The 227921-nt window shown below is 70.6% G+C and carries 207 protein-coding genes, 3 tRNA genes, 2 pseudogenes and 1 riboswitch (2 of these 213 cut by a window edge); of the genes and pseudogenes, 71 read left to right on the forward strand and 141 right to left on the reverse strand.

Annotated features, from left to right (window positions below):
• Positions 1 to 607, reverse strand: partial view of an ATP-binding cassette domain-containing protein gene (locus ACX80P_RS02440; protein ID WP_459276434.1) — the beginning only. The gene continues 1775 nt to the left of window position 1, outside the view; 607 of the gene's 2382 nt are visible here — the first part of the coding sequence; its start codon is at positions 605 to 607; its stop codon lies off the left edge, out of view.
• A gap of 122 nt (positions 608 to 729) precedes the next feature.
• On the opposite strand from ACX80P_RS02440, the gene ACX80P_RS02445 reads away from it, so the two are divergent.
• On the forward strand, positions 730 to 1386 hold the full coding sequence (locus ACX80P_RS02445) for a peptide deformylase (RefSeq protein WP_459276435.1): 657 nt from the start codon (positions 730 to 732) through the stop codon (positions 1384 to 1386).
• Between the two features lie 17 nt (positions 1387 to 1403).
• On the opposite strand, the gene ACX80P_RS02450 is transcribed toward ACX80P_RS02445, so the two are convergent.
• Entirely contained in the window at positions 1404 to 3449 is a 2046-nt protein-coding gene (locus tag ACX80P_RS02450) for a S9 family peptidase (protein WP_459276436.1), read from the reverse strand.
• A 69-nt stretch (positions 3450 to 3518) separates the two neighbouring features.
• Between ACX80P_RS02450 and ACX80P_RS02455 the strand changes: the two genes are divergently transcribed.
• The 4 genes from ACX80P_RS02455 (at position 3519) to ACX80P_RS02470 (ending at position 6575) form a co-directional block, all read left to right on the forward strand.
• Positions 3519 to 4385, forward strand: a complete 867-nt coding sequence (locus tag ACX80P_RS02455; RefSeq protein ID WP_459276437.1) for a putative RNA methyltransferase — start codon at positions 3519 to 3521, stop codon at positions 4383 to 4385.
• 102 nt (positions 4386 to 4487) lie between these two features.
• Positions 4488 to 4964 carry an NfeD family protein gene (locus ACX80P_RS02460; RefSeq protein ID WP_459276438.1) on the forward strand — a complete coding sequence of 159 codons (477 nt, stop codon included), beginning with the start codon at positions 4488 to 4490 and terminating at the stop codon, positions 4962 to 4964.
• 74 nt (positions 4965 to 5038) lie between these two features.
• Positions 5039 to 5971: an SPFH domain-containing protein gene (locus tag ACX80P_RS02465; protein ID WP_459276439.1), complete on the forward strand. Its 933-nt coding sequence runs from the start codon at positions 5039 to 5041 to the stop codon at positions 5969 to 5971.
• 256 nt (positions 5972 to 6227) lie between these two features.
• Positions 6228 to 6575 (forward strand): RNA polymerase-binding protein RbpA, encoded by a 348-nt coding sequence (locus ACX80P_RS02470; protein ID WP_043445375.1) that lies wholly within the window; start codon positions 6228 to 6230, stop codon positions 6573 to 6575.
• A gap of 69 nt (positions 6576 to 6644) precedes the next feature.
• Here ACX80P_RS02470 and ACX80P_RS02475 read toward each other — a convergent pair whose 3' ends face one another.
• From ACX80P_RS02475 to ACX80P_RS02560, 18 genes are all read right to left on the reverse strand, one after another.
• Complete coding sequence (locus ACX80P_RS02475) at positions 6645 to 7370, reverse strand: polyprenol monophosphomannose synthase (RefSeq protein ID WP_459276440.1); 726 nt, start codon at positions 7368 to 7370, stop codon at positions 6645 to 6647.
• Positions 7371 to 7774: 404 nt separating this feature from the next.
• Positions 7775 to 9415, reverse strand: a complete 1641-nt coding sequence (locus tag ACX80P_RS02480) for an amidohydrolase (RefSeq protein ID WP_459276441.1) — start codon at positions 9413 to 9415, stop codon at positions 7775 to 7777.
• Positions 9416 to 9462: 47 nt separating this feature from the next.
• Positions 9463 to 12282 (reverse strand): DEAD/DEAH box helicase, encoded by a 2820-nt coding sequence (locus tag ACX80P_RS02485; RefSeq protein ID WP_459276442.1) that lies wholly within the window; start codon positions 12280 to 12282, stop codon positions 9463 to 9465.
• A gap of 102 nt (positions 12283 to 12384) precedes the next feature.
• Complete coding sequence (tatC, locus tag ACX80P_RS02490; RefSeq protein ID WP_459276784.1) at positions 12385 to 13170, reverse strand: twin-arginine translocase subunit TatC; 786 nt, start codon at positions 13168 to 13170, stop codon at positions 12385 to 12387.
• A 68-nt stretch (positions 13171 to 13238) separates the two neighbouring features.
• Positions 13239 to 13577 (reverse strand): Sec-independent protein translocase subunit TatA, encoded by a 339-nt coding sequence (tatA, locus tag ACX80P_RS02495; RefSeq protein WP_459276443.1) that lies wholly within the window; start codon positions 13575 to 13577, stop codon positions 13239 to 13241.
• Between the two features lie 38 nt (positions 13578 to 13615).
• Positions 13616 to 13978 carry a hypothetical protein gene (locus ACX80P_RS02500; protein ID WP_459276444.1) on the reverse strand — a complete coding sequence of 121 codons (363 nt, stop codon included), beginning with the start codon at positions 13976 to 13978 and terminating at the stop codon, positions 13616 to 13618.
• A gap of 9 nt (positions 13979 to 13987) precedes the next feature.
• Positions 13988 to 15976: a helix-turn-helix transcriptional regulator gene (locus tag ACX80P_RS02505; RefSeq protein WP_459276445.1), complete on the reverse strand. Its 1989-nt coding sequence runs from the start codon at positions 15974 to 15976 to the stop codon at positions 13988 to 13990.
• Between the two features lie 118 nt (positions 15977 to 16094).
• Complete coding sequence (locus tag ACX80P_RS02510; protein WP_459276446.1) at positions 16095 to 16490, reverse strand: FKBP-type peptidyl-prolyl cis-trans isomerase; 396 nt, start codon at positions 16488 to 16490, stop codon at positions 16095 to 16097.
• A gap of 44 nt (positions 16491 to 16534) precedes the next feature.
• Positions 16535 to 17509 (reverse strand): FKBP-type peptidyl-prolyl cis-trans isomerase, encoded by a 975-nt coding sequence (locus tag ACX80P_RS02515; protein WP_459276447.1) that lies wholly within the window; start codon positions 17507 to 17509, stop codon positions 16535 to 16537.
• Between the two features lie 190 nt (positions 17510 to 17699).
• Complete coding sequence (gene pafA / locus ACX80P_RS02520; RefSeq protein WP_459276448.1) at positions 17700 to 19061, reverse strand: Pup--protein ligase; 1362 nt, start codon at positions 19059 to 19061, stop codon at positions 17700 to 17702.
• The gene (gene prcA / locus ACX80P_RS02525) at positions 19061 to 19804 is read right to left on the reverse strand and encodes a proteasome subunit alpha (protein ID WP_459276449.1); all 744 of its coding nucleotides are present in this window, start codon (positions 19802 to 19804) and stop codon (positions 19061 to 19063) included. The genes pafA and prcA overlap by 1 nt, the downstream gene beginning before the upstream one ends.
• A gap of 3 nt (positions 19805 to 19807) precedes the next feature.
• Positions 19808 to 20635, reverse strand: coding sequence for a proteasome subunit beta (prcB, locus tag ACX80P_RS02530; protein ID WP_459276450.1), 828 nt, complete (start codon positions 20633 to 20635; stop codon positions 19808 to 19810).
• Between the two features lie 3 nt (positions 20636 to 20638).
• Complete coding sequence (locus ACX80P_RS02535) at positions 20639 to 20845, reverse strand: ubiquitin-like protein Pup (RefSeq protein ID WP_459276451.1); 207 nt, start codon at positions 20843 to 20845, stop codon at positions 20639 to 20641.
• Positions 20846 to 20884: 39 nt separating this feature from the next.
• Positions 20885 to 22459 (reverse strand): depupylase/deamidase Dop, encoded by a 1575-nt coding sequence (gene dop / locus ACX80P_RS02540; RefSeq protein WP_459276785.1) that lies wholly within the window; start codon positions 22457 to 22459, stop codon positions 20885 to 20887.
• A gap of 77 nt (positions 22460 to 22536) precedes the next feature.
• The gene (arc, locus tag ACX80P_RS02545) at positions 22537 to 24294 is read right to left on the reverse strand and encodes a proteasome ATPase (protein ID WP_459276452.1); all 1758 of its coding nucleotides are present in this window, start codon (positions 24292 to 24294) and stop codon (positions 22537 to 22539) included.
• 133 nt (positions 24295 to 24427) lie between these two features.
• Positions 24428 to 25498, reverse strand: a complete 1071-nt coding sequence (locus tag ACX80P_RS02550) for a tRNA (adenine-N1)-methyltransferase (RefSeq protein WP_459276453.1) — start codon at positions 25496 to 25498, stop codon at positions 24428 to 24430.
• Positions 25499 to 25565: 67 nt separating this feature from the next.
• Positions 25566 to 26720 carry a site-2 protease family protein gene (locus tag ACX80P_RS02555; RefSeq protein WP_459276454.1) on the reverse strand — a complete coding sequence of 385 codons (1155 nt, stop codon included), beginning with the start codon at positions 26718 to 26720 and terminating at the stop codon, positions 25566 to 25568.
• Complete coding sequence (locus ACX80P_RS02560) at positions 26717 to 27526, reverse strand: HAD family hydrolase (RefSeq protein ID WP_459276455.1); 810 nt, start codon at positions 27524 to 27526, stop codon at positions 26717 to 26719. Before ACX80P_RS02560 ends, ACX80P_RS02555 begins: the two co-directional genes overlap by 4 nt.
• 115 nt (positions 27527 to 27641) lie before the next feature.
• Here ACX80P_RS02560 and ACX80P_RS02565 point away from each other — a divergent pair, with 115 nt between their 5' ends.
• On the forward strand, positions 27642 to 28532 hold the full coding sequence (locus tag ACX80P_RS02565) for a PAC2 family protein (RefSeq protein ID WP_459276456.1): 891 nt from the start codon (positions 27642 to 27644) through the stop codon (positions 28530 to 28532).
• 13 nt (positions 28533 to 28545) lie between these two features.
• Here the strand turns inward: ACX80P_RS02565 and mshC are convergent, their stop codons facing one another.
• Together mshC and ACX80P_RS02575 are read right to left on the reverse strand one after the other, a co-directional pair.
• On the reverse strand, positions 28546 to 29820 hold the full coding sequence (gene mshC / locus ACX80P_RS02570; protein ID WP_459276457.1) for a cysteine--1-D-myo-inosityl 2-amino-2-deoxy-alpha-D-glucopyranoside ligase: 1275 nt from the start codon (positions 29818 to 29820) through the stop codon (positions 28546 to 28548).
• 23 nt (positions 29821 to 29843) lie between these two features.
• A complete protein-coding gene (locus ACX80P_RS02575; RefSeq protein WP_459276458.1) occupies positions 29844 to 30668 on the reverse strand; it encodes an undecaprenyl-diphosphate phosphatase in 825 nt (274 codons plus the stop codon).
• A gap of 49 nt (positions 30669 to 30717) precedes the next feature.
• Here ACX80P_RS02575 and ACX80P_RS02580 point away from each other — a divergent pair, with 49 nt between their 5' ends.
• Positions 30718 to 31644: an aldo/keto reductase gene (locus ACX80P_RS02580; protein WP_459276459.1), complete on the forward strand. Its 927-nt coding sequence runs from the start codon at positions 30718 to 30720 to the stop codon at positions 31642 to 31644.
• A gap of 3 nt (positions 31645 to 31647) precedes the next feature.
• Here the strand turns inward: ACX80P_RS02580 and ACX80P_RS02585 are convergent, their stop codons facing one another.
• A complete protein-coding gene (locus tag ACX80P_RS02585) occupies positions 31648 to 31911 on the reverse strand; it encodes a hypothetical protein (protein WP_459276460.1) in 264 nt (87 codons plus the stop codon).
• 40 nt (positions 31912 to 31951) lie between these two features.
• Between ACX80P_RS02585 and ACX80P_RS02590 the strand changes: the two genes are divergently transcribed.
• Positions 31952 to 32185 (forward strand): DUF5703 family protein, encoded by a 234-nt coding sequence (locus ACX80P_RS02590; RefSeq protein WP_104120479.1) that lies wholly within the window; start codon positions 31952 to 31954, stop codon positions 32183 to 32185.
• A gap of 1 nt (position 32186) precedes the next feature.
• On the opposite strand, the gene ACX80P_RS02595 is transcribed toward ACX80P_RS02590, so the two are convergent.
• The 3 genes from ACX80P_RS02595 to ACX80P_RS02605 all read right to left on the reverse strand — a co-directional run bounded on the left by ACX80P_RS02595 (position 32187) and on the right by ACX80P_RS02605 (position 34980).
• On the reverse strand, positions 32187 to 33371 hold the full coding sequence (locus ACX80P_RS02595) for an acyl-CoA dehydrogenase family protein (RefSeq protein ID WP_459276461.1): 1185 nt from the start codon (positions 33369 to 33371) through the stop codon (positions 32187 to 32189).
• 28 nt (positions 33372 to 33399) lie between these two features.
• Positions 33400 to 34701: a M20/M25/M40 family metallo-hydrolase gene (locus ACX80P_RS02600; RefSeq protein WP_459276462.1), complete on the reverse strand. Its 1302-nt coding sequence runs from the start codon at positions 34699 to 34701 to the stop codon at positions 33400 to 33402.
• Positions 34702 to 34896: 195 nt separating this feature from the next.
• Positions 34897 to 34980 (reverse strand) — tRNA-Leu (locus tag ACX80P_RS02605).
• A 253-nt stretch (positions 34981 to 35233) separates the two neighbouring features.
• Here ACX80P_RS02605 and ACX80P_RS02610 point away from each other — a divergent pair.
• Positions 35234 to 35554 carry a hypothetical protein gene (locus ACX80P_RS02610; protein ID WP_459276463.1) on the forward strand — a complete coding sequence of 107 codons (321 nt, stop codon included), beginning with the start codon at positions 35234 to 35236 and terminating at the stop codon, positions 35552 to 35554.
• A gap of 30 nt (positions 35555 to 35584) precedes the next feature.
• On the opposite strand, the gene ACX80P_RS02615 is transcribed toward ACX80P_RS02610, so the two are convergent.
• The 6 genes from ACX80P_RS02615 to ACX80P_RS02640 form a co-directional block, all read right to left on the reverse strand.
• Complete coding sequence (locus ACX80P_RS02615) at positions 35585 to 36325, reverse strand: M50 family metallopeptidase (RefSeq protein ID WP_459276464.1); 741 nt, start codon at positions 36323 to 36325, stop codon at positions 35585 to 35587.
• 9 nt (positions 36326 to 36334) lie between these two features.
• Positions 36335 to 37591, reverse strand: a complete 1257-nt coding sequence (locus ACX80P_RS02620) for a kynureninase (protein WP_459276465.1) — start codon at positions 37589 to 37591, stop codon at positions 36335 to 36337.
• Between the two features lie 107 nt (positions 37592 to 37698).
• Complete coding sequence (locus ACX80P_RS02625) at positions 37699 to 38661, reverse strand: trypsin-like serine peptidase (protein ID WP_459276466.1); 963 nt, start codon at positions 38659 to 38661, stop codon at positions 37699 to 37701.
• 154 nt (positions 38662 to 38815) lie between these two features.
• Positions 38816 to 39721, reverse strand: a complete 906-nt coding sequence (locus ACX80P_RS02630) for a MaoC/PaaZ C-terminal domain-containing protein (protein ID WP_459276467.1) — start codon at positions 39719 to 39721, stop codon at positions 38816 to 38818.
• Positions 39718 to 41094: a 3-oxoacyl-ACP reductase gene (locus ACX80P_RS02635; RefSeq protein WP_459276468.1), complete on the reverse strand. Its 1377-nt coding sequence runs from the start codon at positions 41092 to 41094 to the stop codon at positions 39718 to 39720. The genes ACX80P_RS02630 and ACX80P_RS02635 overlap by 4 nt, the downstream gene beginning before the upstream one ends.
• A 2-nt stretch (positions 41095 to 41096) precedes the next feature.
• Positions 41097 to 42407, reverse strand: coding sequence for an acetyl-CoA C-acetyltransferase (locus ACX80P_RS02640; protein ID WP_459276469.1), 1311 nt, complete (start codon positions 42405 to 42407; stop codon positions 41097 to 41099).
• Positions 42408 to 42471: 64 nt separating this feature from the next.
• Between ACX80P_RS02640 and ACX80P_RS02645 the strand changes: the two genes are divergently transcribed.
• The 3 genes from ACX80P_RS02645 to ACX80P_RS02655 all read left to right on the forward strand — a co-directional run bounded on the left by ACX80P_RS02645 (position 42472) and on the right by ACX80P_RS02655 (position 46294).
• The gene (locus ACX80P_RS02645) at positions 42472 to 43248 is read left to right on the forward strand and encodes a TetR/AcrR family transcriptional regulator (protein ID WP_459276470.1); all 777 of its coding nucleotides are present in this window, start codon (positions 42472 to 42474) and stop codon (positions 43246 to 43248) included.
• Positions 43245 to 45383, forward strand: coding sequence for an acyl-CoA dehydrogenase family protein (locus ACX80P_RS02650; RefSeq protein WP_459276471.1), 2139 nt, complete (start codon positions 43245 to 43247; stop codon positions 45381 to 45383). The genes ACX80P_RS02645 and ACX80P_RS02650 overlap by 4 nt, the downstream gene beginning before the upstream one ends.
• Before the next feature lie 86 nt (positions 45384 to 45469).
• Entirely contained in the window at positions 45470 to 46294 is an 825-nt protein-coding gene (locus ACX80P_RS02655; RefSeq protein WP_459276472.1) for a polysaccharide deacetylase family protein, read from the forward strand.
• 60 nt (positions 46295 to 46354) lie between these two features.
• Here the strand turns inward: ACX80P_RS02655 and glgA are convergent, their stop codons facing one another.
• Positions 46355 to 47548 carry a glycogen synthase gene (gene glgA, locus ACX80P_RS02660; protein ID WP_459276473.1) on the reverse strand — a complete coding sequence of 398 codons (1194 nt, stop codon included), beginning with the start codon at positions 47546 to 47548 and terminating at the stop codon, positions 46355 to 46357.
• Between the two features lie 127 nt (positions 47549 to 47675).
• Here glgA and glgC point away from each other — a divergent pair, with 127 nt between their 5' ends.
• The gene (gene glgC, locus ACX80P_RS02665) at positions 47676 to 48920 is read left to right on the forward strand and encodes a glucose-1-phosphate adenylyltransferase (RefSeq protein WP_459276474.1); all 1245 of its coding nucleotides are present in this window, start codon (positions 47676 to 47678) and stop codon (positions 48918 to 48920) included.
• Positions 48921 to 49039: 119 nt separating this feature from the next.
• Positions 49040 to 51670, forward strand: a complete 2631-nt coding sequence (pepN, locus tag ACX80P_RS02670) for an aminopeptidase N (protein ID WP_459276475.1) — start codon at positions 49040 to 49042, stop codon at positions 51668 to 51670.
• On the opposite strand, the gene lplAB is transcribed toward pepN, so the two are convergent.
• The 4 genes from lplAB to ACX80P_RS02690 form a co-directional block, all read right to left on the reverse strand.
• Positions 51655 to 52758 (reverse strand): lipoate-protein ligase LplAB, encoded by a 1104-nt coding sequence (gene lplAB, locus ACX80P_RS02675; protein ID WP_459276476.1) that lies wholly within the window; start codon positions 52756 to 52758, stop codon positions 51655 to 51657. The two genes, pepN and lplAB, sit on opposite strands and share 16 nt — an antisense overlap.
• A gap of 93 nt (positions 52759 to 52851) precedes the next feature.
• The gene (locus tag ACX80P_RS02680) at positions 52852 to 53109 is read right to left on the reverse strand and encodes a type B 50S ribosomal protein L31 (protein ID WP_307082686.1); all 258 of its coding nucleotides are present in this window, start codon (positions 53107 to 53109) and stop codon (positions 52852 to 52854) included.
• 100 nt (positions 53110 to 53209) lie between these two features.
• Positions 53210 to 54028, reverse strand: a complete 819-nt coding sequence (locus ACX80P_RS02685) for a TrmH family RNA methyltransferase (RefSeq protein ID WP_459276477.1) — start codon at positions 54026 to 54028, stop codon at positions 53210 to 53212.
• Between the two features lie 19 nt (positions 54029 to 54047).
• Positions 54048 to 54833, reverse strand: a complete 786-nt coding sequence (locus ACX80P_RS02690) for an ABC transporter ATP-binding protein (protein WP_459276478.1) — start codon at positions 54831 to 54833, stop codon at positions 54048 to 54050.
• A gap of 203 nt (positions 54834 to 55036) precedes the next feature.
• On the opposite strand from ACX80P_RS02690, the gene serB reads away from it, so the two are divergent.
• The gene (gene serB, locus ACX80P_RS02695) at positions 55037 to 55921 is read left to right on the forward strand and encodes a phosphoserine phosphatase SerB (RefSeq protein ID WP_459276479.1); all 885 of its coding nucleotides are present in this window, start codon (positions 55037 to 55039) and stop codon (positions 55919 to 55921) included.
• 35 nt (positions 55922 to 55956) lie between these two features.
• Here serB and ACX80P_RS02700 read toward each other — a convergent pair whose 3' ends face one another.
• Positions 55957 to 56706: an SDR family oxidoreductase gene (locus ACX80P_RS02700; protein ID WP_459276480.1), complete on the reverse strand. Its 750-nt coding sequence runs from the start codon at positions 56704 to 56706 to the stop codon at positions 55957 to 55959.
• 46 nt (positions 56707 to 56752) lie between these two features.
• Entirely contained in the window at positions 56753 to 57490 is a 738-nt protein-coding gene (locus ACX80P_RS02705) for a beta-ketoacyl-ACP reductase (RefSeq protein WP_459276481.1), read from the reverse strand.
• Positions 57491 to 57698: 208 nt separating this feature from the next.
• On the opposite strand from ACX80P_RS02705, the gene ACX80P_RS02710 reads away from it, so the two are divergent.
• From ACX80P_RS02710 to ACX80P_RS02720, 3 genes are read left to right on the forward strand one after another with little or no spacing between them, the layout of a single operon-like run.
• On the forward strand, positions 57699 to 58124 hold the full coding sequence (locus ACX80P_RS02710) for a DUF3099 domain-containing protein (protein ID WP_459276482.1): 426 nt from the start codon (positions 57699 to 57701) through the stop codon (positions 58122 to 58124).
• Positions 58117 to 58416 (forward strand): hypothetical protein, encoded by a 300-nt coding sequence (locus ACX80P_RS02715; RefSeq protein WP_459276483.1) that lies wholly within the window; start codon positions 58117 to 58119, stop codon positions 58414 to 58416. The genes ACX80P_RS02710 and ACX80P_RS02715 overlap by 8 nt, the downstream gene beginning before the upstream one ends.
• On the forward strand, positions 58417 to 59244 hold the full coding sequence (locus tag ACX80P_RS02720) for an SURF1 family cytochrome oxidase biogenesis protein (protein ID WP_459276484.1): 828 nt from the start codon (positions 58417 to 58419) through the stop codon (positions 59242 to 59244).
• Between the two features lie 27 nt (positions 59245 to 59271).
• Here ACX80P_RS02720 and ACX80P_RS02725 read toward each other — a convergent pair whose 3' ends face one another.
• Positions 59272 to 60870, reverse strand: a complete 1599-nt coding sequence (locus tag ACX80P_RS02725; protein ID WP_459276485.1) for an ABC-F family ATP-binding cassette domain-containing protein — start codon at positions 60868 to 60870, stop codon at positions 59272 to 59274.
• 167 nt (positions 60871 to 61037) lie between these two features.
• Here ACX80P_RS02725 and ACX80P_RS02730 point away from each other — a divergent pair, with 167 nt between their 5' ends.
• From ACX80P_RS02730 to ACX80P_RS02740, 3 genes are read left to right on the forward strand one after another with little or no spacing between them, the layout of a single operon-like run.
• Complete coding sequence (locus ACX80P_RS02730; protein WP_459276486.1) at positions 61038 to 61673, forward strand: biotin transporter BioY; 636 nt, start codon at positions 61038 to 61040, stop codon at positions 61671 to 61673.
• Positions 61666 to 62358, forward strand: a complete 693-nt coding sequence (locus tag ACX80P_RS02735) for an energy-coupling factor ABC transporter ATP-binding protein (RefSeq protein WP_459276487.1) — start codon at positions 61666 to 61668, stop codon at positions 62356 to 62358. The genes ACX80P_RS02730 and ACX80P_RS02735 overlap by 8 nt, the downstream gene beginning before the upstream one ends.
• On the forward strand, positions 62355 to 63011 hold the full coding sequence (locus ACX80P_RS02740) for an energy-coupling factor transporter transmembrane component T family protein (RefSeq protein WP_459276488.1): 657 nt from the start codon (positions 62355 to 62357) through the stop codon (positions 63009 to 63011). The genes ACX80P_RS02735 and ACX80P_RS02740 overlap by 4 nt, the downstream gene beginning before the upstream one ends.
• On the opposite strand, the gene ACX80P_RS02745 is transcribed toward ACX80P_RS02740, so the two are convergent.
• From ACX80P_RS02745 to ACX80P_RS02785, 9 genes are all read right to left on the reverse strand, one after another.
• Positions 63001 to 65463 carry an HAD-IC family P-type ATPase gene (locus ACX80P_RS02745; protein ID WP_459276489.1) on the reverse strand — a complete coding sequence of 821 codons (2463 nt, stop codon included), beginning with the start codon at positions 65461 to 65463 and terminating at the stop codon, positions 63001 to 63003. The two genes, ACX80P_RS02740 and ACX80P_RS02745, sit on opposite strands and share 11 nt — an antisense overlap.
• Before the next feature lie 39 nt (positions 65464 to 65502).
• Positions 65503 to 67146, reverse strand: a complete 1644-nt coding sequence (locus ACX80P_RS02750; RefSeq protein WP_459276490.1) for an ABC transporter permease — start codon at positions 67144 to 67146, stop codon at positions 65503 to 65505.
• Positions 67146 to 68087: an ABC transporter ATP-binding protein gene (locus ACX80P_RS02755; protein WP_459276491.1), complete on the reverse strand. Its 942-nt coding sequence runs from the start codon at positions 68085 to 68087 to the stop codon at positions 67146 to 67148. Before ACX80P_RS02755 ends, ACX80P_RS02750 begins: the two co-directional genes overlap by 1 nt.
• A gap of 163 nt (positions 68088 to 68250) precedes the next feature.
• Positions 68251 to 68580 carry a metal-sulfur cluster assembly factor gene (locus ACX80P_RS02760; RefSeq protein ID WP_104120512.1) on the reverse strand — a complete coding sequence of 110 codons (330 nt, stop codon included), beginning with the start codon at positions 68578 to 68580 and terminating at the stop codon, positions 68251 to 68253.
• Between the two features lie 64 nt (positions 68581 to 68644).
• A complete protein-coding gene (gene sufC / locus ACX80P_RS02765; RefSeq protein WP_459276492.1) occupies positions 68645 to 69412 on the reverse strand; it encodes a Fe-S cluster assembly ATPase SufC in 768 nt (255 codons plus the stop codon).
• 65 nt (positions 69413 to 69477) lie between these two features.
• Positions 69478 to 69837: a non-heme iron oxygenase ferredoxin subunit gene (locus ACX80P_RS02770; RefSeq protein ID WP_459276493.1), complete on the reverse strand. Its 360-nt coding sequence runs from the start codon at positions 69835 to 69837 to the stop codon at positions 69478 to 69480.
• Complete coding sequence (gene sufD, locus ACX80P_RS02775; RefSeq protein WP_459276494.1) at positions 69837 to 71174, reverse strand: Fe-S cluster assembly protein SufD; 1338 nt, start codon at positions 71172 to 71174, stop codon at positions 69837 to 69839. The genes ACX80P_RS02770 and sufD overlap by 1 nt, the downstream gene beginning before the upstream one ends.
• Before the next feature lie 2 nt (positions 71175 to 71176).
• Positions 71177 to 72649 carry a Fe-S cluster assembly protein SufB gene (sufB, locus tag ACX80P_RS02780; RefSeq protein ID WP_459276495.1) on the reverse strand — a complete coding sequence of 491 codons (1473 nt, stop codon included), beginning with the start codon at positions 72647 to 72649 and terminating at the stop codon, positions 71177 to 71179.
• The gene (locus tag ACX80P_RS02785) at positions 72649 to 73464 is read right to left on the reverse strand and encodes a helix-turn-helix transcriptional regulator (protein WP_459276786.1); all 816 of its coding nucleotides are present in this window, start codon (positions 73462 to 73464) and stop codon (positions 72649 to 72651) included. Before ACX80P_RS02785 ends, sufB begins: the two co-directional genes overlap by 1 nt.
• Before the next feature lie 191 nt (positions 73465 to 73655).
• Between ACX80P_RS02785 and ACX80P_RS02790 the strand changes: the two genes are divergently transcribed.
• Genes ACX80P_RS02790 through ACX80P_RS02800 form a run of 3 tightly spaced genes read left to right on the forward strand, consistent with a single transcriptional unit; the run spans position 73656 to position 76397 of the window.
• Positions 73656 to 74606: an ABC transporter ATP-binding protein gene (locus tag ACX80P_RS02790; protein WP_459276496.1), complete on the forward strand. Its 951-nt coding sequence runs from the start codon at positions 73656 to 73658 to the stop codon at positions 74604 to 74606.
• Entirely contained in the window at positions 74603 to 75421 is an 819-nt protein-coding gene (locus ACX80P_RS02795) for an ABC transporter permease (RefSeq protein ID WP_459276497.1), read from the forward strand. The genes ACX80P_RS02790 and ACX80P_RS02795 overlap by 4 nt, the downstream gene beginning before the upstream one ends.
• 4 nt (positions 75422 to 75425) lie before the next feature.
• The gene (locus ACX80P_RS02800) at positions 75426 to 76397 is read left to right on the forward strand and encodes a COX15/CtaA family protein (RefSeq protein WP_459276498.1); all 972 of its coding nucleotides are present in this window, start codon (positions 75426 to 75428) and stop codon (positions 76395 to 76397) included.
• A gap of 21 nt (positions 76398 to 76418) precedes the next feature.
• Here the strand turns inward: ACX80P_RS02800 and ACX80P_RS02805 are convergent, their stop codons facing one another.
• Together ACX80P_RS02805 and ACX80P_RS02810 are read right to left on the reverse strand one after the other, a co-directional pair.
• The gene (locus ACX80P_RS02805) at positions 76419 to 77318 is read right to left on the reverse strand and encodes a dihydrodipicolinate synthase family protein (RefSeq protein WP_459276499.1); all 900 of its coding nucleotides are present in this window, start codon (positions 77316 to 77318) and stop codon (positions 76419 to 76421) included.
• Positions 77319 to 77372: 54 nt separating this feature from the next.
• A complete protein-coding gene (locus ACX80P_RS02810; protein WP_459276500.1) occupies positions 77373 to 78317 on the reverse strand; it encodes a heme o synthase in 945 nt (314 codons plus the stop codon).
• A 364-nt stretch (positions 78318 to 78681) separates the two neighbouring features.
• Here ACX80P_RS02810 and tkt point away from each other — a divergent pair, with 364 nt between their 5' ends.
• From tkt to pgl, 6 genes are read left to right on the forward strand one after another with little or no spacing between them, the layout of a single operon-like run.
• Positions 78682 to 80859, forward strand: coding sequence for a transketolase (gene tkt, locus ACX80P_RS02815; RefSeq protein WP_459276501.1), 2178 nt, complete (start codon positions 78682 to 78684; stop codon positions 80857 to 80859).
• Between the two features lie 60 nt (positions 80860 to 80919).
• The gene (gene tal, locus ACX80P_RS02820; protein WP_459276502.1) at positions 80920 to 82029 is read left to right on the forward strand and encodes a transaldolase; all 1110 of its coding nucleotides are present in this window, start codon (positions 80920 to 80922) and stop codon (positions 82027 to 82029) included.
• A 5-nt stretch (positions 82030 to 82034) separates the two neighbouring features.
• Positions 82035 to 83684, forward strand: a complete 1650-nt coding sequence (locus ACX80P_RS02825) for a glucose-6-phosphate isomerase (RefSeq protein WP_459276503.1) — start codon at positions 82035 to 82037, stop codon at positions 83682 to 83684.
• 2 nt (positions 83685 to 83686) lie between these two features.
• Positions 83687 to 85231, forward strand: a complete 1545-nt coding sequence (gene zwf / locus ACX80P_RS02830) for a glucose-6-phosphate dehydrogenase (RefSeq protein WP_459276504.1) — start codon at positions 83687 to 83689, stop codon at positions 85229 to 85231.
• Entirely contained in the window at positions 85228 to 86172 is a 945-nt protein-coding gene (locus ACX80P_RS02835) for a glucose-6-phosphate dehydrogenase assembly protein OpcA (protein WP_459276505.1), read from the forward strand. The genes zwf and ACX80P_RS02835 overlap by 4 nt, the downstream gene beginning before the upstream one ends.
• Positions 86162 to 86977: a 6-phosphogluconolactonase gene (gene pgl / locus ACX80P_RS02840; RefSeq protein ID WP_459276506.1), complete on the forward strand. Its 816-nt coding sequence runs from the start codon at positions 86162 to 86164 to the stop codon at positions 86975 to 86977. Before ACX80P_RS02835 ends, pgl begins: the two co-directional genes overlap by 11 nt.
• Before the next feature lie 66 nt (positions 86978 to 87043).
• Here the strand turns inward: pgl and secG are convergent, their stop codons facing one another.
• From secG to ACX80P_RS02910, 14 genes are all read right to left on the reverse strand, one after another.
• Positions 87044 to 87295 (reverse strand): preprotein translocase subunit SecG, encoded by a 252-nt coding sequence (gene secG / locus ACX80P_RS02845; protein WP_459276507.1) that lies wholly within the window; start codon positions 87293 to 87295, stop codon positions 87044 to 87046.
• 53 nt (positions 87296 to 87348) lie between these two features.
• Positions 87349 to 88164 (reverse strand): triose-phosphate isomerase, encoded by an 816-nt coding sequence (tpiA, locus tag ACX80P_RS02850; protein ID WP_459276508.1) that lies wholly within the window; start codon positions 88162 to 88164, stop codon positions 87349 to 87351.
• A gap of 118 nt (positions 88165 to 88282) precedes the next feature.
• Positions 88283 to 89533 (reverse strand): phosphoglycerate kinase, encoded by a 1251-nt coding sequence (locus tag ACX80P_RS02855; RefSeq protein ID WP_459276509.1) that lies wholly within the window; start codon positions 89531 to 89533, stop codon positions 88283 to 88285.
• Positions 89534 to 89543: 10 nt separating this feature from the next.
• Positions 89544 to 90554: a type I glyceraldehyde-3-phosphate dehydrogenase gene (gene gap, locus ACX80P_RS02860; RefSeq protein WP_459276511.1), complete on the reverse strand. Its 1011-nt coding sequence runs from the start codon at positions 90552 to 90554 to the stop codon at positions 89544 to 89546.
• The gene (locus ACX80P_RS02865) at positions 90551 to 90730 is read right to left on the reverse strand and encodes a hypothetical protein (protein ID WP_459276512.1); all 180 of its coding nucleotides are present in this window, start codon (positions 90728 to 90730) and stop codon (positions 90551 to 90553) included. Before ACX80P_RS02865 ends, gap begins: the two co-directional genes overlap by 4 nt.
• Positions 90731 to 90825: 95 nt before the next feature.
• Entirely contained in the window at positions 90826 to 91455 is a 630-nt protein-coding gene (locus ACX80P_RS02870) for a superoxide dismutase (protein ID WP_459276513.1), read from the reverse strand.
• A 114-nt stretch (positions 91456 to 91569) separates the two neighbouring features.
• Positions 91570 to 92550, reverse strand: coding sequence for a DNA-binding protein WhiA (gene whiA / locus ACX80P_RS02875; RefSeq protein ID WP_459276514.1), 981 nt, complete (start codon positions 92548 to 92550; stop codon positions 91570 to 91572).
• A gap of 10 nt (positions 92551 to 92560) precedes the next feature.
• Complete coding sequence (locus ACX80P_RS02880) at positions 92561 to 93586, reverse strand: gluconeogenesis factor YvcK family protein (RefSeq protein WP_459276515.1); 1026 nt, start codon at positions 93584 to 93586, stop codon at positions 92561 to 92563.
• Positions 93586 to 94485, reverse strand: a complete 900-nt coding sequence (gene rapZ / locus ACX80P_RS02885) for an RNase adapter RapZ (protein WP_459276516.1) — start codon at positions 94483 to 94485, stop codon at positions 93586 to 93588. Before rapZ ends, ACX80P_RS02880 begins: the two co-directional genes overlap by 1 nt.
• 114 nt (positions 94486 to 94599) lie before the next feature.
• Positions 94600 to 96636: an excinuclease ABC subunit UvrC gene (gene uvrC / locus ACX80P_RS02890; protein ID WP_459276517.1), complete on the reverse strand. Its 2037-nt coding sequence runs from the start codon at positions 96634 to 96636 to the stop codon at positions 94600 to 94602.
• 92 nt (positions 96637 to 96728) lie between these two features.
• The gene (locus ACX80P_RS02895) at positions 96729 to 97397 is read right to left on the reverse strand and encodes a lysophospholipid acyltransferase family protein (RefSeq protein ID WP_459276518.1); all 669 of its coding nucleotides are present in this window, start codon (positions 97395 to 97397) and stop codon (positions 96729 to 96731) included.
• A complete protein-coding gene (locus ACX80P_RS02900) occupies positions 97384 to 98046 on the reverse strand; it encodes an HAD hydrolase-like protein (protein WP_459276787.1) in 663 nt (220 codons plus the stop codon). The genes ACX80P_RS02895 and ACX80P_RS02900 overlap by 14 nt, the downstream gene beginning before the upstream one ends.
• A gap of 84 nt (positions 98047 to 98130) precedes the next feature.
• Positions 98131 to 101043, reverse strand: a complete 2913-nt coding sequence (gene uvrA, locus ACX80P_RS02905; RefSeq protein WP_459276519.1) for an excinuclease ABC subunit UvrA — start codon at positions 101041 to 101043, stop codon at positions 98131 to 98133.
• Between the two features lie 85 nt (positions 101044 to 101128).
• Positions 101129 to 101506, reverse strand: a complete 378-nt coding sequence (locus ACX80P_RS02910; protein WP_459276520.1) for a GntR family transcriptional regulator — start codon at positions 101504 to 101506, stop codon at positions 101129 to 101131.
• A gap of 113 nt (positions 101507 to 101619) precedes the next feature.
• Here ACX80P_RS02910 and ACX80P_RS02915 point away from each other — a divergent pair, with 113 nt between their 5' ends.
• Positions 101620 to 102270: an MBL fold metallo-hydrolase gene (locus ACX80P_RS02915; protein ID WP_459276521.1), complete on the forward strand. Its 651-nt coding sequence runs from the start codon at positions 101620 to 101622 to the stop codon at positions 102268 to 102270.
• 6 nt (positions 102271 to 102276) lie between these two features.
• Here ACX80P_RS02915 and ACX80P_RS02920 read toward each other — a convergent pair whose 3' ends face one another.
• Positions 102277 to 103050: a trans-aconitate 2-methyltransferase gene (locus ACX80P_RS02920; RefSeq protein ID WP_459276522.1), complete on the reverse strand. Its 774-nt coding sequence runs from the start codon at positions 103048 to 103050 to the stop codon at positions 102277 to 102279.
• Between the two features lie 49 nt (positions 103051 to 103099).
• Here ACX80P_RS02920 and ACX80P_RS02925 point away from each other — a divergent pair, with 49 nt between their 5' ends.
• The 3 genes from ACX80P_RS02925 to ACX80P_RS02935 all read left to right on the forward strand — a co-directional run bounded on the left by ACX80P_RS02925 (position 103100) and on the right by ACX80P_RS02935 (position 107534).
• Positions 103100 to 105640 (forward strand): DEAD/DEAH box helicase, encoded by a 2541-nt coding sequence (locus tag ACX80P_RS02925; protein WP_459276523.1) that lies wholly within the window; start codon positions 103100 to 103102, stop codon positions 105638 to 105640.
• Between the two features lie 26 nt (positions 105641 to 105666).
• A complete protein-coding gene (locus ACX80P_RS02930; RefSeq protein WP_459276525.1) occupies positions 105667 to 106143 on the forward strand; it encodes a GNAT family N-acetyltransferase in 477 nt (158 codons plus the stop codon).
• 95 nt (positions 106144 to 106238) lie between these two features.
• Positions 106239 to 107534: an alpha/beta fold hydrolase gene (locus ACX80P_RS02935; RefSeq protein WP_459276526.1), complete on the forward strand. Its 1296-nt coding sequence runs from the start codon at positions 106239 to 106241 to the stop codon at positions 107532 to 107534.
• Between the two features lie 103 nt (positions 107535 to 107637).
• Here the strand turns inward: ACX80P_RS02935 and ACX80P_RS02940 are convergent, their stop codons facing one another.
• From ACX80P_RS02940 to coaE, 3 genes are all read right to left on the reverse strand, one after another.
• Entirely contained in the window at positions 107638 to 108747 is a 1110-nt protein-coding gene (locus ACX80P_RS02940) for a TerC family protein (RefSeq protein WP_459276527.1), read from the reverse strand.
• Between the two features lie 258 nt (positions 108748 to 109005).
• Positions 109006 to 111081, reverse strand: coding sequence for an excinuclease ABC subunit UvrB (gene uvrB, locus ACX80P_RS02945; RefSeq protein WP_459276528.1), 2076 nt, complete (start codon positions 111079 to 111081; stop codon positions 109006 to 109008).
• Between the two features lie 82 nt (positions 111082 to 111163).
• Positions 111164 to 112111, reverse strand: coding sequence for a dephospho-CoA kinase (gene coaE / locus ACX80P_RS02950; RefSeq protein ID WP_459276529.1), 948 nt, complete (start codon positions 112109 to 112111; stop codon positions 111164 to 111166).
• A 124-nt stretch (positions 112112 to 112235) separates the two neighbouring features.
• Between coaE and ACX80P_RS02955 the strand changes: the two genes are divergently transcribed.
• Complete coding sequence (locus ACX80P_RS02955; protein ID WP_459276530.1) at positions 112236 to 113897, forward strand: RecQ family ATP-dependent DNA helicase; 1662 nt, start codon at positions 112236 to 112238, stop codon at positions 113895 to 113897.
• A gap of 43 nt (positions 113898 to 113940) precedes the next feature.
• Complete coding sequence (locus ACX80P_RS02960) at positions 113941 to 115086, forward strand: class I SAM-dependent methyltransferase (protein WP_459276532.1); 1146 nt, start codon at positions 113941 to 113943, stop codon at positions 115084 to 115086.
• Positions 115087 to 115160: 74 nt separating this feature from the next.
• On the opposite strand, the gene rpsA is transcribed toward ACX80P_RS02960, so the two are convergent.
• The 3 genes from rpsA to polA form a co-directional block, all read right to left on the reverse strand.
• On the reverse strand, positions 115161 to 116633 hold the full coding sequence (gene rpsA, locus ACX80P_RS02965; protein ID WP_459276533.1) for a 30S ribosomal protein S1: 1473 nt from the start codon (positions 116631 to 116633) through the stop codon (positions 115161 to 115163).
• A 284-nt stretch (positions 116634 to 116917) separates the two neighbouring features.
• Complete coding sequence (locus tag ACX80P_RS02970) at positions 116918 to 118240, reverse strand: GNAT family N-acetyltransferase (protein WP_459276534.1); 1323 nt, start codon at positions 118238 to 118240, stop codon at positions 116918 to 116920.
• Positions 118241 to 118316: 76 nt separating this feature from the next.
• Positions 118317 to 121127 carry a DNA polymerase I gene (gene polA, locus ACX80P_RS02975; RefSeq protein WP_459276535.1) on the reverse strand — a complete coding sequence of 937 codons (2811 nt, stop codon included), beginning with the start codon at positions 121125 to 121127 and terminating at the stop codon, positions 118317 to 118319.
• Here polA and ACX80P_RS02980 point away from each other — a divergent pair.
• Positions 121126 to 121614: a hotdog fold thioesterase gene (locus tag ACX80P_RS02980; protein ID WP_459276536.1), complete on the forward strand. Its 489-nt coding sequence runs from the start codon at positions 121126 to 121128 to the stop codon at positions 121612 to 121614. The genes polA and ACX80P_RS02980 overlap by 2 nt on opposite strands.
• 169 nt (positions 121615 to 121783) lie before the next feature.
• Positions 121784 to 121963: a hypothetical protein gene (locus ACX80P_RS02985; protein ID WP_459276537.1), complete on the forward strand. Its 180-nt coding sequence runs from the start codon at positions 121784 to 121786 to the stop codon at positions 121961 to 121963.
• Positions 121964 to 122039: 76 nt separating this feature from the next.
• Here ACX80P_RS02985 and ACX80P_RS02990 read toward each other — a convergent pair whose 3' ends face one another.
• Together ACX80P_RS02990 and ligD are read right to left on the reverse strand one after the other, a co-directional pair.
• On the reverse strand, positions 122040 to 122423 hold the full coding sequence (locus tag ACX80P_RS02990) for a response regulator transcription factor (RefSeq protein ID WP_459276538.1): 384 nt from the start codon (positions 122421 to 122423) through the stop codon (positions 122040 to 122042).
• 120 nt (positions 122424 to 122543) lie between these two features.
• Positions 122544 to 123566, reverse strand: coding sequence for a non-homologous end-joining DNA ligase (gene ligD / locus ACX80P_RS02995; RefSeq protein WP_459276539.1), 1023 nt, complete (start codon positions 123564 to 123566; stop codon positions 122544 to 122546).
• A gap of 89 nt (positions 123567 to 123655) precedes the next feature.
• On the opposite strand from ligD, the pseudogene ACX80P_RS03000 reads away from it, so the two are divergent.
• Together ACX80P_RS03000 and ACX80P_RS03005 are read left to right on the forward strand one after the other, a co-directional pair.
• Positions 123656 to 124125 (forward strand): annotated as a pseudogene (locus ACX80P_RS03000) (DUF6448 family protein).
• Positions 124126 to 124375: 250 nt separating this feature from the next.
• A complete protein-coding gene (locus tag ACX80P_RS03005; protein ID WP_459276540.1) occupies positions 124376 to 125623 on the forward strand; it encodes a hypothetical protein in 1248 nt (415 codons plus the stop codon).
• A gap of 87 nt (positions 125624 to 125710) precedes the next feature.
• On the opposite strand, the gene ACX80P_RS03010 is transcribed toward ACX80P_RS03005, so the two are convergent.
• Together ACX80P_RS03010 and ACX80P_RS03015 are read right to left on the reverse strand one after the other, a co-directional pair.
• The gene (locus tag ACX80P_RS03010; protein WP_459276541.1) at positions 125711 to 126391 is read right to left on the reverse strand and encodes a hypothetical protein; all 681 of its coding nucleotides are present in this window, start codon (positions 126389 to 126391) and stop codon (positions 125711 to 125713) included.
• A gap of 229 nt (positions 126392 to 126620) precedes the next feature.
• A tRNA-Leu gene (locus ACX80P_RS03015) sits at positions 126621 to 126702 on the reverse strand.
• Between the two features lie 144 nt (positions 126703 to 126846).
• On the opposite strand from ACX80P_RS03015, the gene ACX80P_RS03020 reads away from it, so the two are divergent.
• Positions 126847 to 127449 (forward strand): ANTAR domain-containing response regulator, encoded by a 603-nt coding sequence (locus tag ACX80P_RS03020; RefSeq protein WP_459276542.1) that lies wholly within the window; start codon positions 126847 to 126849, stop codon positions 127447 to 127449.
• 78 nt (positions 127450 to 127527) lie between these two features.
• Here the strand turns inward: ACX80P_RS03020 and pyk are convergent, their stop codons facing one another.
• From pyk to hisI, 11 genes are all read right to left on the reverse strand, one after another.
• Entirely contained in the window at positions 127528 to 129018 is a 1491-nt protein-coding gene (gene pyk / locus ACX80P_RS03025; RefSeq protein WP_459276543.1) for a pyruvate kinase, read from the reverse strand.
• Between the two features lie 46 nt (positions 129019 to 129064).
• A complete protein-coding gene (gltD, locus tag ACX80P_RS03030; protein WP_459276544.1) occupies positions 129065 to 130522 on the reverse strand; it encodes a glutamate synthase subunit beta in 1458 nt (485 codons plus the stop codon).
• Positions 130515 to 135158, reverse strand: a complete 4644-nt coding sequence (gene gltB, locus ACX80P_RS03035; RefSeq protein WP_459276545.1) for a glutamate synthase large subunit — start codon at positions 135156 to 135158, stop codon at positions 130515 to 130517. The genes gltD and gltB overlap by 8 nt, the downstream gene beginning before the upstream one ends.
• Positions 135159 to 135490: 332 nt before the next feature.
• The gene (gene lgt / locus ACX80P_RS03040) at positions 135491 to 136624 is read right to left on the reverse strand and encodes a prolipoprotein diacylglyceryl transferase (protein WP_459276546.1); all 1134 of its coding nucleotides are present in this window, start codon (positions 136622 to 136624) and stop codon (positions 135491 to 135493) included.
• On the reverse strand, positions 136621 to 137454 hold the full coding sequence (gene trpA / locus ACX80P_RS03045; protein WP_459276547.1) for a tryptophan synthase subunit alpha: 834 nt from the start codon (positions 137452 to 137454) through the stop codon (positions 136621 to 136623). Before trpA ends, lgt begins: the two co-directional genes overlap by 4 nt.
• Complete coding sequence (gene trpB / locus ACX80P_RS03050) at positions 137451 to 138806, reverse strand: tryptophan synthase subunit beta (RefSeq protein WP_459276788.1); 1356 nt, start codon at positions 138804 to 138806, stop codon at positions 137451 to 137453. Before trpB ends, trpA begins: the two co-directional genes overlap by 4 nt.
• A gap of 153 nt (positions 138807 to 138959) precedes the next feature.
• Positions 138960 to 139787, reverse strand: coding sequence for an indole-3-glycerol phosphate synthase TrpC (gene trpC / locus ACX80P_RS03055; protein ID WP_459276548.1), 828 nt, complete (start codon positions 139785 to 139787; stop codon positions 138960 to 138962).
• On the reverse strand, positions 139788 to 140093 hold the full coding sequence (locus tag ACX80P_RS03060; RefSeq protein ID WP_459276549.1) for an HGxxPAAW family protein: 306 nt from the start codon (positions 140091 to 140093) through the stop codon (positions 139788 to 139790).
• A gap of 125 nt (positions 140094 to 140218) precedes the next feature.
• Positions 140219 to 141016, reverse strand: coding sequence for a Trp biosynthesis-associated membrane protein (locus tag ACX80P_RS03065; RefSeq protein WP_459276550.1), 798 nt, complete (start codon positions 141014 to 141016; stop codon positions 140219 to 140221).
• Positions 141013 to 142566: an anthranilate synthase component I gene (locus ACX80P_RS03070; RefSeq protein ID WP_459276551.1), complete on the reverse strand. Its 1554-nt coding sequence runs from the start codon at positions 142564 to 142566 to the stop codon at positions 141013 to 141015. Before ACX80P_RS03070 ends, ACX80P_RS03065 begins: the two co-directional genes overlap by 4 nt.
• 4 nt (positions 142567 to 142570) lie before the next feature.
• A complete protein-coding gene (gene hisI / locus ACX80P_RS03075) occupies positions 142571 to 143011 on the reverse strand; it encodes a phosphoribosyl-AMP cyclohydrolase (RefSeq protein WP_459276552.1) in 441 nt (146 codons plus the stop codon).
• Positions 143012 to 143093: 82 nt separating this feature from the next.
• Here hisI and ACX80P_RS03080 point away from each other — a divergent pair, with 82 nt between their 5' ends.
• Entirely contained in the window at positions 143094 to 143735 is a 642-nt protein-coding gene (locus ACX80P_RS03080) for a TIGR03085 family metal-binding protein (protein WP_459276553.1), read from the forward strand.
• 79 nt (positions 143736 to 143814) lie between these two features.
• On the opposite strand, the gene hisF is transcribed toward ACX80P_RS03080, so the two are convergent.
• The 9 genes from hisF to aspS form a co-directional block, all read right to left on the reverse strand.
• Positions 143815 to 144585 (reverse strand): imidazole glycerol phosphate synthase subunit HisF, encoded by a 771-nt coding sequence (hisF, locus tag ACX80P_RS03085; RefSeq protein WP_459276554.1) that lies wholly within the window; start codon positions 144583 to 144585, stop codon positions 143815 to 143817.
• 13 nt (positions 144586 to 144598) lie between these two features.
• Positions 144599 to 145444, reverse strand: coding sequence for an ATP phosphoribosyltransferase (gene hisG, locus ACX80P_RS03090; RefSeq protein ID WP_459276555.1), 846 nt, complete (start codon positions 145442 to 145444; stop codon positions 144599 to 144601).
• Between the two features lie 67 nt (positions 145445 to 145511).
• Positions 145512 to 145775 carry a phosphoribosyl-ATP diphosphatase gene (locus ACX80P_RS03095; RefSeq protein ID WP_459276556.1) on the reverse strand — a complete coding sequence of 88 codons (264 nt, stop codon included), beginning with the start codon at positions 145773 to 145775 and terminating at the stop codon, positions 145512 to 145514.
• Between the two features lie 71 nt (positions 145776 to 145846).
• Positions 145847 to 146332, reverse strand: a complete 486-nt coding sequence (gene ribH, locus ACX80P_RS03100; RefSeq protein WP_459276557.1) for a 6,7-dimethyl-8-ribityllumazine synthase — start codon at positions 146330 to 146332, stop codon at positions 145847 to 145849.
• A gap of 66 nt (positions 146333 to 146398) precedes the next feature.
• The gene (gene ribB / locus ACX80P_RS03105) at positions 146399 to 147043 is read right to left on the reverse strand and encodes a 3,4-dihydroxy-2-butanone-4-phosphate synthase (protein WP_459276558.1); all 645 of its coding nucleotides are present in this window, start codon (positions 147041 to 147043) and stop codon (positions 146399 to 146401) included.
• Positions 147040 to 147693 carry a riboflavin synthase gene (locus tag ACX80P_RS03110; protein WP_459276559.1) on the reverse strand — a complete coding sequence of 218 codons (654 nt, stop codon included), beginning with the start codon at positions 147691 to 147693 and terminating at the stop codon, positions 147040 to 147042. The genes ribB and ACX80P_RS03110 overlap by 4 nt, the downstream gene beginning before the upstream one ends.
• 34 nt (positions 147694 to 147727) lie before the next feature.
• Positions 147728 to 148825 (reverse strand): bifunctional diaminohydroxyphosphoribosylaminopyrimidine deaminase/5-amino-6-(5-phosphoribosylamino)uracil reductase RibD, encoded by a 1098-nt coding sequence (gene ribD, locus ACX80P_RS03115; RefSeq protein WP_459276560.1) that lies wholly within the window; start codon positions 148823 to 148825, stop codon positions 147728 to 147730.
• The gene (gene pnuC / locus ACX80P_RS03120) at positions 148822 to 149505 is read right to left on the reverse strand and encodes a nicotinamide riboside transporter PnuC (RefSeq protein ID WP_459276561.1); all 684 of its coding nucleotides are present in this window, start codon (positions 149503 to 149505) and stop codon (positions 148822 to 148824) included. The genes ribD and pnuC overlap by 4 nt, the downstream gene beginning before the upstream one ends.
• A gap of 117 nt (positions 149506 to 149622) precedes the next feature.
• A riboswitch (FMN riboswitch) is annotated at positions 149623 to 149764 on the reverse strand.
• A 175-nt stretch (positions 149765 to 149939) separates the two neighbouring features.
• Positions 149940 to 151712, reverse strand: coding sequence for an aspartate--tRNA ligase (gene aspS, locus ACX80P_RS03125; RefSeq protein WP_459276562.1), 1773 nt, complete (start codon positions 151710 to 151712; stop codon positions 149940 to 149942).
• A 174-nt stretch (positions 151713 to 151886) separates the two neighbouring features.
• On the opposite strand from aspS, the gene ACX80P_RS03130 reads away from it, so the two are divergent.
• On the forward strand, positions 151887 to 153155 hold the full coding sequence (locus tag ACX80P_RS03130; RefSeq protein ID WP_459276563.1) for an APC family permease: 1269 nt from the start codon (positions 151887 to 151889) through the stop codon (positions 153153 to 153155).
• A gap of 126 nt (positions 153156 to 153281) precedes the next feature.
• Here the strand turns inward: ACX80P_RS03130 and hisS are convergent, their stop codons facing one another.
• Positions 153282 to 154610 carry a histidine--tRNA ligase gene (gene hisS / locus ACX80P_RS03135; RefSeq protein ID WP_459276564.1) on the reverse strand — a complete coding sequence of 443 codons (1329 nt, stop codon included), beginning with the start codon at positions 154608 to 154610 and terminating at the stop codon, positions 153282 to 153284.
• Between the two features lie 353 nt (positions 154611 to 154963).
• On the opposite strand from hisS, the gene ACX80P_RS03140 reads away from it, so the two are divergent.
• The gene (locus tag ACX80P_RS03140) at positions 154964 to 156778 is read left to right on the forward strand and encodes a DUF349 domain-containing protein (protein WP_459276565.1); all 1815 of its coding nucleotides are present in this window, start codon (positions 154964 to 154966) and stop codon (positions 156776 to 156778) included.
• A 100-nt stretch (positions 156779 to 156878) separates the two neighbouring features.
• Positions 156879 to 157541, forward strand: coding sequence for a hypothetical protein (locus ACX80P_RS03145; RefSeq protein ID WP_459276566.1), 663 nt, complete (start codon positions 156879 to 156881; stop codon positions 157539 to 157541).
• 180 nt (positions 157542 to 157721) lie between these two features.
• Here the strand turns inward: ACX80P_RS03145 and ACX80P_RS03150 are convergent, their stop codons facing one another.
• From ACX80P_RS03150 to pdxT, 9 genes are all read right to left on the reverse strand, one after another.
• The gene (locus ACX80P_RS03150) at positions 157722 to 160139 is read right to left on the reverse strand and encodes a RelA/SpoT family protein (protein WP_459276567.1); all 2418 of its coding nucleotides are present in this window, start codon (positions 160137 to 160139) and stop codon (positions 157722 to 157724) included.
• 156 nt (positions 160140 to 160295) lie between these two features.
• On the reverse strand, positions 160296 to 161294 hold the full coding sequence (secF, locus tag ACX80P_RS03155; protein ID WP_459276568.1) for a protein translocase subunit SecF: 999 nt from the start codon (positions 161292 to 161294) through the stop codon (positions 160296 to 160298).
• Positions 161291 to 163036: a protein translocase subunit SecD gene (secD, locus tag ACX80P_RS03160; RefSeq protein ID WP_459276569.1), complete on the reverse strand. Its 1746-nt coding sequence runs from the start codon at positions 163034 to 163036 to the stop codon at positions 161291 to 161293. Before secD ends, secF begins: the two co-directional genes overlap by 4 nt.
• An 85-nt stretch (positions 163037 to 163121) precedes the next feature.
• Entirely contained in the window at positions 163122 to 163694 is a 573-nt protein-coding gene (gene yajC / locus ACX80P_RS03165; protein ID WP_459276571.1) for a preprotein translocase subunit YajC, read from the reverse strand.
• 99 nt (positions 163695 to 163793) lie between these two features.
• Complete coding sequence (ruvB, locus tag ACX80P_RS03170; RefSeq protein ID WP_459276572.1) at positions 163794 to 164909, reverse strand: Holliday junction branch migration DNA helicase RuvB; 1116 nt, start codon at positions 164907 to 164909, stop codon at positions 163794 to 163796.
• Positions 164906 to 165535 carry a Holliday junction branch migration protein RuvA gene (gene ruvA, locus ACX80P_RS03175; protein WP_459276573.1) on the reverse strand — a complete coding sequence of 210 codons (630 nt, stop codon included), beginning with the start codon at positions 165533 to 165535 and terminating at the stop codon, positions 164906 to 164908. Before ruvA ends, ruvB begins: the two co-directional genes overlap by 4 nt.
• Positions 165536 to 165663: 128 nt before the next feature.
• The gene (ruvC, locus tag ACX80P_RS03180) at positions 165664 to 166239 is read right to left on the reverse strand and encodes a crossover junction endodeoxyribonuclease RuvC (protein ID WP_459276574.1); all 576 of its coding nucleotides are present in this window, start codon (positions 166237 to 166239) and stop codon (positions 165664 to 165666) included.
• Between the two features lie 36 nt (positions 166240 to 166275).
• Positions 166276 to 167034: a YebC/PmpR family DNA-binding transcriptional regulator gene (locus tag ACX80P_RS03185; RefSeq protein ID WP_459276575.1), complete on the reverse strand. Its 759-nt coding sequence runs from the start codon at positions 167032 to 167034 to the stop codon at positions 166276 to 166278.
• Positions 167035 to 167036: 2 nt separating this feature from the next.
• Positions 167037 to 167765: a pyridoxal 5'-phosphate synthase glutaminase subunit PdxT gene (pdxT, locus tag ACX80P_RS03190; RefSeq protein WP_459276576.1), complete on the reverse strand. Its 729-nt coding sequence runs from the start codon at positions 167763 to 167765 to the stop codon at positions 167037 to 167039.
• Between the two features lie 101 nt (positions 167766 to 167866).
• On the opposite strand from pdxT, the gene ACX80P_RS03195 reads away from it, so the two are divergent.
• The 5 genes from ACX80P_RS03195 (at position 167867) to ACX80P_RS03215 (ending at position 173224) form a co-directional block, all read left to right on the forward strand.
• A complete protein-coding gene (locus ACX80P_RS03195) occupies positions 167867 to 169138 on the forward strand; it encodes a DUF1727 domain-containing protein (RefSeq protein WP_459276577.1) in 1272 nt (423 codons plus the stop codon).
• Positions 169138 to 169908: a type 1 glutamine amidotransferase gene (locus tag ACX80P_RS03200; RefSeq protein ID WP_459276578.1), complete on the forward strand. Its 771-nt coding sequence runs from the start codon at positions 169138 to 169140 to the stop codon at positions 169906 to 169908. The genes ACX80P_RS03195 and ACX80P_RS03200 overlap by 1 nt, the downstream gene beginning before the upstream one ends.
• A gap of 140 nt (positions 169909 to 170048) precedes the next feature.
• Positions 170049 to 170411 carry a VOC family protein gene (locus tag ACX80P_RS03205; RefSeq protein WP_459276579.1) on the forward strand — a complete coding sequence of 121 codons (363 nt, stop codon included), beginning with the start codon at positions 170049 to 170051 and terminating at the stop codon, positions 170409 to 170411.
• A gap of 61 nt (positions 170412 to 170472) precedes the next feature.
• Positions 170473 to 172482 carry a M3 family metallopeptidase gene (locus tag ACX80P_RS03210; RefSeq protein ID WP_459276580.1) on the forward strand — a complete coding sequence of 670 codons (2010 nt, stop codon included), beginning with the start codon at positions 170473 to 170475 and terminating at the stop codon, positions 172480 to 172482.
• Positions 172483 to 172507: 25 nt separating this feature from the next.
• Entirely contained in the window at positions 172508 to 173224 is a 717-nt protein-coding gene (locus tag ACX80P_RS03215; protein WP_459276581.1) for a GNAT family N-acetyltransferase, read from the forward strand.
• A gap of 60 nt (positions 173225 to 173284) precedes the next feature.
• Here the strand turns inward: ACX80P_RS03215 and pdxS are convergent, their stop codons facing one another.
• Entirely contained in the window at positions 173285 to 174199 is a 915-nt protein-coding gene (pdxS, locus tag ACX80P_RS03220; protein WP_459276582.1) for a pyridoxal 5'-phosphate synthase lyase subunit PdxS, read from the reverse strand.
• Between the two features lie 35 nt (positions 174200 to 174234).
• The gene (locus ACX80P_RS03225) at positions 174235 to 174459 is read right to left on the reverse strand and encodes a hypothetical protein (RefSeq protein ID WP_459276583.1); all 225 of its coding nucleotides are present in this window, start codon (positions 174457 to 174459) and stop codon (positions 174235 to 174237) included.
• Between the two features lie 303 nt (positions 174460 to 174762).
• Here ACX80P_RS03225 and ACX80P_RS03230 point away from each other — a divergent pair, with 303 nt between their 5' ends.
• Positions 174763 to 175587 (forward strand): sigma-70 family RNA polymerase sigma factor, encoded by an 825-nt coding sequence (locus ACX80P_RS03230; protein ID WP_459276584.1) that lies wholly within the window; start codon positions 174763 to 174765, stop codon positions 175585 to 175587.
• Between the two features lie 52 nt (positions 175588 to 175639).
• Here the strand turns inward: ACX80P_RS03230 and pgsA are convergent, their stop codons facing one another.
• The 4 genes from pgsA to ACX80P_RS03250 all read right to left on the reverse strand — a co-directional run bounded on the left by pgsA (position 175640) and on the right by ACX80P_RS03250 (position 179355).
• The gene (gene pgsA / locus ACX80P_RS03235) at positions 175640 to 176260 is read right to left on the reverse strand and encodes a phosphatidylinositol phosphate synthase (protein ID WP_459276585.1); all 621 of its coding nucleotides are present in this window, start codon (positions 176258 to 176260) and stop codon (positions 175640 to 175642) included.
• Entirely contained in the window at positions 176260 to 176886 is a 627-nt protein-coding gene (locus ACX80P_RS03240; protein WP_459276586.1) for an HIT family protein, read from the reverse strand. Before ACX80P_RS03240 ends, pgsA begins: the two co-directional genes overlap by 1 nt.
• Complete coding sequence (gene thrS, locus ACX80P_RS03245) at positions 176886 to 178880, reverse strand: threonine--tRNA ligase (protein ID WP_459276789.1); 1995 nt, start codon at positions 178878 to 178880, stop codon at positions 176886 to 176888. Before thrS ends, ACX80P_RS03240 begins: the two co-directional genes overlap by 1 nt.
• Before the next feature lie 172 nt (positions 178881 to 179052).
• Entirely contained in the window at positions 179053 to 179355 is a 303-nt protein-coding gene (locus ACX80P_RS03250; protein WP_459276587.1) for a chorismate mutase, read from the reverse strand.
• Between the two features lie 163 nt (positions 179356 to 179518).
• On the opposite strand from ACX80P_RS03250, the gene ACX80P_RS03255 reads away from it, so the two are divergent.
• From ACX80P_RS03255 to ACX80P_RS03265, 3 genes are all read left to right on the forward strand, one after another.
• Entirely contained in the window at positions 179519 to 179776 is a 258-nt protein-coding gene (locus tag ACX80P_RS03255) for a mycoredoxin (RefSeq protein WP_459276588.1), read from the forward strand.
• A gap of 95 nt (positions 179777 to 179871) precedes the next feature.
• Positions 179872 to 180957 (forward strand): S-(hydroxymethyl)mycothiol dehydrogenase, encoded by a 1086-nt coding sequence (locus ACX80P_RS03260; RefSeq protein WP_459276589.1) that lies wholly within the window; start codon positions 179872 to 179874, stop codon positions 180955 to 180957.
• Positions 180957 to 181586, forward strand: a complete 630-nt coding sequence (locus ACX80P_RS03265; protein ID WP_459276590.1) for an MBL fold metallo-hydrolase — start codon at positions 180957 to 180959, stop codon at positions 181584 to 181586. The genes ACX80P_RS03260 and ACX80P_RS03265 overlap by 1 nt, the downstream gene beginning before the upstream one ends.
• A gap of 18 nt (positions 181587 to 181604) precedes the next feature.
• Here ACX80P_RS03265 and ACX80P_RS03270 read toward each other — a convergent pair whose 3' ends face one another.
• The 4 genes from ACX80P_RS03270 to ACX80P_RS03285 form a co-directional block, all read right to left on the reverse strand.
• Positions 181605 to 182390: a lipoate--protein ligase family protein gene (locus ACX80P_RS03270; protein WP_459276591.1), complete on the reverse strand. Its 786-nt coding sequence runs from the start codon at positions 182388 to 182390 to the stop codon at positions 181605 to 181607.
• Between the two features lie 56 nt (positions 182391 to 182446).
• Positions 182447 to 183478 (reverse strand): aldo/keto reductase, encoded by a 1032-nt coding sequence (locus ACX80P_RS03275; protein ID WP_459276592.1) that lies wholly within the window; start codon positions 183476 to 183478, stop codon positions 182447 to 182449.
• 102 nt (positions 183479 to 183580) lie between these two features.
• Entirely contained in the window at positions 183581 to 183865 is a 285-nt protein-coding gene (locus tag ACX80P_RS03280; RefSeq protein WP_459276593.1) for a DUF427 domain-containing protein, read from the reverse strand.
• Positions 183866 to 183977: 112 nt separating this feature from the next.
• Positions 183978 to 184751, reverse strand: coding sequence for a thioesterase family protein (locus ACX80P_RS03285; protein ID WP_459276595.1), 774 nt, complete (start codon positions 184749 to 184751; stop codon positions 183978 to 183980).
• Positions 184752 to 184861: 110 nt separating this feature from the next.
• Here ACX80P_RS03285 and ACX80P_RS03290 point away from each other — a divergent pair, with 110 nt between their 5' ends.
• The 3 genes from ACX80P_RS03290 (at position 184862) to ACX80P_RS03300 (ending at position 188175) form a co-directional block, all read left to right on the forward strand.
• On the forward strand, positions 184862 to 186388 hold the full coding sequence (locus tag ACX80P_RS03290; protein ID WP_459276596.1) for an MDR family MFS transporter: 1527 nt from the start codon (positions 184862 to 184864) through the stop codon (positions 186386 to 186388).
• A gap of 69 nt (positions 186389 to 186457) precedes the next feature.
• Positions 186458 to 187363: a KPN_02809 family neutral zinc metallopeptidase gene (gene ypfJ, locus ACX80P_RS03295; RefSeq protein ID WP_459276597.1), complete on the forward strand. Its 906-nt coding sequence runs from the start codon at positions 186458 to 186460 to the stop codon at positions 187361 to 187363.
• Between the two features lie 2 nt (positions 187364 to 187365).
• Complete coding sequence (locus ACX80P_RS03300; RefSeq protein WP_459276598.1) at positions 187366 to 188175, forward strand: glycosyltransferase family 2 protein; 810 nt, start codon at positions 187366 to 187368, stop codon at positions 188173 to 188175.
• Between the two features lie 31 nt (positions 188176 to 188206).
• Here ACX80P_RS03300 and ACX80P_RS03305 read toward each other — a convergent pair whose 3' ends face one another.
• Positions 188207 to 188905: a helix-turn-helix transcriptional regulator gene (locus tag ACX80P_RS03305; protein ID WP_459276599.1), complete on the reverse strand. Its 699-nt coding sequence runs from the start codon at positions 188903 to 188905 to the stop codon at positions 188207 to 188209.
• Positions 188906 to 188978: 73 nt separating this feature from the next.
• On the opposite strand from ACX80P_RS03305, the gene ACX80P_RS03310 reads away from it, so the two are divergent.
• Entirely contained in the window at positions 188979 to 189719 is a 741-nt protein-coding gene (locus tag ACX80P_RS03310; protein WP_459276600.1) for an alpha/beta fold hydrolase, read from the forward strand.
• A gap of 148 nt (positions 189720 to 189867) precedes the next feature.
• Here ACX80P_RS03310 and ACX80P_RS03315 read toward each other — a convergent pair whose 3' ends face one another.
• Positions 189868 to 190488 carry a DNA alkylation repair protein gene (locus ACX80P_RS03315; RefSeq protein ID WP_459276601.1) on the reverse strand — a complete coding sequence of 207 codons (621 nt, stop codon included), beginning with the start codon at positions 190486 to 190488 and terminating at the stop codon, positions 189868 to 189870.
• Between the two features lie 156 nt (positions 190489 to 190644).
• Positions 190645 to 191901, reverse strand: a complete 1257-nt coding sequence (gene fmdA, locus ACX80P_RS03320; protein ID WP_459276602.1) for a formamidase — start codon at positions 191899 to 191901, stop codon at positions 190645 to 190647.
• A gap of 79 nt (positions 191902 to 191980) precedes the next feature.
• Between fmdA and ACX80P_RS03325 the strand changes: the two genes are divergently transcribed.
• Positions 191981 to 192130: a hypothetical protein gene (locus tag ACX80P_RS03325; protein ID WP_459276801.1), complete on the forward strand. Its 150-nt coding sequence runs from the start codon at positions 191981 to 191983 to the stop codon at positions 192128 to 192130.
• 11 nt (positions 192131 to 192141) lie between these two features.
• Here the strand turns inward: ACX80P_RS03325 and ACX80P_RS03330 are convergent.
• The 3 genes and pseudogenes from ACX80P_RS03330 to ACX80P_RS03340 all read right to left on the reverse strand — a co-directional run.
• Positions 192142 to 192228 (reverse strand): annotated as a pseudogene (locus ACX80P_RS03330) (zinc ribbon domain-containing protein); the annotation flags it as partial.
• A 31-nt stretch (positions 192229 to 192259) separates the two neighbouring features.
• Positions 192260 to 192898 carry an AmiS/UreI family transporter gene (locus ACX80P_RS03335; RefSeq protein WP_459276603.1) on the reverse strand — a complete coding sequence of 213 codons (639 nt, stop codon included), beginning with the start codon at positions 192896 to 192898 and terminating at the stop codon, positions 192260 to 192262.
• A gap of 172 nt (positions 192899 to 193070) precedes the next feature.
• Positions 193071 to 193898, reverse strand: coding sequence for a CPBP family intramembrane glutamic endopeptidase (locus tag ACX80P_RS03340; RefSeq protein ID WP_459276790.1), 828 nt, complete (start codon positions 193896 to 193898; stop codon positions 193071 to 193073).
• A 248-nt stretch (positions 193899 to 194146) separates the two neighbouring features.
• On the opposite strand from ACX80P_RS03340, the gene ACX80P_RS03345 reads away from it, so the two are divergent.
• A complete protein-coding gene (locus ACX80P_RS03345; RefSeq protein WP_459276604.1) occupies positions 194147 to 194830 on the forward strand; it encodes a GAP family protein in 684 nt (227 codons plus the stop codon).
• A gap of 47 nt (positions 194831 to 194877) precedes the next feature.
• Positions 194878 to 195759, forward strand: a complete 882-nt coding sequence (locus tag ACX80P_RS03350) for a ribonuclease Z (RefSeq protein ID WP_459276605.1) — start codon at positions 194878 to 194880, stop codon at positions 195757 to 195759.
• On the opposite strand, the gene ACX80P_RS03355 is transcribed toward ACX80P_RS03350, so the two are convergent.
• The 4 genes from ACX80P_RS03355 to ACX80P_RS03370 all read right to left on the reverse strand — a co-directional run bounded on the left by ACX80P_RS03355 (position 195689) and on the right by ACX80P_RS03370 (position 200983).
• Positions 195689 to 197527, reverse strand: a complete 1839-nt coding sequence (locus ACX80P_RS03355) for an ABC-F family ATP-binding cassette domain-containing protein (RefSeq protein ID WP_459276606.1) — start codon at positions 197525 to 197527, stop codon at positions 195689 to 195691. The two genes, ACX80P_RS03350 and ACX80P_RS03355, sit on opposite strands and share 71 nt — an antisense overlap.
• A 202-nt stretch (positions 197528 to 197729) precedes the next feature.
• The gene (locus ACX80P_RS03360) at positions 197730 to 198503 is read right to left on the reverse strand and encodes a hypothetical protein (protein ID WP_459276608.1); all 774 of its coding nucleotides are present in this window, start codon (positions 198501 to 198503) and stop codon (positions 197730 to 197732) included.
• A gap of 377 nt (positions 198504 to 198880) precedes the next feature.
• Entirely contained in the window at positions 198881 to 199900 is a 1020-nt protein-coding gene (locus tag ACX80P_RS03365; RefSeq protein ID WP_459276610.1) for a DUF808 domain-containing protein, read from the reverse strand.
• Between the two features lie 249 nt (positions 199901 to 200149).
• Positions 200150 to 200983, reverse strand: coding sequence for an SRPBCC family protein (locus tag ACX80P_RS03370; RefSeq protein WP_459276611.1), 834 nt, complete (start codon positions 200981 to 200983; stop codon positions 200150 to 200152).
• Positions 200984 to 201218: 235 nt separating this feature from the next.
• On the opposite strand from ACX80P_RS03370, the gene ACX80P_RS03375 reads away from it, so the two are divergent.
• From ACX80P_RS03375 to ACX80P_RS03385, 3 genes are all read left to right on the forward strand, one after another.
• Positions 201219 to 202259 carry an AAA family ATPase gene (locus ACX80P_RS03375; protein WP_459276612.1) on the forward strand — a complete coding sequence of 347 codons (1041 nt, stop codon included), beginning with the start codon at positions 201219 to 201221 and terminating at the stop codon, positions 202257 to 202259.
• A gap of 108 nt (positions 202260 to 202367) precedes the next feature.
• A complete protein-coding gene (locus ACX80P_RS03380; protein WP_459276613.1) occupies positions 202368 to 203654 on the forward strand; it encodes an Nramp family divalent metal transporter in 1287 nt (428 codons plus the stop codon).
• 58 nt (positions 203655 to 203712) lie between these two features.
• The gene (locus ACX80P_RS03385; protein ID WP_459276614.1) at positions 203713 to 204441 is read left to right on the forward strand and encodes a metal-dependent transcriptional regulator; all 729 of its coding nucleotides are present in this window, start codon (positions 203713 to 203715) and stop codon (positions 204439 to 204441) included.
• A 55-nt stretch (positions 204442 to 204496) separates the two neighbouring features.
• Here the strand turns inward: ACX80P_RS03385 and ACX80P_RS03390 are convergent, their stop codons facing one another.
• Positions 204497 to 205342, reverse strand: coding sequence for a metallophosphoesterase family protein (locus ACX80P_RS03390; RefSeq protein WP_459276615.1), 846 nt, complete (start codon positions 205340 to 205342; stop codon positions 204497 to 204499).
• A gap of 448 nt (positions 205343 to 205790) precedes the next feature.
• Between ACX80P_RS03390 and ACX80P_RS03395 the strand changes: the two genes are divergently transcribed.
• Positions 205791 to 207281, forward strand: a complete 1491-nt coding sequence (locus ACX80P_RS03395; protein WP_459276616.1) for a hypothetical protein — start codon at positions 205791 to 205793, stop codon at positions 207279 to 207281.
• Between the two features lie 51 nt (positions 207282 to 207332).
• On the opposite strand, the gene nrdF is transcribed toward ACX80P_RS03395, so the two are convergent.
• From nrdF to nrdH, 4 genes are all read right to left on the reverse strand, one after another.
• Positions 207333 to 208307, reverse strand: a complete 975-nt coding sequence (gene nrdF, locus ACX80P_RS03400; RefSeq protein ID WP_459276617.1) for a class 1b ribonucleoside-diphosphate reductase subunit beta — start codon at positions 208305 to 208307, stop codon at positions 207333 to 207335.
• Between the two features lie 84 nt (positions 208308 to 208391).
• Positions 208392 to 210551 (reverse strand): class 1b ribonucleoside-diphosphate reductase subunit alpha, encoded by a 2160-nt coding sequence (nrdE, locus tag ACX80P_RS03405; protein ID WP_459276618.1) that lies wholly within the window; start codon positions 210549 to 210551, stop codon positions 208392 to 208394.
• Entirely contained in the window at positions 210548 to 211018 is a 471-nt protein-coding gene (nrdI, locus tag ACX80P_RS03410; protein ID WP_459276620.1) for a class Ib ribonucleoside-diphosphate reductase assembly flavoprotein NrdI, read from the reverse strand. Before nrdI ends, nrdE begins: the two co-directional genes overlap by 4 nt.
• A 37-nt stretch (positions 211019 to 211055) precedes the next feature.
• Positions 211056 to 211298, reverse strand: coding sequence for a glutaredoxin-like protein NrdH (gene nrdH, locus ACX80P_RS03415; protein WP_459276621.1), 243 nt, complete (start codon positions 211296 to 211298; stop codon positions 211056 to 211058).
• A gap of 430 nt (positions 211299 to 211728) precedes the next feature.
• Between nrdH and ACX80P_RS03420 the strand changes: the two genes are divergently transcribed.
• From ACX80P_RS03420 to ACX80P_RS03430, 3 genes are all read left to right on the forward strand, one after another.
• On the forward strand, positions 211729 to 212667 hold the full coding sequence (locus ACX80P_RS03420) for a LysR family transcriptional regulator (protein WP_459276622.1): 939 nt from the start codon (positions 211729 to 211731) through the stop codon (positions 212665 to 212667).
• A gap of 64 nt (positions 212668 to 212731) precedes the next feature.
• Positions 212732 to 213310, forward strand: a complete 579-nt coding sequence (locus ACX80P_RS03425) for an ArsR/SmtB family transcription factor (protein WP_459276623.1) — start codon at positions 212732 to 212734, stop codon at positions 213308 to 213310.
• On the forward strand, positions 213307 to 214110 hold the full coding sequence (locus ACX80P_RS03430; protein ID WP_459276624.1) for an SRPBCC family protein: 804 nt from the start codon (positions 213307 to 213309) through the stop codon (positions 214108 to 214110). Before ACX80P_RS03425 ends, ACX80P_RS03430 begins: the two co-directional genes overlap by 4 nt.
• An 8-nt stretch (positions 214111 to 214118) precedes the next feature.
• Here ACX80P_RS03430 and metE read toward each other — a convergent pair whose 3' ends face one another.
• From metE to ACX80P_RS03445, 3 genes are all read right to left on the reverse strand, one after another.
• The gene (gene metE / locus ACX80P_RS03435; RefSeq protein ID WP_459276625.1) at positions 214119 to 216449 is read right to left on the reverse strand and encodes a 5-methyltetrahydropteroyltriglutamate--homocysteine S-methyltransferase; all 2331 of its coding nucleotides are present in this window, start codon (positions 216447 to 216449) and stop codon (positions 214119 to 214121) included.
• A 47-nt stretch (positions 216450 to 216496) separates the two neighbouring features.
• Positions 216497 to 217399 (reverse strand): methylenetetrahydrofolate reductase, encoded by a 903-nt coding sequence (locus tag ACX80P_RS03440; RefSeq protein ID WP_459276626.1) that lies wholly within the window; start codon positions 217397 to 217399, stop codon positions 216497 to 216499.
• Between the two features lie 244 nt (positions 217400 to 217643).
• A complete protein-coding gene (locus tag ACX80P_RS03445; protein WP_459276627.1) occupies positions 217644 to 218795 on the reverse strand; it encodes an App1 family protein phosphatidate phosphatase in 1152 nt (383 codons plus the stop codon).
• 130 nt (positions 218796 to 218925) lie between these two features.
• Between ACX80P_RS03445 and ACX80P_RS03450 the strand changes: the two genes are divergently transcribed.
• The 3 genes from ACX80P_RS03450 (at position 218926) to ACX80P_RS03460 (ending at position 220783) form a co-directional block, all read left to right on the forward strand.
• Positions 218926 to 219306, forward strand: a complete 381-nt coding sequence (locus ACX80P_RS03450; RefSeq protein WP_459276628.1) for a hypothetical protein — start codon at positions 218926 to 218928, stop codon at positions 219304 to 219306.
• A 174-nt stretch (positions 219307 to 219480) separates the two neighbouring features.
• Positions 219481 to 219858 (forward strand): hypothetical protein, encoded by a 378-nt coding sequence (locus ACX80P_RS03455; protein ID WP_459276629.1) that lies wholly within the window; start codon positions 219481 to 219483, stop codon positions 219856 to 219858.
• Between the two features lie 34 nt (positions 219859 to 219892).
• A complete protein-coding gene (locus ACX80P_RS03460) occupies positions 219893 to 220783 on the forward strand; it encodes an HNH endonuclease (protein ID WP_459276630.1) in 891 nt (296 codons plus the stop codon).
• Between the two features lie 359 nt (positions 220784 to 221142).
• On the opposite strand, the gene ACX80P_RS03465 is transcribed toward ACX80P_RS03460, so the two are convergent.
• The 7 genes from ACX80P_RS03465 to rsfS form a co-directional block, all read right to left on the reverse strand.
• Complete coding sequence (locus tag ACX80P_RS03465; protein ID WP_459276631.1) at positions 221143 to 222732, reverse strand: FG-GAP repeat domain-containing protein; 1590 nt, start codon at positions 222730 to 222732, stop codon at positions 221143 to 221145.
• Between the two features lie 263 nt (positions 222733 to 222995).
• Positions 222996 to 224666 carry a cellulase family glycosylhydrolase gene (locus tag ACX80P_RS03470; protein ID WP_459276632.1) on the reverse strand — a complete coding sequence of 557 codons (1671 nt, stop codon included), beginning with the start codon at positions 224664 to 224666 and terminating at the stop codon, positions 222996 to 222998.
• Positions 224667 to 224871: 205 nt separating this feature from the next.
• On the reverse strand, positions 224872 to 226041 hold the full coding sequence (locus ACX80P_RS03475; RefSeq protein WP_459276633.1) for a glutathionylspermidine synthase family protein: 1170 nt from the start codon (positions 226039 to 226041) through the stop codon (positions 224872 to 224874).
• Position 226042: 1 nt separating this feature from the next.
• Positions 226043 to 226489 (reverse strand): tRNA-dihydrouridine synthase, encoded by a 447-nt coding sequence (locus ACX80P_RS03480; protein ID WP_459276634.1) that lies wholly within the window; start codon positions 226487 to 226489, stop codon positions 226043 to 226045.
• Between the two features lie 315 nt (positions 226490 to 226804).
• Positions 226805 to 226877 (reverse strand) — tRNA-Ala (locus ACX80P_RS03485).
• A 95-nt stretch (positions 226878 to 226972) separates the two neighbouring features.
• Positions 226973 to 227653, reverse strand: a complete 681-nt coding sequence (locus tag ACX80P_RS03490; RefSeq protein WP_459276635.1) for a histidine phosphatase family protein — start codon at positions 227651 to 227653, stop codon at positions 226973 to 226975.
• Positions 227650 to 227921, reverse strand: partial view of a ribosome silencing factor gene (rsfS, locus tag ACX80P_RS03495; protein WP_459276636.1) — the 3' portion only. 139 nt of this gene lie beyond the right edge of the window; the window shows 272 of its 411 coding nt (coding positions 140–411); its start codon lies off the right edge, out of view; the stop codon is at positions 227650 to 227652. The genes ACX80P_RS03490 and rsfS overlap by 4 nt, the downstream gene beginning before the upstream one ends.

The raw sequence follows: 227921 nt of genomic DNA on the forward strand, positions 1-227921 counted from the left end.
CGTTGAGGGACCGGGAGTCGTCGTAGAGCTGGGTGAGGTCCACGTCCGTCACCGCGCCCATGCCTTCGCAGCGCGGGCACATCCCGCCGGTCACGGTGAAGCTGCGGCGCTCCTTCACCGTGGTGCCGCCGCGTTCGATGGTGACGGCGCCGGCCCCGCTGATGGAGGCGACGTTGAAGGAGAAGGCCTGCGGCGGACCGATCTGCGGCTGCCCGAGCCGGGAGAACACGATCCGCAGCATGGCGTTGACGTCGGTGGCGGTGCCCACCGTGGACCGCGGGTTGGCGCCCATGCGCTCCTGGTCCACGATGATCGCCGTGGTCAGGCCCTCGAGCACGTCGACGTCGGGCCGGGCGAGCGTGGGCATGAAGCCCTGCACGAACGCGCTGTACGTCTCGTTGATCATCCGCTGCGATTCGGCGGCGATGGTCCCGAAGACCAGGGAGCTCTTGCCCGACCCGGAGACGCCGGTGAAGACCGAGAGCCGGCGCTTCGGGATCTCGATCGTGACGTCCTTCAGGTTGTTCTCCCGCGCACCCCGGACGCGGATCAGGTCATGGCTGTCCGCCGCGTGCGCCGTCGCGTGATCGACGTCGGTGGTGCTCATGGGGCCTCCAATGACCGTGGGGCAACCCGCTCCGGGCAGCACCACCGATTCTCGGTCCTCCCGCCGTCCCGGGCAATGGGAGGAGCGTCCATTCGTGTCCGCGTCTGTGCTTTGCTGAAGGGATGACCTCCGATGCTCCGCGCACCACCGCCGCCACGCCCCTGCCGCAGGAGGCGATGGCCGCCCTCGTCGAGTCCGTCCTCGAGACGGACCTCCCGCCGATCGTCGCCGCCGGCCACCCGGTCCTCCGGCGGCCGGCCCAGGACTACGACGGCCAGCTCGACGACGGCACCCTCGCCCGGCTGATCGACACGATGCGCCGGGTCATGCACGCCGCCCCGGGCGTGGGCCTCGCTGCACCGCAGATCGGCATCCCCCTGCGGATCGCCGTCCTCGAGGACCGGGGAGCCGCCGATCCACTGGTGGCCGCGGCGCGGTCCCGCGCTCCGCTGCCCTTCACGGTGCTCGTCAACCCGCGCTACACGGCGGCCGGCGACAGGTTCGACGCGTTCTACGAGGGCTGCCTCTCCGTGCCCGGCTACCAGGCCGTCGTCGAGCGTCCCCACCGTGTCGAGGCGACCTACACGCGGCCGGACGGCACCACGGTCACCACGATGTTCGACGGCTGGCCGGCGCGGATCGTCCAGCACGAGACCGACCACCTCGACGGGATGCTCTACCTCGACCGGGCGATCCTGCGGTCGCTCACGGCCGACGAGGAGCACCATCGGTGGACCCAGCCGACGATCGACGAGGCGCGGCGGGGCCTCGGCTTCTGACCCGCCGCACCGCGCCCCTACCGCGACCCGGCGGCCGCAGGATTCGCCGTGGTCGGCAGGTACGTCGCCCACCAGCGCAGGATGTGCTCGAAGCGCTGCCTGCGGTGCCACGGCGACCCCGACCGGGACAGCTCGTGGGTCTCGCCCGGGAAGACGAGCATCTCCGTCTCCACGCCCTGCTTCTTCAGGGCGGTGTAGTACCGCTGGGCCTGCTCGATCGGGCAGCGCAGGTCCTCCTCGGAGTGGATGACGAACGCGGGCGTCCGCACGTCGGCGATCTTCGCGAACGGGTTCTGCCCCGCGACGTGCGCCGGATCCGTCCCGGTGTACGCCTCGGAGAAGAACCAGCCGATGTCGGACGAACCCACGAACGACGGCGGATCGAGATAGCCCCGCTCGACGATGGCCGCCTGGAAGCGGTGGTCGTTGGCGATGGTCCACGCGGTCAGGTAGCCACCGTACGAGCCGCCCATCACGCCGAGCCGCTCCTTGTCCAGGGCGTCGATGTCGGCGAGCGCGCCATCCACGTAGGCGAGGACGTCGTCGAGGTCGACGGTGCCCATCGCCTCCTTGATCACGCGCGCGTGGGCCTGGCCGTACCCGGAAGCGCCGCGGGGGTTGCACAGCAGGACCGCGTAACCGGCGGCCGCGTACACCTGGGCCTCGTCGAAGTACCCCCAGCCGTACTGGGCGAACGGGCCGCCGTGGATGACGAGGAGCACGGGGTGCGGCCCCTCGCCCTCGGGCAGGACGACCCATCCGTGCACGGGGGTGCCGTCGGGTGCGGTGTAGGTGCGTTCCAGGAGCCCGCCGACGCGGGTGTCGGAGCGGAGGGCCGCCGAGAAGTCGGACAGGACGCGCAGGGAGCCACCCTCGACGACGGCGACGTCGCCGGACGTCGAGGGGTCCGTGTATGAGACGACGACGGTGCTGCCGGTCGACGCCGCGCCGGTGATGACGGTGGGTCCGCTGACGAGGGTCTCGGACGGCCCGCCGGCGGTCACGCGCAGGAGCTCGCCCATCCCGCGGGAGCGGTTGAACACGAGCACGGAGTCCGGGCCGTCAGGGATGATCTCCTGGACGTCGCCGAGATCGACGGTCTCCGTATCGGTCAGGCGCCGCACGTCCTCGGGAGCGGCCAGCGGCAGGACGTACAGGGCGGTGTTGCGGGCCACGAAATCCAGGCCCGACGGCGAGAGGTCCGAGGCGAGGAAGAACAGCGAGGCGCCGTCGGCGCCCGGCCGCGGTGACCCGCAGCCGAGGCGCGTGTCCCCGCCGAGATTCGTCAGCTGCCGGGGATCGCCGCCGTCGAGGTCGACCGAGTGGATGTCGGTGACGAGCGTCGAGTCCGCGTCCGGCTGGAGAGCCGCGGTGAAGAAGATCCGGCGTCCGTCCGCGGAGAAGACCGGGTCCAGGTGATCGGCGTCGGCCGTGGTCAACCGGGCCGGCTTCGGGACGGCCCCCTCGTCCTCGAGGGCCCCGGGTCCGTCGGTGTGCTGCTGCTTGAGGCGGCCGACCGCCGTGACGAAGGGCTCCCCGTCCAGGTCCGGCACCGCCACGGTGAACAGCTGCGAGCGCTTGTCCGCGACGTAGCCGAGGCCGTTCATCCGGTACTTGTACTGCGTGACCAGGCGGGGGTCCTCGAGCCCGGCGCCGACGCCGTCGAGTGTCCCGTAGCGGCCGTGCTCCGGCACCCGCGCGGCGAAGACCACCGTCCGTGAGTCCGGGGAGATGTCGAACCGCGCCACGCCCAGCGGCTGGTCCGTCACCTGGACCGGCTCCCCGCCCGTGGCGCGCACGGCGAACAGCTGGGGTTTGCCGTCCGGTGCCGCCCGGAGGAACAGGAGGAGCTCACCGTCGGGCGAATAGCGGGGGGCGGTGTCGCGGAAGCCGCGCGTCAGGCGTCGGGGGGATCCGCCGTGGAGCGGGATCTCCCACAGCTGGCCGACGTAGGAATCGGCGCGGAAGTCCGGGCGGGTCGCCGCGACGACGAGGCGCGTCCCGTCGGGATGGAGCGTCGGGGCGTCGGTGGTGGTCAGGAGTTCTATCTGGTCTGGTTTCACCCTCCGATCAGACCCGAAATAGTGGCCTGAGTCAACGGGTGGACGGCGGGTGCTGCCTAGGATGGGACGATGCCCGCACTCCCCCAGCATCTCCTGACCTGTCCGGTCTGCGCGCTCGCGCTGCAGGACGCCGGCCGCACCCTGGCCTGCGAGGGTGGGCACCGCTTCGACGCCGCACGCCAGGGCTACGTCAACCTGCTGACGGGCAAGGGGTCCCCGTTCGAGGGGGACACCGCCGGCATGGTGGAGGCCCGGGAGGCGTTCCTCGGCTCCGGCCACTACGCGCCGCTGCGCCGGGCGGTGGTCGCGGCCGCCCTGCGGGACGCGGAGGCGCCGGCCGTGGCCCTCGACGCCGGGGCGGGCACCGGGTATTACCTCGAAGCCCTCGCGGCGGCGGCACCGGGGCTCTTCCCCGTCGCGCTCGACATCTCGAAGATCGCCCTCCGCCGCGCCGCGCGCCGCCTGCCGGGCGGCGTCAGCATCGTCTGGGACGTCTGGCGGACCCTCCCCGTGGCCGACGCCTCGGTGGACGTGCTCCTGAACGTGTTCGCGCCGCGGAACGCCGGTGAGTTCGTGCGGGTGCTCGCGCCCCGCGGCCGCCTCGTCGTCGTCACCCCCCGGCCCGGGCACCTGGCCGGTCTCGAGGAGGTGGGGCCACTGCTCGCCGTCCCCGCCCAGAAGGCCGACGACGTCCTGGCCGCCTTCGACGGCGCCCTCGTGGAGACCGCGCGGGAGGATCTCGACTACACCATGTCCCTCCCGCGGGACCTCGCCCGCTCCGCGCTCGGGATGGGTCCCGCCGCGCATCACGAGGGAGAGCGGACGGCGGAGGCCGCCGATCCGTCGGGCCCCCTGGAGGTCGCCGCGCGCTTCACCATCCAGGTCCTCGCGAGGCCTGACGCCCCGGCGGTCCCCGTCGACGGCACGGATGGGTAACAACTCCGCCTCCGGGACCACCGACCCTAGGTTCTGGGAGGCCCGTTTGCCATGATGGGATCAGCGCCGGTGCTTGTGCGCGCCAAGGGGAGGAATTGCTCGATGGACTGGATGATCGCCAACGGCTGGATCCTGTGGCTGGCCCTGTTCCTGGGACTGGCCGTCGTGGAGACCCTCACCCTCGATCTGCTGTTCATCATGCTCGCCGTCGGAGCACTGGCGGCCCTGGTGGCCGACGTCCTCGGCGCGGGGCCGGTCCTGCAGATCGTCGTCTTCTCCTTCGTGTCCCTCCTCATGATCCTGCTCGTCCGGCCGGTGGCGGTACGCCACCTCAGGAGGGGCCCGGCCGACCAGCTCAACAACATCGACCGCCTCGTCGGCGCCACGGCCATCGCCCTCGAACCGGTGACGGCGCACTCCGGCACCGTGAAGATCGGCGGCGACACCTGGACGGCGCGTTCGGCCGACGGCGCCTCCCTGCCGGCCGGCGCCAGCCTGGCCGTCGCGAGGATCGACGGCGCCACCGCCGTCGTGGGGCCCGTGCTCGAGCGTCCGGCCCCTCCGGCCGACGCCGCCTGACCGCACGCCGCCAGCTGTCCCGCTCTCCGGCCGAACGGCCGGTCGGAGCGTACCCACCACAACAAAGGGGAACCATGAACGGCTCCGCCGGAACGATCGGACTCACCCTCGTCCTGGTCGTCCTCATCATCTTCGTCCTGGTCGTCCTCGTGAAGTCCGTGCGGATCATCCCGCAGGCTCGCGCCGGCGTCGTCGAGCGCCTCGGCAAGTACCAGCGGACGCTGAACCCAGGACTCACCATCCTGATCCCGTTCGTGGACAGGCTCCTGCCGCTGCTCGACCTCCGCGAGCAGGTCGTCTCCTTCCCGCCGCAGCCGGTGATCACCGAGGACAACCTGGTGGTGTCCATCGACACCGTCGTCTACTTCCAGGTCACCGACCCGCGGGCAGCGACCTACGAGATCGCGAACTACATCCAGGCCGTCGAGCAGCTGACGACGACGACGCTGCGGAACGTGGTCGGCGGACTGAACCTGGAGGAGGCGCTGACCTCCCGCGACCAGATCAACGGCCAGCTCCGCGGCGTCCTCGACGAGGCGACGGGCCGCTGGGGCATCCGGGTGGGACGCGTGGAACTCAAGGCCATCGACCCGCCCCTGTCCATCCAGGACTCCATGGAGAAGCAGATGCGCGCCGAGCGTGACCGCCGCGCCGCCATCCTCACGGCCGAGGGCACCAAGCAGTCCCAGATCCTCACCGCCGAGGGCCAGCGCCAGGCCGCGATCCTCGCCGCCGAAGGCGACGCCAAGGCGGCGATCCTCCGCGCGGACGGCGAGGCGCAGGCCATCCACAAGGTGTTCGACGCCATCCACAAGGGCAATCCGACGCAGAAGCTCCTCGCCTACCAGTACCTGCAGACCCTGCCGAAGCTCGCCGATGGTTCAGCGAACAAGCTCTGGATCATTCCGAGCGAGGTCGGCGAGGCGCTGAAGGGCATCGGCAACGTCCTGGGCACCACCACACCCGACTCCCCCGCCGACGGGCCGGAGCTCACTGCCCGTCCGTGAGCGCGGGCCGGAGGGACGGGGCCACCGTCCGGGGGCCCTTCGTGGGCTCCCGGACTCTGCCTGTATAGTTAGCTGTTTATCCGTGCCCGCAGGAACAACCGTGCGGCACGTGGTGTTATGACAGACAGCTTCCGCGCCGTCCTCCCGACGGCGCGGGCCCGGCCCGGATCGGCGGCACGAGCCGGTCGGTACTTCCGGTGGAACAGCAGCGGCAACGGCCCCCGGCGACGAGGGCAAGGGTGACTAGGAGAACAACATGAGCGATCGCAGCCTGCGCGGCATGCGCCTCGGTGCGCAGTCGATGGAAACGGAGTCCGGCGTCGAGCCCGCTCCCCGGCAGCGTGTGGAGTACCGGTGCGAGGACGGCGAGCGGGTGTTCGTGACGTTCTCGTCCGAAGCGGACATCCCGGCGACCTGGGTCTCCAAGACCGGCAAGGAGGCCCTCCTGGTCGACGGCGAGAAGCCCGACACCTCGAACGACAAGCCTGTCCGCACCCACTGGGACATGCTCCTCGAGCGGCGTTCCGTCGAGGAGCTCGAGCAGATCCTGCAGGACCGCCTGACGATCCTCCGCGAGCGTCGCGGGGAGCGCCGGTCGGCCTAGGCCGGAGCCGCCTCCCACGACAGAAGGCACCCGCCACGGCGGGTGCCTTCTTCATGCCGTCGGCCGGTGTCAGCCCCGCCCGGTGAGTGTGGCCCAGCGCGCCCCGAGGCCCCATCGGGTCACGCTGGCGATGGCCTCGAAGACGATGTTCCCGCTCATCTTCGACACCCCCAGTTCCCGCTCCACGAAGGTGATGGGTACCTCGACGATGGTCAGGCCCAGGCGGGCGACCCTGAACGTCATGTCGACCTGGAAGCCGTAGCCCACGGAGTCCACCGCCGAGAGGTCCAGTGCCTCCAGCGTGGAGCGGCGGAACGCACGGAACCCGGCCGTGATGTCGCGGACGGGCAGGCCCAGCATGAGCCTCGAATAGGTGCTGCCGCCACGCGAGAGGAGTTTCCGGTGGAAGGGCCAGTTGACGACGCCGCCGCCGCCGACCCAGCGGCTGCCGATCACGAGGTCCGCGCGGTCCACGGCGTCGAGGAGGCTCTGCAGCTGTTCGGGCTTGTGGGAGCCGTCGGCATCCATCTCGACCAGGACGTCGTAGTCCCGCTCCAGGCCCCAACGGAAACCGGCGATGTAGGCCGCGCCCAGGCCCTCCTTGCCCTTGCGGTGCAGCACATGCACCTGGTCGTCGGCTGCGGCTGCACGGTCGGCGAGGTCCCCGGTGCCGTCCGGGCTGTTGTCGTCCACGATGAGTACGTCCGACGCCGGTACGGCGGAGCGCAGGCGGGCCAGGGTCACCGGCAGCGACTCGATCTCGTTGTAGGTGGGGATGATCGTGACGACTCGCACGCAGGGGGGCCTTTCCATCGGGATACGCATCGCGCAGGGGCTGCTCCGGACGCGGAGCCAATCTGCAAGTATAGGCGACGCGCCCGGGAGAGCAGTCGGGCAGGCCCCCACGCCTTCGTACCGGTGTCGCACGGATGCTGCCACCGTTCTCTACTGGCGTGGGGGCCTGCCCTTGACTGCCGGCTCCGACGGCACGGGCAACGCGCGCCAGGAGAAGAGGCCGATGCGTTGCGCTCTGCGGAGACCAGCCAGGTTCCCTCCCGAAGGAGTTCCTCTAACCCGTTCCCACGAGCTTACGTGCTGTGGAGGACGTGTCAACAACCCCCTGACCTGCGCGAACGCCCGTCGGTGCAGGTCAGGGGGGTGTTCCTTCCGGCGACGGATGTGGGGTGACGGCGTCCGCGTCAGGCGTCGGCGAAGCCCTCCGCGGCGTACAGGCGGTGCCCGTCGTGCACGGTTTCCAGGCACTCCGGCGCGTTCTCCGTATCGAGCGCCGGCAGCAGCGGGGTGCCCGCACGGGGGTCGGTGCTCCAGGACTGCACGCGGTTGTCCGGTGTCTGCACCATCAGCTCGTCGACCTTCCAGACGGCGAAGGATGCGGGGGTCCCCGGAGCGAGCTGTCCCATCATGGGACTGCGGCCCGCGAGCCGCCAGCCGGCGCGCGTGTGGGCGATGAACGCTGCACGCGCCGAGATGTTCTCGGAGGCGTTGCTGTGATTCAGGCACGCCCGCACCGAGGCCCACGGGTCGAGCGGCGTGACCGGGCTGTCGGAACCCAACGCCACGAGCACGCCCGCGGACAGGAGGGAGGCGAAGCGGTTCATCCCCGTGCGCCGCTCCCCCAGCCGCTGGTCGTACAGGCCGTTCCCGGCGCCCCAGAGGGCGTCGAAGGCGGGCTGGCCGCTGACGGCCACGCCGTAGTGCACGAGGGCGGCGATCGCGGCGTCGTCCGCGAGCTCCACGTGCTCCAGCCGGTGGCGGGCCCGCCGGACCTCCTCGACGCCCAGGTCCTGTGCGGTCCGCTCGAGACCGCGCAGGACGACGTCGAGCCCCGCGTCCCCGATGACGTGGAAGCCGGCCTGGACCGTCTCGGCGGTCGCCGCGAGCAGATGGGCGGCGACGTCGTCCTCGCCCAGGTAGAGCGTGCCCCGGCTTCCCGGCGCGTCGCTGTACGGCTCGCGGAGCGCGGCGGTGCGGGAGCCGATGGATCCGTCCACGTTGAGGTCCCCCGCGAGGCCCGCCAGGCGTCCGCCGAAGCCCTGCATGAGCTCCCGCACCCCCTCCCGCGAACCGGCCAGCTGCGCCCAGTAGGGGATGACCTCGGGCAGCGGCTGGTCGCGGCCCGGACCGTCGATCGAGAGCAGCGTCTCGAGGTCCTCCCGGGGCGCGATGTGCGGGGCGGCCATCTCCGTCAGAGCCACGTAGCCGCGCGAGGCGGCGTGGAGCAGCGCCGCCTGCTGGTACGTGCGCCGCTGGTCCGGCGTCAGGCTGCGGGTTGCCTGCCGCGCGGCCTCGTGGGCGTCCCTGACCACGAACCCGTCGTCCCAGCCGTCCGTGTCCGCGAGGCCGAGGCCTGCCGCCAGGGTCCCCGAGACGGCGGCGGAGTGGATGTCGGCGCGCACGAGGTAGACGAGGGCGCCGCGCCCGGCGCGGTCGAGTTCACCGGCGGTCGGCACCCGCTGCTCGGGCCACCGGGACTCGTCCCAGCCGAAACCGAGGATCGTGGAGGCCCCGGAGGAGGCCGCCGCGGCCACCGCGTCGAGCAGTTCCCGCAGCGACCGGCACGCCGTCAGATCGATCGAGCCGAGGGCGACGCCCGTCTCGGTGGCATGGGTGTGCGCGTCGACGAACCCGGGAGCGACCAGCGCGCCGTCGAGGTCCACGGTGCGGACGTCCGGGCCGGTGAGGTTGGCTGCGGCGTGCTCCGTACCGACCCACGCGACCATGCCGCCGTCCACGAGCATGGCGGTGGCGAAGGGGTCGGCGGGGCTGTAGACGGAGCCGTTGCGGTACAGGACGGGCGTGTGGCGCTCAGGAAGTGGCATGGCGGTGCTGGGAGGCTTTCTGTGGAGGGCGTGTCCGGCGGCGGAGACTACTCACTGATGTTCGAGTATGCCACCACGCCCCGACGGACCAGGGCGATCGCCCGCTTGCACGTCTGCTGCAGGGTCCCGGGCAGGTCCGGCACCTTCGCGAGCTGGTCGAGGAGGTCGATGACCTGCTTCGACCAGCGCACGAAGTCGCCCGCTGCGAGTTCCGTCCCGCTCAGGGCGGCCTGCAGGGACCGGCCCTGCGCCCACTTGAACATCGGCCACACGAGGGAGAGCTCCGGTTCGCCCGTGACGGGGAGCCGGTGCTGTTCCTCGACGTCGTTGAGCTGGGACCACCGGCGGATGATCGTCTCGACCGAGCCCTCCAGGGCCACGCTGGGCATGACGGGGCGCAGGCCGCGCTCCTCCCGCTTGGCCTGGTACACCAGCACGGTGATGACCGCGGCGAGCTCGGCGGCGTCGAGGTCGCTGAACGCGCCCTCCTCGATGCACAGGGCGATCAGGAGGTCCTTCTCCCCGTAGATCCGGCGGAGCTTCTGGCCGGAGGCGCTGACGACGACGCCGTCGTCGGTGTAGTCGAGGTAGCCGTAGTGCCCGAGGACCTCCGAGACGCGGTCGAAGGTCTTGGCGATGGTGTTGGTGCGGCCGCGGATCTGGCCGGCGAGCCTGTCCGTCTCGCGGCGCAGCTTCCCCCACCGTTCCGCCCAGCGGGCGTGCTGCTCGCGTTCGCTGCAGCCGTGGCACGGGTGGGCGCGGAGACGGCGCCGCAGGTCCGTGATCGCGCGTTCCTCCGCGGCCGCGGACGCCGAGTACCCGGCGGACACCCGGTCCGCGCCCCGGCGGGGCGGCCGATTCTCCTGCAGCGCGTTCCGGAGGGACGAGGTGAGGTCGCGCCGGTCCTTCGGGCTGCGCGCGCTGAAGTGCTTCGGGATGCGGATGCGGGAGAGGACCTCCACCGGCCCGTCGAGGTCCTGCACGCCCACCCGGCGGATCTGCGTCTCGAGCGTGAGGACCGTGGGCCGGGGCTCCCGGGACGTGTCGCCGTCGAGCACCACCGCGAACCCCTGGCTCCGCCCGCCGGGGACGTCGATCACGTCTCCGGGGCGCAGGGACTCCAGGGAGGACTCGGCCGCGGATCGCAGTGTGCGGGACCGGTCGCGGGAGGCCCGGGACTCCAGCTCCGTCAGTTCCCGGCGCAGGTTCGCGTACTCACGGAAGTCGCCGAGGTGGCACGTCATGGACTGCTCGTAGCCCTTGAGGGATTCCTCGCGGCTGCGCACCTGCTTCGCGAGCCCGACCACGGAGCGGTCCGCCTGGAACTGCGCGAAGGAGGTCTCGAGGATCTCCCGGGACCGTTCCTGCCCGAACTGGGCCATGAGGTTGATGCTCATGTTGTAGGTCGGGCGGAAGCTCGAGTTCAGCGGGTAGGTGCGCCGGGAGGCGAGGCCCGCCACGGCTCCCGGATCCGTGCCGGGCTGCCACAGGACGACGGCATGGCCCTCGACGTCGATCCCGCGGCGTCCGGCCCGACCGGTGAGCTGCGTGTACTCCCCCGCCGTCACGTTGACGTGGGCCTCACCGTTGAACTTGTCCAGCTTCTCCAGCACCACGGTGCGGGCGGGCATGTTCACGCCGAGGGCGAGGGTCTCGGTGGCGAACACGGCCTTGACCAGGCCCGCGGCGAACAGCTTCTCGACGATCTCCTTGAAGGTGGGGAGCATCCCCGCGTGGTGGGCGGTGAAGCCGCGGATGAGACCTTCCCGCCAGGTCCAGAAGCCGAGGATCTCGAGGTCGTCCCGGGGGATGTCCATGGTGGCGGCGTCGACGGTCTCGCTGATCTCGTCGCGTTCGTCCTCCGAGGTGAGCCAGAGCCCGGCGTGCAGGCACTGGGTGACGGCCGCCTCGCAGCCGGCCCGCGAGAAGATGAACGTGATGGCAGGCAGCAGGTCGGAGCGGTCCAGGGCCGAGATCACCTGCGGCCTCGTGGCGCGGCGGACCATCGTGGTGGGCGGACCGCCGCGGCCGTTGCGCTGCTTGCCGCGCCGGCCCCCGGCGCCCCAGCCCGCGCGCTGGTTCAGGCGGATCTCGCTGCTGGCCAGTTCGAGCAGTTCGGGGTTCACGTCGTACTGGTCGCGCGCGCCCGCCTCGGCCCCGGCGGGCGCCGCCTCGTCGAAGGCGATGTCGCCGGCGAACAGGTCCACCAGGTCGTGGCCGACCATGACGTGCTGCCACAGGGGGACGGGCCGGTGCTCGGACACGACGACGTCGGTGTCCCCGCGCACGGTGTCGAGCCATGCCCCGAACTCCTCGGCGTTGGAGACGGTGGCGCTGAGGGACACCAGTTTCACCTCGGTGGGCAGGTGGATGATCACTTCCTCCCACACGGCGCCCCGGAAGCGGTCGGCGAGGTAGTGCACCTCGTCCATCACCACGTACCCGAGGTTGTCGAGGGTGTCCGAATTGGCGTACAGCATGTTGCGCAGCACCTCGGTGGTCATCACGATGACGTCGGCGTCACCGTTGATGCTCGTGTCCCCGGTCAGCAGGCCCACGCGGTCGCTCCCGTGCACGGCGGCGAGCTCCGAGTACTTCTGGTTGCTGAGCGCCTTGATGGGCGTGGTGTAGAACGCCTTGAGGCCGTGCTGGAGCGCCATGAAGACCGCGAACTCACCGACCACCGTCTTGCCGGCCCCGGTCGGTGCCGCGACGAGCACTCCCCTGCCGGCCTCGAGTGCGGTGCAGGCCTCCCGCTGGAACGGATCGAGCTCGAACTCGAGGGTCTGCTCGAAATGGAACAGCTGGGTCCGGGAGTGGTCCGTGCGGGCCCTTGCAGCTGCGTATCTCTCCGCGGGGGTACTCATCATTCCACCCTAGACGTTCGGCAGGAGTCGGGCACGCGGAGCCGCCACGGCGCGGCCCGTCCCGGACCGCCCTTGCGGGGGCGCGTCCCGCCGTGCCGCGGCCTAGAGGGCGTCGAGGGGGGTGGCGGTGCCCGCGGAGGCGTCGACGGCGGCCTCGCGGGCCGCGGTGCGGCGGGCACGGCGCTTGTCGTTGAGCAGGCACAGGCCGATCGCGAGGAAGAACAGCACCAGCAGGGGAACAGCGAGGTAGAACATGCTCATGGCGTCCGCGCCGGGTGCCGCCATCGCGGCGAACAGGCACACGAGGAACACGGTGATGCGCCAGGCCTTGAGGATCTGCCGGCCCGAGACCAGGCCCACCATGTTCAGCCCGACCAGGACCACGGGCAGCAGGAACGCGATCCCGAAGGCCAGCATGAGCCGCAGCACGAAGGTGAAGTACACCGAGACGCTGATGTAGTTGGAGAAGTCCTCGGGCGTGAACTCGGTCAGGACGCGCACAGCGTTGGGCAGGATCATCCACGCCAGCCAGATGCCGGCGAGGAACAGCGGGAACGCGACCGCGATGAACGCCAGCGCGATCCGCCGCTCCTTGGTCTTCAGCCCCGGGGTGATGAACGCCCACAGCTGGTACAGCCAGACGGGACTGGAGAGCACCAGGCCCAGGAACACCGACACCTGGATGAGGAGGTCGAACGGGGAGGCCGCACTGTCGAAGTTCAGCGACGCCGTGCGGCCCTCCTGCTCATTGATCGCGATGATCGGGGCGGCCAGGGCGCGCAGGACCGGCTCGTAGACGAAGAAACCCGCGACGGTCGCCACGATGACCGCGATCGCGGACTTGACCAGCCGGTTGCGGGCCTCGCGCAGGTGCTCCTTCAGGGCCATGCGCCCCTCGGGGTTGGCCTTCCTGCCACGCTTGCGCGCCGATGCGGATGACACGGAAGAGCTCCGGCCTACGGGGTGGTGTGCGAGCTACCGCCCTGCTGCGGGGGGCTCACCCGGCCCTCGGCGCCCGAGACCCGGGCATCACCGGGCTGCTGCGCCTGCGGCTGCACGGGCGTCTGGTAGGTGGGGGTGTACGTCTGCGGCGCAGGGTTCGTCACGACCCGGCCCGCCACGGGATCGCCGACGGTCTCCCCGGTGTTGTTCTCGTCCTTCATCTGCTTCACCTCGGACTTGAAGATGCGCAGGGACTGCCCCACGCTCCGAGCCAGTCCGGGCAGTTTCGGAGCGCCGAACAGCACGATCGCCAGAACGATGATGATGACGATATGCCAGCCTTCGAGCCTCATGCCATTTTCCTCTCGTTGATCCCCCCGATGATTTTAGATCACAGGTGAGGCATGTCCTGCAGGAGCTGCGGCTGTTCACGGGCGGCCCGCGTGGCCACACGCCGCGCACGCCGGTCGTCGACGCGGCGGGTCTTCGCCAGGTCCCTGGCCGCGCGGACCGTGTCCGGGGCCGAGAAGACGGCCGGGACCGGGATGCCCGGCAGGCCCGGACGGGGTGCTGCCACGCCGTCCTCCGCGGTGCCGCCGGGAGGGGCGTTCACCTGCAGGCGGTCCATCGCTTCCCCGAATTCACCGAGTGTTCGCATGCCGCGGCGGAACACGCGGAAGCCGACGACGACGAGGAAGATGACGCTGACGGCCACCAGCGCAACCCACAGCACGATCCACATCCACCAGAGCATGGTTCCAGTCTAGGCCAGTGTCTGGTGGGCTCGGGCTGCCTCGAGCCACCGGAGGGTCTCCTCACGCAGCGCCGCAGGCGCGACGACGGCTGCCGACCCTCCGAGGCCCGCCACGAGGCCGGGGATCCAGGCGCTGGAGGCCACTTTGAGGCGCGCGGCGAGGCGGTCCTCGCCGAGTTCCAGCACGGCGTCCGCGTTGTACTGCGCCGCGATCCAGCGGGCCCGCGGCTCGAGCAGGAGGGTGACGGCGTGGTCGGCGGCCCCGGAGCGGTAGGGCGCGACGGCCTGCCGGTCCCGGGCCAGGAACTCCTCGTCCAGATCCGCGGTCGCGGGCTGGTCCGTCAGGGTGGCCCGCTGGATCCGGTCCAGCCGGAAGTTCCTCAGACCGTCGGAGTCCACGCTCCACGCCTCGAGGTACCACGTGTCCTGGTGCAGGAAGATCCGCACCGGTTCGAGCAGGCGGTGCGTGATCTCGTCCCGGGTCGGCACGAAGTAGTCGACGTCCACGCGCACGTTCGACTGCAGGGCGGCCTGCAGCACCTCGAGCGTCGGATCGACGTCGTCCTCCGTGAGTTTCGTGGCCACGGCCGTTCCGATGCGCGCGGCGTCCCCGGCCGCGGCGGTGAGCTTGGTCTGCGCGCTGACGATCGCCTCGTTGTTCCTCATGCCGGGGAGCTCGCGGAGGGCCTGCAGCCCCACGATCAGGGAGCACGCCTCGTCCATGCTGAGCTTCACGGGCTCGGCGAGGTCGCGGGCGTTGGAGAGGTAGATCCTGTCGTCCTCGATGTTCACGTCCATCAGGGCGTCGGGGTAGTGGCGTGGGCCGCTGACGAACAGCAGGTCGAGGTCCTTCGTGAGCTGGCTCTCCGTCACGTCGAACCTGCGCGCGGTCTCCCCGACCTCCGCGCCCGGATGCGCCAGGAGGTACGGGACGAGGTCGAGCAGGCGCAGCAGGTGGTCCTGGGAGGAGGACTTGCGCCGGGGCGCCGGGCGGGCGCTCCCGGTGACCTCGAGGTGCTCGGGCGCCGCGAGGGCCGCCGCGTGGGCCCCTTCGAGGAGCCGGAGGACCTCCGCGGCCAGTTCCTGCGGACTCTCGACCCTCGCGTTCGTTCCCAGCCCCGCGATGGTCGCGGCCATGGGGCTCGACGCCGCGTACGGCACCCGGAGGGTGTCCCACTCCTCCCCCGTCTGCACGATCTCGGTGTCCTTCCGGACCCGCAGCACCTGGCAGGAGCCGGGACGGGCCGCGACGACGGCGGTGCGGTCGGGTTCGCTGCGCGACAGCGAGGAGAGCGTCCGGTTCATGTCGAAGGTCGGCGGGACGTCGAACGTGCCCTGCAGCATGACGGGCTCGCCGGTCATGCGCGAGAGGCGGAAGAAGCGCTCGGCCTTGCGGGTGGTGTCGAAGCCGACGACGTACCAGTGGCCGAAGCGTGCGCCCATCCCCCACGGGTGCACGGTGCGCACCTCCTCCCGTCCCGTGCTCGCGGCCCGGTACGGGAACCGGAGGGGGGTGCGCGAGGTCAGGGCCTGCCACACCGTGTCCCAGTGGGGCGCATCCGTGGTGATGCGAGGCTGGATGAGCGGCGTGAGCTCGATGCCCCCGTCGATGCTGCGGGAGCTGAGCTTGCGGAGGGCGCGCGACGCCGCGGAGTCGAGCGAGCCCTGGTCCCAGACGCCCGCGGCGAGGTTGAGGACGGCGTACTCCTCCGGCAGGAAGGTCACGCCGCCGAGCCGGTAGTCCTCGGCGCTGATCCGGTACCGCTGCACCGTGTTGTCGTTGTCGAACAGGGTGTCCTCGCTGAAGGATTCCAGCGGGATGCCCTGCTCGCGCAGCGCCGCCTTGTCGCGGTCGAAGAGCTTCTCGCGGGCCGCGACCGACGTCGCCTCCCGGTACAGGTCGATCTCCTCGAACAGCTCCTCCTTCGTGAACCCGCGGCGGCTCGACAGGAGCATGATCACGAGGGTGAGGAGGCGTTCGGTACGTTTTGCGGACACGGTGAAACCCTACCTTCACGGGAGCGGCGGAAGGGACGTACCCCGACCGTGGTCGACGTACGTCCCTTCCGTGTGGTGGTGCCGGGCACGGCCGGCTTCCGCGGCCGTGCGGGTGGTGCTAGCGGACGCCGAGCAGGTCGACGACGAAGATCAGCGCCTCGTTGGGGCCGATCGCCGACCCCGCGCCGCTGGCGCCGTAGGCGAGGTGGGAGGGGATCTCCAGGCGGCGGCGGCCGCCGACCTTCATGCCGAGGAGTCCCTGGTCCCAGCCCTGGATGACCTGCCCGACGCCGACCTTGAAATCGAGCGGGGCGCCTCGGTTCCAGGACGCGTCGAATTCCTCGCCCGTGGAGAAGGCGACGCCGACGTAATGGGTGGAGACGGTGTTGCCGGGCTTCGCCTCGTCGCCCGTGCCGGTGATGAGGTCCTCGATGACGAGTTCGGTGGGGACGTCGTGGGAGGGGAAATCGATCTCGGGCTTCTGCCGGTCGAATTCGCGGTGTCCGAATGACATGGGTGCTCCTTGGGGTCGGTGGGTGGGTGGTGGGCGGACCGGCGCTATTCCGCGGCGGTCTTGCCGGTGATCTCGACGTAGAACACGAGGGTGCCGGAGGGGCGCCCCTCGGGGGCGGGGTCGCCGTAGCCCCATGCTCCGGGGATGACCAGGAGGACCTGCGAGCCGACCTTCTGGCCGGCGAGGCCCTTGGTCCAGCCCTCGATCACTCCGGTGAGCGGGAACTCGGCGGGCTCGCCGCGCTCGTAGCTGGAGTCGAACTGCTCGCCGTCCTCCCAGCGCCATCCGCTGTAGTTCGCGCTGATGGTGTCGGCCTCGGTGACCTCCTCGCCCGTGCCCTCCTTGAGCACCTTCACGACGAGGTCCTCGGAGGGCTCGTTGTCGGGGATGGCGACCGTGGGTGCGCCCTTGTCGTCGAAGGTGAACGTGGGCAGCTTGCCGTCGTCGTCGAGCGTCTTGACGTCCTCGGGCGAGAGGACCTCGGGCTCGGGCGGCGGCTGCTCGGCCGAGATGACCTTCAGCACGATCAGCTGTTCCGGGGTGGCCTCCTGGCCCTCCGCGGGCTCGGGTGCCGGGCGGGTGTACGCCACCTGCGCGCCGACCTTCGAACCGGTCAGCACCTCGTAGAGTTCGGCGTCCTGCTCCTTCAGCGTGTCGTCGACCGGGAGGACCCGGGGGTCGCCCTGGCTGTACGTGTCACCGAGGACCTCGCCGTCCTCCGCGTTGAGGGAGACGAGCTGGTACCGGACCTGCTCACCGGCTTCGATGGCGTCCCCTTCCCCCTCCACGACGGTCCTCGCGGCCACGCCGGTGATGTCGAGGGGTTCGTCGAACTCGACCGTCGGCGCGGCGTCGTCGGATCCGCCCGACACGGCGACCGATTCGAGGATCTCGGCGGCGCCGGCGGACGTCCCCGACGACTTCCCCGACGAGTCGCCCGTCAGGTCGTCCGTCGTCGGCCCGCCGCACGCTGACAGGGCCAGCGTGAGCGCAAGGGAGGTTGTGAGTACTTTTCGCACGGAACTACTTTCGGGTTGGTGTCCAGGCCGGGCCGCCCGTGGAACAAAGGGCCCTGACAAGCCTAACGGCTCGGGCGGCACGGTTGCTCCTGTGAATGTCCTGTCAGCGCCCCGTCGGCACCCGGCCGGCGTCGCGGAGGCGAACTCGCGTGCGCGGCGGACAAGGACGTCGCCGGCCACCGGCGTCGGCTCACAGCTGCTGCAGGAGGGCCTCGACCCGCTCGTCGACGGAGGTGAAGGGGTCCTTGCACAGGATGGTCTGCTGCGCCCTGTCGTTGAGCTTGAGATGCACCCAGTCCACGGTGTAGTCGCGGTTCGCCTCCTTGGCGCGCCGGACGAATTCACCGCGGAGCCGCGCCCGGGTGGTCTGGGGCGGGATGTCCACCGCCTCCTTCACCGCCGTCTCCTCGACGACGCGGGCGGCCTCGCCCCTGGCCTGGAGGAGGAAGAACAGGCCGCGCGTGCGGGAGATGTCGTGGTAGGTGAGGTCGAGCTGGGCTGCCTTCGCCGAATCGAGGTCCTCACCGGATCGCGTCAGGTACCGGTCGATGAGCTTCTTCTTGATCGCCCAGTCGACCTCGCGGTCGACGCGCGAGGTGTCCCCCGTCTCCACGGCGTCGAGCACGCGCTCCCACAGGTCGAGGACGGCGGGCACGTGCTGGTTGTGTGCGCCGGCCTGCTCGACGAACGCCGTCGCCCTCGCCAGGTACTCGCGCTGCATCTCCAGCGCGGTCATGGAGCGCCCGTTGGCGAGTTTGAGGAGCTGGCGGCCGGTGAGGTCGTGGGAGATCTCCCGGATGCTGCGGATCGGATTCTCCAGGCGGTAGTCGCGCATCAGCTCGCCCGCCTCGACCATGCGCAGCAGGAGGTCCACGGAGCCGATCTTGAGCAGCGTGGTGGTCTCGGACATGTTCGAGTCGCCCGCGATCACGTGCAGCCGCCGGTAGTGCTCGGCGTCGGCGTGCGGCTCGTCCCTGGTGTTGATGATGGGCCGGGACCGGGTGGTGGCGGAGGAGATGCCCTCCCACAGGTGGTCCGCGCGCTGGGAGAACGCGTAGATGGACCCCGTCTGCGTCTTCAGGACCTTGCCGGCCCCGACGAGCAGTTGCCGTGTCACGAGGAACGGGATGAGGATGTCCGCGAGCCGCGCGAATTCGAGCCTGCGCGGGATCAGGTAGTTCTCGTGGCTGCCGTAGGAGTTGCCCGCGGAGTCGGTGTTGTTCTTGAAGAGGTAGATGCGCCCGTCGTAGCCCTCCTGCACCAGTTTCCGCTGCGCCTCGGAGACGAGGTCCTCCAGGATCAGCTCGCCCGCGCGGTCGTGGGCGACGAGCTGCGCGAGGTCGTCGCACTCCGCCGTCGCGTATTCGGGGTGGGACCCGACGTCGAGGTACAGCCGGGAGCCGTTCGTCAGGAAGACGTTGGAGGACCTCCCCCAGCTGACGACCTTGCGGAAGAGGTAGCGGGCAACCTCCTCCGGGGACAGCGGGCGCGAGGTGGCCCCCGAGTAGGAGATCCCGAACTCTGTCTCTACCCCGAAGATGCGCCGGTCCATCAGCTGTCCTGTCCCCGTCGGAGCATGGTCTCGAGTTCGGGCACGCCGATCCTGCGGAACGCGCGGTGGCTGCCCCGCAGGGTGTCCGGGTCGCGTTCGAGGAACGCCACCTCGAGGACCGACGAGTCGAGGGCTCGGACCTCGGGCCGGTCGCCGTCGGACGGGACGTGGGGGGCGGCGTTCGCGAGGGCCCGGGCGGCGGCCCGGACGCCTCCCGCCAGGTCCACGTCGGCGGACCAGGTCCCGCGGAGGGCACCGACGACGGCGTCGGCGGCACCGCCCATGACCACGAAGCCCGCCTCGTCGGCGATGGAGCCGTCGAACGTGAGCCGGTACAGGTGGTCGGCCTCCTGGGTACGCCCCACCTCGGCCACCACGAGCTCCACCTCGAAGGGCTTGCTCTCCGCCGTGAACACCGCGCCCAGGCTCTGCGCGTAGACGCTGGCCAGGCCGCGCGCCGTGACGTCCTCGCGCGCGTAGGAGTAGCCGCGTACGTCGGCGTAGCGCACCCCGGCCTGCCGGAGGCTCTCGAACTCGTTGTACTTGCCGACCGCCGCGAAGGCGATGCGGTCGTAGATCTCGCCGAGCTTGTGCAGGGAGGGCGACGGGTTCTGGGCGACGAGGGCGATGCCGTCCCGGCAGCTCATCACCACGACAGATCGCCCGCGGCCGATGCCCTTCCGCGCGAAGTCCGCGCGGTCCTTCATCAGCTGCTCGGGCGAGACGTAGAACTGCTGGGTCATGGCCTAGGCCTCCCGGCCCGCAGAGGAACGGGCATCGATGATGGAATGCGCGGCCGCCTCGAGGTCGCGCTCGGGGACGCGGCGCGTGCCGGCCGCGTCCACGACGTAGACCACGGGCCACAGGGCCCGAACGGTGTCCGGCCCGCCGGTCGCGGAATCGTCGTCGGCGGCATCGTAGAGGGCTTCGACGGCCACGCGGACGGCGGACGCCTCGTCCAGGCGCGGGCTCCACAGCTTCTTCAGCGCCCCGCGGGCGAAGCCGGAGCCCGACCCGACGGAGTGGTGTTCGTGCTCCTCGTAGCGACCGCCCGTGACGTCGAAGGAGAACAGGCGCCCCACGTGCCGGTCCGGATCGAAACCGGCGAACAGCGGCACGACGGCGAGGCCCTGCATCGCCATGGAGAGGTTCTGCCGGACCATGGCGGCGAGGCGGTTGGCCTTGCCGTCCAGGCTCATCATGGTCGCCTCGATCTTCTCGTAGTGCTCGAGCTCCACCTGGAAGAGCCGGGCCAGGTCGATGCCGATGCCGGCGCTCCCGGCGATCCCGAGGACCGAGGACCGGTCCGCGGGGAAGACCTTCTCGATGTGCCGGCTGGCGATCACGTTGCCCATCGTGGCCCGCCGGTCGCCCGCCATGAGCACCCCACCCGGGAACGTGAGGGACACGATCGTCGTCGCGTGCGGGGCGAGATGGGAGGCGTCCGCGGATGGCGTCACCGGCCCGAGGGTCCGGTTCGACGGCAGCAGTGCCGGATGGTGCGCGCCCAGGTAGTCGGCGAAGGACGTCGAGGCGGCCCGGGGGACCGCTGCCGCGGCATCATCCGGGAGCATCCGCTACTGGCCGCCCTTCTGCACGAAGCCGCGCACGAATTCCTCCGCGTTGGATTCGAGGACGCCGTCGATCTCGTCGAGCAGGTCGTCGACGCCCTGGGTCTGGCCGGAATCCTGTGCGGCCGCGGGAGCGGCGGGAGCGGGGTCGTGGACCTCCTCCTCCGCTGCTGAGGACGATGCGCCTGTGTTCCTGCGGTCCTGTGTCGCCATGATGTCCACCCTTTCGTCGTCGGTTCGGAGATCAGGTTCCTATGGTGCCACGCGGCGATCCGGGTCGCTCAACAATCGGGCGAGGAAATCCTCGGCGTCCGCCGCCGCCTCGAACAACGCCCCGGTGAGGTGGGCCGTGCCCCGCAGCGGTTCGCGGGTCTGGACCCGCTGCAGCCTCCGCTGGCCCGGGAGTTCGAAGATCAGCGAGTCCCAGCTGGCTCCCACCACTTCGGCCGGGTACTCGGCGATGCACCGGCCGCGGAAATAGGCGCGGGTGTCCCGGGGCGGTTCGACGGCGGCCCGCGCGACGTCGGCGGGATCGACGAGCAGGTCGACGTCGCCCCGGCGTGCCAGCCGCTGGTAGATGCCCTTCTCGGACCGCAGGTCGGCGTACTGCAGGTCGACGAGCGCGAGGCGGGAATCCGTCCATGCCAGCCCGTCCCGCGCCCGGTACGCGTCGAGGACCTTCAGTTTCGCGATCCAGTCCACCTGGCGGGCGGCCTCCATCGGGTCCCGCCGCAGCGTCGCGAGCAGCGACTGCCAGCGCTCGACGACGTCGCGCGTCTGCCGGTCGGCGTCGGCGGGCAGGGCGGACACCACCGCGTCGCAGTACAGTTCCTGCAGCGCGAGCCCGGTCAGGCTCCGCCCGTCCGTCAGCCGGACCTCCACGGTCAGGGAGGGATCGTGGCTGATCGCGTGCAGCGCCCCGACGGGGTCCTCGAGCTCGGGCGCGGGTGCGAGGCCCCGCTCGATGAGGGAGAGGACGAGGGCGGTGGTGCCCAGCTTCAGGTAGTTGGACACCTCGTTCAGGTTGGCGTCGCCGATGATGACGTGCAACCGGCGGTATTTCTCCGCGACGGCGTGCGGCTCGTCCCGCGTGTTGATGATCGGGCGCCGGACGGTCGTCTCGAGGCCGATCTCGTTCTCGAAGAAGTCCGCGCGCTGGCTGATCTGGAAGCCGGGGTCCTGGTTCAGCGGGCCGAGGCCCACGCGCCCGGCGCCGCAGATCACCTGGCGGGAGACGAAGAAGGGGATCAGCACCTCCGCGATCTTCGAGAAGGGCACGCCGCGGGGAACGAGGTAGTTCTCGTGGGAGCCGTAGGAGACGCTCTTGTTGTCCGTGTTGTTCTTGTAGAGGATCACGGGTGAGAAGCCGGGGCTCGTCCTGATGCGCTCCATCGCGGCGGAGGCCACGTGGTCCCCCGCACGGTCCCAGAGGACGGCGTCGAGGGGGCTCGTCACCTCCGGCGAGGAGTACTCCGGGTGGGCGTGGTCCACGTAGAGCCGCGCCCCGTTGTTGAGCACGAGGTTCATGAGGACGGCCGCCTCGGCCGGCTCGGCCGGCTCGCCGCGCTCGAGCGCGATCTGTTCCGCGGTGAGCTCCGGGGGCTCGTCCGTCAGCTGGCTCGGATGGGCGTTCCCGCGCTCCATCCTGAAGCCCCGGGCGTCCGTCAGCGGCGTCTCGTCCGTGTAGTCCCAGCGGGTGCCCACCAGGTTGCCGAGCCCTTCGCGCAGCGTGGCCGCGTAGGCGTTGACCACCTGCGAGGACAGCAGCGTCGGGTTCGCCGACGGGAGCGCGGGCGCGATGATGCCGTACTCGGTCTCCGTGCCCATGACGCGGTGGACGGAGATGCCGTCACCGACCGCGGGCAGCTCGCCCGGCGGTCCGGCCCACCGCCCGCCCGTGACGATCACAGATACTGGCCCGTGTTCGCCGTCGTCTCGATCGACTTGCCCGGCTCCTGGCCGGCCTTGCCCTGCACGATGGTGCGGATGTACGTGATGCGCTCGCCCTTCTTGCCGGAGATGCGCGCCCAGTCGTCGGGGTTCGTGGTGTTGGGCATGTCCTCGTGCTCGCGGAACTCGTCCACCACGGCGCGCATCAGGTGCTCGATGCGCAGGCCCTTGCTGCCGTCCAGGAGGAGGTCCTTGATGGCGTACTTCTTCGCGCGGTCCACGACGTTCTGGATGACCGCGCCGGAGTTGAAGTCCTTGAAGTAGAGCATCTCGGTGTCCCCGTTGGCGTAGGTCACCTCGAGGTACTCGTTGGACTTGTCCGTCGAGTACATCTGCTCGACGGTCCGCCGGATCATCTCGGCGATGGTGGTCCGGGGGTCGTTGCCGTTCTCCGCGAGGTCGTCCGCGTGCAGCGGCAGGTCCGCGGTGATGTACTTCGCGAAGATCTCGGCGGCCCCTTCGGCGTCGGGCCGCTGGATCTTGATCTTCACGTCCAGCCGGCCGGGTCGCAGGATGGCGGGGTCGATCATGTCCTCACGGTTGGACGCGCCGATGACGATCACGTTCTCGAGCTTCTCGACGCCGTCGATCTCGCTGAGCAGCTGCGGCACGATGGTCGTCTCGACGTCGGAGGACACGCCGGTGCCACGCGTGCGGAAGAGGGAGTCCATCTCGTCGAAGAACACGACGACGGGGCTCCCGTCCGATGCCTTCTCCCGGGCGCGGGCGAAGATGAGCCGGATGTGGCGCTCGGTCTCGCCGACGTACTTGTCGAGCAGTTCGGGGCCCTTGATGTTGAGGAAGTAGCTGCGGATCTGTTCGACGCCGGCGCGTTCGGCCGCGCGGGCGGCCAGCGAGTTGGCGACCGCCTTCGCGATGAGGGTCTTCCCGCAGCCCGGCGGGCCGTACAGGAGGATGCCCTTGGGCGGCTTGAGGCCGTGCTCGCGGTAGAGGTCGGGGTGCAGGAAAGGCAGTTCGACGGCGTCGCGGATCTGCTCGATCTGCGGGCCGAGCCCGCCGATGTCCCCGTACGCGATGTCGGGGACTTCCTCGAGCACGAGGTTCTCCACCTCGCTGCGCGGCACTTTCTCCAGGCCGTAGCCGGACTTCGTGTCGACGGCGAGGGCGTCCCCCACCCGGATCTTCTCGGCCTGCAGGGGCCCGCTGAACTTGATGACGCGTTCGTCGTCCGTGCGCCCCACCACGAGCGCACGGTCGGTGCCCATGAGCTCCTTGATGGTGACGATCTCCCCGGCGCGTTCGAAGCCGAGGGCCGCGACGATGGTGAGGGACTCGTTGAGGAGGACCTCCTGGCCGGGCGCGAGCTGGCGGACGCTGATGAGCGGGCTGACGGTCACGCGCAGCTTCCGCCCGGACTGCAGGATGTCCGCGGTGTCCTGGACCGTCGCCTCGGTGGTGGTGCCCGGCTCCGACGGGCGTTTGGGGTTCACCTGCATCACCGTGGCGAAGCTGAACGGAGCAGCGCCCTCCTTCTCGAGGGCCGCCTTCAGCCGGACGATCTCGGTGCGGGCGGATTCGAGGGCGGCGACGAGCTTCGCGTTGTTCTGCGTGGCGGCCGCCAGCTGGCGGTCGATGTGGCGGAGCTTGTCGCGGAGGACGTTCAGCTGGCGTTGCGCGACCGAGGTGTCGACGAGCGGAGCGGTCGGCTCGCGCGGCGCGCCGACAGGAGCGTGATCATCGGATTCCGGCATTTCGGTTCCCCACCTTCGGTTCGACCTGGTGCTGTCTTTCGACCTTAGCGCAGACGCCTGCCCGCCATGTGCACTGTTGCTGCACCGTGTTAACGCATGACGTCCGTCCGTGTCTCCCCGTCGCCGGAGGGGGCTACTCGACGCTGCCGCCGTCGGCGATCGCGTCGCGGCGGGCCTGGGCCTCCTCGGCGGGGAGGGCGCCCCGCTGGATGGTCGAGGCGGCATCCCGGGCGACGCGGCGGAGCCGCTTGTCGGAGACGTCGCGCTCCCCCACGGCCTGCGGCGTCCACGCGTTGAGGTCCTCCTCGCTGAACCCGGTCTTGGAGGGCCTGCGCTTGGGGGTGAAGCCGGTGGCACCCTCGGCCAGGCGGCGGGTGGTGAGCAGGAAGCCGGTGTGGGCGACCATGCGGTGGTCGGGACGCACGGCGAGGCCCTCGAGGTGCCAGCCGCGGACCATGGATTCCCACGCCTCGGGCTCCGTGAAGCGGCCGTCCGCGCGGATCGCCTCGGCGGTGCGGGAGAGCTGGGTGACCGTGGCCACGTAGCTGATCCACACGCCCCCGGGGGCCAGGACGGTGGCGACGGCGTCGAGGCACTCCCACGGCGCGAGCATGTCCAGGACCACGCGGTCCACCGAGCCCGGCTCCTCCTGGGCGAGGACCTGCTCCTGGAAGTCGCCGAGGGTGATCTGCCAGGCCGGGTGGGGTCCGCCGAAGATCGTCTCCACGTTGCCGCGGGCGATGTCCGCGAACTCCTCGCGGCGCTCGAAGGAGTGCAGGTAGCCGGTGTCGCCCACGGCCCGCAGCAGCGAGATGGAGAGCGCTCCCGAGCCCACGCCGGCCTCGACGACCCGCGCCCCCGGGTAGATGTCGGCCATGGTGACGATCTGCCCCGCATCCTTCGGGTAGACGACGGCCGCGCCGCGGGGCATGGACAGCACGAAGTCCGACAGCAGCGGCCGGAGGGCCTGGTACAGCTGGCCGCTGGTGTTCTCCAGGATGGTGCCCTCGGTGGAGCCGATGAGCGCGTCGTGCTGGAGGAAGCCCTTGTGGGTGTGGAACGCGCCGCCGGGCGTGAGGGTGATGGTGTTCATGCGGCCCTTCTCGTCCGTCAGCTGCACGCGCTCACCGGCGCGGAACGGGCCTCGGCGGGCTGCGGCGCCGTGCGGGGCGGCGGGGACGGCGGGTGTCGGGACGGTGCTCATGGGTGGTCCTTCGGCGTGGGCCGGCGGGGCCGGCATGAATGGGAGGAGGTTCGGGGGTGGGGCCGGGTCAGGGCCCTGCGGTGCCCTTGCCGGTGATGGCCTGCACGACGGTCCGCTGGTGGAGCACGCCGGTGACCGCGCCCGAGCGGTCCACGACGGCGTACTCGTTGCCTTCCAGGCGGGCGAGGAACTGGACGAGCTCCTGTCCCTCGGCCCACTCCGGCACGTACGCGCCGGCGGCGAGGCGCCGCGCAGCGGCATTGGCCGCCGTCGCGGCTGCGGCGTCGTCCGGGACGGCCAGCAGCGCGCCGCCGTCGACCACGGCTTCGGGGATCCCGGAAGGGCCGGTCAGGACGACGGCGGCGCCCGGATTCTCCCCGAGGATGCGTCGCACGGCGAGCACGCTCGTGCCCGCCGGCATGCCGACCGCCCGCTGCTGGAGCCGTCCGGCGCTGATCGCGGGGAGGCGCAGGCGCATCCGCGCGTTCTCGATAGCGGCCGTCGCACCCATCCACAGGAAGGCGCCCATGACCACGGCGATGACGATGAAGGTGAGGTCGGGTCCGCGGCCCTGAGCCAGCGGGACGCCCACCACGAAGGCCAGGAGCACGACGACGAGGACGCGTCCCGCCCAGCCGGCGGCCACCGTGCCCTTCTCCTGGCTGCCCGTGACCTGCCAGACGGCGCTCTCGACGAGCCGTCCGCCGTCCAGGGGCAGTCCCGGCAGCACGTTGAAGACCGCGACGAGCAGGTTCGCCCAGACGAGGATGATCGTCAGGAGATAGGCGACGCTGCCCGGTGCCACCGCCTGGAGGATCGCCCAGCCGAGGCCCGCGAGCACGAAGTTCGCTGCGGGCCCTGCGAGAGCGACGAGGAGGGACCGCCCCGGCGAGGCGTTGAAACTCGCGAACTGGGTGTGCCCGCCCCACAGGTTGAGCACGATCCGCGTGGTGGGCCAGCCGAAGGCGCGGGCCGTGAGGGCATGCGCCAGCTCGTGGACGAGCACGGACGCCGCGAGGAGCAGGGCGTACCCGAGGGCGACGGCGTACGCGCCGGCGCCGATCCCCGGAATCAGCTGGCCGACGCGCGGCCCGAAGACCAGCACGATGAAGGCGGTGATCACGAACCAGGACCACGCGAGGACGACCGGGACGCCGACGATCCGGCCGAGCGGCAGGCCGGCGCCGGCCTCCCGGCGCGGGGCGTCCTGGCGTCCGCTCACGCGACGTCCTCGCGGTCGTCGTCCGCGTCGGTGAAGGCGTCGTCCGTCCTGTGCCGGGCCGGCGCGGGGAGCAGGGCCGCGAGATCCGCGGGCGTGCGCCCGGCGAGCGTGTCCCAGTCGGTGCGGCGCGCATCGGGCGGCAGCGCCACGAAGTGCGGGACGGCGAGGGTGGTGAGTCCTGCGGCGAGGGCGGCGGTCACGCCGGGCAGGGAGTCCTCGATCGCGACGACGTCGTCCTTCCGGAGTCCCGGGTGGTCGGCGGCCAGCAGGTCGAAGCCCAGCTGGTAGGCCTCCGGGTCGGGTTTGCCCGCGCTGACGCGGTCCCCGGTGACGAGGTGCGAGAAGGTCCCTGCGGGCAGCTGGTCGGCGACCGCGCTCGCGAGGAGGGTCTCGGACATGGTGACCATGGCGCACGGGATGCCTTCGGCGTGCAGCGCCGCGAGCAGCTCGCGCGCTCCGGGACGCCACGGGACAGCCCTGGCCACGTCAGCCGCGACGCGCCCGGTCAGGTGGTCGATGATGTCCCGGATGCCGAGGTCCACGCCGGCCTGCTGGAGCTGCCCCGCGGAGAACGTGAGGGCCTGGCCGACGAGCGCGGTGGCCTGCTCGTCCGTCCACGTGCCGCCGTGGGCTTCGACGAGCTCCGTCTCGGCCCTGATCCAGTAGGGCTCGGTGTCGACGATGGTTCCGTCCATGTCCCAGAGCACGCCCCGCAGGCCGCGGTGGTTCCCGGCGGCGGCAGCCCACTCGTCGTCGACCTGCTCGGGGACAAGGGTGTGGACGGGGCCGGGAGGGTGGGATGCCATGCCTCCCAGTCTACGGTGGAGGCCTTCACGTGCCGTGCCGGGCCCCGCCCGCCGGGCCGCGGGCAGCACCCGACGCCGCCTGACATGGCCGCGCACCGGGGTTTAGGGTGAGAGCGTGGACAGCTTCGACGAGAACCAGCCGACCGGCGTGCAGGACCTCTTCCAGGACGCCGATGAGCCCGAGCGCAGGATCACGATCATGCTGGCGGCCTTCGAGGGGTGGAACGATGCCGGCGAGGCGGCCAGTGACGCCCTGAAGTACATGGGACGGTTCTTCGGCAGTGAACGCATCTCGACCATCGATGCGGACGAGTTCTACGACTTCCAGTTCACGCGTCCCATGATCAAGCGGAACTCCTCGGGGCAGCGCCGCATCAAGTGGCCCAACACCCGCATCAGCAAGACCCTCGTCCCGCACTCGAACGTGGACCTGATCCTCGTCAACGGCGTGGAACCGTCCTACAAGTGGCGTGCCTACACCGCCGAACTCGTCGGCCTGGCGAAGGAGCTCGGTGTCGACTGCATCGTCCTGGTCGGCGCCCTCCTGGCCGACGTCCCGCATTCGCGTCCCATCCCCGTGACGGTCACGTCCGACGACGACCTCGTCCGGGAGAGCCTCGACGTCGAACCGTCCACCTACGAGGGCCCGATCGGGATCGTGGGGGTGCTCGCGGAGATGGGGCTCCTCGCGGACATCCCCACCATGTCCCTGTGGGCCGCCGTGCCGCACTACGTGGGCCAGTCGCCGTCGCCGAAGGCGCAGCTCGCGCTCCTGAACAAGCTCGAGGAGATCCTGCAGATCGCGGTGGACACGCACATGCTCACGGAGGAGTCGGAGGCGTGGGAGCGCGGCGTCGACGAGCTCGCGACCGAGGACCCGGAGGTCGCCGCGTACGTGCGCCAGCTCGAGGAGGCCAAGGACACCGTGGACCTGCCGGAGGCCAGCGGGGAGTCGATCGCCCGCGAGTTCGAGCGCTACCTGAAGAAACGCCGGCGGGAGCAGTAGCCCGGCGACGGTCCTAGAGGCGGACGCCGAGCAGGGCGTCGACGACGTCGCCCAGTGCCCGTCCGCCGGCGCCCCCGGGGGCCTGCGAGGGCCGTCCCGCGGCCCAGGCGTCGACGGCGGCCAGCGCGGAGGGCGCATCGAGGTCGTCCGCGAGGTGCGCCCGCACCCGGTCCCGGAGTTCCGCGACGTCGTCGCCCGTCGCCGTCCGTGCTGCCTCGCGCCACGCGGCGAGGCGGCGGATCGCGGCGTCGAGGACGTCGTCCGTCCAGGACCAGTCCGCACGGTAGTGGTGGGCGAGGATGGCGAGGCGGATGGCCGCGGGGTCCACGCCCGCCTGACGCAGCCTCGACACCAGGACGAGGTTTCCGCGCGACTTGCTCATCTTCCCGCCCTCGTACCCGACCATCCCTGCGTGGGCGTAGTGCTGCGCCAGGGGGGTGCCGCCGGCCGCCCAGGCGTGGGCCGCGCTCATCTCGTGGTGCGGGAAGACGAGGTCCGAACCTCCGCCCTGCACGGTGAACGGGGACGGCAGGAAGCGCTGGGCGATCACGGAGCACTCGATGTGCCAGCCCGGCCGTCCGTCGCCGAGCGACCCGGCGGGCCAGCTCGGCTCCCCGGGCCGGGCAACGCGCCAGAGCAGGGGGTCCAGGGCGTTCCGCTTCGACGATCGCTGGGGGTCGCCGCCGCGCTCGGCCGACAGCGCGAGCATCGTCTCGACGTCGAGGTGCGAGACCTGCCCGAGGAACCAGCGTGCGGCGTCGTCCTGGTCGAGGGCGGCCGCGGCGTCGAGGGAGAAGTAGACGTCGCCGTCGGGCTCCCCGCCCTCCCCCGGCACGGTGTACGCGAGGTCGCGGCCCACCAGCTTCTCGACGATCGGGACGATCCAGTCGATCGACTCGACGGCCCCGATGTAGTGGTCCGGGGGGAGGACGTTCAGGGCCTCCATGTCCTCCCGGAACAGGGCGATCTGGTCGGCGGCGAGGTCCCTCCAGTCCACGCCGGTGGCGGTGGCCCGCTCCAGGAGAGGATCATCGACGTCGGTCACGTTCTGCACGTAGCGCACTGTGGCCCCCGCGTCCCGCCAGGTGCGGTTGAGGAGGTCGAAGGCGACGTAGGTGGCCGCGTGGCCGAGGTGCGTGGCGTCATAGGGTGTGATGCCGCAGACGTAGAGGCTGCACTCCGTACGGTCCCCGAGGGCGGCCGGGCCCTGGAGCGCCGTGTCGAACAGGCTGATACTCGACTGGGTGCCGCCGAGTACTGGGACAGGAGTCGAATTCCACGCAATCACACGGTCCAGCTTACGGGCCGCGGTCAGGCGCTGATGACGCCGAAGCCGAGGAGGACGTACAGTGCGAGGCCGAGCAGGATGCGGTACCAGACGAACAGCCCGTAGCCGCGCGTCGTGACGAACCTGAGGAACCAGCCGATGATCGCGAACCCGACGACGAAGGCCACGACGGTGGCCACGCCGGTCTCCAGGAGTCCGTAGGGGCCGGTCTCGTCGTAGCTCTTCACGAGCTGGAACACACCGCTGCCGAACACGGCGGGGATGGCCAGCAGGAACGAGTAGCGCGCCGCGGCCTCCCGCGTGTAGCCCATGAGCAGGCCCGCGGTGATGGTCCCGCCGGAGCGCGACACGCCCGGAATGAGTGCCAGTGCCTGCGCCAGCCCGAACAGGATGCCGTGCCGGTAGGTGAGGCTCGGGAGGTCGCGCGTCTGCCGTCCCACGGCGTCGGCGACCGCCAGGATGAGCCCGAAGACGATCAGCATGGTCGCGACGATCCACATGCTGCGGAACGTCCCCTCGATCTGGTCCTGGAAGAGGAGCCCGAGCAGCACGATCGGCACGCTGCCGAGGATGACGAGCCAGCCCATGCGCGCATCCGGGTCGTTCCGCGGGACCGTCCCCCTCAGGGCGCCGAACCAGGCCTTCACGATCCGCACGATGTCCCGCCAGAAGAACACGACGACGGCCGTCTCGGTCCCCAGCTGGGTGATGGCGGTGAACGCCGCACCCGGGTCCTGCGCGTTCGGCAGGAACTCGCCGACGATCCGCAGGTGGGCGCTCGATGAAATGGGGAGGAATTCGGTAAGGCCCTGGACGAACCCCAGGATGATCGCTTCTATCCACTTCACCCTGACGACCCTACGGCATGCGGTCGGTGAGAGGCTTTACGCTTGCCTCATGCAACGGCGAAACGTGGGGATGAGCGGCCTGACCGTGTCCGCTCTGGGGCTCGGCACCATGAACTGGGGGCAGGAGGTCCAGGAGGAGGCGGCCCGGGAGCAGCTGCGCCTCTTCGTCGAGGCCGGGGGCACGCTCGTCGAGACCGCAGCGCGCTACGGGGAGGGTCAGGCGGAGGCGATCCTGGGCGGTTTCGTCGGCGACGCGGTGGCCCGCTCGGAGCTCGTGCTCGTGGTTCAGGGCGGCACCACCCGCACGGGCAGCAGGCGCCTCGACAGCTCGCGGCGGGGCCTGCTCGATTCGCTCGATGCTTCCCTGTCGCTGCTCGGCACGGACCACGTCGACGTCTGGCTCGCGCCCACCCCCGACCCCGCGGTCCCGCTGCAGGAGACGCTGAGCGCCTTGGAAGCCGCCTACGGGACGGGCCGCGCGCGCTACGTCGGCGTGTCCAACTACGCGGGCTGGGAGTTCGCCCGCGCGGCCGCCACCGCGTCCTTCCCGCTCATCGTCAACGATGTCGAGTACTCGCTGGTGAACCGCGGTGCGGAACGGGACGTGCTCCCTGCCGCCGAGGCGTTCGGGGCCGCGGCGTTCGCCTGGGGGTCGCTGGGCCGCGGCGTGCTGACCGGGAAGTACCGCGGCAGGATCCCCACGGAGTCACGGGGCGCCTCCGACGTGTGGGCGCCCTACGTCGAGCCCTACCTCGCGGGGAAGCCCCAGCGCATCACGGAGGCCCTGTGCACGGCCTCGAGGGGCCTGGATCTCCAGCCCCACGAACTCGCGCTGCGGTGGCTCCTGCACCGGCCGGGCGTGGCCTCGGCGATCGTGGGTGCGCGGACGCCGCAGCAGCTCAAGGAGATCCTCCAGACCAGCGGAGCCCCCGTGGCCGAACCCATAGCGGCGGTCCTCGACGAGGTCTCCGCCTGAGGATCAGTGCTCTACTTCGGCCTCCACGAGGTCCGGTGCGTAGTCGGCGTCGTCGTCCTCGTCCGGCTCCTCGTAGATCTCGAGCGGCGTGACTTCCCCGAAGGCGTCGTAGAGGGCTTCCTCGTAGACCTCGAACGCATCGGCGACACCCACGTAGGCCGCCTCCACCGCAGGATCGTCCTCCCGCCGTCGTGACGCCGAGGCAGCGAGGTGCTCTTCGAGGGCTGTCACGAGGGACTGGAGCGCGACTCGCGGATCTATGCTCATGGCTAGACGGTATCGGTAAAGTGGACGGAATTGGAGGGATATGCGAGAACATTTCTTGAACGCGACGGCCGTCCGGGAACGTGATTACGGACGGCAGTACGAGTACCTGGTCCTCACGGTGAATGCGGGCGAACCGCTGCCCGCAGCCCGCAAGCTCGTCGCCGAGCACGCCGAGTACGGCAAGTGGGAGCTCGAGCGCAGCTGTATCTACATGGGGGGCGGCAGGCGGTACTGGCTGCGGCGCAAGGTCCTCCGCGTGGAACGCACCGCCTGAGTCAGCGCGCCCGCGGTGCGGTTGGGGGTCCCAGCAGTGCGGTGGCGACCGTAGCCCGCGCCGACTCCTCGGTCGAGGGATGGAACTGCCCGGCGAGGGCGTCGCGGTGGAGGCGCACCACCTCCGACGACGCCGAAAAGCCCGATCCCCCGCTCACGTGCAGCGCCGCCGTGGTGGCGGCCACGGCGGCGTCGACCGCGTGGGTCTTGAGCGTCACGAGGCGCGCGAACCACTGCGCCGTTTCGCCTGAGCGCGCGTCCAGGTCCGTCGTCACCTGCCGGAGCTCGGCGTCCACCCCGATCCGCCCCATCGCAGGTCCCGCCAGCAGGTTCCGCAGCACGGGGTTCTCGGAGAGCGCGCTGTCCTCCACATGGCTCCGGCGGCGCGTCAGCGCCTGCACCGCGAGCTCGAGCGCACGGTCCGCGATGCCGAGGTAGACCGACGCGATCAGAGTCTCGAACGCCGCGAAGATCCCGAACACGAGCGGGTCCGCGTTGGGCCCGACCGGCAGCGACCGGAACACCGCCTCCGGGGGCACGCGCACGTCGACCAGGCGGGTCGTGTTGGACCGCGTGGCACGCATGCCCAGCGGGTTCCAGTCCTCGAGGGTCTCCACCCCGGGCGTGCCGCGCGGAACGAAGGCGTGGAGGATGGCGTCGTCCCCGCCGTCCCCGCCGTCGAGCTTGCCGAAGACGCCCAGGCGCGTCCACACGGGCGAGAGGCTCGTGAAGACCTTCGTTCCGGTGTACGCGTAGCCGCCGTCGGTCACGCGTTCCACGCGGGTCAGCGAGTCGAACAGGACGGCGTCGTTCCCGGGCTCGGACACGCCGAAGGCGAAGACCTCGCCGCGCGCGGCGTCGTCGAGCACGAAGCGCAGCGTCGGGTCGCCGCGGTCCGCGAGGAGGCCGGCCACGGCCGTCCAGACCAGGTGCATGTTGATGCCGAGCGCCGTGGCGGGTGCTGCGGCCGCGAGCCTCCGCTGGGCCGCGGCGGCCCGGGCCATCCCGCCGGCGTCGCCGGGCGGGGTATCGACCAGGAGACGCAGGTACCCGACGGACCTCAGTTCGTCGAAATCCTCGACGAAGAAGGAGTTCTCGGCGTCGTAGCCCGCGGCCCGTCCCCGGAACCGCTCCAGCAGGCCCTCCGGCAGGAGCTGCCCGATGCTGCGGGTCGTCGTCGTGGTCATGGCGTCTCCTGCGGCGGTCGGATCCTGCTCAGTAGGTGGTCAGCAGGCGGGCGAGCACCCGCGCACCGAAGCGCAGTGAATCCGTGGGGACGCGCTCGTCGACGCCGTGGAACATCCCGGTGAAGTCGAGTTCGTCGGGCAGCTGCAGGGGCGCGAAACCGTAGCCCGTGATGCCGAGGCGGCTGAGCGACTTGTTGTCCGTGCCGCCCGAGAGCGTGTACGGCAGGACCTTCGCGCCGGGGTCCTCCGCGTGCAGGGCGTCGACCATCGAGTCCACGAGGTTGCCCGCGAACGGCACCTCGAGCGAGGTGTCCTTGTGCTCGTAGGTGACGTCGACGCCGTCGCCGGCGAGGCCGCGGATGATCTCGAGCACCTGGTCCTGCTGGCCGGGGAGCGTCCGCACGTCGATCAGCGCCTCGGCGGTGCCGGGGATGACGTTGTGCTTGTAGCCGCTCTTGAGCACCGTCGGGTTGGCGGTGTTCTGCAGGGTCGCCCCGACGAACCGCGCCACGGTGCCGAGTTCCCTCAAAAGCACGTCAGGGTTGTCGGGGTCGAACTCGACGCCGGTCAGCTCGGTGACGCCGTCGAGGAACTGCCGCGTGGTGGGGGTCAGCTCGATGGGCCAGGCGTGGTCGCCGATGCGCGTGACCGCCCGCGCGAGGGCCGTGACGGCGTTGTCGGTGTTGATCTGCGACCCGTGCCCCGCGCGTCCGTGCGCCACCAGTCGCAGCCAGGAGATGCCCTTCTCCGCTGTCTGCAGGAGGTAGGTCCGCTGACCACCGATCGTCGCGGAGAATCCGCCGACCTCCGAGATGGCCTCCGCGGCTCCCTCGAAGACCTCCGGCTTGTTGTCCACGAGCCAGGACGCCCCGTAGGCACCCCCGGCCTCCTCGTCGGCGAAGAACCCGAAGACGAGGTCCCGCTTGGGCTTGATGCCGTCGCGCTGCATAGACCGCAGGACGGACAGGATCATGGCGTCCATGTCCTTCATGTCCACGGCGCCGCGGCCCCAGATCAGGCCGTCCTTCTCCTCGCCGCCGAACGGGTCGACGCTCCAGTCCTCCTTCTGGGCGGGGACGACGTCGAGGTGGCCGTGCACCACGAGGGCCGGCAGGGAGGAATCCGAGCCCTCCATGCGGGCGACGACGGACGTGCGGCCGGGAGCGGGCTCGAACAGCTGCGTCGGGAGCCCGACCTCCTCGATGAGCCCGGCCGTGTACTCGGCGGCCTTCCGCTCCCCCGGACCCGCGTTGTCCCCGAAGTTCGAGGTATCGATGCGGATCAGTTCCTGACAGATCCTGACGACTTCATCTTCGGGTGTGATGCCCACGTGGTCCTCCTCGGTAGCGGTTGCACTTCCAGCCTACCGAGAGCGGACGCGGATCCGGCCGTGCTGCACGCGGACACGGAAAGGCCAGCCGGGATGGGAGGTGGCGCGGCCCGCCGGGTCCCGTTCCGCTCCACGACCCGCACAGGCGGACACGCAAAAGCCCCGACCGGATTTCTCCGATCGGGGCTTCGACTGTGCGCGGAGGGGGACTTGAACCCCCACCCTCAATAAGAGGACTAGCACCTCAAGCTAGCGCGTCTGCCATTCCGCCACCCGCGCGGGTGGTTTTTCACCGTAGAAACCGGTGAAAGCAACGAGAAAGACTCTAACACGACTTGGTCCGTGTTGTTGAATCGGCAGCCGCCCCGGCGCAGGTGGGGTGCCCGTCGGCGACGCGGCGTCGACGGCGGCCATGCCTACTGCGGGCACCCTGGCAACTTCCCTCCAACTCCGCTTCCCGGCATCTCTTCTGCCTATGCTGGAGGGACTAGCGAACGGTGCCGGCGGTGCCCCAGAGCATGGAAGGAACGACATGGACGGCGACGACCAGACCGGTTCCCCCCGGGAACCGGACAGCACACGGCACACGCGGCGCGACCAGGAGCAGCGCGCCCTCACCCTCGACGCCATGAAGCGCGCGAACATCTCGGTCGGCGCGCTCTGGGAACACTACTTCAGCATGGGCGGGGGCGTGGACGAATACGAGCTCACCGCCTACCTGCACGGCCTGTTCGAGCTCCCGGACCACGAACGGGACTGTATCTCGCAGGCCGTCAACGAACTCTACGACGATCTCTGCCGCCAGCAGGGAGCTCCCTACAGCTCGGCACACGAGCGGCGCCGAAACCGCTGAGGACGGACACGGCCGGTCCGGCCGCTGTGGTCAGGGCACGGCCCCGACGATCAGCGCGAGCGGCCCGAGGGACAGGGCAACCGCCGAGGCGATGACCAGCGCGAACAGGCCGAGCCACACCGGCGAGGGGACGGGGGTCGCCCGGCCGAGCAGGTAGGCGTCCGACGAGGCGAGGTTCCGCCGTCGCACGTGGACCCGCACCACCTTCACCCAGTCGCGGCATGCGCCGACGAGCAGCGCGACACCGAACACCAGGCAGGCGTGACCGGCGGTGGCCGCTCCCCCGAACCGGACGAGGGCGAGCGACACCGCCGCGCTGCCCCCGAGGATGAGCACGCCCTGCCCGTTCCGGACCAGGACGAGCGCCGCCACCAGGACCAGCGCGCCGATCGACAGGGCCGCGGGAGCCCAGCCGTACGCCGCACCCCGGAGCAGTGCGGCGCCGACGACGGCGGGCACCGGGTAGCCCCAGAAGGTGGTGAAGCCCGCCCGCCAGCCGTGGCGGCCGAGGCTCGTCGTCGTTCCCGACTGATCGAGGCGGAGCGTGATCCCGGTGACGCGCTGCAGGGCCAGCAGGGCGGCGGCTGCGTGGCCGAGTTCGTGGACCACGGTGACGAACAACCCGAAGATGCGCCACGAACGCCGGGGCACCGAGAGGACGACGGCCGCGAGCACGAGGAGGACGAGGCCGGCGGTGCCGATCACGGGGGGGTCGGACCTGAGGAAGCCGTCCGTGATCCGCTCCCGGAGCTGCGCGGGCAGGGTCTCCACGGCGGTCCCCTACGCCGTGCCGCGTCCTGCCGCCTGCCCTGTCCGCGCGAGGTGTGCGGCGATGGCCCCGACGGCGACCGCGACCTCGTGGAAGGACGTCGACAGGGGCGAGAGTCCGAGCCGGATGCCGTTCGGGTTGCGGTAGTCGGGGATGACGCCGTCCTGCCACAGTCGGGGCACCATCCCGGCGAAGTCCGGGTGGTCGATGGTGATGTGTCCGCCGCGGGCCCGCGGGGCGCGCGGTGAGGCGAGGACCACCCCGGACGGGGCCAGCACGGCGTCGACGGCGTCCACGGCGAAGGCGGTCAGCTGCTCCGACTTCGCCCGGATCGCGGGCATCCCGACGTCCTCGATGAGGGCGAGCATGCCGCGCATCGGGAGCATCCCGAGGATCGGCGGGGTGCCCGAGACGAGGCGCCGGATGCCGTCCGCGGGCTGGTAGGCGGCCCCCATGGCGAACGGGTCCGCACTCCCCAGCCAGCCGGGGATCGGCTGGTCGAGGGTGGCCAGGTGCGGTTCCGCGACGTACGCCCACGCGGGGGCGCCGGGTCCCCCGTTGAGGTACTTGTAGCTGCAGCCCGCGGCGAAGTCGACACCCCACGCGTCCAGGTGTGCCGGGACGGACCCGACCGAGTGGCTGAGGTCCCACAGCACGAGGGCCCCGGCGTCGTGGGCGATCCTCGTGATGGCGGGGACGTCGGCGATGAAGCCGGAGCGGTAGGCGACGTGGCTGAGCAGCACCAGTGCCGTCTCGGGGCCGACGGCGGCGGCGATGTCCGCCGGTGTCGCCCCGCCGTCGTACGCGACGTCGATCCACCGCAGGGTGAGGCCGCGCTCGCGGGCGATGCCCTCGGCGATGAACCGGTCCGTCGGGAAGTTGTCGCGGTCGATCACGATCTCGCTGCGCCCGGGGCGGGCCGCCACTGCTGCGCGCGCGAGCTTGTAGAGGATCACGCTCGTCGAGTCGGCGACGATGCACCGGCCCGCGGCCGCCCCGAGCGCCACCCGGCCCAGCTGGTCGCCGATCTGTCCGGCCAGCCCGAGCCACCCCTCGTCCCAGCCGCGGATCAGGCGACCACCCCACTGGTCCCGGACGAAGGAGGTCAGTCCGTCCACGGTCGCGGCGAGCGGGCGGCCGAGGGAATTGCCGTCGAGGTAGGAGAGCACGGCGTCGTCGTCGGTGCCGAGGAACAGCGAGCGGTGCTGACGGAGGGGGTCTGCGGCGTCGAGCTCCGCCGCGCGGGTGTGGAGGTCGAAGCCGGTCATGCGCCCCAGTCTATGGGTGGCCGGGCCCGGGGGTGGGGCCGGGCCCGGACGCCGCACGGGCGGTCCCCCGCGAGGGGAACCGCCCGTGCGTCCTGCGGAGGAACCGGCTACCGGCCGGCCGCCGTGGAATAGGCGGACTGGATGGAGCTGCCGAAGTACGGGCCGTACATCACGTTGCTCTGGGTGTTGTACCCGAAGCTGTTGACCGAGTTCTGCGTCCCGGTGGAGCCCGAGCCGACGAACCAGGGCCCGCCGGAGGAACCGCCGGTCATGTCGCACGGGATGCCCTGCGACTGGGTGCCTCCGATGCGGTCCGCCGAGGCCTTGCCGTAGCAGCTGAAGAGACGCTCGCCGTTGAAGGGCGAGGCGGCCGGGTAGCCGTACGCGCTGTAGGTGAGGCCCCGGGACATGTTGAAGCCGATGCTCGACGCACCGACCGTCGCGGCGAGCGTCCTGCCGTTGAGCGTGTTCATGACGGCGAAGGCGCCGTCGTAGTTGATGTCGTTACGGGCCACCCACTCGCTCGTGGACACCAGCGACCGGGCCGTGAACTTACCGTAGGGGGCCGCGCCGTTGTTGTAGGCGGGGACGAAGACGAAGTTCGTGACCCAGCCGGTCGAGAGGTCGTGGGTGCAGTGTCCCGCGGTGGCGACGACGCTCTGGTTCCCGCTCTGGACCGAATTGCCGGAGCAGACGTAGTTCTGGCCGCCCTGCGTGAAGAACACCTTCCCGATGCGCGGGACCGTGGACTGCGCGGTGGCACGCGTCTCCACGACGGGCTGCTGGGGCGCCTTCGCCACCGACTGCTGCTGCCCTGCCTTCGGCATGATCGAGCGGCCCTCGGCCGCCCACCCGGAATTGATCGTGTTGGCGGGCTTGGCGTTCTTCATCCTGTCCGCCGTCCAGTACGCGTCGAGGGCCGCCTGGCCCTCCGTCTGGGCGTGGGACACGGTGGCGGCTTCCGCGGGGGGTGCCGCGGGCGCTGCCTGGACGGGACCTGCTGTCATCAGCGCTGATGCCATCAGGGCCGAGGCTGCGATCAGCCCTGCTTTGAGACCTCGAGAGTTCACGAAACTCCTCTTTCCATACAGTGGGGCCAGCCATCGAGGGCTGGTAGTCGGAGTCTGCCCTGACGACCGGGCGCCTGCCAGCCCGAGGAGGGACTTCCGAGGAATTGCCCCCGAAAATCACTGGACCTCTGGACAGGGCCCGGCCGGCATGCAACTATTCCGCGCGCACCCACCCGGTGAAGTGGGGCCGCCGGCGCGTCGCGGACCACCCGACGACGTCGGTCCGGCGCCCCGCGCCGTCACCCGTCGAGGCGAACGAGGTGGTCACGCTTCCCGGCAGGAGCACGGGCGTGGCGAAGTCGACGCGCCAGGACAGGGCCCCGGACGGCGCCGGGACGGCCTGGTCCACCATGCGCGCCGCGAGGTACATGCCGTGCGCGATCGCCCTCGTCCGGCCGAGCGCCTTCGCGCTCAGCGCGCTGAGGTGGATGGGATTCCAGTCGCCCGAGACCGCGGCGTACCGCCGGCCCGTATCCGCGCCGAGCCGCCAGACGCCCGCCGGCGTGGGCGGGGTGAAGGACGGCCGCTCACCCTCCCTGCGTCCGGAGCCGGCACCCGCGAGCCGGACACCCCGTGCCAGGTAGACGGAGCGGCCGGTCCACACCAGCTCGCCCGCGACCCGCACCTCGATGACGACGTCGACCTGCGTGCCTGCCGCGTGCGGGCGCAGATGCTCGGCCCGGGCCACGACGTCGAGCGTCTCGGCGGAGTCGATCTGCCGCTCCTGCTGCACCTCGTTGCTGAGGTGCACCATGCCGAGCAGGGGCAGCGGGAAGTCGGGCCGCGCGAGGACGCTCATCGCCACCGGGAACGCGAGCGTGTGGACGTAGGCGGAGGGCACCGTGTCCCGCGCCGCGGACCCGAGCACCTCCTGGAAGCGGGTGAGGGCGCCGAGGTCCACCCGCACGCCGTCGACGCGGTGCTGCACGGCGGGGACACCGGCGGGCGTGGCCGCCCGGCGCATCCTCCGCCGCACGGCCAACGCCACGGCCTGGCGGTAGAGCGCCGGCAGGGCCGGCACGCCGGGCAGCGTCACCTCCTCGGGGGGTGTCCCGCTCATGCGCCCACCAGGTTCTGCCCGCACACCCGCAGGACCTGCCCGTTGATGCCCGCCGCGGCGTCGGAGGCCAGGAAGGCGATCGCCTCGGCCACGTCCACGGGGAGCCCGCCCTGCTGCAGGCTGCTCAGGCGGCGCGCCACCTGGCGGGTGAGGGGCGGGATCTTCGCCGTCATGTCCGTCTCGATGAAGCCGGGAGCGACGGCGTTGATGGTCCGGCCCACACCGTCGAAGGCCTCTGCCTGTGCCCTGACCATGCCGATCACGCCGGCCTTCGACGCCGCGTAGTTGCTCTGCCCGCGGTTGCCCGCGATCCCGCTCGTCGAGGCGAGGCTGATGATCCGCCCTGTCGACGAGAAGACGGGCGAGGCGAGGAACTGCTCGTTCATGCGGAGCTGGGAGGCGATGTTGACGGCGATGACCGAGTCCCATCGGGACGCGTCCATGTTGGCCAGCAGCTTGTCCCTCGTGATGCCGGCATTGTGCACCACGACGTCGAGCGTCCCGTGACGCCCTCCGACGTGCTCGAGGATCCGGTCCGCGGCGTCAGTGGCGGTGATGTCGATCTGCAGGGCGGTGCCGCCCACCCGGTTAGCGACCTGCGCGAGCTGTTCACCGGCGGCCGGGATGTCGACCACGACGACGCGGGCGCCGTCCCGGGCCAGGATCTCCGCGATCTTCGCGCCGATACCGCGTGCCGCACCCGTGACCACCGCGGTCCTGCCCGCCAGCGGCTCATCGGGCATGCCCTCCCCCGCCGCCGCCGTCGCGGCGGCGAGTCCGGCCACGCTCTCGGCCGGCGTCGGGGCCACCTCGATGAACTGGCCGTCCACGTACGCGCTCCTGCCGGACAGGAAGAACCGGAGGGCGCCGAGGGTGGTAGGGTCCGTCGTCGTCGCGTGCCCGCGCAGGACGATGCCGTTGGCCGTGGCTCCGCCGCGCAGCTCGTGCGCGACGGAGCGGATGGCTCCGTCGATGCCCTGGCGTGCCGCCGCCACGGCGGGGTCCGTGGTGTCCGCGGCGGAGCGGAACACCGCCACCACGCGTCCGCCGGGCACCAGCACCCTGGCGGCCTGGCCCAGTTCGAGCAGCGGGGCCGCGAGGTCGGCGGGTGACGCCGCGCGGTCCAGGACGACGACGGCGGCGCTGAGCTTCTCGCCCGGCAGGACGTGGCGACGCACCTCCACATCCCAGCCGAGCAGCACCTCGGCGAGCGCCTCCGCCCCCGCGCCCGCCCCGGTGACGAGCACGGGCTCCGACGCCAGCGGCTCACCCGGGGTGTAGCGGCGCAGCACCGAGGGGCGCGGAAGGCCGAGGGCCTTGGCGATCCTCCCCGGCAGGGGCGTGTTGACGAGGTCCAGGTAGCTGTCGGCCACGCCTACCTCGCCTCGAGGATCGCGACGACGCCCTGGCCACCGGCAGCGCAGACGGAGATGAGGCCGCGACCGCCCTGCTCCGAGAGGGTCTTGGCGAGCGAGGCGACGATGCGCCCGCCCGTGGCCGCGAACGGGTGGCCTGCTGCGAGGGAGGACCCGTTGACGTTGAGCTTCGCGCGGTCGATGCTGCCGAGGGCGCCGTCGAGTCCGAGGACGCGCTTGCAGTAGTCCGCGTCCTCCCAGGCGGCGAGCGAGCCGAGGACCGTCCCGGCGAACGCCTCGTGGATCTCGAAGAAGTCGAAGTCGTCGAAGGTGAGGCCGTTGCGCTGCAGCAGGCGCGGCAGGGCGTGGACGGGGGCCATGAGCAGGCCCTCCTCGCCGGTGACGAAGTCCACCGCCGCCGCCTCGGCGTCGACGATGTTCGCGAGCATCGGGAGGTTGTTGGCCGTCGCGTAGTCCTCACTGCCGAGCAGGACGACGGCGGCGCCGTCGGTGAGGGGGGTGGAGTTGCCGGCCGTCATGGTGGCCGGGGTGTCCAGGCCCTTGCCGAAGACCGGCTTCAGGGTGGCCAGCTTCTCCCGCGAGGTGTCGGCGCGGAGGTTGGCGTCCTTCGTCAGGCCGCGGTACGGCGTCATCAGGTCCGCGAAGAATCCGCGCTCGTAGGCGGCGGCGAGGTTGTGGTGGCTGCGGTAGGCGAGCTCGTCCTGGGCTTCGCGCGTGATCTCCCAGGCTGCGGTGGTGAGCGCCTGGTGCTCCCCCATGGACAGGCCCGTGCGGGGTTCGCCCGTGGCGGGCGCATTGGGCGAGAGGTCCTTCGGGCGGAGCGTACTGAGGGCCTTGAGCTTCTGCTGGGTCGTCTTGGCGCGGGACAGGTCCAGGAGCACCCGGCGGAGCCCCTCGCTGACGGCGATCGGCGCGTCCGAGGCGGAATCGACGCCGCCGGCGATGCCGGACTCGATCTGCCCGAGCTTGATCTTGTTGGAGAGCCCGACGACGGTCTCGAGCCCCGTGGCGCAGGCCTGCTGCAGGTCGTAGGCAGGGGTCTCGGGTGACAGCGCCGAGCCGAGGACGGCTTCCCGTGTGAGGTTGAAGTCCCGGGAGTGCTTGAGCACTGCACCGGCGGCCACCTCACCGATGCGCTCGCCCTGCAGGCCGAAGCGCGCCACGAGGCCGTCGAGCGCCGCGATGAGCATGTCCTTGTTGGACGAGTAGGCGTAGGCACCGCCGGAGCGGGCGAAGGGGATGCGGTTGCCGCCGATGACGACTGCTGCGCGCGGTAGGGAGGCGTTGTGCGCCCGGGCCTGGTCTGTCATGGAAGAGCTCCTGGTGCGAGGGGGTGGATTACCGATACCTAGCGTACCTGATACGCTGGGTATCATGAAGTTTCCGCATGCCCTGAAGGGTGCCCCCGCGAAGACCGCGGACGGGCCCGCCCCCGTGCAGGACGGGCGGTCCAGCCGGTGGGAGGGGCATCGGGCCGAGCGCCGCCGCCAGCTGATCAGGACGGCGCGAAGGGCCGTCAGTGCCCTCGGTCCGGGAGCGTCCATGGAGGACATCGCCGCCGCGGGCGAGACCTCCAAGTCCGTCTACTACCGCTACTTCGGGGACAAGACCGGACTCCAGCGGGCCATGGCGGAGGTCGTCATCGGCCAGATGCAGCAGAAGGTGCTCGACGCCGCGAAGGCCGCGTCCACCCCTCGCGAGGGCCTGTACGCGATGGTGCTCGCCTACCTGCAGATGGCGCAGACCTCCCCCAACGTCTACGCGTTCGTCACGCGCGTCGGCATCGCCGAATCCTCCGCGGCGTCGGCCTCCCCGGTCGCCGACGGCGGCCAGGACACCCTCGCCCACTTCCTCGCCGCGGTCACCGACATGATCGCGCGTCCCATGCGCGGCTACCTGCTCTCCCCCGACCGGCCGTCGGCCCCGGACGACGCCGCCCCGGAGTACTGGCCCGCGGCAGCGATCGGCATGGTCCGGGCCGCCGGCGAACACTGGCTCTCGACCCCCGATACCCCCGACAAACCGACCGAGGAGCAGATGGCCCGGCACATCACGGGCTGGCTCTTCGACGGCATCAGCCGGTACGAGTCGCTCGTGCCCCCGACAGCCCCCCATTCCACAGCCCGCCAATGCGCGAAGGACACGCCATGACCCAGACCATCACCCGGCCGCAGCAGATCCCCGCCACCGCCGACATCACGGACGACGAGCACGCCACCGTGGACACCGCCGAACTCGGGGAGCTGCTCCTCGGCCGGTGGGCGCATATCCGCCGCACCGCGCGGGAGCTCGCGGGCCGCCCCGAGGTCCGGAAGATCGAGGGCCTCACCCACACCGACCACCGGCTGCGGTGCCTGGACCAGCTCCACTACCTCGTGGAGCAGCAGGCCGTCCACCGCGCCTTCCCCGCGGCCCTCGGCGGCACCGACGACCACGGCGGGAACGTCGCGGGGTTCGAGGAGCTCGTCGTCGCGGATCCGTCGCTGCAGATCAAGGCGGGCGTGCAGTGGGGTCTCTTCGGCTCCGCGGTCCTGCACCTCGGCACGGAGAAGCACCATGAGGCATGGCTCCCCGGCATCATGGACATGCGCATCCCCGGCTGCTTCGCCATGACCGAAACGGGCCACGGCAGCGATGTCGCGAGTATCGCCACCACCGCCACGTTCGACCCCTCGACCGACGAGTTCGTCATCGACACCCCCTTCCGGGCTGCCTGGAAGGACTACATCGGCAACGGCGCCGTCGACGGCCGGGCCGCCGTCGTGTTCGCCCAGCTCGTCACCAACGGCGTCGGCCACGGCGTGCACGGCTTCTACGTGGAACTGCGCAACGAGGACGGGTCCTTCAGGCCCGGTGTGGGCGGTGAGGACGACGGCATCAAGGGCGGCCTGAACGGCATCGACAACGGTCGCCTGCACTTCACCGGCGTCCGGATCCCCCGGACCAACCTCCTGAACCGCTACGGCGACGTCGCCGAGGACGGCACGTACACCTCGCCCATCGCGTCCCCGGGCCGACGCTTCTTCACGATGCTCGGAACCCTCGTGCAGGGACGTGTCTCGCTCGACGGCGCGGCGGTCGCCGCGAGCAAGCTCGCCCTCACCGCGGCGATCACCTACTCGACGCAGCGCCGCCAGTTCAACGCCTCCTCGGACCTCAGGGAGGAGGTGCTGATGGACTACCAGCGTCACCAGCGCCGGCTCCTCCCCCGCCTGGCCTCGACCTACGCGGCGTCCTTCGCGCACGAGGAGCTCCTCGAGAAGTTCGACGGCGTCTTCTCCGGCGAGCGCGACACCGATGAGGACCGCCAGGACCTGGAGACCCTCGCTGCCGCCTTCAAGCCGCTGAGCACCTGGCTGGCACTCGACACGCTGCAGGAATGCCGCGAGGCCACCGGGGGGCAGGGCTTCCTGGCGGAGAACCGCTTCACGTCGCTCCGCGCGGACCTGGATGTGTACGTGACCTTCGAGGGCGACAACAACGTCCTCCTGCAGCTCGTCGCCAAGCGACTCCTCACGGACTACGCCAAGGAGTTCCAGGGCGTCGACTTCGGCGTCCTGGCCCGCTACGCGGTCTCCCAGGCCGCGGGCAGGACGCTGCATCGCTCCGGCCTGCGCCGCGTCGCCCAGACCCTCGCGGACTCGGGCTCGGGCAAGAAGTCGGCCCTCGCTCTGCGCGACGAGGAGACCCAGCACGACCTGCTGACCGACCGCGTGCAGTCCCGCGTCGTCGAACTGGCCGCCGCCCTGCGGGGCGCGAAGGGCATGTCGCAGGAGAAGGCCGCCGCGCTGTTCAACGAGCACCAGAACGAACTCATCGAGGTGGCCCATGCCCACGCCGAGCTGCTGCAGTGGGAGGCGTTCACCCGCGGCCTCCACCGGATCACGGACCCCGGTACACGCCAGGTCCTCACGCGCGTCCGCGACCTGTTCGGCCTCTGCCTCATCGAGAAGGACCTGGCCTGGTTCCTCATGAACGGCCGCCTCTCCGCACAGCGGGCCCGCACCCTCGACGGGTACATCAACCGCCTGCTGGTGAAGATCCGCCCCCACGCCCTCGACCTCGTGGAGGCGTTCGGCTACGGCCCGGAGCACCTGCGCTCGGCGATCGCCAGCGGCGCGGAGCAGGAACGCCAGGAGGAGGCCGCCGAGTACATGCGCCGCCGCCGGGCGAGCGGGGATGCGCCGATCGACGAGAGGACGCTGCTGGTCCGCGAGGCCCAGGAGAAGAAGGCGAGGAAGGCGAGGAAGGCCGGCAGGGCGGCGCCGTCGTCCGTCGCGGGCTAGGAGTACGTCGGCAGGTACTGTGACACCTGGAAGGGGGCACCGGCTCGTCGGTGCCCCGCGATTCCCCCGGGGGAGAGGGTTGCACCGTGGAGCGCCGGACATTCATCAGCGCGGTCGTCGCAGGAGGCATGAGCCTGGGCCTGACCGCATGCTCGCGGGCCTCCGGTCCTGCTCCTGAAGCCCTCGGGCCACCCGCACCCTCAGCCTCCCCGGCGTCCTCCCCTCCGGCAGTACCGCCGTCGGCGACCGCCGCGCCGACCCCGCGACCGGCTCCACCTGCGGTGACGAAGGTGCCGCTTCCCGCGGGGGTGATCACCGGTCTTCCCACCACGGAGAACCTCCTCGCCTGGACGGTCGACGACGGATCGGACAGCGAGGTCGTCCGGCTCTACGCCGAGTTCGCGCGCACGAGCGGCACCCGGCTGACCTTCTTCCTCAACGGCTCCTACCCGGGGTGGTCCCGGCACGCCGGGCTGCTCCGACCGCTGGTCGCGTCCGGGCAGGTCCAGCTCGGCAACCACACCTGGTCCCACGCCGCCCTCACGAGCCTCGGCGATGCCGGGATCGTCGCGGAGCTGCAACGCAACCACGACTTCATCGTCTCCACCTTCGGCGTCGATCCCCGCCCGTACTACCGCCCGCCGTACGGGTACCGTGACGCACGAACGGACGCGGCGGCGGCGTCGATCGGGTACACCTCCCCCGTCATGTGGTACGGGTCGCTGGCCGACTCGGAGTACCGGCCCGAGCAGGAGATCCTCGGCCTCGCCGGTGAATGGTTCCTGCCCGCCCACCTGGTGATCGGGCACCTGAACTACCTCCCGGTCACCCGGGTCTTCCCCGAGCTCGAGCAGCTCATCGCCGACCGCGGATTGACGACGGTCACCCTGAACGACGTCTTCCAGGCGTGAGCCGGCTCCGGCGCCCGCGGGGTTGTCCGCCGTAGGCCCGCCGGGCGGTTCCGCGGGAGATCAGAGGACGCTGCGGTACACCCCGAGGGTCGTCTCCGCGATCGATCCCCAGTCGAAATGGCGCTCCGCGCGCTGCCGGCCCGCGGCGCCCATGGCGGCCGCCCGCGCGGGATCGGCCACGAGGGCGTTCAGTGCGGCGGCGAAGTCCTGGACGAAGCGCTCCGGATCGAGGGGCGTCCCCGTGCCGTCCTGCACCTGCTCGAGGGGCACGAGGGTGCCGGTCACGCCGTCGTCGATCACCTCGGGGATGCCGCCGGTCGCGGAGGCGACGACGGCGGCGCCGCAAGCCATCGCCTCGAGGTTCACGATGCCGAGCGGCTCGTAGATGGACGGGCAGGCGAAGACGGTGGCGTGGCTCAGGATCTGGACGACCTCCCGGCGCGGCAGCATCTTCTCGATGAGCACCACGGATCCCCGCTCCTCCCGCAGCGCGGAGATGAGCACCTCGGTCTCGGCGGCCAGTTCCGGTGTGTCCGCAGCTCCGAGGCAGAGGACGAGCTGGACGTCGTCCTGCAGGTGCGCCGCGGCACGCAGCAGGTACGGGACGCCCTTCTGCCGCGTGTTGCGGCCCACGAACACCACGCTCGGCCGGTCGGGATCGATGCCGTGCGCGCGGAGGGCGTCGTCGTCCTCGTCGCGGGACCATTGGGCGACGTCGATCCCGTTGTGGACCACGTGCACCTTCCCGGGGTCGACGTCGGGGTAGCTGCGGACGATGTCCGCCCGCATGCCCGCGGACACGGCGATGACGGCGGCTGCCGCCTCGTAGGACGTCTTCTCCACCCAGGAGGACACCGCGTAGCCGCCCCCGAGCTGCTCCGCCTTCCAGGGGCGCAGCGGCTCGAGGCTGTGCGCGCTGAGGACGTGCGGGACGCCGTGCAGGAGCGACGCCAGGTGCCCGGCCATGTTCGCGTACCAGGTGTGGGAGTGGACGAGGTCCGCGCCCGCCATCGCGTCCAGCATCTGCAGGTCCGTCCCGAGGGTCTGGACTGCGGGGTTGGCCCCGGCGAGGCCCTCCGGCACGCCGTAGGAGAGCACCGAGGCACCGTGGTACTCCCCCGGCCGGGGCGCCCCGAAAGCGTGGACCCGGAGGTCGACCTGCGGCGCGAGGACCCGGCTGAGCTCCGCCACGTGCACCCCCGCCCCGCCATAGATCTCGGGTGGGAATTCCTTGGTCACAATGTCTACTCGCACCCACCCAACGTAGTGCAGTGTGTCCGAGTCCTCTAGTGTGAAGAATCCGGAAGGGTTCCGGGCTGTGTTTGCCGATGCTGATCGACCACCCATCGAGAAACACTCAACGAAGAGCGGGGGGTCTCAAGTGGCACCGAAGAAAGTACTTGCCGTGGTCCTGGCCGGCGGAGAAGGCAAACGCCTCATGCCGCTCACGGCGGACCGCGCCAAGCCGGCCGTACCGTTCGCCGGCAGCTACCGGCTCATCGATTTCGCGCTGTCGAACCTCGTCAACTCCGGCTACCTCCAGATCGTGGTGCTGACGCAGTACAAGTCCCACAGCCTGGACCGGCACATCTCCGAGACGTGGCGGATGTCCACGCAGCTGCAGAACTACATCGCGTCCGTCCCGGCGCAGCAGCGCCGGGGCAAGAGCTGGTTCCTCGGCAGCGCGAATGCCATCTACCAGTCGCTGAACCTCATCCACGACGCCCGGCCGGACATCGTGGTCGTGATCGGTGCGGACCACGTGTACCGCATGGACTTCGAGCAGATGGTCGACGCCCACGTGAAGAGCGGCGCATCCGTCAGCGTCGCGGCCGTCCGCCAGCCCATGAACCTCGTGGACCAGTTCGGTGTCATCGAGACGGACCCGGACGATCCCGGGCGCATCGCGGCGTTCGTCGAGAAGCCGCAGAGCACCCCGGGCCTCCCCGACGACCCGGACAGCTTCCTCGCCTCCATGGGCAACTACGTGTTCACCACCGATGCCCTCCTGAAAGCGCTCGAGGACGACGCCGCCCGCCTGGACACGAAGCACGACATGGGAGGGGACATCATCCCCTACTTCGTGGAGCGCAACGACGCCGCGGTCTACGACTTCACGACCAACGAGATCCCCGGCTCCACCGACCGCGACCGCCAGTACTGGCGCGACGTCGGCACCATGGACTCGTACTACGACGCCAACATGGACCTCATCTCCCCCCTGCCGCTGTTCAACCTGTACAACCTGCAGTGGCCCATCTACACGCGCCAGAGCGTCTCACCGCCGGCCAAGTTCGTCCGCAGTGCGTCCGGCCGCTCCGGGGAGGCGCACGACTCGATCGTCTCGGCCGGCGTCGTCGTCTCCGGCGGCGCGGTGACCACCTCCGTCCTCGCGACCGACGTGTTCATCGACGAGGCTGCGGAAGTGACGGGCTGCGTGCTCCTCGACAAGGTCCAGGTCGGACCCGGGGCCGTCGTGCGCCGGGCCATCATCGACAAAAACGTGCGGATCCCCGCCGGCGCGACGATCGGCGTCGACGCCGACCTGGATCGACGCCGCGGCCTCGCCGTCACGGACTCGGGGCTGACGATCGTCAGCAAGGGCCAGGTCATCCCGCCGAACTGACCGCCGGTCGGAGGGCGCTGCACAGGAGGCCCCGGCGCCGTCCGGGGCCTCCTCGCATCACCGGGCTCCGGGGGCTTACGTCCGCGGGGACGGGGCGCCGCGCGTGGTTGAATGACCGGATGGAGAACGAGAACCTGAGCCGCGACGAGGCAGCGGCCCGCTCGGCGCTGCTGGAGACCGAGAGTTACACCGTCCACCTCGATCTCTCGCAGGCCCGGGACGCCGCCGTGGGGACCTACCCCACCACGACGACCGTGGTGTTCTCGTGCCGCGAGCCGGGCGCCTCCACGTTCCTCGACTTCATCGGCGAGGTCACGGGCCTCGAGGTGAACGGTCGGGTGCTCGACCCGGCCGCGGCCCGCGACGGCGCCCGCGTGCTCCTGCACGAGCTCGCCGCGCACAACACGGTGACGGTCTCCGGGCGCGCCCGCTACAGCACCAGCGGCGAGGGACTCCACCGGTTCGTGGACCCGGCCGACGGCGAGACGTACCTCTACACGCAGTACGAGCCCGCGGACGCACGCCGCGTCTTCGCGAACTTCGAGCAGCCGGACCTCAAGGCCACCTTCGCGTTCAGCGTCGTCGCGCCCGCCGACTGGACGGTCGCCTCCAACGGCGCCGAGACCGCCGTCGAGCCTCTCGACGCCCCGGCGGCCGGGGCGCCGCAGGCCGAGCCGCCGACCGCCCGCTGGACCTTCGCGCCCACGCGGCGCATCTCCACCTACATCACCACCGTGCTGGCCGGCCCCTACCACCGCGAGACCGACGCCTGGACCGGTGCGGCGGGGACCGCGGGCGAGGGCCTGGAGGTGCCGCTGGCGCTGTACTGCCGCAGGTCCCTGGCCCCGTCCTTCGACGCCGCCGAGATCTTCGACACGACCCGCCGGGGGCTGGACTTCTTCCACGACCTGTTCGACTACGCCTACCCGTTCGGCAAGTACGACCAGGCCTTCGTCCCGGAGTACAACCTCGGGGCGATGGAGAACCCCGGGCTCGTGACCCTCACCGAGAACTACGTGTTCGAGTCGGCGGCCACGGACGCGCAGCACGAGGCGCGGGCCACCACGATCATGCACGAGATGGCCCATATGTGGTTCGGCGACCTCGTGACGATGACCTGGTGGGACGACCTGTGGCTCAAGGAGTCCTTCGCCGACTACATGGGGGCCCTCGCGGTGGCGGAGGCGACGCGCTGGCGCACCTCCTGGGTCAGCTTCGCGAACCGCCGGAAGTCGTGGGCGTACGTGCAGGACCAGCTCCCCACGACGCACCCGATCGTCGCGGACATCCGGGACCTCGAAGCCGCCAAGCAGAACTTCGACGGGATCACCTACGCCAAGGGTGCCTCCGTGCTCAAGCAGCTCGTCGCATTCGTGGGCCGCGAGGACTTCACGGCCGCCGCGCGGCAGTATTTCCGCAAGCACGAGTACGGGAACACGACGCTCACGGATCTCCTCGACGTGCTGGCCGTCGCGACGGGCCAGGACCTCGCCGCGTGGTCGCGGTCCTGGCTGCAGACCTCGGGCGTCCCCGGCCTCACCGCCGAGGTCACCGCCGACGACGGCGTCCTCACGGGGGTCACGATCGTCCAGGACGCCACGGACCCCATGACGGGCCTCGACGAACCCCGACCCCACCGCATCCGGGTGGGGCTGTACTCCTTCGACGCCGACGGACTGCTGGTGCGCACGCGGGCGGAGGCCGTGACCGTCGACGCCGCCCGGACCGCCGTCCCGGCGCTGGCGGGGGCGGCCCAGCCGGACCTCCTCCTGGTCAACGACGACGACCTGACGTACGCGTTGATCTCCTTCGACGGACGCTCCCTCTCCACGCTCCTCACGTCGATCCACCGCCTGCAGGACCCCCTGGCCCGGGCCACGTGCCTCACCGCCCTCTGGTCCGGTACGAGGGACGCGCGCCTGCCGGTCGGCTCCTACCTGGACGCCGTGACGCTCGCTGCGCCCGCGGAGACCGGGGTGGGCGTGCTGCAGGTCCTGCTGGGCAACGCCCACACGGCGATCGAGCGCTTCGCCCCCGCCGGTGAGCGGCAGGCCCTCCGCGACCGGCTGGGCACGTTCCTCACGGATGGCCTGCGGGCCGCGGCGCCGGGCTCCGACCTGCAACTCGCGTGGGCGAGGGCGCTCGCGACCGCCGCCCGCAGCGCCGGGCGCGCCGCCGACGTCGTGCGCGCCGTGCTCGACGGCGACGAGCGCATCGAGGGCCTCGCCCTCGACGCCGAGCTCCGCTGGTCCCTCCTGCAGGGGCTCGCGGCGCAGCAGCGCGTCCTGCCCGGTGAGCTGGAGGCCGAGCGGACCGCGGATCCGACGGCGTCGGGCAGGGTGGGCTTCACGCTCTCCTCCGCCGCGATCCCCGACCAGGCCATCAAGAAGGCCACCTGGGAGGAGGCCGTCCACGGCGACCGGCTCTCCAACGAACTGCTCAGCGCCGCAGTCGAAGGGTTCACGTTCGGCTCCCACGACCTGCTGGACCCGTACCGGGAGCCCTACTTCGCGGCGATCCGCGGTGTCTGGGCGACACGGGGCATCGAGATGGCGAGCCGGATCGTCCGCGGACTGTACCCCGGGCACCAGGACCTCGACGGCGAGCCCGGCCGGCATCCGGTGGTCGTGCGGACCGACGCGTGGCTGGACGCGAACAGCGACGCCCCGGCGGCCCTGCGGCGCATCATCGTGGAGGAACGGGACCATCTCCTGCGGTCCCTGCGGGCCCAGGCTCAGGGCACGCGGTAGAGCCACTCCTCGGTGCCGAACTTGCGCTCCACGAGCTCCTCGGCCCGGCGGAGGTCGTCCTCGGACAGGGAGCCGTCGACCGCGCCGTAGCGCTCACGGAAGGTGTCGATCATGACGCCGATGATCTCCTCGCGGGTCACCCCGGTCTGGCGGCGCAGGGGATCCACGCGTTTCTTGGCGCTCTTCGTGCCCTTGTCGGACATCTTCTCCCGGCCGATGCGCAGCACCTCGAGCATCTTGTCGGCGTCGATGTCGTAGCTCATGGTCACGTGGTGCAGCATCCCGCCGTTCGCGAGCCGCTTCTGGGCGGCGCCCCCGATCTTGCCGACGTCGGTGGCGATGTCGTTCAGGGGCTGGTACCAGGCCCGGATGCCGAGCCTCTGCAGGGCCTCCATGACCCAGGCGTCGAGGAACGGGTAGGAGTCCGCGAAGCTCATGCCGTCCACGAGCGACTGCGGCACGTAGAGGGAGTAGGTGATGGCGTTGCCGTGCTCCATGAACATCGCGCCGCCACCGGTGATCCTGCGCACCACGGTGACCCCGTGGCGCTCCGCTCCCGAGGGGTCCACCTCGTTGCGCAGGGACTGGAAGCTGCCGATCACCACGGACGGTGACTCCCATTCCCAGAAGCGGAGGGTCGGGTTGCGTGAACCCGCCCCGACGTCGTGCGTGAGGACCTCGTCCATCGCCGCGTGCATGGTCGTGGACAGCGGGGTGGGAGGGATGATCTCCCACGCATGGTCCGCGAAGCCCGAGGCCTTCCCGAGCGCCCGGCGGACCGCCGTGGCGATGGCCTCCGGTGAGAACCCGAACAGGACGGCCGACGGGTCGAGGCGCCCCGTGATCGCCGCGGCGAGCTCCCCTGGCCCGGTCTCGGCAGGCAGGCCCTCCAGCGCAGCATTGATGTCGAGCAGCGCCTCGTCGGGTTCGAGGAAGAAGTCTCCGTTGACGGAGACGCCGGAGAGGCGCCCGCCCTGCACGGAGAGGTCCACCGCGGTGAGCTTGCCGCCCGGGGTCTTGAACTCGCCGTGCAGCCGCGCTGCGTCCGGTGCGTGTTCCGCTGCATGTTCCATGGGTGCCTGTTCCATCGGTGCTTTCCTTGCTGCGTTAACCGGAAGAAGCCACACCGGAGGCGTGGCTTCTTCGTCGGACCATGGGTCCGGTGCTCGGGAGGAGCGGGACTACTTCTTGCCGCCGAAACCCTTGAAGCGCGCGTTGAAGCGCTCGACGCGACCGGCGGAGTCCATGATGCGCTGCTTCCCCGTGTAGAACGGGTGGGACTCCGAGGAGATCTCGACCTCGATGAGGGGGTAGGTGTTGCCGTCTTCCCACTCGATGGTCTTGGACGAACCGACGGTCGACTTCGTCAGGAACGCCTTGTCGGAGGCCAGGTCGCGGAACACGACCGACTGGTACTTGGGGTGGATATCAGACTTCACGGGACTACCTTCTCTGGTTGCCTGGATTTTGCCAGGCACGGGAATGGAAAGGGTGGCGACAGCGCCAGCCATCCATACTAGCGCAGGACCCCCTGCGACCCTAAAGTGCGGCGCCGTCGTGCCGGCATTCCCAGAACGCGACCGCCGCCGCGGCGGCGACGTTGAGCGAATCGACGCCTCCATGCATGGGGATGGTCAGGGCGACGTCGGCCTCGGCCAGCACGGCCTCGCTCAGGCCGTCCCCCTCGGTGCCCAGCAGGAGCGCGAGCCGCTCGTGGTCGCGTGCCGGGAACGCACCGAGCGGGACGGCCTCCGGGCCCAGGGCCAGGGCGGCGAGGGTGAAGCCGGCGGCGCGCACGGCGGCGAGGTCCCCCGGCCAGGAGCGCAGCCTGGCCCAGGGGACCTGGAACACGCTGCCCATGCTGACCCGCACGGCCCTCCGGTAGAGCGGATCCGCGCTGCGGGGGCTGAGCAGCACGGCGTCGATGCCGAGCGCCGCGGCGGAGCGGAAGACGGCGCCCAGGTTGGTGTGGTCCACCATGTCCTCGATGATCGCGATCCGCCGGGCGCCGGCCAGGAGTGCGTCGAGGGGCGACGGTGCCGGCCGGTGCATCGCGGCGAGGGCGCCCCGGTGGAGGTGGAAGCCCGTGATGGTCTCGAGTGTGGCCTCGGCGGCGACGAACGCGGGGACGGCCGGGAACCGGGCGAGGACGTCCTCGAGGTCGGGCAGCCACTTCGGCGCCAGGAGGAAGGACCGCGGCACGTGGCCGGCGTCGACCGCGCGCCGCAGGACCTTCGAGCTCTCGGCGATGTAGAGGCCCTCGGCGGGCTCCTTCGCGAGGCGCAGCTGCACGTCGGTGAGATCGCGGTAGTCCGAGAGTCGCGGGTCCCCCGCGGTGTCGAGCGGAATGACGGGCATCAGGAAGCGGGCACGCGGTTCACGCGCGGGCGACGGCGCTGTAGCGGCCGTTCTCCTCGCTGACCTTCAGGGCGACGTCGAACGCGGCGCTCAGGTTCTCCTCAGTCAGCACGTCCCCGATGGGTCCGGCGGAGACGACGACGCCGTCGCGGAGCAGCAGCGCGTGCGTGAAGCCCGGCGGGACCTCCTCGAGATGGTGCGTCACCAGCACCATGGCAGGCGCCTCGGGATCGCGGGCGAGGTCCGTCAGCCGCTGCACGAGGTCCTCGCGTCCGGCGAGGTCCAGTCCGGCCGCCGGCTCGTCGAGGAGCAGGAGTTCGGGGTCCGCCATGAGCGCCCTGGCGATCTGCACGCGCTTGCGCTCCCCCTCGCTGAGGGAGCCGAAGGGGCGGTTCATGAAGCGGGACATGCCCCACGTGTCGAGCAGGCGGAAGGCGCGGCGCTCGTCGAGGCGCTCGTACTGCTCACGCCACCGGCCGGTCACGCCGTAGGAGGCGGTCACGACGACGTTCAGGACGGTCTCGTGGTCGGGGACCTGGGAGGCGAGGGCGGCCGACGCGAGGCCGATGCGCGGTCGCAGGTCGAAGACGTCGACCGCACCCATGACCTCGTCGAGGATTCCGACGACGCCGCGGGTGGGGTGGAGCCGCGCCCCGGCGAGCTGCAGCAGGGTGGTCTTGCCGGCTCCGTTGGGGCCCATGACCACCCAGCGCTCACCCTCGTTGACCTGCCAGTCGATCTCATCGAGCAGGGTCTTGCCACCCCTGACGAGGCTCACACCCGCCAGTTCCAGAACGTCACTCATGGTCCTAGACACTAGGCTAAGGAGCGGTCCCGTGGCGAAACCGGCGGGCCGCCCGTGATGCTTGTGCTCGGCCCGAGCAGGGCACTGCCGGCAGGACCACACGCCGGACCACGGGTAGGACCACAGGTATGACCACGGGTAGGACCACAGGTAGGACCTCAGCGGGAACGGACGCCGGAACGGGCGCGGACAGGAGCGGGAGCATGCCGGACACGGCACGGGTGGTCGCCTATGCGGGGCGGCTCGACGACGGACACGGCGACGACCTCATCGCAGCCCTGCGCGGGCTCGGCGCGCACGTCACGGACACCCGGACCGCCGGCACCCCCACGTACTCGGTGCTGACCCTCGGCGTGGAGCTCACCGCGGACGCGCCGGCGGTGCGTGCCGGGCTCTCCCGGTGGACGGCCGCCTCCGGTGTGGGCGCCGCGCTGGTCCCGTTCCCCACGTATGCGCCCGGGCCCAAACTGCTGGTCATGGATGTCGACTCGACGCTGATCCGGCAGGAGGTGATCGAACTGCTCGCCGCGCACGCGGGCCGCGAGGCGGAGGTTGCCGCGGTGACCGAGGCGGCCATGCGCGGCGAACTCGACTTCGCGCAGTCCCTGCACCACCGGGTCCGTGCGCTGGAAGGCCTCCCGGCCGCGGTGGTCGAGGAGGTCGTGGCTCGCATCGAGCTGAGCGACGGCGCGGAAGAGCTCGTGGCCGCGTACCTCGACGCGGGCCACCGCGTCGGCGTCGTCTCCGGCGGCTTCTCGCAGGTCCTCGCGCCCCTCGCGGAGCGGCTCCGCCTGTCCTTCGCCAGGGCGAACGACCTCGAGATCCTCGACGGAATCCTGACCGGACGGGTGGCCGGCGCCGTCGTCGACCGGCGCGAGAAGGAACGCACGCTGCGGGCCGAGGCCGGGCGTGCGGGCGTGGAGCCCGCGGCGGTGATCGCGGTCGGCGACGGGGCGAACGACCTCGACATGCTGGGCGCCGCGGGACTCGGCGTGGCGTTCAACGCGAAGCCGGCCGTCCGGGCCGTGGCGGACGTCGCCCTGGACCTGCCGGACCTGGACGTCGTCCGCCACTTCGCCGGACTGTAGCCTCCTCCGCCGCGCCGGGTGTCCCCCGACCGCCGTCAGCTCTTGGCGAGGAAGTCCTGGGCGCCGCCGACGTACTCGGTGTGCCCCGTGGGGACATCCGCGGTGACCATGCGGACGATCTCGGTCGCGAACTCGGCCACCGAGTACAGTCGGCCCGCCTCCTGGCGGCGCGCCTCGATGGCGCCGGGCGTCGCGCGGTCCAGCAGCGTCGCGGTGACCGTCCCCTCGATCATGTCCCCGGAGACGACCACGAGGGAGATGCCCTTCTCGTCGAGCTGCGGGATCCGGGCGCGCAGGGCGTCCTCACCGGCCCGCTTGCTGCGCGCGACCGGCTCGTAGGCGTCCATCGTCTCGACCTTCTCGATGAAGTGCGCCTGGTGGCTCGTGATGAACACCACGCGGGAGCCCACGGGCATCACCGCCGTGGCGGCCTCGAGCATGGCGACCTGCGCGTCGCGGTTGAGCTTCAGCGCGTAGTCCTCCCCCAGGCCGGTCTCCATCCCGCCGGACGCGTTGAGCACGAGCAGGTTCAGGCCGCCGAACGTCGAGACCGCGGCCTCGACCAGCGCCGCGGGACCCTCGGGCGTCGTCAGGTCCGCGCCGACCGCGACGGCCCTGCCGCCGGCCGCCTCGATGCCCGCGACCACCTTGGTGGCGCGCGGTGCCTTCTGGCGGTAGTTCACGACGACGGCGGCGCCCTGCGCGGCGAGCTGCTGCGCGACGTCGGCGCCGATGCCGCGGGACGATCCGGTGACGATTGCTGTGGTTCCCTCGAGGGTGGCCATGGTGCTCCTTCTGGTGGGCTGGGTGGGTGCGGGAGGTGCGCTGTGGCTAGTGGCCCATGCCGAGTCCGCCGTCGACAGGGATCACGGCACCGGAGATGTAGCCCGCCGCGTCGCCGGCGAGGAAGGACACGACGCCCGCCACCTCGTCGGGCGAGGCGAAGCGGCCGGCGGGGATGGTCGCGAGATAGCTCCTGCGGGTGTCCTCGGGCAGTTCGGCGGTCATGTCCGTGTCGATGAACCCGGGGGCGACGACGTTGGCCGTGATGCCCCGCGAGCCGAGCTCGCGGGTGAGGGAGCGGGCGATGCCGATGAGGCCGGCCTTCGACGCGGAGTAGTTGATCTGACCCGGCGCGCCGTAGAGGCCGGTGACGCTCGAGATCAGGATGACGCGGCCGCGCCGGAGGCGGATCATGCCGCGGGAGGCCCGCTTGACGACCCGGAACGCACCGGTGAGGTTCGTGTCGATGACATCCGTGAAGTCGCTCTCGCTCATACGCATGAGCAGGGTGTCCCGGGTGATGCCGGCGTTCGCGACGAGCACCTCCACCGGCCCGTGCTCGGCCTCGACCTGCGTGAACGCCGCGTCGATCTGCTCCTCGCTCGTGACATCCGCCCGCACGCCGAGCATCCCCTCGGGAATCTCACCACTTCGGTAGGTGATGGCAACCTTGTCGCCGTTGGCTACGAATACCTTGGCGATGGCGAGTCCGATCCCACGGTTTCCTCCGGTGACGAGGACGCTGCGGCCGGACGCCGTCGTACTGCTGTGTGCATCAGGTGCCAAGGGGGTAACTCCTCTGTCTGCGGACCCGGGAAGGGGTCCGCGCTGTTCCTGCCGACCACTGCGGGGTCGCTCCGGACGGGCTTCCCGGCCCGTCCGGTCCGCCCTCGTGGCCGTCGGTCGGACTGTCCCGACGATCCTAGCGGCGCATCCCTCGACTTCGGGAACGGGACCCGGAATGAGACAATGGAGGGAGTCCTTTTGGAGTGTGATGAGCAAGCTAACGAAGCACAACACAGACGTCCACAGCATCTCCGACGTGCAGGAATCACACAGCGACGAGATGCGTACACGGATGATCCGGTACACGGTGTCGATGAGCCTCCGGCTCGTCTGCTTCGTCCTGGTCTTCGTGGTCCCCTACGTATGGCTGCAGTGGGTGATGATCGCGGGGGCGGTGTTCCTGCCGTACTTCGCGGTGATCGTCGCGAACGGGGGCAGCGACACCAGCAACATCCGCCACAGTGACGCCCTGATCGACCGTGCCCCGGTGCGGGAGATCGAGGCGAAGGTGCTCGACGCCGGTCCCGACGACGGCGACGACGTCCTCAGCGGCGAGATCATCGACGACCCTGCGGACCCCGTGGCTCACGGCGCGCACGAAGCGGGCCGGGACGGGCCCGGCGCCCATGGCTGATGCGCGTCCCGGTCCCCGGCCCGAGGCCGCCCGTCCGGCCCCGGGCCTCGGTCTGTTCGGGGCGCCGCACCGGGCGGAGGGCGGGCTCCCCGTCTGCTCGCGCAAGGGGTGCCGGAACGACGCCGGGTGGCAGCTGCTGTGGAACAACCCGCGCATCCATACCCCGGAGCGCCGGAAGGCCTGGGCGTCGTGCCCCGACCACGTCGAGTGGTTCGAGGAATACCTCCGGGACCGGGGTCTGTGGAAGCAGACCCTCCCCCTGACCGCCGACCGACCGATGGAGACCCGCTAGGTGTACCGCTTCCTCATCTCCGCCCGCTGGCTCGGCTGGCTCGCCGTCGTCGTGGTGCTGGCCGCCGGCTGCGTGGGGCTGGGGCGGTGGCAGATGGACCGGCGGGAGGCCGTCGTGGAGGACATCCAGCGCATCGAGGCGAACTACGACGCCGCGCCGGAACGGTACGTGCCGGGCGAGAACGGGTTCGACTCCTTCGACCCGGCCGACGAATGGACGCCGGTGACGTTCACCGGGACGTACGACGTCGACCACCAGGTGGTGGTACGCAACCGGCCGCTCAACGGGCAGCCGGGCTACGAGGTGCTCACTCCCCTCCGCCTCGGGGACGGGACCGCCGTCATCATCGACCGCGGCTGGCTGCCCATCGGGAACGCCGAAGCGGGCCGGCCCGACGCCATCCCCGCGCCGCCCTCGGGTGAGGTCGAGGTCACGGCGCGCGTCCGGCCGGGCGAGCCGCAGGTGACCCGGGGCGCCCCCGAGGGGCAGGTCGCATCGATCCACCTGACCTCGCTCGCCGATACCCTCGACTACCCGCTGCAGGACGCCGCCTACGGCCTGCTCGCCCTGGAGCGGCCTGCGGCCGCCCGGACGCCGGTCACCGCACCCAAGCCGTCCATCGACGAGGGGCCGCATCTCTCCTACTCGCTGCAGTGGTTCGCGTTCGGCGTGCTCGCCTTCGTCGGGCTCGGGTACGCGGCGCGGCAGCAGCGCAGGAACGACGCCGAACTGGACGGCACCGCGCCTGACCGACCTGCCCGGCAGCGCCGGCGCCCCTCCTCGGAGGAGGAGGAGGACGCCATCCTCGACGCGCAGGGGATCCGCTAGGGATCGGGGTTCCTCGCGGCGTCCTGCCTAGGCGAGGGTGACGAGCTCCAGGTAGTCGTCGTTCCAGAGGTCCTCGACGCCGTCCGGGAGCAGGACGACCCGCTCTGGGTCGAGCGCGTCGACGGCGCCCTCGTCGTGGCTGACCATGACCACCGCACCGCTGTAGTTCTTCAGGGCGCCGAGGATCTCGGCGCGGCTGGCGGGGTCGAGGTTGTTCGTCGGTTCGTCCAGGAGGAGCACGTTGGCGGAGGACGCGACGATCGTCGCCAGTGCCAGGCGGGTCTTCTCCCCGCCGGAGAGCACTCCCGCGGGCTTGTCGACGTCGTCCCCCGAGAAGAGGAAGGATCCGAGGATGCCCCGCACCTCGGCGTCCTGCATGTCCGGGGCCGAGGACTTCATGTTCTCGAGCACCGTGCGCTGCGTGTCCAGCGTCTCGTGCTCCTGCGCGTAGTACCCGACCTTGAGGCCGTGGCCCGCGACGACCTTCCCGGTGTCCGGCGTGTCCACGCCGGCGAGCATCCGCAGCAGGGTGGTCTTCCCCGCACCGTTGAGCCCGAGGATGACCACCTTGGACCCGCGGTCGATCGCGAGGTCGACATCGGTGAAGATCTCCAGTGATCCGTAGGACTTGCTCAGTCCCTCCGCCGTCATCGGCGTCTTGCCGCAGGGCGACGGTTCGGGGAAGCGCAGGGCGGCGACGCGGTCGGAGGTGCGGACGGCGTCGAGGTTGCCGAGCAGCCGTTCGGCGCGCTTGGCCATGTTCTGGGCGGCGACGGCCTTCGAGGCCTTCGCCCGCATCTTGTTGGCCTGGTCCATGAGGACGTGCGCCTTCTTCTCGGCGTTGGCGCGTTCGCGCTTCCGGGCGCGTTCGTCGGTCTCCCGCTGCAGCTGGTAGCGCTTCCAGCCCATGTTGTAGATGTCGATGGTCGCCCGGTTGGCGTCCAGCTGGAACACCTTGTTGACCGTCGCCTCGAGCAGCTCGACGTCGTGGCTGATGACGATCAGGCCGCCCTGGTGGTTCTTCAGGAACTCCCGGAGCCAGGCGATGGAATCGGCGTCGAGGTGGTTGGTGGGCTCGTCGAGCAGCATGGTCTCGGCGCCGGAGAAGAGGATGCGGGCGAGCTCGACGCGGCGGCGCTGACCGCCCGAGAGCGTCCTGAGGGGCTGGTTGAGGATGCGCTCGGGCAGGGACAGATTCGACGAGATCGACGCCGCCTCGGCCTCGGCCGCGTAGCCGCCGCCCGCGAGGAACGCGGACTCGATGCGGTCGTAACGCGCCATCGCCTTGTTGCGCACCGAGGTCTTGTCGCTGGCCATGTCCTCCTGCGCCAGGCGCAGCTCGCTGACGACCTCGTCGAGGTTGCGGGCCGAGAGGATGCGGTCGCGCGCCAGCTGCTCCATGTCCGGAGTCCGCGGGTCCTGGGGCAGGTAGCCGATCTCGCCGGAGCGGGTCACCGTGCCGCCGGCCGGCAGAGCTTCGCCCGCCAGCACCTTCGTCAGTGTCGTCTTGCCGGCGCCGTTGCGCCCCACGAAGCCGATCTTGTCGCCCTTGTCCACGCGGAAGGACACCTGGTCCATGAGCAGGCGGGCACCTGCCCGCAGCTCCAGGTTCGATACGCTAATCACGGTGAGGCCTTTCAATGGTGCCGGAGACGGCGTTTGTTGTAGGAATCCCACAAAGGATCCCCGGGTGACCGGCGCTAGTCTCGGTACAGAAGCAGCTACGGCTGGAGGAAGTCGACAAATCATCGGAGCAGCCGGTGCGACTCCGGCCCGGTGAAGGAGCGCGTGCCATGCAGCCAGCCGAGACCGCCGACCAGGTCCGCAGCCGTCCGTCGTCCGGGCGGTCGCCCCGAGATCGGTGGGATGCCACCGATCTCTCGCTGGTCGCGGTCTTCGCCGCCCTCATCGCCGCCCTAGCAATCGTACCCGGTATCCCGGTGGGCCCGCTCGGCGTGCCGATCACGCTCCAGACCCTCGGTGTCATGCTCGCGGGGATCGTGCTCGGGCCGGCGCGAGGGCCAGCCGCCGTCCTGCTCTACCTGGTCGCCGGACTGATCGGCCTGCCGGTCTTCAGCGGGTTCAGCGGGGGCTTCGGTGTGCTGGCCGGCCCGTCCGCCGGGTACCTCCTGGCCTTCCCCCTCGCGGCGTTCGTCGCCGGGCTCCTCGCCGTCGCCGTCCTGCGTCGGCAGCGGTTCCGCGCCCCCCTCCTCTTCCTCGCGTGCCTCGCGGCGAGCCTGCTGACCATCCACCCGCTCGGCATCGCGGGGCTCGTCGTCAACGCGGGGCTCCCCCTGCGGGATGCGGTCGTCACCGACGCCGCCTACCTGCCGGGTGACGTGCTGAAGAACATCCTGGCCGCGGTCATCGCCGTGTCGGTGCACCGCGCCTTCCCCCGGCTCCTCGCCGGGCGCGTTCCCCGTGATTGAGTTCACGGGTGCGCAGGTGCGCGTGGACGGCGGGCGCACCATCCTCGAGGCGGCGCTGACCCTGCGGGAACGTCGGGTCTCGGTGATCGGCGCCAACGGCTCCGGCAAGTCGACCCTGCTGCGCCTCGTCAACGGCCTGCTCCTCCCGTCCAGCGGTTCGGTCGCCGTCCTCGGCCGGGACACCCGGACGGCGGGGCGGGCGGTCCGCCGTGACGTGGGCTTCGTGTTCACCGATCCCCTCTCGCAGCTCGTCATGCCGACGGGTCGTGAGGACGTGGAGCTGTCCCTGCGCGCCCGGGGGCTCCCCTCCGCCGAGCGCCGTCGGCAGGCCGTGGAGGTCCTGCAGCGTTTCGGCGTGGACCACCTGGCCGACCGCAGCATCTACGACCTGTCGGGCGGCGAACGGCAGATCCTGGCGCTCGCCGTCGTGCTCGCGGTGGAACCGCGGATCCTCGTCGCCGACGAACCGACCACCCTCCTGGACCTGCGCAACGACGCCCGGGTACGGGCCCTCATCGCCGGCCTGGAGCAGCAGGTGGTCTTCACGACGCACAACCTGGAGTTCGCGCTCGAGGCCGACAGGACGCTCGTCGTCGACGCCGGGGCCGTGGTCTTCGACGGGGCGCCCGCCGACGCCGTGGCACACTACCGCCGCCTGGCCGCCCAGCCCGTGCACGGCGCATGAGGGGCTTCGGCAGCACGATCGGCCTGTACGAACCCGGCCGCGGGTTCCTGTACCGCACGCCGCTCCCGGTCAAGGCCGCGGCGTCCCTCGCCTGCGCGGCCGCGGTCCTCGCCGGGCGGTCGCCGTCCGTCACCGGCGCCGCACTGGTCCTGACCCTCGGCGCCCTGGTGCTCGGAGCACGCCGCTCCCCCGCGCGTATCCTCCGGATGCTCCTGCCGGCGGCGCCCGTCCTCGGCGTCCTCGCCCTCTACCAGGGGTTCCTGCAGGGCTGGTCCACGGCGTTCGGTGTGGTGGGCGGGATCGTCGCCTGCCTGCTCGCGGCGCGTGCCGTGACGCTGACGACGCCCCTGCAGGACCTGCTCGACGGCGTCGTCCGGCTGGCCCGCCCCTTCCGTGTCCTCGGCGCGCAGCCGGAGCGCTTCGCCCTCTCCCTGTCCCTCATGCTGCGCAGCATCCCCTACCTGGCGGGACTGTTCGTCGACGTCCGCGAGGCCGCGAAGGCGCGCGGGCTGGAACGGAACCCCCGGGTGGCCGTGACCCCGCTCGTGATCGGCGCCGTCGCCTACGCGCACCGGACGGGCGAGGCGCTCGCGGCGCGGGGCCTCGGGGACCACGGCGGCGGGGAGCCCGCGCCGGAGGAGGTCAGGTCCTGATCCTGCGGTGCACGAGCTCGAGCACCACGCTCGCGACGACGGCCGCACCGACGGCGACGAGCACCAGCTCCACCGGGGGCAGCGCGAGCCCGAGGAAGGCCCGGGCGGGGGGCAGCGCCAGGATGAGGGGCAGGCCGGCGTAGGCGCCGACGACGACGCCCGCCGTGGTCCTGGTGAACGGCCGGGCGAGCACGACGAGCACCCAGAGGGCGCTCAGCGTCAGCGTGATGACCGCGAGGGTCTGGATCTCCTCGACGGGGGCGCGCGTCCACGTCCGCGCGTAGGTGACGACGCCGAGCACCGCGAGCGCCACCACGACGCCTGACGGCACGCACCACCGGGTCACGCGCCGGAGGAACCCGGGGCTGTACCGCCGCGTGTTCGGCAGGAGTCCGAGCACGAGGGCCGGGAGCCCGATGGTGAGCCCGTCGACGACGGACAGCTGCCGGGGCAGGAACGGGAAGGGCCACAGCAGCACCCCGAAGACCAGGGCCAGCAGGACCGCGTACACGGTCTTCGAGAGGAACAGCTTCGCGAGCCGTTCGACGTTCGCGATCACCTGCCGGCCCTCCGCCACGATGCCCGGGAGCTGCGCGAAGCCGCCGTCGAGCAGCACGAGGTTCGCGACGGCGCGCGCCGCCGGTGCACCCGACCCCATGGCGATGCCGAGGTCCGCATGCTTGAGGGCCAGGGCGTCGTTGATGCCGTCCCCCGTCATGGCCACGGTGTGCCCGAGCGACTGCAGCGCGAGCACCATCGCCTTCTTCTGGTCCGGCGCGACCCGGCCGAAGACGCTCTCGGTCCGGAGGACCTCGGCGAGGGCCTCCGGCTCGTCCGGGAGCCCACGGGCGTCCACGCCCTGCAGCTCGCCGGGCAACTGCACTTCCCGGGCGACCGCGAGAACGGTGCCGGGGTCGTCGCCGGAGATGACGACCACCCGGACCCCCTGCTCGCCGAAGTAGCGGATCGTCTCCGCTGCGTCGGGGCGGACGCGCTCCCGCAGCACGGCCAGCGCGACGGGTCGCAGCCCGTCCGGCAGGGCCGGTATCGTCCCGGTCGATGGCAGCGGCCGGGGCGAGTGCGCGAGGACCAGGGTCCTGGTCCCGGAGGCCGCGATCGCTGCCGCCCGCGCGACGGTGGCGTCGCCCGGGGCGGCCGCGCCCAGCACCACGTCCGCGCCGCCGAGGATCCAGGAACCGCGCAGGCTGCCCGTGCTGAAGCAGGCGCCGCTCCACCGGTGGCGGCTGGAGAACGCCACCGTCGCATCCGGAGAGGCCCGCCCCGCCCGGGCGCCGGGGACCCCGGCGCCGATGGCCAGCGCCGTCGCGTTCGCCGCCGGGTCGGTCGCGAACCAGGCGAGCGCCTGCTGCCACCCGGGGGGCGCGCCGTCCACCGGTTCCAGCCGGTCGAGGGCGAAGGAGCCCTCGGTGAGCGTCCCGGTCTTGTCGACGCACAGGACGTCCACGCGGGCCAGTCCCTCCACGGCCGCGAGCTCGCGGATCAGGACCCGCCGCCGGGCCAGCCGCGCGGCGCCCACGGCGAGGGCCACGGAGGTCATGAACACCAGGCCGGCCGGCACCATCGCGTTGATGCCGGCGACAGCGGTGATGGTCGCGTCCCGCCACGCCCCGTTCGCCAGCGCCGCGGACCATCCGCCGGCCGCCTGCATCTGGCTGTTGACCACGATCACCGAGAGCGGGACCAGGCCGAGGGAGATCCAGTGGATGACCCGGCCGATCGAGCGGCGCAGCTCACTGTCGACGAGCGCGAACTGCCGTGCCTCCGCGGTGATCCGCGCCGCGTAGGAATCGGCTCCCACGCCGGTGACCCGTGCCAGCCCCGCACCGGCGACGATCGTCGACCCGCTCATCAGTCCACGCCCGACGTTCACGGCCACGGGCACCGCTTCGCCGGTGAGGAGTGATTCGTCGACCTCCAGGGCGTGGGACTCGATGATCTCGGCGTCGGCCGGCACCTGCTCCCCCGGACGGAGCACGAGCAGGTCGTCGAGGACGACGTCGGCGACGACGCACTCGGTGTCGACGCCGTCGCGGCGCACGAGGGCCCGCGGGGTGCTGAGGACGGCCAGGCGTACGAGGGCGCGCTTGGCCGCGAACTCCTGCACCACCCCGATCAGCGTGTTCGCGACGACGAAGAACCCGAACAGGGCATCCTGCCATGATCCGAGGAGCACGAGGGCGAGGAAGCAGGCGCCGACGACCGCGTTGAAGAGGGTGAGCACGTTGGCCTGCAGGATGCTGAGGAAGGAACGCCCGGTGGAGTCGGGGGTGGTGTTGACGAGACCCCGACTCGTCCGGTCGAGGACCTCGGCCGCGCTCAGCCCCGGCGCCCCGCCCTCCGCGGCCCCGCCCTCCGCGGCCCCGCCCTCCGCGGCCCTGCCCGCGCCGTCGGGCCGTGCGACGGGTGCCCAGCCGGTATGGTCAGCAGGCATCGGCCCGGAGGGTGTCGCGCTGCGCCTGGATCCGGGGGGTCACGACGGGCCCGGTCCCCAGCGGAACCGCCGGACCGCCAGCGCTCCGGCGGCGGCGGTCCACACGGCCGGCACGAGGATGTTCAGCCAGGGCACCCGGCTCCCCTCCCACGCCGCGGCCAACCCGTTCTGCAGGTGCTTGAGCGGGAACAGCGAGCCGACGGTGCCCATCCACTCCGGACCGTCGTTCAGGAACACGTCCGAGAAGAAGGAGAGGAGGAAGAGGACGGCGAGCCCGACGGCGCCGACCGCCCTGGCGCTGGGCACGAGCGTCGTCAGCAGGAAGCCGCAGGCTGCGAGGCACAGGGAGCCGAGCAGGAGGACCACCAGGCTGAGCAGCAGCCCGACCGGACCGATCCTGAGGCCGTACACAACCGCTCCCAGCACGAGGATCGCGGCGAGGATGACCACGGTGAGCATGAACCCTGCCGCGGTCCGTCCCGCCAGATAGGCCACGACCGGCAGCGGCGTCCCCCGCAGGCGCTTGAGCAGGCCGGCGTCCCGGGCGCGGGCCACCCCCTCGGCGAGGTTCATGAAGAGGGCGACGCCCGCACCCCAGGTGACCATGCCGGCGCCGATCACCAGCGCCGCGGGACGGCCGTCGGCCAGGGTGTCACCGGGCTGCACGGCGACCAGGAGGAGGAAGAGACCAACGGGCATGACGACCGAGAAGAACACGTCGCCCGGCCGGCGGGCCGTGCTTCGGAGCGCCGCCCCGGCCTGGCCCGCGAGGAGGGCGGGCGCGGACGGCCGTCCGACGTCGACGGCGACCAGCCCCGGGGACGCGGCGGCGTCGGGCGGCGACGGCAGGTCCCGGGCCGGCCGGCGTCGGGCGGATACCGGCCCGGGGCGGTAGCGGTCCCATCGGAAGGCGCGGAGGCTCACCAGCGTGCCGGCGACGAGCCACGCCGCGATGACCGCGAGCGCGGGCAGGTCCCAGCCGTTCCCGGGCAGGAAGGGGTTGAACTGGTCCTGGAGGGAGCTGGCGTAGGGCTTCAGCGGGAACACGGACGCGACGGCGTCGAGCCAGGCGGGCAGGCTCGCTCCGACGACGAACAGCCCCGAGATGAAGGAGAGCACCACGGCCGCGCCGATGGACGCCGCCTCGGCGAGCGAGGCGGTCCGGCTCAGCGACCCGATCGCGAGGCCGACGGCCGAGAACGCCGCCGTACCGAGGATCAGCGTGCCGATCGTGGCGAGGAGCGTCTCGGGGCGCAGGCGGACGTCGTACAGGAGGACGCTCAGCAGGACCGTCACCACGAGGGACCCGAGCGCGTACAGCAGGGCCGCGCCGACCCGGCCGACGATGTAGCCCCAGGCGGGGAGGGGCGTCCCGCGCAGGCGCTTGAGCACGCCGCTCTCCCGGGCCTCCGCCACCGGGATCGCGACGGCCGGCAGGGTCGCGAAGAAGGTGCCCATCGCGATGGCCGTCGGCGCCGCGAACTGCATGATCCGCACACCGTCCCGGCCGACGGCGTCGTTGCCGGCGAGCACGCCGAGCAGGAAGAGCCAGAGCAGCGGCAGGACGAAGGTGAAGACGAGCACCACCTGTGTCCGCCAGAGCGCGACGACGGCGTGCACGAACTGGTTCCGGGCCATCAGGGCGGCGCCCGGTCCGCCGGCCCGCTCGTGGGCCGCGAGCATCACGCCCGCCCCGGGCGTGCGGAGGCGTCCTCCTGCTCCGCGGCGGACGCCGGGCCGACGAGCGCCAGGTACGCGTCCTCGAGCGACGTCCGGCGGACCTCGAGCGCGGGGAGTTCGATGCGGCGTCCGAGTGCCCAGCCGGAGAGGGCGTGCAGCACCGCCGCGGGGTGCGTCGTGGACAGCGTCCAGCCTGCGCCGTCGGGGACGGGCGTCCCGCCGAGGTCGGGGAGGCTCGTCACCGGGCTCCCTTCCGGCAGCCGGAAGGCGACCACGACGCTGCGCTGCCCGGCCGTGAGTTCCGCCGGTGTCCCGAGCGCCACGATGCGGCCCGCGACCATCACGGCCACGCGGTCGGCGAGGTGCTCCGCCTCGTCGAGGTAGTGCGTGGTCAGCAGGACGGTCTTCCCCAGGTCCCGCAGTCCCTCCACCAGCCCCCAGGCCTGGTGCCTCGCGGAGGGGTCGAAGCCGGTGGTGGGTTCGTCGAGGAAGAGCATCTCGGGGTCCCCGACCAGGCCGAGGGCGAGATCGAGCCGGCGACGCTGGCCGCCGGAGAGGGTCTTCACCCGGGCGTCCCGTTTGGCGGAGAGCCCCACCTGGTCGATCAGGGCGTCGGTCGCCAGTCGGCGGGGGTAGAGCCCGCGCTGAAGGTCCACGAGTTCCGCGACGGTGAAGTCGTCCTCGAAACCGGCCTCCTGCAGCACGATCCCGATGCGCTCCAGGTACGCACGGGCGTGCGTGGACGGGTCGCAGCCCAGCACCGACACCGTGCCGGAGTCCGCTCGCCGGTGTCCCTCGAGGATCTCGACCGTCGTCGTCTTGCCGGCGCCGTTCGGCCCGAGGAGGGCGAACACCTCCCCCGCCTCCACGGTGAAGGACACCCCGTCCACCACCACGAGGTCGCCGTAGGACTTCCGGAGCTCCCGGACCTCCACTGCCGCCATCCTGTGTCCCTCCGGTCGGTCGCCTGCGACCAAGGGTAGGGCTGCCGCCCCCTCGCGGATCAGGGCCGAAGGTCACGGCTCGGCCCTGGACGACGACGGGAGGGCGGTCCCAGCCGATGCTGGAACCGCCCTCCCGTCCTGCTGCCGTCTGCCGGGGTGCCGGTCAGATGTTGAAGCCGAGGGCCCGCATCTGGTCGCGGCCGTCCTCGGTGATCTTCTCGGGACCCCATGGCGGCATCCACACCCAGTTCAGGCGCCACTCGTCCACCACGCCGTCGAGCGCCTGGCCCACCTGCTCCTCGAGCACGTCGGTCAGCGGGCACGCAGCGGTGGTGAGGGTCATGTCGATCAGGAGGGCCCCGTCCTCCGCGTACTTCAGGCCGTACAGGAGACCGAGGTCGACGATGTTCACGCCGAGCTCCGGGTCGATCACGTCCCGCAGCGCTTCCTCGATGTCATCCAGCGCCGTCTGCGCCTGCTGCACATCACTCATCGAACTCTTCCTCTCAGGCTGGTGTTCTGCTCCCGGCGCGGCACGCGCCGGGTGGTCCGTGGTGCTACGCCTCGACCGCGACCTGGGCCGTGAACCGATCGTAGCCCTCTTCCTCGAGCCGGTCCGCGAGTTCCGGCCCGCCCTGTTCGGCGATCCGGCCGGCGACGAACACGTGGACGAAGTCCGGCTTGATGTAGCGCAGGATCCGCGTGTAGTGGGTGATGAGCAGGGTCCCCATCTCGCCCTTGGCGTGCTCGCGGTTGACGCCCTCGGAGACCACCTTCAGGGCGTCGACGTCGAGGCCGGAGTCGGTCTCGTCGAGGATCGCGAACCGGGGGCGGAAGAGTTCGAGCTGGAGGATCTCCACGCGCTTCTTCTCGCCGCCGGAGAAGCCCTCGTTGACGTTGCGCTGGGCGAAGTCGGCGTCGATGCGCAGCTGGGCCATGGCCGTCTTGACGTCCTTGGTCCAGTGGCGCAGGCTCGGGGCCTCGCCGTCGAGGGCCGTCTTGGCGGTCCGCAGGAAGTTCGTCATCGTGACGCCGGGCACCTCGACGGGGTACTGCATGGCGAGGAAGAGGCCGGCGCGGGCGCGCTCGTCGACGCTCATCGACAGCACGTCCTCACCGTCGAGGGTGATCGAGCCGCTGTCGACCGTGTAGCGGGGGTGGCCGGCGATGGTCGACGCGAGGGTCGACTTTCCGGACCCGTTGGGTCCCATGATCGCGTGGGTCTCACCGGTGTTGATCGTCAGCGTGACCCCCTTGAGGATGGGGATGTTCCCCTGATCGGTGTCGATGCTGACGTGCAGGTCCTTGATTTCAAGTGTGGACATCGTGTTCTTCTTCTCCTTCGCCTGGCTGTGCAGGTGGTGTGCAGACGTGGGTGCGCGGCGGGCCGCTAGCCGAATTGGGGGGCCGGAGCCCCGTTGGTGACCGTCGAGACGTCGACGTAGACGTCGCCGTCGCTGATCTCCAGCGCGAAGACCGGGACGGGTTCGTACGCCGGGAGCTGCAGCGGGGCGCCGCTGCGCAGGTCGAACTGGGACCCGTGGCCCCAGCACTCGATGGCGCACCCCTCGACGTCGCCCTCGGACAGCGAGATGTCCGCGTGGGAGCACGTGTCGCCGAGCGCGTGGATCTCGCCGTCGGAGTCGCGGACGATCACCACGGGGTAGTCGTCGATGAGGACGCGCAGCGCCTGCTTGACCTGGATGTCGTCGACGCTGCAGATCAGCTCGCCGCGGGGTGCGCCGGCCATCAGAGGTTGCCTGCCGCGAGTTCGCGTTCGACCGACTCCGAGAGCCGCTCCTCGAGCGCGGGGACCCTGATCTGCTGGATGACCTCGGTGAGGAACCCGCGCACCACGAGGCGGCGTGCCGCCTTCTCGGGGATGCCGCGTGCCATCAGGTAGAAGAGGTGCTCGTCGTCGAACCGGCCGGTGGCGCTGGCGTGGCCGGCGCCCTCGATGAGGCCCGTCTCGATCTCGAGGTTGGGCACCGAGTCGGAGCGCGCGCCGTCCGTGAGGATCAGGTTGCGGTTGGTCTCGTAGGTGTCGGTGCCCTCGGCGGCCTTACGGATGAGGACGTCGCCGACCCAGACGGTGTGCGCGTCCTGGCCCTGCAGCGCGCCCTTGTAGGTGACGCGGGACTTGCAGTTGGGGACGGCGTGGTCCACCAGGAGCCGCTGCTCGAGGTGCTGGCCGGCGTCGGCGAAGTACAAACCGTACATCTCGACCTCGGCGCCGGGGGCGGTGAAGATCGACGACGGCGTGAGGCGCACGAGGTCGCCGCCGAGGCTGACGACGACGTGCTTGTAGCGGGCGTCCCGGCCCACCTTCGCCTGCTGGGAGGACACGTGGACGGCGTCGTCGTCCCATTCCTGGACGCTGACGACGGTGAGCTCCGCGCCGTCGCCCACCATGATCTCCACGTTCTGGGCGAGCGTGACGGACCCGGTGTGGTCCAGGACCACGACGGCCTTGGAGAAGGCCTCGGCGCGGATGAGGAGGTGCTGGGCGGCGGCCGCGGGCGAGGTGCCCGTGACGCTGACCATCACCTCGCCGTCGGCCACCGTCTCCCGCGGGATGGTGATGACCGTGGCCTGGGCGAAGGCGTTCCAGGCGGCGGCGGACACGCGGTCCTCCGGTGTCGCGGCAGAACCGAGGCGGGCGTCGTCGCGGGACACCGTCTCCACGGTCACGTTGCCGGCACCGCTGACGGCGACGGCCGGGGCCGGGCCGGTCAGGGCGTCCGTGTGGAGGCCGCGCAGGCGCTTGAGCGGTGTGAACCGCCAGTCCTCCTCGAGGCCGGTCAGGGCGGGGAAGTCGGCGAGGTCGAAGGACCGGCGACGCTCCCCGCGTGAAGCCTCGGGGACCACGGGCGCGTTACCGTGGCTGTGCTTCTTGACACCGAGCTGCTCGACCCCGTCGTCTCCGCCGGGCAGGCTCTCGCCCTCCTCGGTGAAGCCCTCGATGACGGCGCGGGTGTCCACGGTGCCGGAGGGAGCACCGATACGTGCCTTGTCGGCAGCACGTCCGAGTTCGGTCCGCTCTCCCTCGGAGGTGGTGTCGGGTGAAATCTGGGTGGTGTCAGCCATTCCTAGCCCACGGCCCCTTCCATCTGCAGTTCGATCAGCCGGTTCAGTTCGAGCGCGTACTCCATGGGCAGTTCCCGCGCGATCGGCTCGATGAAGCCGCGCACGATCATCGCCATGGCCTCGTCCTCGGGGAGCCCGCGGGACATGAGGTAGAACAGCTGCTCCTCGCTGACCCGCGACACGGTGGCCTCGTGGCCCATGGTGACGTCGTCCTCGCGGATGTCCACGTACGGGTAGGTGTCCGAGCGTGAGATCGTGTCCACCAGCAGCGCGTCGCAGCGCACCGTGTTGGCCGAGTGCTTCGCGCCGTCCCGCACCTGGACGAGCCCGCGGTAGGCGGCACGACCGCCGCCGCGCGCCACGGACTTCGAGATGATCGAGGACTTGGTGTTGGGGGCGATGTGCACCATCTTCGACCCGGTGTCCTGGTGCTGCCCCTCGCCCGCGAAGGCGATGGAGAGCGTCTCGCCCTTGGCATGCTCGCCCACGAGGTACACGGCAGGGTACTTCATGGTGACCTTGGAGCCGATGTTGCCGTCGATCCACTCCATGGTGGCGCCCTCGTGGGCGATGGCCCGCTTGGTCACCAGGTTGTACACGTTGTTGGACCAGTTCTGGATGGTGGTGTAGCGGACGCGGGCGCCCTTCTTCACCACGATCTCGACGACGGCCGAGTGCAGGGAGTCGGAGGTGTAGATCGGGGCGGTGCAGCCCTCGATGTAGTGCACGTAGGAGTCCTCGTCCGCGATGATCAGCGTCCGCTCGAACTGGCCCATGTTCTCCGTATTGATGCGGAAGTAGGCCTGGAGGGGGATCTCGACGTGGACGCCCTTGGGCACGTAGACGAAGGAGCCGCCCGACCACACGGCGGTGTTCAGCGACGCGAACTTGTTGTCGCCCACGGGGATGATCGTCCCGAAGTACTCCTTGAAGATCTCCGGGTGCTCCCGCAGCGCGGTGTCGGTGTCGAGGAAGATGACGCCCTGGCGTTCGAGGTCCTCGCGGAGCTGGTGGTAGACCACCTCGGACTCGTACTGGGCCGCGACGCCGGAGACCAGGCGCGCGCGCTCGGCCTCGGGGATGCCGAGCTTCTCGTACGTGTTCCGGATGTCCTCGGGGAGGTCCTCCCACGTGTTCGCCTGCTTCTCGGTGGAGCGCACGAAGTACTTGATGTTGTCGAAGTCGATGCCGGAGAGGTCTGCGCCCCAGGCGGGCATGGGCTTGCGGTCGAAGTACTTGAGGCCCTTCAGGCGGAGATCGAGCATCCATTCGGGCTCGTTCTTCTTCGCGGAGATGTCGCGGACGACGTCCTCACTGAGGCCGCGGCGCGCGTTGTCGCTCGCCTCGTTCTTGTCCGCCCACCCGTACTGGTAGGTCCCGATGCCCTCGAGCTCGGGGTTCTTCTCGAGGATGTCACTGATCACCGACTCCGGCACTGCCGATGCAGCTGGCTTACGGTCTACTTGATCCGTCATCACGGCCTTCCTTGCTGATGGATGGATAACGTTGCTGGGGTACTGGGCGGAACGGTGTCCGTGCCCGCCTGCGCGGCTCCGGACGTGCCGGGGCCGATCGGCGCGGCCGCCGTCGTCCGTCCCAGGGGGATGTGGGTGGTGCAGACGTGCCCGCCGCCGGCGAGGGTGGAGAGCCGACGGACGTCGACGCCGAGGAGCCGGGCGAAGACGCCGGTCTCCTGGCCGCAGAACGCGGGGAACGCCGAGGCCAGTCCCTGGATGGGGCAGTGCCCCTGGCACAGCTGCACGCTGAGCATGACCGGGCGGGCGGCGGACGGTACGGCGCTCGGTCCGTCCGCGGGCGGGAGGCCGACCGTCTTGGTGGAGCCCACGAAGCCGTCGGCGCTCAGGGCGCCGGCGAGGGCGTGGGCACGGGCCGCGAGATCGGGGCCCGCCGCCTCGACGATGGGGCGGTAGCGCTCCTCCATGCCGGCGAACCGGGTGCGGGCGAAGTCCTCGATGGCTTCCGGGCCCGCCACCTCACCGAGCTGCGTGAGTGCGGCGACGGCGATGTCCAGGTAGTCGTTGCCCATCCTGGACTGGCCGCGACGGCTGAGGACGTAGCGCCGGGCCGGCCGACCCGCGCCGTTGGCGGACCCGCGCACGCGCTTGACCTCGATGAGTCCGTCCGAGGAGAGGGCATCGAGGTGGCGCCGCATGGCGGCGGGCGTGAACCCGAGGCGGTTGCCGAGTTCCGCGGCGCTGACCGGGCCGCGCTCGAGGACGGCAGCCAGGACGCGGTCCCGCGTCCGCTCGTCGGGATCGGGGAACACGATCTGCGCGGTGCGGTCGTCAGGGGCGGCGGTCGCCGGGACGGCGGTGCGGGCTGGTGCGGTCACGGTCCATTCCCTCCGTCGGCGACAAAATACACAACATAAGCATGACCTAATGTATTCCGCCCCACCACTTAGGCGAGGCTACCCATCGGGGCCGTCGTCCCGCCTACTACCTGCCGTAGAATAATCGGGTGCCGATATCTTCCCCCGCCCTCGAGATCGACGACCTGGTCAAGGACTTCGGTCCGGTCGGCGCCCTCGACGGCCGGATGGTCCGCGTGCTCGACGGCGTCAGCCTGCGGGCCACGCACGGCGCCGTCACCGTCCTGCTGGGAGCCAACGGTGCCGGCAAGACGACGACCCTCGAATGCGCCCAGGGCCTCCAGCGCGCCGACGGCGGCCGGGTCCGCCTCCTCGGGGAGGATCCGTCGCGGGCGACCCCGCACCTGCGGGCGCGCGTGGGGGTGATGCTGCAGGACGGCGGTCTCCCGCCGTCGGTGCGCCCGCTGGCGCTCCTGCGGCACGTCGCCTCCATGTACGCCGACCCTCTGCCGGTCGACGACCTGGCGGGGCGCCTCGGGCTCGACGAGTTCGGGGCCGTCTCCATCCGGAGGCTCTCCGGCGGGCAGAAGCAGCGCCTCGCCCTCGCGTGCGCCCTGGTGGGGCGCCCGGAGGTGGTCTTCCTGGACGAGCCGAGCGCCGGCCTGGATCCGCAGTCCCGCACCATCGTGTTCGACCTCGTCCGGGAGCTCCGCGCCGACGGCCTGGCCGTCATCCTCACCACGCACCTGCTCGACGACGCGCAGCGGCTCGCCGACTACGTCTACATCCTCGAGGGCGGCCGCACGGTCGCCGAGGGGACCGTCGCCGAGCTCACCGCGGACACCGACCCGGACGGCACGCGGGAACTCCGCTTCGAGACGGTACCCGGCCTGTCCTTCCCACCCGATCTCCTCCCCCACCTGCACCAGCGCGAGACGGAGCCCGGACAGTACGTCCTCCGCGGCCCGGTCACGGCGGACGACGTCGCCCGGCTGGCGCGATGGTGGGACGCGTGCGGCGTGATGCCCACGGCCATCTCCATGGCACCGCGCTCGCTCGAGGACGTCTTCCTCGACATCTCAGGACGGAGCATCCGATGACCGCGCCACCCCCCGCCGGCGCAGTCCCGACGGTCCCGCCGACCGGTGGCACTGCGGCGTCGCTGCCGGTCGGCGGGACCGCGGCGTCGCTGCCCACCCGCGTGCTGCGCCACGGCGCCTACGAGGCGCTGGCCATGCTCCGGAACGGCGAGCAGCTCGTCCTCGCGATCGTGCTGCCCCTCCTGGCGCTCACAGCACTGGTCATCACCCCACTGCTCGACGCCTACGGGCCGCACCGCATCGACATCGCCGCTCCCGGCGTCCTGGCCCTCTGCACGATGTCCACCGCCTTCACGGGCCAGGGCATCGCGACGGGCTTCGACCGCCGCTACGGCGTGCTGCGCTTCCTGTCCACCACGCCGCTGGGGCGGTCGGGCCTGATCCTCGGGAAGGCCCTCGCGGTCGCCGTCGTCCTCGCCGTCCAGCTCGTCGTGATCGGCGGCGCCGCCGCCCTCATGGGGTGGACGCCGGCACCCGCGGGCATCCTGCCCGCAGCCCTGCTGCTGCTCGTCGGGTCGGCCGCGTTCACCGCGCTCGGCCTCCTCGTGGCCGGCACCCTCCGCCCCGAGGCCACCCTGGCGGTCACCAACCTCGTGTGGATCCTGCTCGCGGCCGCGGGCGGCGTGATCATCCCGGCGACGAGCCTGCCCGCCCCCGCCGAACCGTTCGTCTCCGTCCTCCCGTCCGCCGCCCTCGGCGATGGGCTCCGGAGCGCCCTCGTGGACGGCGTCCTCGACCCCATCGCGTGCCTGGTGCTCCTCGCCTGGGCCGCCCTCGCCGGGCTGGCGGCCATCCGCTGGTTCAAATGGAGCTGACAGCATGACTCTCCCCGCACTCTCCCGCCTCGCGGCCACCCTGCCCCGCACGACGACACCCGTGGTGCGCCGGCTGGCCGTGGCCTCCCTCGTCTCGCAGATCGCCATCGTCGTGACCGGCGGCGCCGTGCGCCTCACCGCCTCCGGGCTGGGATGCCCGGAGTGGCCGCGCTGCACGGCGGACTCGATCGTCACCACGCCGGAGATGGGCTTCCACGGGGTCATCGAGTTCGGCAACAGGCTCCTGACCTTCGTGCTCGTCGTCATCGCCGTGGCCATGATCGTGTCCGTGCTCGGCATGCGGCGGCAGCGCAAGGACCTGTTCCGGCTGTCGGTCGGCCTCTTCCTCGGCATCCCCGCGCAGGCCGTCATCGGCGGGATCACGGTCTGGACGGGCCTGAACCCCTGGGTCGTGGGCCTCCACTTCGTCGTGTCCATGGTCCTCGTCGCCCTCGCCACCGTGCTGGTCGCCCGCGCCCGGCTCGATATCGACCAGTACCGGACCGTCCGCGCGCCCGCCGCGCCGCCCCTGCTGCGCCGGCTGCTCCTCACCGCGACCGTCCTCAGCTCGATCACGATCCTGCTCGGCGTCGTCGTGACCGGGGCCGGTCCGCACGCGGGCGACCACGGGGCCGCCCGCAACGGGCTCGACGCCGTCCTCGTGACGCGCCTGCACGCCCTCCCCGTGTACCTGCTGGTCGCCACCGTGGCGCTCGCCGTCGTCGTCGCCTACCGTTCCGGCGTCCACGAGAAGCTGCGCAGGGCGCTGGCGCTGTTCGCCGCGATCGTCCTCCTCCAGGGTGCGATCGGATACGCACAGCACTTCCTCCACCTGCCGATCGCGCTCGTGGCGCTGCACATGCTCGGGGCGTCGCTGCTCATGGCCGCCGCCGTGCACGCCCTGTACACGGGGACCACGCGGAAGGCCCTGCCGGGGACGCCCGCCGAGGCCAGGGTGCCGCAGGGCGTCTCCTAGGACGCGCCCCGCGCCGCGCCGTCACGCGTCGTCGACCTCGGCCTCGAGGATGTCGAGGAGCCGCCCGAGTTCGCGCAGCTCGGATCCGGGGCTCGGCAGCAGCGGCGGCCGGGGGTCCCCGGCGAGGATGCCGCAGGCCCGGGCGAGGAGGTGGAGGCCGCTGATCCTCCGCAGCCCGGCGACATGGTCCACGAGGGGTGCCAGCACGTGCCGGACGCGCTCGGTCTCCGCCCGGTCCCCGGCGACCACGGCATCCCGGAGACGGCGGTAGTAGCCCGGCAGGAGCGCCGCGGGCCCGCTGTGCCAGGCGTCGGCGGCCACCTCGCCCGTCATCATCAGGAGGTCCCCGCTGACACCGTGGCTGAAAGGCGCGGAGACGAGCCGCCCCAGTTCCGCGTACCGGGCGTTGAAGCTCACGGCGTCCGCCGCGGTGTCCTTGAACGCGACGACGTCCTGCAGGGACGACAGTTCGGCCACCACCTGCAGCGAGTAGTCGAACTGCGTGGTCCCGGGGTTGTTGTAGAGGCAGATGGGCAGATCCGTCGCCTCGTCGACCGCCCGGACCTGCGCCAGGACCTCGTCGTCCGTGAGGGGGACATAGGAGACCGGCGACAGCACGAGGCCTGCCGCTCCGGCCGCCTGCGCGTCCGTCGCGGCGTCGAGCACGTCGCGTGTGCCCACCGAGCTGATGCCGACGGCCACGGGGAGGCGGCCGTCGACGGCCTCGATGGCGGCGCGCGCCACCTGCGCCCGTTCGCCGCGGTCGAGGTAGGCGAAGCTGCCGGACGAGCCGAGGACCGTGACGGCGTCCACGCCGGAGGAGGCGAGCCCGCCCACGAGGCCGCGCAGGTCCGTGAGGGAGACGGAGCCGTCCGGCAGGAACGGGGTGAGGGGGTAGGCGATCAGGCCGGTGAAGTCCATGGGTGCAAGCCTAGGGCCCGCGGGGTCCGGGTGGAGCAGGGGGCCGGAGCCGGATCAGGCGAGGACGGCCGAGCCGACGAAGGGATCGATGGCCAGGGCGAGGAAGAGGACCGTCAGGTAACTGATCGATCCGTGGAAGACCTTCATCGCGGCCTTCGGGTGCAGCTCCCCCCGGTGGGCGAGGGAGTGCAGGCGGTGGGACTCGCGGAGGAACCAGGCCCCTCCGGCGATGGCCGCACCTGTGTAGACCCAGCCCGCGCCGGCGGGGATCAGCAGGAGCGAGCAGGCCACCATGGCCCATGCGTACAGGACCACCTGGACGGAGACGGCGCGGGCGCCGGCGATCGCCCCGAGCATCGGGACGTTGGCGGCGTTGTAGTCGTCGCTGTACTTCATGGACAGGGGCCAGTAGTGCGGGGGCGTCCACAGGAAGATGATGAGGAAGAGGACGACGGCGGGCCACTCGACGGCGCCGGTGACCGCGGCCCACGCGATGAGGACGGGCATGCAGCCCGCGGCGCCGCCCCAGACGATGTTCTGGGAGGTGCGCCGCTTCAGGACGAGCGTGTACACCACCACATACAGGAAGATCGCCGCCACGCCCAGCAGCCCGGCGAGCGGATTCGCCCCGAACCAGAGCACGAGGATCGCGACGATGCCGAGGAGCCAGGAGAAGACGAGCGCCTCGCGGGGCGTGACCTCGCCCGTCACCAGCGGACGGTTCTCCGTCCGGTGCATCAGCTTGTCGATGTCACGGTCGATGTAGCAGTTGAACGCGCCTGCGCTGCCCGCCGCCAGGGCGCCGCCGACCATGGTCGCGAGGATCAGGCCGACCGGAGGGAACCCTCCCTGCGCGAAGATCATGGTGGGAAGGGTGGTCACCAGGAGGAGTTCGATCACGCGAGGCTTGGTCAGCGCGAGGTAGGCCTTCGCCTTGCGACCGAGACCCTGACGGGCCTGCGGGGAACGTGCCGGAGCAGGAGCCTGCTGGGTCTTCACGAGGCAACACTTTCGATTCTTCCGGAGTAAAAGACAAGGCCCATCATACCCTTTTACGTCCTGTAGAAATCGGGGCGGGATCCCGGCGTACCGCTCCCCCGCCGCAGCACCGGGCGGGACGACGAATCGCGAGGGAGGACATTCTTCGAATCCCACCGTCGCTTCGCGGGCGGACGGGATAGTGTTGGCTGGAAAGCCCACTGTGGAAACGTGCCCGGAATAAGTGGACCCGGCGCAGTGCTGTCCCGGTCGGAGCTCGAATTCGCAGGATTCAACGGTGAACGGCCAGCCCGACGGCGTGCCTGAAGGCACGTCCCCGTCGGTGGCCGTTCCGGACAGAGAGGGGCCCGGAAACGTGCCACAGATGCAAGAGCAGGAACTGACCTGGACCGACCTCGACCGGAAGGCCGTCGACACGGCGCGCGTCCTGGCGGCGGACGCGGTGGAGAAGGTGGGCAACGGCCACCCCGGGACCGCGATGAGCCTCGCACCGGCGGCCTACCTGCTGTTCCAGAAGGTCATGCGGCACGATCCGTCGGATCCGGAGTGGACGGGCCGTGACCGGTTCGTGCTCTCCCCGGGCCACACCTCGCTCACCCTCTACATCCAGCTCTTCCTGTCCGGCTACGGCCTGGAACTCGACGACCTGAAGGCACTGCGCACCTGGGACTCCCTCACCCCCGGCCACCCCGAGTACCGCCACACCAAGGGCGTGGAGATCACCACCGGCCCCCTCGGCCAGGGCCTGGCCACCTCCGTCGGCTTCGCCTACGGCCAGCGCCGGCAGCGCGGGATGTTCGACGCCGACGCCCCCGAGGGCACCAGCCCGTTCGACCACACCATCTGGGTCATCGCCTCCGACGGCGACATGCAGGAGGGCGTGACGGCCGAGGCGTCCTCGCTCGCCGGGCACCAGCAGCTCGGCAACCTCGTGGTGATCTACGACGAGAACCACATCTCCATCGAGGACGACACCGACGTCGCGTTCACCGAGGACGTCCTGAAGCGCTACGAGGCCTACGGCTGGCACACGCAGCGCGTGGACTGGACGAAGACCGGCGAGTACGTCGAGGACGTCGCCGAGCTCTACTCCGCCCTCCTGGCGGCCAAGGCCGAGACGTCCCGGCCGAGCATCGTGTCGCTGCGCACCATCATCGGGTACCCGGCGCCGAACAAGCAGAACACCGGCAAGATCCACGGCTCGGCGCTCGGCAAGGACGAGGTGGCAGGCCTGAAGGAAGCCCTCGGCTTCGACCCGGAGAAGCACTTCGACGTGGATCCCGAGGTCCTCGAGCACGCCCGCGGTGTGGTGCAGCGCGGCGTCGACGCGCACAAAGCCTGGCAGGAGGGCTTCGACGCCTGGAAGGCCGGCCATGCCGACGAGGCCGCCCTGCTCGAGCGCATCCAGGAGCGCAGGCTGCCCGACGGCTGGCACGAGAGCCTGCCCGCGTTCGAGGCGGGCAAGGACATGTCCACGCGTGCCGCGTCGGGCAAGGTCCTCACCGCGATCGGCCCCGCACTCCCCGAGCTCTGGGGTGGCAGCGCCGACCTCGCCGAGTCGAACAACACCACGATCGAGGGATCGCCGTCCTTCATCCCCGAGAGCCGCCAGACGACGTCCTGGTCCGGCAACCCGTACGGCCGGGTGCTGCACTTCGGCATCCGCGAGCACGCCGCCGCCGCGATCGTCAACGGCATCGTGATGCACAGCAGCACCCGCGCCTTCTCGGGCACCTTCCTGATCTTCAGCGACTACCAGCGGCCCGCCGTGCGCCTCGGCGCGCTCATGGGCGTGCCGGCGATCTACGTGTGGACGCACGACTCCATCGGCCTCGGCGAAGACGGCCCCACGCACCAGCCGGTCGAGCAGCTCTCCTCGCTGCGCACCCTCCCCGGGCTCGACGTCGTCCGCCCGGGCGACGCCAACGAGGTCGCCGTGGCCTGGCGCACCATCCTCGAGAACACCGAGAACCCTGCCGGCCTGGTCCTGACCCGCCAGAACATCCCCACCTACGAGCGGGGCGAGGGCGCCGCCTCGGGCGACACGTTCGGCTCGGCCGAGGGCGTCGCGAAGGGCGGCTACGTGCTCGCCGAGGCCGCGAACGGGTCCCCCGACGTCATCCTCATCGGCACCGGCTCGGAGGTGCAGCTCGCCGTGGAGGCCCGCACCGCCCTCGAGGCGCAGGGCATCTCCGCGCGAGTGGTCTCCATGCCGTGCCTCGAATGGTTCAACGCGCAGGACGCGTCCTACCGCGAGAGCGTCCTCCCGCGCACCGTGCGGGCCCGGGTGTCCGTCGAGGCGGGCGTCGCGCAGAGCTGGCAGGGGATCGTCGGCGACGCCGGGCGCAGCGTGTCCCTCGAGCACTTCGGAGCCTCCGCCGACTACAAGACCCTGTACCGCGAGTTCGGCATCACCGCCGACGCCGTCGTGGCCGCCGCGAAGGACTCCCTGGAAGCCGTCGCCGCCGACCCCCTGGCACCAAACGGCACGGCGGCCATGCCCTCGGGCCACCGTGCCACGGAGACCGGCGACCAGCAGTAGCCCATCCGTTCCCATCCTTCAGCACCCATCTTCCGCGACAGCGGACAAGGAGCACACATCATGACCACCCCCACAGCTGATCTCTCGGCCGCCGGCGTCTCCATCTGGCTCGACGACCTCTCCCGGGAGCGCATCAACTCGGGCGCCTTCAAGCACCTCATCGAGGACCTCGACGTCGTCGGCGTCACCACCAACCCGAGCATCTTCGCGGCGGCCCTGAAGAAGGGCGAGTCCTACGCCTCCCAGGTCGGCGCCCTCGCCGAAGCCGGCGCGGACGTCGACCAGGCCGTCTTCGACATCACCACCCACGACGTCGCCCAGGCCTGCGACATCTTCGCGGCGGAGGCCAAGCGCACCAACGGCGCCGACGGCCGCGTGTCCATCGAGGTCGACCCGCGGCTCTCCCGCGACACGCAGGGCACCGTGGCCGAGGCCAAGCGCCTCCACGCGAAGGTGCAGCGCACCAACGTCCTCATCAAGATCCCGGCGACCGTGGAGGGCCTGGAGGCCATCTCGGAGACCCTGGCCGCCGGCATCAGCGTCAACGTCACCCTGATCTTCTCCCTCGAGCGCTACCGTGCCGTCATCAACGCCTTCATGCTGGGCCTCGAGCAGGCGAAGGAGAACGGCCGCGATCTGTCCAAGATCACCTCGGTCGCCTCCTTCTTCGTCTCCCGCGTCGACGCCGAGATCGACGGCCGGCTCGACGCGATCGGCTCGGACGAGGCCACGGCGCTCAAGGGCAAGGCCGGTCTCGCGAACGCCCGCCTCGCCTACCAGATCTTCCAGGAGCAGTTCTCCTCGGAGCGCTGGCAGGTCCTGGAGGCCGCCGGCGGCAACGCGCAGCGCCCCCTGTGGGCCTCCACCGGCGTCAAGGACCCGAACCTGCCCGACACGCTCTACGTCACGGGTCTGGTCGCACCGCACGTCGTGAACACCATGCCCGAGAAGACCCTGGAGGCCACCGCGGACCACGGCGTCATCGAGGGTGACACGGTCACGGGCACCTACGAGGAGTCCAACGAGATCCTGAACCGGCTCGACACGCTCGGCATCTCCTACACCGAGGTCGTCGACCAGCTCGAGACCGAGGGCCTCGACAAGTTCGTCGCCAGCTGGACCGAACTCCTCGAGACCGTCCAGGCCGCCCTCGACGCAGCGGAGGCGTGATCCCCATGGGCTCCTTCGCACTCACCGCCACCGGGGCCGCCCTCGCAGCGGTCGAGTCGGCCGTACCGGCACTCGTGAAGGACCGCGTCGCCTCCCGCCTGATGGCCAAGGACGCCACGCTGTGGGGCCCGGACGCCGAGCCGGAGGCCTCCGTCCGCCTCGGCTGGATCGACCTGTTCGACCGCTCGCGCGCGCTCCTGCCGGAGATCGCCGGACTCCGCGCCGACCTCCTGGCGGAGGGCGTCGACCGGATCGTGCTCTGCGGCATGGGCGGCTCCTCGCTCGCGCCGGAGGTCATCACCAGGGAAGCGGGCGTCCCGCTCGTGGTCCTGGACGCCACTGATCCCGACCAGGTGCGTGCGGCCCTCGAGGAGGGCCTGGAGCGCACCGCGATCGTCGTGTCGTCGAAGTCCGGCTCCACGGTCGAGACCGATTCGCAGCGCCGGCTGTTCGAGCAGGCGTTCACGGACGCCGGCCTCGACGCCGCCTCGCGGATCATCATCGTGACCGACCCCGGGTCGCCGCTGGACGAGGCGTCGCGGAAGGCCGGCTACCGCAAGGTCTTCAACGCCGACCCCGACGTCGGCGGGCGGTACTCGGCCCTTACCGCGTTCGGCCTGGTGCCCTCAGGCCTTGCCGGCGCCGATGTCGAGACGCTCCTGGACGACGCGGAGGACGGCGCGGAATTCCTCGGTGACGACACCGACGACAACGTGGGCCTGCAGCTCGGCGCCGTCCTCGGCGGGACGCTCCCGCTGCGGGACAAGATCGTCTTCGCGGACGCCGGGTCGGGCCTGCCCGGGTTCGCCGACTGGGCCGAACAGCTCATCGCCGAATCGACCGGCAAGCTCGGCACCGGGCTGCTCCCCGTCGTCGCCTCCAGCGACGCACCCGAGCTGGGGGACGTGGCGGACGACGTCCTCCCCGTGGTCCTCGCCCCGATCGACGAGGCCCCGGGCGGAGAACCGGCGGAGGGCACGCGGGTCACCGTCAGCGGCACCCTCGGCAGCCAGTTGTTCGTCTGGGAGTACGCCGTCGCGGTCGCGGGCCGCCTGCTGGGCATCAACCCGTTCGACCAGCCCGACGTCGAGGCCGCCAAGAAGGCGGCGCGCGGGCTGCTCGACGCCCGGCCCGAACCGGCTCCGGCGGCCTTCGTCGACGGAGCGGTCGAGGTCCGCGGCGACGCCGGCCTGCTCGGCTCCGCACGGACCGTCGGCGAGGCGCTCCGCGCGCTGCTCGCCACCCTCCCGGAGAACGGCTACCTCGCCGTGCAGGCCTACCTGGACCGGCACGGCCAGGCGGACCTCGAAGCCGTGCGCTCCCCGCTGGCCGCCGCCACCGGCCGCCCGGTCACGTTCGGCTGGGGTCCGCGCTTCCTGCACTCCACCGGCCAGTACCACAAGGGCGGCTCCCCCGTCGGCGTCTACCTGCAGCTGACAGGGACGAGCAGCACCGACCTCGCGATCCCCGAGCGCCCCTTCACGTTCGGGGAGCTCATCAGTGCGCAGGCCGCCGGTGACGCCCAGGTGCTCGCCGACCACGGACGCCCCGTGCTCCGCCTGCACCTGACGGACCGCGCAATCGGCGTCGCGCAACTCCGGGACGCCATCTCCTCCCTCGCCGCCGCCGGCGAGGGCCACCACCGGAACGGGTGAGCATGCCTGACAGCACCAGGGCGAAAGCCTCCAACCCCCTGCGGGATCCGCGTGACCGGCGGCTGAGCCGGATCGCGGGTCCCTCGTCCCTCGTCCTGTTCGGGGTGACGGGTGACCTCGCCCGCAAGAAGCTGATGCCCGCCATCTACGATCTCGCCAACCGGGGGCTCCTGCCGCCGAGCTTCGGCCTGGTGGGCTTCGGCCGCCGGGAGTGGTCGAACGAGGAGTTCGTGGAGCAGGTCCGGGAAGCCGTGACGCAGTACGCGCGGACACCGTTCAACGAGACGGTGTGGGAGCAGCTCTCGGCGGGCATCCGCTTCGTCCAGGGCAGCTTCGACGACGACGAGGCGTTCAAGAAGCTCCGGGAGACCATCGAGGAGCTCGAGGGCAGCAGGGGGACGCGCGGCAACCACGCGTTCTACCTGTCGGTCCCCCCGAACGCGTTCGAGACGGTCTGCCAGAAGCTCTCCGAGCACGGCCTGGCGGAGCCCGACGACGGCCAGTGGCGCCGCGTGGTCATCGAGAAGCCCTTCGGGCACGACCTCGCGTCCGCCCGGGAACTGAACACCATCGTCGAGAGCGTGTTCCCCCCGGACTCGGTATTCAGGATCGATCACTACCTGGGCAAGGAGACGGTCCAGAACATCCTGGCGCTGCGCTTCGCGAACCAGCTCTTCGAGCCGCTCTGGAACGCCAACTACGTCGACCACGTGCAGATCACCATGGCCGAGGACATCGGGATCGGCAGCCGCGCAGGCTACTACGACGGCGTCGGCGCGGCCCGCGACGTCATCCAGAACCACCTGCTGCAGCTCCTCGCGCTCACGGCGATGGAGGAGCCGATCTCCTTCGACGCCGACCACCTGCGCGCCGAGAAGGAGAAGGTGCTCGCCGCCGTCGTGCTGCCCGCCGACCTGTCCGGGCGGTCCGCCCGCGGCCAGTACGAGGCCGGCTGGCAGGGCGGGGAGCGCGTGAACGGGTTCCTCGAGGAGGACGGCATCCCCGCCGATTCCACCACCGAGAGCTTCGCCGCGCTGCGCCTGGACATCCACACGCGCCGCTGGGCGGGGGTCCCGTTCTACCTGCGCGCCGGCAAACGGCTCGGTCGCAGGGTCACGGAGATCGCCGTCGTGTTCAAGCGGGCACCGAACCTCCTGTTCCAGGACCACCACGAGGAGGACTTCGGACAGAACGCCGTGGTCATCCGTGTGCAGCCGGACGAGGGCGTGACCATCCGCTTCGGTTCGAAGGTGCCGGGGACGCAGACGGAGGTCCGGGACGTGACCATGGACTTCGGCTACGGGCACTCCTTCACCGAGTCCAGCCCGGAGGCCTACGAGCGGCTCATCCTCGACGTCCTGCTCGGTGAACCGCCGCTCTTCCCCCGCCAGGCGGAAGTGGAGCTGTCCTGGAAGATCCTCGACCCGTTCGAGAAGCACTGGGCGTCGCTGGACGCGCAGCCGGAAGCCTACGTGCCCGGCAGCTGGGGTCCGGCCTCCGCCGACGAGCTGCTCGCAGCCGATGGACGAACCTGGAGACGACCATGATCGTGGAACTGCCCGACACCACCACCTCGAAGGTGTCGAAGGAACTGATGTCCCTGCGGGACAGCGGTGGCGTCGTCGCGCTCGGGCGCGTGCTGACGCTGGTCGTGATCACCCGCTCCGGCTACGAGGAGGAAGCGATCGACGCCGCGAACCAGGCGAGCCGGGAGCACCCCTGCCGCATCATCGTGCTGGCCGGGGAGTCCCCGGACGAGCCGACCCGCCTCGACGCCCAGATCCGCGTCGGCGGCGACGCCGGCGCCTCCGAGGTCGTCGTCCTGCGCGGGTACGGGGAGCTCTCCGAGGAGAACGAGTCCCTCGTCTCCGCCCTCCTCCTGCCCGACGCCCCGATCGTCGCCTGGTGGCCCCACGGAGTCCCCGACGCCGCGGCGCAGACCTCGATCGGCAGCATCGCCCACCGCAGGATCACCGACTCGGCCAACGAGAAGGATCCGACGGCCGCGCTGTTCAACATCAGCAGCACCTACGAGGCCGGCGACACCGACCTCGCGTGGACGCGCCTGACGAACTGGCGGATCCAGCTCGCAGCCGTCCTCGACCAGCTTCCGGGCGACCAGCCCGTCACCGCGGTCACCGTCGAGGGGGCCTCCGACTCCCCGAGCACCGTCCTCCTGGCCGCGTGGCTGACGAAGGCCCTCGACGCCCCGGTCACGATCGTGGCCGGCCCGACCGGGACCGGGCTCAGGCGGGTCCGCCTGACCCGCAGCGGCGGCGACGTCGAACTGCACCGTCCCGATCACGACGTCGCCGAGCTGTACCAGCCGCACCAGCCCGTCCAGCGCATCTCGCTGCCGCGCCGCGCGCTGCGGGACTGCCTCGCCGAGGAGCTGCGGCGCCTCGACCCGGACGAGGTGTTCGGCGAAGTCATCACCGAGGGCCTTGCCCGAACCAATCTGAGGAGTGTGCGCACGAGTGAGCGCTGAACCGAAAGTCAGCATCCATCCCACCCAGGGCTCCCTCGCGGCCGCCGTCGCCGCCCGGCTGATCACCCGGCTCGTCGACGTGCAGAGCGAGCGGGGGACGGCGACCGTGGTGCTCACGGGCGGGTCCATCGGGACGGCGGCCCTCGAGGCCGTGGCCGAGTCCCCCGCCCACACCGCGGTGGACTGGGCCAACGTCCACTTCTGGTGGGGCGACGAGCGCTTCCTGCGCGCCGCGGACCCGGACCGCAACGCGGTCCAGGCCCGGGCGGCCCTGCTCGACCGCATCGCCGTCGATCCCGTGAAGATCCACGAGCTCGGGTCGAAGGACGAGTTCCCCGACGAGGACGCCGCGGCCGCCGACTATGCGGAGCAGCTCGCGGCAGCCGCGCGGGCGGAGCTCGCCGCGGACGAGGACATCGTCCAGCCCGATCCCCGCCTGCCCCGCTTCGACGTCCTCCTGCTCGGCGTCGGCCCGGACGCGCACGTCGCGTCCCTGTTCCCGGAGCTGGCCGGCATCCGGACGCGGGGCGCGACGACGGTCGGCGTCCCCCACGCGCCGAAGCCGCCGCCGCAGCGCGTCTCGCTCACCCTCGAAGCCATCACGTCGGCGCAGGAGGTGTGGCTGGCGGTCAGCGGCAGCGACAAGGCCGGCGCGGTGGGTCTCGCCCTGGCCGGGGCCGGACACGTGCAGGTCCCCGCCGCGGGCGCCAGGGGCCTGAAGAAGACCCTGTGGCTGATCGACCAGGACGCGGCGCAGAAACTTCCCGGGCGCCTCATCGACCACGACGACGAGTCGTCCGACTGACAGGGTCCACCGAGGACGAAGCCCCCGCGTCCGGACGGACGCGGGGGCTTCGGTGTCTCGGGCGTTCTAGACCTCGCCGGCGAACCGCTGGATGAGGCCGAGGGCGACGATGACGACGCCCCAGGCCAGCCCGAGTGCCACCGTGAAGCGGTTGAGGTTCCGCTCGGCTACCCCGGAGGATCCCATGCTCGACGTCATGCCGCCACCGAACATGTCCGACATGCCACCGCCGCGCCCCTTGTGGAGCAGGATCAGCAGGGTCAGCAGGAGGCTGGTGATCCCGAGCAGGACGAGCAGGATGATACGAAGGATTTCCACGGGGCCCTTTCAAGGCTCGGTAGCCGCTCGATGGAGCGGCCGGCGCACGGAACTTAGTCTGTCACCAGATGCTGTTCGAACCTGACAATACTAGCAAACTCGGCCACGTCGAGGCTCGCCCCGCCCACCAGGACGCCGTCCACGTCGCGCTCCCCCAGGATGCTCGCGGCGTTGGCTGCCTTGACCGATCCCCCGTACAGGAGGCGGGTCTTCGCGGCCGTCCCGGCGTCGAACAGCGAGCCGAGCTCGGCGCGGATGGCGGCGCACATCTCCTGGGCGTCCTCGGGCCCGGCGACCTCTCCGGTGCCGATCGCCCAGACCGGCTCGTAGGCGACGACGAGCCCTGCCGCCTGCTCCGCCGACAGTCCTGCCACGCCCTGGCGGAGCTGCTCGAGTGTGTGCGCGACGTGCGTCCCGGCCTGGCGGATCTCGAGGCCCTCGCCGACGCACAGGACGGGGACCAGCCCGTGCCGGTAGGCCGCGTGCACCTTGCGGTTCAGCAGCTCGTCCGACTCGGCGTGGATGGTGCGGCGCTCGGAATGGCCCACGAGGACGTACGTGCAGTCGAGCCTGGCCAGGAACTGTCCGGAGATGTCGCCGGTGTAGGCGCCGGAGTCCTCCGGGGAGAGGTCCTGCGCGCCGTACACGACGTCCAGGGTGTCGCCCTTCACGAGGGTCTGCACGCCCCGCAGGTCGGTGAACGGCGGGAACACCGACACCTCGACGCGCGAGAAGTCGTGGCCCGCGTCATCCAGCGTCCAGGCGAGCTTCTGCAGGAAGGTGATGCCCTGCATGTGGTCCAGGTTCATCTTCCAGTTGCCCGCGATGAGCGGGCGGCGGTCGAAGGTGCCGTTGGTCGAGGTGGTCATCGTCGTACTCCATCTGTTCGTGGGATCCGCCCGGCCGGGGCCGGGCGGATCCCGCCATTCCTGTGCGCCCGGGAGGGGCGGCTGGTCCTGCCGTCGGCCGCGGGACCGGGACCGTCCGCTAGTCGCGGGCGAGGGCCGTCAGGCCCGGGAGTTCCTTGCCCTCGAGGTACTCGAGGCTCGCGCCGCCACCCGTGGAGATGTGCCCGAACTGGTCGTCCCCAAAACCGAGGCCGCGGACGGCCGCGGCGGAGTCGCCGCCGCCGACCACGGTCAGGGCACCGTCCGCCTGGGCGTCGACGAGGGCCTGCGCGACGGCGCGGGTGCCGGCGGCGAAGGCGTCGAACTCGAACACGCCCATGGGCCCGTTCCAGAACACCGTCTTCGCCTCCTTGATGTTCGCGGCGAAGTCCTGGCTCGTCACGGGCCCGATGTCGAGTCCGATCCCCGAGGCCCCGAAGGTCCCCGCCTCGATGGCGTCCGCGGCGGCCACGCCGGCCCGCGCGTCGGCCGCGAACTTCTCGGCGACGACGATGTCCGTCGGCAGCACGAACTGCGTGCCGTCCCGTGCACCGCGCTCGAGGTAGCCCCGCACGGTGTCGAGCTGATCCTCCTCCAGGAGGCTCGCCCCGACCGGGTGGCCCTGGGCGGCCAGGAACGTGAACACCATGCCTCCGCCGACGAGGATGCGGTCGGCGGTGCCGATCAGGTTCTCGATGACGGCGAGCTTGTCCGACACCTTGGATCCGCCGAGCACGACGACGAAGGGCCGCTGCGGGTCCTTCGTCAGCTTCTCGAGGACCACGAGTTCGGCCTTCACGAGGTCGCCCTGGTAGGCGGGCAGCAGGGCCGCGACGTCGTACACGCTCGCGTGCTTCCGGTGGACGGCGCCGAAGGCGTCGTCCACGTAGGCTCCGTCGGGGCCCGCGAGATCCGCGAACTCACGCGCGAGGGCGCCGCGCTCGGCGTCGTCCTTGCTCGTCTCACGGGCGTCGAAGCGCACGTTCTCGAGCACCAGCACCTCGCCCTCGGACAGGGCTGCGGCCGCGCTGCGGGCACCCTCCCCCGTGGTGTCGGAGGCCAGGGCGACCGGGAAGTCCGCGAGGTCCCGGAGGACGTCGACGGCCGGCTTCAGCGAGTACTTCTCCTCCGGAGCGCCCTTCGGCCGCCCGAGGTGGGCCAGGACGATCACGGCGGCCCCGGCCCCGGTCAGCTTGCGCAGGACGGGCAGGGACGCGCGGACGCGGCCGTCGTCGGTGACCGTCAGGTCGGGGACCTCGCCCTCGAGGGGCACGTTGAGGTCGGAGCGGACGAGGACGCGGCGTCCCCGGACCCCTTCGGCGAGGAGGTCGTCGAGCGATGCGTAAGCCACGGGCGACCGCCTAGGAGAGCTTGGCGGCGACGATTTCGGTCAGGTCGACCAGGCGGTTCGAGTAGCCCCACTCGTTGTCGTACCAGCCGACGACCTTCACCTGGTTGCCGATGACCTTGGTCAGGCCCGAGTCGAAGATGCACGACGACGGGTCGGTCACGATGTCGGAGGACACGATGGGGTCCTCGGTGTAGGAGAGGTAGCCCTTGAGCGAGCCGTCGGCCGCGGCGGCCTTGTAGGCGGCGTTGACCTCCTCGGCGGTGACCTCGCGGCCCACGGTGACCGTGAGGTCGGTGGCGGAGCCGGTGGGGACGGGGACCCGGATGGCGTAGCCGTCGAGCTTGCCCTTCAGTTCGGGCAGGACGAGGCCGATCGCCTTGGCCGCACCCGTCGAGGTGGGGACCATGTTGATCGCGGCGGCGCGCGCACGGCGCAGGTCCTTGTGCGGGCCGTCCTGCAGGTTCTGGTCGGCGGTGTACGCGTGGATGGTCGTCATGAGGCCGCGCTCGATCCCGAAGGAGTCGTTGAGGACCTTGGCGAGGGGGCCGAGGCAGTTCGTGGTGCAGGAGGCGTTCGAGATGATGTGGTGGTTCTCGGGGTCGTAGTCGCCGTCGTTGACGCCGAGAACCACGGTGAGGTCCTCGTCGGAGGCGGGCGCGGAGATCAGGACCTTCCTGGCGCCGGCGTCGATGTGCTTCTGCGCGTCCGAGGCCTTGGTGAAGAACCCGGTGGACTCGATGACGATGTCGACGCCGAGGTCCTTCCAGGGCAGGTTCGCGGGGTCGCGCTCGGCGAGGACCTTGACGCGCTTGCCGCCGACGACGAGGTCTCCGCCGTCGACCTCGACGGAGGCCTTCAGCCGGCCGGTGACGGAGTCGTACTTCAGGAGGTGCGCGAGGGCCTCGGGGCTCGTGAGGTCGTTGACCGCGACGATCTCGAGGTCCGAGCCCTGCTCGAGGGCGGCACGGAAGTAGTTGCGGCCGATGCGGCCGAAGCCATTGATTCCAACGCGAGTAGTCACTGGTTTCCATCTCCTTCATAGGTGGTGTCGCCTTGCTGACCCTTGGCGGGCGACGCCGGCGACGAATAAATCTGTACCGGGCACGCCGTCGTGCCGAAATTCTCGGGTCCTGCTGGTTCCTGCGGGTCCTGCACCGCGGCGTCCGCCGGAGCGGTGCCGGGACCGAAGCCCTGCACCGCTCCAACCTTACTCAGCACGGCCCTCGGGACGCACTCGTGACGCGGGCCGCCGGACCGGGAGGGGCACCTCCGCGGCCGGACGGCCGGGGTGCTCAGGCCCCGGGGGTGATGAGGCTGGAGGCCCCCGTGCGCGCTGCCTGGAAGCGTGTCTGGACGTCGGCCCAGTTCACCAGGTTCCACCAGGCCTTCACGTAATCGGGCTTGACGTTCACGTAGTCGAGGTAGAAGGCGTGCTCCCACATGTCGAGCATCAGCAGCGGGATCGTGCCCACGGGCACGTTGCCCTGCTGGTCGTAGAGCTGCTCGATGACGATGTTCCTGCCCAGCGGCTCGTAAGCGAGGACGGCCCAGCCGGAACCCTGCAGCGAGGTCGCCGCGGCGGTGAAGTGCGCGCGGAAGGCGTCGAACGAGCCGAACGCGTCGTCGAGGGCCGCGGCGAGCTCACCCTCGGGCTTGTCGCCTCCCTCCGGGGACATGTTCTTCCAGAAGATGCTGTGGTTGATCACACCGCCGACGTGGAACGCCAAGTCCTTGGACAGTTTCGGGATCGTGCCGAACGCTCCCTTCTCGCGGGCCTCGGCGAGCTGCGCGAGGGCGTCGTTGGCGCCCTTGACGTAGGTGGCCTGGTGCTTGGAGTGGTGCAGTTCCATGATCCGGCCCGAGATGTGCGGTTCCAGGGCGGCGTAGTCGTAGTCAAGATCCGGCAGTACGTATTCGCTCACGTAGTCCTCCATGTAGTGATCCCGGTGCCCGCGCGACCGGCGGACCCGAGGGGTCCGGACGGCAGGCGTCCCGCTCGATCAGAAGCGGGCTTGCCGTTCCATCCTATGACCCATTCATTCGTCGAGCATGTCCGCGGTGACATTCGCGTCCGTGCCCGGGATCCCGATGTCCTGCGCCCTCTTGTCGGCCATCGCGAGCAGCCGGCGGATCCGCCCGGCGATCGCGTCCTTGGTCATCGGAGGGTCGGCGAGGCGGCCGAGCTCGTCGAGGCTGGCCTGCTTGTGGGCGACCCGCAGCTCGCCCGCGTAGCGCAGGTGGTCCGGTACGGTCTCCCCGAGGATCTCGAGGGCGCGCTCCACGCGGGCGCCCGCGGCGACGGCGGCCTGGGCCGAGCGGCGCAGGTTCGCGTCGTCGAAGTTGGCGAGGCGGTTGGCGGTGGCACGGACCTCCTTGCGCATGCGGCGCTCCTCCCACACCATGAGGGCGTCGTGGGCGCCCATCCGGGTCAGGAGGGCGGCGATGGTGTCGCCGTCGCGGATGACGACGCGGTCGACGCCGCGCACCTCACGGGCCTTGGCCGCGATGTCGAGCCGGCGGGCCGCGCCGACGAGGGCCAGGGCGGACTCCGGCCCGGGGCACGTGACCTCCAGGGAGGAGGACCGGCCCGGTTCGGTCAGGGAGCCGTGGGCGAGGAACGCGCCGCGCCACACCGCTTCGGCGTCCGCCGTGGAGCCGTTGACGACGGCAGACGGCAGGCCGCGGACGGGCCGGCCCCTGCTGTCGAGCAGCCCGGTCTGGCGGGCGAGGGACTCCCCGTCGCGGACCACGCGCACCACGTACCGGTTGCCGCGCTTGAGGCCTCCGCCGGTGACGACGATGATCTCGCTGTTGTGCCCGTACACCTCGGCGATCGCGGCCCGCAGCCGGCGGGCCGTCGATGCGAGGTCCACCTCGGCCTCGATGACGATCCTGCCGGAGATGATGTGGAGGCCGCCGGCGAACCTCAGCAGCGCGGACACCTCGGCCTTGCGCACCGAGGACTTCTTGACGTCGAGGTGGGACAGCTCCTCTTTGACGTCGGCGGTCAGTGCCACAGATACACTCCTAGATCTCCCCGAACATGTCGTTGTAGGACGTCGCCAGCCGCAGCGGATCATGCACGGGTTTGCCGGTCGAAACTCCCACTCTACCGAAGACGGCGCGCCCACCCATCCCGGCGACGGCCCGCTCGAACTCCTTCCGGTCCGCCACGACCGAGGGGTCCACGAGGACGACGTCGAGGGTCAGCTCGGGAGCGTACCGCGAGATGACCGCGAGGTGGTCGATGGCGCTCATGCCCTGCGTCTCGCGCGTGTCGTTGCTCAGGTTCATGGTGAGGCACCGCCGGGCGGAGGTGCGGCACAGGGCGTCGCGCAGGTCCGGCAGGAGCAGGTGCGGCAGCACGGAGGTGTACCAGGAGCCCGGCCCGAGGACCACCCAGTCGGCCAGTTCGACGGCCTCCAGGGCGTCGTGGCAGGCGGGGGCGTCGGAGGGGACGAGCCGCACGTTGCTCACGTTCCCGGTGTCCGCGGCGACCGCCAGCTTCGCCTGGCCGGACACCGTGGTGACGCGCAGCGACCCACCGACCTCGCTGAGGACGTCGCCCTCGATGGTCAGGGGCACGCTCGCCATGGGCAGGACCCGGCCGCGCGCCCCGAGCAGGGCGCCCGCCCACTGCAGTCCGGCGACGGGATCACCGAGCAGCTCCCACAGGGTGACGATCAGGAGGTTCCCCATGGCGTGGTCGTGGAGGGATCCCTCCGCGCCGTTGCGGGAGGAGAAGCGGTGCTGCATGACGTCGCGCCACGTGCGTCCCCAGTCGGTGTCGTCGCACAGGGCCGCCAGCGCCATGCGCAGGTCCCCCGGAGGCAGTACCCCGAGTTCGCGCCGCAGCCGCCCGGAGGATCCGCCGTCGTCGGCCACCGTCACGATCGCGGTCAGTTCCTGCGTGAGGAGCCTCAGCGCGGACAGCGACGCCGACAGCCCGTGGCCGCCCCCGAGGGCGACGACGGTCGGGCCGGCGCCCTGGCCCTCACCTGGCCGGCGTGCGGCCGGCGGGATGAGCGGCAGCGGTCCGGAGAACAGCGCCACTATTCACGCCCGAGGTCGCGGTGGTGGGCCGAGACCTGCACCCCGGGCAGCTGCGCGAGCCGCTGCGCCATCTCCTCCGTCACGGCCACCGAGCGGTGCTTCCCGCCGGTGCAGCCGACGGCGATGGTCGCGTAGTGCTTGTTCTCGCGGCGGTACCCGTCCAGGACGGGGACGAGGGCGCCGACGTAGCGGTCGATGAAGTCCCCCGCACCCAGCGCGTCGAGCACGTAGTCGCGCACCGGCGCGTCGAGTCCCGTCTGGGGGCGCAGGGTCGGCACCCAGTGCGGGTTCGGGATGAAGCGCACGTCGGCCACGAAGTTGGCGTCCACGGGGAGCCCGTACTTGAAGCCGAAGCTCATGACGTTGAGGCGCAGGACGATGGGCCCGGCGTCGGAGAACAGCTCGGTCACGGCGGTCGCGAGGGCGTGCACGTTCAGCTTGGTCGTGTCGATGACGACGTCGGACGAGTGCTTGAGCTCCTTCAGGACCTCACGTTCGGCGGCGATGCCGTCCAGGATCCGGCCGTCGCCCTGCAGGGGGTGCGGCCTCCGGCCCTGCTCGAAGCGCCGCACCAGGACGTCGTCGTCGGCGTCGAGGAACAGGACGCGGTGGGTGACGCCCGCGGACCGGAGCGCGTCCAGCGACGCCTTGATGTCGTTGAAGAGTTCCTTGCCGCGCACGTCGATGACGACGGCGAGCTTCGGGATCGACTGCGGCGTGCGCGCCACGAGTTCCGTGAGGGTGGTGAGCAGCTGGGGCGGGAGGTTCTCGACCACGTACCAGCCGTGGTCCTCGAGGGCGTTGGCGGCCGTGCTGCGCCCGGCGCCCGACATGCCGGTCACCACCAGCAGCTCGGATTCGGTGGGTTTGACCGGCGTCAGGCTCGTGGCCTCAGTCATCGTGATGGATCCGTTCCGGCTCGACGGGGCTCCCGGTGGTCCGGCGTTCCCTGATGTGTATGTCCACGTATGTGCACTCCCGGCGGCACGACCGGCCGCCGTGCCTCAGCCTAGCTAATCTTCGATGATCTCGCCCGTGGTCATGTTCACGGCCGGTGCGGCGGCGTCGTCCGCCGTCAGCGACGCCTGGATGGTCCGGGCGAGGGCGGGCCCGACGCCGGGCACGCCGACGAGCTCCTCGACGGTGGCGGCGCGGATCTTCTTGACCGACCCGAAGTGCTTGAGCAGGGCCTTGCGCTTGGCGGGTCCGAGGCCGGCGACGTCGTCGAGGGCCGACGCCGTCATGGACTTGCCGCGCTTCTGGCGGTGGAACGTGATCGCGAAGCGGTGCGCCTCGTCGCGGACGCGCTGCAGGAGGAACAGCCCCTCCGACGCACGCGGCAGGATGACCGGGAACTCGCTGTCCGGGACCCAGACCTCCTCGAGGCGCTTCGCGAGGCCGATCACGTAGACGTCCTCGATCCCGAGGTCCTGCAGCGCGCGGGCGGCGGCGGCCACCTGCGGCGGCCCGCCGTCGACGACGACGAGATTGGGCGGATAGGCGAACCGGTTGCGCGTGATCGCCGTCGTCGTGTCCCTGATCGGCTCGCCCCGGTCGTCGACGTCGGGGTGCTCGAGGACCGACGCGTCGTCGTCCACGGGGTCGACGTCGGGGTCGGGCGCGGCGGCGTCGCGCGGCGCGCCGTCCTTCCCGACCAGGTAGTTGCGGAAGCGGCGGTAGACGACGTCGTACATGGACGCGGTGTCGTCCCGTGCGGCGTCGCCGGTGATGGAGAACTTGCGGTACTCGGACTTCCGGGGCAGGCCGTCCTCGACGACGACCATCGACGCGACCACGTTGGTTCCCTGCACGTGCGAGATGTCGAAGCACTCGATGCGCATGAGCGGCTGGGGCAGGTCCAGTGCCTCCTGCAGCTCCTGCAGGGCGGCGGACCGGGTGGTGATGTCCCCGGCCCGTCGGCTCTTGTGCAGGCGCAGGGCGTCCGCGGCGTTCTGCTCGACGGTACCCATGAGCGTGGCCTTGTCGCCACGCCGGGGCACCCGGACGTCGACACGCGATCCGCGCAGGCCCCGCAGCCACTCGAGCATCTGGTCCTCGTTGCTGGGCAGGACGGGCACGAGGACCTCGCGCGGGATCTGCTCGTTGCTGCTGCTGCCCTCGCCGTACACCTGCTGGAGCAGGTGCTCCACGAGATCGGCGGTGTCCATGTCCTCGACCTTCTCGACCACCCAGCCGCGCTGGCCCCGGATGCGCCCGCCACGGACGTGGAAGACCTGGGCGGCGGCCTCGAGGTCGTCCTCCTTGAGGGCGAAGATGTCGGCGTCGGTGTCCTCGCTGAGGACGACGGTGTTGCGTTCGAAGACCCGGCGGAGGGCGGCGATGTCGTCGCGCAGGCGTGCGGCGGACTCGTAGTCCAGTTCGGCGACGGCCTCGCCCATCTTCCGCTCGAGGCCGGCGATGAACTTCTTCGCCTCCCCGGACATGAAGTCGCAGAACTCGCCCGCGAGGGCCTTGTGGTCCTCGGGGCTGATGCGTCCCACGCACGGAGCGGAGCACTTGTCGATGTAGCCGAGGAGGCAGGGCCGGCCGGTGCGCTCCGCGCGCTTGAACACGCCCGTGCTGCACGTGCGGACCGGGAAGACGCGGAGCATGGTGTCCACGGTCTCGCGGATGGCCTTGGCGGGGTAGAACGGCCCGAAGTACCGGGTGTCCTTCTTCTTGTCGCCGCGCAGCACCTGCACGCGCGGGTACTTCTCCCCCATGGTGACGGCCAGGTAGGGGTAGGACTTGTCGTCCCTGAACATCACGTTGAACCGCGGATTGAACTCCTTGATCCACGTGTACTCGAGCTGCAGCGCCTCGAGTTCGCTGCCGACGACCGTCCACTCGACGCTCGCCGCGGTGAACACCATGCGGCGGGTCTTCGCGAGCAGGCCCTGAGGGCTGGCGAAGTAGGAGTTCAGCCGCGACCTGAGGTTCTTGGCCTTGCCCACGTAGATGACCCGCCCGTGCTCGTCGCGGAAGCGGTACACGCCCGGGTCGACGGGGATCTCGCCTGTCTTCGGCCGGTACGTTACTGGGTTCGCCACGTCCACAATCTTAGGGCCGTGCGGTGACACGCCCCGCCCGGGCGGCGGGCGTTCCGCTCACCGCTGACGGGCTGCCCGCCCGGCGCCGGCCGTCACTCCGCGGGTGGACTCTGGTTGTAGGAGGCCACCCGCTCCTGGCCGGTCAGGGCGGCGATGCTGTCCATGATGGTGTCGGTGGCGTTCCGGCGCGCGGGCAGCGGGTGCCCGGGGCCGGTCTTCGCGAAGACGAGCGGCTCACCGATCCGCAGGGTGAAGTGCTGGGGGCGGACGCCCCTCCGGCCCGCCGGCTGCAGCGCGTCGGTGCCGATCAGGCCGACGGGCAGTACGGGCGCCCCGGTGGTCAGCGCGAGCCAGCCGACGCCGGTCCTCCCCCGGTAGAGCCGCCCGTCCCGTGAGCGGGTCCCCTCGGGGTAGATGCCGACGCCGTCGCCCTGCTCGAGGAGATCGAGGAGGGTCTTCAGCGCCTGGACGCTGGCGGCCTGCTGGCCGCGTTCGACGGGGATGGACCCGACACCCTCGAAGAACGACTTCATGAGGGCGCCCTTCACACCGGTCCCCGTGAAGTACTCGGCCTTCGCGAAGAACGCGACAGGTCGGGGCATGAGCGCCTGCACCAGCACGCTGTCGAGGAAGGAGAGGTGGTTCGGGGCGACGATGAACGGGCCGTCCTTCGGCACGTTGCGGAGTCCCTCGACCGTGGGACGGCACAGGCCGGCGATGAGTCCGCGCGTGGTGCTGCGGGTCAGGTCATAGACGCCCACGGAGCACCGCCAGCAGTTCGTCGGCGGATCCCACGACGGCGGCAGCCCCGGCGGCCTCCAGCTCGCCCGGCGCGGCGAAACCCCAGGCGACGCCGATGCAGGCCAGTCCGTTGGCGGCGGCGCCCTCCACGTCGTGCTGCCGGTCGCCGACCATCACCGCGCCTGCGGCCCCGCCGTCGACCCCGTGGCGGTCGAGGGCGGCCCGGATGATGGGCGCCTTGCCCCCGGTGGCCGCCGCCTCGTCGCGGGGCGAACCGTGGACGGAGGAGAACAGGTGCCGGAGCCCCTGCACGGCGAGGAGCTCCTCGGCGAGCCATTCGGGCTTCTGGGTGGCGACCGCGACGGTCGCGCCGCCGTCAGCGAGCGCCTCCACGCAGCGGGCGATCCCCGAGTAGGGGCGGCTCGCGGACATCCCGGTCTCCAGGTAGCCGGCGCGGTAGGTCGCGACGACGTCGGGGACGCGGGAGGCGGGAACACCGGCGGTGGCGGTCAGGGAGTGGACGAGGGACGGCCCGACCATCGCCTGGAGCACGTGAGCGGGCGGGACGGGGAACCCGTGGAGCGCCAGGGCCGAACCGATGCCTCCGGTGATCGACCCGGCCGGGTCCACCAGGGTCCCGTCGAGGTCGAAGAGGATCAGCGAACGCATATCTGCCACCGGGCAAGCTTGCCATAACAGCGGGGAGGGCAGGCTCGCACCTGCCCTCCCCGCTGTCCTGGCTGCGGGCTGACGCTAGCCCGCGGCCTTCTCGAAGATCTCCTTCAGGAAGGTGCCCGTGTAGCTCTGCTCGTTCTTCGAGACCTGCTCGGGCGTACCGGTCGCGATGATCTGCCCGCCGCCGGAACCGCCGTCCGGGCCGAGGTCGATCACCCAGTCCGCGCTCTTGATGACGTCGAGGTTGTGCTCGATCGTGATGACGGTGTTGCCCTTGTCCACGAGGCCCTGCAGCACCAGCAGGAGCTTGCGGATGTCCTCGAAGTGCAGGCCCGTGGTGGGTTCGTCGAGGACGTAGATGCTGCGGCCGTTGGACCGTTTCTGCAGTTCACTGGCGAGCTTCACGCGCTGCGCCTCGCCGCCGGAGAGCGTCGTGGCGGGCTGCCCGAGCCTGACATAGCCGAGCCCCACCTCCACGAGGGTGTTGAGGTGCCGGGCGATCGGGCTGAACGCCGCGAAGAACTCGGCGCCCTCCTCGATGGGCATGTCGAGGACGTCGGCGATGGTTTTGCCCTTGTAGTGCACCTCGAGCGTCTCCCGGTTGTACCGTGCGCCGTGGCAGACCTCGCAGGGCACGTAGACGTCGGGCAGGAAGTTCATCTCGATCTTCAGGGTTCCGTCGCCCGAGCACGCCTCGCAGCGCCCGCCCTTGACGTTGAAGGAGAACCGCCCGGGCAGGTAGCCGCGGACCTTCGCCTCGGTGGTCTCCGCGAAGAGCTTCCGGATGTTGTCGAAGACGCCCGTGTAGGTGGCGGGGTTCGAGCGCGGGGTGCGGCCGATGGGGCTCTGGTCCACGTGGATGACCTTGTCGAGGTGCTCCAGCCCGTCGATCCGCCGGTGCCGCCCGGCCACCTGCTTGGCGCCGTTGAGCTTGTTGGCGAGCACCTTGTACAGGATGTCGTTGACGAGGGTCGACTTGCCGGAACCGCTGACGCCGGTGACGGCGGTGAACACCCCGAGCGGGATCGTCGCGTCGACGTTCACGAGGTTGTGCTCGCGGGCACCGACGACCTTCAACTGGCGCGACCGGTCGATCTTCCGGCGCTTCGTCGGGATTTCGATCCTCCGGCGCCCGGAGAGGTAGTCGCCGGTCAGCGACCTCTCGTTGGTGAGCAGGTCCTCGAGGAGGCCCGAGTGCACCACCTCGCCGCCGTGCTCGCCCGCCCCCGGCCCGATGTCCACGATCCAGTCGGCCTCGGCGATGGTGTCCTCGTCGTGCTCGACGACGATGAGCGTGTTGCCGAGGTTCCGCAGGCGGGTCAGGGTCTCGATGAGCCGGCGGTTGTCCCGCTGGTGCAGGCCGATGGAGGGCTCGTCGAGGACGTAGAGGACGCCGACGAGGCCGGATCCGATCTGCGTGGCGAGGCGGATGCGCTGGGCCTCGCCGCCGGACAGGGTGCCCGAGGCGCGCTCGAGGTTCAGGTATTCGAGGCCGACGTCGAGGAGGAAGGTCAGGCGCGCCTGGATCTCCTTGAGCACCTGGTTGGCGATCTGCGCCTCACGGCCGGTGAGGACGAGGTTGGCGAGGAAATCCGCGCAGTCCCGCATGGGCATCGCGGAGACCTCGGCGATGTTCCGGCCGTTGATCAGTACCGAGAGCGAGGCCGGGTTGAGCCGCGCACCCCCGCACGTGGGGCACGGGATCTCCCGCATGTACTCCTCGTACCGGTCCCGCGACGCCTCGGACTCCGTCTCCGTGTGCTTGCGCTGGATGTACTGGATGGCGCCCTCGAAGCCGGTGCTGTACTTCCGTTCCCGGCCGAACCGGTTCCTGTACTGCACCACGACCTTGTGGTCCTTGCCGTACAGGGCGGCTTCGCGGGCGCGGTCCGGCAGCTTCCGCCAGGGCGTCGTGACGTCGAAGTTCAGCTCGGACGCGAGGCCCTCGAGCAGCCGGGTCCAGTATTCGAGGGTCGCCGTGCCGAGCGACCAGGGCGCGATCGCGCCCTCCGCGAGGCTCAGGTCGGGGTTGGGGACGACGAGTTCCTCGTCGACCTCGAGCTTGGTGCCGATGCCCGTGCAGGCCGGGCAGGCGCCGAAGGGGTTGTTGAACGAGAAGGACCGCGGCTCCACCTCGTCGATGGCGAGGGGGTGCTCGTTGGGGCAGGCCAGGTGTTCGGAGTAGGCGTGGAGGCGCTTGGCGTCGTCCTCGGGGAGGTCGACGAATTCGGCGAGGACACGGCCGTCGGCGAGCTTCAGGGCCGTCTCGACGGAGTCCGTGAGGCGCTGCTGGATGCCGCCCTTGACCACGAGGCGGTCGATGATGACCTCGATGGTGTGCTTGTACTGCTTGCCGAGCGTGGGCGGGTCGCTGAGCTGGATGAGCTTGCCGTCCACCCGGGCGCGGGAGTACCCCTTCGCGGTGAGTTCCTTGAAGAGGTCGACGAATTCGCCCTTGCGTGCCCGGACCACCGGCGCGAGGATCTGGAAGCGTGTCCCCTCGTCGAGTTCGAGGAGCTGGTCGACGATCTGCTGGGGCGTCTGCTTGGCCACCGGCTCGCCGCAGACCGGGCAGTGCGGGCGCCCGACGCGCGCCCACAGCAGTCGCATGTAGTCGTAGATCTCGGTGATCGTGCCCACGGTGGAGCGCGGGTTCTTGCTCGTGGACTTCTGGTCGATCGAGACCGCGGGCGAGAGGCCCTCGATGAAGTCGACGTCGGGCTTGTCCACCTGGCCGAGGAACTGCCGGGCGTAGGCGGACAGCGATTCGACGTAGCGACGCTGCCCCTCCGCGAAGATGGTGTCGAAGGCGAGGGAGGACTTGCCGGATCCGGAGAGGCCGGTGAAGACGATCATGGCGTCGCGCGGGAGGTCGAGGTCCACGTTCCGCAGGTTGTGTTCGCGTGCACCCTTGACGATCAGCCGGGACAGGTCCTGGGGAGCGGGCTCCGGATCGTGGGCGTGCTGCTCGAGAGAGTTTGCTATAGACACCAGACAACTGTAGGAGAAAAACAGTTCGAAAGCATATTCGAATACTCGCGGATCGGTGCTGTTGCGGCGCCCCCGCGCGTGCCGTTCACCCTCGGCGCAATGCCGCCCTCACCATCGCGACGGCTTCGGCCTCCGACACCCCGGCGGAGTGGACGACGGCGGCGAATCCGTCCGCGGCGACGGCCACGCGCTCCCGGGCGGCGTCGCCTCCCGCGGCGATGACGGTCCCCGCCCGGCCCCTGGTCTCCACGACGCCGGCCTGCTCCAGTTCGCGGTACGCCCGGGCCACGGTGTTGGCGGCGATCCCCAGATGGGTTGCGAGCGCCCGCACGGGCGGCAGGCGCGTCCCGACCGGCGCCCTGCCCGCGTTGGCGGCGCCGGTGACGGCCTGCTTGATCTGCTCGAACGGGGGCACGGCGCTCGACCCGTCCAGCCTGAGCCACCGGGGGACGCCCTGCTCCATGCCCTGGTCCTTCCGTCGCGCCTCCGCGGGACCGCAGTCGGCCCGTCCTCCTGAGACCCTACCGCCGTCGGGCCGCTGCCGGTGGACCGGGTGGCCGTGCCTACACTGTGCTCATGACCGAGCCCCTGCACGACCTCAGCGACGTGACGATCCGCAGCATCTCCGTCTCCGGGATGGACAACAACGTGTACCTGCTGACCTCGAAGTCGAGCGGCGTCCAGGTGCTGATCGACGCCGCCGACGACGCCCCCGCGATCCTCGGGCTGCTCGCCGACGCGCAGGAGGACACCGACGCCGAGGCGCGGCTGGCCCTGATCGTCACCACGCACTCGCACTGGGACCACGTGCGGGCGCTGGCCGAGGTCAGGGAGGCCACGAAGGCCCGCACCGCGGCCGGGGAGGACGACGTCACCGACATCGCCGTGCCGACGGATGTCCCGCTGAAGCACCACGACGTCGGATCCTTCGAGGGCTTCGAGCTCGAGGCGATCCACCTGCGCGGTCACACACCCGGCTCCGTCGCGCTCCTGTACCGCGACCCGCACGGACCCGCGCACCTCTTCACGGGCGACTCCCTGTTCCCCGGCGGGCTCGGCAACACCCAGGGCGATCCGGACCGCTTCGCGTCCCTGTACGACGACGTCGTCACCCGGATCTTCGACGACCTCCCCGACGACACCGTCGTGCATCCCGGCCACGGCAGGGGGACCACGCTCGGCGCGGAGCGGGGTTCACTCGACGAGTGGAAGCAGCGTGGCTGGTAGGAGCGCTCACGCGGTGCGGTGCCCGACGGCGAAGATCCGGCGGAAGCCGAACACGGTGCCGTGCTCACCCCGCGGGTAGGCATCCCGGAGCAGCTCCGCGTACCCGGCCTCGAAGTCGGCGGCCTCCCCGGGCGACAGCACGTCCAGGACGGGCCGCAGCGCGGTACCGCGCACCCAGCCCAGCACGGCGTCCTCCCCGAGCAGCACCTGATGGTACGTGGTCTCCCAGACGTCGGCCTCGAGTCCCGCGGCGAGCAGCAGCCGCAGGTAGTCCGAGGGCTCCCCGACGGCGTCGTCGTGGCGCAGGACGCCGTCCAGCCGGTCCGCCCACCGCGGGCTCGCCGCATGCTCCCGCATCAGGGCGTGGGACGGGGCCGGGAAGTTGCCGGGGACCTGCACCGCGAGCCACCCGTCCGTGGGCAGTGCCTCCGCCCACACGGCCAGGAGGTCCCGATGGCCCGGCACCCACTGGAGCGCGGCATTCGTGACGACGACGTCGTCGCCGCCCGGCCGGTAGTCCCGCAGGTCGCCGACCTCGAAGGCGAGGTTCGGGAGCGCCGGCCGCTGCCGGGCTGCGTCGATCATCTGGACGCTGGAGTCGATACCGACGACCTGCGCGTCGGGCCAGCGACGGACGAGCGTCTCCGTCAGGTCGCCCGGGCCGCAGCCGAGGTCGACGACGGTCCGTGGAGCGTCATGTCCCACCCGCGCGACGAGGTCGAGGAACGGCCGTCCACGGTGGCCGGCATGGCGGGCGTAGAGTCCAGGGTCCCAGCGCATGGCCCACCCTAACCTCCGCCGAACCGCGCACCGGTAGGCTGAACGGATCATGACGATCCAGGAACACCTCCCCCGGCACGACGACGGCGAACTTCCCGCGGACGCGGTCTACGAGGCCTTCACGGGCTGGGCGACGGCGCGCGGCCTGACCCTGTACCCCGCGCAGGACGAGGCCGCGATGGAGCTCGTCTCGGGCAGCAACGTCATCCTGGCGACCCCGACCGGCTCGGGGAAGTCCCTGGTCGCGATCGCCGCGCACCTGAAGTCCTTCGCCGAGGGCCGCACCAGCTACTACACGGCCCCGATCAAGGCCCTCGTGTCCGAGAAGTTCTTCGCGCTGTGCGACATCTTCGGTCCCGAGAACGTCGGCATGATCACGGGCGACTCCGGGGTGAACCAGGACGCGCCGATCATCTGCTGCACCGCGGAGATCCTCGCGAACCTGGCGCTGCGGGAGGGCGCGCAGGCGGACGTGGACACCGTGGTCATGGACGAGTTCCACTTCTACTCCGACCCGCAGCGCGGCTGGGCGTGGCAGGTGCCGCTGCTCGAACTGCCGCAGGCCCAGTTCCTCCTGATGTCCGCGACGCTCGGCGACGTCACGCGCTTCGAGAAGGACCTGACGGAGCGCACGGGCCGGCCGACCGCGACGGTCACGTCCGTCGAGCGCCCCATCCCCCTGCACTTCTACTACGTCGAGACGCCCATCCAGGAATCCCTCGAGGAGCTCCTCTCCACACGGCAGGCCCCCGTGTACGTGGTGCACTTCAGCCAGGCCGAGGCGATCGAACGCGCCCAGAACCTGATGAGCGTCAACGTCTGCACGCGCGAGGAGAAGGACCGCATCGCGGAACTCATCGCGACCTTCCGGTTCTCCGCCGGGTTCGGGAAGACCCTCAACCGCCTCGTGCGCCACGGGATCGGCGTGCACCACGCCGGGATGCTGCCGAAGTACCGGCGGCTCGTCGAACAGCTCGCCCAGGCGGGGCTGCTCAAGGTCATCTGCGGCACGGACACGCTCGGCGTGGGCATCAACGTGCCCATCCGCACGGTGCTGCTGACCGCCCTCAGCAAGTACGACGGCGTCCGCACGCGCCTGCTCAACGCCCGGGAGTTCCACCAGATCTCGGGCCGCGCAGGACGCGCGGGCTACGACACCGCCGGCACCGTCGTCGTCCAGGCGCCCGAGCACGTCGTCGAGAACGCCAAGGCCATGGCGAAGGCGGTGTCCAAGTTCGGCGACGACCAGAAGAAGCTCCGCCAGGTGGTCCGGAAGAAGCCCCAGCAGGGCTTCGTGTCCTGGGGCAAGCCCACCTACGAGCGGCTCGTGGAGAGCATCCCGGACCCCCTGACGTCGTCGTTCTCCGTCAGCCACTCCATGCTCCTGAACCTCCTCGAACGGCCCGGCGACCCCTTCACGGCCACCAAGCGGCTCCTGACGGAGAACCACGAGACGCGGGCGTCCCAGCTCCGGCTCATGCGGCGCGCCATCGGGATCTACCGCGAACTCGTCACGGCCGGGATCGTCGAGAAACTGCCGAAGCCGGAGCCGGACGGCCGCCGCGTGCGCCTCAGGGTGCACCTGCAGGCGAACTTCGCCCTCAACCAGCCGCTCTCGCCGTTCGCGATGGCGAGCCTGGAACTGCTCGACCCGGAGGCGCCCGGCTATGCCCTGGACGTCGTCTCCGTCATCGAGGCCACGCTCGAGAAGCCCCGCCAGGTCCTCAACGCGCAGGAGAAGAAGGCCCGCGGCGAGGCCGTGGCGGTGATGAAGGCCGAGGGCATCGACTACGACGCCCGGATGGCCCGCCTCGAGGAGGTCAGCTACCCGAAGCCCCTCGAGGAGCTGCTGCAGCAGGCCTTCGACGTCTACCGCGCGTCCGCGCCCTGGCTCGGCGACTTCGAGCTCGCCCCGAAGTCCGTGGTGCGGGACATGTACGAGCGGGCCATGAGCTTCGGCGAGTACGTGGCGTTCTACTCCCTCACCCGGTCCGAGGGGATCCTGCTGCGCTACCTCGCCGACTGCTACAAGGCCCTGCGCCACACCGTGCCCGTCGAGGCGCTGCGCGAGGACCTCAGCGACATCCTGGAATGGCTCGGGGAACTGGTCCGCCAGGTCGACAGCAGCCTGCTCGACGAGTGGACGCAGCTCGCGGCGGGCCTCACGCCGGTCGCCGCGGACGCCGTCGAGCTGCCGGAGGAGCCGCCGTCCGTCACGTCCAACGAGCGGGCGTTCCGCGTCATGGTCCGCAACGAGATGTTCCAGCGGGTCAAGCTCTTCGCCGACGAGCAGGACGCCGCGCTCGGTGCGCTCGACGCCGACTCCGGGTGGACCGCCGACCGCTGGGCCGACGCCCTGGACGGCTACTTCGGGGACTACGAGGACATCGACGACGGCCCTGATGCGCGCGGGCCGAACCTCCTGCTGATCACCAGGACCCCCGCGGCGTGGAAGGTGCGCCAGATCCTGAAGGATCCGGAGGGCAACAACGACTGGGGCATCAACGCGGAGATCGACCTCGCGGCGTCCGACGAGGCCGGCAGCCCGGTCGTGAGGATCCTCGGCGTCGGAGGGCCCGAGGCGGGCTGAGCCGGCGCCTTGGCTAGGCTGGAGGGATGACTACCATTCGGGAAGCACGGCCGGCGGACGTTCCGGTCATCCTCCAGCTCATCCACGACCTCGCCCTCTACGAGCGGGAGCCCGACGCCGTCCGGAACACGGCCTCATCCCTCGAGGCGGCGCTGTTCGGTGAGCGCCCCACCATCTACGCCCACGTCGCGGAGGTCCAGGACGAGGTCCAGGGGTTCGCGCTCTGGTTCCTCAACTACTCCACGTGGGAGGGCGTCAACGGCATCTACCTCGAGGACCTCTACGTGCGGCCCGAGGCGCGCGGGGCGGGGCACGGGAAGGCGCTCCTCGCGAACCTCGCCCGGATCGCCACCGAGCGCGGCTACGCCCGCGTCGAGTGGTCGGTGCTCAACTGGAACGAGCCGTCGATCCGCTTCTACGAGAGCCTCGGGGCGAGAGCGCAGGCCGGGTGGAGCACGTTCCGGCTGACCGGCGACGCGCTCGCCGGCGTCGCAGCCCTGTGACTGGGCCGCTCGGCGGCCGGCGCGCTCCGGACGCCCCCGATCACGCGGTCGGTCACCCGGCGGATCACACCGCCGACCACACCGCGGACCACACCATGGGCCGGACCGCCGTCATGCGCGGCCTGCGCTCCACCGGCCACGTCTTCCGCGTGCCGCTCGACCACGCGGACCCGGCGTCGCCCTCGATCGAGGTGTTCGCCCGCGAGTACTCGTCGCTGGACCACGGCGACGACGACGCGGCGCGGCTCCCCTGGCTCCTGTTCCTGCAGGGCGGGCCGGGCGGCCGGGGTGTGCGCACCACGCAGCTGTCGGGCTGGATGAAAGCCGCGGCACGGGAGTTCCGGATCCTCATGCTCGACCAGCGGGGCACGGGGCTGTCGACGCCGGCGGACGCCGCGACGCTCGCGGCGATCCCGTCGCCCCAGGCCCAGGCCGACTACCTGACGCACTTCCGCGCCGACTCGATCGTCGCGGACGCCGAGCTGATCCGGCGGGCCCTGGGCAGCGGACCCTGGACGGTCTTCGGGCAGAGCTACGGCGGTTTCTGCACCCTGACCTACCTGTCGAACGCCCCGGAAGGCATCGAGCGTGCCCTGATCACCGGCGGACTGGCGCCGCTGACGGGATCGCCGGACCAGGTGTACCGGGCCACGTTCGCGCGGGTCGCCGAACGCAACGCCGAGTACTTCGCGTGGTACCCGGAGGACCGGGACGTCGTGACGCGCATCGCCCGCCATCTCGAAGCGGTGGAGGAGTTCCTGCCGAGCGGTGAGCGGCTCACCGTGCGGCGGTTCCAGATGGTCGGCGCCTTCCTGGGCGGGAACACGCGCGTCCACGCCCTCCACTACCTGCTGGAGGACGCGTTCACGACGACGGCGGACGGTCCCCGCCTGTCGGCGTCATTCCTCGAGCAGGTCCACGGCGTCGTGAGCCGGGCGGGGCAGCCGCTGTACGCGCTGCTGCACGAGTCGATCTACTGCCAGGGGTCGGCGTCCGCCTGGTCCGCCCGGCGCGTCCTCGAGGAACACCCCGGGTTCCGGGACGACGCCGCCGAGGTCCTGCTGACCGGCGAGATGGTCTACCCGTGGTACTTCGAGGAGGACCCGGCGCTCCGGCCGCTGCAGGCCGTCGCCGGCCTCCTCGCGGAGAAGACCGACTGGGGGATGCTGTACGACACGGACGTCCTGGCGACCAACACCGTGCCGGCAGCCGCGGCCGTGTACCGCCACGACATCTACGTGGACCGGGATCTCTCGCTCGCGACCGCGGCGTCGGTCCGGAACCTCGAGGTGTGGGAGACGGACGAGTTCCACCACGACGGCATCGCAGACGACGGCGAGGCGATCTTCGACCGGCTGCTGGCACTGACGCGGCGCGGACCGGCGGCCTAGAACCGCCCGGACCACGATCGTGGAACGACGAGGGACCCCGCACGCGGTGCGGGGTCCCTCGTTCGTGCGGCGGCTGGGTGCCGCGTCCGCCGGAGCGGTGCGGCTAGTGGCGGGGTCCCTTCGCGTCGGCCTCGTCGGCCGCCCGCTCGAGGTCGCCGTCGACGGCCGGGCTGTCCGACGTGCGCTGCGACGCGGCGCTGGTCGCGGCCCCGGTCGTCGTGTGGGCGCCATCCTCCTCGGTACCCGCGGTGCGGGACCGGATGAGGCTGGCGATCACGGCGACGATGATGGTCGCGACGATCACGGCCAGCGACACGAAGGTGGGGATCTCGGGTGCCCACTCGATGTGCTGCCCCCCGTTGATGAAGGGCAGTTCATTGACGTGCATCGCGTGCAGGATGAGCTTGATGCCGATGAAGGCGAGGATCACGGAGAGCGCGTGCTTCAGGTAGATGAGTCGCGTCATGAGGCCGCCGAGCAGGAAGTAGAGCTGGCGGAGGCCCATCAGCGCGAAGATGTTCGCCGTGAAGACGATGAAGGCGCTCTCCGTCAGGCCGAAGATCGCGGGGATGGAGTCGACGGCGAACAGGAGATCCGTCAGGCCGATCGTCACGAAGACGATCAGCATCGGCGTGAAGACCTTCTTGCCGTCGACCACGGTGCGGATCTTGTTGCCGTCGTAGGACTCGGACATCGGCAGCACCGAGCGGAGCTTCGCGATGAGCTTGTTGTCCCCGGCCTCCGCCTCGTCCTCACCGGAGTCGGTTGCCTGCTTGTAGGCGGTGTAGAGCAGGAAGGCGCCGAAGATGTAGAAGATCCAGCTGAAGTTCTCGATCACCGCGGCACCGAGGGCGATGAAGATCCCGCGCAGCACCAGGGCGATGATGATGCCCACCATGAGCACCTCCTGCTGGTACTTACGGGGTACCGAGAAGCGCGCCATGATGATGATGAACACGAAGAGGTTGTCGATGCTGAGGCTGTACTCGGTGATCCAGCCGGCCACGAACTGGCCGCCGTACTCCGCTCCGGTGAAGTAGAACATCAGCGCCGCGAACACCAGGGCGAGGCCCACGTAGAACGCGACCCAGAGACCCGCTTCCTTCATGGATGGTTCGTGCGGCCGCTTGACGACGAGCAGCAGGTCGAAGAGCAGCACGATGCCGAGCACGATGAACGTGCCGACCTCGAATGCGACGGGCAATGCGGGCATGGAGTACCTTCCGGGGGTGCAGCGGATCGACGTAAGTCTCTCCGCCGCGGCTTCGAGCCGGCCGGCCGCTACGCCCGGCGGGGCAACTGTGCCGCGCGTGCTGACGTCCGTAGCGCTTAGGGATACTCCCTCACGTCGGCACAATGCTACCCGGCGAGCAGGAAGGCCGACGAACGGGCCCCCTCGGGTGCCCTTCCGCCGATCTCCTTGACACGGTGCAGGACGTCCTGCAGTCAGCGATCGGCGGCGCGCCCGGCCTCAGGCGTGACCGGCGGACTGCATCTGCCGCAGCTCCTTCTTCAGGTCGCCCACTTCGTCGCGCAGCCGTCCGGCCAGCTCGAACTGCAGCTCGGCGGCTGCCGCGTGCATCTGGTCCGTGAGCTGCTGGATGAGGTCCGTGAGGTCCTCGGCGGGGACCGACGCCAGTCCGGTGTGGTGGCCTGCACCCTTCTTCGGCTTCCGCGACGTAGCGGCTTCCTCGAGCAGGGCCCGCGTGTCGGCGTCCTCCCGGTTGATCGTGTCCGTGATGTCCGCGATCCGCTTCCGGAGCGGGGTGGGATCGATGCCGTGCTCGAGGTTGTGCGCCACCTGGATCTCCCGGCGCCGGTTCGTCTCGTCGATGGCACGCTCCATGGAGTCCGTGATGCGGTCCGCGTACATGTGGACCTCACCGGACACGTTGCGTGCGGCACGTCCGATGGTCTGGATGAGCGACGTCGCGCTCCGGAGGAAGCCCTCCTTGTCGGCGTCGAGGATGCTGACGAGTGACACCTCCGGGAGGTCGAGCCCCTCCCGCAGCAGGTTGATGCCGACCAGGACGTCGAACGTCCCCATCCGCAGTTCACGCAGCAGTTCGACGCGCCGCAGCGTGTCGACGTCGGAGTGGAGGTACTCGACCTTCACGCCGTGCTCGAGGAGGTACCCGGTGAGGTCCTCGGCCATGCGCTTGGTGAGGGTGGTGACCAGGACCCGCTCGTTGATCGCCACGCGCTTGCGGATCTCGTCCAGCAGGTCGTCGATCTGGCCCTTGGTCGGTTTGACGACCACCTCGGGGTCGATCAGGCCCGTCGGGCGGATGATCTGCTGCACGAAGCCGTCCGCCTTGCCCAGCTCGTACTTGCCGGGGGTGGCGGACAGGTAGACCGTCTGACCGATGCGGTCCTGGAACTCGTCCCACTTCAGCGGCCGGTTGTCCATGGCGGACGGCAGGCGGAAGCCGTGGTCCACGAGGGTGCGCTTCCGGGAGGAGTCGCCCTCGTACATGGCGCCGATCTGCGGGATGGTCACGTGCGACTCGTCGACGACCAGCAGGAAGTCGTCGGGGAAGTAGTCGAGCAGGCAGTGGGGCGCCGAGGCGGGTGCGCGGCCGTCGATGTGCCGCGAGTAGTTCTCGATGCCGTTGCAGAAGCCCATCTGCTGCATCATCTCGAGGTCGTAGGTCACGCGCATGCGCAGGCGCTGCGCCTCGACGAGCTTGTTCTGCGCCTCGAGTTCCGCCAGGCGCTGCTGCAGCTCGTCCTCGATGTCCTTGATCGCCCGCGTCATGCGGTCCTCGCCGGCGACGTAGTGGGAGGCGGGGAAGACGTACATCTCCTCCTCCTCGCGGATCACGTTCCCGGTCAGCGGGTCGAGGGTGTAGATGTTCTCCACCTCGTCCCCGAAGAACTCGATCCGCAGCGCGTGCTCCTCGTACATGGGGATGATCTCGACGGTGTCCCCGCGCACCCGGAACGTACCCCGGTGGAAGTCCATGTCGTTGCGCGTGTACTGCATGCCGACGAACTGCCGCAGCAGCGCGTCCCGGTTCATCTGGTCACCCCGGTGGAGGGTGACCATCTTGTTGATGTACTCCTCGGGCGTCCCGAGGCCGTAGATGCAGGAGACGGTGGCGACGACGATGACGTCGCGGCGCGTCAGCAGCGCGTTGGTCGCGGAGTGCCGGAGCCGCTCCACCTCCTCGTTGATGGAGGAGTCCTTCTCGATGAAGGTGTCCGTCTGCGGGACGTACGCCTCCGGCTGGTAGTAGTCGTAGTAGGAGACGAAGTACTCGACGGCGTTGTTCGGCAGCAGCTCCCGGAACTCGTTGGCGAGCTGTGCCGCGAGCGTCTTGTTCTGCACCATGACCAGGGTGGGCCGCTGCACCTGTTCGATCAGCCAGGCGGTGGTCGCGCTCTTGCCCGTACCGGTGGCACCGAGCAGGACGACGTCCTTCTCCCCCGCGTTGATACGCTCCGCCAGTTCCTTGATGGCCGTGGGCTGGTCACCGGCCGGCGTGTACTCGCTGATGACCTCGAACGGGGCGACCACACGCTTGATATCCTGCGCAAGACTCATGCCTCAACGGTAGTCCCTGCCACCGACACTGTGCCCCCGATCTGCTTGCGGCTGAAAGCCCCCGCGAGCCCTTCGGAGGAGCTCAGGTGGAGGCCGGCGCCGCACTCACTCCCACCGTGACGTCGACCGCCGGGTCGGCCGCCCGATGGAGCGCCGCCGCGCCGGGCCGTCCCTCGCCGGTGTCCCCGACGCCGGGGAAACCCGCCCTCGCCACCGCCTCCGCCGCAGCGTCCGACTCCCTTATGGGTGCCGTCACCCGGAGGGTCGCGTGCACGCCGTCGTCGGCGGCCGGATGCTCGACCGACACGGAACAGCCCGGCGGGAGGACGGCGTCCAGTTTCCGCCGGACGCGGTCCGCGAGGCCGGTCGTCCCCGCGATGCCCGCCGTCGTCCGCGCCCCGGTCCCGTCCGCGGTCCGCCCCCCGGCCAGGGCGTCGCGGAACGGCAGGATGCGCTCGGCCCACAGCCGGTCCGTGGCCGCGAGGAGCTCGTCGATCCCGCCCTCGTTGACGATCACGGCGTCAGCGGCGCGCAGCCGGTCCGCGCGGGACGCCTGGGCCGCGATGCGCTGCTCGGCATCGCCCTGTTCCATGCCGCGCGCGCGCACCATCCGCTCGATGCGCAGGGTGTCGGGGGCGTCGACGACGACGACCAGGTGGAACCGCGCGGCCTGGCCGGTCTCGACCAGCAGCGGGATGTCCTCGACGACGACGGCGTCCTCGGGGGCTCCCTCGATCAGGGCCGCCGCCGCGGCCCGCACGCGGGGGTGCACGACGGCGTTGAGGCGCTCGCGGGCGGTCGGGTCGGCGAACACGAGGCGGCCCAGGGCCGGCCGATCGAGTGCTCCGTCGGCTCCCAGGACCCCCGGCCCGAACGCGGCCACGACGGCGTCGAGTCCCTCGGACCCCGGCTCGACGGCGGCACGCGCCAGGACGTCGGCGTCGACCAGCACGGCGCCGAGCTCCGCGAGCCGGCCGGCCACCGTGGACTTGCCGGCCGCGATGCCTCCTGTCAGTCCGATACTCAGCATGAGCCAACCCTAGTCCGCGACGCGCCCCGACCTGTCAAGACCCCGCCCGCCCCGACGGTCCTCGGGAGGAACTGTCGGAGCATCCGAATACGCTAAGTGCACTTATCGTCTCTCGAGGAGGACCGTGACCATCACCCTGCAGGACCTTCAGGCGACCGCCGCCTCCACCTTCGGCTGGGACGATCTACGCCCCGGCCAGGAGCAGGCCATGAGCGCGGTCCTGGCAGGTCACAGCATCCTCTGCGTCATGCCGACCGGCTCCGGGAAGTCGGCCATCTACCAGGTGCCGGCCATGGCGCTCCCCGGTGTCGCCGTCGTCATCTCGCCGCTGATCGCCCTGCAGCACGACCAGGCGGAGTCGATCAACGGGCACACGGGCTCGCTGCGCGCACGGGTCGTCAACTCGAGCCTGAGCAGGAGCGAGGTGGATGACGCCTGGCTGGCCGCGGATGACGACGGCGAGGCGACGCGCGCGAAGTTCCTGTTCCTCGCCCCGGAGCAGATCGCGCGGGACGACGTCGCCGCACGGCTCCGGTCCCTCGACATCTCCCTCGTCGTGGTCGACGAGGCGCACTGCGTCTCGTCCTGGGGCCACGACTTCCGCCCCGACTACCTGCAGCTCGGGCACCTCCTCCGGGAGCTGGGCGCCCCCGTCATCGCGCTGACGGCCACCGCGTCACACCCGGTGCAGAAGGAGATCATCGAGAGGCTGCACCTGGTGGACCCGGTGGTCCTCGTGGAGGGCTTCGACCGCCCGAACCTGTTCCTCGACGTCGTCCAGCATGTGGAGGAGGAGGAGAAGCAGCGGGCCGTGCGCGAGCAGGTCCTCGGGCTGGAGGGGCCGGGACTCGTCTACGTCGCGACGAAGAAGGCCGCGGACAGGCTCTCGTCGGAACTGCAGGAGAAGGGCAGGCGTGCGGACTCGTACCACGCAGGGAAGCTCAGGAGGGAGCGGGAGGCGGTCCATGAGGGCTTCCTCGACGGAACGATCGACGTCGTGGTGGCGACCACGGCGTTCGGTATGGGCATCGACAAACCGGACGTCAGATTCGTCGTCCATGCGGACATCTCGGATTCGCTCGACAGCTACTACCAGGAGATCGGCCGCGGCGGGCGGGACGGGCTCGAGGCCCGGGCGGTGCTGCACTACCGGCCGGAGGACCTGTCCCTGCGGCGCTTCTTCGCGGCGAGGTCCGTCAACCGCACGCAGCTGCGCGACCTGTTCCTGCTCATCACCGCCCAGAGCAAGCCGGTGAAGGTGAAGAAACTGAAGGAGCTGTCGGGTCTGTCCGCGCGGAAACTGACGAGCCTGCTCAACCTCCTCGAGGCATCGGAATGCATCGTGGAGGGAGTGAAGGGCTACCGCGCCCGGAAGATGACTGCGGAGGACGCCGTGGGGCGCGGGGTGGAGCAGGCCGAGATCCGGGAGCGTATCGACCAGTCACGTGTGGAGATGGCCCGCCGCTACGCCGAGACGCGGGGCTGCCGCCGGCAGTTCCTGCTCGGCTACTTCGGTGAGGAGCTCGCCGAGCCGTGCGGCAACTGCGGGAACTGCGCGCGGCACGAGGCCGACGACGCCCCGTCCGAGGGGGCTGCACCGGCCGAGGAGGAGGTCCCGTTCGACGTCGACAGTTCCGTGGCGCACCCCGAATGGGGCATCGGGACCGTCATGGGCTACGAGGACGGCGTCGTCACCGTACTGTTCGACTCGGAGGGCTACAAGACCCTGTCCGTCGAGCTCGTCCTCGACAAGGAACTGCTCACCGCCGTGGCACCTCGGCCGTAGCGCGACCGGACCCTTCCGGGCGCCGGCACCTAGACTGGATCCGGTGACCCCGTTCAGCCTGGACCGCCTCCGCCGCCGCCCCGATCTGGAGACGCCCGAACTGGTCGCGGTCGATGCGGCGGACCGGCTGCTGCTCGACACCGCCGCGGAGCGGCTCCGCCTTCCCGGCGGCATCGCCACCATCAACGACTCCTATGGGGCGCTCACCCTCGGGGCCGCGCACCTCGCCGGCCGGAGCGGCATCCGCGCGTTCCAGGACGGAGTGGTCCACGAACGCGCTCTCGCCCTCAATGCCGCCGACCAGGGGCTCCACGGCGTCTACCGGTCCTTCCCCCTCGACGCCGGGCTGCTCGCGGATGTGTCGACGGTCCTCCTGCGCCTGCCGCGGTCGCTCGACGAGCTCGACGAGCTCGCCTGGACCATCGCCGCCCACGCCCGCCCGGATGTCAGGGTACTGGCGGCAGGGCGGGTCAAGCACATGTCGGTCTCCATGAACGGGATCCTCGGCCGCTACTTCGGCGACGTCACGGCCGGCCTGGCCCGGCAGAAGGCGCGCGTCCTCACCGCGACCGGGCCCCTGCAGGTCGGGGCCCCCGCGTTCCCCCGCAGGGCACGGCACGACGTCGGCCTCGCCCGCCCCCTCGAACTCGTGGCCTACGGGGCGACGTTCGGAGGGCCCGCCCTCGACCCCGGCACGCGGCTGCTCCTCCCCCACCTGCGCGGACTCCCCCGACCGACGACCGCAGCGTCGAGCGGCGCGGACGTCATCGACCTGGGCTGCGGGAACGGGGCGATCGCCGCGTTCGTCGCCCTCACCCAGCCGGAGGCGCGGGTCCTGGCCACCGACCAGTCGGCGTCGGCGGCGGCGTCCGCGGCGGCGACGGCGGCCGCCAACGGGGTCGGCGACCGCATCGCGGTGAGCCGGGACGATGCGCTCTCCCTGCTGCCGGACGCCTCGGTGGCCAGGATCATCCTGAACCCGCCCTTCCACATCGGCAGCACGGTCCACGCCGGTGTCGCCCACCGGCTCTTCGATGCGTGCGCGCGCGTCCTGGCGCCCGGCGGCGAGCTCGTCACGGTGTGGAACAGCCACCTCCGCTACCGGCCGGTGCTCGAGCGGACCATCGGTGCCACGCGGCAGCTCGACCGCTCGTCCCGCTTCACGGTCACGGTGTCGTCGCGCCGCTGACGCCGTGGGGCTGCAACGAGGAAGGCCCCCGTCCAGAGGACGGGGGCCTTCGACGTACAGCAGGACGCGGTAGCTTACGCTCCGGTCAGCTTCTCCCGGAGAGCGGCAAGCGCCTCGTCGGAAGCAAGCGTTCCCGAACCGGTGTCCGTCGCGACGGGCTCGGACGAGTAGCTCGTCGAGTTCGACTCGGCGGGCTCGCTGGCCGCGGCGGCGTCGTCGGACGCGTGCTGGACGACCTGCTTCTTGTGTGACTCCCAGCGGGACTGAGCTTCCGCGTACTGGGCTTCCCAGGCAGCGCGCTGGTTCTCGTAGCCCTCGAGCCATTCGTTCGACTCGGGGTCGAAGCCCTCGGGGTACTTGTAGTTGCCCTCGTCGTCGTACTCGGCGGCCATGCCGTAGAGCGCGGGGTCGAACTCGGTGCTGTCGGCGTCGACGCCCTCGTTGGCCTGCTTGAGGCTGAGCGAGATGCGGCGGCGCTCCAGGTCGATGTCGATGACCTTGACGAAGAGCTCGTCACCCACGGAGACGACCTGCTCGGCCAGCTCGACGTGGCGGACGGCGAGCTCGGAGATGTGCACGAGGCCCTCGATGCCGTCCTCGACGCGGACGAACGCGCCGAAGGGGACGAGCTTCGTGACCTTACCCGGGACGACCTGGCCCAGGGCGTGCGTGCGGGCGAAGGTCTGCCAGGGATCTTCCTGCGTGGCCTTCAGCGACAGGGAGACACGCTCGCGGTCGAGGTCGACCTCGAGGACCTCCACGGTGACTTCCTGGCCCACTTCGACGACCTCGGACGGGTGGTCGATGTGCTTCCAGGACAGCTCGGAGACGTGCACGAGACCGTCGACGCCGCCGAGGTCCACGAACGCACCGAAGTTGACGATCGAGGAGACGACGCCCGGGCGGACCTGGCCCTTCTCGAGCTTGTTGAGGAACGTGGAACGCACCTCGGACTGGGTCTGCTCGAGCCACGCACGACGCGACAGCACGACGTTGTTGCGGTTCTTGTCGAGCTCGATGATCTTCGCTTCGATCTGCTGGCCGATGTACGGAGCTAGGTCGCGGACGCGACGCATCTCGACGAGGGACGCGGGCAGGAAGCCGCGCAGGCCGATGTCCAGGATGAGGCCGCCCTTGACGACCTCGATGACGGTGCCGGTGACGACGCCGTCCTCTTCCTTGACCTTCTCGATGTCGCCCCAGGCACGCTCGTACTGCGCGCGCTTCTTGGAGAGGATCAGGCGGCCTTCTTTGTCTTCCTTGGTGAGAACCAGAGCCTCGACCTGATCGCCCACGGAGACGACGTCCCCGGGGTCGACGTCGTGCTTGATGGAAAGCTCGCGGGAAGGAATGACACCCTCGGTCTTGTAACCGATGTCGAGCAGGACCTCGTCGCGGTCGACCTTGACGACAGTGCCTTCGACGAGATCTCCGTCGTTGAAGTACTTGATGGTCGCGTCGATCGCTGCGAGGAAGTCCTCAGCGGTGCCGATGTCGTTGATCGCGACTACGGGGGCACCTTGCTTCTCGGTGGTGGTGATGGTCATGTAGTTGGGGCTCCGTTGTGGATGATGACTTGCTCCGGTCACGCTGGATCCCGCGGTTCCGGCAGGGCCGGATGCGGGTTCCGATGTCCGGATGTGGACGAATGGGAAAGAACCTCGGTGAGATTCAGGAGTGGTGGCGCACCCTCGTGGACCGCCGGCTCGCACCGGGACACACCAGAGCGCACTACGCGCCTGTCCAGTCTAGCCCGGGCCCCCAACACCGTCAAAGCAGCACGGACCTCCCGGCGCCACCTGCCGACGCCGGGCACGGGGCGCCGCGGGCCCTAGAAATGCGTGATGCAGTACGGGTCCTGCGGGCGCCCGAGGAGTGTGTCGAGGACGTCGACGGCGCCGTCCGCGTGGGTGGTCAGTCCGCCGGCAGCCTCGAGCCTGGAGGCCTGCACCCCGCCGAGGTACAGGGAGCCGAGCGCGTTGACGGTCAGCGTGACGTCCGGGACGGCTGCCGCGTCCGCCCGCTCGACCTGCCCGACGCCGTCGACGACGGTCAGCACGTACACGCCGTCGGCGATCCCGTGGTCGTCGAGCAGCTCCAGGACCACCGTGCCGCTGCCCCGGTAGGACCGCTTCCCGAGCGCCGCCGGCACGTCGAGCAGCCGGACCCAGAGCACGTCGTCGGTGCCCTTGACCTGGTAGCAGCGCCGGTCCCGGAGCGCCCACGGCAGGGCGTCGTCGCGCCTCGCGCCGTCCCAGGTGATCCGTTCCACGAGGTCGAGCGATCCGAGGTAGCGCCACAGCTCGAGGTAGGCCGACGGCGTCGCGGCCACCAGGTCGACGATCTTCATCGTGTACGGCGTGGTCTCCCACCCGGCGAAGCGGTAGCTCACGAACCCGGCCGGCTGCCCGGCGGCGTCGTAGTGGACCGCCATGCGCACCGCGCGGTCCTCGACGGGGCGGTCGCGGCCCCAGGCCCCCGTGACGCGCCGGGAGACCGCGTACTGCCGGCCGACGGAGCCGAAGGTCACGGCCTGGAAGCCGTCGAAGATCTTCTCGGCGAGGTTCACGGCGTGCTCGCCGGCGACGAGCGCCGTCGTCCCGGTCCGCGGCGCGGTGACCTCGAAGCGCTCGCGCACGTCGACCTCGATGCTGTGGGTGAAGGTGGCGCAGCCGAAGCCGAAGCGCCCGTAGATCGTGGCCTCCGACGCCGTGAGGATCGCCAGCGGGAGTCCGCGGTCCTTCGCCTCCCGCAGGTCGCGCATCATCAGGGAGCGGAGGATCCCGTTGCGCCGGTGGCTGGTCCGGACCGTCACCGCCGTGATCTGGTGGGCGTCGATCTGCGCGGCGCCGACGTTGAGCGGGTGCACCATGGTGCCGTAGGTGGCGACGGGGTGGCCTGCGCCGAGCGCCTCGGCGGGCTGGGCGCTGTCGTGGACACCCCACAGCACGCGCCGGTCCGCCCGGTACGCCGCGAGGTACTGCGGGAGGTCCTCGGGATCGACCGTCTCCTCGTGGAAGCCGATGCTCTCGACGTCGAGCCACTTCGCGAAGCGGCCCTCGGTCGTAGCGTCCTCGTCGGCCGCGGGGGTGAAGATCTCCGTGGTCAGGGTCGGCTGGTGGGAGGTCGGTGCGGGTGCTGTGTACTGGCTCACAGTCCCCCAGCCTAGACGGGAGCGTCCGGCCCGCACCAGCACGACGCCGGCGGACGGACTGCGCCGCCCCCGACGATCAGTGCGCGGCGTCGTGCCAGCTCGCCCCCGTGCCCACGGAGACGTCGAGCGGGACGGAGAGGTCCGCGGCGCCGCCCATCTCCGCGCGCACCAGCGCCTCGACCTCCTCGCGCTCCCCCTCGGCGATCTCGAGGACGAGTTCGTCGTGCACCTGCAGCAGCATGCGGGACCCCAGCCCCTGCCGGGTCAGGGCGTCGTCGACGCCGAGCATCGCCTTCTTGATGATGTCCGCTGCGGACCCCTGGATGGGTGCGTTGAGCGCCGCGCGCTCGGCCATCTCGCGGAGCTGCCGGTTGTCGCTCGACAGGTCCGGCAGGTAGCGGCGCCGCCCCTCGATGGTGGAGGTGAAGCCGTCCTTGCGGGCCTGCTCGACGATGCCCCGCAGGTAGTCGCGCACCGCCCCGAACCGTTCGAAGTAGTCGCGCATGAGGGTGCGCGCCTCGTCCACGGAGATGTTGAGCTGCTTCGAGAGCCCGAACGAGCTCAGCCCGTACACCAGCCCGTAGGACATGGCCTTGACCTTCGAGCGCATGGCGTTGGTGACCTCCTCGGGTGCGACGCCGAAGATGTGCGAGCCGACGAACCGGTGCAGGTCCTCGCCCTCCTGGAAGGCCGAGATGAGACCCTCGTCGCCGGAGAGGTGCGCCATGATGCGCATCTCGATCTGGGAGTAGTCGGCCGTCATCAGGCTCTCGTACTTCTCCCCGTTGCGGCCCTGCCCGACGACGAACACCTCGCGGATGCGGCGCCCCTCGTCCGAGCGGACGGGGATGTTCTGCAGGTTCGGGTTCGTCGAGGACAGCCGACCGGTCGCCGCGATGGTCTGCAGGTACGTGGTGTGGATGCGACCGTCGTCCCCCACCGCCTTCCGCAGGCCCTCGACGGTCTGGCGCAGCTTCATGGCGTCGCGGTATGCGAGGAGCTGCTCGAGGAACGGGTGGCCCGTCTTCGTGATGAGGTCCGTGAGGGCGTCGGCGTCCGTGGAGAACCCGGTCTTGATCTTCTTGGTCTTCGGCAGTCCGAGCTCGTCGAACAGGACGGTCTGCAGCTGCTTGGGCGAGCCGAGGTTGATCTCCTTGCCGATGATCCGGTAGGCCTCCGCCCCGGCAGCGCCGATCGTCTTCGAGAAGTCGTCGTACAACCGGTCCAGGCCCTCGACCGAGACGGCGACGCCCGTGAGTTCCATGCGGGCCAGCACTTCGGCGAGCGGGAGTTCCAGGCCGCCGAGGAGCTGGTTCGCGCCGCGCTCGACGAGCTGCCCGGCGAAGTGCTCACTGAGCTGCAGCGCCGCGTAGGCTGCCACCACGGCGGGCGAGGCGACGTCGTTGCCGCCCAGGTCCAGGGCCTGCTGCCCCGAGGAGTCGTCGGCGGACGCCGTGATGGACAGGCGCAGGTGGTACTGGGCGAGGTCCGCGAGGTCGTAGCTGCGGCGGTCGGGCTGGATGAGGTACCCCGAGATCGCGGTGTCGTCGATCTCCCCTGCGAGCACGAAGCCGCGGGCGGAGAGGAGCTTGAGCACGGCCTTGAAGTCGTGGACGATCTTTGGCGCATCCCTGTCCGCCAGCCACGCCCCCAGCACCCGCTCGGCGTCGGCATCCAGCTGCTCGAGCGGGATGAAGGCAGCCTGCAGGCTCGTGACGACGGCGATCCCGACGACGTCCGTGGCGCCCGCCGTCGTCTCCGTCGCGAGCGCGACCGACGCCAGCGCCTGGTTGGTCGCGTTGAACCAGTGCGTGAGGCCGTCGGCGTCGTGGAGCATCTCGTGGGCGGGCGCGTGCTGCTCGTCGGCCTCGTCCTCCGTCTCCTCCTCGCCGAAGAGGTCGAAGAGGCGCTTGCGCAGCGTGTTGAACTGCAGGGCGTCGAAGAGGTCCTCGACGGCGGAGCGGTCGGGGTGCTGGGAGACCATGGCGTCGAGATCCACGGGCAGGTCGAGGTCGGTGAGCAGGCGGTTCAGGCGGCGGTTGCGCTTCACGTCCTCGATGTTGGTCCGCAGCGCATCCCCGACCTTCCCGCCGATCTTGTCGAGGTTCTCGAGGATGCCCTCGAGGCCGCCGTAGAGCTTGATCCACTTGGCCGCGGTCTTCGGGCCGACGCCGGGCACGCCGGGCAGGTTGTCGGCGCTCTCCCCCACCAGCGCGGCGAGGTCCGAGTACTGGTGGGGCGGGACGAAGTACTTCTCCTCGATGGCCTGCGCGTCCATCTGCGGGATGTTGGTGACGCCCTGCTTCGGGTACAGCACGGTGACGCGGTCGTTGACGAGCTGGAAGGCGTCGCGGTCGCCGCTGACCACCTGCACGTCCCAGTCGGCCGCGGCCGCCTGGTGGGCCAGGGTCGCCAGGATGTCGTCGGCCTCGTAGCCGTCCATCGAGATCGTGGGGATGCGCATGGCCTCCATGACCTTGATGATGAGGTCCACCTGGCCGTGGAACTCCTCGGGCGTCTTGTTCCGGCCGCCCTTGTACTCGGTGTACTCCTCCGAGCGGAACGTCGGGGTGTCGAGGTCGAACGCCACGGCCACGTGACTCGGCTTCTGGTCCTTGATGAGGTTGATGAGCATCGCCGTGAAGCCGTACACCGCGTTGGTGTGCTGCCCGGTGTCGGTCGAGAAGTTCTCGGCCGGCAGGGCGTAGAAGGCCCGGAACGCCATCGAGTGCCCGTCGATAACGAGGAGCCGGTTCCGTGAGCCGTCGCTGCGGCGCGCCGGTGCCGTGTCCAGCGGTACCTCCGGGGCGATGTCGGAGGGAGGGGCGACGGTCAGGGTCGCGGCGGGCTTGGCTGTTTCACTCACAGGTGCCAGCCTAGTTCCCATGACAGACAACCGCACCCGGACCGACACCCCCTCCACGCCCTCCGAGGACCGGCTGGCCGAACTGGTGGCCGCCGGGGTACCTGCCGAGATGCACGGGTGGCTCGGGCGCTACGGGGTGGGTGCGCTGACCGTGAAAATGGGCATCGTCTTCACCGAGATGAGCGCCGAACGCATGGTCGCGACCATGCCCGTCGAGGGCAACCAGCAGGTAGCCGGGATCCTGCACGGCGGCGCCCACGTGGTGCTCGCGGAGACCCTCGGGTCCTTCGCCGCGGGACTCCACGCCGGCCCCGGACGCCAGGCGGTCGGGATCGAGGTCGGGGCGACCCACCATCGCAGCGCGCACTCTGGCCTCGTGACCGGCACGGCCACGGCCATCCACCTCGGCAGGACCCTGACGACCCACGAGGTGGTCATGACGGACGAGCAGGGCCGGCGACTGTCCACTGCCCGGATCACGAACATGATCCGCGACGACCGCGGCTGAGCGCACCGTCCCTTCCGCACCTCGTCGTGCCCGGACAGCACCCGGACAGCACCCGGACGCAACCCCCGCGTGGGCCGGGCCGATCCGTTGCCGTGCCCCGGACCCCCTGCCTACCGTGGACCGTGGGCGGACGTGCCGTCCGATGATCGGACCGACCGGACGGAAACCCATGGCCGACAAGAAACTGAAGACCCTCGCCGCCCTCCTCGCTGCGGGCAGCCTCTTCCTCGGCGGGTGCGACCTCGGGAACCAGGACAGCGACAACACCGGGACGGACACCGGCAACTACGACGACAACAACGGGATCGACACCGACGTCGGCGACGACGCCCGCGGCGGGGACAACTGATGGGCGGTCGGCGCACTGCGTGAGGCGGGGTCCGTCACGGCCGGGGCGCGGAGCCACTGAGCGGTGGCGCTCCGGCTCAGCCGTGGGGCGCCGCGATCCCTTCCTCGATGTGCCGGCGGAGTTCGGCGGGCCGGAAGGGCTTGCGCAGGTAGCGGTCGGCCCCGGCGTCGAAGCCGCGCTTCTCGTCGGATGCGTCGGCGCGTGCGGTCAGCATGACGATGAACGTCGTCGAGAAGCGGCGGATCCGCCGCGCCACTTCGAAGCCGTCGATGTCCGGCAGCCCGACGTCGAGGGTGACGACATCGGGGCGGAGCCGGCGGACCATCTCCACGCCGGCAAGTCCTGCGGGTGCCGTGTGGACGCGGAAACCCGCTCCGGTCAGCACGGTGTGCAGCAGATCCCGGACGTCGTCGTCGTCCTCGATGACCACGGCGGTGCGGGCGGCATCTGTGCTGGTCATACCACCGAGCTTACTCCGGGGAGGTGCTGCACCCGACCCCTCCCGGCCCCTCCCGGCCCCCCTGTGGAGGTCCTCCCGTGGAGGTCCTCCCGTGCAGCGAGGGCAGGATCGTCGGCGGGGTCAGGCGCGGTTCCGCGCGCGGCTCGGCTGGACCCTCATGGGCTCACCGGGCATCTTCGGGAAGTCCGGTGGGAACGGGAGCTCGCCGAGGCCATCGGCGAGGTCGCGGTCCCACCAGCCGCGCAGGACGTCGATGCTGCCCGGCTCGGCGTGCAGGTCCTCCCACGGGTCACCGACCGTCCTCAGCCGGTCCGGCACGGTCGCGATCGTGAAGGCGGCGGGGTCGACGCCGTCCAGTTCGTCCCAGGTCACGGGGCAGGACACCGGGGCGTGCGGCAGTGCCCGCGGACTGTAGGCGCCGGCCATGGTGCGGTCGCGGTTCGCCTGGTTGTAATCGACGAAGATGCGCGCCCCCCGCTCCTCCTTCCACCACGCCGTCGTGACCCGCTCCGGCATCCGGCGCTCCAGTTCGCGGGCTGCGGCGATGACGGCATGGCGGACCTCGAGGAACTCGTGGACCGGCTCGATCGGCGCGAAGACGTGCAGGCCGCGGTTGCCGGAGGTCTTCACGAAGCACGGCAGGCCCGCCTCACCCAGCACGGAGCGCAGCTCGTGGGCGGCGGCGATGACGTCCGCGAAGGTGGTGCCCGGTTGCGGGTCGAGGTCGATGCGCAGTTCGTCGGGCAGGTCCGGCGCCTCGGCCCGCGAGGCCCAGGGGTGGAAGACGACCGTGTTCATCTGGGCAGCCCAGATGATGGACGCGGGCTCGTCGAGGACGAGCTGCGGGTGCGAGCGTCCGCTGGGGTAGGTGACCACGATGCTGCGCACGTAGTCGGGGGCGCCCTTGGGAGGGTTCTTGCTGAAGAAGAACTCGCCGTCCACGTCGCCGCCGAAGCGCTGCAGCGAGACGGGACGCCCGCCGTTCGCCCGGAGGAACGCGGGCGCGACCTCCACGAGGTACCGCGCGAGATCGAGCTTCGTGAGTCCCGCCTGGGGCCAGAGGACACGGGACGGACTCGATACCCGGACGGATCGCACGCCGTCCGGTCCGTCGACGTCGAGGATCATCGCTTCGCTGGCCATGGGCTCAATGTACCCCCGGGTCCCGGCGGGCAGTAGCCGGCCCCCCGTCGGGTGGGCCTTTCGGCCCTACGCTCCCCCTGGGTCTCGGGATGAGGGGGGAACCGCCGGTCCCGCCCCGGCGCGACCGACCGGATGATGGACCAGGGAGAGGAGACACCGTGCCCCCGCACTGCGACTCACTGGATGGCCCGGTGGTGGGCGCCGCGCGTCGAGCACTCGAGGACGCCGACGTCCGCCTCGTCACGCCGTTCGCCCATCCCGAGGCCGAAGCCGAGATCCGCACCACCTTCGATACGGTGATGCCCGTCCGGGCCCTGTCCCGGCCGCAGCCGACGTGGCGGACCGCCTCTTCTTCGAGACCGTCGTCCGCCTCCACCGCGCAGGTGAGGGCGCCCCCTACACGGGTCTGAAACCCGCCGGGCTCTCCGTGGGACCGGTCATCCCGCTCGCCGAACGCGCGGTCGAGACCGGTTCGGTCGACGAGGTCGAGGCCTACCTGGTCGCGGCGCTGCTGCGGACACGCCTTCTACTGCCCGTCCTGTGGTCCTCTTTAGGGTAGGCGCACCGGTTGACACGCCCAGTGGGCGGATTTAGGTTGTGGTGGCCAGGGGAGAGTGCGGCCGGGAGCCGCCGCCTGGAATCGAATTGTCGCCGAGCAGGCACCGCGTTCTCGGCTCGTCACGACAGGGCGCTTTCCGTGAGGCCCTGCCTCCTATCGGGGAACAATCATGACCGACTTCATCCGCTGACATTTCTGCGAGGGCACCGTCATGCGTCTGCTACGCCTTTTCATCGCTCTACTATTCGCGGTGGCCGTCACCATCGCGCTCCCCGTCCCCGCGCAGGCCGTCGATGTCGGAGTGCCTGGGCCGTCGTACGCAGGCGATGGCGTTGCGACCCCGACTGCGGACAAGGCCCAGAGCAAGCTCTGGTTCCAGGACGGGAGGTGGTGGGGGCTGTTGTGGAGCGCGTCCGCAGATGCGACGACGATCCACCGGCTCGACGTCGCGACGCAGGCGTGGCAGGAGACCGGCACGGTTGTCGACGCGCGTCCCAGCGCGCGCGGTGACGCGCTCTGGGACGCGAAGGACGGCAAGCTCTACGTCGTATCGGGGACGACCGTGTTCTCGGAGTGGAGCTCGCCGCCCTCGCAGGGGGCGGTGACTTCCGGGTCCGCAGACCTTCACCGCTTCAGCTACGACGCGTCGACGGGGACCTACGCGGAAGACGCCGGATTCCCCGTCACCCTCCACCGCGGGAGCACGGAGTCGATCACGCTGGCCAAGGACTCGATCGGCAAGCTCTGGGTCACCTACACGGCGGTCTCGGCCGACAACAGCAACCGTGTCTATGTCAACCATTCGACGACGAGCGACACCGCGTGGGGGACGCCGTTCGTCCTACCGACAACCAACGCCCGGGTGCACCACGACGATATCTCCGCGATCTCGTCCTTCGGGGGCGACAGGATCGGAATCATGTGGAGCAACCAGCGGCCGGGGCACAAGAAGTTCTACCTGGCCACCCACCAGGACGGTCAGCCGGAGAACTTGTGGCAGACGGAAGTGGCCCACGGCGGAGGAAAGAACTGCACCGGAGGATGCGCGAACGACCATCTGAACCTCCGGCAATTGACGAGTGATGGCAGCGGCCGCCTCTTTGCTGCGATCAAGACGGCCAATCGGAACGCCGGTCAGACGCTGGTGGCGCTCCTGGTGCGCGATGGCAAGGGCAAATGGACCAGCGCGGAGTTCGGTGCTGTGGAGGACCTGCATACCCGGCCCATGGTCATGATCGACGAGCAGCACCGCCAGGTCTGGATGTTCGCGGTCGCGCCGGAGGAGGGCGGCACCATCTACTACAAGAAGGCGCCCATCGACGACGTTTCCTTCCCGCCCGGGGCCGGCACGCCCATCATCAGCAGCAGTACCGACACGGAGATCAACGACCCCACATCGACGAAGCAGAACGTCAACGGTCAGACCGGCCTCGTGGTGCTGGCGTCCTCGAAAGCCAGTGACCGGTACTGGCACGCCTACACCGGTCTTCCGAACTGACTTACACCGCATGGTGGCGGGGCGGTGCTCAGGCGATCTCCTCGGCGTCCCGCGTTCGACTCCGTCGGTTCGACTCCGTCGGTCCGACTACCCCGGGAATCCGAAACAGGGGTAGAACTCCTCCACACCCGGTCGGGCGATCTCGATGCACCGGGCCTTCACCCTCTCCAGGAGCGCGTCGCTGTCGGTACCGGCCACCGACAGCCCGTCGACCGTGACCGACACGTTCGCCGATGCGGCGCGCATCAGGTTGTTGTCGGTCGAGTTGACGTTGCCTACTCCTGGAAAGCGCACGTGTGAATGGCGGGTGTCATGCTCCAGCGGTCCGGTCCCCGCCCACGAGGCCGAGAGGTCGATGGAGACCGGGTTGCCGACGCCGTCGGTGCCGGGCATCCGGGTGGTGATGGACGCGGTGGTGAGTCGCGGATCCACGACCAGGGGTGCCATGGTCTGGCCGTCCGCCTGGAACAGCACCGTTCCCCCACCCGCCGCGGCAGTGATCCCGCCGGGTACCGCCGTACAGACATCGGTCACTCGGACGAACACCGCGGTCAGACCCTGCTTGTTCACGGGACCGGGCTGGGCAGCGTATTGCCCGACGCTCGAGGAGACGAAGACTTCGGTCCGCTCGCAGCCGACGGTCTGATCGAGGGTTGCAGATGCGTGGGAGGACGAGATCGTGTGGTAGATGTTCGGAGCAGCTGCGGCGGGCACTGCGGCCAGACCGACCACCGCCAGCGACGACAGGCCGATGAGCAAGCGTTTCATGACGACTCCTATCAGCAGCAATCGATGCCTGCATTGGTGACCCACCGGACAGGGATCTGCCGGAGGAGACCGGTCACCGGGAGCCACATCATAGGACCGTTCTGGGAGGACGGTAAGAGCCGATCGGCCTTCGCCGAGTCCGCGGGATGTCTGCAGGAGGAACGGGCCGTCCGGCACTCCGACCGGGAGGCTTCGCCCGCCTCACCTCGCCCGCCCTGGGCGAACACGGTGCCCGAAGTGGGACTCGAACCCACACACCTCTCGATACTGCATTTTGAGTGCAGCGCGTCTGCCAATTCCGCCATTCGGGCCGTACCTGCCGCGGCAGCGGGGAGGAAGGACTTCCTGGACCGCCGGTGCGCGAATCCACTCTACATGCCGATAGGCTGGTTCCGGGAACGGAAGCACACCCTCCCCCCGGACCCTCCGCACGCCGTCATCACCAAGGAGCAACAGTGTCTGAACCCACCGAATCCACGCCCGCCGGGCCCGCACGCCGGGTCGTCGTGGCCGAGGACGAGACGCTCATCCGGCTCGACATCATCGAGATCCTGCGCGGGGAGGGTTACGAGGTCGTGGGCGAGGCGGACAACGGCGAGAAGGCCGTCGCACTCGCCATGGAGCACAAGCCGGACCTCGTGCTCATGGACGTGAAGATGCCCGTCATGGACGGCATCACCGCCGCCGAGCAGATCGTCAAGGCGCGCATCGCGCCCGTCGTCCTGCTCACGGCGTTCAGCCAGAAGGAGCTCATCGAGCGGGCCCGGGAGGCCGGCGCCATGGCGTACGTGGTCAAGCCGTTCACCCCCGCCGACCTCATCCCGGCCATCGAGATCGCGATGTCCCGCCACGAGGAGATCAAGGCCCTCGAGGCGGAGGTGACCGACCTGCAGGAGCAGTTCGCCACGCGCAAGCTCGTCGAGCGTGCCAAGAGCCTCCTCACCACGAAGATGGGCCTCACCGAGCCCGAGGCGTTCCGCTGGATCCAGAAGACCTCCATGGACCGCCGCCTCAGCATGCGCGAGGTCGCGGAAACCATCATCAACCAGGTCAACTGACCGCACTCCGCCCGTCCGAACGGAAAGGAACCCCTCCCGACCCGGGAGGGGTTCCTTTCGTCTGTGACACGGGTCAGGCTACTTCTTCTTGACGGGCCAGGGGCCGACGCCTTCCTTGATGTAGGACGTGTGGTCGTCGGGGAGCTGCCCGGCGTCCGTGATGTCGCCGACACGGTGGACCTTGAGGGAGTTGGTCGACCCGGCCTGTCCGGGAGGGGACCCGGCGGCGATGACGACGAGGTCGTCCACCTCGACGAGGCCCTGCTCGAAGAGGACGCGGTCCACCTGGGCCGTCATCTGGTCGGTGTGCTCCACGAACTCGACGAGCTTGGGCTGGACGCCCCAGATGAGGGACATGGCGTTCAGCGTCGACTGCACGGGGGTGAAGGCGAAGACCGGCTTCTTGGGGCGCAGGCGGGAGAGGCGGCGGGCGGAGTCGCCGGACTGCGTGAAGGTGCAGATGTATTTGGCGTCGAGCTGGTCGGAGATCTCGACGGCGGCACGGGTGATCGCACCGCCGCGGGTCTTCGGCTTGCTGCCGAGCGGCGGCACCCGCTCGAGGCCGTGGCGTTCGGTGGACTCGATGATGTCCGCCATGGTGCGGACCGTCTCCATCGGGTACTTGCCCACGCTGGTCTCGCCCGAGAGCATGACGGCGTCCGCGCCGTCGAGCACGGCGTTGGCGCAGTCGGAGGCCTCGGCGCGTGTGGGGCGCGGGTTGTCGATCATGGACTCGAGGACCTGCGTGGCCACGATGACGGGCTTCGCCCAGCGGCGGGCGAGTTCGACGGCGCGCTTCTGCACGATCGGGACGTCCTGCAGCGGCAGTTCGACGCCGAGGTCTCCTCGGGCCACCATGATGGCGTCGAACGCGTCGATGATCTCCTCGAGGGCGTCGACGGCCTGGGGCTTCTCGATCTTCGCGATGACGGGGACGCGGCGTCCCTCCTCGTCCATGATCTCGTGGACGCGCTTGACGTCGCCTGCGTCGCGGACGAAGGACAGGGCGACCATGTCGACGCCGGTCTGGATGGCCCAGCGGAGGTCGTCCTCGTCCTTCTCGCTGAGGGCGGGCACGTTGACGGCCACGCCCGGCAGGTTGATGCCCTTGTTGTTCGAGACCATGCCGCCGATGACGACCTCGGTGGCGACCTTGACGTCGTCGACGGCGGTGGCGCGGAGTGTGACCTTGCCGTCGTCGATGAGCAGGAGGTCGCCGACGTTGACGTCGTGGGGCAGGCCCTTGAACGTCGTGGAGCAGATCTCCTTGGTGCCCTCGATGTCCTCGACGGTGATGGTGAAGACGTCGCCGGGGGCCAGCGAGTGGGGGCCGTCGGCGAACCGGCCGAGGCGGATCTTCGGGCCCTGGAGGTCCGCGAAGATGCCCACGGGCTTGCCGAGTTCCGCCGAGGCGCGGCGGACGTTCTGGTAGGTGATGCTGTGCACGGCGTAATCGCCGTGGCTCATGTTCATCCGGGCAACGTCGACGCCCGCCTCGAGCACAGCGAGAGTGTTCTCATAGCTGGCGATTGCGGGGCCGAATGTTGCAACGATTTTTGCGCGTCTCATGGAACCTAGCCTAGTCGTGTTTGGTCGGGGGAACGGGCGGAGCCGGTCAGAGGACGGCGATGGAGCGGTCGCTCGGAGCGACGGGCGCGGGCAGCCGCGTGGATCCCATGAGCCACTGGTCCACCGCGGCGGCGCAGGCGCGGCCCTCGGCGATGGCCCAGACGATCAGCGACTGGCCGCGGCCGGCGTCGCCCGCCGAGAACACGCCGGGCGTGTTCGTCATGTAGTAGCCGTCGCGTGCCAGGTTCCCGCGGTCGTCGAACTCCGCCTCGACCTGCTCGGTGATCCCGGCGGGCTCGGCCCCCGTGAACCCGAGCGAGAGGAACACGAGGTCCGCAGGGATCTCGTGCTCCGTCCCGGCCTTCGGCACGCGGCGGCCGTCCACGAACTCGGTCTCCGCGACCCGGATGCCGCGCAGCACCCCGTTGTCCCCCACGAACTCGACGGTGGACGCCAGGTAGCGGCGCTCACCGCCCTCCTCGTGGGCGCTGGCGATGTCGAAGAGGGTCGGGAAGGTCGGCCACGGCTGGTCCGGGCGCCGCTCGGTGGACGGCTGCTGGCCGATCGCGAGCGTCGCGACGGATGCGGCCTTCTGGCGGTGCGCCGTGCCCAGGCAGTCGGCGCCGGTGTCGCCGCCGCCGAGGATGACGACGTGCTTGCCCTCGGCGTGGATCTGGTCCTCGACCGCTTCTCCGGCGACCACGCGGTTGGCCTGCACGAGGTAGTCCATGGCGAAGTGCACTCCTGCGAGGTCCCGCCCCGGGATGGGCAGGTCGCGCGGCACGGTGGCCCCGGTGGCGACGATCACGGCGTCGTAGCGCCGCTTGAGCTGACCCCAGCTGATGTCCTTGCCGACGTCGACGCCCGTGCGGAAGCGGGTCCCTTCGGCCGTCATCTGGTCCAGGCGCCGCTCGAGGTGGATCTTCTCCATCTTGAAGTCGGGGATCCCGTAGCGCAGCAGGCCGCCGATGCGGTCGTCACGCTCGTACACCGCGACGGTGTGCCCGGCGCGGGTGAGCTGCTGGGCGGCGGCGAGGCCGGCGGGTCCGGACCCGACGACGGCGATGGTGCGTCCCGTGAGGCGCTCCGGCGGGTGCGGCTCCACCCAGCCCTCCGCGAAGGCCTGGTCGGCGATGGACACCTCGACCTGCTTGATCGTGACCGGGTCCTGGTTGATGCCGAGCACGCACGACGACTCGCACGGCGCGGGGCAGAGCCTGCCGGTGAACTCGGGGAAGTTGTTCGTCGCGTGGAGTCGCTCGATCGCCTCGCGGCCCTTGTCGCGGAACGTGAGGTCGTTCCACTCGGGGATGAGGTTGCCGAGCGGGCACCCCTGATGACAGAACGGGATGCCGCAGTCCATGCAGCGGCCTGCCTGCGCCGTCAGGACGCCCTTCTCCTGCGCCTCGTACACTTCCTTCCAGTCCATGATGCGCACGGGCACGGGACGGCGGGGCTGGGTCTGGCGCTCGCGCACCTTCAGAAATCCGCGTGGGTCAGCCACCGGTTACCTCCAGGATCTTGGTCCACGCCTCTTCGCCGTCGGGGTCGAGGCCCTGCTCGACGGCGGTGGCGCGGGCGTCCAGCACGGCGGCGTAATCGCGCGGCAGGACCTTGGTGAATCGTGCGATGGTGTCCTCGAAGGAGCCGAGGAGGCTCTCGGCGAGGCTCGACTCGGTCTCCTCGACGTGCCGGATCAGCAGCTGCCGGACGATCTCGATGTCCTCTGCGTCGAGGCCGACGAGCAGCAGTTCGCCGTTCTCCAGGCTCTGCCGGTTGACGCGGGCGCGGTCGAGGTCCAGCACGAAGGCCGTACCCCCGGACATGCCCGCACCGAAGTTGCGCCCGGTCCGGCCGAGGATCAGCGCCTGGCCGCCCGTCATGTACTCGCAGCCGTGGTCGCCGATGCCCTCGGCGACGGCCGTCGCCCCGGAGTTCCGGACGAGGAAGCGCTCCCCCACCTGCCCGCGCAGGAACATCTCGCCGCTGGTCGCCCCGTAGCCGATGACGTTGCCGGCGATCACGTTGTGGTCGGCGCGGAACACGTTGGCGCGGTCCGGGCGGACGATGATGCGGCCGCCGGACAGGCCCTTGCCCACGTAGTCGTTGGAGTCGCCGAGGAGCCGCAGGGTGATGCCGGCCGGCAGGAAGGCGCCGAGCGACTGCCCGGCCTGGCCGGTGAGCGTGACGTCGATGGTGTTGGTGGGCAGGGTGTCCAGGCCGAAGGTGCGTGTCACCTCGTGGCCGAGCATGGTGCCCACCGAACGGTCCGTGTTGACGACGTCCACGGAGATACGGACGGGTGCGCGGTGCTGCAGGGCGTCGGCGCTCATCTCGATGAGCTTGTTGTCGAAGTGCTGGTCCAGTTCGTGGTTCTGCTGCAGCATGTTCCGCCTGGGCTCGCCCGTCCCGAACTCGTTGCCGCGCAGGATCGGGTCGAGGTCCAGGCCGTCGGCCTTCCAGTGCTGGATCGCCTTGCGGGCGTCGAGCAGCTCGCTGTGGCCGATGGCTTCCTCGAGGGTCCGGAAGCCGAGTTCGGCGAGGAGTTCGCGGACCTCCTCGGCGATGAACTCGAAGAAGTTGACCACGAACTCCGGCTTGCCCGTGTAGCGGCTGCGGAGTTCCGGGTTCTGCGTCGCGACACCCACCGGGCAGGTGTCCAGGTGGCACACGCGCATCATGATGCAGCCGGACACCACGAGCGGCGCGGTGGCGAACCCGAACTCCTCGCCGCCGAGCAGGGCGGCGATGACGACGTCGCGCCCCGTCTTGAGCTGGCCGTCCACCTGGACCACCACGCGGTCGCGGAGGCCGTTGAGCATCAGCGTCTGCTGGGTCTCGGCCAGGCCGAGCTCCCACGGGATGCCGGCGTGCTTGAGGGAGTTCAGCGGGCTGGCCCCGGTGCCGCCGTCGTGCCCGGAGACCAGGACGACGTCGGCCTTGGCCTTCGTGACGCCCGCCGCGACCGTGCCGATGCCGACCTCGGACACGAGCTTCACGTGGACGCGCGCGCTCGGGTTGGACCGCTTGAGGTCGTAGATGAGCTGGGCGAGGTCCTCGATCGAGTAGATGTCGTGGTGCGGCGGCGGTGAGATCAGGGCCACGCCCGGCGTGGAGTGCCGCGTGCGGGCGATCCACGGGTAGACCTTCTGGCTCATGAGCTGTCCGCCCTCGCCGGGCTTGGCCCCCTGCGCCATCTTGATCTGGATGTCGTCCGCGTTGGTCAGGTAGAGGCTCGTGACGCCGAACCGGCCGGAGGCCACCTGCTTGATGGCGGAGCGCCGCTCGGGGTCCAGGAGGCGCTCGACGTCCTCGCCGCCCTCGCCCGTGTTCGACTTCGCGCCGAGGCGGTTCATCGCGATGGCGAGCGTCTCGTGCGCTTCCTTCGAGATGGAGCCGTAGCTCATGGCGCCGGTGGAGAAGCGCTTGACGATGGACGAGACGGGCTCCACCTCGTCGATGGAGATCGGCTCGCGTGCGTCACCGCGGAGTTCCAGCATCCCGCGCAGCGTCATGAGGTCCTTGGACTGGTCGTCCACCCCCCGCGTGTAGGCCTTGAAGATGTCGTAGCGGCGCTCCCGCGTGGCGTGCTGCAGCCGGAAGACGGTCTCGGGGTTGAACAGGTGCGGGGGGCCCTCCCGGCGCCACTGGTACTCGCCGCCGTTGTCGAGCCCGTGGTGCGGGTCCTCGATGCCGTCCTCGGGATAGGCGCTCTCGTGCCGGGCCGCGGTCTCCGCGGCGACGACGTCGAGGCCCACTCCCCCGAGCTGGGTCTGGGTGCCGTGGAAGTACTCGTCGACGAGTTCCTGCGACAGCCCGAGCGCCTCGAACGTCTGGGCGCCGCAGTAGGAGCTGACGGTGGAGATGCCCATCTTGGACATGATCTTCAGGACACCCTTGCCGAGGCCCTTGATGAGGTGCGCGACGGCGTCCTCCGCGGAGACACCGGTGATGTCGCCGTTGCGGACGAGTTCCTCGCAGCTCTCCATCGCCAGGTACGGGTTGACGGCGGAGGCGCCGTACCCGATCAGCACCGCGACGTGGTGGACCTCGCGCACGTCGCCGGCTTCGACGACGAGGGACGTCTTGGTGCGCGTGGCGCTCCTGAGGAGGTGGTGGTGCACGGCGCTGGTCAGCAGCAGGGACGGGATGGGCGCCCACTGCGCGTTCGAGTCGCGGTCGGAGAGCACCACGTACTCGACGCCGCGGTTGAGCGCGCTGGAGACCTGCTCGCAGATCTCCGCGAGGCGGGCGCGCAGGGCGGCCTCGCCGCCGTCGTGCCGGTACAGTCCGCGGACGCGGACGGTCAGCCGGTCGCCGTCGTCGGTCTCGAGGTTGGCGATCTTCGCCAGCTCGTCGTTGGTGATGACGGGGAACTTCAGCGCGATCTGCTTGGAACGGACCCGGCCGGTGGACAGCAGGTTGCCGTCGGGGCCGATGGTGACGCCCATGGAGGTGACGAGTTCCTCGCGGATGGAATCGAGCGGCGGATTGGTGACCTGCGCGAAGGACTGCACGAAGTAGTCGAAGAGCAGGCGCGGGCGCTTGGACAGCACGGCGATGGGCGTGTCCGAGCCCATCGCACCGAGGGGCTCCGCGCCGTTCTTCGCCATGGGGCCGAGCAGGATGCGCAGCTCTTCCTGGGTGTAGCCGAACGTGCGCTGGCGCCGGCTGATGGACGCCTTGGTGTGGATGACGTGCTCGCGCTCGGGGAGGTCCTCGAGCTGGATCAGGTTCTCCTTGACCCACTCGCCCCACGGGTTCGCGGCGGCGATCTCCGCCTTGATCTCCTGGTCCTCGATGAGCCGTCCGGCCTCGGTGTCGACGAGGAACATCTTGCCCGGCGAGACGCGGCCCTTGCGGACCACGCGGGAGGGGTCGACGTCGAGCACGCCCACCTCGGAGGCGAGGATGACGAGGCCGTCCTCGGTGACCCAGTAGCGGGCGGGGCGGAGGCCGTTGCGGTCGAGGACGGCGCCGACGAGGCGGCCGTCCGTGAAGGACACGGCGGCGGGGCCGTCCCACGGCTCCATGAGCATGGAGTGGTACTGGTAGAAGGCGCGGCGCGCGGGATCCATGGTGGCGTGGTTCTCCCACGCCTCGGGGATCATCATCATGATCGAGTGCGTTATCGGGCGTCCGGAGAGGGTCAGGAGCTCGGCGACCTCGTCGAACGTCGCCGAGTCGGAGGCGCCCGGCGTGCAGATGGGGTAGAGCTCCTCCGGGTCGTCCCCGAGCAGCGGGTTGGACAGCTGCGACTGCCGCGCGCGCATCCAGTTGCGGTTGCCCTTCACCGTGTTGATCTCCCCGTTGTGGGCGATGGTGCGGAACGGCTGGGCGAGCGGCCAGGAGGGGAACGTGTTGGTGGAGAACCGCGAGTGGACGATGCCGAGGCAGGTCTTGAAGCGCTCGTCGGAGAGGTCGGGGTAGAACGGCTCGAGCTGCGCGGTGGTCAGCATGCCCTTGTAGACGATGGTCCGGGAGGACAGGGACGGGAAGTACACGCCGTACTTGTTCTGGGCGCGCTTCCGCACCCGGAACGCCTTCGCGTCGAGGTCGGAGGCGTCGCCGTCCAGGGGTGCGAGGAACAGCTGGACGAAGTGCGGCATGCACGCGCGGGCCATCGCGCCGACGAGGTCCGCGACGACGGGCACCGGCCGCCAGCCGAGCACCTCCAGCCCTTCGGCCTCGGCGAGGGATTCGAGGCCGGCGCGCGCGGTCGCCTGCTCCTTGCCCTCGGTGGGGAGGAAGGCGGTGCCGACGACGTAGGCGCCGGGGGCGGGGAGCCGGAAGTCGACGACGGCACGGAAGAACTCGTCGGGGATCTGGGTCAGCAGGCCGGCGCCGTCGCCGGTCCCCTCGTCCGCTCCGACCGCGCCGCGGTGCTCGAGGTTGCGCAGCGCGGTCAGGGCGGCGTCCACGATGTCGTGTCCGGGTTCTCCGCGCAGGGTCGCGATGACGGCGAGCCCGCAGGCGTCCTTCTCGTTCTCGGGGTTGTACAGGCCCGTGGCTTCGGGCACGGATGCGAACCGCGTGAAGGGTGAGACCACGGACGCGTCATCCGTACCGGGCGTCGTGCTCTCCGGTGTCGTCGGTGCTGGTGCGGGCCCGGTGGGTCGTCCTGGCGTCAAAGCAGTCATCAGATAAGGATCCTTCCCCCATGATGGAGCGTCGGGAGGGGACAGCCTTGGCCCCGCGGCGCCGCTGTGAGGGAGCGGTCGCCGTCATGTGTATCTCGAGTCCCGGCACCTCCGCCGCTGATGCCCGGCGCTGTCGGCGGGCACGTGCCGCGGGCGTCCGGCGCCTGTGGCGTCGATGCCGGTGCGGGCCTGGAGGGTGATCCGGCCGTAGCACCTGGGGTCCACAACAGTGTGGTGTTGCGTCCTTGAGGGGCGGTGGCCCGGGGACTGCGTTCGGGGACCGAATCCCGCGGCTCCGCCTGCGCGGGGCCCCGAGTACGTGGATCGTCTACTCAGGAGCCGTCTGTTTCGGACAGATTACCACGGCGATTCGGCCCGCTCCGCCCCGTGTCCGAGGCGTGGCCCCCTGTGGCTGAAGCGTTACGGGAAGCACCCTCCGGCTCCTCCCGGGAGAGGTGGGCGGACCCCGGTCCGGCGGTCGGCTGCGGGTCGGCGGAGGCGTCCTCGCGCCCGGCGGCCGTGCCCTCGGCGGTCTCCGTACCCCGGGCGTCGACAGCAGCCGCGGCGTCGTCGTTCCCGGCGGCGACCGGCGTGTGTTCGCGTCCCGGCAGGTAGACCGACGGCGCGTCGACGGGACCCCGCCGGACGGACAGGTAGACGAGGACGGCCAGGGACACGAGGAAGACGGCGATGCTGGTCCACACGTTCAGGCGCTGGGTGATCCCGAAGAGGGTGACCATCTCGGCGTCGTCGATGCGGAGCGTCTCGATCCACACGCGGCCGAGCGTGTAGTAGGCCGCGTAGAGCCAGAACATGCGGCCCCCGCGGAGGCGGATCTTCCGCGAGAGCAGCAGCAGGAGGGCCACACCGGCGAGGTTCCAGAGGAGCTCGTAGAGGAACGTGGGGTGGAAGAGCGTGCCGGGTTCCGCACCGGAAGGGAAGTTCGGGCTGTCGGCGTCGATCTCGAGACCCCACGGCAGCGTGGTGGGTGCGCCGAAGAGTTCCTGGTTGAACCAGTTGCCGAGGCGTCCGACGGCCTGGGCGAGCAGGACACCGGGCGCTGCGGCGTCGGCGAAGGCGGAGAGCTTGACGCCCGCACGCCGCGCGCCGATCCAGGCGCCGACGGCCCCGAGGGCGATCGCACCCCAGATGCCGAGGCCGCCCTGCCAGATCTGCGGGATGCGTGCGAGGTCCCCGTCCGGGCCGAAGTAGGCGTCCGGGGAGGAGAACACGTGGTAGAGCCGCCCGCCGACGATGCCGAACGGGATGGCCCAGATGGCGATGTCCCAGACCGCGTCCGCGTGGCCACCGAAGGAGACGAAACGCTTCTGGGTGAGGAGGAGCGCGAGGATGATGCCGGCGAGGATGCACAGGGCGTACGCGTGGATGGTGACGGGACCGAGCCCGAAGCTCGCCCACTCCGCGGGCGGGCTGGGGATCGAGGCTGCGAGGCGTCCGCCGGTCACGCGGGTGCCTTGCCGGTGCCGGTGCTCAGTTCGCGTGTGAGCTCGGCGACGGCGTCGACCCCGCCGTCCCGCAGCGCGGCGACGAGGGCCGTGCCCACGATGACGCCGTCGGCGTAGGCGCCGATCTCACGGACCTGGGCAGAGGACGAGACCCCGAGACCCACGCACACCCGCTCGGCTCCGGCGTCGTGGGCGGCGTCGACGACGGCCCGCGCGGCGGCGCCGACCGAGGTCCTCGCTCCGGTCACGCCCATCACCGACACGGCGTAGACGAAGCCCCTGCTGGCGTCGACGGTGTTCTGCATCCGCTGCGGGGAGGTGGACGGTGCCACGAGGAATACGCGGTCGAGGCCGAGCTGGTCGGAGACCTCGAGCCATTCGGAGGCCTCGTCGGGGATGAGGTCCGGCGTGATGAGTCCGGCGCCGCCCGCTGCTGCGAGGCGCTCGGCGAACGCGCGGACGCCCATCCGCATGACGGGGTTCCAGTAGGTCATGACGAGGACGGCGGCGTCGGTGGCGCTCGTGATGCCGGCGACGACGTCGAAGATCCGGGGCACGGTGAAGCCGTTGGCGAGGGCCTCGACCGTCGCCTCCTGGATGACGTGCCCATCCATGACCGGGTCCGAGTACGGGATGCCGATCTCGATGAGGTCCACGCCGTTCTCCGCCATGGCGATGCCGGCGTCGATGGTGGTCTGCACGTCGGGGAAGCCGGCGGGCAGGTAGCCGATGAGCGCAGCGCGGCCTTCGCTGCGGGCCTTCTCGATGGCGGCCGCGGCCTTGGACCCGGTGGAGGGCCCGGCCGAGGGGGCGGTGGGGTGCGTGGTCACAGCTGTTCACCCTCCTGGGCGATTTCCTGCTCGGCACTGTCGTCCGGGAGGAGGTCGAAGTATTCGGCGGCGGTCGCCACGTCCTTGTCGCCGCGGCCGGAGAGGTTGACGACGACGATCTTGTCCGATGCCTGCTCCCCCGGTCCGAGGTCCGCCGCGAGGCGCCGGCCGATCTTCATGGCGCCGGCGAGGGCGTGCGCGGTCTCGATGGCCGGGATGATGCCTTCGGTCTGGCTGAGGATCTTGAAGGCCTCCATCGCCTCGGCATCGGTGATGGGCTCGTAGTGGGCCCGGCCGATGTCGGCGAGGTAGGCGTGTTCGGGACCGACGCCCGGGTAGTCCAGGCCTGCCGAGATGGAGTGGGACTCCATCGTCTGGCCGTCCTCGTCCTGCATGAGGTAGGACCGCGCGCCGTGGAGCACCCCGGGGCGGCCCAGCGTGATCGTGGCCGCGTGGCGGCCGGTGTCGACGCCGTCGCCGCCCGCCTCGAAGCCGTACAGGGCCACGTCGCGGTCGTCGAGGAAGCCATGGAACATGCCGATGGCGTTCGAGCCGCCGCCGACGCACGCGCAGACGGCGTCGGGCAGCTTGCCCGTCTGCTCGAGGATCTGCTCCCTCGCCTCCTCGCCGATGACCTCGTGGAAGTAGCGCACCATGGACGGGAACGGGTGGGCGCCGGCGGCGGTGCCGAGGAGGTAGTGGGTGGTCCCCACGTTCGCCACCCAGTCGCGCAGGGCCTCGTTGATGGCGTCCTTCAGGGTCTGGGAGCCGTTCGTCACGGGGATGACCGTCGCGCCGAGCAGCTGCATCCGTGCGACGTTCAGCGCCTGGCGGCGCGTGTCCTCGGCGCCCATGTAGACGACGCACTCGAGGCCGAGCAGGGCTGCGGCGGTCGCGCTGGCCACGCCGTGCTGGCCGGCACCGGTCTCGGCGATGACGCGGGTCTTGCCCATGCGCTTGGCGATCAGGGCCTGGCCCAGCACGTTGTTGATCTTGTGGGACCCGGTGTGGTTCAGGTCCTCGCGCTTGAGGAAGACGCGCACCCCGCCGCAGTGTTCGGCGAAGCGCTGCGCCTCGGTCAGCAGGGACGGGCGGCCCGCGTAGTTCCTGTTGAGCTCGGCGACCTGCGCCGTGAACTCGGGGTCGGCCTTGGCCTTGTCGAAGGTGTCCTGCAGCTCGTCGAGCGCGGCGATGAGCGACTCGGGCATCCAGCGCCCGCCGTAGGAGCCGAAGTAGGGACCGGGGGCGTGGCGGAGGCTTTCGTCATGGCTGAGGAAGGCCTCGGCCGTCCCGGCGTCGATGGTGTTCGCTGCTCCGGCGTCCGTGCCGTCCCGGCCCGTGTCCTGATGCATATCGGTCATGACTTCAGCGTTCCTGTCCTGTTGGTCCTGACCGGGACGGCGGCGCCGTCCTGGTCCTCGCGGACCGGGGGTGGCCGGTCCGTGTACTGCTCGATGGCCGCGGGCCGCCGGATGGGACCGGCGGGCCGGGCCGGAGACGGTCCGTCAGCCGCGTGCCGGCGTGTCCATGCCTCGCCACGCCTCGAGGCCCGCGCGCTTGAACGCGGTGATGGTCGCCGCCGGGTCGCTGTGGCGGACGAGCGCCTCCCCCACCAGGACGGCGTGTGCACCACTGGCGGCGTAGTCGGCGACGTCGGCGGCGTCCCGCACGCCCGATTCGGCGATGACGACGGTCCCCGCCGGGATGAGGTGCGCCAGCTCCGCGAAGACCCCGCGGTGGATGTCCAGCGTCTTCAGGTTGCGGACGTTGACGCCGATGATCGTGGCGCCGGCGGCCACGGCGCGCCGGACCTCGTCCTCGGTGTGCGTCTCGACGATCGCGTTCATCCCGAGGCGGCGCGTGAGCGCGAGGAACGCGCCCAGGTCCTCGTCGGTGAGCGCGGCGACGATGAGCAGGACGACGTCGGCGCCGTGGGCCCGCGCCTCCCAGATCTGGTACTCGTCCACCGTGAAGTCCTTGCGCAGCACGGGGAGGGTCACGGCGGAGCGGACGGCGTCGAGGTCGGCGAGGGATCCGCCGAAGCGCCGCTGCTCGGTGAGCACGGAGATGACGGCCGCTCCCCCGTCCTCGTATTCGGCTGCCAGGGCGGCCGGGTCGGCGATGGCGGCGAGGGCGCCCTTGGAGGGGCTGCTGCGCTTCACCTCGGCGACGACGGCCACGGCCCCGCCGCGACCGGCGCCGAGGGCCTCGAAGGCATCGTGCGGCGCGGGGGCTGCGAGGGCGGCCGTACGGACGTCGTCGAGGGGCAGCTCGCGCCGGCGCTCCTCGAGGTCCTCGCGGACGCCGTCGATGATGTCGTCGAGGACGGTCATCTAGTGGCCGTTGTTCTTGAGCTTCGATCCACCCACGCCGTAGCCGATCTTGCGCAGGATGAAGCCCACGATCAAGCCGACGAACATGACGCCGATCCCGCCCCAGAACAGGAGGGTGCCGAAGTCGTGGTTGCCCTCGGTGCTGGCGAGGATGTAGGCGAAGGAGGCGATGGCGGCACCGACCAGCATGATCAGCACGCACGTCCACGCGGCGGGGCTGTTGCCGTGGCCGATCGTCTCGTCATTCATCTGGGCGTGGGTCGCCGGGGTGTTGCGGGTGGCGCTGGCGCTGGTGTCGGATGCCATGGGTAATCTCCTTCGAACGGGTCCTGTCCCATTCTGCCATTGATGGAACGCCGCGGCGGAACGCGGGCCGGTCCCGGGAGGACGGGTGGAGGGCCTCACGGGAGGCGTCGGGTCAGCGCGCGGGGTCAGCGCGTCGGGTCGTCGCCGCGTGAGATCCGGTCCCAGCTGTCGATCTCGTCGGAGTGGGCGCTCGCCTGCCGGGGACGCGAGCCGGCCTGCCCGGCCTCCGACGGGGTCGTCGGGGACTCCGGGCCGCCCGTCCGGGCGTCCGGTGCGGGGTCCTGGCCTCCCCCGGCTCCTGCCCCGTCGGGCACGACACCGGGCACGACGCCGGGCACGACGTCGCCCGTCGAGGGCACGGGGGCTCCGGCCTGCGGGCTCCCCGGGGCGGGGTGGACCGCGCGGGAGGCGCCGGCGTCGTACCGCCTGCTGACGCCCCAGGTCCGCCCGGCGAGGACCACCCAGGCGGCTGCGAGCACCAGGAGGACCCCGGCTGCGGCGGCCACCCACGGCATCGCCGTGGATGCCGCCTCCGCTCCGGCCGGGCCGCTGATGCCGATCGCCGTCCCGATGGCGGGCTCGGCCGCGGCGGACGGGTCGAGCGCCACCGCGGCGCTGGACAGCGTGATCCCGACGCCCGAGAGGACGAGGATGGCCGCGATGATCCAGCGCGCCACGCGTCCCGCGATGGAGACGGCGAGGGCCGCGGCCAGCGCGACGAGGCCGAACGCCGTCACGGGTGTCGCCGCGTCGCTGCCGGCGATGGCGAGGTCGGGTGTCTGGACGGCCTCCTGGGGCAGGCGCACCGTGAGCCAGGTCTGCGTCGTGGCGCCGAAGGCGAGCAGCGCGAGGACGACGATCCCCAGGACGACCATGCCGCGGCGTGTGAAGCGGCCCTGCGCGGAGCGCTCCGCGGCGCTCACGGGACGTCCGCCGTCGCCGGCCGCAGTCCGGCTGCGGTCAGCGCGGCCCGCAGCGGCGCGGCTGCCTTGTTGACCGTCTCGAGCGCTTCCGCGTCGAGCACGGAGTCGGCGACGATGCCGCCGCCGGCCTGCACGTAGGCCTTGCCGTCGCGCAGCAGGGCCGACCGGATGGCGATGGCCATGTCCATGTCCCCGGCGAAGTCCAGGTAGCCCACGACGCCGCCGTAGATCCCGCGCCGGTGCGGTTCCACCTCGTCGATGAGGCGCAGGGCGCGCGGCTTCGGCGCGCCGGAGAGCGTGCCGGCGGGGAAGGTCGCGGCCAGGACGTCGTAGGCGCTCCTCGATGGGGCGAGCCGGCCGACCACGGTGGACACGAGGTGCATGATGTGGCTGAACTTCTCCACTTCCATGAACTGCGTGACGTCGACGCTGCCCGGCGTGCACACCTTCGAGAGGTCGTTGCGGGCGAGGTCGACGAGCATGAGGTGCTCGGCCTTCTCCTTGGTGTCGGCGCGGAGCTCGACGGCGAGGTCCCGGTCCTCCTCCGTGGTCCTCCCCCTCGGCCGTGATCCGGCGATGGGGTGGGTGATGACCTCGTCACCGGTCACCGTGACGAGGGCCTCGGGTGAGCTGCCCACGATCGAGTAGCCGCGCCCGTCGGCGTCCTCGAGGCTGAACAGGTACATGTAGGGGCTGGGGTTCGTGGTGCGCAGGATCCGGTAGACGTCCAGCGCGGAGGCGTCGCACTCGATCTCGAAGCGCCGGCTGATGACCACCTGGAAGACGTCGCCGTCGACGATCGCCCGCTTGCCGCGCTCGATCGCCGCCAGGTAGTCGGGTTCGAACCAGGACTCGCGGACGCGGTCCATCGACGCCCCGGCGGTCGGGGCGTCGGCCGCCATCACCGAGACGGCGAGTTCGGTGGGGGCAACGAGCTTCGCGAGCATCCGCTGCACGCGTGCGACGGCGTCGTGCCAGGCCTCGTCGACGCGCTCGTCGGTGTTGTCGAAGTTGATCGCGTTGGCGACGAGGGTGAGGGTCCCCTCCGAGTTGTCGTGGATGGCGAGGTCGGAGACGAGGCACATCGCGAGCTCGGGCAGGTGGAGGTCGTCCTCGGGGGGGCTCGTGAGCCGCTCCCAGTGCCGGACCGCCTCCCACCCCACGAAGCCGACCATGCCGGAGGTGAACGGCGGGAGGTCCTCGAACCGCTCGGTCCGCAGCGCCTCGACCGTGAGGCGGAGGGCCTCGACGGGGTTGCCGCCGACCGGGACGCCGGCCGGGGGTTCACCGAGCCAGTGCGCCTCGCCGTCCCGCGTGGTCAGCGTGGCGCGGGAGTGCGAGCCGATGAAGGAGTACCGGGACCAGACCCCGCCGACGGCCGCGGATTCCATGAGGAAGGTGCCGGGCTGACCGGCGGCGAGCTTGCGGTAGACGCCGATCGGCGTGTGCGCGTCCGCGAGGACCTTCAGGTGTACGGGGACCACACGGCGGGCCCTGGCCAGCGCACGGAATTCCTCGAGGGTGGGGCTGATCGTGCCCAGGTGCTGCATGGGGTCAGAGTCCTTCGGGGTCGGGACGGCCGGCGGTCTCTGCGGACAGGGCCCGGCCGTCGAAGCACGTGCGCGTGCCGGTGTGGCAGGCCGCGCCCTCCTGGTCCACCGTGACGAGCAGGGCGTCGCCGTCGCAGTCGAGGGCCACACCCTTGACCCACTGCCGGTGCCCGGAGGTGTCGCCCTTACGCCAGTATTCCGCGCGGGACCGGGAGTAGAAGGTCACGCGGCCCGTGGTGAGGGTGCGCCGCAGCGCCTCCTCGTCCATCCAGCCGAGCATCAGCACCTCGAGGGTGTCGTACTGCTGGACCACGGCGGCGACGAGCCCGGCGGCGTCCTTCGTGAGGGCGCCGGCGATCGCGGGATCGAGGGCGGGGCTGCCGCCCTCGGTGCCGGTGGCGGCGGAGGCTGCGGACGGGTTCGGGGAGGGGGTGGAGGAGAGCATCAGTCCTGATTCTAGTGGCGGCCACACGGGAGTGCGGGCGGCCCTGCCCCCGGCCGGGCGCCTCATGCTATTTTCAGCAGTGATGCACTACGTAACCCCGTCCCGTGAGGTCCTGGCCGAGACGCTCCTGGCAGCCGGCCCCGACGCCCCCACCCTGTGTGAGGGGTGGCAGACGCGCGATCTGGCCGCGCACCTCTACCTCCGGGAGCACCGGCCCGCCCTGGGTCTCGGTATGGTGGTCCGGAAGCTCTCCTCCGCGACGGAGCGCGCCACGCGGGACCTGGCGGAACGGGCGGCGTCGCCCGCGGCCTACGAGGCACTCGTGCGCCGGTTCCTGGCCGGCCCGCCCGCCCTGTCGCCCCTGCGCATCAGCGCGATCGACCGCAGCGTGAACCTCATCGAGTTCTTCGTGCACACCGAGGACGTCCGCCGCGCGACGACGCGCTGGGCTCCGCGGGCCCTCGACGAGGACTACGCGAACGCCCTCTGGGAAGAGCTCGTCAAGCGCGCCGCCTTCCTCTACCGGGGCGTTGACCTGGGGATCGTCCTGGTCCGCCCGGAGGGGGCCCGGCACGTCGCCAGGCGCGCCCCGGTCTCCGTGGCTATCGTCGGCGACCCGGGCGAGCTCCTCATGCACGCGCACGGGCGCGGCCAGGCGCTCGTCACCTTCGAGGGCCAGCCGGACGCCGTCGCCCTGCTCCAGAGCGCCGACGTCGGCATCTAGTGCGTGTCCCGCGCGGCCGCGCCGGGTGGCCGCCGGCCGGGTGGCCCGATCGGGCCCGCGGACTGGTCGGAGCCGCGGACTAGCGGACGGGGAAACCCGCCGCGCGGATGGCCGCCTTGACCTGCGCGATCGCGTCCACCGGACCGAAGTGGAAGACGGAGGCGGCGAGCACGGCGTCGGCCCCGGCCGCGACGGCGGGCGGGAAGTGTTCGGGCTTGCCGGCGCCGCCCGAGGCGATCAGCGGCACACCGACGGCGGCCCGTACGGCACGGATGAGCTCGAGGTCGAAGCCCTCCTTGGTGCCGTCGGCGTCGATCGAGTTCAGGAGGATCTCCCCGACCCCGCGGTCGGCGGCCTCCTTCGCCCAGGCGACGGCGTCGATCCCGGTCCCCTTCCGACCTCCGTACGTGGTGACCTCGAAGCCGGACGGGGTGCGGGCGTCCCGCGTGCGGCGTGCGTCGAGGGAGAGCACGAGGACCTGCGCGCCGAAGTGCCCGGTGATCTCGTCGATGACGGCGGGGCGGGCGACGGCGGCGGTGTTGATGGACGCCTTGTCCGCGCCGAAACGCAGGAGGCGGTCGACGTCGGAGATCTCCCGGACGCCCCCGCCCACGGTGAGCGGGATGAAGACCTCCTCCGCGGTGCGGGCGACGACGTCGAACGTGGTCTCGCGGTTGCCAGAGGAGGCGGTGACGTCGAGGAAGGTGAGCTCGTCGGCGCCGGCGCGGTCGTAGCGGTGGGCGAGCTCCACGGGGTCGCCGGCGTCGCGCAGGTCCTCGAAGTTGACGCCCTTCACGACGCGCCCGGCGTCGACGTCGAGGCAGGGGATGACGCGGACTGCGACGGTCATGGCTGCCCCTCCCCTAGACCCGGCAGGCGTGGATGGTACTGACGAGGATGGCGCGCGCGCCGAGCTCGTACAGCTCGTCCATGACCCGGTTGGTCCGGTGGCGCTGGACCATGGAGCGGACTGCCACCCAGTCGGAGTCGCGCAGCGGGGAGATCGTGGGGGATTCCAGCCCGGGCGTCAGGGCGGCGGCCTCGTCCACGAGGTCCTTGCGGATGTCGTAGTCCATCAGCACGTACTGCCGGGCCACGAGGACGCCCTGCAGGCGGCGCAGCAGCACATCGAGGCCCGCGGGGGCCTCGACGCCGGTGCGGCCGATGAGGACGGCCTCGCTGTGCAGGATCGGCTCGCCGAAGATCTCCATGCCCGCGGCCCGGAGCGTGCTGCCGGTCTCCACGACGTCGGCGATGGCGTCGGCCACGCCGAGGCGCACCGAGGACTCCACGGCGCCGTCGAGCCGGACGACGGACGCGGTGATGCCGCGCGCGGCGAGGTAGTCCTTCAGGAGTCCCTCGTAGCTGGTCGCCAGGCGACGGCCCTCGAGCTGGTCCAGCGAGGTGAAGTCCCCGACGGGTCCGGCGAAGCGGAAGGTGGAGGCGCCGAAGCCGAGCTGCATGAGCTCCTCGGCCTTCACCTGGGCGTCCAGGAAGAGGTCGCGCCCGGTGATGCCGACGTCGAGGGTTCCCGAGCCCACGTACACCGCGATGTCGCGCGGTCGCAGGAAGAAGAACTCGATCTCGTTCTCGGGGTCGACGAGCACCAGTTCGCGGGAGTCGCGGCGCTGGCGGTAGCCGGCCTCGGCCAGCATGGACGAGGCGGCCTCGGAGAGGGCGCCCTTGTTGGGGACTGCTACACGGAGCATGGGGATCTTTCGCTGGTCGGGAGGGACGGAACGGGCAGGAGCCGCAGGCGTGGGTCGCCCGGTGCGGCTAGAGATGCTTGTAGACGTCCTCCAGCGTGAGTCCCTTCGCGATCATGAGGACCTGCAGGTGGTAGAGCAGCTGGGAGATCTCCTCCGCGGCGTCCTCGGTGGACTCGTACTCGGCGGCCATCCACACTTCGGCGGCCTCTTCGACGACCTTCTTGCCGATGCCGTGCACGCCCGAGTCGAGCTCCGCCACGGTGCGCGACCCCGACGGGCGCTCGACCGCCTTCGCGCTGAGTTCCTCGAACAGGGAATCAAAGGTTTTCACACCCCCTAGGCTATCGGCTCGCGCGGCGGCCGTGGCACGCGGGGCCGGTCCTGTGACGGACGCCTCCGCACTCATCGCTCTGCGGCGCGGAGGACGGCGGCGGTCGCCAGGGCGGCCGAGACGGCCTCGTGCCCCTTGTCCTCGGAGGAGCCCGGCAGGCCGGCGCGGTCCAGGCCCTGCTGCTCGGTGTCGCAGGTCAGGACACCGAAGCCGACCGGCACCCCGGTACGGACGCTGACGTCCGTGAGGCCCGACGTCGCCGCCTGGCACACGTACTCGAAATGCGGCGTGCCACCGCGGATGACGACGCCGAGGGCCGCGACGGCGTCGAACCGGGGGGCGAGGCGGGCGGCGGCGACGGGCAGTTCGAAGCTGCCGGGCACCCGGATCTCGGTGACGTCCGCGCCGGCCTCCGTGGCCGCGCGGCGGGCACCGTCGAGCAGCCCGTCCATGATCTCGGTGTGCCAGCTCGCGGCGATGATCGCGAGGCGCAGGGGGGCGCCGTCCTGCGGGGTGAGTGCGCTGATGTCGATGCTCGGTGCTCCGTGGCCGCTCATGGGATCTCCTTCGGGTCGTTCCGGTGGGGTGGGTACTGCGGGTCTGCTGCCGGGCCTGATGCGGGGTCAGGCGCTGCGGGCGTGGTCGTTCGCCCGCACATGGGCCACGAGGTCATCGATCGAGACGAGCGGGAGCCCGTGCTCGTCGGCGAAGCGGCGCAGCGCGGGCAGGCGCATCATGTCGCCGTCGTCGTGGACGAGCTCGGCGATGACGGCCGCCGGGCGCTTGCCGGCCAGGACGCTGAGTTCGACGCCGGCCTCGGTGTGCCCGGGTCGCTCACGGACGCCGCCGGGGGCGGCCCGCAGCGGGAAGACGTGGCCCGGCCGGGTGAGATCCACGGGCGCGCTGGCCGGATCGGCGAGCACCCTCGCGGTGCGGGCGCGGTCGGCGGCGCTGATGCCCGTGCTCACGCCTGCCGCGGCATCGCACGAGACCGTGTAGGCCGTGCCCTTGGAGTCCTCGTTGACCGCCGTCATGGGCGGCAGGAGCAGTCGGTCGGCGTCGTCGGAGCGCAGCGGCACGCAGAGCACGCCGGACGTCCAGCGGACCGTCCAGCCCACGAGGGCGGGTGTCGCGTCCTCGGCGGCGAAGACGATGTCGCCCTCGTTCTCGCGGTCCTCGTCGTCGACGACGACGACGGCGCGGCCGGCGGCGATGGCGGCGATCGCGTCCCCGATCGGATCGAGGCGGACCGGTGCGCTCCCGGTCACTGCGCGGCCCCGGTGGCGCCGTCCCGGCGGGCGTCCGCGGAGGCGAAGCCGAGGAGGCGTTCGGCGTACTTCGCGAGCACGTCCATCTCGAGGTTCACGGGGTCGCCGAGGGACTTCGCGCCGAGCCCTGTCTCGCGGAGGGTGGTCGGGATGAGCCCGACCTCGAACCACTGCTCGGCCGCCTCGGGAGGGCTCACGGCGGTGACGGTCAGGGAGACGCCGTCGATCGCGATCGACCCCTTCTCCGCGGCGTAGCGTCCGAGGGTCGCGGGCAGCCCGAAGCGCAGCCGGTGCCAGGCGCCGAGGTCCTCGCGCTCCAGCAGGACGCCGATGCCGTCCACGTGGCCCTGGACCACGTGGCCGTCGAGGCGTCCGCCCGCCGGGACGCACCGCTCGAGGTTGACGGGCGCGCCGGGCTGCAGCCCGCCGGTGGTGGTGCGGCGCAGGGTCTCCCCCATGACGTCGACGCCCACGCGGCCGCCGTCGAGCGTCACGGCCGTGAGGCAGACGCCGTTGACCGCGATCGAGGCGCCGGGGGCGAGGTCCTGCCCGGTGGCGGGCGCCTCGAAGACGAGGAGGGCGCTCTCGCCGTCGGGGGTGAGCTCGAGGGAGACGACGCTGCCCTGCTCGGACACGATTCCTGTGAACACTGGTACTTCCTTCGCGGGTGGTGGGGTGGCCGGGTCAGGCGATGATCGCGGGCGTCGGTGGCCCGAGGTGCAGCCGCACGTCGGGGCCGAACTGCCGGACGGCGGGGCCGCCGGCATCGTCGGGCGCCCACCGGACGGCGTCGGCAAGGGTGCCCACGCCGAGGTCAGGGAAGGCGGGCGCCCCATCGCCGAGCATCAGCGGCGCGATGTAGCTGAACACCTCGTCCACTACCCCTGCCCGGAGGAATGCGGAGGCGATGCGCGGGCCGCCCTCGACGAGGACGTGCCGGACCCCCCTGGCGTGGAGTTCGGTGAGGGCCTCGTCCACGTCCCGGGTGGGCAGGTGGAGGAACCCGTCCCCGCGCACGGCGGCGTGGGCCGGCACGGGCGTGCGTCCCAGGACGACCCGGAGGCCGCCGTTCCGGGCGGGTGTGGCCGGGGCCCCGGCGTCGTCCTGCCGGTGGGGGCCCGGGTCGGGGCGGGCCGTGAGGCGCGGGTCGTCCGCGAGAACGGTCCCGGTGCCGACGAGGACGGCGTCGGCGAGGGCGCGGATGCGGTGGCCGTCGGCGCGGGCGGCGGATCCCGTGATCCACTGGCTGGAGCCGTCCCGGGCCGCGACCCTCCCGTCGAGGGACTGCGCGGACTTGAGGGTCACGAAGGGACGCCGCTCGCGGACCGACGCCGTCCAGCGCTGGTTGAGGTGCTCGGAGCGGGCAGCCTCGAGACCGCCGACGCAGTCGACCCCGGCGTCCCGCAGCCGCCGGGCGCCGCCGGCGGCGGCACCGTTGACGTCGTCGGCCGCGTACACCACGCGGGCCACGCCGGCGTCGATGAGCGCCTCGCTGCACGGACCGGTCCGGCCCGTGTGGTTGCAGGGTTCGAGGGTCACGACCATGGTCCCGCCGCGCGGATCGTTGCCGCGTCGGCGGGCGTCGGCGAGGGCGGCGGGCTCGGCGTGCGGCGTGCCTGCCCCGCGGTGGTGGCCCTCCCCCAGGACGGCGCCGTCGGCGGAGAGGAGGACGGCGCCGACCAGGGGATTGGCGCCACGCACGCCGCCGGCCGCGAGGTCCAGGGCACGTGGCATCGCGGCCGCCTCTGCCGCCGTCGTCGGGGTGCCCTGTGCGGTACTCATCGCAGGGTCGGATCCGGCATGAGGACCTCGACGCTCGGCTTCTCGGTGCTTCGGGCGCGCGCCCACACGACGAAGCCGACGAGGGTGAACGCCCCGTAGAAGAGGTACATGACGGCGCTGGCGTAGTAGCCGGCGCTGAACAGCAGGGGGACCCCGACGAGGTCGACGGCGACCCACACGAGCCAGAACTCCACCCAGCCCTTCGCCATGCCGTAGGTGGCGAGGAGGGACCCGACGAACGTCCAGGCGTCGGCCCAGACGGGCTCGTAGGACCCGAGCATGCGGAACAGGGGCGTGAGGGCGAAGGTGCCGACGATCATGAAGGCGACCATGCCGAAGCGCGCCTTCGTCCCGGCCCAGCGCGGCGTGACGGCCTCACCGCCGTCGTCCCGGCTGGCCCGCCACCGGCGCCACCCGTAGATCGAGACGGCGATGAACATGACCTGCCGGCCGGCCTGGCCCAGCAGGTTGGCTGCACTGGCGGCGCCGAAGACGGATCCGAGGAAGACGGTGAGGAGCAGCAGGTTGCCGACGATCCCGACGGGCCAGGCCCAGACACGCCGCCGCATGCCCCCGAGGGCGCTGAGGAGACCGAAGATGTTGCCCGCCACTTCGCGCAGCAGGAGGGAACCGCCGCCTACGGGGATGCGGGCTTCGAAGAGCCACTGCAGAAAATCCATGCCGATCCTTCACCGGGTCCACGGCTCCGGGCAACGGCAGCAGAAGGGACGCCCCGCCCTGGCTGCTGCCACGACAGGTGCCGCGGCCCGACGACGGGCAGCGGTCAGTCCCTGCTGTTCGTGCTTCTCCCATCCAGACTCTGACTGTCGGTCCCGGAATTCCACCGGCTCAACCGCCGCCGTCCCGCGGGTGCGGGACGTTGAACGGGTCGCGGACTATCACCGCCGGTTCGGAATTACACCGACCCCGGAGCACGTACTGCCCCGATTATTTCACAGCCGGTGGGCGCTGCAGGCCTGCCGGTCATAATTCGTCCGACAGCGAATCGGAAGGGACGCCGTCCGCCTCCGACGGGCCCGTGACCGTGCCGTCACGGCGGGTGTACCGGACACCCACCCGCCGTGACGGCACCCCTCCCGAGGGAAGTGGCCGGTCAGCCCTCGGCGGCCGCCTTCGGCCTGGCGTCGACGCCGGCCTCCTTGCGCTGCTGCGCCGTGATCGGAGCGGGCGCCGCCGTCAGCGGGTCGAACCCACCGCCCGACTTCGGGAAGGCGATGACGTCGCGGATGGAGTCGGTGCCCGCGAGGAGCGAGACGACGCGGTCCCAGCCCAGGGCGATGCCGCCGTGGGGAGGCGCGCCGTACTTGAAGCCCTCGAGCAGGAAGCCGAACTTCTCCTGCGCTTCCTCCGCGCCGAGGCCCATGACCGCGAACACACGCTCCTGCACGTCGCGCCGGTGGATACGGATGGACCCGCCGCCGAGTTCGTTGCCGTTGCAGACGATGTCGTACGCGTAGGCGATCGCGTTCTCGGGGTCGGTGTCGAAGGTGTCGAGGAACTCGGGCTTCGGGGAGGTGAAGGCGTGGTGGACGGCGGTCCACGCACCGCCTCCGACGGCGACGTCACCGGCGGCGACGGCGGCGGACGCCGGCTCGAACATGGGCGCGTCGACCACCCACACGAAGGCCCAGTCGCCCTCCCTGATGAGCCCGGTGCGGCGGCCGATCTCGACGCGGGCGGCGCCGAGGATGGCGCGCGACGACGCCTTGTCGCCGGCCGCGAAGAAGATGCAGTCGCCGGGGTCTGCGCCGGTCGCACCGGCGAGGCCCTCGCGCTCGGCGTCGGTGAGGTTCTTCGCGACGGGGCCGCGGAGGCTGCCGTCGTCGTCGATGAGGACGTAGGCGAGGCCCTTGGCGCCGCGCTGCTTGGCCCACTCCTGCCAGGCGTCGAGCTGCCGGCGCGGTTGCGACGCGCCGCCGGGCATGACGACGGCTCCGACGTAGGGGGCCTTGAAGACGCCGAAGCCGGTGTCCTTGAAGAAGTCGGTCAGCTCGGTCAGCTCGAGGCCGAAGCGGAGGTCGGGCTTGTCCGATCCGTACTTCGCCATGGCCTCGGCGTACGTCATGCGGCGGATCGGCAGGGGGATCTCGACGTCGATGAGCTTCCAGAGCGCGGCGACGAGCTGCTCGCCGAGGGCGATGATGTCGTCCTCCTCCACGAAGCTCGCCTCGATGTCGAGCTGGGTGAACTCTGGCTGGCGGTCCGCGCGGAAGTCCTCGTCGCGGTAGCAGCGGGCCAGCTGGTAGTACTTCTCGAAGCCGCCGACCTGCAGGAGCTGCTTGAACAGCTGCGGGGACTGCGGGAGGGCGTACCAGGAGCCGGGCGCGAGGCGCGCGGGCACCAGGAAGTCGCGGGCGCCCTCGGGGGTGGAGCGCGTCAGCGTGGGGGTCTCGATCTCGACGAACCCGTCGGCGTGCAGGAGCTCCCGGGCGATCCGGCTGGCCTCGGACCGGAGGCGCAGGTTGGCCTGCGGGCCGGGTCGCCGCAGGTCGAGGTAGCGGTGGCGCAGGCGCGCCTCCTCGCCGACCTCGACGTGCTCGTCGATCTGGAACGGCAGGGGGTCGGAGGTGTTGAGGATCGTCACGGCGTCCGCGATGACCTCGATCGCGCCCGTGGGCAGGGCGGGGTTCTCGTTGCCCTCGGGGCGCTGCTGGACCTCGCCGGTGATCTGCAGGACGTACTCGTTGCGCAGGGTCGAGAACACGTCCTCCTCGCGGACGACGACCTGCGCGACGCCGGAGGCATCCCGGAGATCGAGGAACGCGACGCCGCCGTGGTCCCGGCGACGGGCGACCCATCCCGCCAGGGTGACCGTTTGTCCTACGTGCTCGGGCCGAAGCGAGCCGAGTTCATGCGTGCGGAGCACAGCATTCCTTCCCACAGATACGTTCGATGAGTCGCAGGCGAGCGTCGCCTGCCTAGAGTTGGTGCAAACCCGTTCAACTTTACCGGTCCGGTCCCCGCAGCCCGGACAGCCCGCCGGGACGGCCGGGGCACGGCGTCACGGCGTCACGGCGTCACGGCGTCGCAGAGGAGGATCATGACCGAGCAGCCCGGACTCCGCCGTGCGATGGGCGGCTTCGACGCGACGACGGTCGGCGTCGGTGCGATGATCGGCGCCGGTGTGTTCGTCGTCTTCTCCCCCGCCGCCGCGGCGGCGGGGGCGCTGCTGCCCCTCGCCGTCGTCATCGCGGGCTTCGTCGCCTACTGCAACGCTGCCGCGACGGCGTCGCTGGCCGTCCGCTATCCCTCCAGCGGCGGGACGTACGTGTACGGCCGGGAGCGGCTGGGGCCGTGGCCCGGGTTCCTCGCCGGGTGGGGCTTCGTGACCGGCAAGCTGGCCTCCTGCGCGGCGATGGCCCTCACGTTCGGCCTCTACGCGGCACCGGGTGCGGAGAAGGCTGCGGGGGTGGCCGCCGTCCTCGCACTGACGGTGGTGAACCTCCTCGGGGTGACGCGGACGGCACTGGCCACGCGCGTGATCGTCTCGCTCGTGGTGCCCGTGCTGGCCTTCGTGGTCGTCGTCGCACTCAGCTCCCCCGCGGCCCCTCCCGCCGCCGGCGGTCCCGGCGGGGTGGGCGCGGGCGGCGTCCTGCAGGGCGCGGCCCTGCTGTTCTTCGCCTTCGCGGGCTATGCGCGCATCGCGACCATGGGCGAGGAGGTCCGCGAACCCCGGCGGAACATCCCGGCGGCGATCTTCGGTGCCCTCGGCTTCACCCTCGGGCTCTATCTGCTCCTCGCACTCTCGCTGCTCCACGCCCTCGGGCCGGACGGCCTCGCCGGGGCGACGGCGCCGCTGCGCGACGTCGTCGACGCCGGCTCACCGCCCGGGGGCGCTTCCGGGGTGCTCGACACGGTGCTCATCGTGGCGGCGGCGCTCGCGAGCCTCGGCGCGCTGCTCGCCCTGATCGCGGGCGTGGGCCGCACGAGCCTCGCGATGGCCCGGAACAGGGACCTGCCGTCGGTGCTCTCCCGCGTCTCGACGCGCTTCGCGGTGCCCTGGGCGGCCGACGTCGCGACCGCCGCCGTCGTCGTGGTCCTGCTGCTCGCCACGGACGTGCTGACCGTCGTCGGGTTCTCCAGCTTCGGGGTGCTCGTGTACTACGCGGTCGCGAACATCGCCGCCTTCACCCTTCCCGAGCGGCAGTGGTACGCGCCGCGCTGGCTCAACGCCCTGGGGGCGGCGGCGTGCCTCGTGCTCGCCTTCACGCTGCCGGCGACGTCGGTCCTGACGATGCTCACGGTGCTCTCCGTGGGCGTCGCCGCCCGCGCCGCGGTCCTGGCCCGGCGCCGGGCCGCAGGAGCATGACCCCGACCCTGCGTCGTGGGCTTCGTGCACGCGTTCCGCCGCTGCGCTGCGTGTCCCCGCGACGCGCAGGTGTTCGTGGAGGCCGGGTCTGCACCCGTCGCGCCGGTCCAGGCTCGGGCGGGTGGGTCAGGCGCGGGCGACGACGGGCCGGAGGTCGTCCGCGGGCGGAGCCCACGAGGCCGGGTCCGCCGCCATCTGATCGCCCGAGCGGATGTCCTTCACCTCGTGCGAGCCGTCCGCGGCGGTGAACCAGACGAACGGGATGCCGCGGCGGTCGGCGAACTTGATCTGCTTCCCGAACCTCTCGGCGGTCGCGGCCACCTCCGCCGAGATGCCGCGGCTCCGGAGCGCCGTCGCGACGTCCTGCGCCTGCGACCAGGCGTCGTCGTCGGCGAGGGTCACCAGGACCACCGTCGGGACCGGGCGGGAGACCGTGGCGAAGCCCTGGCTGAGGATCCGCGAGACGATCCGGGTGACGCCGATGGAGAGCCCGACGCCGGGGAAGGTGCGGCTGCCCTTGCGCGCGAGGGCGTCGTAGCGGCCACCGGAGCAGATGGAGCCGAGACCCTCGTGGCCGTCGAGCACCGTCTCGTAGACGGTGCCCGTGTAGTAGTCGAGCCCGCGGGCGATGCTGAGGTCGGCGACCACCCGCCCCGGCGCGCGCCGCGACGCCTCGCCGACGACCTGCCGGAGCTCCTCGAGGCCTTCCTCCAGCAGCTCGTTCGTGACGCCGAGGGCCCGGACCCTGTCCACGAAGGACGTGTCCGGGGTGCGGATCCCCGCGAGTTCGAGGGCGAGACGCACCTGCTCCTCGTCCGCGCCGACCTCGTCGCGCAGCAGCGCGCCGACCTTCTCGGGGCCGATCTTCTCGAGCTTGTCGATGCTGCGCAGGACCGCCGCCGTGTCCTCGAGCCCGATCGCACGGTAGAAACCCTCGGCGAGCTTCCGGTTGTTGACCCGCAGGGTGAAGGCGGGGATCGGCAGGGCTCCGAGTGCCTCGACGACGGCGAGGGCGAGTTCGACGTCGTACCGGAACGGCAGCACGCCGTCGCCGACGACGTCGATGTCGGCCTGCGTGAACTCGCGGGCACGGCCCTCCTGGGGCCGCTCGCCGCGCCAGCACTTCTGGATCTGGAACCTGCGGAAGGGGAACGCGAGGTGGCCGGCGTTCTCGACGACGTAGCGTGCGAACGGCACGGTGAGGTCGTAGTGCAGGGCCAGCCCGCTCTCCGACGCGGACGCCTCGTCGGCCTGCAGTCGGGAGACCGCGTAGACCTCCTTGTCGATCTCACCCTTGCGGAGGAGGTGGTCCACGGTCTCGACGGCGCGGGTCTCGATGCTGGAGAACCCGTGCAGCTCGAACGTTCGCTGCAGTACCTCGAGCACGTGGAGCTCGATCAGGCGCTCCTCGGGGAGCCACTCGGGAAAGCCGGACAGTGATGCCTTGCGGGCCATTCGGGGGATCTCCTCCTGCACGGGGTTTCCGGTCCTCGGCCCGACGGCGGGACGATCCGGTTCTGCGGCCTCAATCCTAGGCGGCGGGCACCCTCCGCAGGAAAAGCGCGGGGCGGATCGGGGCGGGCCGTCCAGCCCGGTGCGTGGTCCTCCGGCCATGCCGCGGAACGGTGGCCAGTGGGTAAAGTAGCCTCAGGGCAGGTTCCGGGTGTTCAGGCCAGGGGCGGGGTGCTCGGCGAGAATGGCCGGAAGGCCGCCGTGCCCCGACCGGCGTGACCGATGGAATGCTAGACCCTGCATGACATGGCCCCGGCGTTGCTCACGGCCATCCGACGAGTGAAAGACTTCTAGCGGTGACAGACAGTCAGCAATCCGACGAAACGACCATCGGCCAGGACCCGCAGCAGGACGCTGCGGCAGGCGACGGCATCAGCACATCCTCCGCGGCGGAACCCGGCGCGGCCGGGGAGCCCGACGCGACGGTCGAGGAAGCTGCGGCGGTGGAACCCCCGGCAGCCGTCGAGCCCGCCGCGACGCGGCCCGCCGCCGTAGCACCCGAGGCGACGGTCGAGGAAGCGGCGGCGCCCCGGTACGCAACGGCCGAGGCCGCGGAGTCCCCCGCTCCGGAAGAGCCGGCAGCCACCCCTGCCGGGATCCAGACCCCCGAGCCGCAGGCCGGGAGTGCCGCGCCGTCGGATGTCCCGGCCGATGAGGCACCGGCCGAGGCGCCGGTCGACGCACCAGCCGCGGTCGACGCCGCGGTGGAGGCTCCGTCCCTCGCCGCCGAGGCCGCCACGCCCACCACCCCGTCACCGCAGACGGCCGCTCCCCGCCCGCCGCTGCCCACGACGATGGCACCGCGCGCCCTGAAGAAGGCCGCCACCCCGGTCGCCGCACCCCTCGCCCACAGCACGCCCCTCGCCGAGGCCGCCCGGTTCGCGCGGGTCGAGGAGGACGGCCACGTCTTCCTGCTCGTCGGCGGTGAGGAGCACGCGGTCGGCCAGTACCCGGATGCGACGCGCGAGGAGGCCCTCGCCTACTTCGTCCGCAAGTACGACGACGTCGTGAGCCAGGTGGCGCTCCTCGAGCAGCGCGTGCAGGCCAAGGCGCCGGCATCGGACATGGCCAAGACGGCCAAGCACCTGCGCGCGCAGGTCGGCGAACGCAAGGTGGTCGGCGACGTCCTCGCGCTCGAGGCACGCATCGACGCCCTGCTCCAGGCCATCGGCGGCCTGGAGAAGGCCGAGCGGGCCGTGCAGGACGAGCTGAAGGCCCGGGAGCTCGCGGCCCGCGAGGCGATCGTGGCGGAAGCGGAGGAACTCGCCGACCGTGATCCCTCCACCGTGCAGTGGAAAGCCAGCAGCACCCGGATGAACGAACTGTTCGAGCTCTGGAAGGCCGCCCAGAAGAACGGGCCGAGGCTCGGCCGAGGCACGGAGGACTCGCTCTGGAAGCGCTTCCGGTCCGCCCGGACCGTCTTCGACCGCCACCGTCGCGCCTACTTCTCCCAGCTGGACAGCGACAATGCCGAGGCGAAGCAGGCCAAGGAGTCGCTCATCAAGCGCGCCGAGCAGCTGTCCGGCTCCACGGACTGGGGCCAGACGGCGGCCGAGTACCGGCGCCTGATGGACGAGTGGAAGGCGTCCAAGCGCGCCAGCCGCAAGGACGACGACGCGCTGTGGGCCCGTTTCCGCGCCGCGCAGGACCGTTTCTTCGAGGCGCGCAAGTCCGCGAACGAAGCCGTCGACGAGGAGTACGCGGGCAATCTCGAGGCCAAGGAGGCCCTGCTGCGGGAAGCCCAGCAGATCCTGCCGATCAGGGATCTCGCCGCCGCGAAGAAGGCCCTGCAGTCCGTCCGCGACCGGTGGGACGAGGCCGGCAAGGTCCCCCGCGCCGACATGGGCCGCATCGACGCCGGCCTCCGCAAGGTGGAGGACGCCGTCAGGGCCGCCGACGACGAGCACTGGACGAAGACGAACCCCGAGACGAAGGCGCGCACCAACAGCGCGCTCAGCCAGCTCGAGGCCACCATCGCGCAGCTGAAGGACGACCTCGCGGACGCCGAACGCGCCGGTGACGCCAAGAAGATCGCCTCCGCCCGGGAAGCGCTGGCAGCACGGGAGCAGTGGCTCGACATGCTGCAGCGATCGGCCCAGGACTTCTCCTAGCGCAGGCGCCCGCCGACAGCATCGACGGCCCTCCGGTCCCCTTGTCCACATGGGTGCCGGAGGGCTTCTGCGTGGGCGGCGCAGTCCCCATGCTGGGGTGATGGCCCCCCTGGACAGCGCCACCGCCGCAGTACCTCCCGAACGCTACCCGGGCGCGGCGCGGCGTCCGGTCACGTCGACGGGCGGCGCCCTCTTCCACGCGGGGGACATCTTCACGTCGGCGGAACTGCAGGCCATGCGCCTCGAGGGCCTGGTGCGCCTCGTGATCGGAGAATCCTATCTACGGAGCGACTTCCGGGAGGATCCGCCCATCAGGTCACGGGCCGCCGCACGGTGTGTCCCGCGGTCGGTGCGCCCCCGGGTCGCCCTGGGGCGTACCTGCGCGGCGTGGATCTACGGGTGCGCGCCCCCGCCGGCCGTGATCAGCCTCGTGACGGACCACCGGCGCCGCACGACGGCGCTACCGCCCTTCAGTATGGCCGTGATGCATCAGGTGGCCCTCGGGCCGTTCGACGTGAACCTCGTGGGCGGTGTGCCGGTCACCACGCCGCTGCGGACGGCCCTGGACATCGCTGTGCACGGCGAGGACCGCGAGGCCGTGGCCATCCTGCGGGCGATCGGCAGGGACCGGGAGCTGGACTGCCCGCTCCGCCTCGTGGAGGCCGCACTGGTCAACGCCTCCCGGGTGCCCGGGAAGACCCGCGCGCTGTCGAGGGTCCGTGCGGCCCGCCGGCCCGCCGACGGGGCGGCGGCCACGGGATGAGCGGCGGGCACGGTGTGAGCAGGCACGGTGTGAGCGGGCACAATGTGAGCCGGCCCGGGATGAGCGGCAGGCACGGTGTGAGCAGGCACGGTGTGAGCGGGCACAATGTGAGCCGGCCCGGGATGAGCGGCGGGCACGGGGTGAGCGGGCACGGGCGGCGTGCTCCCCCGGCACGCGCCGTCAGGACCGGCGCTGCGACCCGGTGGTGCGGTACACGTCGAACACGCCGTCGATGCGGCGGACGGCGCTGAGGATGTGGCTGAGGTACTTGGGGTCGCCCATCTCGAACGCGAAGCGGGACATCGCCACGCGGTCCGAGGACGTGTTCACGTTGGCCGCCAGGATGTTCACGTGGTTCTCCGCGAGGACGCTCGTGACGTCGGAGAGCAGGCTCTTGCGGTCGAGCGCCTCGACCTGGATCTCGACCAGGAACACGCTCGACTGGGTGGGAGCCCAGTCCACGGGCACGATCCGGTCCGGCTGGTCACGCAGCTCCTGCACGTTGCGGCAGTCGGTCCGATGCACCGACACGCCCGAACCGCGGGTGACGAACCCGATGATGGGATCCGGGGGCACGGGCGTGCAGCAGCGGGCGAGCTTCACCCAGACGTCGCCCACCCCGCGGACGGTCACCCCGGAGTCGGAGAACTTGGGCCGCCGGGGCTGGGTGGCCACCACGGTCTCCGCGATGCTCTCCTCGGCACCCTCGTGGCCGCCCATGAGGGCCACGAGGTGTTCGATGACGTTCTGGGCGGAGGTGTGGCCGTCGCCGACGGCGGCGTACAGCGCCGAGATGTCCTGGTGGTGGAGTTCCTCCGCCACCGTCATCAGGGCGGTGTGCGTCATCATGCGCTGCAGCGGGAGGTTCTGCTTGCGCATGGCGCGCGTCAGCAGGTCCTTGCCCTTGTCCACGGCCTCCTCGCGCCGTTCCTTGGTGAACCACTGCCGGATCTTGTTGCGGGCGCGCGGGCTCTTGACGAAGCCCTGCCAGTCCTGGCTGGGCCCGGCACCCTCGGCCTTCGAGGTGAAGATCTCCACGGAGTCGCCGTGGTTGAGCTCGCTGTTCAGGGGGACGAGCTTCCCGTTCACCCTCGCCCCGATGGTCCGGTGGCCCACCTCGGTATGCACCGCGTACGCGAAGTCCACCGGCGTGGACCCGGCCGGCAGCGCCATCACCTCCCCCTTGGGCGTGAAGACGAACACCTCCCGGGCGTTGATCTCGAACCGCAGGGAATCCAGGAACTCGTTGGGGTCCGAGGTCTCCTGCTGCCAGTCCACCAGGCTGCGCAGCCACCCCATGTCGCCGCCGTCCTGCGCCTCGAGCTGCCGGCCGCCGCTCTTGTACTTCCAGTGCGCGGCGACGCCGTACTCGGCGCGGCGGTGCATGTCGTGGGTACGGATCTGGATCTCGACGGGTTTGCCGCCCGGACCGATCACCGTGGTGTGGAGTGACTGGTACATGTTGAACTTCGGCATCGCGATGTAGTCCTTGAACCGCCCGGGCAGGGGGTTCCAGCGCGAATGCAGGGAGCCGAGGGTCGCGTAGCAGTCGCGCACGCTGTCCACTAGGACGCGCACGCCCATCAGGTCGTGGATGTCGTCGAAGTCCTTACCGCGGACGATCATCTTCTGGTAGATGGAGTAGTAGTGCTTGGGCCGTCCCGTGATCGTCGCCTTGATCTTCACGGCCCGGAGGTCTTCCTCGATCTGGTTCCGCACGAGGCTGAGGTGCTTCTCCCGCTCCGGGGTCCTGTCCCCCACCATGCGGACGATCTCCTCGTACACCTTGGGGTGCAGCGCCGCGAAGGACAGGTCCTCCAGCTCCCACTTGATGGTGTTCATGCCCAGGCGGTGCGCCAGCGGAGCGAAGATCTCGAGGGTCTCCCGGGCCTTCTTGGCCGACGAGGCGGCCGAGACGAAACGCCACGTGCGGGCGTTGTGCAGCCGGTCGGCCAGCTTGATCACGAGGACCCGGATGTCCTTCGCCATGGCGACGACCATCTTGCGCACCGTCTCGGCCTGGGCGGCGTCCCCGAAGGACACCTTGTCGAGCTTCGTCACGCCGTCGACGAGCATGGCCACTTCGGGCCCGAAGTCGCGCTTGAGCTCGGCGAGGGTGTACGAGGTGTCCTCCACGGTGTCGTGGAGGAGGGCCGCCGCGAGCGTGGTGCCGGTCATGCCGAGCTCGGCCAGGATGGTGGCGACGGCGACCGGGTGCGTGATGTACGGGTCGCCGCTCTTGCGCATCTGCCCCTCGTGGCTGCGTTCGGCGACGAGGTAGGCACGCTGGATGAGGTCCAGGTCCTCCTTCGGGTTGTTCGCCCGGACGGTGCGCAGGAGCGGCTCGAGGACGGGCGAGTAGCCGGAGGAGCCGCGGCCGGTGAGCCGGGCGATGCGCGCGCGGGTCCGGCCGCGCCTGCCGGGAGCCACCTGGTCGGCGCTCGTCGCGGACGGCGCGGAGGACGGCGTCTCCGGCTGCACGAGCGCGTGGGACGGACCGGGGCGCGGGGCATCCGTGGCGATCGGACCGGTCGGGCCCGTCGTGGACGGGCCCGGGCCGCCGTCGGACCCTACAGCGGGGTTCACCGCTTCAGCCATGTGCCATCCCTCGATCTCGATCCCGGAGCCCTGGAGCACCCGCGATAACAGCGGTCATGCGACGGTTCAATTCTAGCCGCGCGCTGAACGGCATCGGCCGCAGGAGACCCGTACGGGTCTCCTGCGGCCGATCGCGGCGCTGCGGCGGGACGGGGCTCAGGCGTGGGCGGCTTCCAGCGACCGCCTGCCGAGGACCTTCTGCTCCTGCTCCCTCAGCTCCGGCTCGTTGATCCGGAGCGCCGCGTAGAGCGGCGCGGCGATGAAGATGGTGCCGAGGGTGCCGAGGATGATGCCGATGAACAGGGCCAGCGACAGGTCCTGCAGGGTTCCGGCGCCGAGCAGGAAGGACCCGATGAAGAGGATCGAGGCGACCGGGAGGATCGCGACGACCGAGGTGTTGATCGACCGGACCAGCGTCTGGTTCACGGCCAGGTTGACCTGCTCGGCGAACGTGCGGTCGGTCGAGGTCCTCACCTCCGCGGTGTTCTCGCGGATCTTGTCGAACACCACCACCGTGTCGTACAGGGCGTAGCTCAGGATCGTGAGGAAGCCGATGATCGCCGAGGGCGTGACCTCGAAGTCGCTCAGCGAGTAGAGCCCGGCCGTGACGACCATGACGACCACGAGGGCGGCCATCGCGGCGAGGGCCATCTTCCAGGTGCGGAAGTAGACGGCCATGAGGATCGCGGCCAGCAGGACGAACACACCGAACCCGATCAGGGCCTGCCGGCTGACGTCCTCACCCCAGGTGGGGCCCACGAAGCTCGAGGTGACCTGGTCCTCGTCGACGCCGTACCCGGCAGCGAGGTTGTCGCGGACGCTCAGTGTCTGGTCGTCGGAGAGACGCTCCGTCTGGATGCGCATCGTGTCCCCCGCGATGTTGGTGACGCGCGGGACGGCCTCGGGGACGACGTCGGTCACGGCCTGTTCGCCGACCGCGACATCGGTGTTCTGCGTGGCGGACACGGTGAACTCGGAGCCGCCCCGGAAGTCGATGCCGAGGTTGAAGCCGCCCTTGACCACCGGGATGATGATCGAGATCAGCAGGGCGACCCCGGCGATCAGGAACCAGAGGTTCCTTTTGGCGACGAAGGGGTAGGAGCGTTTCCCCGAGTACAGCTCGTTACCGAAGGTGGCGAAGTTGGTGCGGCTCATTCGGTGGTCTCTTTCCTGGACGAACCGGTGCGGCCCGCGAGGGCCTTCTGCTGTTCCGCGCGACGACGCTCGGCGATGGTGAGGCGCCGCTCGGCCTCGGCCGACGCGCCCTTGTTCTTGGTCCGTGCGACGGCGACCGGCTTCGCGGTGCCCTCGCCCGGCTGGCGGAGGCGGCCGGCGCCGCGGTACAGCGGGATGCCGCCGAGGCGCCTCGGATCCAGGCCGGACCAGGGGTGTCCCTCGCCGAAGAACTTGGTCCGGGCCAGGAGCCGGAGGACCGGGTGGGTGAAGAGGAAGACGACGATGAGGTCGGCGATGGCGGTGAGGCCGAGCGTGAACGCGAACCCGCGCACGTTGCCGACGGCGACGAAGAACAGCACGAGGGCGGCCAGCAGGTTCACGGCCTTCGACGCGAGCACCGTGCGCTTGGCACGCCGCCAGCCGTTCTCGACGGCGGAGACGAGGCCGCGTCCGTCGCGGAGCTCGTCACGGATGCGCTCGAAGTAGACGATGAACGAGTCGGCCGTCTGGCCGATGGCCACGATGAGCCCGGCGACCCCGGCGAGCGAGAGGCGGTAGTTCTCCGTCCAGCCGAGGATGCAGATGGCCAGGTAGGTCAGGACACCGGCGACGACGAGCGATGCGATGGTGACCAGGCCGAGGAGACGGTACTGGAACATCGAGTACGCGGCGACGAGGAGGAGCCCGATCAGGCCGGCGATGAGCCCGAGGCGCAGCTGGTCGGCACCCAGCGTGGCCGAGATCTGCTGTTCGCTCTGGATCTCGAAGCTGATCGGCAGTGCACCGTACTTGAGCTGCTCCGCGAGGGCGGCCGCTGATTCCTCGGTGAAGTTGCCGCTGATCTGGGGGTTGCCGTCGGGGATGACGGCGTTGGTGGTCGGCGCGGACACGATGCGCCCGTCGAGGACGATCGCGAACTGGTTCCGCGGGTCGCCGTCACCGATCGCGTACAGGCGCTCGGTGACCTCGCGGAAGGTCTTCGTGCCCTCGTCGTTGAAGTCGATGTTCACGGCCCAGGTGTTGAGCGTCTGGCCGCCCTGGCTGCGCTGCAGCCCGTAGCTCGCCGTGGAGATGTCCGTTCCCGGCACCTCGACGGGGCCGAGGATGTACTTGCCCTGGGTGTCCGGCTCGCACGCGACCATCGGCTTGTCGGCGGGCGCGGGCTCCTCGGCCGGTTCCAGTGCTGCCGGGTCCAGGCAGTCGAGGGCCTCGAACTCCTTGTAGAGCTCGGGGGTGATCCAGTTGGGGTCGCTCGCGTCCTTCGGTTCCGCCGCCGGCTTGGGGAGCTGATCCTCCGGCGTCGGCGTCTCCGCGGCCGGGGCCTGGCCGGGCCCGCCGGCGAGGACGGGGCGGAACTCCATCTGCGCGGAGGCCTGGATGAGATCGCGTGTCTGCGCGTCGGGGGTGCCGGGCAGGGAGACGATGACGTTCTGGCCGGACTGGGTGTTGATCTCCGCTTCGGCGACGCCGGAGCCGTCGACGCGCTGGCGGATGATCTCCACCGCCTGGTCGAGCTGTTCGGGCGTGATCTCGCTGCCGTCCTGGACCCGGGGGGCGAGGATCATCTGCGTCCCGCCCTCGAGGTCGAGGGCCAGGCGCGGGCTCCAGCTCGCGGTGCTCCAGTAGGAGCCTGCTCCCAGCAGGGTTGCGAGCAGTGCTGTCAGTACGCCCAGCCAGACTAGTGTCCGCTTGGCTGCCGTCCCGGGACCGGTACGAGGCATGGTGGGATGTCCTTATGCAGTGGCGCGTCTGGTGCGCCGGTTGATCGTGGGGGCGCCGGTACGGGTACCGGCGCCCTACGGAATGCTAGTTGTCGGGGTTCGCTTTGGGGTCGCGGGCGTCGCGCGCGTCGCGGTTTTCCCGCTGGGACTCCCGGTTCAGGCGCTCCAGCGTCTCCTCGGGGCTCTCCACGCCCGACGTCGACCCGGGGGTTCCCGCGGCGGTGGACCCGCCGGCCGGGCGGCGGTCGACGCCGTCGATCGAGGACACGTCGTCGGGCACCGAGGCGCCGTCGGAACCGGTCCGGTCCGTCGGGTCGGGGACGGCGGCGTCTGCAGCCCCGGCGGCGGGTTCCTGCTGGACCACCTTCGAGAGCGCCTGCGTGTGGACGGTCGCGAAGGTGCCGGGCGAGAGTTCGAGGACGGCCTTGTTGTTCTCCTGGTCGATCGAGACGACGGTGCCGAAGAGACCGAACTGGGTCATGACCTCGGTGCCGGGTTCCATCTGGGTGCGCATCTCCTTGACCTGCTGCTGCGCCTTCCGTTGCCGGCGGAACATGGTGAAGAGGAGGAAGGCCAGGGCCAGCGGGAGCAGCAGACTGAAGATGTCGAAGCCGCCGGTCTGTCCGGTGGTGGGCTGGGCGACTACATGTGCAAGCACTGGGGATCCGTTCCTGGGACTGGGGTCTGGGTGGCAGGACTGTGCCGCGGCACACATCGTGAGACACCAGTGTAAAGCCGATTCCTGGGCGTCCCCGCGTCAGGAGTCCGGCTGGGCCCAACTGTCAACCGTCGATTCCGTGGCCATCAGGTCCTCCGGCGCGACGGAGAACAGGTCCTCGGGCATCGCGGCCGCGACGTTCTGGGGCATCTCGATGCCGAGGTGCCGCCACGCGGCGGCCGTCGCGATCCGCCCGCGCGGGGTGCGCCCGAGCATGCCCTCGCGGACCAGGTACGGTTCGGCGACGGTCTCGACCGTCTCCGGCTCCTCGCCCACGGCGATCGCGAGCGTCGACAGTCCCACGGGCCCGCCGTTGAACTTGGTGATGAGCGCGGTGAGCACCGAGCGGTCCAGCCGGTCGAGGCCCCGCGCGTCCACCTCGTACATGTCGAGCGCCGCGCCCGCGGACCGGGCGTCGATGAGGTCGGCGCCGTGCACGAGCGCCCAGTCCCGGACGCGCCGGAGCAGGCGGTTCGAGATACGCGGGGTGCCCCGCGACCGGCCGGCGATCTCCGCGAACGCGGCCGAACTGACCTTCATGTCCATAAGCATCGCGGAGCGGCGGAGCACGAGCTCCAGCTCCTCCGTCGAGTAGAACTCGAGGTGCCCCGTGAAGCCGAAGCGGTCCCGGAGTGGGCCGGGAAGGAGCCCCGCGCGGGTCGTCGCGCCCACGAGGGTGAACGGCGGCAGCTCCAGCGGAATCGCGGTGGCGCCGGGCCCCTTGCCGACGATGATGTCGACGCGGAAGTCCTCCATGGCCATGTACAGCATCTCCTCGGCGGGCCGGGACATGCGGTGGATCTCGTCGAGGAAGAGGACCTCGCCCTCGGTGAGGGAGGACAGGATGGCCGCGAGGTCCCCGGCGTGCTGGATGGCGGGACCGGACGTGATGCGCAGGGGCGCGTTCATCTCGGCCGCGATGATCATCGCGAGCGTCGTCTTCCCGAGGCCGGGAGGGCCGGACAGCAGCACGTGGTCGGCGCTGCGTCCGCGGAGGCGGGATGCCTCGAGGACGAGCGAGAGCTGCCGGCGCACGCGCTTCTGGCCCACGAAGTCGTCGAGGTTCTTGGGCCGGAGCGCGGCCTCGACGGCGCGGTCCTCCGGGTCGGCGGCCGGCGCGACGAGCGGCGCGTCCTCCTGCTGCTCGCCCGTCATCCGCCCACCGTCGTCCGGGCCGAGCTGCGGGCGCCGTCCTGGCCGAGCCTGCGCAGCGTGAGTTTCAGGATCTGGCCCACATCACCGGTCGCGGCGACCTCGGGAGCCTCGTCGACGGCGGCGTCGATCGCCGCGCCGGCGTCCTTCTCGGACCAGCCGAGGCCCATCATGGCGGTGAGGACCTGGCCCTGCCACGTCTGCTTGGGTACGCCGGGCTTCGCGTCGAGCGGGACCAGCTTGCCGGCGAGTTCGAGGACGATCCGGCGGGCGCCCTTGGGGCCGATGCCGGAGACCTTGCTGAACGCCTTGTCGTCGCCCGAGGCGGCCGCGATGCGGATGGCCTCGGGCGTGTGGACGGCGAGGACGGCGAGGGCGAGGCGGGGCCCGACGCCGCTGACCGCGAGGAGGGTCTCGAAGACCTCCCGCTGGTCGGCGTCCTCGAAGCCGAACAGCGTCATCGAGTCCTCCCGCACGATCATGGCGGTGGCGACGGTGGCCTGCTCCCCCACCCGGAGACCGGCGAGGGTCTGGGGGGTCGCCTGGACCAGCATGCCGAAGCCGTTGACGTCGAGGACGGCGGAGTGCAGGCCCACGTGGGTCACTGTTCCGCGCAGTGAACTGATCATGAAGAGCTCCAAGGGCGCTTGCGGGCGGAGGTCGCCGGGCGTCCACCCGGCGTCGAACACACGTTCTAATGCACTACGGTACCGGTGTGCCGCTGCAGGCACGAGTCGCCACACCGCCGGCCGTCCGGTCAGCGGCGTCGGGCCCGGGCCTCCGCCTCGGCCCAGAGGCGCTGCGCCGGGGTGACCAGCCCGCCGGCCGCGGCCGCGGCCGCACCCTGCGTCCCCACTCCCCGACGCCACGCGTGCGTGATGGCCAGGGCGAGGGCGTCGGCGGCGTCCGCGGGCCGAGGCGGCGTATCGAGGCGCAGGATCTTCGTCACCATCTTCGTGACCGCGACCTTGTCCGCCTGCCCGTTCCCGGTGACGGCGGCCTTCACCTCGGTGGGAGTGTGCAGGGCCACCGGGATACCCCGGCGCGCCGCGGACACGATGACGACCCCGGACGCCTGCGCGGTGCCCATGACGGTGCTGATGTTGGTGCCGCTGAACACGCGCTCGACGGCGAGGGCCTGCGGCTCGTGCAGGTCCAGCCAGGCGTCGACGGCCTCCGCGATGACCAGGAGCCGTTCGTCGAGGCTCTGCCCGGCGTCGGTGCCGACCACGCCGACGGCCACGAGGGTGGAGCGCCGGTTGGGCTCGATGTCGACGACGGCGAGTCCGCAGCGGGTCAGCCCGGGATCGACGCCCATCACGCGGAAGGTCACGGTGCTACAGGCCGCGCGGGGGCGAGGAGGACGATGTCAGTCCTCGTTCTCGAGTTCGGCCAGGACCTCGTCCGGGAGGTGCGCGTTCGAGTAGACGTTCTGGACGTCGTCGAGCTCCTCCAGGGCGTCCACGAGCTTCAGGAACTTGCGGGCGCCGTCGGCGTCGAGGTCCACCTGCATGGAGGGCACGAACTCGACCTCGTCCGTCTCGTACTCGATGCTGCTCTCGTCGAGCGCCGCGACCACGGCCCGGAGGTCCTGCGGCTCGGAGACGATCTCGAAGGACTCCGACGACTCCTTGACCTCGTCCGCACCGGCGTCGAGGACGGACAGGAGCAGTTCGTCCTCGGTGAGGTCCTTCTTCGGCAGCGTGACGACGCCCTTGCGCGCGAACAGGTAGGCCACGGAGCCCGGGTCGGCGATCGTGCCGCCGTTGCGGGAGATGCCGAGGCGCACCTCGGAGGCTGCACGGTTCTTGTTGTCCGTGAGGCACTCGATCAGGAGGGCGGAGCCCTGGGGACCGCGCGCCTCGTACATGATGGTCTGGTAGTCGACGGCCTCGCCGAGGAGCCCGGCCCCGCGCTTGACCGCGCGGTTGATGTTGTCGATGGGGACCGAGGTCTTCTTGGCCTTGGAGACGGCCAGTTCGAGCCCCGGGTTACCCGCGACGTCGGCGCCGCCGGCCCGCGCCGCGACCTCGATGTTCTTGATCAGCTTGGCGAAGGACTTCGCGCGCTTGGCGTCGATCGCGGCCTTCTTGTGCTTCGTTGTTGCCCACTTGGAGTGCCCCGACATGCCTACGCTTCTCCTCTGATCATCCGAATAAACAGTTCATGGACCCGCCGCTCCCCCGTGACCTCCGGGTGGAAGCTCGTGGCCAGCAGGTTCCCTGAACGCACTGCGACAATTCTAGCCACCGGTTCCGGGTCCGCACCGGCGCCGGCCCCGTCCGGGGAGGGCCCGGGCTGCGGCGTCTCCGAGGCGGGCACCTGCGCGAGCACCTGCACGCCCTCGCCCACCTTCTCCACCCACGGGGCACGGATGAACACGGCACGCACCGGATCGCCGCCGTCCGCGCTCCCGGTCGCGGCGAGCCCGCCGAAGGAGAGATCGGTCTCGAAGGACTCCCGCTGCCGCCCGAACGCGTTGCGCCGCACCACCATGTCGAGGCCGCCGAGGGTCTGCTGGGGATTGCCGAGGCGGTCCGTGGACGGGTCCGCGAGGACGTCGGAGAGCATGATCATCCCGGCGCAGGACCCGTAGACGGGCATCCCGCCGGCGATCAGCTCGCGCAGCGGTCCGGCCAGCCCGAAGGTGCGGGTGAGCTTGTCCATCGTCGTGGACTCCCCGCCGGGGATGATCAGGCCGTCGACCGCGGCCAGCTCGGCGGCCCGCCGCACGGGCACGGCCCGCGCGCCCAGGGACTCGATGGTCGCGATGTGCTCGCGGACGTCGCCCTGGACGGCGAGGACGCCGACGACGACGCCGGACACGGGCGAGGGGACCGGGGAGGACGGGGAGGTCATCCCCCAATTCTAGGTTCTCCCGGCCCCGCCTCCGGCGGGCGTGAGGAGCGCCTCCCCGCCACGTCCCGGGGAGGCGGGCGGGCCTGCGGTAATTTGGAGGCATGAATCCCCTTCCAGTCCTCGTGGGCAAGGCCGCGCGCTTCGCCTCCCGCCTGCGCGGCGGAGGCTCCGCGTTCCCGGGCCTCGTGGTCGAGCGCCTCGACCCCGGCTTCATGGGCCGCGCCCTGTCCACCCTCCCCCGGGGCGTCGTCGTCGTCAGCGGCACGAACGGCAAGACGACCACCACCAAGATGGTGGTCGAACTGCTCGAGGGCCAGGGCCTGACCGTGTTCACCAACCGCACGGGCAGCAACTTCACGCGCGGTGTCGCGGCGGCCCTGCTCGGCGAGGTGGACTGGCGCGGGCGCCTCACGGCGGACGTCGCCGTCCTGGAACTGGACGAGGCCCACGCCGTGCACTTCGTGAAGCTCGTCCCTCCCCGGTACTCCCTGCTGCTCAACGTCCTCCGCGACCAGCTGGACCGCTTCGGGGAGATCGACGCGACCACGCGCCTGCTCGAGCGGATCGCGCTCGCCACCACGGGCACGGTCGTGCTGAACCGCGAGGACCCGCGGGTCGCAGGTCTGGCGGCGTCGATCACGGCGGCCGACGTCGTCTACTTCGGCCTCGACGCCTCGCTCCGGAGCACCTTCCCCAACGACGACGAACTCCGCGGCGCCGCGGGGACCGCACCCGCCTCGGCCCTCCCCGCCGACGTCGTCCTCGCCTCTGTGGACGGCAACGCGGCCGTCTTCGAGGTGGAGGGCACGACGACGCGCACCGACCTCCGCCTGCGCGGCGTCTACAACATCTTCAACGCCGCGGCGGCTCTCGCGGCGGCCCGCGCCGTCCTCGGCGGCAGCGCGGACGGCGATCAGCTGTTCTCCTCCCTCGCCGCCGTCGAACCGGCCTTCGGGCGGGGCGAGAGCCTCGTCGTCGACGGGCAGCCCCTGGAACTGGTGCTGGTCAAGAATCCGAGCGGCTTCCGGCTCGGCCTGAAGTCCTTCGACCCCGCCGGCTGCGCGACGATGATCGCCATCAACGACAACTACGCCGACGGTCGCGACATGTCCTGGCTGTGGGACGTCGACTTCGATTCGCTGGGCCTCGGCGGGGTGGACGTCGTCACCGGGGTGCGGGCGTACGACATGGCGCTGCGCCTCAAGTACGACGACGTCCGCGTCGGCGCCGTCGAGCCCGACATCACCGACGCGCTCCGGCAGTTCATCCGCGGCTCCGCGGGACACCCGAAGCGCATCTTCTGCACGTACACCGCCATGCTCGCGGTCCGCCGCGAACTGGCCAAGATCACGAAGGTCGAGGTGGTCTCCTGATGAGTGACGCCCCATCCGCCGGTGCCCTCACCGAGGCGCCCACCGACCCGTCGAAGGGCTCCCTGCGCATCCTGCAGCTGTACCCGCGCGAGATGAACATCTACGGCGACTACGGCAACGTCCTCGTGCTGAAGCAGCGCCTGGCGTGGCGTGGCTACGGGGCCGAGATCCTCGAGCACAACGCGGGAGACGAGTTCCCCGACGACGTCGACATCATCGTCGGCGGCGGCGGCCAGGACAGCGGGCAGGTGGTCATCCAGGAGGATCTGCAGGCCATCGCGCCGAGGCTCCGGGACCTCGCCGAGGACGGCACCCCGATGCTCCTCATCTGCGGGCTGTACCAGCTGTTCGGCAACACCTTCCGGACGTACGAGGGCACCGTGATCCCGGGCATCGGGGTGCTCGACCTCGAGACCCGCGGCGGCTCCGAGCGGCTGATCGGGAACGTGGTGGCCACGAGCGAGGAGTTCGGCGAGATCCACGGCTACGAGAACCACAGCGGCCAGACGTTCCTCGGCAGCGGACTGAAGCCCCTCGCCACCGTGATCAAGGGCGCCGGCAACAACGCGGAGGAGAAGCACGAGGGCGCCCGCTACCGGAACATCGTGGCGAGCTACCTGCACGGATCGCTGCTGCCGAAGAACCCGGCGATCGCCGATTTCCTCCTGCGCACCGCGGCGGAGCGGAAGTTCGGCGCGTTCGACGACGCCGGCGTCGACGACTCCCTCGCCGAGCTCGCCCGGCAGCACGCCGGAGCCCGCCCCCGGTAGGACAGCACCCCGCCGGGCGCGTCAAGGGGCGACGACGACCCCGGCGACCGCGGGGTGCAGCCGGTAGCGTTCGACAGGACGGACCCCGGTCGGGGCCCGCCACCCCATCGGGCCCGCTCAGGGTCCGCGGAAGGAGCGTCATGGCCAAGGCAGTAGCAACAGTCTGGGTGCCCGTCGAGGACATGGGTAGGGCCCTCGCCTTCTACCGGGACACCCTCGGACTCGAGGTGACCATGGAGCAGGAGGACTGGTCCACGCTCGACGCCGGCGGTTTGACCATCGGCCTCAACGCCCGCGAGAACACGCACGGCGGGCGGGGCGGCGGCGCGGTCATCAGCTTCGAGCCCGAGGGTTCCATCGAGGACGAGCTGGAGCGCATCTCGACCCGTGGCGGTGCGTCCATCGAGGGCGGGATCAGCGAGTATCCGTGGGGGCGGATCCTGCCGTTCAAGGACAGCGAGGGCAACGACCTCCAACTCTACTCTCCCCCGTCCGAAGGCTGAGCGCGTCGCCGGGGTCGGGGGTGGTGCGGGTCACTGCAACAACGTGCAAAAGTTGGTTCCCATGAGCAACCCTTTCCTTGAGCCCAGCACCCTCGACTACCAGCTGCCTCCGTTCTCGGCCATCCGGGACGAGCACTACCTGCCGGCGTTCGACGCCGGGTTCGCCGAGCACCTCGCCGAGATCGACGCCATCACGGGCTCCCCGGAGCCCGCCACCTTCGAGAACACGGTCATCGCCCTCGAGCGGGCGGGCAGCACCCTGGACCGCGTCTCGCGCGTGTTCTTCAGCAACTCGGTGAGCCACGCGACCCCGGCCGTCCAGGAGCTCGAGCAGCAGATCGCCCCCCGCCTCGCCGAGCACGAGGACACCATCAAGCTCGACCGCGCGCTGGTCGAGCGCGTCCGGCAGGTCCCCCTGGAGGGGCTCGACGACGAGTCGGCGCGCCTGGTGGAGGAGTACCTGCGCGGGTTCGTGCGGGCAGGAGCGGAGCTCGACGACGACGCGCAGGCCACGCTGCGCCGGCTGAACGCGGAGCTGTCGGCGCTGAGCACCGAGTTCTCGCAGAAGCTCCTCAAGGACACGAACGATTCCGCGCTCCTGCTCGACACCGCCGAGGACCTCGACGGGCTCTCCGCCGAAGCGATCTCCGCCGCGGCGACCGCGGCGTCGGACGCCGGCCACGAGGGCAAGTACCTCCTGACCCTCATCCTGCCCACCGCCCAGCCCGCGCTCGAATCGCTCACGGACCGGGATGTCCGCCGTCGCCTGCACGAGGCGTCCGTGACGCGCGGAGCCCGCGGCAACGATGCCGACACCCTCGCCATCGCGGGCCGCATGGCGGCCCTCCGCGCCGAGCGCGCTGCCCTGCTCGGCTTCGACACCCACGCGGCCGCGGCGACCGACAACCAGACGGCGCCGTCGCTCGAGGCGATCCTCGACCGCATGAGGGAGCTCGCTGCCCCGGCCGTGCGCAACGCCCGGGCCGAGGCCGCCGAACTCGAGGCGGAGGCGGGCCACGGCATCGAGCCCTGGGACTGGGCGTACTACGCCGCGAAGGTCCGCAAGGCGAAGTTCGACGTCGACCTCGACGCCCTGCGCCCCTACTTCGAGCTGGAGCGCGTCCTGGCCGACGGCGTCTTCTACGCCGCGAACCGCCTGTACGGCCTGAGCTTCACGGAACGCCCCGACCTCACCGGCTACCACCCGGACGTGCGCGTCTGGGAGGTCTTCGACGAGGACGGGTCCGGGCTCGGCCTGTTCCTGGGCGACTTCTACACGCGCGACACCAAGAGCGGCGGCGCGTGGATGAATTCCTTCGTCGACCAGTCCCGGCTCGAGGGCACGCGGGCGGTCGTCATCAACAACCTGAACATCTCGACGCCGGGGACGGGCGAGCCGACGCTGCTCTCCTACGACGAGGTCGTCACCCTGTTCCACGAGTTCGGCCACGCCCTGCACGGCCTGTTCTCCGACGTCACCTACCCGCTTTTCGCGGGGACGTCCGTGCCGCGCGACTTCGTCGAATACCCGTCGCAGGTGAACGAGATGTGGATCCTGTGGCCCGAGATCGTGGCGAACTATGCGCGCCACCACGGGACGGGCGAGGCGCTCCCCCAGGATGTCATCGACCGTATCCACGCCGCGGGTGCCTGGGGCGAGGGCTTCGAGACGACCGCCTACCTCGGCGCCACCCTGCTGGATCTCGCCTGGCACTCCCTCCCCGCGGGCACCGTCATCGAGGATCAGCTGGCCTTCGAGGCGGCGGCGCTCGCGGACGCCGGTATCGACTTCGCCCCCGTGCCGCCCCGGTACCGGACCTCGTACTTCAAGCACATCTTCGCCGGCGGGTATGCGGCGTCCTACTACGCGTACATCTGGAGCGAGATGCTCGACGCCGACACCGTCGAGTGGTTCAAGTCCTCCGGCGGGCTGACCCGGGAGAACGGCGACCACTTCCGGCGTGAACTGCTCTCCCGCGGGAACAGCATCGACCCGCTCGAGGCGTTCCGCCGGTTCCGGGGGCGGGACGCCGACCTCCAGCCCCTGCTCGTCCGCAGGGGCCTCGCGTGACGCGCACCCCAGGGGGCGGTCCCGCATGGTGAGCGTCGCCGCGTGCCAGCGGCTGCAGTCCGCCTGGTGCGCGGCGCTCGCGACGGCGACGGGCGGGAAGACCTTCTCCACCCACGGCTCCACGTGGGTGTGGCTGCCGGCGCGGCGCGAACTCATGATGATGTTCCCCGAGACGGTCAGCACCTACGCCGTCCGGCCGGCACTGGCGGAGGGCGCCCGGCTCGGCGCGACCTCCGTGCGTGTGTGGCTCAACGCCGCAGTGGACGCCGTCGACCTCGGTGACCTCGGCTTCAGCCCGAGCTGGCAGCCATGGTGGATGGCGGCGCCCGTCGACGCCGTACTGCGGTCCGGGGACGACGCCGCGGTCCTCACCGCCGAGGTGCCCGACTACTCGGGGCCGCTCCTGGAGGAGTTGCGGGTGGTCCGGTCCGAGCCGCGCCAGGCCTGGCATGCCGTGACGCGCGACCCCGAGCACGGGAACGTCTCGGGTGCCGCGTACTCGTTCTACCCCTCCGGCGTCGCCGGGCTGAAGGGGCTCGCCGGCATCCACCACCTCGAGGTCCTCCCGGCCTACCAGCGGCGAGGCCTGGCCACGGCACTGCTCAGCGCCACCGCGCGCGCCGCGGGCGAGGCGGGGGCGGTCGACGTCGCGGTGAACGCCACCCCGCAGGGCTACGGGTTCTTCTCCCGGCGGGGGTTCGTCCTGCTCGGCCGCGGCAGGACCTACGCCCTGGGGTCCTGACCCGGGAACGCCGAAGGGCCGCAACCCCGCGGCTGCGACCCTTCGGGATGCTCGGCTGGACTACCAGCCGCGCTCCGCCAGGCGGTGCGGCTGCGGGATCTCGTCCACATTGATGCCGACCATGGCTTCGCCGAGGCCACGGGAGACCTTGGCGATCATGTCGGGGTCGTCGTGGAACGTCGTCGCCTGGACGATCGCGTTCGCGCGTTCGGCCGGGTTGCCCGACTTGAAGATACCGGAGCCGACGAACACGCCGTCCGCGCCGAGCTGCATCATCATGGCGGCGTCCGCGGGGGTCGCGATGCCTCCGGCGGTGAAGAGCACGACCGGCAGGCGGCCGGCGGAGGCCACCTCCTTCACGAGCTCGTAGGGGGCCTGCAGTTCCTTCGCGGCCACGTACAGCTCGTCCTCGGCCATCGAGGACAGACGGTTGATCTCCGAGCGGATCTTGCGCATGTGCATCGTGGCGTTCGAGACGTCGCCGGTGCCGGCCTCACCCTTCGAACGGATCATGGCGGCTCCCTCGTTGATGCGCCGCAGGGCCTCGCCGAGGTTCGTGGCACCGCACACGAAGGGGATCGTGAACTTCCACTTGTCGATGTGGTTGGTGAAGTCGGCCGGCGTCAGGACCTCGGACTCGTCGATGTAGTCGACGCCGAGGGACTGCAGGACCTGTGCCTCCACGAAGTGGCCGATGCGCGCCTTGGCCATGACGGGGATGGAGACGGCCGCGATGATGCTGTCGATCATGTCGGGGTCGCTCATGCGCGAGACCCCGCCCTGGGCGCGGATGTCCGCGGGCACCCGCTCGAGCGCCATGACCGCGACGGCACCGGCATCCTCGGCGATGCGGGCCTGCTCGGCGGTGACGACATCCATGATGACGCCGCCCTTGAGCATTTCGGCCATGCCGCGCTTCACCCGGTTTCCACCGGTCTGTGCTGTGGGTGCCGAATTTCCTTCAACGGTGGACACAACTTGCCCCTAAAAGGTAGATAAAAGCTGACACTTCATGATACGCGTCCGGTGCGGGTCCTCCGGCCGACGGCGACGACCTCGCGACGCTCGAGTTCGTCCAGCAGCCCGTCGAGCGGCTCGTCCGGCCAGGTGGAGGACGGCCCGCCGCCATCGGGCGGGCGTGCCGCCCGGGCTGCGGCCACGCGTTCGAGCACGAGCAGTTCCGCCTGCGTGACGATCTGCAGATCGGCGGGCATGAACGTCGGCAGGTGGGGCATCGTGGGTCCTTCCCTCGTGGGCTCGGGTGTCCTCGTGATCCGTCCGGGTGGACTGTTCTGTCGGACTGTTCTGTTGGACGGATCCGACGATGGGAAGTCATCGCCGCCTGCGGGTCTCGCGACCGCCGGCCGCAGTCTTCCCGGGCGTAAGCAGGCCAACCTCAGCCTTTGAGCAGGATTGACCCAACCGCCCCGGACGCCCGGGAAACCGCTGATAGCTTCATCACGACACCTGCCGCCCAGGCGGCCCCTCGAGGGGCTTGCGCGGGCAGCAATGCTACTAAGCAGCTGGGGAGCTTGCTCATGCATTCACGGGACCGTGAAAAACTCATCGTCGACAACCTGCCTCTGGTCGGGTATCTCGTCTCATCCTTGTGCGCCCGCGCCACCCACCTCTCCCGGGAGGATCTGGCGTCCGTCGGCGCGATCGCGCTCATCACCTCCGCCGACTCGTTCGATCCCACGCTCGGGGTGCCGTTCGGCGCCTATGCCCGGCGCCGCATCACGGGTGCCTTCGCGGACGACATGCGCTCCGGCGACTGGGCGCCGCGCTCGGTCCGTCGCCGGATCGGCGACACCCTCGGCGCGCAGGACGCCCTCGCGGCCTCGCTCGGGCGGAAGCCGACGACCGACGAGCTCGCGATGACGCTCGGCGTCACCCGTCAGGAGGTCCACGCGGCGCTCGACGACGCCGCCCGCTCCGTGCACGTGCTCGACGACACGGTGCTCGACCTCGTTCCGTCGCCCGAGCAGCTCCCGGAGGCGTCCCTGCTCGCCGACGAGCAGATCCGCCACCTCCGCGCCGCCGTCGTCCACCTTCCAGGGCGCATGCGGCACATCATCGAGCAGGTCTTCTTCGAGGGCCGCTCGGTCACCGACGTCGCAGCGGACCTCGGCACGACCCACTCCGCGGTGTCGCAGCAGAAGTCCGAGGCGCTCCGGCTGCTGCACGACGGGCTCGCCACCCACTACGCCGACGCTCCGGGCGTCGCGTCGGCGCCGAGGTCCCGGGTCGCTCCGAAGCGGCGGGCCGAGTACCTCTCGTCCCTGGGCGCCGCTCTGATGCCCCTGCGCGACAGTGCGGCCGCCTTCGCGGGGCCCCGGCCGGTCCTCGCGTCCGCGTCCTAGCCGGGAACACCGCGCCGGGCGGCCGACGCCGCCCGGCCGTGTTCCCCCGGCCTCAGGAGGCCGGCCGCGCCTCCCGGGACTGTCGCCGGACGGCGCCGACGCGCTGGAAGACGGTGACGAGGCTCGCGACCGCGAGGAGCACGAGCACGGCGAACAGGAAGACCTGGGGCAGCCCGAGCCCGGTGAGCCCGGTGACCACGAGGAGGGAGACGAGGCGCTCGGCGCGCTCGGCCACTCCGACGTTCGCGGTGAAGCCGAGGGACTCCGCCTTGGCCCGTGCGTAGGAGACGATCATGCCGAGCACGAGGCAGGCGAGGGCCGCGATCGCGATGGCCGTGTCCTCCCCGCCCGTGAAGAACCAGACGGCGACGCCGGCGAAGAGGGCGCCGTCGGCGATGCGGTCGAGGGTGGAGTCGAGGAAGTTGCCCCAGCGCCCGCCGTGGCCCTCGATCCTCGCCATGATGCCGTCGACGACGTCGGAGAACACGAACGCCGTGATGAAGATCGTGCCCCAGAACAGCTGTCCGAGCGGGTAGAACACGAGCGCACCGCCGGCCACGCCGATGGTGCCCGCGATGGTCACGGCGTCGGGCGTCACACCCCATTTGAGCAGGAGCCGGGCCAGGGGCGTGAAGAGCCGCGTGAAGAAGGCCCGCGCGTACTTGTTGAGCATCAGGAGGCCGGCCCCGTGGGCTCCCCGGCGGCCCACTCGGCGGCGACCTGCGTGCGCACGTCGCCGAGCGTCTGCGTGATGGCCTTGGTCTGCGCGATGATCGGCAGGAAGTTGCCGTCCCCGCCCCAGCGGGGCACCACGTGCTGGTGCAGGTGGGCGGCGATCCCCGCGCCACCGGTGACGCCCTGGTTCATGCCGAGGTTGAAGCCGGAGGGTTTGGACACCCGGCGCAGGACGCGCATCGCGGTCTGGGTGAGGGCGGCGATCTCCGCGGTCTCGGCGTCGTCGATGTCCGTGTAGTCGGGCACGTGCCGGTAGGGGCAGACCAGCAGGTGACCGGCGTTGTAGGGGAAGAGGTTGAGCAGCACGAACGCGTGCGTGCCCCGGTGGACGATCAGGGCGTCCTCGTCGCTCAGGTGCGGCGCGCGGCAGAACGGGCACGACTCCTCCGTGGTCACCTGCTCCTGCCCGCCCTTGATATAGGCCAGGCGGTGCGGCGTCCACAGCCGCTGGAAGGCATCGGGCACGCCGGCGAGCTCGAACCCGTCGGTGACCTCCTGGTCGCCCGGGTACGCGGCGGCCGGCGCCCCGGGAGGGGCCGTGTCCGGACTGTCGGCGTCGGCCATCAGAGAGTCGCCTCCCTGCTGCGGACCGCCTCCACGATCCGGCGGACGGCCTCGTCGACCGGCACCTGGTTGTCCTGGCTGCCGTCCCGGAAGCGGAACGAGACCGCGTTCGCCTCCTGGTCCTCGCCTCCCGCGATGAGGACGAACGGGACCTTCTCCTTGCTCGCCGTCCTGATCTTCTTGGGGAAGCGGTCGGAGCCGGCGTCGACCTGCGCGCGGATGCCCTCGGCCTTGAGCTGGTCGACGACGTCGAACAGGTAGTCGTTGAACGCCTCCGCCACGGGGATGGCGAGGACCTGCACGGGGGCCAGCCAGGCGGGGAACGCCCCGGCATAGTGCTCGGTGAGGACGCCCATGAAGCGTTCGATCGAGCCGAACAGGGCCCGGTGGATCATGACCGGGCGCTGGCGGGAGCCGTCCGCCGCCTGGTACTCGAGTTCGAAGCGCTCGGGCAGGTTGAAGTCCAGCTGGATGGTGGACATCTGCCAGGTGCGGCCGATGGCGTCGCGCGCCTGGACGGAGATCTTCGGGCCGTAGAACGCCGCTCCCCCGGGATCGGGCACGAGCTCCAGCCCGGAGGCCTCGGCGACCTCGGCGAGGGTGCGGGTGGCTTCCTCCCAGATCTCCTCCGAACCGACCGACTTCTCGGGGTTGCGCGTGGAGAGTTCCAGGTAGAAGTCGTCGAGGCCGTAGTCCTTGAGCAGGCCCAGCACGAAGTTCAGCGTCCCGGTGAGCTCGTCCTTCATCTGCTCGCGCGTGCAGTAGATGTGGGCGTCGTCCTGGGTCATCCCGCGGACGCGCGTCAGGCCGTGGACGACGCCGGACTTCTCGTACCGGTACACCGAACCGAATTCGAACAGGCGCAGCGGCAGTTCGCGGTAGGACCGTCCGCGGGACCGGAACACCAGGTTGTGCATGGGGCAGTTCATCGGCTTGAGGTAGTAGTCCTGGCCGGGCTTGCGCACCGAGCCGTCCTCGTTGAGCTCCTCGTCGACGTGCATGGCCGGGAACATGCCGTCCCGGTACCAGTCGAGGTGCCCGGAGACCTCGTAGAGGTGCCCCTTGGTGATGTGCGGCGTGTAGACGAACTCGTATCCGGCGTCGGTGTGGCGCTGGCGGGAGTAGTCCTCCATCGCCTTGCGGATGGTGCCGCCTTTCGGGTGGAACACGGGCAGGCCGGAGCCGAGCTCGTCCGGGAAGGAGAACAGGTCCAGCTCGGTGCCGAGGCGCCGGTGGTCGCGCCGCTCGGCTTCCGCGAGCCGCTCCTGGTAGGCCTTGAGCGCGTCCTTGGTGGGCCACGCCGTACCGTAGACGCGCTGCAGCTGCTTGTTCTTCTCGCTGCCCCGCCAGTAGGCGGCGGCCGAGCGGGTCAGCGCGTACGCGTTGGAGATGAGCTTCGTGTTGGGCAGGTGCGGGCCGCGGCACAGGTCCTTCCAGACGACGTCCCCGGACTTGCGGTCGACGTTGTCGTAGACGGTCAGCTCGCCGGCGCCGACCTCGACGGAGGCGCCGTCCTCGTCCGTCGCGCCGCCCTTCAGGCCGATGAGTTCGAGCTTGTACGGCTCGTCCTTCATCGCCTCGCGGGCCTCGTCCTCGGACACGACCCGGCGGACGAACCGCTGGTTGGCGTTGACGATCTTCAGCATCATCTTCTCGAGCTGCTTGAGCTCGTCGGGCGTGAAGGGCTCCTCGACGTCGAAGTCGAAGTAGAACCCGTCCGTGATGTAGGGGCCGATGCCGAGCTTGGCTCCGGGGCGCAGCTGCTGCACGGCCTGCGCCATGACATGCGCTGCGGAGTGGCGGAGGACCTCGAGCCCGGCCGGGTCCTCGAGCGTCACGCCGTCGACGGCGGCTCCGTCGGGCAGTTCCTGGTCCAGGTCCTTGAGCTCGCCGTCGACCCGCATGACGACGACGTCGCGCCGCTCGGCGAACAGCTCCGTGCCGGTGGTGCCCGTCGTCGCCTGCTTCTCTTCGCCGTCGACGATGAGTTTCATGGACTGCGGCGCTGACACGGAGGGTCTCCTTGATGCTGGGAACAGGGGCGCCCGACAGGGCGGAACGGCACCCCGTGAGCCCGGGGACCGCCGTGCTGATCGTATCGGGTGGGCGCGGGGCCGACCAACAAGCTCGCCGCAGGACGGTGACGCGCTGCCGGCCGGGCGCGCCTCACTGCTCCCGCCGCACCCGCAGCTCGTACTCGATGAACGCGTCGATCATGGCGCGGTACGTCCGCTCGACGACGGTCGGGTCCACCCCCTGCTTCGACGCGTAGTCGCGGACATTGGTGATGACCTGTTCCACGCGGGCGGGCGCCCGGACGGAGGCGTCGTCCCGCTTGAGGGTGCCGGCTCTCCGGACGAGGCGCTCGCGGCGGGACATGAGGGAGACGATCTGCTCGTCCACCTCGTTGATGGCTACGCGGACCGCGGCCAACTGCTTCGCGCTCTGTTCTTCCTCTGCTTCAGCCATGCCGGAAGCCTACCCGCGCCGGCCCCGGCGGCAAGGGGCCCGCTGGCACCGGCCGTCAGGAATGGGGCGGCGCGATCATGCGTTGACCACGGTGCGGGCACCACCGGCCCGCCCTTTCCACCCCATGCGTGCGGGGAAGCCGCGCGCACAGACGAGGAGCACCGTGGACTACACGCCAGACGCAGGATCCATCACCATGTTCTCCACCTCGTGGTGCGGGTACTGCCGTCGCCTGAAGACGCAGCTCTCGGCGCAGGGCATCGGCTACACCGAGATCAACATCGAGGACGTCGAGGGCACCGCCGAGCTCGTGGCGTCCCTCAACGGCGGCAACCAGACGGTGCCGACCGTGATCTTCCCCGACGGCAGCACCGCCACGAACCCGTCGGTCGCCGAGGTGAAGACCCGGCTCTCCGTCTAGGTCGGGCACCCTCCGCGCACCGGCGCCGTCCCCCATATGCTGGGAGCGGCAGGTCGGTCACCCGGCCGCCGCCCCCAGCGGAAGGACAGCAACACATGGTGCACAGAGTTCAGGGCGTCGTGGTGCGGGCGAAGGATGCCCCCGCCGCCATCGAGACCATCCTCGTCCCGGATCCCGGGCCCGGTGAGGCGCTCGTCGACGTCCTCACCTGCGGCGTCTGCCACACGGACCTGCATTACAAGCAGGGCGGCATCAACGACGAGTTCCCGTTCCTCCTCGGCCACGAGGCCACCGGCGTCGTGAGCGCTGTCGGCGACGACGTCACGACCGTCGCTCCCGGAGACAGGGTCATCCTGAACTGGCGCGCGGTCTGCGGCGAGTGCCGGGCGTGCCGCCGGGGTGAAGCCCAGTACTGCTTCAACACGCACAACGCCACCCAGAAGATGACCCTTGAGGACGGGACAGTCCTCACCGCGGCGCTCGGCATCGGCGCGTTCGCCGAGAAGACCCTCGTGGCCGCCGGCCAGTGCACGAAGGTGGACCCGGAGGCGGACGCCGCTGCCGTGGGCCTGCTCGGCTGCGGCGTCATGGCCGGGATCGGCGCCGCGATCAACACGGGCAACGTCTCCCGCGGTGATTCGGTCGCCGTCATCGGCTGCGGCGGCGTGGGCATCGCCGCCGTCGCCGGAGCGAAGCTCGCCGGGGCCACCACGATCATCGCCGTCGACATCGACGACCGGAAGCTCGAGCTCGCCGAGGGCCTCGGCGCCACGCACGTCCTCAACTCGAAGGACGAGGACCCCGTGGAGGCCATCCGGGCACTGACCGGCGGCCACGGCGCCGACGTCGTGATCGACGCCGTCGGGCGCCCCGAGACGTACAAGCAGGCGTTCTACGCCCGCGACCTCGCCGGGACCGTGGTGCTCGTCGGCGTCCCGACCCCCGAGATGACCGTCGAACTGCCCCTGCTCGACGTCTTCGGCCGCGGCGGCGCCCTCAAGTCCTCCTGGTACGGGGACTGCCTGCCCAGCCGGGACTTCCCGATGCTCGTCAGCCACTACCTGCAGGGCACCCTCGACCTCGACGCCTTCGTCACGGAACGCATCCGCCTCGACCAGGTGGAGGAAGCCTTCGACAGGATGCACGGCGGCGCCGTCCTCCGCTCGGTGGTGGAGCTCTGATGGCCGCGCGGATCGAGCACCTCGTCACCTCGGGCACGTTCTCGCTCGACGGCGGCACGTGGGACGTCGACAACAACGTCTGGATCGTGGGCGACGACGACGAGTGCGTGGTCATCGACGCCCCGCACGACGCCGCGGCGATCGTGGAGCAGATCAACGGCCGCACGGTCAGGGCGATCCTCCTCACCCACGCGCACGACGACCACATCCGGGCGGTCGGCGACCTCTTCGACGCCGTGCACGCGCCGATCTACCTGCACGCCGGCGACCGCCCCCTGTGGGACATGGTGTTCCCCGAGCTGAGCCCCGACCGGTCGATCGGCGACGGCGACACCCTCGACGTCGCCGGGGTGACCCTGAGGGCGCTGCACACGCCGGGCCACTCCCCCGGCTCCGTGTGCTACTACCTGGAGGCGGCGGGCACCGTCTTCACCGGGGACACCCTGTTCCAGGGCGGCCCCGGCGCGACGGGCCGCTCCTACAGCGACTTCCCGACGATCGTCGAGTCCATCCGGTCGAAGCTGCTCACCCTGCCGCCCGGGACCATCGCCCGGACCGGCCACGGGGACAGCACCACGATCGGCGACGAGGCCCCGCACCTCGAGGAATGGATCCGGCGCGGCTCCTGACGCAACCGGGCGCCGGCCTCACACGGGCCGGGCGTCCGGGCCCGGGAGGGCTCCGGGCGTCCGGTCCCAGGTGGGGCCGGGCGTGCCTTGTGAGAGGTCCACGGCGCCGGCGTACGCCGCGAGGAGCGCGTCCTCGACGTCATCGACGGTCACTCCCGGGGCGAGGTCCTCGGCCGCACCCGCGGTGGCGGGCAGCCAGGCGAGCCCCAGGGCCGCGTAGGCGTCCGTCAGGACCCCCCGCAGGGGCGCCGCGTCCTCGACGACGATCACCGACGAGAACAGCCACGCGCCCGCGACGACCCGCTGTGCGGTGCCGACGAGCTTGACCGCCGGGACGCCGTCGAGCCGGCCGTGGACGCTGAACTCGCCCGGGCAGTACTCCCCCGGCACCTCGCCCACGCGGGCGTCGAGTCCGAGGTCGCGGAGCACCCCGGCGAAGAAATCCCCGAAGGCGGCGAAACGCATCCGCGTGCCGGCCACGGCGTCCGGCGCCGGCTCGATGTGGTCGACCACGAGGCATCCGCGGGAGTACGCGGCCGCCCGACCGCCGGCCCGCCGGACGAGCGGCGCGAAGCCGTGCCGCGTGACAGCGGCGGCGGCATCCTCGAAGCCGGGCAGCCGGGCGTCCCGCTGCCCGAAGGCCACGGTGGGGCTGGGACGGTAGAGGCGCAGGGTCGGCGGCCGATCGCCGGCGGCGACCTCGCGCAGCAGTCCGATGCCCCGGTCGAGTTCGGCGGCGGCGTCGCCCGACGGCGGGTCGAGGACGAGTTCCAATCCGGCTGCGCCCTGCCACGGAGTACTCATCCGTCCATCGTAGGCAGTCGGCGGCGCCGGTCACGACGCCGCCCGCCGCCCCGGCGCTACCGGCCGCCGTCGATCGCCCGGCTGCGCTGCTCGATGCCGGGGACGCCGTACGGGTAGTCCGAGAAGGTGGGTGCGCTGACCTCGTCGAGGCGTCCGAGGTCCTCCGCCGTCAGGTCGAGGTCGGCGGAGGCGAGGTTGTCGGCCAGCTGCTCCTGCGTCCGGGCGCCGAGGATCACGGACGTCACGCCGGGCTTCGCCGAGACCCACGCGAGGGCCACGTGCGAGGCGCTGACGCCGCGCTCGGAGGCGATGCCGGTCACGGTGTCGATGATCCGCCACGTCCGCTCCTCGGCGTTGCGCTGCTCCCAGGCCTCCATGCCGCGCTGCGGGTTCTCGCCCAGGCGGGTGGCGCCCGTCGGTGCGGTGTCGCGCGTGTACTTCCCCGTCAGCCAGCCGCCGCCGAGCGGGGACCACGGGAGCATGCCCATGCCGGCGTCGAGCACGGCCGGCACGATCTCCGCCTCGATCTCGCGGACCAGCAGGGAGTACTGGGGCTGGAGGGTGACAGGGAGGCTGTAGCCGCGCAGGCGGGCGATCATCACGGCCTTCGTGAGCTGCCAGCCGGTGTAGTTCGAGAACCCGTAGTAGCCGATCTTGCCCTGGACGACGGCCTCGTTCAGGAAGCCCAGGGTCTCCTCGAGCGGCGTCAGCGGATCCCAGGAGTGCACCTGGTACAGGTCGATGTGGTCCACGCCGAGGCGCGTCAGCGACGCATCCAGCGCGCGTCGGAGGTGGCGGCGGGACAGGCCGAGGTCGTTGACGTCCTCGCCCATCGGGAAACGGCCCTTGGACGCGAGGACCATCCGGTCCCGTTCCGCGGGGTTCTTCGCGAGCCAGCGCCCGATGATCTCCTCCGACGTACCGGCCGTGTAGACGTCCGCGGTGTCGATCAGGTTGCCGCCCGCCGCGGCGTAGTCCGACAGGATGGCGTGGGAGGCCGCCTCGTCCGCCTCCGCGCCGAAGGTCATGGTGCCGAGGGCGAGGTGCGAGACCGAGGTGCCGCTGTTGCCGAGTGTCCTGTACTGCATGGTGCTCCTTCGTCAGGGCGCCGGTCGGCGCCGTCGTCGGGGTCCGTCGTGAGCTGCACGCGAGAGGGCGCCGCCCCGCGGACGGCGCCCTCTCCGGTGGTGTCAGTCGCTGACCGTGACGCCCTTCCAGAAAGCGTAGTGACCGCGGATGTTCTCCGCCGCTTCCTTCGGTTCCGGGTAGGTCCAGGCTGCGTCCGTGTTCTGCTCGCCGTCCACGGTCAGCGTGTAGTAGCTGGCCGTACCCTTCCAGGGACAGACGGTGTGCGTCTCGGTGGGCCGGAAGAGTTCCTGCACGATGGACTCCGGCGGGAAGTAGTGGTTCCCCTCGACCATCACCGTCTCGTCCGACTGGGCGACGACCGTGTCTTTCCAGACTGCTTTCGGCATGCTTCCTCCTGCTCGACGGCGTCCCGCCCGCGGCGTGGACTCGGTACTCCGTAGAACCGCGGGTCGGGCCGGGGCATTCCGGCCGGCCGGGACTCGGTCCGGGGCCGGCGCGTCAGAGCCGACGGACCGTGAGGATCTGCTCGACGCGGCCGAAGGGGCCGTCGAGGTCGTGCACGACGCTGGATGTCAGGCCCACCCCGTGCTCGCCGAAGGTCACCCGGGTGTCCAGGCCGAGCCACTCGCCCCGCGGCATCCGGTGCAGGTGGATCTGCAGGTCGACGTTCGGGAACATCCAGCTGTCGCCCCCCGGCGCCACCCGGGACGCGATCCCGTTCGCGGCGTCCATCATCCCGACGAGCCGCACGACGTCGGGGGTGGGCATCCCGTCCACCATGGTGTAAGGATTGCGCATCCAGACCTGTCCCCTGCCGGGCCGGTGCCCGGGGACCACGCGGACCTCGAGCGACCTGATGAAGCCCCCCGGCCACGCGGTCATGCCCTCGTGCGGACCGGCCTCGTCGGGGCCGGGCATGCGGGGGTCCTCCGCGGCGGCGACGTCGGCGGTGTCCTGCGTGGCGAGCCGCCAGGCCCTGGCGACGATCGCCGTCCGGCCGGCCGCCTCCATGCGGGCCTCGACCAGTTCGATGGTGCGCCCGGGGCGGACGACGGCGGTGGTCACGTAGAACTCGCCGCCCGGGATCATGCCGAGGATGTCGAAGCCCACCCGGCTGAGCTGCATCCCGTCGCGTGGCTCGCATTCCAGCAGGCACTGCGTGAGCAGGCCCGAAATGGGGGCCATGTGCTGCTCCTGCGGGTTCCATGCACCCTGGGCGTGGATCGTCGACTCGAATTTTCCGCTGCCGAGGTCGCGGTAGAAAGAATTCACCCGCCCATGCTAGGCGACGGCGGGTGCGCCCCCCGCTACGGGTCCGGCCGGAATAGAGTCCGGCCGGCCGCGGTTCAGTTGATTGACCGGATCAACCACCGAGGATTCCCATGCCCCAGAGCCCCCCGTCCCGCGTGACGGACGCCACCACCCCCACTGTTGCACCGAACGCCACACCCGGCCTCGTATCGGACGGCGGGCCGGCCACGCCGGGCGCCCTCCCGGCCCGCGACAGGCTCGTCATCACGCTCCTGCTCATCTCGGCGTTCGTGGTGATTCTCAACGAGACGATCATGGGTGTCGCGATCCCCCGCCTGGTCGCGGATCTCGGCATCACGGTGGGGGCGGGCCAGTGGCTCACCACGGCGTTCATGCTCACCATGGCCGTGGTCATCCCCATCACGGGCTTCCTCCTGCAGAGGTTCAACACCCGGCCCGTGTTCATCACGGCGATGAGCCTGTTCAGCCTCGGCACCCTCGTCGCGGCGATGGCTCCGGGCTTCGAGGTCCTCGTCGTCGGGCGCGTGGTGCAGGCCAGTGGCACCGCCATCATGATGCCGTTGCTCATGACCACGGTCATGACGCTCGTCCCGCCGGCGTCCCGCGGCAAGGTGATGGGCAACATCTCGATCGTCATCTCCGTAGCGCCCGCGCTCGGCCCCACCATCTCCGGCGCGATCCTCAGCACGCTCGACTGGCGCTGGCTGTTCTGGCTGGTCCTGCCGATCGCGCTCGCGGCCCTGGCCCTGGGCTCGGCTCGCGTGCAGAACGTGACCACGCCCCGCCGCTCCTCCATCGACGTCCCCTCGGTGGTCCTCTCCGCCGTCGCGTTCGGGGGGATCATCTACGGGCTGAGCCGCCTCGGTACGGAGTCCGCGGACAGTGCGGTCCCCGCCTGGGTCCCCCTGGTCGTCGGCCTGGCCGGCCTCGCGGTGTTCGTCACCCGCCAGCTCGTCCTGCAGCGCCGGGACGCCGCCCTGCTCGACCTGCGGGTCTTCGCCTCGAGGAACTTCTCCATCTCGATCGTGGCGATCGCGGTCAGCATGATGGCGCTCTTCGGCACCATCATCCTCGTCCCGATCTACGCGCAGTCGGTGCTCGGCCTGACCCCGTTCCAGTCCGGGTTGCTCCTCCTGCCGGGCGGACTGGCCATGGGGCTGCTCGGGCCCGTCGTGGGACGCGTCTACGACCGCCGCGGACCCCGCGTCCTCCTCGTGCCGGGTGCGCTCCTCGTGAGCGCCGTCTTCTGGGCCATGACCCGGGTGACGGAGACGACGCCCGTGCCCCTGGTCCTCACCGCGCACGTCCTGCTCAGCATCGGCCTCGCCCTCATGTTCACCCCGCTCCTGACCTCCGCGCTCGGCTCGGTGCGGCCGCGGCTGTACTCGCATGGCAGCGCGGTCTTCGGCACCGTCCAGCAACTGGCCGGCGCCGCCGGCACGGCGCTGTTCATCTCGGTCATGACCGTCCGGAGCGCGTCGCTCGTCCGGACCGGCGATGCGGCCGACGTGGCACTCGCCGGTGGCATCCGGTCGGCCTTCCTGTACGGCGCGGTCATCTTCCTGCTCGCCGTCGTCGCCTCGTTCTTCGTGCGCAAGCCCGAGACGGCGGACGACACCCCGGCGCCACTGCACTAGGTACGACAGCTCCCGGACACGCGGCGAGGCGCGACGGCGACCAACGCTAAGTGAGCTTATGGTTGGTGTATGAGCTTCAATGACAACGTCCGACTCGACCCCTCCCGCGTCAGTGACCGGCGTGGGCGGGGGCGCGGTGCTGCTGTGGGCGGCGGCGTCGGCGGCGGACTCCTCCTCATCCTCTCCCTCATCTTCGGTCCCGGCGTCGTGGACCAGCTCGGCCTCGAGGAGGGGTCCGCCGCCTCCCAGGAACAGGATCCGGGTACGGGCGGCTCGATCAGCGAGTGCCTCACCGGCGCTGACGCCAACGAGCAGCTCGACTGCCGCATCCTCGCCACCGCGGAGAGCCTCGACGGCTTCTGGCTGCCCTACCTCGACCAGTTCGGGGTGACGTACACCCAGCCGGGGGTGGTCCTCTTCACCGGCCAGGAGAACACCGGCTGCGGCACGGCGACGAGCGCCGTCGGGCCGTTCTACTGCCCCGCGGACGAGCAGACCTACTACGACACCGCGTTCTTCGACGAACTGGTCACCCGTTTCGGGTCATCGAGCGGACCCCTCGCGCAGGAGTACGTGGTGGCCCACGAGTTCGGGCACCACATCCAGAAGCTCATCGGGACCCTCGATGCCGCGCAGCAGGACCCGCAGGGCGCCGAGTCCGGCGGGGTCCGCGTCGAACTGCAGGCCGACTGCCTGGCCGGCATGTGGGCGGCACACGCCGTCAGCACGCCCGATCCGGAATCCGGCGAGCCCTTCCTCCGCCCGTTCTCGGACACCGACCTGCAGGACGCGCTCTCCGCAGCCGCGTCCGTCGGCGACGACCGCATCCAGGAGTCCGCGACCGGACAGGTCAACCCCGAGGGCTGGACCCACGGGTCCAGCGCGCAGCGCCAGGCCTGGTTCTCGCAGGGCTACGAGACCGGGGACCTCCGGTCCTGCGACACGTTCGCCGCCGCCGACCTCGACACCCCCTGACCATGCAGGACGGCACCGGCGTGTCCTCCGTTTCCCCGGAGGACCGGTCCGTGGCGGATCGCCTCGCCGTCGTCGTGCCCGTCTTCAACGAGCCGGGCATCACGCGCACGCTCGAGGCGCTCCGCCGGCAGCGCGATGCCGGGGACCTGCGGATCTACGTCGTGGACAACGGGTCCACGGATGACACCGTGCAGCGCGTCGAGATGTTCGCCGCCGCCCATCCGGCCCTGGACGTCCACCTCCTGGTGGAGCGGCAGAAGGGCACGGGGGCCGCGTGCGATACCGGGTTCCGGGCGGCGATCGCGGACGGATTCGCGCTGGTCGCCCGCACCGACGGCGACAGCGAACCCGAGCCCGACTGGACCACCCGCATCCGCACCCTGTTTGCGCACCACCCCGGGGTGCAGCTGGTCGGCGGCACGAGCGTCCCGCTGCGGGACGAGCACTTCCGGTGGGGCGATGCCCTGCTCATGCCGGGCGCCCTGGCGACGCTGCGGATCATGATGAGCGTGCAGCACCTGGACCGCGCCTACCTGCGCTTCGTCGCCGGCCACAACATGGCGGTGCGCTCCTCTGCGTACCTGGCGACCGGCGGCATCGGGCGGACGTCCATCGACGAGCGGGACGAGGACATCGACTTCTCCGTCAGGATCTCGCGCCGGCTCGGCCGCACCGCGGTCCGGATCGACCCGCGGCTGCGCGTGGCGACATCGATGCGCCGCGTCCGCCGCTACGGCCTCGGACTGATGGGGGTCCACCACCTCGTGCCGGCGCTCCGCGGGAAAATCGTCAGGACCATCGACATCCGCTAGCCGTCCTGCCCGGAGAGTCCGATCGAGCGACTCACCTGTCCCGACCGTGCACCGCTCCGGCGTTCGCCGGAGGTTCCCCGACCTCGTCGACGGTATGGCCGCCGCAGGCCGTCGTGGTCACGGTTGCCCGCCCGATGCGCGACACGGTGAACCATCGCATCGCGTTCCGCAGTCGACACCACCCGACGAGGTACCACTGGCCGTTCGTGGAGGCGAACAGCACGGGTTCGACGTCGCGGGTGGTCGTGGTCCCGTCCCTGGACGTGTAGCGGATGCGGATCACCCGCTGCTCGGCCATCGCCTCCTCCAGTGCGGACCTGATGGTGCGCGAGGAGGAGGGAGTCGCCCTGACCCAGACGCGGCCGGCGAGCTCGTCGGCGCGTGCCCGGGTTCCGGGATCGAGGACGTCCAGGATCTTCTGGATCCCGGTTGCTGCCAGATCGGCGTAGGGCGCATCCGGTGCAGCGGACACTGCCGCCAGGAGTGCCACGGCCTGCGCCGGGGACAGGCTGACGGGCGGCAGGGACGCGCCTACAGCCAATCCGTAACCGCCGCCCGGACCCGGGCGGGACCATACGGGTGCGCCGCTGTTCCCCAGCGCAGTGAGGTCTCTCTTGATCGTGCGGACGGACACGCCGAACTCGCTCGCCAGCCGCTCGGCGGACGTCCCCCGCGTGCCCCTGCGGCGCAACATCTCGGATAGAGCGTGGAGCCGTTCGACTCGTTTCACAGTTCGGAATCCGGCACATTCATGACATGAACAGTGACATACCCTTGTCCGTGATGCCTGCGAGGGTAGTCGCATGACGACTACAAGGAGCAGTCCCTTCATCGTTCTCCTCGCCGGCCACTGGCTGGGCGCCTGGGCGTGGGACGAGGTGCTTGAGCACCTGGGAAACGGCCACTCCCGTGCAATCGCGATGACCCTGCCCGGTCTCGACGGCGACGATCCCGAGCGTGCGGCGAAGACCCTCGACGACCAGGCCGCAGCGGTCCTGGATGTCTTCGCTCGACTCGGGGTCTCCGAGGACCAGCCCGCGACTCTCGTCGCTCACAGTGGTGCGAACGCTCCCGCCAGCCTCGTGCTCGACCGACACCCCGAGCTCGTCCACCGGGTGGTGTGGGTGGACTCCGGCCCTGTAGCGACGGGAAGCGCGTTCGCCCCAGACCTCCCGGAGGAGGTGGAGGAGCTTCCGCTGCCGTCCTTCGACGTCCTCGCACAGCAGGCGAGCCTCGAGGGCCTGAGCACAGAGGTCCTCGAGCGTTTTCGGGCCCGTGCCGTCCCTGAGCCCGGCTCCGTGCTTCGTCAGCCCGTCGAGCTCACGAACGATGCCCGCCGCTCGGTGCGGACCACCCTGGTGTGCTGCTCGATCCCGAGCGCGCAGGTGCTGGAGCTGACCCGCGCGGGCCATCCCATGTTCGCCGAGGTCGCGCACATCGAGCACCTCGACGTCATCGACCTGCCGACCGGGCACTGGCCCATGTGGAGCCGTCCCCGCGACCTCGCCGATGCCATCCGGTCAACGGCTCCTCGAACCAGCTGAGCTGCACGTACACCACGCCAGGGACGGCGGGTCGCCCACCTCGTCGTCGACGACGGACCATACCTCCGAGGCTGAGCATCGTGGAGAGCCAACGGGTCCGGTCAGTACAGCCGGCCGACCTGCCCCCGGCGCGCCCGGCCGGGCGGATTCAGGCCGCGCCGCTGGTCCGCACCCGGACGATGGCCTCCTCGACCGCAGGCACCCGACCCTGGCCGGCGCCCGAGACGAGGCGGACCGTCCGGCGGAACGCGGCGTCGTCGCCGTGACCCGCCCGGAAGGCCGGCAGATGGGCGAGGACCGCCGCCCGGCGGAGCGCGGCGTCCTGCCCTGCCGCCCACCGCTCCAGGACGGTCGCCGCCCGGCGGGCGTCCTGGCCGTGCAGCCGCAGCAGCATCGGCCCGACGACGTCCACCGCGAGCGGATCGGCGAGCTCGGGCAGGGTCGCCGAGCGGACGAACCCCTCGATGCGCGTGAGGTCGGAGTGGCGCAGGAGGCGGTCGGCCGACTGCAGCAGGACCACGGCCGCCAGGCGGCGCTCGAACACGGGCCGCGACCACAGGTCGGAGGCGAGGGACATCACGGCGTCGTGCCCGAGGTCCGGGTACCGGCGCTCCGCGTTGCGGACGGTCCCCCGGACCGCACCCACGGAGGCACCGTAGTACTCCAGGCCCGTCCCCAGGCGACGCTCGTAGTCCTCGGCACGCTCCCACGAGCTCTCGTACTGGAGGGCTTCGTCGATGAAATCGGCGGCGTCGGAGGTCAGGGGCATCCGGCGGGCGTCCTGGTCAGGATGCCCGCCGATGGAACGGACGCTGGGGTGTCACCGATGGAGTCGATCCTACGGGCCGCGGTGCCGGGACGGGTACTCGCGCCCCGTCCCTCCCGGGGGAACGCGCCTGGAGGTCGTTCGATCAGGACTTGTCGATCAGGAGTTGTTCGATTTGGGAGCGCCCATGCCGGGGTCGATCCTGTGGGGACCGGCTGCGGAGGGGCGGACGTCGAAGTCGAAGATCGCCGTCGGGATGTAGACGGTCGAGCAGGAGTTGGGGATGTCCACCACGCCCGACAGCCTGCCCTCGATCGGAGCCGACCCCAGCAGCAGATAGGCCTGCTCCGGGCTGTAGCCGAACTTCGTCAGGTAGTCGATCGCGTGGAGGCAGGCCCGCTGGTAGGACAGGTGCGAATCGAGGTAGTGCTGCTTGCCGTCGAGGGTCACGGAGGTGCCGGAGAAGGCGATCCACTCGCTGTACCTGGGCTCGACGATGCCGGGCATGAAGATGGCGTTCTCCCTCACGCCGTAGGTGTCCATGCCGCCCTTGATCACATCGACGCGCAGGTCGATGAAGCCGCCCATCTCGATCGCTCCGCAGAAGGTGATCTCACCGTCGCCCTGCGAGAAGTGGAGATCGCCCAGGGACAGGTTCGCACCGTCCACGAACACGGGGTAGAAGATCCGCGTGCCCTTCGACAGGTTCTTGATGTCCTGGTTGCCGCCGTTCTCCCGCGGCGGTGCGGTGCGGGCCGCCTCCCCCGCCACGCGGTCGAACTCCGACGCCGGCAGGCTCCCGAGCAGGGCGTGCTCCGCCTCGGGCGGCAGCGCGAGCGGAGGGACGCGGTGCGGGTCCGTGGCGATCAGGTCGCCCTCGCGCTTGTTCCACGTCGCCAGTAGTTCCGCAGAGGGCGCGGTGCCCATCAGGCCCGGGTGGATGAGGCCCACGTAGGACACCTCCGGCACGTGCCGCGAGGTCGCCACCTGCCCGCTGAAGTCCCAGATGGCCTTGTAGGCGTCGGGGAACTGGTCCGTCAGGAAACCGCCGCCGTTGTTCCGCGCGAAGATCCCGGTGTAGCCCCACCCCTGTCCGGCGAGCGGGCCCGAATCCTCCTGCGGGATCGGTCCGACGTCCAGGATGTCGACGACGAGGAGGTCCCCCGGTTTCACCCCTTCCACAGCGAAGGGGCCGCTGAGCTTGTGGACGGTGAGGAGCGGCGCATTCAGGATGTCGTCGGCGGAATCGTCGTTGACGATGGCGCCGTCGAACCATTCCCGGCAATGGACCCGGAAGGAGTCTCCCGGCTTCACCGTGGCCACCGGGGGGATCTCGGGGTGCCACCGGTTGTGTCCGACCTTCTCCTGGTCCTCGAACGTCCTGCTCGAATCGAGGGGGAATATCACGTCAGGCATTTCATCTCCTTTGATGTTCGTCGTCGCGCTCCCTGACTAGGGTCGCGGCAGTTTCCTGTGAAGCGGATTCGTCGTGTAGGTGGGGGCCGTCCTTCTGCCCGTGGACGGGAGCGCCCCGGAGACCACCCGGGGCTCCGACGCGCTGCGCGTGGTCGAATCGATCAGCTGGAAGGCCGCTGTTCCCGTTCTGGACACATGGGGTGCACTGATCTTCCGCCGGGCAACCTGACCGCAGGTCGGGCAGGTGTCCTCCGCCGGTGCCGCCCCCATGGCGCGGACGATCTCGTAGACCTCGCATCGGGGGCAGCGGTACTCGTAGATCGGCATGGAGCAGGCCTTTCTTTCCGGGGACGGGGGATCAGGCGGGCGCGGCTACCGCTCCCTCGTGCGCGGAAGGGTTCCGATGCGGAATGCCCTTGCGGCCGAGGAGGAAAGCCGCCACCAGGGAGGCGACCGCACCGACCGCCACCACCAGTGCGATCCCGGTGGTCGCCTCGTACCGTCCCACCAGCAGGAAGAAGGCCGGGATGGTGCCGGTGAGGTGGGCGACGAAGATCGTGAACCAGCCCGTGGTGTAGGCCAGGGCTTCCCTCCCCAGGCCGAGCAGCAGGAAGAACAGCAACCACAGGACGGCCCACGTCCACCAGATGACGCCGAAGACGGGATCCCCCACGAGGGTGAACTGGAGGGCACCGATCACGACCGCGCAGACCGCGACGAACAGCGAGAACCAACCCAGGCCCTCGCCGCCGATGCCGGTCATCTGGAGGATCCCGACATACAGGTAGGTGAATCCGAACAGATAGAGGCCGGCTGCCCCGAAGATGGTCGGCAGGTCGTTGTTCGCCTGGATGAGGATGATCGTCGGGAAGACGACCTGCATCACCCCGACGAAGAAATTGAGAATTGCAGCAGACCTGCCCGGGACAATTCCGAGGAGCATCAGGCCATTGATGAAGAGAACCGCCCCGACGTATAACAAACCGACACTGCTCATAGCACTCCATTGCGAAACGAAGAGTGGGATCCTGAGGTGAGAATGCGATTCCCGCCCGGACATTTCCCTCGGGCCGGAAAGAGCGTGACATCCGCGGTATGGGGTTGTGACGGCGATACTAGTCCTGGCCTAATTGCCTGTCAACGTCGTGCAATTCGTCGATGGCGGCGCTTCAGTAGACGAAGATGTCGAACCACGTCCGGTTGTGCGCGTGGATCAGGACGAGGAACAGCACGAAGTCGAACAGGAGGTGCACGCAGATGATGTAGGACAGCGAGCGCGTCCGGGTGAAGATGAAGGCCTGCAGGAGCGCGAACGCGACGATGAACACCGGCGCCCACGCCCTGAAGCCGAGCTCCCACAGGAACGAGGTGAACAGGACCGCCTGCAGCATGTTGGCCTGCGCCATCGGCAGGTGCCGGCGCAGGAGGGCGAACACCGTGCAGATGAAGAACAGTTCGTCCCAGATCCCGAGCCCGTTGGTGCCGACGAACAGGCGGGCGATCTCCCCCGGTTCCGACGCCGCCGGCCAGTTCGTGTAGACCCCGGTGCTGATCATGTAGAACGGCAGCAGGGCGTAACCCATCACGACGACGGCGGGCAGATACCACTTCTCCGTGCGGGTCCACGGCTCGCCGGTCCGGATGGGGAAGGTGACCGCGTGGTCGCGGTACACGAAGCGCGAGACCGTGTAGGGGACGCCGACGGCGAGGATCATCGCCGAGCCCATCACGGCCATGTGCTCGCTGCTGATGTCCGTGGTGATGGGCACGAGGGTCATCACGGTGACGCCGAAGGTGATGAGCGCCAGGTCCCGGAACAGGGCGCGGTCGACGACGGCGGCCACGGCGAGCGCCGCGGCGAGCAGCCCGTAGCCGATCAGGTCCTGGTGCAGTACGAGCAGGACGAAGCCGGCAAGGGACACCAGGGCTGCGGGGACCAGCGCCCGCGAGGGCGTGTGCCAGCTGCCTTCCGTCCAGGACCGGGACGCCGCGAGCATCGCCGACCGAGGCGCCGCGTCCGACGCCCGCTCTGCGGGTTGCTCCACGATGCGCGCTCCTTCGACGGGATGCCTGTGCGGACACGGTACCCGCATCCTCGGCCTGCCGCTCCCCCGTCTCATCCGCGGGGGGTGAGACCCCGGCCCGTCCCCGCGCCGACAATGAAGGCAGCATTCGCCCCCGGTGCCGGCCGGCGTGCCTGGTGACGCGTGAGGAGCAAGCATGACGTGCCCCGTGTATGACCCCGGTGCCTCGTGAGCCCGCCATGCTGAGCCTGCTGTTCAGTCTGGTGCCCATCGCCCTCGCGGGGACGATCAGCACGGTGCCCGTGAGCGTGACGATCATCATCCTGCTGTCCCCCAATGCCCACCGCGGCGCCTCGTCCTTCCTCGTGGGCAGTGTCGCGGGGGCCGTCCTGCTGGTGGGCGCTGCGACGGTCGGACTGCGCTTCCTGCCGGTCCGGCAGGCGGCGAACCAGAACGTCCAGCTGGCCGTGGCCGGCCTGGTCGTGGCGACCCTCGTGATCGGCTACGCCGTGTACGTCCTGTCCCGCACCAGCCGGACCGACAGCGCGGTCCTGGGCCGGCTGCGGACCCATGTCGGCTCGGCCCGTCCCTGGGAGTTCGTGGTCCTGGGGCTGGCCCTGAACCTGCGGCCGAAGGCGATCCTGCTCTCCCTGACCGCCGGCGCCCTGATCGGGCTCCAGGACCTGGGGCTTCTCGCGGGCACCGTGGTCGTCCTCGGGTACGTCGTGGTCGCCCAGTCGCAGATCCTCGTGCCGATCGTCCTGCAGATGCGCCGGCCCGAGCGTGCCGACGCCGTGCTCACGGGGCTGGAGGCGTGGATGCAGCGCCACGGCGGGACGATCACGGGCATCACCCTCCTCGTCGCCGGGCTGTTCATCGCGGGCCTGGGCATCGCACGGCTGTGACCGTGCTGAACCCGTCCCTGCCGCCGTCCCGGTGCAAGACTGGGGTCATGCGTGAGCTCGTCATCCTCGGCACGTCCTCCCAGGCGCCCACGCGGATCCGCAACCACAACGGCTACTTCCTGCACTGGGAGCAGGAGGGGTTCCTCCTCGATCCCGGCGAGGGCACGCAGCGGCAACTCATCCACGCAGGCGTCTCGGCGTCGAAGATCGACCGCATCTGCCTGACCCACGTGCACGGGGACCACTGCTTCGGGCTCCCGGGCGTCCTCTCCCGCATGGTGCTGGACGGCGTCGAACATCCGGTGCACCTGCACTACCCGGCGTCGGGCGAGGAGGTGGTGCGCGCGCTCGTGTTCCTCGCCACGCCGGGGCTCGACCTGCACCTGCATCCCCACGGCGCCGCCGGGCCGGTCGCCCCGGGCCTGGAGGTCGAGAAGCTGCATCACCGCGTCGAGGCGTTCGGCTACCGCGTCACGGAGCCGGACGGTCGCACGTTCCTGCCGGACAGGCTCGCCGTCGCCGGCATCGCCGGGCCCGACGTCGGCCGCCTGCAACGCGAGAGGCGCCTCGGGGCGGTGGGGCTCGACGACGTCAGCGTGCACCGGCCCGGGCGCCGCTTCGCCTTCGTCATGGACACGGCGCCGTGCGACGGCGCGTCCGCGCTCGCCGAGGGCGCCGACCTCCTCGTCACCGAGAGCACCTTCAGCGACGACGACGCCGCGCTCGCCGCCCGGTACCTGCACCTCACGGCCGGGCAGGCGGGCTCTCTCGCCGGCCATGGCGGCGCCGCCACGCTCGTCCTGACGCACTTCTCGTCACGGTACGACGACGTCGGGCTGCTGGCCGCGCAGGCGCAGGTCACGGCCGGCGCGGCGACGGTGGTCGCGGCGTCGGACCTCGACCGCATGCCGTTCCCGGCGCGCCGCTGACCCCGGCGCCGGCCGGGTCATCGCGAGCCTGCCAGTGCTCGGCGGCGCCCGCCGCGAGCTCGAGGCGACTGCCCTGCCAGATGCGCCGGAGCCACCGGTCGTGGGAGGCGACGACGACCGCCCCGGGGTAGCCGGGGATGAGCGCCTCGAGCTTGGTGGCGAGGAGCAGGGAGAAGTGGTTGGTCGGCTCGTCGAGGAGCAGCACGTCGGGTGGGTCGGCCAGGAGGATGGCGAGGGCCAGCCTGCGCTGCTGGCCGACGCTCAGCACGTGGACGGGCCGGTTCTCGTCCCGCGGAGCGATGAGCCCGAGGGTCCGCAGCGGGGTCTGCTCGCTGACGGGTCCGACGGCGTCGTCGTAGGCCTGCAGGGCCGTCCTCCCCGGTCCGCGGCCGCGCGGGTCGGGGAGGTCGACGTCCTGGGCGAGCAGGCCGATCCGCAGCGACGGGGCCGCCTCCACGGTCCCGGAGGTCGGGGAAAGGTCCCCGGCCAGGAGGCGGAGCAGGGTCGACTTCCCGGACCCGTTGGTTCCCGTGACGAGCCACTTCTCCCCCGCCCCGAGCACCAGCGACGTCGGGGCGAGTCGGCCGCGTACCGCCGCCTCCGTGGCGGTGAGGGCGGGCCCCGTCCCCGCCCGTCCGGCGGGTGCGCCGGCCGCGGTGAGGCCCTGGAAGCGCAGCTCCTGCGGCGGCCTGCGGATCTGCCCGCCCTCGAGGGCCGCGAGGCGGGCGGTGGCGTCGTCGACCCTGCGGGACACCGCCTTCGCGTTGCGGTCGGAGTAGAACTTGAGGCTCGCGCGTCCTTCGGAGCGGGGGGACCAGTCCTCATGGCCCACGAGGTGGCTGTCCGACACCGTGGCGCGGAGCCGCTTCAGCGCCGCCTGCTCGTCCCGGTACCGGCGGTCCCACCGCTCCCGCGCGTCGAGGCGGGCGTGCACGTAGTCGGTGTAGCTGCCGGTGAACCGGACCGCGCCGATGCCGGTGCCGTCGCCGTCGGCCACGAGGGGTCCGGCGACGGCCTGCGGCAGCGGCGCGGGGTCGAGGTCGATGAGGGTCGTCACGGCGTCGTCCAGGAACGCGCGGTCGTGGCTCGCGATGAGCACGGGCCCCTGCCAGTCCTCGAGGAGGGTCGTCAGGTAGCGGGCGGCGTCGTCGTCGAGGTGGTTGGTGGGCTCGTCCAGGAGCAGGACGTCGGGTGTGCTGAGCAGGAGCCAGGCCAGGGACAGGCGGGAGCGCTGCCCGCCGGAGAGACTGCCCGCCGGCCTGTTCCCCGCGAGTTCGGCCAGGCCGAGACCGGCGACGACGGCGGCGATGCGCGCGTCGACGTCCCACGCGCCGACGCGCTCCGCCGTGTCGAGGGCCGCAGCGTACGCCGCGCCGGCCGCCGCGTCCTCGGGGGCGTGAGCCAGGGCACGGCCCGCACTCGACACGGCGTCCGCCGCGGCGCGCACGGGGGCGACGGCGGATTCGAGTGCCTCGGTCATCGTGGCGGAGGGGGCGAACGGCGGTTCCTGGTGCAGCAGGCCGATACGCGGCGGTACTCCCCCGGGAAGCGCCGCGGTGACGGCGCCGCCGTCGGGGTGGGTGAGGCCGGCGATGATGCGCAGCAGGGTCGTCTTGCCGGAGCCGTTCTCGCCGATGAGCCCGGCGCGCTCCCCGGAGACGGTGAAGGACACCTCGGTCAGGACGCGGCGCGCCCCGAAGGTCTTGGAGACGCCGTCGACGCGCAGGTGGGCGGCGGCATGCAGGGACGGGGAACGGGAAGTGGCCATGGTGATCCTCGGGGTCGGCGGGTGTCCTGCCGGGCGGAGGCCGCGGGCGCGGGACGGAGCGAGGATCTAGGAGAGCACGGCACCACTATAGCCGCGCCCGGTTCCGGGGGTGCAAGGGCGGTCCCCCGAGCGGGCGCTCTGCCCGCGGTGACCGTCGCGGACCCGGGAGGGTCCGCGACGGTCGCGCGTCACGGTCGGACGATCACGCCTTCGCCATGCTGCGGCGCGCGGCGTAGGTGCCACCGACGGCGCCCGCGAGGAGGACACCGCCACCGAGGGCGATCAGCCCGGTGGGCGTGGAGGTGGACTCCACGACGGCACCGGTGTCGGCTCCGCCCGAGGGCATGGCGCCCATCTGGGCCGGCACGAGCGTCCCGCACAGCGCGGGCGCTGTCGCGCCCAGGGGCAGGGCAGGGTCCAGGTCGCTCGGGGCGTTGAACGCCTCCGGGGTCGACGGCGTCGTGGCCGGATCCAGGCCGTGGACGTTGAACACCGCCGTGCCGTTCTCGAGTGCCGCCACGGTGGCGGCGTCGATCGTGAACGTGCGGTGGATCGCGTAGGTGCCGCCCTGCCCGGCGAGCTGCAGGTTCAGGGCTTCGGCAGGAGTCGTGGGCCCCGACGTCGTCACCGTCGCCAGGATGCCGCCGTAGCCGGGTGCGCTCTCGGTGACGCTGATGATGCCGTCACCGTCGGTGTCGTTCGCCGGTGTGGGGCAGACGCCGGCGGCACCCCCATGGATGTGCTGTACGTGGGGGTAGGGGGCACCTTGGAAGGTCTCGGCGAGTCCGGACACCTGCAGATCGACGGTGGCCTGATCGCCGACCACATTCACGGTGACGGTGCCGGTGCCCGTGGTGCCGTTGACCTGGCCGAGGGTGGACGAGTAACTGCCGTCCGCAGCCATCGCGGAAGACCCTGCCATGGCGACGGCGCTGAGGGCGAGGGCGGGGACTGCAAGCAGGCGCATCTTGTTCATGGGATTCGTATCCTTCACGGTGCGAGGGGAACGGACCCGGCTCCGGATCCGCATCGATCTGGCTGGGAGCACCGCGTCGCATCGGATGGCGTGAAGCTGCTGATCCTGGTTCTGCTGCGCGGCGCCCTCGCGGTTCATCCTGTACCCGTCCCCGGGCGCACGAGAAGGACCCCTCGTGACCACCATTGGTCCTTTACAAACGGGATCTGCGGGGGGTCGTGGGAAGCGGCCGCCCGTTGTCGCAGGGACGCGCGCCACGGGTAGGGTGCCGCCTGCGTCACCGGGGACGAGCGCTCGCGCCTGTCCCCGCCGGTCCATCGGGCCACCGGAGCGGCCCCTCGGAACGTGGTCGCGTTCGGAGGGCCGGATGGGGCGGATCAGGGGGCGTGGTCCGCGCTTCCCTTTCCGGAGCGGTAGCCGGCGACGGCGGCGCGGATCTCGCCCTCCTCGTGGTCGCCCTTCGTGCCGAACGGCAGTGCCTTCAGCAGCGGGTGCACGATCGCCAGGACCACGGATCCCCAGAGGAGCCCGAGGATGGCCGAGCACAGCGTGTTCACGAGCCAGGCCAGGAAGCCCCCGACGACAGCGATGTCGACGAACGGGGACTCGAGGACGTGGACGAGGTCGTAGGGCAGGTGCCATCCGAGGTCGTAGGCGCCCTGCAGCATGATGTGCCCGCCGACCCACAGCATGGCGATCGTTCCGATGAAGGTGATGGCGGCCAGGACCGCGGGCATCCCCTTGACGAGCATCTCGCCGAAGCGCTGGGCGCCCGGGGAGCCCTTGGTGGTCAGGTGCAGTCCGATGTCGTCCATCTTCACGATGAGCGCGACGGCGCCGTACACCAGGACGGTGATCGCGAGGGCGACGACGACCAGGATCATCGCGCGCGCCCAGATGGACTCGCTGGACACCTCGTTCATCGAGATGACCATGATCTCGCAGGAGAGGATGAAGTCGGTGGTGATGGCGCCCTTGGTGACCCTGGCCTCCGCCTCCGGGCCCCGCTCCACCGCCGGCGCCTTCTGGGACTCGTGGTGGCCGCGGAGCTTGTGCCAGACCTTCTCGGCGCCCTCGTAGCACAGGTACGTGCCGCCCAGCATGAGGATGAACGGGATCACCGCGGGGATGAAGGCGCTGATGAGCAGCAGTGCCGGCAGGATGATCAGCAGCTTGTTCCGCAGGGAGCCCCAGAAGATCCGCTTGATCATCGGCAGCTCACGGGAGGGGTCCGCACCGGACACGTACTGCGGGGTCACCGCGGCGTCGTCGATGACCACGCCCGCGGCTTTCGTCCCGGCCTTCGCCGCTCCGGCTGCGACGTCGTCCACGGAGGCGGCGGCGATGCGGGCAATGGCTGCGACGTCGTCCAGCAGGGCGACGAGGCCGCCGCTCACAGCCCTGCTCCGCAGCGCTCGACGGCGGACGATCGGATGTGGAGGACCCCGTCGAGGCATGTGATCGGCATTCCTCGAGTATATGGGGGCGGGCGCCGCTCGTCGGGAAGCAGTCTTCCTCCTCGGGATGACTTTGACCCCGCACGCCGGGACGGTCCGGCGCCGGGCGCCTGACCGTCGCAACGCAGACAGCCACCCACTCCTGATGGAGTAGGTGGCTGCAGCGCCCGCGGGACGGGCCGCCGGTGGCTAGAGTGCGCCGCCGGTGGTGCGGTTCTTGTCCAGCAGCGGATCGTGCAGGGGATCCGCGGCGGTGCCGGTCTGCGAGCCGGGAACGACCGGATCGACGTCGTCGACCGGCAGGAGGGTCTCCTCGGTGCTGCGCGAGAGGACGGTGTCGTCGGTCGTGTACACCTCGGATGCTGCCGTGGTGTCGACGGGGGTGACGGTGACGTCCTGCTCGACGACGGTCGTGTCGTCGTCGTTCTTCTTGCTGGCTGCGACCCCGACGGCAGCAGCGGCAGCAGCGAGACCGATACCGGCCGCTACCTTGCCGGAGACGCCCGCGTGGCCGCTGTCACCGCGGGACGACGCGGCGTCCTCGACGCCGGGCTGGCCGGTGCCGACGCCGCTTCCGACCGATCCACGCCACGCGCCGGTGGCGTATCCTTCGTCCTCGATGAACGCCTTGAACCGCTTGAGGTCTGCCTCGGCCTGGTTCTCGACGACGTTGAGCTTGTCGCCGATCTTCTCGACGAGGCCCTCGGCCTCGTACTCGAGGACGAGGTGGACCTGGGTCTGTCCGCCTCCGACGTCCTCGAAGGAGACCGAGCCGGCGTTCGTTGCACCCTCGGTCGCGGCCCAGGACACCTTCTGGTCGGGTACCTGCTCCAGGATGGTCGCGTCCCACTGGCGGCGGACGCCGCCGATCTCGACGACCCAGTTCATACGCTGGTTGTCGAGCTGCTTGACGGACTTGACGCCACCCATGAAGTGCGGGAATTCTTCGAACTGGGTCCACTGGTTGTACACGGTACTGACCGGGACATTGACGAGAATGCTCTTTTCGACCTTCGTGCTCATGGCGTCTCCTTAGGGTTAAGACAAACTCAGGGGCTAACGTGCGTGAACAACTGAAGCAATTGATCAGCTAGCTTAGTATAACGCAGATTGCGCCCCTTCGGCAGGTCCGTCCCGCCCATCCGTGACCTTTCTCGGGTACTACAGTTGATCAGCACCCGAGGAACCCATGCCGACCGGCGCCCGGGCCCACCGCAGGTGGCATACGGGCGGTTCGAAACCACTTCAGGAGAAACGCATGGCCGCCAGCCGCAATCCACTCGACGACCTGCGTGAGACCATCGGCAACCTGGCCGACCAGCTCAAGCTTCCCGGCTCCGAACGGGGCGACGACCGCGTGGGTGAGCTCTTCAGCGTGCGGCCCGGACCCGCCCGGCCACTGGCGGAGGTGCAGGCCGAGCTCGACGCCCTGGTGGGGCTGGAGAGCGTCAAGGAACAGGTCCGGGCGCTCGTCGCGTTGCTCCAGGTCCAGGCCCGCCGCAAGGCGCACGGTCTGCCGGAGGTGGCCACCTCGCAGCACCTGGTGTTCCTCGGGAATCCGGGCACCGGCAAGACGACCGTCGCGCGGCTCCTGGCCGAGATGTACCGCGCGGTCGGACTGCTGCAGAAGGGTCACCTGGTGGAGGTGGACCGTTCGGCCCTGGTGGGGCAGTACGTCGGCGCGACGGCGATGAAGACGGACCGGGTGATCCGCCGGGCGCTTGACGGCGTCCTGTTCATCGACGAGGCCTACGCATTGACCCCGGAGGACGGGCGCATGGACTTCGGCCCCGAGGCGATCGAGGTCCTGCTCAAGCGCATGGAGGACCACCGCCACCGTCTGGTGGTGATCGTCGCGGGATATCCGCGGCTCATGGAGTCGTTCCTGCTCTCGAATCCCGGCCTGCGCTCCCGGTTCGCCCGGGAGATCACGTTTCCCGACTACTCCGTCGATGCGCTCGAGACGATCTTCAAGCAGATGCTCACCCAGCACGAGTACACGCTCGAGCCGGGCGCGGATCAGATGCTGCGCCGCATCCTCGCCAACATCCACGCGGGCGAGGACTCCGGCAATGCCCGCTTCGCGCGCACCCTGTTCGAGCAGGCCCTCAACCGCCAGGCGCTGAGGCTGTCGCTCGACACCGGACGGAGCCTGGACGCGCTCGATCGCGACGACGTCATGACGCTGACGACCGACGACCTCGTGGCAGCCGCGCAGGCCCTGGGCGAGGAACCCGAGCCCGAGCCGCAGCCCGGACCGGAGGCCGACCCGTCACGCTGGTGGCACTGGTTCATGTGACCGGACCGGCGAGGCTGGAGCAACCCCGGCGATGGGCTGTCGTGGATGAGAACGCCCACTCCCCCGTCAGCCCTTTTTAGACACGTCTAAAAATGCTAGCGTCGGCGTATGCCCCGGCACTCCCCCGCACCGATCCCCCTCGAACAGCCTCTCGCACCCGGCGTGCAGCAGGGGAGAGCCATCGGCGGAGGCCGGACGATCTGGCTGCTGGGGCCGGCCCTGGTCGCCGGCGTCGCCTACCTGGATCCGGGGAACGTCGCGAGCAACATGACGGCCGGTGCGGCCTACGGGTTCCTGCTCGTCTGGGTCGTCGTCCTCGGCAACGTGATGGCCTGGCTGGTGCAGTACCTCTCCGCGAAGCTCGGGATCGTCACCGGCAAGAGCCTCCCGGAGATCCTCGGCGAGCGCATCAGGCAACGCTGGGCACGCCGGGGGTTCTGGGTGCAGGCGGAACTGGTCGCCATGGCGACGGATGTCGCGGAGATCCTGGGGGGCGCGATCGCCCTGTACATCCTGTTCGACCTGCCCCTGATCCTCGGTGGGCTCATCACGGGAGCCGTGTCCCTCGCCGTGCTGCAACTGCAGGGCAAGGGGCGCCACAAGGCCTTCGAGCGGCTCATCATCTCGATGATGGTCATCGTCGCGATCGGCTTCTCAGCGGGCGTGTTCCTCCGGCCACCGGAGCCGACCGACGTCACTGCGGGCCTCCTCCCGGCCTTCGAGGACAGCCAGTCCGTGCTCCTCGCCGCGTCGATCCTCGGGGCCACGATCATGCCGCACGCCATCTACGCGCACTCGGCCCTGGCGCGCGACCGCTTCCTGGGCCGCACACCGGCAGTGGTCCCGCGGCTGCTGACAGCGACCCGGTGGGATGTGACCATCGCCCTGACGGTCGCGGGCGCGGTCAACCTCGCCATCCTGCTCCTGGCCGCGACCTCCCTGCAGGGCCGGGACGACACCGGGACACTCGAGGGCGCCCACGGGGCGATCGCCGACGTCCTCGGTCCGGTCATCGCGACGCTCTTCGCGGTCGGGCTCCTCGCATCGGGGCTGGCGTCGAGCTCCGTCGGAGCGTACGCGGGAGCCGAGATCATGCAGGGTCTGCTGCGGGTCAGAATCCCCCTGATCACCCGCCGCGTCATCACCCTCATCCCCGCGCTGCTGATCCTCGCCCTCGGGGTCGATCCCACGCAGGCGCTCATCCTCAGCCAGGTGGTGCTCTCCTTCGGGATCTCCTTCGCTCTCGTCCCCCTGGTGTACCTGGGGTCGCGACGGGACGTGATGGGCAAGCATCAGAACAGGTGGTGGACGACGGCGGTCGGCATCGTCGTCGTCGGCCTGCTGGTGACACTGAACCTTACGCTGCTGTTCCTCGTGTTCACCGGCGCAGGGTGACCTCCGGAGCATGCCCGGCAGTTCGGTCCTTGACAGCCCCCGACACTGGACCACTTCGATGACGACACAGCGGCAAGGAACACTGCCCAACGCGGCGGTCGAGGACTACCTCAAGACCATCTACCAGCACACCGAATGGCAGGACGAGCCGATCACGCCGTCGGTCCTGGCAGCCGGGCTGGCGGTCGCTCCCGCCTCCGTGACGAGCATGGTGAAGAAACTCGCCGCCCTCGGCCTCGTGGACCATGTCCCCTACGGGCCCCTCAGGCTCACCCGGGAGGGGCACCTCAGGGCGGTGGGTGTCGTACGCCGGCACCGCCTCATCGAGACCTGGCTCGTCCGGGATCTCGGCTACGCCTGGGACGAGGTCCACGAGGAGGCCGAGCTTCTGGAGCATTCGGTGTCCGACCGCCTTCTCTCCGCGATCGACGAGCGCCTGGGCCATCCCACCCACGACCCCCACGGGGACCCCATCCCCGACGCATCAGGGCACGCACCGGTTTCCGCGTTCCTGGTCCTCGACGAGCTCGACCCCGCCGGGTCCGGCGTCGTCCTGCGCATCGATGACAGACGACCGGATCTGCTGCGCCTCCTGGCCGCACATGACATCCGCCCCGGAAGCACCGTCACCGTGCACGGCCGCGACGCACAGGGCCTCCTCGTTTCCGCCGAACCGGCCGCGGCGCGTCCAGCGCTGCGCGTTGCCCTCCCGGATGCGCAGCGCATCTGGGTCCGACGGCCTTCCCGCGCCTCTCCTGACGCTCACCGCGGCGGAACCCCCGCCTGAGGGGGACATGCGCCTGAGGGGGACATGGCTCTCCGCTGGTCATCGGCGGGCTTGCTCACGGCGCGGAACGCGTCCCTTCGTCCCTGCTCGACCCCGAGGTCGGGACGAAGGTCCAGTCGAACGATCCGTCGTCCCGGAGTGTCAGGCGAAGGTACCCGTGAGTGTCGCTGAACCGCTTCTCGATGTACGACGGACGGCTGGTGAAGGAGCGCAGGCCGATACCCCCGGTCGAGACCTGGAACGCTGTCATGCCGTCGCTGACGCACCGGTCGGCGTTGTCCACCGGACAAGACCGTTCGTAGTTGTGTTGTGAAGCTGACAGGGTCAGACGGACCCGGTGTTTCCACATCACGTCGATCCACGGCTTGTGCTCCGCGGCCCGCTCATGACTCTCCGTGTCCGACGTGAAGTACGGTTCGTGGTGGACGACCGCCAGGTGCTTGCCCTCACCCCGGGCAGCAGCGAGGTCCTCGTCCAGCCACTTAGTCACTTCCCGGGCCTCCGCAGGGTCGTACCGCCAGTGCGCGGAGGACAGGAACGCGAAGTGCCAGTTCCCGAAGTCCTTCGAGTACGGTTTCCCGTTCCGGATGAACCCGCGCTCCTCGTTGATGGCGGCCTTGGCCGTAGACCCCGGGCATTGCCCGTTCATGAAGTTGTCGAGGTCCTCGTTGCGACCGGGTTGCCAGTCGTGGTTGGGTGCGGACACCCAGTACAGCTTGGGCATCGTGCCTGCCCACAGCTTCGTCCAGTACTCCACGTAGTCAGCGCAATACGCGGTGTCGTACTGGAAGTCGCCGAGCCCCAGGAAGGCGTCGATCTCGTCGTTCTCCACGAGCCGGGTGATCGCAGCGGCGTTCCGGCCGGACGGGCTGTCGGCCGCGTAGTTCCTGGGGCCGTTCATGTCACCGACAGCAGCGATGCGAATCTCCTTGGGAGGGGGAACGCAACCCGCGACCGAGAGCACCAGGAGGGCTGTGATGGTTGCGGCCACTGTCCGGAGGGATCCGGGACGAGAACCTGCTGACTCCATCCGAGAACCCCCATGCATACAGGCGCGCCGCCCAGCCCGAGAGTGGGGCGCTCCGTAGACTCGCTGTGATGATCGTCAACCGTAGGGCTGCCGGTCGGCATGTGACAACAATACCGAAGCGGTTTCGAGAGGTTCGAGTAGTGGACCGAGGACAAACGGGTGGTGACTGCAGGTGGCGGACACCGATCGTGCCGCTCTCACCGTGGGGGAACCTCCAGAGGTGACGCCGAGAGGAGCGGGAAGTATGGGGACCGCGTCCGCCGTGACCCGATTAGCAGCCACGTCCCAGCAAGACGTGGTACTGCAGACTGATCGAACCATGGAAAGTGACCCTATGATCAGCTCGCGCAGGGACCGCCGCCGGCGTCTGGTGTCTGCGATGGTCGCTGTCCTACTGCTCACCGGCTGTACGATCCCGCCCGCCACCGATACCGGCTTCCCGGCGGCACCCACGGCGACACCGGCACCGGCAAGCGACCCCTCACCATCACCGACCGGTGTGACCTCGCCGGTGGCGCCACCGGCGGCGCCACAACCGGGCGATGCCGGGGTCGAGGGTCCGTCGCATGCGGGCACGGGGACGCCGACGGGTACCAAGCGGGCAACGAATTCGTTCTGGTTCAACGACGGCCTGTGGTGGGGGAACCTGTGGGACACGGCCAGCTCGGACTTCCACATCTTCAGGTTCGACGCCTCGACGAGCTCGTGGGTCGATACCGGCGTTGTGACGGAGAAGCGCGCGAACACCCACCATGACGTGCTGTGGGACGGCACGACGTTGAACGTGGCGAGCTATCGGTTCGTCAACGACGGTCTGCCGGCCGAGCCGGGCTTCCCCGCGACCATGCATCGCTACAGCTACAACTGGAGCACGAAGACGTACACCCTGCTGAGTTCCACTCGGATCAACAACGAGCGCGTCGAGGAGCTGACCATCGACAAGGACTCGACCGGCCGGGTGTGGGCCACCTGGCAGCAGGGGAACCAGATCTACCTGAACGTCACCGGCACGGATGGCAGGTATTGGGGGGAACCGTTCGCGCACCCCGCGTCGGCCATCCCTGGGGAGTTGAGCAACGTGTCCGTGGACGACACGTCGGCGGTGATCGCCTTCGGCGGGAACAAGATGGGCGTCATGTGGAGCCGGCAGGTCGGCGATGCCACCGACGGCTGGTACTGGAGCTACCACGTGGATGGAGCGGCGGACACCGCCTGGAGCACTCCGGTCGCGGCGGTGTCGGGGCAGAAGAGTGGTGACGACCACATGAACCTGAAACGGCTGAGCTCCTCCGACGGAAGGGTCTTCGCCGCGATCAAGACGTCGTACACCTCCCCGACGGAGCCGCTGATCCAGCTGCTGGCGCTGGATGGCACGACCGCGACGTGGGCGGTGCATACGATCGCGACGGTGGCGGAGTGCCCGAACCGGATGATCGTCCTGATCGACGAGGCCGCACAGCAGCTGCGCACTTTCGCCACCTATCCGAAACCGAGCGGCACCGCCGACGCCGGTGTCTGCACCAGTTCGGGGGGCGCGATCTACGAGAAGTCCACCCCGCTGGACGACATCAGCTTCACGACCGCGAAGACGCCGCGGATCGTGGACGCCGACCAGTACGTCCACAACGTGACGTCGACCAAGCAGAACCTCAACAGTGCGGCGCAGGGCACGACCGACAGCGGCCTGCTGATCCTCGCCGACGTCAATGCCACAAGCCGGTACCGGCACTATCACGACCCCGGCGGCGGTGGTGGCGGTATGACGGAACAGCCCGTGGTGCCTACACCGGCAGCGGCGCGACCGGAGTAGCGGCGACGGCCCGGACGGGGTGTTCTCGGGAGCGAGGACCGCCTCGCGTGACTAGAAGTCCCAGTCCTCGTCCTCGGTGTTCACGGCCTTGCCGATCACGTACGAGGAACCCGACCCGGAGAAGAAGTCATGGTTCTCGTCGGCGTTCGGGGACAGCGCCGAGAGGATCGCCGGGTTCACGTCGGTCACGGAGGACGGGAACATCGCCTCGTAGCCCAGGTTCATCAGCGCCTTGTTGGCGTTGTAGTGCAGGAACTTCTTGACGTCCTCGGCCAGGCCCACGGAGTCGTAGAGATCGTGCGTGTACTGGACCTCGTTCTCGTACAGCTCGAAGAGCAGCTCGAACGTGTAGTCCTTGAGCTCCTGGCGGCGCTCCGGCGTCGCGCTCTCCAGCCCACGCTGGAACTTGTACCCGATGTAGTAGCCGTGCACGGCCTCGTCACGGATGATCAGGCGGATGAGGTCCGCCGTGTTCGTGAGCTTGGCGCGCGAGGACCAGTACATCGGCAGGTAGAAACCGGAGTAGAACAGGAAGGACTCGAGCAGCGTCGAGGCGACCTTGCGCTTCAGGGGATCATCACCGCGGTAGTAGTCCGTGACGATGTGCGCCTTCTTCTGCAGGTTCACGTTCTCCGTGGACCAGCGGAACGCCTCGTCGATCTCCTTGGTGGAGGCCAGCGTGGAGAAGATGGATGAGTAGCTCTTGGCGTGCACGGATTCCATGAACGCGATGTTCGTGAGGACGGCCTCCTCGTGCGGGGTGATGGCGTCCGGGATGAGGCTGACCGCGCCGACCGTCGCCTGCACGGTGTCGAGCAGCGTGAGACCGGTGAAGACGCGCATCGTGAGCTGCTGCTCCTCCGGCGTCAGGGTGGCCCACGACTGCACGTCGTTGGACAGCGGCACCTTCTCGGGCAGCCAGAAGTTGTTCACCAGGCGGTTCCAGACATCCACGTCCTTGTCGTCCTGGATACGGTTCCAGTTGATGGCCTGGACCTGGTCTACGAGCTTCAGCTTCTCGCTCATGGTGTGTTCCTTGTCTGCGTGGGTACTGCCTGGTGTGCCGGAAGCCAGGCCGGGCATACCGCCCGGCCCGGCCAATTTAGTTGCCTAGAGCATGCAACTGACGCAGCCCTCGACCTCGGTCCCTTCCAGCGCGAGCTGGCGGAGACGGATGTAGTAGACGGTCTTGATGCCCTTGCGCCAAGCGTAGATCTGCGACTTGTTGATCTCGCGCGTGGTGGCGGTGTCCTTGAAGAACAGCGTCAGGGACAGGCCCTGGTCCACGTGCTGCGTGGCAGCGGCGTAGGTGTCGATGATCTTCTCGTAGCCGATCTCGTACGCGTCCTGGTAGTACTCCAGGTTGTCGTTGGTGAGGTACGGCGCCGGGTAGTACACGCGGCCGAGCTTGCCTTCCTTGCGGATCTCGATCTTCGACGCCACCGGGTGGATGGAGGACGTCGAGTTGTTGATGTACGAGATCGAGCCGGTCGGCGGGACGGCCTGCAGGTTCTGGTTGTAGATGCCGTGCTCCATGACCGAGGCCTTCAGCGCACGCCAGTCCTCCTGCGTGGGGATGTGCACGTCGGCGAACAGTTCGCGCACGCGCGGTGTCGCCGGCTCCCACACCTGGTCGGTGTACTTGTCGAAGAACTCGCCGCTGGCGTACTTGGACTTCTCGAAGCCGGCGAACGTGCGCCCGGTCTCGATGGCCATCAGGTTCGACGCCCGGATGCAGTGGTACACCACGGAGTAGAAGTAGATGTTCGTGAAGTCCAGGCCCTCCTCGGAGCCGTAGTGGACGCGCTCACGGGCGAGGTAGCCGTGCAGGTTCATCTGACCGAGGCCGATGGCGTGCGAGGCGTCGTTGCCCTTGGCGATCGACGGGACGGAGCCGATGTTGCTCATGTCAGAGACGGCCGAGAGGGTGCGGATCGCGGTCTCGATGGTCCGGCCGAAATCGGGCGAGTCCATGGTCTTCGCGATGTTCAGCGAGCCGAGGTTGCAGGAGATGTCCTTGCCCACGGAGTCGTAGGACAGGTCCTCGTTGTACGTGGTGGGCTCGGATACCTGGAGGATCTCGGAGCACAGGTTGGACATGATGATCTTGCCGTCGATCGGGTTGGCCCGGTTCACGGTGTCCTCGAACATGATGTACGGGTAGCCGGACTCGAACTGGATCTCCGCGAGGGTCTGGAAGAACTCGCGGGCCTTGATCTTGGTCTTCTTGATCCGGGCGTCGTCCACCATCTCGTAGTACTTCTCGGTGACCGAGATGTCGGAGAACGGCATGCCGTACACCTTCTCGACGTCGTACGGCGAGAACAGGTACATGTCCTCGTCGCGCTTGGCGAGCTCGAAGGTGATGTCGGGCACGACGACACCGAGGGACAGCGTCTTGATGCGGATCTTCTCGTCCGCGTTCTCGCGCTTGGTGTCGAGGAAGCGGTTGATGTCCGGGTGGTGCGCGTGCAGGTACACCGCGCCGGCACCCTGGCGGGCACCGAGCTGGTTGGCGTAGGAGAAGCTGTCCTCGAGGAGCTTCATCACGGGGATGACGCCGGAGGACTGGTTCTCGATCTGCTTGATCGGCGCGCCGACCTCACGGATGTTGGTCAGGGCGAACGCGACGCCGCCGCCGCGCTTGGAGAGCTGCAGGGCCGAGTTGATGGACCGGCCGATCGACTCCATGTTGTCCTCGATGCGCAGGAGGAAGCAGGAGACGAGCTCGCCGCGCTGGCGCTTGCCGGCGTTGAGGAACGTGGGGGTGGCGGGCTGGAAGCGACCGTCGATGATCTCGTCGACCATCTGCTCGGCCAGGGCCTCGTTGCCGCGGGCCAGGTGCAGGGCGACCATGCACACGCGGTCCTCGTAGCGCTCGAGGTAGCGCTTCCCGTCGAACGTCTTCAGCGTGTACGAGGTGTAGTACTTGAAGGCGCCGAGGAAGGTCTCGAAGCGGAACTTCTTCGCGTACGCGCGCTTGAAGAGGTCGCGGATGAAGTTCATCGTGTACTGGTGGAGCGTCTCGCGCTCGTAGTACTCGTTCTTCACGAGGTAGTCGAGCTTCTCCTCGAGGTCGTGGAAGAACACCGTGTTGTTGTTCACGTGCTGCAGGAAGTACTGGTGCGCAGCCTCGCGATCGGCGTCGAACTGGATCTCCCCGTTCGCCCCGTACAGGTTGAGCATGGCGTTCAGCTCGTGGTAGCCCATGTCCTTGAAACGGTCCACTGCGGCTGCGGGAGCACCCGTCTCTGTCTCTGCAACACTCATGTCCAAAACTCTTCCAATCCTTGAATTACGCGGTCCACGTCCTCGGACGTGCCCATGACTTCGAATCTGTACAGGACGGGGACGTTGCACTTGGCGGCGACGATGTCGGCGGCAAGGCAGTAGGTCTCACCGAAATTGGTGTTACCTGCCCCGATCACCCCCCTCAGGAGGCTGCGGTTCTGCTGGTTGTTCAGGAACTTCACCACCTGGCGGGGTACGGCTCCGTTGCCGGTGGTTCCCCCGTAGGTGGGCAGGACCAGGACGTACGGCCGGACCGCCCGCAGCGTGGGCTCCTTGGTGAGCAGCGGCATGCGGGCGGCCCGGACCCCCAGCTTCGTCACGAAGCGGTGGGTGTTGTCCGAGACGGACGAGAAGTAGATCAGCGGGGCGTCCGTGAGCGGACCCTCGGCGTCCCCGGCAGCAGCCGGTACAGCGGGGGTTGCTCGGTTGTCCACGATGGTGGCCATGTCAGGATGCCTCACCGGCGATCCCCGGAGGGATCGGTCAGGCTACCGAGCTGACGGCGTCGGCCAGCGAGCTGATCTTGTCGGGACGGAAGCCGGACCAGTGGTCGTTGTCCGTGATGACCACGGGGGCCTGCATGTACCCCATGGAGCGCACGCGCTCGAGGGCGGCCGGGTCCTGCGAGATGTCGACACTCTGGTAGGCGATGCCCTTCTTGTCCAGAGCGCGGTAGGTGGCGTTGCACTGTACGCAAGCCGGCTTCGTGTACACCGTGACGGTCATGTCCTGGTCCCCTTTTCTTCTACTTCTCATACGAGATTCTTCGACGAACAGCTGCTGCGTCATGGGCGGCGCGCGACCCCGGAAGGGGAAGAGATCCGGGGACTCCCGCGTCTGGCAAACCCATGCCGTCCAGCGGCTGTTTCTGTACTTCGATACTACATCTAGTGCAGGCTCGTGATGCCAACCCCTAGATGATGTATTACAAGTATGTCATTAGCAGGGTGCGTAGTCCACACGATGTCCACAGACGGGGCCCTTCGGAAAGCCCGGAAACGGGCCGATCCGAGGCTCTGGAGGGGGCGTCGTCCACAGCTCTGTGGAGGAGTTCCGCACAGGAGAAAAACTTCCGTGTCGCGTTCCTCACGGCGTGTCGCGTCAGCACGAGACCCAGCATCGGAGGCGGCCCGAGGCCCGCCGGTAAGCTCGACGGATGATCAACCCGATCCACCTGCGGACGCTGCTCGAGGTGATCCGCCACGGGTCCTTCAGCGGCGCCGCCACGAGCCTCGGCTACACGGCGTCGGCCGTGTCCCAGCAGATGTCGGCGCTGGAGCGCGACACGGGCGCCGTCCTGTTCACGCGCTCGGCCCGCAGCGCCGTGCCCACGGAGGCCGCCGTCGCCATGTCCCGGCACGCCGCGAAGGTCCTCACGGACATCGACGCCCTGCTGGCCTCGACCGCCCGCGCCGGGTCCGGGCCCGCGCACGAGCTGCGCCTCGGCCTCTTCCCCAGCCTGGCCACGTTCGCCCTGCCGAGGCTGCTGCGCATGCCCGAGTGGCAGCGGCTCGGGGTCTCCCTGCATGTGTTCGTCGGCGAGCCCGCCCACACCATCCATGGGCTGCGCACGGGAGGCGACCTCGACCTCGCGCTCGTCTACCAGGTGGGCCAGGCCGGGCTCGCCTGGCCCTCGACCCTCAGCCGCCAGTGGATCGGCGACGACGACTTCCGCGTCATCCTGCCCGCCAGCTGGGGCATCCGCAGCGGCGCCCGGATGAGCGCCGACCAGCTGGCCGACATGCCGTGGATCATGCACCACCCCGGCACCGCGGACGCCACCGTGATCGAGCGGCTCTTCGCGAGCTGCAACCTCCACCCCCGCATCAGCGCCTACTGCGACGACTTCAACGCGAGCCTCGAACTCACCGCGGCCGGACTGGGGGCCGCCCTCGTGCCCGAGCTGGCCATGGTCAACCGCCCCGAGGGCATCGTGGCGCTCGACGTGCCCGAGATCAGGCTCGCCCGCAGCATCTTCGCGCTGCGCACCGGCGACGCCGACGACGCCCGGGTGCGGCTCTTCCTGGACCACCTGGCCGAGATCCTCCGTTCCCAGAGCATCGGGCCCCGGCACACGGCGTCGGGCCGCGCCTGAGGAGAATCACCGTCCAGCCGTCGAGCTCTTGACAACTAATATTGTCAAGGAGCATCGTGGTGGCATGCAGGACGTCGAAGTCATCGAGAACCCCGAGGCGGCCGCTGCCGTGCTGGATCCGATCCGCGCGAGGCTGCTCGGCGAGCTGGCCGTTCCGGCCTCCGCCGCCGAGCTCTCGGCCCGGGTCGGCCTGGCACGCCAGAAGATCACCTACCACCTCAAGGCGCTCGAGGCGCACGGCCTGGTGCAGCTGGTCGAGGAGCGCCGGCACGGGGGCATCACCGAGCGGGTCCTGGGGGCATCGGCGGCGTCCTACGTCGTGTCGCCGGCAGCCATCAGCGCCTCCGCGGCCGATCCGGACGCCACCAAGGATCATCTGTCGGCGGGCTACCTCGTCGCACTGGCCGGCCGACTGGTGCGCGAGGTCGGCGCCCTGGTACGCCGGGCCGACGCGCACGGCAGGGCCCTGCCGACGCTGACCATCGACACCACGATCGGCTTCCGGTCGGCCGCCGACCGGGCTGCCTTCGCCGACGATCTGACCGCTGCGGTGCTCGATCTGGCCGCCCGCTACCACCATGACGACGGGCGCCCGCACCGGCTCGTGGTCGCCGCCCACCCACTTCCTGAGGAGAACCGATGAACACGATCCCGAATGTCCCCTACCGCCTGGAATTCAGCGTCGAGGTCCCGGGGACCCCCGAGCAGGTCTGGCAGGCCATCGCCACCGCGAAGGGCATGAGCGCCTGGTTCCTGCCGACCGAGATGGAGGAGCGCGAGGGCGGTTCGCTGCATTTCGCCATGGGCCCCGGGATGGGCTCGGACGGCCACGTCACCGGCTGGGACCCACCGCGCAGGATCGCCTACGAGGAGGACTGGGCCGCCCTCATGGGCAAGGACCCGGATGAGCTCAGCCCGCTGACGTCGGAGTTCCTCGTCGAGGCCCGGTCCGGCGGCACCTGCGTGGTGCGTGTCACCAGCAGCGGTTTCGGGACCGGCGCCGCCTGGGAGTCGGAGTTCTGGGCTGACATGGGCGCCAACTGGATGCCGTTCTTCGACAACCTGCGCCTCTACCTGTCGCACTTCCCCGGCCAGGAGGCCGCACAGCTCGAGGCCGTCGCCTCCCATCCCGGCGACGAGCAGGCGCTCTGGTGGGCCCTGCGCGACGCGCTCGGGCTGGGCGAGGAGGGTGCGACAGTCGAGATCGGCGGTGCTACCGGCAGGGTCGAGCGTGTCGGCGAGCGCCAGGCCCTGGTCCGGCTCACAGCGCCGGTACCCGGGATGCTCACCGTCTCCGCCTACGGTGAGAGCGCCGGGACGGCCACGGCGAGCATTCGGGCCTACCTGTTCTCCGCCGATGCCGCGGACTACGTCCGGCGCGAGGAACCGGCGTGGCAGGAGTGGCTGCAGGAGCTGGTGGCCCCGGTCGGAGGGACGGCCTAGCAGTACACCTAGCCGAGCCCGGCCGGAGCCTCCACGGAGGCGCGGACCGCGCGGGCGGCCTCGACCAGGTTCCGCAGCGACTCCTCCGTCTCCCGGTAGCCGCGCGTCTTGAGACCGCAGTCGGGGTTCACCCAGAGCTGCGGGGCCGGCACGTGGCGGACGGCGCGCTTCAGGAGCGCCCGGATCTCGTCGACGGACGGCACGCGCGGCGAGTGGATGTCGTAGACCCCGGGCCCCACGCCCCGGCCGAACCCGTGCTCCTCGAGATCGTGCACCACCTCCATCCGCGACCGGGCGGCCTCGAGCGAGGTGACGTCGGCGTCGAGCCCGTCGATGGCGGGCAGGACGCTGCCGAACTCCGAGTAGCACAGGTGCGTGTGGATCTGCGTGGCAGGCGCTGCGGACGCCGTCGCCAGGGTGAAGGCCCGGACCGACCAGGCGAGGTACGCCGCCTGGTCGGCGCGCCGCAGCGGCAGCAGTTCGCGGAGCGCGGGCTCGTCGACCTGGATGATGCGGGTGCCCGCCCGCTCGAGGTCCTCCACCTCGTCGCGGAGCGCGAGCGCCACCTGGTTGGCGGTCTCGGCGAGCGGCTGGTCGTTGCGGACGAAGGACCAGGCGAGGATGGTCACCGGTCCGGTCAGCATGCCCTTGACCGGCCGTGCCGTGAGGGACTGCGCGAAGGCGGTCCAGGGCACGGTGATCGGCGCGGGCCGGCTGACGTCCCCCCAGAGCAGCGACGGCCGGGTGCACCGCGAGCCGTAGGACTGCACCCACCCGTGCCGGGTGACGTCGAAGCCGTCCAGGTGCTCCGCGAAGTACTGCACCATGTCGTTGCGCTCGGCCTCGCCGTGCACCAGCACGTCGAAGCCCAGATCCTCCTGCAGGCCGACGACGCGCCGGATCTCGTCCTGCAGGGCGGCCTCGTACTGCTCCGCGGAGAGCGCACCCCGCGCCGCTCGCGCCCGCGCGGAACGGATCTCCGCGGTCTGCGGGAAGGAGCCGATCGTCGTCGTCGGCAGGACCGGCAGGTCCAGGGCGGCCTGCTGCGCGGCACGCCGCTCGCCGTAGTCCCCGCGGGCGAAGTCCGACGGCGTGAGGGCCGCGGTCCTCGCGCGGACGGCCGGCACCTCGACACCGGGGGCGGTCCGGCGCCCGGCGAGGATCCGCGCGGCGGCCGCGATCCCGCCGTCGACGACGCCCGGGTGCACGGCGTGCCGTGCGAGGAGGACGACCTCCTGGACCTTCTGGTCGGCGAAGGACAGCCACGAGCGCAGTAGCGGGTCCAGGGCCTGTTCGACGCCCGCGTCGTGCGGCACGTGCTGGAGGGAGGTGGAGGTGGCGACGGACAGGGCGGCGCCGTCGGCCCGGAGCGCGTCGAGCACACCGCCGGCCGCGGCGAGGTCGGCCTTCCACACGTTGCGGCCGTCGACGACGCCCGCCACGAGGGTCTTGCCGCGCAGCAGGGCGACCTCCGCGGCTGTGGGGACCGCACCCCTGACGAGGTCGAGGTGCACGGCGTCGACGCCGGTCGCGGCGAGGTCGGCGAGCCGCGTGCCGGGCGACCCGTAGGGAGTGGCGACGAACAGGGCGGGCCGGTCGGTGCCGTCCGCGAGGTGCCCGTACGCCTCCCGGACAGCCTCCCCGATCCGCTCCTCGGGCACCGTGGTGTCCGCGACGAGGCCGGGCTCGTCGAACTGCACCCAGCGCACGCCGCGGTCGGCGAGCCGCCGCAGGAGCTCCCGGTACAGGGGCAGCACGTCGCCGAGCCGGTCCAGCGGGAGGAAGGCGGGGTCTTCGCCGTCGGCCGCCTTGCTCAGGAGCAGGAAGGTCACCGGGCCCACGAGGGTGGGCCGCACCCGGTAGCCTGCCCCGGCCGCCTCATCGACGTCCCGGAGCACGGTGCCCGGGGACAGGGCGAAGCGCGTCGACGCGCCGATCTCGGGCACCAGGTAGTGGTAGTTGGTGTCGAACCACTTCGTCATCTCGAGCGGCCGGCGCGTGGCGTCGCCCCGCGCGAGGGTGAAGTAGGCGTCGAGGTCCAGGCCGCCGTCGTCGCCCGGCAGGTCGGCGAAGCGTTCCGGGACGGCACCGAGCACGACGGCGGTGTCCAGCACCTGGTCGTAGAGGGAGAACGACGCCGGGATGGAGCAGTCGTGGGGGTTCAGTCCGAGGTCGGTGAGGCGCGCATAGGTCGACTCGCGGATGCGCCGTGCCTCCCGCTCCAGGGACGCCCCGTCGACCTGCCCGGACCAGTAGGCCTCCAGGACCTTCTTCAACTCGCGGCGCGGCCCGATGCGCGGGTAGCCGATGATCGTGCTGTGCGGGAATGGTGCGGACACGGCGGTCTCCTGGTGGCGGCAGAGGGGCGGGGACGGGGGGATCGCGGTCAGAGGGAAGCGGCCAGCCCAACCTGCGGCGGCCGCTCGAGTTCGAGGGCGTCGAGCACGTCGAGGGCGGCCGAGTGCTCGTTGAAGGTGTAGAGGTGGAGGCCGGGGGCGCCGTCGTCGAGCGCCGCCCGGGCGAGTTCGACGGTGGCCGCGACACCCACACGTCGGCGCTCGCCGTCGGTGCGGGCCCCCTCCAGCCGGGACCACAGGCCCGGGTCCAAGGCGACGCCCGCGAGGCCGCTGAGCTTCTTCAGGCGGCGGGTGCTCGTCAGGGGCATGACGCCCGGGATGATCGGGATGGTGACTCCGGCTCGGCGTGCGCGTGTGACGAGCCGCGCGTAGTCGGAGGGCTGGAAGAACACCTGGGTGATCGCGAAGTCCGCTCCCGCGGCCTCCTTCGCCAGGAGCACCTCGAGGTCCTGCTCCATGCTCGGCGAATCCGGGTGGCGGGTCGCGTACGCGGCGACGCCCACGGAGATCCGGCCGGCCGCGAGCTGCGCGGTCCGCTGGGCCTCGACCTCGCGGATGAGCCGCACGAGTCCGTCGGCGTGCTCGATCTCGTCCGGCTCCGGTTCGGCGCCCTCCGGAACGTCCCCGCGCAGCGCGAGGATGCCGCGCACCCCGCCGCCGATCATCCGGTCGACGATCTCCGTGAGGTCCGCTCGGCTGGTGCCGACGCACGTCAGATGCGCCAGTGGCTTCAGCGTGGTCTCGGTGAGGAGGCGCCGCAGGAGGGTGAACGCGGTGTCCTGGTTGTGGCCCGCCGCTCCATAGGTCACGGACACGAAGTCCGGCCGCGTGTCCTCGAGCCGGCGGATGGTGGTCCACAGGGACTCCTCCGCCGCGGCGTCCCGCGGCGGGTACAGCTCGTAGGAGAGGGCCGGGTAGGTGGGCTGGGACATGGGATCCTCTTCGTACGTGCCGCCCGGTCCCGCGCGGTCGCGGACGGGCAGGGAGATGTGCAGGGCAATGACGGCGACGGATCACCGCGATACTGCGTACGAATGTCAGACCCACATGGGGGCACCCACACTCCCTTGCGGGAGTCGCTGACCCGCTACTTTCGGTAGCTAGGCGCCCACGCTACGACAGTCCGGAGGCACCATCAAGACTCCCGCCTTTCATGACGAACTGCGGCGCCGCCGGTCACTCCGTCTCCGGGGTGACCTCCCCTTCCTCGGGCACGTCCGCCGTGCGGACGGTGCCCTCGATGATGCCCATCTCCTCGAGCCGGACGGACATGCCGGCGCCATCGGGGGCGTAGACCCACGGAATCCCGGGTGTCGGCTGCACGCCGGTCTTCGAGCGGCCACCGGCCAGCACGGCCTCGCTCGCGGACAGCTGGCGGATCGCGATGGCGCGCACGTTCTCGGGGTGCCGCAGGGCGAACTCGGAGTAGATGGCCTCGTCGTGCTGGCCGTCGTCGCCCACCAGCAGCCATTTCATGTCCGGGAACTCCTCGGCCAGCCGTTCCAGGGAGAGCCGCTTGTGCTCCTGCCCGCTGCGGAACCAGCGGTCGCGCGTCGGCCCCCAGTCGGTGAGCAGCTTGGGGCCGGCCGGGTAGAGGTTCCGGGAGAGGAAGCGGGACAGCGTCGGCGCCACGTTCCACGCCCCGGTGGAGAGGTACAGCACGGGGGCCGACGGGAGGGTGCGTACGATCCGCTCGTAGAGCACGGCCATGCCGGGCGTGGGGGTGCGCGCGTGCTCGTCCAGCACGAAGGTGTTCCACGCGGCGAGGAAGGGCCGGGGCAGCGCCGTCACCATCACGGTGTCGTCGATGTCGGACACGACGCCGAAGTCGGTCCCGTCCTCGATGATCCGCACGGGTGCCTCCACCGCACGGGACTCGCCCGCCTGAAGGGTGATGTTGTGCCACCCGGCGTCGAGGGACACCGGGATGCGGGCGTCCACGACGCCGCCGCGGTCCGCCTCGACGTCGTGCACCGTGTCACCGATGGTGACATGCACGACGGCGTGGGCCACCGGGGGGCTCGTGAAGTTGCGCCAGCCGCGCATGCCGTCCTTCAGGGGCTTCAGGCGGCCCTCCTCCGTGCCGGGGACGGCGTCCCGCGGGTCACTGAGGACGACGCGCGCCAGCACCCGCACCCAGGACGTCGTCCCGTAGCCGGTGTAGGGGATGACGGCCTCCATCCGGCCCCGCCGGACCGCCCGGCGGGTCTGGAAGCGGAGCCAGGCATCATCGAGGCGCATGGCGACGTGACGCTCCTCGCCGGAGGGTGTCGTGGCACGGCTCGGGCGGGCGGAGAGCGCGTGCGGTTTCAGGGGATGTGGGCGCATGGGACCAGTCTGGCACGGCGCACGCCGACGGACGAGTGGTGTACGCACAGGTCACGGGCGGCTAACAACTTGGTCAACCGGATCGGCCGGTCTTGTAGGTGGGTGCGGCGGCTGCGACGCTAAGGATTCGATGCAGGCAACGATCAGCGGGGACGTCATGGCACAGGAATGGGAACGGGCGAGTGTGCGCTTCAAGGAGGACCCTGTGCTGCGTAGCTGGTCCGCCGAGCGCGAGCTGGACCCCGAGACGACGGCGACCGACCTCGCCCATGCCATCCTCTTCGGCCGTGCCCAGGCTGCCCTGGAAGCCGTTGCCGCAGGCGGTGCGGGGCTCTCGGCCGACCACGCGCGTGCCCTCCATTTCGCGAACGAGATGGCAGAACTGCGGCACTACCAGCCGCTGATCGCCGTCGACGGCGGACATCCCGTCCTCGCGCCGGGCATCCGCGAGGTGATCGGCAGCTTCGACGCCCTGATGCTCTGGCGGGACCAGCCTGCGTGGGACCTCTGACGCCTCCCCTCCCCTGACGAGCTCTTCGACCGGCCACCCGTCCGTCGCCGAGGCGGTGCCGAAGACTCCTCGTGCCCCGTTGCTGCTCGAGCTGCCGCGGACGGCCCCCCGTGTCCGATGCCGGACCTCGTGCGGGGACGGGTGATCCAGGAGGACTGTCGGATTGAGACGAACGTGATGCAGCGCTGTGGTGCCCCGGCCGCGGTGGTCCGCGAACCGGGTCGGTTCTCCCTCGCCGTCCTGCCGCGGATGCTTCGCCTGCGGTGGGAACCGCGCATCGTCATCGGCCTCGACGACGTCGCGCGCGTCGGGTCCCTCATCGCCGCCTCCGGCGGGCCGACGCTGCCGCTGCTGGTGCAGGTGGCGAAGCTCAAGGAGGTCACCTGGGAGGCGAGGGCGGCGATCCTCGCCCACGAGTTCCCGACGAGGGTCGCCGTGCTCGGGGTCGACGCCGTCGATCGCGTGCTCACCTCCTTCCTGGTGAAGGGCAGCACCGAGGCGCGCTTCTTCACCGGGCGGAACGAGGCCGAGGAGTGGCTGCTGCAGGACTGAACCCTGGCGGGCGCGGATCTGTCAGACTCGTGTCATGGCGGCAGTGATCATCCCCTGGAATCCTGACGGGCCCCAGTGGCAGGGCCCGTACGCCGCTGACATCGGCGCCGTCCGTCGGGACGGCGTCGTCCGGCAGCGCTGGGAGCTCCCCGCTCCCCTGCCGTCCGCGCACCCCGCTTCCTCCCACCCCGTCGAGCGCGGGATGGACGTGTGGCTGGTGATCCTGACCGGTGCCCCGGCGGCGCAGGGCCTCATCGGCCACGGCACGGTCGCCGTCGTCCGCGGGGCGGCGCCGGAGGACGGCGTGACGCCCGTGGAGATCGACTTCGACGCCCTGCTCGCCCGGGGAGATCAGCTGGCGTTGCCGCTGCTCGTGGACCGCGTGCCCGGCGTACTGGCCGCCGACGGCCGACCGATCGTGATCGAGGGGACCGAGGAGGCAGCGATGCGCGCGGCCTGGCGGGACGCCGTCGTCCCGGACCCCGGGTCGCTGGACCCGGTCCCGGGTTCCCTGCCTCCGGCCGCCGGCAAACGGGTGCAGGTCAACCGGTTCGAGCACGACCCGGATGTGCGGAGGATCGTCGTCGCCCACCGGGGATCCTCCTGCCACGCGTGCGGCCTCGACTTCGAGCAGCGGTACGGCCTCACCGGCGGTGACCTCATCCAGCTGCACCACGTCACCCCCCAGGAGTACGTCGACGCCGACTACGAACCGGATCCGCTCGTCGACCTCGTTCCGCTGTGTCCTACCTGCCACGCGGTCGCCCACAGCCGGTGGCCCCGCCCCTACGGTGTGGGGGAGCTCCGGGCCATGCTCGCCCGGAGCGGTTTCCTGCACGGGACGGTGCTGACCGATGAGCAGCTCGCGGCGCAGGCGAGTGCCGCGCGCATCCTCGGTGCGTCGTCGGGCCCTGAGAGAGCGTGACGCCGGGCTCCGAGGGGGAATGCACCCTCTGAACGGCATCGGGTTCGACGTACGTTCGGGCCGTCGAACGGTGTCAGCGTGAACCGTCGACCGTCGTGCTGAAGGGCCAAGACGAGAAGAGGGGCGGACGTGTCCAGTGGGTCACCGTCCGGATACTCCGCCGTTCCGCTGCGATGACCGAAGGCCTCGGCGGAGCTTCCGGCGTGCGGTGCGCTGGACCGGCGGCCTGCTCCTCGTCGCCCATGGCGGTGTGGACGCGCCGGTCAGCGGTGCCGTCCGTGCAGGACTGATCCGTCCTGCAGGTGACGCGCGGTGCATTTCCGCTCCGGTAGACCCCCCGTGAGCACGATCGGTCAGGCTCAGAAGATCGGGGCGAGCCCGTTCCACCCTGTCCCGACCTGCACGCGGGGCAGCCACCCACCCGAGCCATTGCCCAGATACAACCGGAGGTTGCCCTGGGAATCCCGTGCCACCACGTCGGCGGTACGGTCGCCATTGAAATCCCCGGGGCTCATCAACGCGGTTAGTACATTCCACCCGGTTCCCACGCGGACGCGTGGTAGCCATCCGCCCCGACCGTTGCCGGGATACAGCCAGAGGTATCCAGTAGCAGCTTCACGGCCCAAAAGGTCAACCTGTCCGTCGCCGTCGAAGTCCCCCGGTCCCAAGAGTGAGTTGAAGGTGTTCCAGTTGCCTCCCACCGGTACTCGCAGCAACCATCCCCCCTTGCCGTTGCCCGGATACAACCACAGCGTCCCGGTCGCCCTCTCCCGGGCCAGAACATCGACGAACTGGTCGCCGTTGAAGTCCCCCGGCCCCATGATGGAATTCATGATGTTCCAGCCACCGCCCAGCCGCACCCGAGGCAACCATCCGCCCACGCCGTTGCCTCGGTACAACCACAGAGAGCCGGTTGCCGCTTCACGGGCCAGCACGTCCGCCTTCCCGTCGCCGTCGAAGTCTCCTGGCGTCTCGAGCGCGTTCATGGAAGCCCAGCCGGTCCCGATGCGCACACCGCTCCACACCGTGCCGTTCCCTTTCCCCCGATACAGCCGGAGGTCTCCCGTCGCGGTGACACGTGCCAGAAGGTCGCTGTTCCAGTCGCCGTCGAAATCAGCGGTCGACCGTGAGAGGGTCGAGGCCGGGATGGCCAGGGGCGTGAAGGCGTAGGGGTCGCACGTCACGTCGTAGTCGCGGGTGTCGTCGTACCACTGGGAGAGGTAGACCCGGCCCCCGGAGAAGCTCGGCTGCCGGCAGCGGTCCAGCGCTTCGCTCGGGTAGTCGAGTCTCCCGGCAGTGGCCCATACCGGTACCCCGGGCAACCGCCACGACCCCGTGATGTCGGCCCAACCGGACGCATAGGAGTACAGGCCGTAGGAGAACCCCGAGTCCCGCAGGCCGCGCATCATCCCTTCGATGATCAGCCGGTTGTCGCGCTGGTGAGCGGCGGTGCTCGTCGGCCAGGGCTGAGCGGGCCGCGGCTCGACGTCGATCCATACCACCGGCGGGCGGAAGCCGATCCTGTTCATGCTTGCGACGGCGAACTGGGCCTCGGCGTAGCCCACGTTGGACAGCTGTCCGGCCCGAGTAGTGGTGGCCCATGGCCCCCGGGCGCCGTACGTACTCACCTGCGCTGCGGTGGGAAACGCAGCCATTGCGTAGCCGTGGGTCTTCTTGTTGTTGGTCCGGGTCCACGCGACCTGACTTGCCAGACAGGGGTTCTCGGTGAAGGGCAGGCCCTTCGTCAGTCCGATGATGACGAACTGGGTGGAGACCGGCGGCATGGGCAGACCGAACCCTCCGACGGCGGCGGGGCACTGGGGCCAGGACACGTCGTGGCCATAGAGCGGTGCGGCCTGGGCCGGTGGTGCGACGCTCACGAAGCCGAACAGGAGGGCGAGGGATGTCCCAACAGCTAGTAACGTACGCCGGAGTGAACGTGCTTTCATGTCAACCACCTCATCGGAGGCCATGATAGTAGCGCCGATGGCGGGTTTTGGCTCGGGTCCATGGTCACGAAAAAGGCAGTTCGTCGGCGCCGCCGAGCAGAGCTCGTCCGCACAGTGAGTACTGCCGGACGAGGGTTCGCACCTCGGATTGCGGCGGGTCATCGCTGACGGTGTCCGGACCGCCGGGCGTGGTGGCTACGCGCTCCGAATCGTGAACCTTCCTCCGGCGGACCGGCGAGGAACTCCCACCACGCCGCCCATGGTCATTTCGTCGTGACGGTGATCACGGGGTTGACCGGCGGCTTCACGCCGTCGACCTGCAGCCCGACGCTGACGACCTGGCCGGCCCTGAGGGACGTGGTCCAGTCGGAGCCGACGCAGGTGATGGACTTCTTCGGGATGAACGAGCATTTGACGCCCCATGAGTTGGGGATCTTCGTGACGTTCGGGTCCGCGTAGGTCACCGACCATCCTGTAACGGCCTCCTTCGCGGTCACCTTCAGCTGGACGATGTGCCCGCCCCGCCAGGAGTTCTGCAGCGTCCATACGGCGCTGACCCTGGACGACGCCGGCACGGCCGGCTTCCGCGTCGGCGTGGGGGTGACGACGGGCGTGGGCGTGGGCGACGGCGTGGGTGTGGTCGTCGGGGTGGGCGCCGGTGTGGGGGTGGTGGGCGCCGGGGTCGGTGTCGCCGTCGGGCTCGGGCTCGGGCTCGGTGCGGCCGACGGCGTGCTGGTGAGGATCGGCTTCAGGGCCTCGAGCTTCGCGGCCTCGGGTGTGCGCCAGTCGTTCCCGACGAGGCCGCCGGTGTCACCGCTGTTCGGGTTGAAGGACCAGTAGGCGAAGCTGGTCCCGTTGGCGCCCAGGTACTTCACGATCTCGGCCATCCACTGCTTGTCCGAAGTGGTCTCCAGCTTGGAGCCGAACTCGCCGACGAGCACGGGGGCGATGCCTTCCTTGGCGATGTAGCCCCAGTTCGCGTCCCAGAACCCGGCAAGATTCGCCGGGTAGACCGGATCGGAGAACCACTTCTGGGCGAAGACCGACGACGGGTAGTCGTGGGGCGAGTAGACGACCTGGTTGGGCACGGTCAGCGTCACCGGCTTGGCCTTGACGTCCTTGAGCCCTCCACCCCACCACGTCCAGGTCCCGTCGTTCTGCGCCTCGACGCCCTCGACGATGACCAGGAGGTTCGGGTTGACGGTCTGGATGGCGTTGCCCGCGCGGGTGGCAGCGGCGTGCCAGTCCGTGGCCGGGTTGGTGCCACCCCAGGTCGCTGCGCCGTGGGGTTCGTTGTGCAGGTCGGCGCCGATGACGGTGGGCTCGTCCTTGTAGCGGGCGGCGAGCATCTTCCAGTCGGCGATCCACTTCTCCTCGCTGACCGTGCTCGTGTACCAGAGGTCGGACTGGGCCGCAGAGGACGGTCGGTGCCGGTCGAGGATGACGTTGAGCCCGGCCGCCTTGGACCTGGCGATGACGATGTCCATGACCTGCTGCGGGGTCTTGCCCTGCAGGTCGGGGTTGGCCGAGAAGTTGGTGTCCCTGCTGACCCGCCCGGTGGTGAGGCACTCGTTCGAGTAGGGCAGCCGGATGGTGTTGAAGCCCATGGACTTGATCTGTGCGAGGGCGTCGTCCATCCTCAGCGTCCACAGGCCGTTGGGGACGCAGTCGGAGGTCTCGAGGCCGAACCAGTTCGCCGCCCTGATCACGTAGGTCTCGTCGCCGGCGGTCCTGATCGTGCCGCCGTCGGTGTGGAGCCAGCCCGACGTCGAAGCGCTGGCGGTCACGGTCCGCATCTCGCCCAGGGCTGCCGGAGCGCCCGGGGCGGCACAGCCGCCCAGTGCCAGGAGGGCGACCAGGGCCGGGATGAGGGTCTTGCCCCTCGACCTCCGCTTCCTGCCGGGTGAAGGGGTGGGGCTGGCTGGTTCTGTCATGATCCTCCGCTGCTGATGGGCATTGCCATCATGGATCACGCGCAGAAGGATCATGTCTCACGAGCGGCGATCTTGCGGAGAATCTGCGGCATTGTGGTGCCTGATCCCGTGGTACGACCTCGGATCAGGCACCCTGATGGGGGCACAGCCACGGCCCATCGGCGCGGCGCGGGGCGCGCTACGGTCGCGAGTCGAGCAGGGCGGCTCAGTGGGGCGCCGGCGCGTCGATCACGTTGGGCACGAACCGGCAGAAGTAGTCGGTGATGTGGCCGTCGGATTCGCGGATGCCGACGCCCACGGACTCGCCGTCGACGACCCACGCACCGAGGACCGGCCGGTTGCCGTCGAAGTCGGGCAGTGGACTCCACGCCTGGTAGCACCAGCCTTCAGCCCCGTAATCGCCCGGTTGCTCGATCTCGACGCCTTTGGCGTGGATGCGGATGTTGTCACCCTCCCGGCCGTGCAGGGGCTTGGCAACCCACTCCTCCATGCCGTTCGGTCCGTCGAGGAAGGACGGCAGCAGGTTCGGGTGGTCCGGGTAGAGGTACCAGAGGGCGGCAAGGAGTGCCTTGTTCGACAGGAACATCTTCCAGGCGGGTTCGACCCAGCGGGTCATCACCGGCCAGTCGAGGATCTTCCGGCCGAACTCCTCCTTCATCATCAGCTCCCACGGGTAGAGCTTGAAGATGGTGCTGATGGCCTGGTTGTCCAGGTCCACGAACCGGTGCTGTCGGGCGTCCCAGCCGATGTCGCTCATGTTGATGCCGACGGTCTCCCAGCCGGCCTGCGAGGCGACGTCGCGCATGTAGGCGGCGGTCATCCAGTCCTCGCCGGACTCCTCGACCTCGGTGTGGGCGACGTGCAGCCGTGGTCTTTCGAGCCCGCCGCGCTGCTGGTCCCACGCCGTGATGAGGGCCTCGTGGATGCTGTTCCACTGGTCGTTGTCGGGCTTGACGTCCTGCAGCCAGAACCACTGGGCGATCGACGCCTCAATGAGGCCGGTGGGGGTGTCGGCGTTGTACTCGAGCATCTTGGGCGGGTTCACGCCGTCGTAGGCGAAGTCGAAGCGGCCGTAGATGCCGGGCTCGCTCCGGGCCAGCGATGCGGCGGCGAGCTTCATGGCCGCGGCACCGATGCCGATGGTGCCCATGGCACCGGTGGCGAGATAGCGGGCCGCCTCGATGCACATCCCGTGCAGCTCCTCGGTGACCTGCTCCAGCATCTCCACCTCGGCGAGGTCGAACTGGTAGTAGGCGCCCTCGTTCCAGTAGTCGATCGCGGAACCGTCGGGCAGGATCGTCGTCGAGTAGAGCAGGCCCTGACTGGCGATCTTCTCTTTCCAGTCCGGGCGCGGGGTCGATCGGACGCGCTTCATCTCAGCCGCCCATGCTCCCGGAGCGCCCGCCGCTACCACCGGACTTCACGCTGCCGCCGAAGCCCCCGCGCGTGACGGACTGGCCGTCGCTGGCGAACCCCCTCCTGGCCGTCGTTCCCGAGGGGATGTTGGTGGTGCCGCCGGAGACCCTGGCGCCGACGGGAGGGATGATCGTGCTGCGCCCGGAGGTGTGGATGATCATGGGCAGGAAGTACCAGCCGTAGTGGCTGCTGGACCGGCCCTCCTCGCTGCACTTGCTGTCCTCGACCCGCTCCTGGGTCGTCTGGTCCTGACACACCTGGGCGTAGTCCTCATCGATGACGTCGCCGGACGGGGTGCAGCCGGTGAGGAGAGCACTGGCCAGGAGGGCAGTGACGCCGAGGGCGAGGGACCCGGTGCGGCGGACGTGCGTCGGGTCGCCCGGGGTCGAGCGCTGAGTGCTGGTCATGGTTGCTTTCGCTGGTTGGTTGGATGCTCGACCGACGGTGTGCGATCGCGCAGGAATCGTGATCCGAGGCGACGGCGCCGTCGTCGAGCATCTGACAGCTTCTCCCTCCAGTGTCCTCTCCTTCGAGTGACAGAGGGAGATGCGCCACGTCGACCGCCGCCCGGGTGCCCGGGCGGGATCGGGCTGCAGCGCAGGACTTACGACGGGCGGCGGCCCCGTCCTCCCACGCCTGGGTGCAACGATCGCATCGGCCCCCCCCGGGCAACAGAAAACCGCCGGACCCAGGTCTTTACCTTGGATTCCGGCGGTTCGTTGTGGAGCTAAGGGGATTCGAACCCCTGACCCCCTGCATGCCATGCAGGTGCGCTACCAGCTGCGCCATAGCCCCGAATCTGCATCACTCCGTCCGGGCGAACCGGCCGAAGCAACTCGATCAGTCTAGTAAATTCTGGCGGCTTCGCCAAATCGGCTCCCGATGCCGGCTCAGCCTTCCAGCGGCTCCTCGGGGAGGGAGCCGAGACCGACGTTGTGCTCGGTCAATTGCCAGGAGAAGCGCGCCTCGGACCTGTCGACCACCTCGTGCATCTCGGACCAGTGGCAGTTGGACAGTCCCGCGAGGGCGCCCCAGCGTTCCGGGGGCAACCCCATCAGGGCCGCAAGGGCCGCCCTGATCGATCCCCCATGACTGACGACCACGAGCGTCTCGGCGGGGCCGATCCGCTCGACGGCCTCCGTCACCGCCGCGAGCATGCGCTCGCCGACCTCGATGCGGTTCTCGGCGCCACCGGCGCGCACGTCGGGGTCCCCGCCACGCCACGCCGCGTTGTCGTCCGGGAACTGTTCGTCGATCTCAGCGAAGGACAGGCCCTGCCACGCTCCGGCGTTCGTCTCGCGGAGGCGCTCGTCGTAGTCGACCGGCATTCCGACGAGCTCCCCCAGCGTCCGTGCCGTGTCGGCGGCACGGCGCAGGTCCGAGGAGACGATCAGCGACGGCTCACGCGTCAGCAGCACCTCGGCTGCCCGGGCGGCCTGGTCCCGGCCGGTCTCGTCCAGGTCGATGTCCTCCTGGCCCTGGAAACGGCCCGAGTGGTTCCACTCCGTGCGGCCGTGGCGCCAGAACACGATGCGCCGGGCCGCGGGGTGGGCGTGGGGATACCGCGTCACTCCGGGACGACGTCGGACGCTGCGGCCTGCGGAGAGCTCTGCAGCGCCTCCTCGAGCTGGAGGTCCACGGACGGGCAGTCCTTCCACAGCCGATCGAGGGCGTAGAACACGCGGTCCTCCTCGTGCTGCACGTGGACGATCACCTGCGCGTAGTCCAGGAGCACCCAACGGCCCTCGCTGCGGCCCTCGCGACGCACGGGCTTCAGGCCCTGCTTGGACAGTTCCTCCTCGATACCGTCCACGATCGCGTTGACCTGTCGCTCGCTCG

It is taken from the genome of Arthrobacter arabinosi, assembly GCF_054511115.1.

Bases quoted from the DNA above. Each gene is read 5' to 3' on its own strand.
- ACX80P_RS02445 (WP_459276435.1), top strand. From the start codon at position 730: ATGACCTCCGATGCTCCGCGCACCACCGCCGCCACGCCCCTGCCGCAG.
- ACX80P_RS02455 (WP_459276437.1), top strand. From the start codon at position 3,519: ATGCCCGCACTCCCCCAGCATCTCCTGACCTGTCCGGTCTGCGCGCTC.
- ACX80P_RS02460 (WP_459276438.1), top strand. From the start codon at position 4,488: ATGGACTGGATGATCGCCAACGGCTGGATCCTGTGGCTGGCCCTGTTC.
- ACX80P_RS02465 (WP_459276439.1), top strand. From the start codon at position 5,039: ATGAACGGCTCCGCCGGAACGATCGGACTCACCCTCGTCCTGGTCGTC.
- ACX80P_RS02470 (WP_043445375.1), top strand. From the start codon at position 6,228: ATGAGCGATCGCAGCCTGCGCGGCATGCGCCTCGGTGCGCAGTCGATG.
- ACX80P_RS02480 (WP_459276441.1), bottom strand. From the start codon at position 9,415: ATGCCACTTCCTGAGCGCCACACGCCCGTCCTGTACCGCAACGGCTCC.
- ACX80P_RS02485 (WP_459276442.1), bottom strand. From the start codon at position 12,282: ATGAGTACCCCCGCGGAGAGATACGCAGCTGCAAGGGCCCGCACGGAC.
- tatC (WP_459276784.1), bottom strand. From the start codon at position 13,170: ATGGCCCTGAAGGAGCACCTGCGCGAGGCCCGCAACCGGCTGGTCAAG.
- tatA (WP_459276443.1), bottom strand. From the start codon at position 13,577: ATGAGGCTCGAAGGCTGGCATATCGTCATCATCATCGTTCTGGCGATC.
- ACX80P_RS02500 (WP_459276444.1), bottom strand. From the start codon at position 13,978: ATGCTCTGGTGGATGTGGATCGTGCTGTGGGTTGCGCTGGTGGCCGTC.
- ACX80P_RS02510 (WP_459276446.1), bottom strand. From the start codon at position 16,490: ATGTCATTCGGACACCGCGAATTCGACCGGCAGAAGCCCGAGATCGAT.
- pafA (WP_459276448.1), bottom strand. From the start codon at position 19,061: ATGGACCGGCGCATCTTCGGGGTAGAGACAGAGTTCGGGATCTCCTAC.
- prcA (WP_459276449.1), bottom strand. From the start codon at position 19,804: ATGACCCAGCAGTTCTACGTCTCGCCCGAGCAGCTGATGAAGGACCGC.
- prcB (WP_459276450.1), bottom strand. From the start codon at position 20,635: ATGCTCCCGGATGATGCCGCGGCAGCGGTCCCCCGGGCCGCCTCGACG.
- ACX80P_RS02535 (WP_459276451.1), bottom strand. From the start codon at position 20,845: ATGGCGACACAGGACCGCAGGAACACAGGCGCATCGTCCTCAGCAGCG.
- dop (WP_459276785.1), bottom strand. From the start codon at position 22,459: ATGGGCACGGAGACCGAGTACGGCATCATCGCGCCCGCGCTCCCGTCG.
- arc (WP_459276452.1), bottom strand. From the start codon at position 24,294: ATGCCGGAATCCGATGATCACGCTCCTGTCGGCGCGCCGCGCGAGCCG.
- ACX80P_RS02550 (WP_459276453.1), bottom strand. From the start codon at position 25,498: ATGAGCACCGTCCCGACACCCGCCGTCCCCGCCGCCCCGCACGGCGCC.
- ACX80P_RS02560 (WP_459276455.1), bottom strand. From the start codon at position 27,526: ATGGCATCCCACCCTCCCGGCCCCGTCCACACCCTTGTCCCCGAGCAG.
- ACX80P_RS02580 (WP_459276459.1), top strand. From the start codon at position 30,718: ATGCAACGGCGAAACGTGGGGATGAGCGGCCTGACCGTGTCCGCTCTG.
- ACX80P_RS02585 (WP_459276460.1), bottom strand. From the start codon at position 31,911: ATGAGCATAGATCCGCGAGTCGCGCTCCAGTCCCTCGTGACAGCCCTC.
- ACX80P_RS02590 (WP_104120479.1), top strand. From the start codon at position 31,952: ATGCGAGAACATTTCTTGAACGCGACGGCCGTCCGGGAACGTGATTAC.
- ACX80P_RS02595 (WP_459276461.1), bottom strand. From the start codon at position 33,371: ATGACCACGACGACGACCCGCAGCATCGGGCAGCTCCTGCCGGAGGGC.
- ACX80P_RS02610 (WP_459276463.1), top strand. From the start codon at position 35,234: ATGGACGGCGACGACCAGACCGGTTCCCCCCGGGAACCGGACAGCACA.
- ACX80P_RS02620 (WP_459276465.1), bottom strand. From the start codon at position 37,591: ATGACCGGCTTCGACCTCCACACCCGCGCGGCGGAGCTCGACGCCGCA.
- ACX80P_RS02630 (WP_459276467.1), bottom strand. From the start codon at position 39,721: ATGAGCGGGACACCCCCCGAGGAGGTGACGCTGCCCGGCGTGCCGGCC.
- ACX80P_RS02640 (WP_459276469.1), bottom strand. From the start codon at position 42,407: ATGACAGACCAGGCCCGGGCGCACAACGCCTCCCTACCGCGCGCAGCA.
- ACX80P_RS02645 (WP_459276470.1), top strand. From the start codon at position 42,472: ATGAAGTTTCCGCATGCCCTGAAGGGTGCCCCCGCGAAGACCGCGGAC.
- ACX80P_RS02650 (WP_459276471.1), top strand. From the start codon at position 43,245: ATGACCCAGACCATCACCCGGCCGCAGCAGATCCCCGCCACCGCCGAC.
- pepN (WP_459276475.1), top strand. From the start codon at position 49,040: ATGGAGAACGAGAACCTGAGCCGCGACGAGGCAGCGGCCCGCTCGGCG.
- lplAB (WP_459276476.1), bottom strand. From the start codon at position 52,758: ATGGAACAGGCACCCATGGAACATGCAGCGGAACACGCACCGGACGCA.
- ACX80P_RS02685 (WP_459276477.1), bottom strand. From the start codon at position 54,028: ATGCCCGTCATTCCGCTCGACACCGCGGGGGACCCGCGACTCTCGGAC.
- ACX80P_RS02690 (WP_459276478.1), bottom strand. From the start codon at position 54,833: ATGAGTGACGTTCTGGAACTGGCGGGTGTGAGCCTCGTCAGGGGTGGC.
- serB (WP_459276479.1), top strand. From the start codon at position 55,037: ATGCCGGACACGGCACGGGTGGTCGCCTATGCGGGGCGGCTCGACGAC.
- ACX80P_RS02700 (WP_459276480.1), bottom strand. From the start codon at position 56,706: ATGGCCACCCTCGAGGGAACCACAGCAATCGTCACCGGATCGTCCCGC.
- ACX80P_RS02710 (WP_459276482.1), top strand. From the start codon at position 57,699: ATGAGCAAGCTAACGAAGCACAACACAGACGTCCACAGCATCTCCGAC.
- ACX80P_RS02715 (WP_459276483.1), top strand. From the start codon at position 58,117: ATGGCTGATGCGCGTCCCGGTCCCCGGCCCGAGGCCGCCCGTCCGGCC.
- ACX80P_RS02730 (WP_459276486.1), top strand. From the start codon at position 61,038: ATGCAGCCAGCCGAGACCGCCGACCAGGTCCGCAGCCGTCCGTCGTCC.
- ACX80P_RS02740 (WP_459276488.1), top strand. From the start codon at position 62,355: ATGAGGGGCTTCGGCAGCACGATCGGCCTGTACGAACCCGGCCGCGGG.
- ACX80P_RS02745 (WP_459276489.1), bottom strand. From the start codon at position 65,463: ATGCCTGCTGACCATACCGGCTGGGCACCCGTCGCACGGCCCGACGGC.
- ACX80P_RS02750 (WP_459276490.1), bottom strand. From the start codon at position 67,146: ATGCTCGCGGCCCACGAGCGGGCCGGCGGACCGGGCGCCGCCCTGATG.
- ACX80P_RS02755 (WP_459276491.1), bottom strand. From the start codon at position 68,087: ATGGCGGCAGTGGAGGTCCGGGAGCTCCGGAAGTCCTACGGCGACCTC.
- ACX80P_RS02760 (WP_104120512.1), bottom strand. From the start codon at position 68,580: ATGAGTGATGTGCAGCAGGCGCAGACGGCGCTGGATGACATCGAGGAA.
- sufC (WP_459276492.1), bottom strand. From the start codon at position 69,412: ATGTCCACACTTGAAATCAAGGACCTGCACGTCAGCATCGACACCGAT.
- ACX80P_RS02770 (WP_459276493.1), bottom strand. From the start codon at position 69,837: ATGGCCGGCGCACCCCGCGGCGAGCTGATCTGCAGCGTCGACGACATC.
- sufD (WP_459276494.1), bottom strand. From the start codon at position 71,174: ATGGCTGACACCACCCAGATTTCACCCGACACCACCTCCGAGGGAGAG.
- sufB (WP_459276495.1), bottom strand. From the start codon at position 72,649: ATGACGGATCAAGTAGACCGTAAGCCAGCTGCATCGGCAGTGCCGGAG.
- ACX80P_RS02795 (WP_459276497.1), top strand. From the start codon at position 74,603: ATGACCGCGCCACCCCCCGCCGGCGCAGTCCCGACGGTCCCGCCGACC.
- ACX80P_RS02800 (WP_459276498.1), top strand. From the start codon at position 75,426: ATGACTCTCCCCGCACTCTCCCGCCTCGCGGCCACCCTGCCCCGCACG.
- ACX80P_RS02805 (WP_459276499.1), bottom strand. From the start codon at position 77,318: ATGGACTTCACCGGCCTGATCGCCTACCCCCTCACCCCGTTCCTGCCG.
- tkt (WP_459276501.1), top strand. From the start codon at position 78,682: ATGCAAGAGCAGGAACTGACCTGGACCGACCTCGACCGGAAGGCCGTC.
- tal (WP_459276502.1), top strand. From the start codon at position 80,920: ATGACCACCCCCACAGCTGATCTCTCGGCCGCCGGCGTCTCCATCTGG.
- ACX80P_RS02825 (WP_459276503.1), top strand. From the start codon at position 82,035: ATGGGCTCCTTCGCACTCACCGCCACCGGGGCCGCCCTCGCAGCGGTC.
- zwf (WP_459276504.1), top strand. From the start codon at position 83,687: ATGCCTGACAGCACCAGGGCGAAAGCCTCCAACCCCCTGCGGGATCCG.
- ACX80P_RS02835 (WP_459276505.1), top strand. From the start codon at position 85,228: ATGATCGTGGAACTGCCCGACACCACCACCTCGAAGGTGTCGAAGGAA.
- tpiA (WP_459276508.1), bottom strand. From the start codon at position 88,164: ATGACCACCTCGACCAACGGCACCTTCGACCGCCGCCCGCTCATCGCG.
- rapZ (WP_459276516.1), bottom strand. From the start codon at position 94,485: ATGACTGAGGCCACGAGCCTGACGCCGGTCAAACCCACCGAATCCGAG.
- ACX80P_RS02900 (WP_459276787.1), bottom strand. From the start codon at position 98,046: ATGCGTTCGCTGATCCTCTTCGACCTCGACGGGACCCTGGTGGACCCG.
- ACX80P_RS02910 (WP_459276520.1), bottom strand. From the start codon at position 101,506: ATGGAGCAGGGCGTCCCCCGGTGGCTCAGGCTGGACGGGTCGAGCGCC.
- ACX80P_RS02915 (WP_459276521.1), top strand. From the start codon at position 101,620: ATGACCGAGCCCCTGCACGACCTCAGCGACGTGACGATCCGCAGCATC.
- ACX80P_RS02920 (WP_459276522.1), bottom strand. From the start codon at position 103,050: ATGCGCTGGGACCCTGGACTCTACGCCCGCCATGCCGGCCACCGTGGA.
- ACX80P_RS02925 (WP_459276523.1), top strand. From the start codon at position 103,100: ATGACGATCCAGGAACACCTCCCCCGGCACGACGACGGCGAACTTCCC.
- ACX80P_RS02930 (WP_459276525.1), top strand. From the start codon at position 105,667: ATGACTACCATTCGGGAAGCACGGCCGGCGGACGTTCCGGTCATCCTC.
- ACX80P_RS02935 (WP_459276526.1), top strand. From the start codon at position 106,239: ATGGGCCGGACCGCCGTCATGCGCGGCCTGCGCTCCACCGGCCACGTC.
- ACX80P_RS02940 (WP_459276527.1), bottom strand. From the start codon at position 108,747: ATGCCCGCATTGCCCGTCGCATTCGAGGTCGGCACGTTCATCGTGCTC.
- uvrB (WP_459276528.1), bottom strand. From the start codon at position 111,081: ATGAGTCTTGCGCAGGATATCAAGCGTGTGGTCGCCCCGTTCGAGGTC.
- coaE (WP_459276529.1), bottom strand. From the start codon at position 112,111: ATGCTGAGTATCGGACTGACAGGAGGCATCGCGGCCGGCAAGTCCACG.
- rpsA (WP_459276533.1), bottom strand. From the start codon at position 116,633: ATGACCATCACCACCACCGAGAAGCAAGGTGCCCCCGTAGTCGCGATC.
- ACX80P_RS02980 (WP_459276536.1), top strand. From the start codon at position 121,126: ATGACAGACAACCGCACCCGGACCGACACCCCCTCCACGCCCTCCGAG.
- polA (WP_459276535.1), bottom strand. From the start codon at position 121,127: ATGGGAACTAGGCTGGCACCTGTGAGTGAAACAGCCAAGCCCGCCGCG.
- ACX80P_RS02985 (WP_459276537.1), top strand. From the start codon at position 121,784: ATGGCCGACAAGAAACTGAAGACCCTCGCCGCCCTCCTCGCTGCGGGC.
- ACX80P_RS02990 (WP_459276538.1), bottom strand. From the start codon at position 122,423: ATGACCAGCACAGATGCCGCCCGCACCGCCGTGGTCATCGAGGACGAC.
- ligD (WP_459276539.1), bottom strand. From the start codon at position 123,566: ATGGCCAGCGAAGCGATGATCCTCGACGTCGACGGACCGGACGGCGTG.
- ACX80P_RS03010 (WP_459276541.1), bottom strand. From the start codon at position 126,391: ATGAAACGCTTGCTCATCGGCCTGTCGTCGCTGGCGGTGGTCGGTCTG.
- pyk (WP_459276543.1), bottom strand. From the start codon at position 129,018: ATGAGACGCGCAAAAATCGTTGCAACATTCGGCCCCGCAATCGCCAGC.
- gltB (WP_459276545.1), bottom strand. From the start codon at position 135,158: ATGACTGCTTTGACGCCAGGACGACCCACCGGGCCCGCACCAGCACCG.
- trpB (WP_459276788.1), bottom strand. From the start codon at position 138,806: ATGCATCAGGACACGGGCCGGGACGGCACGGACGCCGGAGCAGCGAAC.
- trpC (WP_459276548.1), bottom strand. From the start codon at position 139,787: ATGACCGTCCTCGACGACATCATCGACGGCGTCCGCGAGGACCTCGAG.
- ACX80P_RS03060 (WP_459276549.1), bottom strand. From the start codon at position 140,093: ATGGCATCCGACACCAGCGCCAGCGCCACCCGCAACACCCCGGCGACC.
- ACX80P_RS03070 (WP_459276551.1), bottom strand. From the start codon at position 142,566: ATGCAGCACCTGGGCACGATCAGCCCCACCCTCGAGGAATTCCGTGCG.
- hisI (WP_459276552.1), bottom strand. From the start codon at position 143,011: ATGCTCTCCTCCACCCCCTCCCCGAACCCGTCCGCAGCCTCCGCCGCC.
- ACX80P_RS03080 (WP_459276553.1), top strand. From the start codon at position 143,094: ATGCACTACGTAACCCCGTCCCGTGAGGTCCTGGCCGAGACGCTCCTG.
- hisF (WP_459276554.1), bottom strand. From the start codon at position 144,585: ATGACCGTCGCAGTCCGCGTCATCCCCTGCCTCGACGTCGACGCCGGG.
- hisG (WP_459276555.1), bottom strand. From the start codon at position 145,444: ATGCTCCGTGTAGCAGTCCCCAACAAGGGCGCCCTCTCCGAGGCCGCC.
- ribH (WP_459276557.1), bottom strand. From the start codon at position 146,332: ATGAGCGGCCACGGAGCACCGAGCATCGACATCAGCGCACTCACCCCG.
- ribD (WP_459276560.1), bottom strand. From the start codon at position 148,825: ATGAGTACCGCACAGGGCACCCCGACGACGGCGGCAGAGGCGGCCGCG.
- pnuC (WP_459276561.1), bottom strand. From the start codon at position 149,505: ATGGATTTTCTGCAGTGGCTCTTCGAAGCCCGCATCCCCGTAGGCGGC.
- ACX80P_RS03130 (WP_459276563.1), top strand. From the start codon at position 151,887: ATGACCGAGCAGCCCGGACTCCGCCGTGCGATGGGCGGCTTCGACGCG.
- hisS (WP_459276564.1), bottom strand. From the start codon at position 154,610: ATGGCCCGCAAGGCATCACTGTCCGGCTTTCCCGAGTGGCTCCCCGAG.
- ACX80P_RS03145 (WP_459276566.1), top strand. From the start codon at position 156,879: ATGGCCCCCCTGGACAGCGCCACCGCCGCAGTACCTCCCGAACGCTAC.
- ACX80P_RS03150 (WP_459276567.1), bottom strand. From the start codon at position 160,139: ATGGCTGAAGCGGTGAACCCCGCTGTAGGGTCCGACGGCGGCCCGGGC.
- secF (WP_459276568.1), bottom strand. From the start codon at position 161,294: ATGAGCCGCACCAACTTCGCCACCTTCGGTAACGAGCTGTACTCGGGG.
- secD (WP_459276569.1), bottom strand. From the start codon at position 163,036: ATGCCTCGTACCGGTCCCGGGACGGCAGCCAAGCGGACACTAGTCTGG.
- ruvB (WP_459276572.1), bottom strand. From the start codon at position 164,909: ATGACGGGCGAGCAGCAGGAGGACGCGCCGCTCGTCGCGCCGGCCGCC.
- ruvA (WP_459276573.1), bottom strand. From the start codon at position 165,535: ATGATCAGTTCACTGCGCGGAACAGTGACCCACGTGGGCCTGCACTCC.
- ACX80P_RS03185 (WP_459276575.1), bottom strand. From the start codon at position 167,034: ATGTCGGGGCACTCCAAGTGGGCAACAACGAAGCACAAGAAGGCCGCG.
- pdxT (WP_459276576.1), bottom strand. From the start codon at position 167,765: ATGACCTCCCCGTCCTCCCCGGTCCCCTCGCCCGTGTCCGGCGTCGTC.
- ACX80P_RS03195 (WP_459276577.1), top strand. From the start codon at position 167,867: ATGAATCCCCTTCCAGTCCTCGTGGGCAAGGCCGCGCGCTTCGCCTCC.
- ACX80P_RS03200 (WP_459276578.1), top strand. From the start codon at position 169,138: ATGAGTGACGCCCCATCCGCCGGTGCCCTCACCGAGGCGCCCACCGAC.
- ACX80P_RS03205 (WP_459276579.1), top strand. From the start codon at position 170,049: ATGGCCAAGGCAGTAGCAACAGTCTGGGTGCCCGTCGAGGACATGGGT.
- ACX80P_RS03210 (WP_459276580.1), top strand. From the start codon at position 170,473: ATGAGCAACCCTTTCCTTGAGCCCAGCACCCTCGACTACCAGCTGCCT.
- ACX80P_RS03215 (WP_459276581.1), top strand. From the start codon at position 172,508: ATGGTGAGCGTCGCCGCGTGCCAGCGGCTGCAGTCCGCCTGGTGCGCG.
- ACX80P_RS03225 (WP_459276583.1), bottom strand. From the start codon at position 174,459: ATGCCCCACCTGCCGACGTTCATGCCCGCCGATCTGCAGATCGTCACG.
- ACX80P_RS03230 (WP_459276584.1), top strand. From the start codon at position 174,763: ATGCATTCACGGGACCGTGAAAAACTCATCGTCGACAACCTGCCTCTG.
- pgsA (WP_459276585.1), bottom strand. From the start codon at position 176,260: ATGCTCAACAAGTACGCGCGGGCCTTCTTCACGCGGCTCTTCACGCCC.
- ACX80P_RS03240 (WP_459276586.1), bottom strand. From the start codon at position 176,886: ATGGCCGACGCCGACAGTCCGGACACGGCCCCTCCCGGGGCGCCGGCC.
- thrS (WP_459276789.1), bottom strand. From the start codon at position 178,880: ATGAAACTCATCGTCGACGGCGAAGAGAAGCAGGCGACGACGGGCACC.
- ACX80P_RS03250 (WP_459276587.1), bottom strand. From the start codon at position 179,355: ATGGCTGAAGCAGAGGAAGAACAGAGCGCGAAGCAGTTGGCCGCGGTC.
- ACX80P_RS03260 (WP_459276589.1), top strand. From the start codon at position 179,872: ATGGTGCACAGAGTTCAGGGCGTCGTGGTGCGGGCGAAGGATGCCCCC.
- ACX80P_RS03265 (WP_459276590.1), top strand. From the start codon at position 180,957: ATGGCCGCGCGGATCGAGCACCTCGTCACCTCGGGCACGTTCTCGCTC.
- ACX80P_RS03270 (WP_459276591.1), bottom strand. From the start codon at position 182,390: ATGAGTACTCCGTGGCAGGGCGCAGCCGGATTGGAACTCGTCCTCGAC.
- ACX80P_RS03275 (WP_459276592.1), bottom strand. From the start codon at position 183,478: ATGCAGTACAGGACACTCGGCAACAGCGGCACCTCGGTCTCGCACCTC.
- ACX80P_RS03280 (WP_459276593.1), bottom strand. From the start codon at position 183,865: ATGCCGAAAGCAGTCTGGAAAGACACGGTCGTCGCCCAGTCGGACGAG.
- ACX80P_RS03290 (WP_459276596.1), top strand. From the start codon at position 184,862: ATGCCCCAGAGCCCCCCGTCCCGCGTGACGGACGCCACCACCCCCACT.
- ypfJ (WP_459276597.1), top strand. From the start codon at position 186,458: ATGAGCTTCAATGACAACGTCCGACTCGACCCCTCCCGCGTCAGTGAC.
- ACX80P_RS03300 (WP_459276598.1), top strand. From the start codon at position 187,366: ATGCAGGACGGCACCGGCGTGTCCTCCGTTTCCCCGGAGGACCGGTCC.
- ACX80P_RS03310 (WP_459276600.1), top strand. From the start codon at position 188,979: ATGACGACTACAAGGAGCAGTCCCTTCATCGTTCTCCTCGCCGGCCAC.
- ACX80P_RS03315 (WP_459276601.1), bottom strand. From the start codon at position 190,488: ATGCCCCTGACCTCCGACGCCGCCGATTTCATCGACGAAGCCCTCCAG.
- fmdA (WP_459276602.1), bottom strand. From the start codon at position 191,901: ATGCCTGACGTGATATTCCCCCTCGATTCGAGCAGGACGTTCGAGGAC.
- ACX80P_RS03335 (WP_459276603.1), bottom strand. From the start codon at position 192,898: ATGAGCAGTGTCGGTTTGTTATACGTCGGGGCGGTTCTCTTCATCAAT.
- ACX80P_RS03340 (WP_459276790.1), bottom strand. From the start codon at position 193,898: ATGCTCGCGGCGTCCCGGTCCTGGACGGAAGGCAGCTGGCACACGCCC.
- ACX80P_RS03350 (WP_459276605.1), top strand. From the start codon at position 194,878: ATGCGTGAGCTCGTCATCCTCGGCACGTCCTCCCAGGCGCCCACGCGG.
- ACX80P_RS03355 (WP_459276606.1), bottom strand. From the start codon at position 197,527: ATGGCCACTTCCCGTTCCCCGTCCCTGCATGCCGCCGCCCACCTGCGC.
- ACX80P_RS03360 (WP_459276608.1), bottom strand. From the start codon at position 198,503: ATGAACAAGATGCGCCTGCTTGCAGTCCCCGCCCTCGCCCTCAGCGCC.
- ACX80P_RS03370 (WP_459276611.1), bottom strand. From the start codon at position 200,983: ATGAGCACGAAGGTCGAAAAGAGCATTCTCGTCAATGTCCCGGTCAGT.
- ACX80P_RS03375 (WP_459276612.1), top strand. From the start codon at position 201,219: ATGGCCGCCAGCCGCAATCCACTCGACGACCTGCGTGAGACCATCGGC.
- ACX80P_RS03380 (WP_459276613.1), top strand. From the start codon at position 202,368: ATGCCCCGGCACTCCCCCGCACCGATCCCCCTCGAACAGCCTCTCGCA.
- ACX80P_RS03385 (WP_459276614.1), top strand. From the start codon at position 203,713: ATGACGACACAGCGGCAAGGAACACTGCCCAACGCGGCGGTCGAGGAC.
- ACX80P_RS03390 (WP_459276615.1), bottom strand. From the start codon at position 205,342: ATGAACGGCCCCAGGAACTACGCGGCCGACAGCCCGTCCGGCCGGAAC.
- ACX80P_RS03395 (WP_459276616.1), top strand. From the start codon at position 205,791: ATGGAAAGTGACCCTATGATCAGCTCGCGCAGGGACCGCCGCCGGCGT.
- nrdF (WP_459276617.1), bottom strand. From the start codon at position 208,307: ATGAGCGAGAAGCTGAAGCTCGTAGACCAGGTCCAGGCCATCAACTGG.
- nrdE (WP_459276618.1), bottom strand. From the start codon at position 210,551: ATGAGTGTTGCAGAGACAGAGACGGGTGCTCCCGCAGCCGCAGTGGAC.
- nrdI (WP_459276620.1), bottom strand. From the start codon at position 211,018: ATGGCCACCATCGTGGACAACCGAGCAACCCCCGCTGTACCGGCTGCT.
- nrdH (WP_459276621.1), bottom strand. From the start codon at position 211,298: ATGACCGTCACGGTGTACACGAAGCCGGCTTGCGTACAGTGCAACGCC.
- ACX80P_RS03420 (WP_459276622.1), top strand. From the start codon at position 211,729: ATGATCAACCCGATCCACCTGCGGACGCTGCTCGAGGTGATCCGCCAC.
- ACX80P_RS03425 (WP_459276623.1), top strand. From the start codon at position 212,732: ATGCAGGACGTCGAAGTCATCGAGAACCCCGAGGCGGCCGCTGCCGTG.
- ACX80P_RS03430 (WP_459276624.1), top strand. From the start codon at position 213,307: ATGAACACGATCCCGAATGTCCCCTACCGCCTGGAATTCAGCGTCGAG.
- ACX80P_RS03440 (WP_459276626.1), bottom strand. From the start codon at position 217,399: ATGTCCCAGCCCACCTACCCGGCCCTCTCCTACGAGCTGTACCCGCCG.
- ACX80P_RS03445 (WP_459276627.1), bottom strand. From the start codon at position 218,795: ATGCGCCCACATCCCCTGAAACCGCACGCGCTCTCCGCCCGCCCGAGC.
- ACX80P_RS03450 (WP_459276628.1), top strand. From the start codon at position 218,926: ATGCAGGCAACGATCAGCGGGGACGTCATGGCACAGGAATGGGAACGG.
- ACX80P_RS03460 (WP_459276630.1), top strand. From the start codon at position 219,893: ATGGCGGCAGTGATCATCCCCTGGAATCCTGACGGGCCCCAGTGGCAG.
- ACX80P_RS03465 (WP_459276631.1), bottom strand. From the start codon at position 222,732: ATGAAAGCACGTTCACTCCGGCGTACGTTACTAGCTGTTGGGACATCC.
- ACX80P_RS03470 (WP_459276632.1), bottom strand. From the start codon at position 224,666: ATGACAGAACCAGCCAGCCCCACCCCTTCACCCGGCAGGAAGCGGAGG.
- ACX80P_RS03475 (WP_459276633.1), bottom strand. From the start codon at position 226,041: ATGAAGCGCGTCCGATCGACCCCGCGCCCGGACTGGAAAGAGAAGATC.
- ACX80P_RS03480 (WP_459276634.1), bottom strand. From the start codon at position 226,489: ATGACCAGCACTCAGCGCTCGACCCCGGGCGACCCGACGCACGTCCGC.